Source organism: Plebeiibacterium sediminum (genome assembly GCF_026013605.1).
In the GTDB taxonomy this organism is placed as follows: domain Bacteria; phylum Bacteroidota; class Bacteroidia; order Bacteroidales; family Marinilabiliaceae; genus Saccharicrinis; species Saccharicrinis sediminus.
This window is the reverse complement of the sequence record NZ_JAPDPJ010000003.1, coordinates 1-178,678: the sequence shown is the minus strand read 5'-3', so window position 1 is coordinate 178,678 and position 178,678 is coordinate 1. Positions and strand designations below refer to the sequence as shown.

At 33.2% G+C, this 178,678-nt stretch carries 145 protein-coding genes; 64 read left to right on the top strand and 81 right to left on the bottom strand.

Annotated elements, in window-relative coordinates; genetic code table 11:
- Positions 1-502: 502 nt before the first annotated feature.
- From OM075_RS03335 to OM075_RS03325, 3 genes are all read left to right on the top strand, one after another.
- Complete coding sequence (locus OM075_RS03335; RefSeq protein ID WP_301189053.1) at positions 503-1,552, top strand: hypothetical protein; 1,050 nt, start codon at positions 503-505, stop codon at positions 1,550-1,552.
- A gap of 231 nt (positions 1,553-1,783) precedes the next feature.
- Positions 1,784-2,668: a CsgG/HfaB family protein gene (locus tag OM075_RS03330; RefSeq protein WP_301189052.1), complete on the top strand. Its 885-nt coding sequence runs from the start codon at positions 1,784-1,786 to the stop codon at positions 2,666-2,668.
- 57 nt (positions 2,669-2,725) lie between these two features.
- Positions 2,726-3,526: a polysaccharide deacetylase family protein gene (locus OM075_RS03325; protein ID WP_301189051.1), complete on the top strand. Its 801-nt coding sequence runs from the start codon at positions 2,726-2,728 to the stop codon at positions 3,524-3,526.
- Positions 3,527-5,396: 1,870 nt separating this feature from the next.
- Here OM075_RS03325 and OM075_RS03320 read toward each other — a convergent pair.
- From OM075_RS03320 to OM075_RS03305, 4 genes are all read right to left on the bottom strand, one after another.
- The gene (locus OM075_RS03320) at positions 5,397-6,257 is read right to left on the bottom strand and encodes a CvfB family protein (protein WP_301189050.1); all 861 of its coding nucleotides are present in this window, start codon (positions 6,255-6,257) and stop codon (positions 5,397-5,399) included.
- A gap of 61 nt (positions 6,258-6,318) precedes the next feature.
- Positions 6,319-6,966 (bottom strand): phospholipase D-like domain-containing protein, encoded by a 648-nt coding sequence (locus OM075_RS03315; protein WP_301189049.1) that lies wholly within the window; start codon positions 6,964-6,966, stop codon positions 6,319-6,321.
- A 45-nt stretch (positions 6,967-7,011) separates the two neighbouring features.
- The gene (locus OM075_RS03310; RefSeq protein ID WP_301189048.1) at positions 7,012-7,860 is read right to left on the bottom strand and encodes an HAD-IIA family hydrolase; all 849 of its coding nucleotides are present in this window, start codon (positions 7,858-7,860) and stop codon (positions 7,012-7,014) included.
- Positions 7,861-7,866: 6 nt separating this feature from the next.
- Positions 7,867-8,670: an META domain-containing protein gene (locus tag OM075_RS03305; RefSeq protein ID WP_301189047.1), complete on the bottom strand. Its 804-nt coding sequence runs from the start codon at positions 8,668-8,670 to the stop codon at positions 7,867-7,869.
- A gap of 278 nt (positions 8,671-8,948) precedes the next feature.
- Between OM075_RS03305 and OM075_RS03300 the strand changes: the two genes are divergently transcribed.
- On the top strand, positions 8,949-9,758 hold the full coding sequence (locus OM075_RS03300; RefSeq protein WP_301189046.1) for an SDR family oxidoreductase: 810 nt from the start codon (positions 8,949-8,951) through the stop codon (positions 9,756-9,758).
- 46 nt (positions 9,759-9,804) lie between these two features.
- Here OM075_RS03300 and OM075_RS03295 read toward each other — a convergent pair whose 3' ends face one another.
- Complete coding sequence (locus OM075_RS03295) at positions 9,805-10,443, bottom strand: LysE family translocator (RefSeq protein ID WP_301189045.1); 639 nt, start codon at positions 10,441-10,443, stop codon at positions 9,805-9,807.
- Positions 10,444-10,819: 376 nt separating this feature from the next.
- Between OM075_RS03295 and OM075_RS03290 the strand changes: the two genes are divergently transcribed.
- Positions 10,820-13,081 (top strand): inorganic phosphate transporter, encoded by a 2,262-nt coding sequence (locus OM075_RS03290; RefSeq protein ID WP_301189044.1) that lies wholly within the window; start codon positions 10,820-10,822, stop codon positions 13,079-13,081.
- A 115-nt stretch (positions 13,082-13,196) separates the two neighbouring features.
- Here OM075_RS03290 and OM075_RS03285 read toward each other — a convergent pair whose 3' ends face one another.
- The 3 genes from OM075_RS03285 to OM075_RS03275 form a co-directional block, all read right to left on the bottom strand.
- Positions 13,197-13,910: a LytR/AlgR family response regulator transcription factor gene (locus OM075_RS03285; RefSeq protein ID WP_301189043.1), complete on the bottom strand. Its 714-nt coding sequence runs from the start codon at positions 13,908-13,910 to the stop codon at positions 13,197-13,199.
- A gap of 136 nt (positions 13,911-14,046) precedes the next feature.
- Positions 14,047-14,718, bottom strand: a complete 672-nt coding sequence (locus OM075_RS03280; RefSeq protein WP_301189042.1) for a TrmH family RNA methyltransferase — start codon at positions 14,716-14,718, stop codon at positions 14,047-14,049.
- A 103-nt stretch (positions 14,719-14,821) separates the two neighbouring features.
- The gene (locus OM075_RS03275) at positions 14,822-15,094 is read right to left on the bottom strand and encodes an HU family DNA-binding protein (RefSeq protein WP_027471879.1); all 273 of its coding nucleotides are present in this window, start codon (positions 15,092-15,094) and stop codon (positions 14,822-14,824) included.
- Positions 15,095-15,500: 406 nt separating this feature from the next.
- Between OM075_RS03275 and OM075_RS03270 the strand changes: the two genes are divergently transcribed.
- Positions 15,501-16,715: a metallophosphoesterase family protein gene (locus OM075_RS03270; RefSeq protein WP_301189041.1), complete on the top strand. Its 1,215-nt coding sequence runs from the start codon at positions 15,501-15,503 to the stop codon at positions 16,713-16,715.
- 9 nt (positions 16,716-16,724) lie between these two features.
- Complete coding sequence (locus OM075_RS03265; protein WP_301189040.1) at positions 16,725-19,793, top strand: SbcC/MukB-like Walker B domain-containing protein; 3,069 nt, start codon at positions 16,725-16,727, stop codon at positions 19,791-19,793.
- Between the two features lie 89 nt (positions 19,794-19,882).
- On the opposite strand, the gene OM075_RS03260 is transcribed toward OM075_RS03265, so the two are convergent.
- A complete protein-coding gene (locus OM075_RS03260; RefSeq protein WP_301189039.1) occupies positions 19,883-22,291 on the bottom strand; it encodes a polysaccharide biosynthesis tyrosine autokinase in 2,409 nt (802 codons plus the stop codon).
- 45 nt (positions 22,292-22,336) lie between these two features.
- The gene (locus tag OM075_RS03255; protein ID WP_301189038.1) at positions 22,337-23,113 is read right to left on the bottom strand and encodes a polysaccharide biosynthesis/export family protein; all 777 of its coding nucleotides are present in this window, start codon (positions 23,111-23,113) and stop codon (positions 22,337-22,339) included.
- 253 nt (positions 23,114-23,366) lie between these two features.
- On the opposite strand from OM075_RS03255, the gene OM075_RS03250 reads away from it, so the two are divergent.
- Positions 23,367-24,101 carry a histidine phosphatase family protein gene (locus OM075_RS03250; RefSeq protein ID WP_301189037.1) on the top strand — a complete coding sequence of 245 codons (735 nt, stop codon included), beginning with the start codon at positions 23,367-23,369 and terminating at the stop codon, positions 24,099-24,101.
- Positions 24,102-24,186: 85 nt separating this feature from the next.
- Here the strand turns inward: OM075_RS03250 and ald are convergent, their stop codons facing one another.
- On the bottom strand, positions 24,187-25,302 hold the full coding sequence (gene ald / locus OM075_RS03245) for an alanine dehydrogenase (RefSeq protein WP_301189036.1): 1,116 nt from the start codon (positions 25,300-25,302) through the stop codon (positions 24,187-24,189).
- Between the two features lie 178 nt (positions 25,303-25,480).
- Between ald and OM075_RS03240 the strand changes: the two genes are divergently transcribed.
- From OM075_RS03240 to OM075_RS03215, 6 genes are all read left to right on the top strand, one after another.
- Entirely contained in the window at positions 25,481-26,689 is a 1,209-nt protein-coding gene (locus tag OM075_RS03240; protein WP_301189035.1) for a hypothetical protein, read from the top strand.
- A 57-nt stretch (positions 26,690-26,746) separates the two neighbouring features.
- Positions 26,747-28,078, top strand: coding sequence for a glycoside hydrolase family 1 protein (locus tag OM075_RS03235; RefSeq protein WP_301189034.1), 1,332 nt, complete (start codon positions 26,747-26,749; stop codon positions 28,076-28,078).
- Positions 28,079-28,170: 92 nt separating this feature from the next.
- Complete coding sequence (locus OM075_RS03230; RefSeq protein WP_301189033.1) at positions 28,171-28,917, top strand: glycosyltransferase family 2 protein; 747 nt, start codon at positions 28,171-28,173, stop codon at positions 28,915-28,917.
- A gap of 23 nt (positions 28,918-28,940) precedes the next feature.
- Positions 28,941-30,566: a hypothetical protein gene (locus OM075_RS03225; protein ID WP_301189032.1), complete on the top strand. Its 1,626-nt coding sequence runs from the start codon at positions 28,941-28,943 to the stop codon at positions 30,564-30,566.
- Between the two features lie 385 nt (positions 30,567-30,951).
- Complete coding sequence (locus tag OM075_RS03220) at positions 30,952-31,302, top strand: hypothetical protein (RefSeq protein ID WP_301189031.1); 351 nt, start codon at positions 30,952-30,954, stop codon at positions 31,300-31,302.
- Positions 31,303-31,369: 67 nt separating this feature from the next.
- Positions 31,370-31,813 (top strand): gamma-glutamylcyclotransferase family protein, encoded by a 444-nt coding sequence (locus OM075_RS03215; protein WP_301189030.1) that lies wholly within the window; start codon positions 31,370-31,372, stop codon positions 31,811-31,813.
- Here the strand turns inward: OM075_RS03215 and hemH are convergent.
- The 3 genes from hemH to hemN all read right to left on the bottom strand — a co-directional run bounded on the left by hemH (position 31,810) and on the right by hemN (position 35,669).
- On the bottom strand, positions 31,810-32,814 hold the full coding sequence (gene hemH, locus OM075_RS03210; protein ID WP_301189029.1) for a ferrochelatase: 1,005 nt from the start codon (positions 32,812-32,814) through the stop codon (positions 31,810-31,812). The genes OM075_RS03215 and hemH overlap by 4 nt on opposite strands.
- 22 nt (positions 32,815-32,836) lie before the next feature.
- Positions 32,837-34,204 (bottom strand): protoporphyrinogen oxidase, encoded by a 1,368-nt coding sequence (hemG, locus tag OM075_RS03205; protein WP_301189028.1) that lies wholly within the window; start codon positions 34,202-34,204, stop codon positions 32,837-32,839.
- A gap of 85 nt (positions 34,205-34,289) precedes the next feature.
- Complete coding sequence (hemN, locus tag OM075_RS03200; protein ID WP_301189027.1) at positions 34,290-35,669, bottom strand: oxygen-independent coproporphyrinogen III oxidase; 1,380 nt, start codon at positions 35,667-35,669, stop codon at positions 34,290-34,292.
- Between the two features lie 339 nt (positions 35,670-36,008).
- Here hemN and OM075_RS03195 point away from each other — a divergent pair, with 339 nt between their 5' ends.
- The 4 genes from OM075_RS03195 (at position 36,009) to OM075_RS03180 (ending at position 39,846) form a co-directional block, all read left to right on the top strand.
- A complete protein-coding gene (locus OM075_RS03195; protein WP_301189026.1) occupies positions 36,009-36,653 on the top strand; it encodes a hypothetical protein in 645 nt (214 codons plus the stop codon).
- Positions 36,641-36,937 (top strand): winged helix-turn-helix domain-containing protein, encoded by a 297-nt coding sequence (locus OM075_RS03190; RefSeq protein WP_301189025.1) that lies wholly within the window; start codon positions 36,641-36,643, stop codon positions 36,935-36,937. Before OM075_RS03195 ends, OM075_RS03190 begins: the two co-directional genes overlap by 13 nt.
- Before the next feature lie 51 nt (positions 36,938-36,988).
- The gene (creD, locus tag OM075_RS03185; RefSeq protein ID WP_301189024.1) at positions 36,989-38,296 is read left to right on the top strand and encodes a cell envelope integrity protein CreD; all 1,308 of its coding nucleotides are present in this window, start codon (positions 36,989-36,991) and stop codon (positions 38,294-38,296) included.
- A 137-nt stretch (positions 38,297-38,433) separates the two neighbouring features.
- Positions 38,434-39,846, top strand: coding sequence for a B12-binding domain-containing radical SAM protein (locus tag OM075_RS03180; protein ID WP_301189023.1), 1,413 nt, complete (start codon positions 38,434-38,436; stop codon positions 39,844-39,846).
- Positions 39,847-39,887: 41 nt separating this feature from the next.
- Here the strand turns inward: OM075_RS03180 and OM075_RS03175 are convergent, their stop codons facing one another.
- From OM075_RS03175 to OM075_RS03150, 6 genes are all read right to left on the bottom strand, one after another.
- A complete protein-coding gene (locus tag OM075_RS03175; RefSeq protein WP_301189022.1) occupies positions 39,888-40,958 on the bottom strand; it encodes a uroporphyrinogen decarboxylase family protein in 1,071 nt (356 codons plus the stop codon).
- Between the two features lie 139 nt (positions 40,959-41,097).
- A complete protein-coding gene (gene rlmB, locus OM075_RS03170; RefSeq protein ID WP_301189021.1) occupies positions 41,098-41,838 on the bottom strand; it encodes a 23S rRNA (guanosine(2251)-2'-O)-methyltransferase RlmB in 741 nt (246 codons plus the stop codon).
- Between the two features lie 40 nt (positions 41,839-41,878).
- On the bottom strand, positions 41,879-43,837 hold the full coding sequence (locus OM075_RS03165; protein ID WP_301189020.1) for an ABC-F family ATP-binding cassette domain-containing protein: 1,959 nt from the start codon (positions 43,835-43,837) through the stop codon (positions 41,879-41,881).
- A gap of 47 nt (positions 43,838-43,884) precedes the next feature.
- Positions 43,885-46,218, bottom strand: a complete 2,334-nt coding sequence (locus OM075_RS03160) for a LysM peptidoglycan-binding domain-containing protein (RefSeq protein ID WP_301189019.1) — start codon at positions 46,216-46,218, stop codon at positions 43,885-43,887.
- Between the two features lie 130 nt (positions 46,219-46,348).
- The gene (gene dnaA / locus OM075_RS03155; RefSeq protein WP_301189018.1) at positions 46,349-47,779 is read right to left on the bottom strand and encodes a chromosomal replication initiator protein DnaA; all 1,431 of its coding nucleotides are present in this window, start codon (positions 47,777-47,779) and stop codon (positions 46,349-46,351) included.
- 325 nt (positions 47,780-48,104) lie between these two features.
- Positions 48,105-49,343 (bottom strand): MlaD family protein, encoded by a 1,239-nt coding sequence (locus OM075_RS03150; protein ID WP_301189017.1) that lies wholly within the window; start codon positions 49,341-49,343, stop codon positions 48,105-48,107.
- A 202-nt stretch (positions 49,344-49,545) separates the two neighbouring features.
- On the opposite strand from OM075_RS03150, the gene OM075_RS03145 reads away from it, so the two are divergent.
- A complete protein-coding gene (locus tag OM075_RS03145; protein WP_301189016.1) occupies positions 49,546-51,474 on the top strand; it encodes a YgiQ family radical SAM protein in 1,929 nt (642 codons plus the stop codon).
- Positions 51,471-52,214, top strand: coding sequence for a DUF4197 domain-containing protein (locus tag OM075_RS03140; protein ID WP_301189015.1), 744 nt, complete (start codon positions 51,471-51,473; stop codon positions 52,212-52,214). Before OM075_RS03145 ends, OM075_RS03140 begins: the two co-directional genes overlap by 4 nt.
- A 24-nt stretch (positions 52,215-52,238) precedes the next feature.
- Here the strand turns inward: OM075_RS03140 and mnmL are convergent, their stop codons facing one another.
- Positions 52,239-53,177 (bottom strand): tRNA modification radical SAM protein MnmL/YtqA, encoded by a 939-nt coding sequence (mnmL, locus tag OM075_RS03135; protein WP_301189014.1) that lies wholly within the window; start codon positions 53,175-53,177, stop codon positions 52,239-52,241.
- Between the two features lie 248 nt (positions 53,178-53,425).
- Here mnmL and OM075_RS03130 point away from each other — a divergent pair, with 248 nt between their 5' ends.
- The 4 genes from OM075_RS03130 to OM075_RS03115 all read left to right on the top strand — a co-directional run bounded on the left by OM075_RS03130 (position 53,426) and on the right by OM075_RS03115 (position 58,343).
- Entirely contained in the window at positions 53,426-54,967 is a 1,542-nt protein-coding gene (locus OM075_RS03130; protein WP_301189013.1) for a DUF4301 family protein, read from the top strand.
- Between the two features lie 120 nt (positions 54,968-55,087).
- Positions 55,088-56,491 (top strand): tetratricopeptide repeat protein, encoded by a 1,404-nt coding sequence (locus OM075_RS03125; protein ID WP_301189012.1) that lies wholly within the window; start codon positions 55,088-55,090, stop codon positions 56,489-56,491.
- A 68-nt stretch (positions 56,492-56,559) separates the two neighbouring features.
- Complete coding sequence (locus OM075_RS03120) at positions 56,560-57,480, top strand: DUF368 domain-containing protein (protein ID WP_301189011.1); 921 nt, start codon at positions 56,560-56,562, stop codon at positions 57,478-57,480.
- Between the two features lie 116 nt (positions 57,481-57,596).
- On the top strand, positions 57,597-58,343 hold the full coding sequence (locus OM075_RS03115; RefSeq protein WP_301189010.1) for a shikimate dehydrogenase family protein: 747 nt from the start codon (positions 57,597-57,599) through the stop codon (positions 58,341-58,343).
- Between the two features lie 64 nt (positions 58,344-58,407).
- On the opposite strand, the gene truA is transcribed toward OM075_RS03115, so the two are convergent.
- From truA to OM075_RS03080, 7 genes are all read right to left on the bottom strand, one after another.
- Positions 58,408-59,175: a tRNA pseudouridine(38-40) synthase TruA gene (gene truA / locus OM075_RS03110; protein WP_301189009.1), complete on the bottom strand. Its 768-nt coding sequence runs from the start codon at positions 59,173-59,175 to the stop codon at positions 58,408-58,410.
- A gap of 67 nt (positions 59,176-59,242) precedes the next feature.
- Positions 59,243-60,541 (bottom strand): 30S ribosomal protein S12 methylthiotransferase RimO, encoded by a 1,299-nt coding sequence (gene rimO / locus OM075_RS03105; protein ID WP_301189008.1) that lies wholly within the window; start codon positions 60,539-60,541, stop codon positions 59,243-59,245.
- A gap of 134 nt (positions 60,542-60,675) precedes the next feature.
- Positions 60,676-61,626, bottom strand: a complete 951-nt coding sequence (gene ftsY / locus OM075_RS03100; RefSeq protein ID WP_301189007.1) for a signal recognition particle-docking protein FtsY — start codon at positions 61,624-61,626, stop codon at positions 60,676-60,678.
- A gap of 262 nt (positions 61,627-61,888) precedes the next feature.
- Positions 61,889-62,041 (bottom strand): DUF4295 domain-containing protein, encoded by a 153-nt coding sequence (locus OM075_RS03095; RefSeq protein ID WP_301189006.1) that lies wholly within the window; start codon positions 62,039-62,041, stop codon positions 61,889-61,891.
- Between the two features lie 11 nt (positions 62,042-62,052).
- A complete protein-coding gene (rpmG, locus tag OM075_RS03090; protein WP_301189005.1) occupies positions 62,053-62,241 on the bottom strand; it encodes a 50S ribosomal protein L33 in 189 nt (62 codons plus the stop codon).
- A 13-nt stretch (positions 62,242-62,254) separates the two neighbouring features.
- On the bottom strand, positions 62,255-62,497 hold the full coding sequence (gene rpmB / locus OM075_RS03085) for a 50S ribosomal protein L28 (RefSeq protein WP_301189004.1): 243 nt from the start codon (positions 62,495-62,497) through the stop codon (positions 62,255-62,257).
- Positions 62,498-62,623: 126 nt separating this feature from the next.
- Positions 62,624-63,817 carry a M24 family metallopeptidase gene (locus tag OM075_RS03080; protein WP_301189003.1) on the bottom strand — a complete coding sequence of 398 codons (1,194 nt, stop codon included), beginning with the start codon at positions 63,815-63,817 and terminating at the stop codon, positions 62,624-62,626.
- 261 nt (positions 63,818-64,078) lie between these two features.
- Here OM075_RS03080 and OM075_RS03075 point away from each other — a divergent pair, with 261 nt between their 5' ends.
- The 3 genes from OM075_RS03075 to OM075_RS03065 all read left to right on the top strand — a co-directional run bounded on the left by OM075_RS03075 (position 64,079) and on the right by OM075_RS03065 (position 66,462).
- The gene (locus OM075_RS03075; RefSeq protein ID WP_301189002.1) at positions 64,079-64,288 is read left to right on the top strand and encodes a hypothetical protein; all 210 of its coding nucleotides are present in this window, start codon (positions 64,079-64,081) and stop codon (positions 64,286-64,288) included.
- A gap of 264 nt (positions 64,289-64,552) precedes the next feature.
- The gene (locus OM075_RS03070) at positions 64,553-65,572 is read left to right on the top strand and encodes a fatty acid desaturase family protein (RefSeq protein WP_301189001.1); all 1,020 of its coding nucleotides are present in this window, start codon (positions 64,553-64,555) and stop codon (positions 65,570-65,572) included.
- A gap of 209 nt (positions 65,573-65,781) precedes the next feature.
- Complete coding sequence (locus OM075_RS03065) at positions 65,782-66,462, top strand: pseudouridine synthase (protein ID WP_301189000.1); 681 nt, start codon at positions 65,782-65,784, stop codon at positions 66,460-66,462.
- 251 nt (positions 66,463-66,713) lie between these two features.
- Here OM075_RS03065 and OM075_RS03060 read toward each other — a convergent pair whose 3' ends face one another.
- Positions 66,714-67,757, bottom strand: a complete 1,044-nt coding sequence (locus OM075_RS03060; protein WP_301188999.1) for an acyltransferase family protein — start codon at positions 67,755-67,757, stop codon at positions 66,714-66,716.
- A 93-nt stretch (positions 67,758-67,850) separates the two neighbouring features.
- Positions 67,851-68,450, bottom strand: a complete 600-nt coding sequence (locus OM075_RS03055) for an ankyrin repeat domain-containing protein (RefSeq protein WP_301188998.1) — start codon at positions 68,448-68,450, stop codon at positions 67,851-67,853.
- Between the two features lie 211 nt (positions 68,451-68,661).
- On the opposite strand from OM075_RS03055, the gene OM075_RS03050 reads away from it, so the two are divergent.
- Positions 68,662-70,719, top strand: a complete 2,058-nt coding sequence (locus OM075_RS03050) for a helix-turn-helix domain-containing protein (RefSeq protein ID WP_301188997.1) — start codon at positions 68,662-68,664, stop codon at positions 70,717-70,719.
- 20 nt (positions 70,720-70,739) lie between these two features.
- On the opposite strand, the gene OM075_RS03045 is transcribed toward OM075_RS03050, so the two are convergent.
- Entirely contained in the window at positions 70,740-71,309 is a 570-nt protein-coding gene (locus OM075_RS03045) for a hypothetical protein (protein WP_301188996.1), read from the bottom strand.
- 311 nt (positions 71,310-71,620) lie between these two features.
- The gene (locus OM075_RS03040) at positions 71,621-72,049 is read right to left on the bottom strand and encodes a hypothetical protein (RefSeq protein WP_301188995.1); all 429 of its coding nucleotides are present in this window, start codon (positions 72,047-72,049) and stop codon (positions 71,621-71,623) included.
- A gap of 260 nt (positions 72,050-72,309) precedes the next feature.
- Between OM075_RS03040 and OM075_RS03035 the strand changes: the two genes are divergently transcribed.
- Positions 72,310-73,953 (top strand): ABC-F family ATP-binding cassette domain-containing protein, encoded by a 1,644-nt coding sequence (locus OM075_RS03035; protein ID WP_301188994.1) that lies wholly within the window; start codon positions 72,310-72,312, stop codon positions 73,951-73,953.
- 82 nt (positions 73,954-74,035) lie between these two features.
- On the opposite strand, the gene OM075_RS03030 is transcribed toward OM075_RS03035, so the two are convergent.
- From OM075_RS03030 to OM075_RS02995, 8 genes are all read right to left on the bottom strand, one after another.
- Positions 74,036-77,920, bottom strand: coding sequence for a hybrid sensor histidine kinase/response regulator (locus tag OM075_RS03030; RefSeq protein ID WP_301188993.1), 3,885 nt, complete (start codon positions 77,918-77,920; stop codon positions 74,036-74,038).
- Positions 77,921-78,170: 250 nt separating this feature from the next.
- On the bottom strand, positions 78,171-79,418 hold the full coding sequence (locus tag OM075_RS03025; RefSeq protein ID WP_301188992.1) for a CinA family nicotinamide mononucleotide deamidase-related protein: 1,248 nt from the start codon (positions 79,416-79,418) through the stop codon (positions 78,171-78,173).
- 161 nt (positions 79,419-79,579) lie between these two features.
- Positions 79,580-80,818 carry a M48 family metallopeptidase gene (locus OM075_RS03020; protein WP_301188991.1) on the bottom strand — a complete coding sequence of 413 codons (1,239 nt, stop codon included), beginning with the start codon at positions 80,816-80,818 and terminating at the stop codon, positions 79,580-79,582.
- A 95-nt stretch (positions 80,819-80,913) separates the two neighbouring features.
- Positions 80,914-81,744 (bottom strand): prolipoprotein diacylglyceryl transferase, encoded by an 831-nt coding sequence (gene lgt, locus OM075_RS03015; protein WP_301188990.1) that lies wholly within the window; start codon positions 81,742-81,744, stop codon positions 80,914-80,916.
- 92 nt (positions 81,745-81,836) lie between these two features.
- Entirely contained in the window at positions 81,837-85,139 is a 3,303-nt protein-coding gene (gene secA, locus OM075_RS03010; RefSeq protein ID WP_301188989.1) for a preprotein translocase subunit SecA, read from the bottom strand.
- 128 nt (positions 85,140-85,267) lie between these two features.
- Positions 85,268-85,672 carry a hypothetical protein gene (locus tag OM075_RS03005; RefSeq protein WP_301188988.1) on the bottom strand — a complete coding sequence of 135 codons (405 nt, stop codon included), beginning with the start codon at positions 85,670-85,672 and terminating at the stop codon, positions 85,268-85,270.
- Between the two features lie 277 nt (positions 85,673-85,949).
- Positions 85,950-86,753 carry a M48 family metallopeptidase gene (locus OM075_RS03000; protein ID WP_301188987.1) on the bottom strand — a complete coding sequence of 268 codons (804 nt, stop codon included), beginning with the start codon at positions 86,751-86,753 and terminating at the stop codon, positions 85,950-85,952.
- A 65-nt stretch (positions 86,754-86,818) separates the two neighbouring features.
- Positions 86,819-87,415, bottom strand: a complete 597-nt coding sequence (locus OM075_RS02995) for a rhomboid family intramembrane serine protease (RefSeq protein ID WP_301188986.1) — start codon at positions 87,413-87,415, stop codon at positions 86,819-86,821.
- A gap of 330 nt (positions 87,416-87,745) precedes the next feature.
- On the opposite strand from OM075_RS02995, the gene OM075_RS02990 reads away from it, so the two are divergent.
- Positions 87,746-89,026 (top strand): MFS transporter, encoded by a 1,281-nt coding sequence (locus OM075_RS02990; protein ID WP_301188985.1) that lies wholly within the window; start codon positions 87,746-87,748, stop codon positions 89,024-89,026.
- A 3-nt stretch (positions 89,027-89,029) separates the two neighbouring features.
- Here OM075_RS02990 and OM075_RS02985 read toward each other — a convergent pair whose 3' ends face one another.
- Positions 89,030-89,674, bottom strand: coding sequence for a Pycsar system effector family protein (locus OM075_RS02985; RefSeq protein WP_301188984.1), 645 nt, complete (start codon positions 89,672-89,674; stop codon positions 89,030-89,032).
- A 229-nt stretch (positions 89,675-89,903) separates the two neighbouring features.
- On the opposite strand from OM075_RS02985, the gene yccS reads away from it, so the two are divergent.
- The gene (gene yccS, locus OM075_RS02980) at positions 89,904-92,051 is read left to right on the top strand and encodes a YccS family putative transporter (protein WP_301188983.1); all 2,148 of its coding nucleotides are present in this window, start codon (positions 89,904-89,906) and stop codon (positions 92,049-92,051) included.
- Positions 92,052-92,074: 23 nt separating this feature from the next.
- On the opposite strand, the gene OM075_RS02975 is transcribed toward yccS, so the two are convergent.
- A complete protein-coding gene (locus OM075_RS02975) occupies positions 92,075-92,500 on the bottom strand; it encodes a DUF6483 family protein (RefSeq protein WP_301188982.1) in 426 nt (141 codons plus the stop codon).
- A gap of 126 nt (positions 92,501-92,626) precedes the next feature.
- Here OM075_RS02975 and OM075_RS02970 point away from each other — a divergent pair, with 126 nt between their 5' ends.
- Positions 92,627-93,076 (top strand): NanQ anomerase/TabA/YiaL family protein, encoded by a 450-nt coding sequence (locus OM075_RS02970; RefSeq protein WP_301188981.1) that lies wholly within the window; start codon positions 92,627-92,629, stop codon positions 93,074-93,076.
- A gap of 64 nt (positions 93,077-93,140) precedes the next feature.
- Here the strand turns inward: OM075_RS02970 and OM075_RS02965 are convergent, their stop codons facing one another.
- Both OM075_RS02965 and OM075_RS02960 read right to left on the bottom strand, forming a co-directional pair.
- Entirely contained in the window at positions 93,141-93,611 is a 471-nt protein-coding gene (locus OM075_RS02965) for a hypothetical protein (RefSeq protein WP_301188980.1), read from the bottom strand.
- A gap of 102 nt (positions 93,612-93,713) precedes the next feature.
- Positions 93,714-94,592 carry a MerR family transcriptional regulator gene (locus tag OM075_RS02960; RefSeq protein WP_301188979.1) on the bottom strand — a complete coding sequence of 293 codons (879 nt, stop codon included), beginning with the start codon at positions 94,590-94,592 and terminating at the stop codon, positions 93,714-93,716.
- Between the two features lie 302 nt (positions 94,593-94,894).
- Between OM075_RS02960 and OM075_RS02955 the strand changes: the two genes are divergently transcribed.
- From OM075_RS02955 to nadD, 3 genes are all read left to right on the top strand, one after another.
- A complete protein-coding gene (locus OM075_RS02955; RefSeq protein WP_301188978.1) occupies positions 94,895-95,770 on the top strand; it encodes a YicC/YloC family endoribonuclease in 876 nt (291 codons plus the stop codon).
- A gap of 176 nt (positions 95,771-95,946) precedes the next feature.
- On the top strand, positions 95,947-96,519 hold the full coding sequence (gene gmk / locus OM075_RS02950) for a guanylate kinase (protein WP_301188977.1): 573 nt from the start codon (positions 95,947-95,949) through the stop codon (positions 96,517-96,519).
- Entirely contained in the window at positions 96,512-97,108 is a 597-nt protein-coding gene (gene nadD / locus OM075_RS02945; RefSeq protein WP_301188976.1) for a nicotinate (nicotinamide) nucleotide adenylyltransferase, read from the top strand. Before gmk ends, nadD begins: the two co-directional genes overlap by 8 nt.
- Before the next feature lie 15 nt (positions 97,109-97,123).
- Here the strand turns inward: nadD and OM075_RS02940 are convergent, their stop codons facing one another.
- Both OM075_RS02940 and OM075_RS02935 read right to left on the bottom strand, forming a co-directional pair.
- A complete protein-coding gene (locus tag OM075_RS02940; RefSeq protein WP_301188975.1) occupies positions 97,124-97,492 on the bottom strand; it encodes a NifB/NifX family molybdenum-iron cluster-binding protein in 369 nt (122 codons plus the stop codon).
- Between the two features lie 99 nt (positions 97,493-97,591).
- A complete protein-coding gene (locus tag OM075_RS02935) occupies positions 97,592-99,208 on the bottom strand; it encodes a PAS domain-containing sensor histidine kinase (protein ID WP_301188974.1) in 1,617 nt (538 codons plus the stop codon).
- A gap of 338 nt (positions 99,209-99,546) precedes the next feature.
- On the opposite strand from OM075_RS02935, the gene OM075_RS02930 reads away from it, so the two are divergent.
- The 4 genes from OM075_RS02930 to tpx all read left to right on the top strand — a co-directional run bounded on the left by OM075_RS02930 (position 99,547) and on the right by tpx (position 104,997).
- On the top strand, positions 99,547-101,145 hold the full coding sequence (locus tag OM075_RS02930; RefSeq protein ID WP_301188973.1) for a SulP family inorganic anion transporter: 1,599 nt from the start codon (positions 99,547-99,549) through the stop codon (positions 101,143-101,145).
- 192 nt (positions 101,146-101,337) lie between these two features.
- The gene (locus OM075_RS02925) at positions 101,338-103,233 is read left to right on the top strand and encodes an ATP-binding protein (protein ID WP_301188972.1); all 1,896 of its coding nucleotides are present in this window, start codon (positions 101,338-101,340) and stop codon (positions 103,231-103,233) included.
- 87 nt (positions 103,234-103,320) lie between these two features.
- Complete coding sequence (locus tag OM075_RS02920; protein ID WP_301188971.1) at positions 103,321-104,307, top strand: ankyrin repeat domain-containing protein; 987 nt, start codon at positions 103,321-103,323, stop codon at positions 104,305-104,307.
- A gap of 177 nt (positions 104,308-104,484) precedes the next feature.
- Entirely contained in the window at positions 104,485-104,997 is a 513-nt protein-coding gene (gene tpx / locus OM075_RS02915; protein WP_301188970.1) for a thiol peroxidase, read from the top strand.
- A gap of 67 nt (positions 104,998-105,064) precedes the next feature.
- On the opposite strand, the gene OM075_RS02910 is transcribed toward tpx, so the two are convergent.
- Both OM075_RS02910 and OM075_RS02905 read right to left on the bottom strand, forming a co-directional pair.
- Complete coding sequence (locus OM075_RS02910; RefSeq protein ID WP_301188969.1) at positions 105,065-105,550, bottom strand: Hsp20/alpha crystallin family protein; 486 nt, start codon at positions 105,548-105,550, stop codon at positions 105,065-105,067.
- A 119-nt stretch (positions 105,551-105,669) separates the two neighbouring features.
- Positions 105,670-106,122 (bottom strand): Hsp20/alpha crystallin family protein, encoded by a 453-nt coding sequence (locus tag OM075_RS02905; RefSeq protein WP_301188968.1) that lies wholly within the window; start codon positions 106,120-106,122, stop codon positions 105,670-105,672.
- A gap of 443 nt (positions 106,123-106,565) precedes the next feature.
- Here OM075_RS02905 and OM075_RS02900 point away from each other — a divergent pair, with 443 nt between their 5' ends.
- Positions 106,566-107,690 carry a hypothetical protein gene (locus OM075_RS02900; RefSeq protein ID WP_301188967.1) on the top strand — a complete coding sequence of 375 codons (1,125 nt, stop codon included), beginning with the start codon at positions 106,566-106,568 and terminating at the stop codon, positions 107,688-107,690.
- Between the two features lie 3 nt (positions 107,691-107,693).
- Here the strand turns inward: OM075_RS02900 and OM075_RS02895 are convergent, their stop codons facing one another.
- The 5 genes from OM075_RS02895 to OM075_RS02875 form a co-directional block, all read right to left on the bottom strand.
- On the bottom strand, positions 107,694-109,082 hold the full coding sequence (locus tag OM075_RS02895) for a dicarboxylate/amino acid:cation symporter (protein ID WP_301188966.1): 1,389 nt from the start codon (positions 109,080-109,082) through the stop codon (positions 107,694-107,696).
- A 74-nt stretch (positions 109,083-109,156) separates the two neighbouring features.
- Positions 109,157-110,233 (bottom strand): chorismate synthase, encoded by a 1,077-nt coding sequence (gene aroC / locus OM075_RS02890; protein ID WP_301188965.1) that lies wholly within the window; start codon positions 110,231-110,233, stop codon positions 109,157-109,159.
- 264 nt (positions 110,234-110,497) lie between these two features.
- Positions 110,498-111,085 (bottom strand): FKBP-type peptidyl-prolyl cis-trans isomerase, encoded by a 588-nt coding sequence (locus OM075_RS02885; RefSeq protein ID WP_301188964.1) that lies wholly within the window; start codon positions 111,083-111,085, stop codon positions 110,498-110,500.
- Positions 111,086-111,234: 149 nt separating this feature from the next.
- On the bottom strand, positions 111,235-113,175 hold the full coding sequence (locus OM075_RS02880) for a dipeptidyl-peptidase 3 family protein (protein WP_301188963.1): 1,941 nt from the start codon (positions 113,173-113,175) through the stop codon (positions 111,235-111,237).
- Positions 113,176-113,305: 130 nt separating this feature from the next.
- Positions 113,306-114,550 (bottom strand): hypothetical protein, encoded by a 1,245-nt coding sequence (locus tag OM075_RS02875; protein WP_301188962.1) that lies wholly within the window; start codon positions 114,548-114,550, stop codon positions 113,306-113,308.
- A gap of 47 nt (positions 114,551-114,597) precedes the next feature.
- On the opposite strand from OM075_RS02875, the gene OM075_RS02870 reads away from it, so the two are divergent.
- Entirely contained in the window at positions 114,598-114,789 is a 192-nt protein-coding gene (locus OM075_RS02870; RefSeq protein ID WP_301188961.1) for a DUF6132 family protein, read from the top strand.
- 65 nt (positions 114,790-114,854) lie between these two features.
- On the opposite strand, the gene tdh is transcribed toward OM075_RS02870, so the two are convergent.
- Together tdh and ppk1 are read right to left on the bottom strand one after the other, a co-directional pair.
- Positions 114,855-115,886, bottom strand: coding sequence for an L-threonine 3-dehydrogenase (gene tdh, locus OM075_RS02865; protein ID WP_301188960.1), 1,032 nt, complete (start codon positions 115,884-115,886; stop codon positions 114,855-114,857).
- 143 nt (positions 115,887-116,029) lie between these two features.
- Positions 116,030-118,072: a polyphosphate kinase 1 gene (ppk1, locus tag OM075_RS02860; protein ID WP_301188959.1), complete on the bottom strand. Its 2,043-nt coding sequence runs from the start codon at positions 118,070-118,072 to the stop codon at positions 116,030-116,032.
- Positions 118,073-118,253: 181 nt separating this feature from the next.
- On the opposite strand from ppk1, the gene OM075_RS02855 reads away from it, so the two are divergent.
- A complete protein-coding gene (locus OM075_RS02855) occupies positions 118,254-118,913 on the top strand; it encodes a ferredoxin--NADP reductase (protein WP_301188958.1) in 660 nt (219 codons plus the stop codon).
- Positions 118,914-118,990: 77 nt separating this feature from the next.
- Positions 118,991-120,331 (top strand): tRNA (N6-isopentenyl adenosine(37)-C2)-methylthiotransferase MiaB, encoded by a 1,341-nt coding sequence (gene miaB / locus OM075_RS02850; protein ID WP_301188957.1) that lies wholly within the window; start codon positions 118,991-118,993, stop codon positions 120,329-120,331.
- Between the two features lie 68 nt (positions 120,332-120,399).
- Here the strand turns inward: miaB and OM075_RS02845 are convergent, their stop codons facing one another.
- The 7 genes from OM075_RS02845 to OM075_RS02815 form a co-directional block, all read right to left on the bottom strand.
- Complete coding sequence (locus OM075_RS02845) at positions 120,400-121,821, bottom strand: PocR ligand-binding domain-containing protein (protein ID WP_301188956.1); 1,422 nt, start codon at positions 121,819-121,821, stop codon at positions 120,400-120,402.
- Positions 121,822-122,100: 279 nt separating this feature from the next.
- Complete coding sequence (locus OM075_RS02840; RefSeq protein WP_301188955.1) at positions 122,101-123,297, bottom strand: PAS domain-containing sensor histidine kinase; 1,197 nt, start codon at positions 123,295-123,297, stop codon at positions 122,101-122,103.
- Between the two features lie 3 nt (positions 123,298-123,300).
- Positions 123,301-124,467 (bottom strand): alcohol dehydrogenase-like regulatory protein ErcA, encoded by a 1,167-nt coding sequence (gene ercA / locus OM075_RS02835; RefSeq protein ID WP_301188954.1) that lies wholly within the window; start codon positions 124,465-124,467, stop codon positions 123,301-123,303.
- Positions 124,468-124,554: 87 nt separating this feature from the next.
- Positions 124,555-125,619 (bottom strand): magnesium/cobalt transporter CorA, encoded by a 1,065-nt coding sequence (gene corA, locus OM075_RS02830; protein WP_301188953.1) that lies wholly within the window; start codon positions 125,617-125,619, stop codon positions 124,555-124,557.
- A 135-nt stretch (positions 125,620-125,754) separates the two neighbouring features.
- Positions 125,755-126,867, bottom strand: coding sequence for an efflux RND transporter periplasmic adaptor subunit (locus OM075_RS02825; RefSeq protein ID WP_301188952.1), 1,113 nt, complete (start codon positions 126,865-126,867; stop codon positions 125,755-125,757).
- 6 nt (positions 126,868-126,873) lie between these two features.
- Entirely contained in the window at positions 126,874-131,214 is a 4,341-nt protein-coding gene (locus OM075_RS02820) for a CusA/CzcA family heavy metal efflux RND transporter (RefSeq protein WP_301188951.1), read from the bottom strand.
- 271 nt (positions 131,215-131,485) lie between these two features.
- The gene (locus OM075_RS02815; RefSeq protein WP_301188950.1) at positions 131,486-132,094 is read right to left on the bottom strand and encodes an NAD(P)H-dependent oxidoreductase; all 609 of its coding nucleotides are present in this window, start codon (positions 132,092-132,094) and stop codon (positions 131,486-131,488) included.
- Positions 132,095-132,446: 352 nt separating this feature from the next.
- On the opposite strand from OM075_RS02815, the gene OM075_RS02810 reads away from it, so the two are divergent.
- Positions 132,447-132,839 carry a heme-binding domain-containing protein gene (locus OM075_RS02810; RefSeq protein ID WP_301188949.1) on the top strand — a complete coding sequence of 131 codons (393 nt, stop codon included), beginning with the start codon at positions 132,447-132,449 and terminating at the stop codon, positions 132,837-132,839.
- Between the two features lie 87 nt (positions 132,840-132,926).
- Positions 132,927-133,394: a heme-binding domain-containing protein gene (locus OM075_RS02805; RefSeq protein ID WP_301188948.1), complete on the top strand. Its 468-nt coding sequence runs from the start codon at positions 132,927-132,929 to the stop codon at positions 133,392-133,394.
- A gap of 31 nt (positions 133,395-133,425) precedes the next feature.
- Here the strand turns inward: OM075_RS02805 and OM075_RS02800 are convergent, their stop codons facing one another.
- The 5 genes from OM075_RS02800 to OM075_RS02780 form a co-directional block, all read right to left on the bottom strand.
- Complete coding sequence (locus OM075_RS02800; RefSeq protein WP_301188947.1) at positions 133,426-133,860, bottom strand: hypothetical protein; 435 nt, start codon at positions 133,858-133,860, stop codon at positions 133,426-133,428.
- Positions 133,861-133,951: 91 nt separating this feature from the next.
- Positions 133,952-134,326 (bottom strand): hypothetical protein, encoded by a 375-nt coding sequence (locus tag OM075_RS02795; RefSeq protein ID WP_301188946.1) that lies wholly within the window; start codon positions 134,324-134,326, stop codon positions 133,952-133,954.
- Positions 134,327-134,502: 176 nt separating this feature from the next.
- The gene (locus OM075_RS02790; protein WP_301188945.1) at positions 134,503-135,966 is read right to left on the bottom strand and encodes an aminoacyl-histidine dipeptidase; all 1,464 of its coding nucleotides are present in this window, start codon (positions 135,964-135,966) and stop codon (positions 134,503-134,505) included.
- An 81-nt stretch (positions 135,967-136,047) separates the two neighbouring features.
- Complete coding sequence (locus tag OM075_RS02785) at positions 136,048-136,899, bottom strand: transglutaminase-like domain-containing protein (RefSeq protein ID WP_301188944.1); 852 nt, start codon at positions 136,897-136,899, stop codon at positions 136,048-136,050.
- Positions 136,900-136,939: 40 nt separating this feature from the next.
- Positions 136,940-137,869 carry a nucleoside phosphorylase gene (locus OM075_RS02780; protein WP_301188943.1) on the bottom strand — a complete coding sequence of 310 codons (930 nt, stop codon included), beginning with the start codon at positions 137,867-137,869 and terminating at the stop codon, positions 136,940-136,942.
- Between the two features lie 125 nt (positions 137,870-137,994).
- Here OM075_RS02780 and OM075_RS02775 point away from each other — a divergent pair, with 125 nt between their 5' ends.
- Positions 137,995-138,117 carry a hypothetical protein gene (locus OM075_RS02775; protein WP_301188942.1) on the top strand — a complete coding sequence of 41 codons (123 nt, stop codon included), beginning with the start codon at positions 137,995-137,997 and terminating at the stop codon, positions 138,115-138,117.
- Positions 138,118-138,197: 80 nt separating this feature from the next.
- On the opposite strand, the gene OM075_RS02770 is transcribed toward OM075_RS02775, so the two are convergent.
- Complete coding sequence (locus OM075_RS02770; RefSeq protein ID WP_301188941.1) at positions 138,198-138,350, bottom strand: hypothetical protein; 153 nt, start codon at positions 138,348-138,350, stop codon at positions 138,198-138,200.
- A gap of 94 nt (positions 138,351-138,444) precedes the next feature.
- Between OM075_RS02770 and OM075_RS02765 the strand changes: the two genes are divergently transcribed.
- Positions 138,445-138,906 (top strand): DUF4293 domain-containing protein, encoded by a 462-nt coding sequence (locus tag OM075_RS02765; protein ID WP_301188940.1) that lies wholly within the window; start codon positions 138,445-138,447, stop codon positions 138,904-138,906.
- 104 nt (positions 138,907-139,010) lie between these two features.
- Here the strand turns inward: OM075_RS02765 and odhB are convergent, their stop codons facing one another.
- Entirely contained in the window at positions 139,011-140,273 is a 1,263-nt protein-coding gene (odhB, locus tag OM075_RS02760) for a 2-oxoglutarate dehydrogenase complex dihydrolipoyllysine-residue succinyltransferase (RefSeq protein ID WP_301188939.1), read from the bottom strand.
- A 91-nt stretch (positions 140,274-140,364) separates the two neighbouring features.
- The gene (locus tag OM075_RS02755; RefSeq protein WP_301188938.1) at positions 140,365-143,184 is read right to left on the bottom strand and encodes a 2-oxoglutarate dehydrogenase E1 component; all 2,820 of its coding nucleotides are present in this window, start codon (positions 143,182-143,184) and stop codon (positions 140,365-140,367) included.
- A 295-nt stretch (positions 143,185-143,479) separates the two neighbouring features.
- Between OM075_RS02755 and OM075_RS02750 the strand changes: the two genes are divergently transcribed.
- On the top strand, positions 143,480-146,389 hold the full coding sequence (locus OM075_RS02750) for a PD-(D/E)XK nuclease family protein (RefSeq protein WP_301188937.1): 2,910 nt from the start codon (positions 143,480-143,482) through the stop codon (positions 146,387-146,389).
- Positions 146,390-146,472: 83 nt separating this feature from the next.
- On the opposite strand, the gene trmD is transcribed toward OM075_RS02750, so the two are convergent.
- Positions 146,473-147,147: a tRNA (guanosine(37)-N1)-methyltransferase TrmD gene (gene trmD / locus OM075_RS02745; protein WP_301188936.1), complete on the bottom strand. Its 675-nt coding sequence runs from the start codon at positions 147,145-147,147 to the stop codon at positions 146,473-146,475.
- 226 nt (positions 147,148-147,373) lie between these two features.
- Between trmD and OM075_RS02740 the strand changes: the two genes are divergently transcribed.
- The 9 genes from OM075_RS02740 to OM075_RS02700 all read left to right on the top strand — a co-directional run bounded on the left by OM075_RS02740 (position 147,374) and on the right by OM075_RS02700 (position 156,711).
- Complete coding sequence (locus OM075_RS02740; protein ID WP_301188935.1) at positions 147,374-149,350, top strand: DUF349 domain-containing protein; 1,977 nt, start codon at positions 147,374-147,376, stop codon at positions 149,348-149,350.
- Between the two features lie 141 nt (positions 149,351-149,491).
- A complete protein-coding gene (locus OM075_RS02735) occupies positions 149,492-149,845 on the top strand; it encodes a hypothetical protein (RefSeq protein ID WP_301188934.1) in 354 nt (117 codons plus the stop codon).
- A gap of 78 nt (positions 149,846-149,923) precedes the next feature.
- Positions 149,924-151,192 (top strand): glutamyl-tRNA reductase, encoded by a 1,269-nt coding sequence (gene hemA / locus OM075_RS02730; protein WP_301188933.1) that lies wholly within the window; start codon positions 149,924-149,926, stop codon positions 151,190-151,192.
- Positions 151,193-151,206: 14 nt separating this feature from the next.
- Entirely contained in the window at positions 151,207-152,136 is a 930-nt protein-coding gene (hemC, locus tag OM075_RS02725) for a hydroxymethylbilane synthase (protein WP_301188932.1), read from the top strand.
- A gap of 9 nt (positions 152,137-152,145) precedes the next feature.
- Positions 152,146-152,904, top strand: a complete 759-nt coding sequence (locus tag OM075_RS02720; protein ID WP_301188931.1) for a uroporphyrinogen-III synthase — start codon at positions 152,146-152,148, stop codon at positions 152,902-152,904.
- 21 nt (positions 152,905-152,925) lie between these two features.
- Entirely contained in the window at positions 152,926-153,894 is a 969-nt protein-coding gene (hemB, locus tag OM075_RS02715; protein ID WP_301188930.1) for a porphobilinogen synthase, read from the top strand.
- Positions 153,895-153,991: 97 nt separating this feature from the next.
- Positions 153,992-155,287, top strand: a complete 1,296-nt coding sequence (gene hemL / locus OM075_RS02710) for a glutamate-1-semialdehyde 2,1-aminomutase (protein ID WP_301188929.1) — start codon at positions 153,992-153,994, stop codon at positions 155,285-155,287.
- Positions 155,288-155,293: 6 nt separating this feature from the next.
- Positions 155,294-156,325: a uroporphyrinogen decarboxylase gene (gene hemE, locus OM075_RS02705; protein ID WP_301188928.1), complete on the top strand. Its 1,032-nt coding sequence runs from the start codon at positions 155,294-155,296 to the stop codon at positions 156,323-156,325.
- A gap of 83 nt (positions 156,326-156,408) precedes the next feature.
- On the top strand, positions 156,409-156,711 hold the full coding sequence (locus tag OM075_RS02700; protein ID WP_301188927.1) for a DUF6787 family protein: 303 nt from the start codon (positions 156,409-156,411) through the stop codon (positions 156,709-156,711).
- A 7-nt stretch (positions 156,712-156,718) separates the two neighbouring features.
- Here the strand turns inward: OM075_RS02700 and OM075_RS02695 are convergent, their stop codons facing one another.
- The gene (locus OM075_RS02695) at positions 156,719-157,204 is read right to left on the bottom strand and encodes a hypothetical protein (protein ID WP_301188926.1); all 486 of its coding nucleotides are present in this window, start codon (positions 157,202-157,204) and stop codon (positions 156,719-156,721) included.
- Positions 157,205-157,414: 210 nt separating this feature from the next.
- On the opposite strand from OM075_RS02695, the gene hemF reads away from it, so the two are divergent.
- The 3 genes from hemF (at position 157,415) to yidC (ending at position 161,964) form a co-directional block, all read left to right on the top strand.
- Positions 157,415-158,311: an oxygen-dependent coproporphyrinogen oxidase gene (gene hemF, locus OM075_RS02690; protein ID WP_301188925.1), complete on the top strand. Its 897-nt coding sequence runs from the start codon at positions 157,415-157,417 to the stop codon at positions 158,309-158,311.
- A gap of 146 nt (positions 158,312-158,457) precedes the next feature.
- Positions 158,458-160,071, top strand: coding sequence for a CTP synthase (gene pyrG, locus OM075_RS02685; protein ID WP_301188924.1), 1,614 nt, complete (start codon positions 158,458-158,460; stop codon positions 160,069-160,071).
- 33 nt (positions 160,072-160,104) lie between these two features.
- Positions 160,105-161,964, top strand: a complete 1,860-nt coding sequence (yidC, locus tag OM075_RS02680; RefSeq protein WP_301188923.1) for a membrane protein insertase YidC — start codon at positions 160,105-160,107, stop codon at positions 161,962-161,964.
- A gap of 41 nt (positions 161,965-162,005) precedes the next feature.
- Here the strand turns inward: yidC and OM075_RS02675 are convergent, their stop codons facing one another.
- Positions 162,006-162,986 (bottom strand): diacylglycerol/lipid kinase family protein, encoded by a 981-nt coding sequence (locus OM075_RS02675; protein ID WP_301188922.1) that lies wholly within the window; start codon positions 162,984-162,986, stop codon positions 162,006-162,008.
- 277 nt (positions 162,987-163,263) lie between these two features.
- Between OM075_RS02675 and OM075_RS02670 the strand changes: the two genes are divergently transcribed.
- Complete coding sequence (locus OM075_RS02670) at positions 163,264-163,959, top strand: phosphatase PAP2 family protein (protein WP_301188921.1); 696 nt, start codon at positions 163,264-163,266, stop codon at positions 163,957-163,959.
- 134 nt (positions 163,960-164,093) lie between these two features.
- The gene (locus OM075_RS02665) at positions 164,094-164,369 is read left to right on the top strand and encodes a DNA-binding protein (RefSeq protein ID WP_301188920.1); all 276 of its coding nucleotides are present in this window, start codon (positions 164,094-164,096) and stop codon (positions 164,367-164,369) included.
- Between the two features lie 55 nt (positions 164,370-164,424).
- On the opposite strand, the gene nhaA is transcribed toward OM075_RS02665, so the two are convergent.
- From nhaA to OM075_RS02630, 7 genes are all read right to left on the bottom strand, one after another.
- Complete coding sequence (gene nhaA / locus OM075_RS02660; protein ID WP_301188919.1) at positions 164,425-165,792, bottom strand: Na+/H+ antiporter NhaA; 1,368 nt, start codon at positions 165,790-165,792, stop codon at positions 164,425-164,427.
- A 39-nt stretch (positions 165,793-165,831) separates the two neighbouring features.
- Positions 165,832-166,557 carry a nucleotidyltransferase family protein gene (locus OM075_RS02655; protein ID WP_301188918.1) on the bottom strand — a complete coding sequence of 242 codons (726 nt, stop codon included), beginning with the start codon at positions 166,555-166,557 and terminating at the stop codon, positions 165,832-165,834.
- An 8-nt stretch (positions 166,558-166,565) separates the two neighbouring features.
- Positions 166,566-166,703, bottom strand: a complete 138-nt coding sequence (locus OM075_RS02650; RefSeq protein WP_301188917.1) for a hypothetical protein — start codon at positions 166,701-166,703, stop codon at positions 166,566-166,568.
- Positions 166,704-166,707: 4 nt separating this feature from the next.
- Positions 166,708-168,132, bottom strand: coding sequence for a RapZ C-terminal domain-containing protein (locus OM075_RS02645; protein WP_301188916.1), 1,425 nt, complete (start codon positions 168,130-168,132; stop codon positions 166,708-166,710).
- 9 nt (positions 168,133-168,141) lie between these two features.
- Positions 168,142-168,828, bottom strand: a complete 687-nt coding sequence (locus OM075_RS02640; protein ID WP_301188915.1) for a DUF554 domain-containing protein — start codon at positions 168,826-168,828, stop codon at positions 168,142-168,144.
- A gap of 151 nt (positions 168,829-168,979) precedes the next feature.
- Complete coding sequence (locus tag OM075_RS02635; RefSeq protein WP_301188914.1) at positions 168,980-170,953, bottom strand: fructose-1,6-bisphosphatase; 1,974 nt, start codon at positions 170,951-170,953, stop codon at positions 168,980-168,982.
- Positions 170,954-171,273: 320 nt separating this feature from the next.
- A complete protein-coding gene (locus tag OM075_RS02630) occupies positions 171,274-172,053 on the bottom strand; it encodes an XRE family transcriptional regulator (RefSeq protein ID WP_301188913.1) in 780 nt (259 codons plus the stop codon).
- 201 nt (positions 172,054-172,254) lie between these two features.
- On the opposite strand from OM075_RS02630, the gene dinB reads away from it, so the two are divergent.
- Complete coding sequence (gene dinB / locus OM075_RS02625) at positions 172,255-173,406, top strand: DNA polymerase IV (protein ID WP_301188912.1); 1,152 nt, start codon at positions 172,255-172,257, stop codon at positions 173,404-173,406.
- A gap of 132 nt (positions 173,407-173,538) precedes the next feature.
- Complete coding sequence (locus OM075_RS02620) at positions 173,539-176,478, top strand: DNA polymerase III subunit alpha (protein WP_301188911.1); 2,940 nt, start codon at positions 173,539-173,541, stop codon at positions 176,476-176,478.
- Positions 176,479-176,483: 5 nt separating this feature from the next.
- Here the strand turns inward: OM075_RS02620 and OM075_RS02615 are convergent, their stop codons facing one another.
- Positions 176,484-178,190 (bottom strand): c-type heme family protein, encoded by a 1,707-nt coding sequence (locus OM075_RS02615; RefSeq protein ID WP_301188910.1) that lies wholly within the window; start codon positions 178,188-178,190, stop codon positions 176,484-176,486.
- Between the last annotated feature and the right edge of the window lie 488 nt (positions 178,191-178,678).

The following is a 178,678-nucleotide window of genomic DNA, read 5'->3' as shown; positions in this document are numbered from 1 at the left end:
CGTTTTTGGCCAAAAGTGGAATCCAAAACCCCCATTTTTAGCAAAAAATGGAATTCTGAGGCATTATGGGGGGTAAAACAAATCAAAATTCCAGACACCCAAAATTATATATCGCTATCAAACAATTACTTACAACCACAAAAAGTAACAGTAAAATTACTGTTATTTTTTCGATGAATATTTCAATATACTTTAGTACTACAAGCTGAGATCAAAGCGCAATTTACACTAAATACTTTGCACTAAGCCCTTAGCTCTTGGCTCTAAGCGATAAGCAAAAGGTACGAGGCACAACTAATATATTAATTAAAACAGGAAAGGCACATTATACAATATTGCAACAAACTCAGGGTAAAATCATTATTTAAAACTCAACAGAGCTAACCTCACAAATATGATGTATAAAACAAACTATAAAAAATCATTTTAAACCCATTATACTTACGTAGTATTTGTCACCAGCTGAATTTAATTTATCTTTAGCCTATTAAATATATAACCTATGATCAGATACATTATTCTATTATCTCTTATTTCAATACACTTTTGCGTATTGGCTCAAAAAGAACCTAATTGGATAAATTCTACATGGAGAGAAACACAATATCCTAATCATACTTTCTTATCAGGATTTGCTCAGGATGTAAAAGATAAAGATGAATCATTGGCCGAATCGTTACAACGAATAAAAAATATGGCTGTGGGCGATTTGGCCAGGAGTGTTATCTCATCGGTTAAAACAGTATCACAAAACTATGCCCAAAGTACAAGCTTTGGCGATAACGAGGAAATTAAAAATACATTTGAAACGCATACACAATCAGAGTCTGATGCCGAAATAAATAACATTAAGGTTGAAACCTATCATAATACCAACAACGATTTTATTTATGCGTTTGCCTACGTTAACAGATATGAGGTAATTGGTTATTACAAAGCCAATATCAACATGAATATTCAGCAAATTGAGGGAATTATTAAAACAGCAAACGAATTAATAGCATCGGCTGAAAAAACAAAAGCTCAGGAGGAGTTACAAAAAACAGTTCCTCTTTTTGCGAAAAATGAATACGCTCAGGGCTTGCTTAACGCTGTAGATAAAGATATAGACGACGCAGGTTTGCAAATGAACAAATCTATTGAATTAAGAAATACCGTAATTCAAAAACTAAGCGAACTGGAACAAGGTATTTATGTATTTTTTGATTGTAATGCCTTGTTATTTGGCGATAGAGACAACACCCTTGAAAACAAAACCAAAGCAATATTATCTGATAATGGTTGTAGTTTCACTAGCGATAAAACACTTGCTGATTGGGTAGTTACCATAAAAGCTTCGGCTCGAAAAAACAAGTTATACCTTGATGTATATTCGAGCTATGTTGATGCTGAAATAAAGCTTACCAAAGTATTTAATCAAAAAACAGAATACGAAAATAAAATAAGTAAAAAAGGTAATAGCATGGTAAATTATCATGGGGCAGCTGTTGATGCTTATGAAGAAATTGCATCTACATTAGTCAAAGATTTACTTACTCGGATTAAAAATTAATTTATTTTTGTAACTCGTATAATAAAAAATACATTTTAAAGGGCATACTCTGAATTATAATTCCAGCAATAACGTCTTCTTTATATTGAAGAATGACTTATATGGTATTTCAGCATGACCAATAAAAGAAAATTTAAACTCATGTAACGAGCTGTTAAAACGAGTTCTCTCACACGAGAGTGATTGTTTTTAGGGCAAGTTCCATGCAACCTTAAACAAAAAATTATAAACATGAAACATCTTTTCCTAATTATCTTTTGCTTTTACACCTTATCACTAGTTGCTCAGGACGACAAAAAAGTGGCTGTTTTTGATCCTGATGGAGAAGTAGCAAATGGTATTAAAAGTATTGTTCGCGAAGAAATTAGTAATGCAATTGTTAATACTCCTTCATATACTGTTGTTGAACGTACAATGATTGAAAAGGTATTGGCTGAAGCTCAATTTCAAAGCAAAGGCTTGGTGGATGATTCACAGATTAGTAAGTTGGGAAAAATGATGGGAGCCGATTTAGTATGTTATGGTTCTGTAGTTCCTTTGGGCAACAATTTCTACATATCACTTAAAATGGTTGATGTAATTACCGCTAAAGTTATTTTACAGGCAACCGGATCTACACAACAAGGAACCAACGATTTAATTCAGGTTAGTCAGCAAATTGCCAATAAACTTGTAAAAAATGCAAATTATGTTCCTCAACAGCAAGTACAGGCTGCTCCGGTTAAGAAAAACCCTTTAATCAAAACACCTCCGGGAGAAAACTCTTTACTTATTGCAATTCGTCCGGATAATAAATCTGAATTGGCTAAGGCCATCATTGATAAAATAACCTTACGATTTGGTGAAAGCTACACTATTCAGGTTGCAAATCAGGTATCTAATGGTTCTGTAAGTTATATATGCGGCAAGTACAGAGCGCAGTACAATTGTAAGCACATCGCCCTAATAACTCTTAAAGAATCAAGCAAAGAGGTTTACTACATTGCAGAAACGCTGAATACCAGTACTAAAAGAAGAGAGGGAGACCCTGTTAAAAAGGTTTTAAAAACAAAACATCTTTCTACAGATGAAATTATTAACGACCTGGTTGACAATTTCAATCACCTTTTAAAATAAACACAGTAGTTTTTATAACCGAAGAGGCATCATTAATACCATAAACCTGTTTACAACATGAAGCTTATTTATTCTTTTTGTGCTATTACATTTTTCTTATTTACAACAGTAATAAATGCTCAGAAGCATGATAAATGGAATGGAAAACAATGTGCTGTGGTACTTACCTATGATGATGCCTTAAATGTTCATTTAGATCATGTGATTCCTTGTTTGGATTCGGGTAATTTAAAGGGTACGTTCTATTTACAAGGCGAATCTCCGGTTATAAAAAACAGAATGAATGAATGGAGACTTGCTTCCGAAAATGGTCATGAGTTAGGAAATCATTCCCTCACTCACCCTTGCACAGGGCAACTTAAAGGGCGTGAGTGGGTTTCTGATGAGAAAGACCTGAGCAAGTATTCTGTTTATAGAGCGGTTAATGAAATCCTAATTACAAATACATTACTACAAGCCATTGATGGTAAACAAGAACGAACCTTTGCTTATCCTTGCGGAGATGCGTTTATCGATACCGTAAACTATTACGAATCTTTACAAAATGAATTTGTTGGTGCCAGAGGTGTTAAATCAGGTATGCAACACATCAATGAAGTTGATTTAAAGGATATTCAGTGTTATATGATGAATGGTCAAACTGGTGCTGAAATGATTGACCTGGTAAAACAAGCTACTAAAACACATACTTTACTGGTTTTCTTATTCCATGGAGTAGGTGGCGAACATAGTCTAAACGTCTCTCTTGAAGCTCACCAAGAGTTGATACAATATCTTGCCAAACAACAAAAGAAAATTTGGGTGGCTCCATTAGCTGAAGTCGCTGCTTTCATTAAAAAAGAACAGGATAATATTTAATCGCCAATAATAAAGGATGTTTATTTATTAATTCATTTCGTCTAAGACATCACCACTACGTGGCTCTTATGTTACATTTGGTTTTATACCATGGGCTATCACCCATGGCTAATAAAATAACAGGCCTTTGGCCCTTGATTTACAGCTTTGTAATCATAGGGCCGTTAGACCTGATTTCTTTGTAAAATATACCATTCGTATTATAATTAGGGGAATTCTGCAAAGACATCACCACTACGTGGCTCTTGTGTTACATTTGGTTTTTATACCATGGACTATCACCCATGGCTAATAAAATAACAGGCCTTTGGCCCTTGATTTACAGCTTTGTAATTATTTAAAAGTATAAAGGATTGCATTTAGAATTTTTAATGCAATAGTAAATAATATTGGTACACGCACCATAGGGCCGTTAGGCCTGATTTCTTAGTAGAAAAAAGTTCTGGTATTGTAATTAAGGAGCGGAGCCCTGTTGTCTTAAACCTGGCAATACCATTCAATAAGATATCGGAAACCAACGTTGTTGTTAATTTGTGGATTTTAATTATTTAAAAAATGGAAACTGCAAATAACATTCTACCCAATCTTAATTCCATTCAACAAACATATGATTACGGGGCTAACGCCTTGATGTTTATTTACTAATTCTCTTCTTCTAAGATATCACCACTACGTGGATCTTGTGTTACATTTGTTTTTTATACCATGGGCCAACACCCATGGCTAATAAGATAACAGGCCTTTGGCCCTTGATTTACAGCTTGGTAATTATTTAAAAGGATAAAGGATTGCATTTAGAATATTTAAGGCAAAAGTAAATGATATGGGTACACGCACCATAGGGCCGTTAAACCTATTTTCTTAGTAGAAGATAGCACCTGTATTGTAATTATGTAGAATTCGGCAAAGACATCACCACTACGTGGCTCTTGTGTTACATGTGGTTTTTATACCATGGGCTAGCACCCATAGCTAATGAGATAACAAGCCTTTGGTCCTTTATTTTTAGCTTTGTAATCATAAGGCCGTTAGACATGATTTCTTAGTAGAATATAGCAACGGTATTGTAATTATGGGGAATTATGCAAAGACATCACCACTACGTGGTTCTTGTGTTACATTTCGTTTTTATACCATGGGCTATCACCCATGGCTAATAAAATAACAGGCCTTTGGCCCTTGATTTACAGCTTTGTAATTATAGGGCCGTTAGACTTATTTTCTTAGTAGAACATAGCGTCCGTATTGTAATTATGTAGAATTCGGCAAAGACATCACCACTACGTGGCTCTTGTGTTACATTTCGTTTTATACCATGGGCTAACACCCATGGCTAATGAAATAACAGGCCTTTGGCCCTTGATTTACAGCTTTGTAATTATTTAAAAGTATAAAGGATTGCATTTAGAATTTTTAATGCAGAGGTAAATAATATTGGTACACGCACCATAAGGCCGTTAAACCTATTTTCTTAGTAGAACATAGCACCGGTATTGTAATTATGGGGAATTATGCAAAGACATCACCACTACGTGGTTCTTGTGTTACATTTCGTTTTTATACCATGGGCTATCACCCATAGCAAATAAGATAACAGGCCTTTGACCCTTGATTTTTAGCTTTGTAATCAAAGGGCCGTTAGGACTGATTTCTTAGTAGAACATAGCGCCAGTATTGTAATTAAGGGGCGTAGCCCTGTTGTCTTAAACCGGGCAATACTATTCAAAAAGATATATTTGATATTAAATCAATTACGCAAACCAAAACCTGAAACATTAAATCAAAAAAAATCACTTTGGAATCTATAAAAGATTCACAAAGTGATTTACTAAGTATTTTATAATTAAAGCAGTAGTCTAAATCTCCTCAACTACTTTTTGATATATCTGATTCCATCCGGATCAATAGAAATGATTCTTTGCTTATAAAGTGTACCAATTGCTTTTTTAAAGTTCTTCTTGCTAATTCCAAACATACTTGAAATTTCTTCGGCAGGACTCTTATCAGTTATTCTCAAAAAGTTTTGATGATCCTTTAGTTTGTCAAGAATTGTTTGTGCTATGGAATCCACCTTTTCATAACCAGGTTTTTCCAGCATTAAATCAATTTTTTCATCAGAACGTACTTTCTTGATATACCCTTTCAGTCTATCGCCCTTTCTGATTTTTTTAAACACCTCATTGGCGTAAATCATTCCAGAATGCGTGTTATTAATAATAGCTTTATAACCCAAATCACTCTGATGATAAATCAATAAATCAACTTCCTGTCCTTCTTCATATTCTGGTGGAATGTTATCTAAAAACTTCTCTACTTTAGAAGATGCTGCTATTCGTTTACTTTCATCATCAAGATAAACATAAACCACATATCCTCTACCCTTTTCTATGTTAGTTTTTTGCTCACGAAAAGGCACCAATAAATCCTTAGGCAAACCCCAATCCATAAAAGCACCAACCTTACCTACTTCAACGGCTTGTAGGTATGCAAACTCACCTACTACAGCCTCAGGCATTTCTGTTGTTGCAATTAATCGGTCTTCAGAATCTAAATAGATAAATACTTCAAGTTCATCATCTACAGTACAATTTATGGGTACATATCTGCGGGGAAGCAGTATTTCACCTAATTCACCTCCATCAAGATATAATCCAAAATCTAAATCTTTTACAACTTTTAAAACGTTGTATTTACCTATTTCTGCCATTGCTTTATTTACTTTATGCTGCAAAGATAATTAATTAGCTTAATGTTTTATCGTATATAACACCAGACCCCGATAAGTAACCATATTAAAGCTTAAACATCTCCTGCCAAAGACGATCAAACTCATCTTTAAATTGCTCTACAATAGATTGATTTGTGGTAACCAAAAGATTTTCCTGATTATGCTTTTGTGCCGTATAAGTCCAGTTAAAACTGCCTGTAAAAGCAATCCTGTCGTCAATAATTCCAAATTTGTTATGCATATGATATTCGGAGTGATCAATCTTTATATCAATCCCTTTATTCCTTAGATTCTGAATCTCCGATCCCCTGTCAAAAATCTTACGGTCATCAGTAATTACTTTTACCTGAACACCCCTTTTATGACATTCCCAGATATCTTTAGCCAAACGATGATCTGTGATTGAAAACACACAAAGCAACACACTTTTTTTTGCCTTATTGAGCAAATCATTTAAAGTATTTCCAATATCAGTACCCGGACTAAACAATACTTTATGAATACGAAAAGTGTGTTTATCAATTAATTCAAAACAACTCTGCAGCCACTCAACCGCTTCCTTATTGCTTTTAAAACGTAAGGAATCTTGCAATAGACTTTCCCTTAACAGCTTTCTATCGTAGTGATTTAATTCCGAAATCTGATTGAGTACATCTGTATCTTCAATTGCTTTAAGGGCATCAGGTTCCAGGGATCTAAAATATTTGAGCACATTCTCCATTATTCAAAAAAGGTCGTATTTGTTAAGATTAATCAATTAATCTACAACTGATTTACATATATGTGTTGGAACAATTCCTAGTTCTTTGATCAATGATTCAGCTTGTTTTTCAATGGTACTTCCTGATAAAACCAAAGCAGTATCTATTCCAAACTGATTTCCTCCAATAATATCAGTATCAAGGGTATCTCCAACCATTAACACTTCTCTTTTGGAAACTTTACGTTTTGTATTCGCTATTTCATAAGCATATTCAAAAATACTTACATCAGGCTTTCCAAAATAAAAGAATTTCCTGTTACTGACTGCTTCCATCATATTTGCAATACTTCCAATTGCAAAAGCAAACTCTCCATCGTTTACCGGATAAATTTTATCAGGATTAGCCACAATAACAGGCACATCTGTTCCTCTTACTACATTTAGTGTTTTATTAATTCCGGGATGAAACTCATAACCACCATCATCAAAAAGCATAATACCTGCGAGTGCAGCATAATCCTTTTCTACCACATCTTCCATGCGTATAGGTATCAAATCAGCACTTCTGATAAAATGCTCTGATGTTTCGCGACCTAAATAAGCAATTAATGAGCCCGGATACACATTTTCTTTTAAAAACTCCACACTCATCATAGCCGAAGAAATCATATTTTCTTCTTTCACTGTATCTATGCCGTAATCCTGATACACTTTTGCCAATAGTCTTGGTGATCGTGAAGCATCATTTGTAATGATATAAAAATCGATACCCTCTTCTACTAAAAAAGAGAGCATTTCTTCTACTCCCTTGATCATTCCCTGATGCTTTCTTAAAACCCCATAAGCATCAAAAAAAACTACTTTATACTGTTTTACCAGTTCCTTAAATCTTTTAATATCCATTATATATTAGTCCATTTTTTTAAAAATCAATTTTTCACTGTCATTCCAAAGTGTTAATACCCCATTTTCAACCTTATATTTATAGGTATGATTACTCAAGGCTCCTGCAAAATCATCCTCAATGTTTGAATTTAAACAGGCCATCTTGGTACTCATTAAATGATGAATTGAAATCGTATTTAGTCCAAAGTATACTTTAGATCCAAAGGTATTACATCCTAAAAAACCATTAATTCTATTGTTATCCAAATGAATTTCCACATAAGGCCTCTTTTCACATTGATACGCTGACACGCTTTTATCGTTAATAGAATCGAGTCCCCAAATATCATGCAATACCAAACTACCATAATATTCGCCCTGACCGGTATACGATACAAATTCGGAGTCTGATGCTGCTTTAACTTCCACATTAACAGCATAAGGCTTACGATCTTCACTGGATAAAAAAGGATTTTCATTCTTCGTTATACGAACTCTGATTACCTTTCCACCCTTTGTAAATTCGCAATAAGTCCCTTCTCCATCTATCTGATTAATGGATGTATTTACCGAGATAACAATATCTTTACTTAGTTCTGCTGATGTAAACTTTACCTTTTGATCAAAATCGATCTCTAAACTCCAATCTGAGTCTATTCCTCCAGCACTAAAATCAATTCCTTTAATTTGCATTTCGTACCCTTTAGTATTCGAAAGTTTTTCTGTATTTAAAGAACTACCTTTTATGGCAGACTGCTTTGTATCTTGCATTTTACATGATAAAACTGATATTATAAGTACAAAAATGAAAATATAGTGTTGTTTCATAACTTTATAATTTGTTTGTGTAGGATTTGATTATTGTAATAATCAAAAAATAGTGTTCAAACTAATACCATCCCTTAGTTCATAAAAGAATGGAACAAAGATAAGTTGTTTTTGATTCCACGTTTAATGGTTTAGTCTATTTATTAGCAAAAACGCTTTAGTTTTTCATATTCGGTAAAAAAATATGTGGTATTGATTAAAAAAATCAAACACAAACTTTAAAATTACGATGCAATAATAACTTATTTAATATTTTTGAAGCCTTATTTAATCGTATTATGCAAAATAAAGTTGTTGTTATTACAGGTTCATCTTCTGGAATTGGCTTAGCTCTGGCAAAAGAGTTTGCTCAAAGAGGATCAAAATTGGTTCTTGCAGCCCGATCAGTAGATAAATTGAAAGAAATAGAAACTGAATTCAATAATAAAGGTGTTGAAGCCATCAGTGTAGCTACTGATGTAAGTAAAGAGGAAGATTGCAAAAATTTAATTAATCAAGCAATCAATAAATTTAAGCGAATTGATATTTTAATTAATAATGCAGGAATTTCGATGCGTGCACTATTTAAAGATGTTGATTTAAGTGTGCTAAAACAACTAATGGATGTAAACTTCTGGGGAACGGTTTATTGTACTAAATATGCATTACCATATTTACTAGAGACTAAAGGATCAGTTACTGGAATTTCTTCCATTGCAGGTTTTATTGGCCTCCCTGCGCGTACAGGATATTCTGCAAGTAAATATGCTATGCATGGCTTTTTAGAGACCTTACGTGTTGAAAACCTGAAAACCGGATTACATGTATTAATTGCTGCACCAGGCTTTACGGCTTCAAATATTAGAAAAACAGCCTTATCAACTGACGGAAGTGCTCAGGGTGAAACACCTCGTAACGAGGAAAAAATGATGAGTGCAGAGGAGGTTGCTAAACATGTAGCCAATGCAATACAAAAACGCAAATCAACACTTATCTTAACTTTTGTTGAAGGTAAACTAACCGTATGGCTAAAAAAGTGGATGCCCCGTTTATTAGAAAAACTAACCTATAATCATATGGCAAAAGAGCCGGACTCTCCACTAAAATAATTTGAAAATACATAATGGCTGAAGTAGAATTTGCTTCAGCCCATATTTAGTTCATTGGTCTATCAATAAGGAAATATACAAAGGCAATCACAACCAAAACAACAATAGTTGCTCCTGCTATTTTATTTAACCACCACAGTCGTCGTAAATTAATTTTTGAACGGAATAAGTTTACAACTGAAGTAAGTATAAACCACCAAAGCGAGGCGCCTGTCATTACTCCAATAATAAGTAACATATGGTTAAAATAATCTCCTCCCTTTTTAACTACACCAAAACTTGCAAAAAACGCAAGAAACAAGAAAATAGCCAATGGATTTGATATGGTAATTAAAAATGTAGAAACAAAATCCTGAAATAAATTACCCTTACCTCTCTTCTGTTTTCGAAGCTGTTTGGCAGGATTACTATAGAATATTTTAGCCCCCAAAAATATAAGTATGGCAGCACCAAAAATTTGAATATATAACAATTGCTGCTCTATAAAACTAACAATAAACGACAAACTAAATCCGGCTATAATAGCATACAAGGTATCACTAAATGCAGCACCTAACCCTGAAAAAAATCCAGCAAGCCTACCTTTATTTAAGGTCCGTTGTATGCACAACACACCTATAGGCCCCAAAGGAACTGATGCTGAAAATCCAATTATTATGCCGTCTAAAATATATTTTAATGTCATTTTATTCTATCATCAAAGCAATTATGCAAAACAGTCTTTCAGTACTTATTTAACAAGTTACGAATATTCCTGTGTATTAGCATCGCAAAAATAATTGAATCTTAAAAACCTGAAAATAATAAGAACATTATTATTAACTTTTAACAACTTACTTTCAATAATTCTACACATTATTATGAGAATTCGAACTAAAGGAGGAATCAAAAAGCTATAAATAAGACGTTTTGTATCAACCTATATTTAATTATTTATTACTTTAACAAACATTTTCACACCAGTTAACATTGTATTAACATTATATTAATATTATAACAACACCAATAGTTTTTGGTCTATTTATGTTTGCATCGAATTTTATTTTCAAATAGATTTATAAATGGATAATATTTATTTAATTCTGGTAGTAGTGTTATTTGCACTAGCTATTTCAGACTTAGTAGTAGGGGTTAGTAATGATGCCGTAAACTTTTTAAATTCCGCTTTAGGTTCTAAAGCTGCGTCATTTAAAGTAATTATGATCATTGCAGCTGCCGGTATTTTTGTGGGAGCCACCTTTTCGAGTGGTATGATGGAAGTAGCCCGAAAAGGGATATTTAATCCCCAATACTTCTATTTTTCAGAGATAATGATCATTTTTCTCGCAGTGATGATAACCGATGTATTGCTTCTTGATCTGTTTAACACATTCGGAATGCCTACATCAACCACTGTATCAATTGTTTTTGAACTTTTAGGATCAGCTATTGCCGTTTCTTTAATAAAAGTATCAAACGATCCATCTCTTCCTTTAAGCGAATACATTAACACAGCAAAAGCTTTAGCTATTATTTCAGGAATATTACTTTCCGTTATTGTAGCATTCTCATCCGGAGCTATTATTCAATACATCACTCGATTAGTATTTTCATTTAACTATGATAACAGATTAAAATACCTGAGTGCATTATGGGGTGGCATTGCAATTACAGCCATTACTTATTTTATTCTTGTTAAAGGAGCCAAAGGCGCATCCTTTATGAATGATGCTACTAAAACATGGATTAAAGGAAATGCAATACAGATTATATTCTATAGTTTTGTTGGCTGGACTGTTTTATTATATTTATGTAAGTGGATATTCAAATTCGATATCCTAAAGTTTACAGTACTTGTTGGAACATTTGCTTTAGCAATGGCCTTTGCAGGAAACGACCTGGTTAACTTTATTGGTGTACCATTAGCTGGTTTCGAGTCATTCAAAGTATTTACTAACTCAGGAGTTGCTCCTGATGCCTTATTAATGGAATCAATGGCAGGTAAAGTAAAAACAGATACCTATTTACTTGTTATTGCCGGTTTTATAATGATTATTACACTTTGGACTTCTAAAAAGGCCAAAAATGTAGTAAAAACATCTTTAGATCTTTCCAGACAACAAGAGGGAGAAGAAAGATTTGGATCATCCTTTTTTGCCCGTTCGTTAGTAAGAGCTTCAATCAATGCTTCTACAGCAATCAACAACGTTTTACCTTCAGGCATTAAACGAGTGATCAGTAAGCAATTTGATGATTCATCCTATGAAGAAAAAAGAATTGCTTTGGGTAACGATGCTCCTGCTTTTGATATGTTAAGAGCTTCTGTAAACCTTGTGGTTGCTTCTATATTAATATCTATGGCTACATCTTACAAACTTCCATTATCAACAACATACGTTACTTTTATGGTTGCAATGGGTAGTTCATTAACAGATGGTGCATGGGGACGCGAAAGTGCCGTATACAGAGTAACCGGTGTACTATCTGTAATCGGTGGTTGGTTCTTAACTGCATTCTCTGCATTTACAGTAGCCTTTATTGTTGCTTTAATTATTAATGTTGGTGGAATTTATTCTGTATTTATACTTATTGCTTTGGCAGTATATTTCATGTACAGAACGCATACCTTAAGCCACAAACGTTCTGCTGAAGAAATTGATGTAAAAGAGTTTGAAATTGAGGAAATGGAAGGTGAAGTAATAAACACCAAAAAAGTACTTGATAAATGCACTAAAAATGTAACCAACTCACTTACTGAAATATCAGACCTTTACACCAGTTCTTTAACTGATTTTCAGGCGGAAAACAGGAAAGACCTTAAAGAAAGATTAAAGGCTGTAAACCAGGTTAATAAAAAAATTAAGAAGTATAAAAATAATATCTATAAAACTGTTAAAAAATTACAGGACAGCGATATTGATTCAAGCTTATACTATGTTCAGGTTATTGATTATTTAAGAGAAACAGCTCATGCGCTAACATTTGTTGTAAAACCTTGTTTTGAACACCTGGATAATAACCACACACCATTTAATAAAGACCAGTTTAAAGACCTAAGTATTTTAATTGGACACATTCAGGTATTAATCAGTAAAGCTAATAATATCATCAGAAGCTCTTCATTTGTAAACCTTGATGAACTACTTGATGAAATTGTTAAAGAAACAGAAAACCTGAAAGCATTAAGAAAAGCTCAGCTTAAAAGAATTAAGAAAGAGAAAACAAGTACTCAGAACAGTATGCTCTACTTAAACTTGTTACACGAAACTCAAAACTTACTTCTTCATATTGGAAACTTATTAAAGGCTCAAAGAGACTTTGTTTCATACAATAATGGTAAATAACAAAAGAACCTGGAGTATTTAAACGATACTCCAGGATATAAACCTTTTACAAAATAAAAATCCCCGTTTGAATATTTCAAACGGGGATTTTTATTTAAATACGTTGTATATAAATCTATTTCGTAATTAAATTGATATCGTTCATTAATTTGTCCTTGTACGATTTCCCGATAGGAATAATTTTTGATCCGTCAGATGTTTTTACAATAACAGAATTATCTTCTATAACTTTAATCTTAGCCAAGTTAACAATAAAGGAACGATGTACTCTTATAAAGGTATTAGAAGGCATTTTATCGGCTATAGACTTCATTGTAAAATGAATGGTATACTTATCCGTAAATGTATTTAATACCACATAGTTTTCAAGAGCCTCAATCCATAAAATGTCATCATACTTAATACGAACTAAGGAAGAGTTATTTTTAATGAAAATCTCATTTGTAGATTTAGTTAACTCATCGCGTTTTTCGCTTTGCTCCTTAGCTTTATTAATAGCTTTTAAAAATCGAGTATAATTAACCGGCTTAAGTAAATAATCGGTTACGTTATATTCATAAGACTCAAGTGCATATTTTTCCTGCGAAGAATAAATGATTACTTGCGGTAGAACATTTAATGATTTCAGAAGATCCAAACCAGTCATTTCTGGCATTTCTATATCTAAAAAGATCAAATCAATACCTTTTGATCCACTTTTGTTTAAATCATTTATTGCTGAAATTGCACTTTCATAAGTTCCAACCAATGTTAGCTCATCTGTTTTTTCAACAAATTCTGCTATAATTTTTGTGGAGAACTTATCATCATCAATAATTATACAATTCATACTTCCCTCTTTTTTTCAAAAATAAAAATTTTCACTCAAAGAAAAAGTCTTTTTCTTCATTTTTAATTGATTAATATAGCAAAAGATACATTTATCAACAATTCAAAATGATTAATCAATAGTTTTAGTTTATTAATCACATTCTTCTTTTGTAAAATTCTCGTTCAATTAACGGTGCACCTTTTACTGTAGACCTTAACCATTCCAACTTTAAATCCTGTTTTTCTTCTAAGGTTAAATTCCAGTCTACACCACTTGTACGTATCTGATGTGCTAAATGTTGTAAAACAAGTGCTGCAGATACAGAAATATTAAAACTTTCTGTAAAACCATACATTGGTATCCTTACAAATTCATCAGCTTCTTCTTTAACGATATCTGATATACCTGTTAATTCAGTTCCGAAAACAATGGCTGCTTTTCCTTTAGTCACATCAAAATCATACAGCTCTACATCATTTGTATGCGGACTTGTTGCCACAATTCTATAACCCTGATCTTTTAAAGCTCTTAATGCTTCTCTGGTATTATTTTCCTGTTCGTTAAACCTGTGCATACTCAGCCACTTTGATGATCCCAGCGCAACATCAGGATTTACATTATATTTATTTCTATTTTCGATTATATGAACATCCTGTATTCCAAAACAATCACATGATCTTAATACCGCACTAGCATTATGTGGCTGAAAGATATCTTCCAGAACAACCGTAATATACTTGGTTCTGTCTTCTATTACCTTATCAAATAATGCGTTTCTGTTTTCTGTGATATTTTCTACAAGATATTTAATTAATTCTTCTTTCATAAATGGCTATTGGTCATTGATGAATAATTTAATATTTTCTGGATTAGCAAAAAAAAAGAGAGTACTCTAAGCACTCTCTTTGTATTTTTTCCCGAACAGAGAATTAGTTTACTGCATCACCTAATTCGCTTCCAGCTTTGAATTTAACAACTTTTTTAGCTGCGATTTGAATTTCTTTACCTGTTTGAGGGTTTCTACCTGTTCTGGCACTTCTTTCTGAAACTGAAAAAGAACCAAAACCGATTAAAGAAATACGATCACCACCTTTAAGTGCTTCGCTGGTTACATTAATAAATGAATCTAACGCTTTTTTAGCGTCTGCTTTAGTTAAACCAGAATCTCCGGCGATAGCATCAATTAATTGAGCTTTGTTCATAATAACTGATAATTTTTAGGGTTAACAACTAAGTTCACCAAAATTTGCTCTACAAATATAGATTATTCCTAGTATTTACCAAATCTACAGGCCACTAAAATCGCTTTTTTTTGTAGTATTCAGACATTTCCGATTGTTTTAAGCTCCATTTATCATAAAAAACTATACTAAAACCAAGCTATTAATCCTTTTAATCAAAACATTACCGCTCTCATTTTTTTTCCTCCTTGTACACAAAGGATTACATCTGTTTTATATATTTTTTAAACAAATCATATCCATAATTAATGGTATCCTTATCTATTTTTACTTTGTCTGTTGAAAACTTTATTATATACACAGCTCAAAATATTCTAATTTTGAGCTACTATAATAGTCTACTCACAATTTAAATTCTAATTATATAATGAAGATACTTCATACTGCAGATTGGCACATTGGAAAAAAATTAGAGAACTTTTCACGTATTGAGGAACAAAAAGCTGTTTTAAATGAGATAGCCCAAATTGCTGACGATGAAAAAGTTGATGCTATTATTATTGCAGGAGACTTATTTGACACCTTTTCTCCGTCAACTGAAGCTATTGAAATATTTTATAAAGCGCTGAAAACATTAACAAACAAAGGAAACAGACCTGTTATAGCCATTTCCGGTAATCATGATTCTCCGGACAGAATTGAAACAGCAGATCCCCTTGCCAGAGAATGTGGAATATTTTTCATTGGCTATCCTAATACGCATTTTAAAACGTTAGAACTTGAAACAGGTTTGGCTGTAACCAAATCCATCCCTGGATTTATGGAAATAGCTATTCCTACCTCAAATACACCATTAAGGATAGTAACCACTCCTTATGCCAATGAGCATAGACTAAAAACCATGTTAAATACTGAGGATAAAGAAGAAGATTTACGAATGGTTTTACAAGATTTGTGGGAGACTATTGCCAAAGAGCACTGCGACAAAAATGGAGTAAACATTTTAACCACCCATCTTTTTGTAATTAAGAAAGGAACTACCATTTCAGAGGAACCGGATGATGAAAAACCAATATTACATGTAGGTGGAGCGCAAGCTATTTATACCGAAAATTTTCCTGATGAAATTCAATATGTAGCATTGGGTCATTTACACAGAAAACAAGAAATCTCATCTGAGAAACAACCTGTAGTGTATTCCGGAAGTCCCATATCCTACTCTTTTGCAGAATCCAATCAAAAGAAATATGTCGCTATTGTTGATGTAAATCCTAATGAAAAGGCTCATATTAATTATATAGAACTGAGTTCAGGTAAAAAGTTATTACGATTAAAGGCTAATGGCATTACTGAAGCAGAAGAGTTATTAAAAGTGCATGAAAATGATTTATTAGAACTTACTATCGAAACAGAAACTTATTTGACTGCTAAAGAAAGAAGACACTTAAATCAAATTCATCAGGGAATTGTAACACTAATTCCACAAGTAAAAAACAATAATTCATCAGCAGAAAGTACAAAACAAACAATCGACATCAATAAAAACATGAAAGAATTATTCATTGACTATTTTAAACATACAAAGGGCATTGAGCCCAACGATGAATTAATGAAGTTATTTAATGAAGTAATCTCTGAATAAGAATTTATTATGATACCTGTAAAACTAACTATTGAAGGATTATACTCCTACCAGTCAAAACAATCAATAGACTTTAAAAAATTAAGCGACAACCACCTTTTCGGAATTTTTGGAAGTGTAGGTAGTGGAAAAAGCTCCATTTTAGAAGCTATTATATTTTCGTTATATGGTAAAACCGATCGTTTATTAAAATCAGGAGACAATCGTAATTACAACATGATGAACCTGAAATCAGATAAACTATTTATCGAGTTTGATTTTATTACAGGTAAGGATCAAAAAGAATTTAAAGTTGTTGTTGAAGGCAGAAGAAACAGTAAAAAGTTTGATGATGTTAAAACATTTTCCAGAACGGCATACATTAAAAATGGAGGTGACTACGCTCCTATCACAACAGAAGAACTTGAAGATTTCATTGGTTTAAGCTACGAAAACTTTAAACGAACTGTAATTATTCCTCAGGGTAAATTCCAGGAGTTTCTTCAGTTAAGCAATGCTGAAAGAACAAAAATGATGAAAGAATTATTTAACCTGGAGAAATACGAATTATACAACAAAACAAAACGTCTGGAAGAGAAAAACAACGAATCTATAAACAAATTAAAAGGAAGTTTGGAGCAATTAGGTGATGTTTCTGATGAACAATTAACCGAATTGGAAACCAAACAAAAGGAGACGACAGCAAAACTATCCTCCCTTAATGAAAAACAGGAGAAACAAACTATTCTCTTAAAAGAACTGGATCAATTAAAAGAAAACACCCTTCTGCTTGATGAATTCAGTAAAAAAAAGAAGGTTCTTGATGAGAAAAGTTCAACCATAAAGAAACTGGAAAAGGATATTGCTGATTACGAATATTGCGCCATTCAATTTAAGAGTATTTGCGATGCCATCGATAGACATCAAGCCAAAATAAATCAACTCAACCAGAATATTAAATCAGAAACTGAAACCCATAAGGCTTTAAAGGAAACTTACGGACAAAAAAGCAAGGATTATACTAAAATCCAATCGGAATACGAGCAGTTAGATGAACGTAGAAAAGAATTGGAATTCATTAAAAAATTAATGGATATTTCACTAGCTAAAGCTAAGGTTGAAAAGAATTTATCTCGCAAAGAAAACGGTGAAAAAGCAGTTAAGGATGTTATTGAAGCGATTAGTACACTTGAAACACTTGAAAAAGAAAAGTCTGCTTACTTAACGGAATTACGAAAATCACTACCTAATATAGAAGAATTAAGTCAGGCTCAAAAATGGCATTTGGAGAATAATAACTTCATTAAGCAACTCAATGATATAACGCTTGAGCATGACAAATTAAAAAATACCATTCATAATAATACTTCAGAAATTAATGAATTAATACAAAATTCGGCATTTAAAAATGGAGACACAAAAGATTTCAATAAATATCTGGAATTAATAAATGAAGAAAGTGTAAAAACGGAACAAGAACTGAAGAAGATCAATATTCTGATTGAAGAAAATTTAATTTATTCAGGTCTGGAAAGATATGCTCAAAACTTAAAGGATGGTTCACAGTGTCCGCTGTGCGGGTCCGAAAGTCATCCGGAACCTTTTAGCAACCACGATTTAACAACTAAAGTAAACAACCTAAAAAAATCAAAGTCCGATATTGAAAACAAAGTAAAACAACTCAATACATTCTTTCAACAGATCAACAACAAGATAATTGTTTTAAAACCACAAACAGAACAACTGGTTACCTTAGAAAATAAAAAACAGGATGTGAAACTTCAATATGAAAAGCATCAAAATTCTGTTATAACAAAGTTTAAAGACATTAACATTGTTAACGAAGCTGTTGCTAAAATAAAAGAAACACAAACCATCATAGATAAGACTGAAAAAGAACTTTCCATTAATAAATCCAACTACCAGGAATCACTAAAAAACAAAGAGAAGTACCAGATTGGACTACAAAAAATACAATCAGAAATTGATGCAGAGCAAAATACTATAAAAGTCCTAAGTCAGCAGATTCCTTCTGCATTTTTTGAAAAGTATGATAACTTTAATAACACTAAACTTCAGGAATCATATGATGATGTTAGTAACTCGATAAATAAAATTACAAAGGAGTACAAACAGCTTCATGAAGAAATAGAGTCTGTTAAAAAGAAAATAGACCAACTGGAAGGTAGCTTAAGTGCAAACCAAAATTTCCTAAAAGCCGAAGAATCTGAAATAACAAAACAAAAACAAATTCTGAACGATAAGATACTAGCCTCAGAATTCACAGATCTTACGAGTATAAAAACAATACTTGCAAAAGATATTGATATTAATAAAGAGAAAGAAATTATAACAAATTACCATAAGGAACACCAAACGGTAGATCATAAAATTAAGGAACTACAAGCGCTTCTTTTGGATAAAAAATATGATTCAAATGAACATGCACAATGCATTGCTGAACTAAAATCAATTACAGCTGATATTAATACTACCAATCAAATTCAAGGTGAAATAAGTACCAAAATTAAGGACTTAAGAAAGAAACTCTTTACAAAAGTTGAATTAGAAAAGGACTTAAATATACGCAACGAGAGAGGCGAAAACATCAAAATCATGAAGCGTATGTTTCATGGAAGTGGTTTTGTTAATTACATATCCTCAGTTTACTTACAAAATTTATGCTTGGCGGCAAACGAAAGGTTTTTTAAGATGACCAAACAAAAACTAAGTTTGGAACTAAGTAACGATAATAATTTTGAAGTTCGGGATTATTTAAATGGAGGTAAATTAAGAAGCGTAAAAACACTTTCGGGAGGACAAACCTTTCAGGCTGCTCTTTCATTAGCTTTGGCCTTGGCTGATAACGTACAGGCACTCACACAAACGGACCAGAACTTCTTCTTTTTAGATGAAGGTTTTGGTTCTCTTGATAAAGAATCTATGGAAATTGTTTTCAACACATTAAAAGGTTTAAAGAAAGAAAACAGAATTGTTGGAATCATTTCTCATGTAGAGGAATTACAACAAGAAATCCCTCTGTTTTTAAAAATAGTGCAGGATGAAGAAAGTGGAAGCTGCATTAACGAAAGCTATTAATTTTTCTTCTGTTTTAATTTTAAAAACTGCATTAATAGTTACTTAATGTACCTATTTGTCAGTCCTAAATTATGAATTAGCGTAATAAATTACGCTTCTTCGTAATAGCCATGGCCATAACCATATCCGTAGCCATAACCGTAACCATAGCCATAGTTAGATCCATATCCGCCTTGTTTCACATTCACATCATTTAAAAGAATCCCGACATGCTCTATCCCCTCTTCTTTTAAATTTTGGACTGTATGAGCAAAAACCTCTCTTACAGAATGGTTATGTCTTACTAAAAACACCAAACTATCTGACATTCTGCCTAAAATATAAGGATCAGCAACAACTCCCATTGGAGGTGAATCCAGAACAATAAAGTCATATTGTTCTCTTAATTCCTCAAAAAGCTTTTCTGTTTTTGCTGAACTAATTAATTCTGATGGGTTTGGAGGAATAGGTCCGGATGGTAAAACAAAAAGGTTATCTAGACCAGATGGAGCTGGAATAACTACATCACATAACTTTACCTTTCCAATCAAATAGTTTGAAAGACCATCATGATCATTTAAATCTAAAACCTTATTTAAACCCGGTTTTCTCATATCAAAACCAACCACAATAGTCTTTTTTCCTGCCAATGCAAAAACAGAAGCCAAATTGAGTGCACAAAAGGTTTTTCCTTCTCCTGGCATAGATGATGTGATAGTAACTACCGGTGATTCATTCTCTCCAACCATAAAATCCAAACGAGTCCGGATTCTTCTGAAGGTTTCAGTAACAACTGATTTCGGATGATATTTTACAACATTAGTTTCAGGCTTTGTACTATGAATAATTTGTCCAATTATCGGTAAAGACGTGATTTTTTCAACATCTTCAACAGAGGTAATTCTATTATTCAAAATTTGTTTAATGACTAAAAGTAATAACGGTAGCAGAATGCCTACCATAAGCGCTTTTTGATAGTTTCCTCTTGTATTTGGATATACCATTCCACCACTACGGGCTTTTTCCAATACCTGATGATCTGGTGTATTAGATGCCTTTTGTATTTGTGCTTCAGATCGTTTTCTTAACAAAAAGGTATAAACCTCATTATTTAATTGAAATTTACGCTCAATTCCCAATAATTTACGCTCTGTTTCCGGTAAACTATATAAAGCCTGCTCATAATTCAACTTCTCTCCATTGACTCTTTTTACTTCTTCTTTTAAAACCTCTTTTTGGTTTGCTATGGTAGTTAACAGTACATTTTTTGCCAACTCTAATTCCATCTCAAGTTGTTCAACTACCGGATTAACACTTTCGCCTAATGGTGTTGAAATAGCCAACATTTCAGTGTTCAGCTCCATAATTTTCTGAATCTGACCTGCAAAAAGTTGATTGTCGGTTTGATATATAGCGGGTGCTAAAATATCATTATCTAGTGTATCACACTTAAAATAATTGGTAAGATAATCCAGATAGTTTTGAGAAATAATAAGACTTGCTGTCTTTTGTTCGGCATCCTGAAGTTTATCTAAGAGATAATCTGCTTTTGAAGAAATACTTTGTATTCTATTTGATGTTCTGAAATTACTTAATTCAGAGCCGGTATTACTCAAGGAGTCACTGATGTTAACTAATTGAGATTCGATAAAATTAATAGTATTAGTAGCTATTTGATTCTTCTTTTCAAGATTGGATGCAATAAAAACATCGGCAAGAGTATTCAGAAATCTTACATTCTTTGTTCTGTTATCACCGGTAATCGATATTCTAATAATCGATGAACTTTCACTCATTTTGGATGCCCGCAATTGGCCTACATATTTTCCAACCAATGAATTTGGATGATTGAACTCAAAATAATGCTCCATGTCATCATTCATATTACAACCATCACATATAACCTTAAAACGAAACCATCTTGTAGTGATCCATTCTCCAAAATTATGTGTTTCAATATGCTCGTTTTTATCTAATCCCTGAGATGTTTGATTGGTTAAATAATTATAAGTGTAACTTCCATCTCCCCCATACTTTAATTCAAAAGTTGTTTTAGAAAGGGGTTTTACATAAAAAGAAACACCTACAAGCTGCCGATGCAATGTATCATACTCAACCCTAAAATTTGATGCCGGATATATTTCTGTCTTCTTCACATTTCCCTGCGCATAATAAGACACATTAAAATCCAAATTATTGATGGCTTTATGAACCATATCCCAGGATGTTAACAGAGCCAATTGATTATCAACACTTCTTAAGCCTGGTGTTAATCCAAACCCTTCCATCATATCGGTCTGAGGCATGTCATTCCCTCTCTCCTCCATCAAAATGCGCATAGAAGCACTATAGATAGGCGTAACCCATCGATGCATGGCAAATACACTCCCTAAAGCCACAGGAACAATAATAACAAATAACCACCAGTACTGTAAAACGTCCCTAATTAGTTTTTTATAATCGAGGCTAAAATTAAAACCGGAATCTGTACTTAACTTAGTGTTTGGACTTTTATTCATGGACTTAAATAGAATATATAGCTAGTGAATTAGGGATTGATTATACTATTTTGTTAAAGCAATAATGGTAATAGTAAAACTTAAAACTGTGGACAATACACCCAGGCTAAATGATTCGCCTATTCCCCATTGTTTTGCTCTCATTGGCTTAACATAAATTAAATCATTTGGATAAACATAATAATATTCCGAACCAACAATTTTATGATCTGTTAAATCCACTATCAAAGTTTCAGTTTTACCAGTTTTTGTAGGTCTGACAATTTTGACTTCCTTTCGTTTTGCTGTTGGTTTTAAGTCCCCGGCTTGACCAATAGCTTCAAAAATTGTAATTTGATCCTTTGACATCGACTGAACTCCAGGACTTCCAACTTCACCGAGAATTGTATAAGAGTTTGACCCTAATCGCACTAAGATATGTGCATCTTTTAAAAATGGTTTTAAAGCCTCTTTTATTTTATCTTTAGCCTGAAATATATTACACCCAGCAAGATTTATTTTACCAGCATACGGATAATCAATATTCATATCATCATCAATCATATACATGAACATTGTATTTCCCTGCATGTTTGAACCACTCATATTACTTCCTTGAGTAGCATTGAAAAATTCAGAAATTTTTGGATCAAATGTAGAAACCCTGATAAACAGATAATCATTAGTTTGTAAAATATATTTACCTGTAATTTCCGTTAATTCATTAAACTCCATTCGTGATTCTTTATCCTGAAGATAAAGGGTTTCTTTTTGGGGAATGCATGATGCAAAAAATAATATCAATAGGAATGGAAACCAAATATGGTTCTTTTGTTTGTTCATGTGTTAAATCTGAATAAGATTAATGACTTTTAAGCTTAAGAATCAACAAAAATAAACTTTTTAGGGAGATTTATACAGGAGCCTTCATAAAAATTAATTTTGTTTATGATCTTTAATAAGAATAATACAACATCATAAAAGTTTATTTGATTGTTTTTTGTAATTCAAATAGACTTATTTTGCAATAAAATCAATAGCATTGTCACATAACATGAACTTTAAAACAACACTCTTTTTCAAATCAATATTATTTTTGGTAGTACTACAAGCCTGTTCACCAAACAATTATAAGGCGACACATAGCTCGGTATATAAACACGATTCATTAGTAAAACAATGTGAGTATTTTACATGTATTCAGGATATTGACTCAACACTTCAAGAAGAATTAAAAAAACAAAACAAAAGACTGATTCAGATTTATTTAATTCGTCATGCAAAACCTGATATTCAAAAGAAAAAGTTTTATTCTCGCAAACAAGCTGAAAAATACCTTTATGATTACAACCATGTTCCTATTCAAAAATTCGACACTGGCTTAATCAAGGTAAATTTAGATAAAGATCATACTGTTTACTGTTCTGCATTAAGACGATCAATTGAAACAGCGCATACCATCTTTAAAGATAATTACCCAATTATTAGCGATAGTATTTTTAATGAGTTCGAAAATAAAATTATTAAGTCTCCTGGATTTATCCGACAACCTTTGCTTTGCTGGCAAATTTTAAGCAGAGGAACCTGGGCACTGGGAAGAAAACCTTCCGGAATTGAATCACACAAAAAAGCAAAAGAAAGAGCCTCTTATGCGGCATCAAAATTAATTGATATTGCAAATAAAGAAGAAACGGCAATATTGGTAGCTCATGGAATGCTAAACAGAGCTATTACAAAGAACCTAAAACTAATAGGCTGGAAAACCATTCAATCAAACGGACAAAAAAATCTGGGTGCAACAATCCTGATAAAAATAGTGGACATAAACTAGATATATTTTGGCACAAAAAAAGCCGGTCTCAAAGAAACCGGCTTCAAATATATTTACAAGTAAAATTTTAAACGAATCTGCTTTGTTATTTTAAAACATCTTCAACAGGAACATATGGTAAATCAAATGCTTCTGATACGCCTTTATAAACCACATCTCCTTTGATAATATTTAATCCAAGTCTTAGAGCTAAATTATCTTTACAAGCTTGCTCCCACCCTTTATTTGCTAATTGCATTGCATAAGGTAAAGTTGCATTTGTTAACGCTAAAGTTGATGTAAATGGAACAGCGCCAGGCATATTGGCAACTGTGTAATGAATTACATCATCAATAATATAAGTTGGATCATCGTGAGTTGTTGGTTTTGAAGTTTCAAAACAACCACCCTGGTCAATAGCAACGTCAACCATAACAGTTCCTTGTTTCATTGTTGGCAACATATCTCTGGTGATTAACTTAGGTGCTTTTGCTCCCGGTATTAATACTGCACCAATGATAACATCAACATCTTTAACAAATTCACGAACTCTCATTTCATTAGGAACCATCGTTTTTACGTTAGCAGGCATTACATCATCCAAATAACGTAAACGATCGATATTTAAATCCATAATGGTAACATCAGCACCTAAACCTGCCGCCATTTTAGCAGCTTGTGTACCAACAACACCTCCTCCAATTACTAATACTTTAGCTGGAGGTACTCCTGGAACACCACCTAACAACACACCTCTTCCTCTGTAGGTTCTCTCTAAGTATTTTGCACCTTCCTGAATTGCCATACGACCTGCAACTTCAGACATAGGGATTAACAATGGTAATTTTCTATCTGGTGTTTCAACTGTCTCGTAACTTAAACATATTGCTTTTTGCTCAATCATTGCCTTAGTTAATGGCTCACATGATGCAAAGTGGAAATATGTAAATAACAATTGATTTTCTTTAATTAATTTATATTCAGGTTCAATGGGTTCTTTTACCTTAACAATCATCTCTGCTATAGCATAAACATCTTCAATTGTTGGTAAAATTTTCGCACCAGCTTTTTCATAATCCTCATCATAAAAATCAGTACTCAAACCTGCTCCTGATTGAACGTATACAGTGTGACCTGCTTTGGTCATTTCTAAAACACCTGAAGGTGTCATACCTACTCTATTTTCAGCAGGTTTAATTTCTTTTGGAACTCCTATTATCATGGTTAAATATTTAAAGGTAATTATATCTTACTTTTCATTGTTCATTAAGGCAAAATAGCAGAATTATTCTTATTTGTACTATGAATATTATCATTCAAAAAAGCTGCATTTCGTCAGGAAATATATGCCTTCAAACATATTTCAGTTTTCATTACATTTGCTACTTCAAAATGAAATAATGAACAACATATATATATATAATCCAACCAGCGAAATGGCGTTGGCAAATGGCACCGTAAGCTACATGCCTCCCAAAAATTTACAAACTTTTGAAAAAGATCTGGCATTTGTACCATCTTTTTTTGCTGAAGATGATGATATAATTATCATGGATGCAAAGCCTGATCCGGATTTTATCAAAATGTGGCAGGATATGGGTTTGCCCAAGCTAAAATACCTTAACTTTTCTGAAATCAAAGACGTTATAACTTTCAATCACCTACGCCCATGGAGTTGGAATCAGACTGTTCATCATAAATTCAAAACCATATTACCAAACTGTAGTGATGATTTTAAACTATCGCCCAACTACACCTGGAATAATGAACACAAGTTTTTTTTCAGCAGAAACTCTGCAAATCGTGTTCAAAAATACATTTCAGAAAAAGTTGTTAATCATCATGCCGTTAACATCCCTTGTCCCGCAATAAACATTAATTCTGTTGAAGAGATGCAAGAATGGCTCAAAAACTACAGTAAAGCCATTATTAAAATGCCCTGGAGTAGTTCAGGCAGAGGAATTCATATTATTGATGATGAATCGGGTAAAAATATTAATTACGATTGGATAAAGGGAGCTATTAAACAACAAGGCTTTGTTACTGCTGAACCTTTACTGAATAAGATTTTTGACTTTTCGTTTCAGTTAAACATTAAGCGAAACGGAGCTATTGAGTGCTTGGGCTATTCGTACTTTTTAAATGATTCGAAGGGGCATTTTATTGGAGGTAACATCAACTGGCCTCATAAAGAAGATGATATTAGTGAGTTTTTAAACAGTTCAACCTTGCAAGAAGCTACTCAATTGCTCATTACAGGGCTTAAAACTATTGAACCTCATAAATTTCATGAAGGCCCAATAGGTGTTGATGCTATCGTTTTTATGGATAATAACAATACATATAAAATTCACCCATGCCTTGATATTAACTGGCGTTACAATATGGGATTGATCAATATAAGACTCCCAAGGTTTGTTCATAAAGAAGCAAAAGGAAAATGGCTTGTTGGTTCTTTTAAACCAGGCGAATGGAATCAGTTTATTCAAAAAAGCAAAGAGGCAAATCCTTTGGCTCTTGTAAACAACAAAATAAAAAGTGGTTTTATTAATATGACTCCACCAAATGAAAATGCCAGATTTGGTGTATGGATGGAGATTTTTAAATAATATTGTTTTAACAATCAATTTACTTTGATTCTGTATTCTTGTGCATATTTAATATATATGCTTAAGAAAAAACAATTTGGTTCAAACTTTATTTGGGGAACTGCCATGAGTGCATTTCAAAATGAAGGTTGGGCAACTGCAGACGGTAAAGGAGAATCAATATGGGACAAATTTACATCTGGTAGTAAACTCATCAAAAACCAGGATCAAATAGGTAATGCCTCCAACTTTTATAAGGACTATAATCAGGATATCAGTCTGGCAGCCTCTTTAAATTTTAATGTTTTTCGTTTCTCTATTTCATGGTCAAGAATATTCCCTGAAGGAATTGGTCAAATCAATAAAAAAGGCGTTGATTTTTACCATCAGGTCATTGATTCTTGTTTAAACAATGGATTAACTCCATGGATTACTTTATATCACTGGGATTTACCCCAAAAACTGGAAGATCGTGGGGGATGGACAAACAGAGCAATTATAGATTGGTTTAGCAATTACGTAGACTTTTGCACAAAAGAATTTGGTAGCAAGGTAAAACACTGGATTGTTATTAATGAACCCATGTCGTTTACAGGACTGGGGTATTATAATGCATATCATGCCCCTGCAAAAAGCGGACTTAATAATTTTTTAAAAGCAGCTCACCATGTAACACTATGTAATGCTATTGGAGGAAGAATTACAAGAGAGAATGTTTCAGACGCTCAGATTGGAATGGCACTAAGTTGCTCGAATGTTAAAGCAGTAGATAAACGATCTATAAATAAAAGAGCTGCAAGTCGTGTTGAGGCTCTTTTAAATCGATTTTTTATAGAACCTGCATTAGGGTTAGGATATCCTTCAGATCACATTCCCGGACTATCATTAATTCTTAAATATTTCGAAGAAGGAGATGAAGAGTTAATAAAATTTGATTTCGATTTTATAGGATTACAATATTACTTTAGAGTTGTTACTAAATTCAGTCTTTTCCCACCGGTATTGTTTGCCACAGAAATTCCACCCAAAGATCGAACAAAAAATTTAAATGCCATGAATTTAGAAGTCCATCCCAAAGGATTATCTAAAGTCCTGAACTTTTATAATCAATACCATGGTATAAAAAAAATTATCCTTACCGAAAGTGGAGTTTGTTATCCCGACCAGATCATTAATGGAGAAGTGAATGATACAAAAAGATTAAGGTATCATCAAAAAATATTGAAAGAAATACTAAAAGCAAAAAAGAAAGGGATACCTGTTGACGGATATTTAATATGGACATTAGTTGATAACTTTGAATGGAGAGAAGGTTTTAGTCCACGTTTTGGATTAGTACACAATAACTTCAACACTCAGGAACGTATAATAAAACAATCAGGATACTGGTTTCAAGAATTTTTAAAATAAGATATTCACATACATCATTTCTGGTATAAAATTTACTAAATAGGTTTTTACAATAAAAAGCATCATTTTTGCAGTAATGAAGCCTGAAAAAAATGACTATTTCGATAATAACAGCTACTTATAACGCAGAAAAAACTATAGAATCTGCTATTCGCTCTATATCTGATCAGAATTATTCTGACATTGAATACATTATTGTTGATGGAGGATCAACAGACAATACATTACAAATTATAGAGAAATATAATGATCAGGTTCAACATTTTATTTCTGAACCAGATAAAGGCATTTACGATGCTATTAACAAAGGTATATCACTGGCAACAGGCGATATAATTGGAGTACTTCATGCCGATGACATTTTTTATGATAACGACATTCTAAAACGAATTGCTCTGGAGTTTAAACAAGGTCATTACAATGCCGTTTACGGAGATCTTCAATATGTAAATGCTCAAAATACCGACAAGGTAATTCGATATTGGAAGAGTTGTGACTTTAAATCATCACTTTTAAAAACAGGATGGATGCCTCCTCACCCTACTCTATTTGTACAAGGAGAGGTATTTAACAACATTGGTAATTACAGTTTAAAATACAAAATAGCGGCCGATTACGACTTTATCCTTCGTTTATTCTCTACTCCTGGATATTCTTTTAAATATATACCACAAGTCATTACTAAAATGAGAGTTGGAGGAGCAAGTAACAAAAGCATTAAAAACATTATTCAAAAGTCAAAGGAAGATATTTCGGCCTTGAAACAAAATAATATAGGCGGCGTATCAACACTCATTTGGAAAAATGTATCCAAAATACCTCAGTTTTTTAAAAAGTAGTTTATCACATTTAACCTAATAAAATGAAATTTAAAACCACATACTTCAGTATTCTTAAAATAACTATTCTACTTTTTGTAGTATCAGGCACATCTGTTGCTCAACAAATCAGTTATTATCAAAATCAGGAATACAATCCTTTTTACAAAACAGTTTATCAGCCCGGTAATAATTTTCATACCTCTGTTCAACCTTTTAGAATTGACAAAATAAATGCAATTGCAAATGTTGATTCACTTATTTATGATGGAATAAGAAAACCTAGTGGCGATTTAAATTTCTGGCGTAGAATATTTAAGGATCACTTGTTAAAATGGGAAGATAAAGATATTTCTATTAGAGTAAATCCACTTTTTGACTTTGAAGTAGGTAATGAAATGGATGAAAGTCTGCAAACATGGACCAATACCAGGGGGCTTTTTATTGAAGGAAACATTGGTAAGTATTTTTACTTTTATACTGATTTTCTTGAAAACCAGGCAGTATTTCCTAATTATTACAACGATTTTGTATTTGAACGAAAAGTAGTTCCTGGACAAGGAAAAACACGAAGTAAAGGTGAACGCACTCACGATTATGGTCAATCAACCGGATTCATTTCATTTAATCCTATAAAGTGGTTTAATGTTCAATTGGGTCAAGGAAAAAACTTTATTGGAGATGGTTATCGATCACTACTTTTATCTGACAACTCATACAGTTATCCTTACTTAAAATTTAGTGCAGAGTTTAAAAAAGTACATTATATGGTGATGTGGGGACAACACAGAGATTTATTTAACATTGATCCTGCTGATGAAAGCAGGGATATGAGATATCCTACTAAATATTCTGCATCACATTATTTAACTGTAAATATTGGTAAAAGATGGTCTGTTGGTCTTTTTGAAAGTGTTGTTTGGGCTGCTCAGGATGCTGCTGGAGATAGAAATTTTGATTGGGCTTACATGAATCCGTTTATTTTTTACCGACCTGTTGAATACTCTATTGGTTCGCCGGATAATATTACCATGGGTGCTAATATTAAATATTTAGTTGGACAACACAACGTATTATATGGCCAATTTGTTATGGGTGAATTTAAATCTGATGAAGTTTTCTCAGGAAATAAATGGTGGGCCAATAAACAAGGGTTTCAATTGGGTATGAAGTGTTTTAACCTGTTTGGCATCAATAATTTATATTTCCAGGCAGAGTATAATCAGGTTCGACCTTACACCTACTCTCACAGAGAAACCATTTCCAATTATGCACATTATAATCAGGAGTTGGCTCATCCACTGGGAGCTAATTTCAGAGAAGGGGTTTCATTTTTAAGGTATAAATACAAGCGCTGGCATTTTAACCTTGAATTTATGGCTGCTATGAAAGGAAAAGATTTTAGTGACGAGGTAAGTTATGGAGGTAATATTTTCCTGGATAATGATACACGCCCTAATGAATATGGTAATACAATTGGGCAAGGCTTAAAAACAAACTTACAATACCTCGATGGAAACATCAGCTATATGATTAATCCAAGAAACAACTTTAATATTGCTTTGGGTGCCCGATACAGAAAAGAAAGTAACGATGTTGAAACTCAAAACACACAAATGGTTTGGTTTGCTGTTAGAACATCATTAAAAAACCTGTATAGAGATTTCTAAAATTAATAAAGAAGATACAAAACGAAGAGCTGCAACTTACAAAAATTGCAGCTTTTTTTTGATTAAGCAACCAGACACCTTTGCTATAATTTAGGTTTTTTTTGTAAAAAAGATATCTAACTATCCCACTTATGATTTTACAAATATTCTAAAATCATTTAGTTAAGATTTTTTCATATTCAGACTCATAAATAATCAGTTCACCAAATTTAAACAGATCCAAAACTATAATTATCATATTTTTGATATGGAATTAAACTTATAATCTGATGAATGAAACTGTAATTCTTTGGTCTAGAATTGCTTTATCCATAATTGTTGTTGGTTTTATATGCTATTATGGAGCTAAAGAGCGATGTAAAGAAAAATCAAAAAACATATAGACATGCAAGAAGAACTAAAAGCAATTGGAATTGTACAAAAGAAAGAGATAGGTTTAAAAACAAATTTTGAAGTTTTAACTGTAGTACATAAAAAAGACTATCATCAAATTAAACAAATCAACAGCATACACATTAGTATTTTTAATACTCGCATTAACAACATTAAGGCAGAAATACATAAAATATCAAAAGTAAATTTACATTATGCTATCTCTTTTGTTATTGATGAAAAATACCACCAGGAATTAAAATCAGGGATGGAATGCATGGTTACCTTCAATTATTACAATCAGTATTATTCTGAGGTAAGTGAAGAAATCTTACATGAAAGAGCTTGCCGTGTAATAGAGTAATAATGATAGCCTGTTTCGTTCAGCAATTAAAATCAAATCTCAAATGCTCGAAATGATTTTTACTTAAATGACCAATATATTTACATACGGCACATTGATGTTTACTGAATTGGTTTTTGCCTTAACTGGGAATCGTTTTCAAAGTATGGATGCATTTATTGATAATTACATCCGATACAAGGTTACAACTGAAAACAGTAATGAAGAATATCCTGCAATAATAGAAAAATCAGGCTCAAATGTTAAAGGGAAAGTCTTGTTTGATATTGATGACGATAGTCTTAAAATTATTGATTTTTATGAAGGTGATGAATATAAACGAATTATAAAGCCTATTTCACTTTCTGATAAAACTCAAATGGAGGTATTTGTTTATGTATGGAATCATGAATACAGCTTGGCAAAACAATTAAATTGGGATGTGGATATGTTTAAAACTAACCACTTAAAGTATTACCTCAATCATGTTATACCATCTGTTAAAAATGACTATTATAGCATCAACTGCTAATTCAATTCGGCTATTTCAATAATGGTATCTGCCCAAAGATCATCATCATTCAGACTTTCGACTAATTTAAGTTGCTCACCTCCGTTTTGAATAAAATCCCGCTTATACTCAAAACCAATTTCAACAATCGTCTCTAAACAATCTGTAACAAAAGCCGGAGCTACAACCAAAATCCTCTTATTTCCCTTTTTTAAAAGCTCCTCAATATTATGATCCGTAAATGGTGTTAACCAATTTTTCGATAGCCTGCTTTGAAAAGAAACAGAATAAAATGAATTATCTATACCCAATTCTTTAGCCATTAAACGAGTTGTTTCGTAGCAAGTAGCTTTATAGCACATTTTACCATGTTCGGGCATTTGTATATGACAGCTACAAGTTGGACTTTCAATACCCGGGTGAATTTTATTTACCTGACGTTCTGGTAATCCATGATAGGAAAAAATAATATGGTCGTAACTATCAAAATCACAATCTTTGATCTTAGCAGTAAAAGTTTTTATAAAAGATGGATGATTATAAAATTGCTCTATAAATCGAATATTTACATCCAGATTTAGTTCCTGAACAACTTCTTTAACCTTTAATTCAGTAGATAAAGTTGTAGAAGTAGCGTATTGAGGATACATAGGTAAAACCACAACTTCATCATAATTGCCTTTTTTTACTTGATTAAAAACAGATTTTATAGAAGGATTTCCATATCGCATAGCAGAAAACACATCCACTTCAGCCCCTAACTTTTCATCTAATTTATTGGCTAAATTAGTTTGATACGATAACAATGGAGAACCCTCTTTAGTCCACAATCGCTTATATAAACTTGTAGACTTACTTACTCTAAAAGGAATGATAATAAGGTTAACCAATATTTTTCTCAATAACCAAGGAATATCAATCACCAATCCATCGTTCAAAAATTCTGTTAAATACCTCTTAACCGCTTTTTTTTCAGGTTGATCCGGAGTTCCTATATTAATTATAACCAGTGCTTTTTTCATTCCTTTAAATACATTTATTGCATCAATTAATTAATTGATCTGCAATATATTTACCTTGTTTAACTCTATCTGTCATTCCAATTCCATCTCTGATATTTCCACCCAAAATCAAACCCGGATAATTAGCTTCTACCCTATTGATGGCTTCCAATCTTTCTTCAGTACTTATATCATACTGGGCAATGGCATGCTGATACCTGAATATATGAAGTAAATCCGGTGTTTTTTGTTCACCCAAAGTTGAAGATATCTCTCTTAAAACTATACTTTTTAGTTCTTCATCACTTTTTTCAATGATATCAGGACGTTTAATTCCTCCCATAAAAACAGAAAGTAAAGCTCCCCCCTCGGGACAACGGTTTTGAAATAAAGACCCGGGAAATAAAATTCCAAGAAAATCCTTTTTCTCTTTGCCAGGAACAAGACCTCCAAAAGCATTAATTGGCAGACCATCCCATTTGTTATAACCCACAGCAGCCTGAACTACTTTAGCATATTTAACGTTGAAAACAGCATCCAAATCAATACCATCTACAAACGCTAACATCTCTTTTAATGCATACCCTCCAACAGTTGTAACAACCTTACTCGCATCAACTTTACACTGTTCACCAGAAGTATTTATATAAGAAACCTCATATCCATTACCTTCAGGATTTATTTTTATATCGGATATACCACACTGAATACTTTCTGTTGGAATATTTTTCTCCAAAGCATTTATTAGATTGGACAAACCACCTTTAACAGAGAACACTTCACGCGTTACTCTTTTTTGTAATTCAGTTTTTGGTTCCTTACGTTTTTTTATTGCTCCGCGAATAAAACTTCCGTAGTCTTGTTCTATTCTGTATAATTTAGGTAAAGCATAACGAGGAATTAACAAATTAGGATCACCGGCATATACTCCTGATATAAACGGGTCAATAGCATAATCCAGATATGTTTGCCCCAATCTCCGTTTCACCATTTCCGCCAAAGTCTCATTGGGATTGGTTCCTTTTTTACGAAACGGTTCTCCCCAGATTCTAAACTTATCTTTCCATGAAAAAAGTGGTGTCTTAATACCTGAAATCAAACCATCAGGTATAGGTTTCCATTTGTTATTCTTTAAAATCCAACGTTCATTTGCAATATTACTGGTGCCTTCAAATTCGCAATCGCCTTTAAGTTCATCGAACAATTCCACCATCTCTTCAGAACCAAGTGCACCTGTAGTTGGACCACCTTCAAAAGTAAAACCATCCTTATGATGTGTATGGATAACTCCTCCAACAATTGGATTCTTTTCCAGCAACAATACCTTTTTACCGTATTTATTCAAATAATAAGCTAAGGTTAATCCTGTTAAACCTGAACCTATCACTACAACATCTATATTATTATTCATTTATTTAATTTTTATCAGTTGGGATGGCTGGTATCATTTATTTCAAACTTTTTCAAAGGATTTAGTTGACTCTATAAGAACTTATCTATAACGACTTTGAATACCTTTTTTCATTATTTTTTAAGGCAGGATCAAAAGCTGCAACAATATTACGAATAAACAAACTACCTAATTCATTAATGCGTATTTGATTATCCTCAAATTCAATTAATTCATCAGCTTTAAAATCATTCATGGCCTTTTCTGAGTACTTAACTATAGCTTTAACTTCATTTACAGTTAGTTTAAATATATCAGCTATCTCATTCCAAACCAACACTTTATTACACATTAACTCATTAATTACCATACGAATTACCTTTTGTTCCTGTGTTACTACAATACCTTTTTCTACAGGAAAGGCACCATCAGCAATTGATTTTGTATAGGAAGAAAGTTCCTTTGTATTTTGAATATATCCACCTGCTAACTGACTTATACCTGAAATTCCAACTGCATAAACCTGACCTGTTGTTTTCTTTGTACAATACCCCTGAAAGTTTCGGTGTAATTGATGTTGCTCAAGTGCAACACATAGTTCATCTTGTGGTAATGCATAATGATCTAATCCTATACTGATATAACCTGCAGTAGTTAGTAAATCATAGGCCGCCATAAACATATCCATCTTTTCGTCGGCTGTTGGCAAACCTTTCTCTTCCAGTATCTTCTGATTTTCTTTTAACCAGGGAACATGAGCGTATGAAAAAGTGACCAATCGATCCGGTTTGATTTCAATGGCTTTATTAATTGTATCTTTAAAACTATCTAATGATTGACCAGGTAACCCATAAATAAAATCCAGATTCACTGCAACTTTACTATTCTTCTCTTTTACATATTCAACCAATTCTTTAACTGGTAAAGCGGAAGGTTTTCTATTTACATTAGTTAGTACATCATTATTAAAATCCTGAATACCAAAACTAAACCTATTAAATTTAGCTTCTATAAGCGCATCTAAATAGGTATAACTTAATAAAGCCGGATTACATTCAATAGCTATTTCTACCTCGTCAATTAAATCAAATTCATTAAATATCGTTTGATTGATTTCTTTCAGATATTCTGATTTAATAGCGTTAGGAGTTCCTCCTCCATAATGAATTTGAGATACTTTACGGGATTTATCAATACGTTTTGAAAGCATTAAGATCTCTTTCTTTACTGCTTCCACATATTGAAATACCACATCACTTTTTTCCATTTTTAAAGCATTACATCCACAGTAATAACATATTTGAGCACAAAATGGAATATGAATATAAAATGCTACAAGCTTAGGATCATCTGTATTCGACAATTCAATTAACTCATGATAGTTATCTAAAGTAAAATCATTTGTGAAATAATTTGCCGGTGGATAACTTGTATAACGAGGTACTGGAATATTATATTTATCAAGTAGTTCTTTTGTAACTTTCATTTACATTTGTAGTTAGTATTGAGACAAAGGAATCAAGATGCCAGACATTAACCATTACACAAATAAGAGTCAATTATCTTTCTATTATTCAAACCTTTATTTTCTCAAATTCTTGAATATTCATTTAGCTTTTCAATCGGAAAATATTCCTCTGAAATAGAGCACGAAAATACTAAATAATAACAGGCTATAAAATAGAAAATATCATACAAAGCAAAATATATCCTACCAGAATTAGCAGCTTTTACAAAATTCCCAAATGTTTTTTTTCATAAATCACTATAGACTATTGTATAATTTATAAAATTGATTTTACTTTGTCTTTCAAAGTTCTTTGTTATGACCAACAACAATAAAAGTTTAGAAGATCTAAAAGCCATCAGACAAATGATGGAGGATTCAAGTAAATTCCTTTCATTAAGCGGATTATCTGGTGTATTAGCAGGTATATACGCACTCCTTGGTGCCGGATACACCTATTTTTTCATCTTCGATAGCGGAAAACACTTTTATAACGAATTTATGATTTCTCTTACAGGAAAACCAACTCATGAATTCCGAATTTCACTTTTAGTTGTTGCTGCAATTGTATTTCTATCTGCAACAATCAGTACTTTTATCTTATCAAAACAAAAGGCACAAAAAGCAGGTACTCAATTTTGGTCCAACACAGCAAAGAAAATTTTAACTGAAATGGGAACTGTACTCTTCTTGGGAGGAGTATTCTGCATTATCTTGATTTTTCAGGGTGATTTAAGATTAGTTGCTTCTGCTACCCTCCTGTTTTATGGAATTTCATTAATTACAATTGCAAAATACACACATCATGATATTAAATATCTTGGATATGCGGAAGCAATTCTAGGCCTTTTTGCTGGCATATATTTATCGTATGGTATAATTTTCTGGAGCATTGGGTTTGGACTTTTTCATATTATTTATGGTGTAGTAATGTATTTAAAATACGAGAGATGCGGGGCTTAATTGAAGGATTAAATAAAAATTTTGAAAGCCGTATACGACTTGGTATCATGTCTGCCCTAATGGTTAATGATTCTTTAGATTTTAATAATTTGAAAGAATTATTAAAGGTAACTGACGGAAACCTGGCCAGTCATATTAAAGCTTTAGAAAAAAACGAATATATATCTGTAAATAAACAATTTATAGGCAAAAAACCTAATACTACTTACTCAGCAACTGCATTTGGTAAAATAGAATTTTCAAATCACTTAGATGCGTTAGAAAAACTAATTAAAGGAAGTTAATTTTTTTTATGCATACACTTTGCATTTCAAAGTACTTTTAAAACATATAATATGAAAACAATAGACGAAATCACTTCAAAGGATTTTTGGGCACACAACCTAACTCTTAAACTTGCCATTATTGGTGTTATGATACTTCTGTTACTAATTCCATTAAACATGGTAGAAGACATTATTATTGAAAGAGAAGAATCAAATGCCCAAGTAGACAAAGAAATGCTGGAATCATGGGGTAACCAACAAAATATTTCTGGTCCTATTTTACAGATTCCTGTAAAATACACATACGAAGACAATGATGGTAAAATACAGCATTTAAAAAAATGGATTCATATTATGCCAGAAGAACTTAGTGTTATTTCTAATATCATTCCGGAAACACGCAAAAGAGGCATATTTAAATCAACTGTTTATACTGCGAAAATAAACATGAGTGGATTTTTTAAGCCACAACTAGACAATTATGAGCAGGAAAGTGAAGTTTTATATAATGAAGCTATTTTGTCACTCGGCATTACAGATAACAGAGGCATTAAAGGCAAAATTAATTTTTCGGTAAATAAAACTCCATTACAAATTGAACCAGGATTAATATGTCAGGATTTAATGAAAAATGGCATCAACGCTAAACTCAATCAAATTGATACAATCAATAATAAAAAAATAGGCTATGACTTAAATTTTTCAATTTCAGGAACAACTTCTTTACAATTTCTTCCCGTTGGAAAACAAACAACAACAGATATTACATCAACATGGAATGATCCTAAATTTTCAGGTTCGTTTTTACCCATAACCAGAACTATTAATGATAAAGGCTTTTCTGCCCATTATGAAATAACAAACCTAAACAGAACCTTTCCTCAGCAATGGACTGGCAGTAAATACAATATTTTCAACAGCTCTTTTGGAGTAGACTTATATGTCCCTAATAATCATTATCAAAAATCACTAAGATCTGCAAAATATGGAATCCTTTTTATCATTCTTACTACACTTATATTCTTATTTATTGAACTATACAAGAAAAAGCAAATCCATTACTTACAATATCTTCTGGTATCTTTGGCTTTGGTTTTATTTTTCTCGATTCTCACCGCTTTAAGTGAACACATTGGCTTTAATTGGGCCTACATTGTTGCATCGGTAGCCATAATTACATTAATCACCAGTTACTCAAAACTTCTACTTAATGATAAGCAGGTTGTTTATTGGATTGGAGGATTAATCACTTCTTTGTACACCTTTTTATTTGTCCTTCTTCAATTAAACGATTATGCATTCCTGGCAGGAAATATTGGTCTGTTTATCATTTTGGCCATAATTATGAAAGTAAGCAGTAAAATTAAGCTTAAATAACAAAACAAATCACTATAACATGGAGAATGAATCAATATAAGAAAGACGAATACAGTTCGCCTCTTCTGTATATTCAATTATATAAAAGCTTCATACTCCATTTTACTTTATATACATATCTCTTCAACCTATAAAGCATGAAAGTAAAATTTATTCTTCCTTCTCTTACTGAAGCTAAAAGTCCACTTTGGCGCCCTATTAAATATTCGTTATTTCCTCCTCTTGGATTGGCTACATTAGCTTCATATTTAGATAAGGATGACGAAGCCGAAATCAGGGATCAACATGTAGAGGATATAAACCTTAACGATTCACCAGATTTGGTGGTTATTCAGGTTTATATAACTAATGCCTACCGAGCCTACAAAATAGCACAACACTACAGATCAAGAGGTATATATGTAGCTATGGGTGGATTACATGTGACATCACTTCCTGATGAAGCCTCGAAACATGCAGATACAATATTTATCGGTCCTGGAGAACAGACATTCCCTTTATTTTTAGCTGACTTAAAGAAAAAACAAGTTCAAAAAAGATACATCTCCACCGATGGAAGAACAATTCAAAATCAACCTTACATAAGAAGAGATTTAATCAAAAGAAATAAATATCTTGTTCCTAACTCATTAGTTATTTCAAGAGGTTGTCCACACCATTGCAATTTTTGCTATAAGGATTCCTTCTTCAAAAGTGGTAAATCATTTTACACTCAACAGGTTGACGAAATTCTAGATGAAATTGATCGACTTCCTGGTAAACATTTATACTTTTTAGACGATCACCTTTTGGGAAATCCCAAACTAGCCTACGAGCTTTTTGATGGCATGGAAGGAATGAATCGGGTTTTTCAGGGCGCGGCCACAGTTCAGTCAATTTTAGAAGGTGATCTAATTGAAAAAGCAGCTAAAGCCGGACTTAGAAGTCTATTTGTGGGTTTTGAAACATTTTCAAATAAAAACCTGCAGATGAGTAATAAATTACAAAACCAAAAATACAAATACGAAGCTGCTGTTCAACGCTTACATGATTTGGGAATAATGATTAATGGTAGTTTTGTTTTTGGCCTAGATAATGATGATAAAGATGTTTTTAAACGAACTGTTGATTGGGGTGTTTCAAATGGAATAACCACATCAACCTATCATGTTTTAACACCCTACCCAGGAACTCAATTATACCAATTGATGGAAAAAGAAAATAGAATTACAACAAAAGATTGGACCTTATATGATACAAGACATACTGTGTTTAAACCTCAAAACCTTACTCCTCATGAATTAGAACAAGGATACCAATGGGCATACAAAGAATTCTATAAATGGTCTAGTATTGCTAATGCATCATTACAACACAATAACATCAAACATATTATTAAGCACTTTGCATATACCGGAGGATGGAAAAAATTTGAAAAATTATGGAATCTGATCATTCAAACCGGTGCATTAAAACACATGCTGCCTTTATTGGAGCTTATTCTTTCTGAAGTAAATAGAAAATCAGAGAACAAGGTCGAGCACAGGTACTTACAAAAAAGCCTCTCCTAAAAAAAGAAGAGGCTTATATACTAAATTAAAAACTTTCGTTTCTAAACACTCACCGGTTGCCATTGCCTTGCCGCTTCATACATAGCAAGAACATTTTCAACCGGAGTTTCAACTTTGATTTTATGACTTGGCCCAAGAATAAATCTTCCACCAGGTGCCATAACATCTAATAATTCATTAACTCCATCCTTTACTTGCTTTGGGGTTCCTTGCCTTAGAAGTAACTCTTCGTCCATGGCTCCGCAGAAAGTAATTAATTGTCCGAAGTCCTTTTTAAGTCCTTCAGGCGACATACCTGTAGCTCGTGTTTGAATTGGGTCCAAAACTTCCGCTCCTGCGCTAATAAAATTAGGCAACAGCTTACGAACGCCTCCACAACTATGCATGTAAAAGTGAGCTCCCATTTCTTTTGGCTTCTTTACAAATGCATCAATTGATGGACGAATGTAATTTTCCCAATGATCATGACCAATCGTTAAGCCGGTTTGACTTCCAAAGTCATCAGCTACCCTGATAAAATCAATTCTACCATTCGCTACGTCAAAGAATTCATCAATAAAACTCTTATAGAATTCGGTAACTTTACTACACAACGCTGCGAAAAACTTAGGATGCGACATCATCACGTCCATAAAAGTGTCTCTTCCAATTAACCTTTGCACAATACGAAACAATCCCGGAGAAGAATATCCAGGTGCAGTCATGATTGCGTAATCTTTGTAACGTGTTAATTGGTCTTCAAGTGTTGTGAAGTCAAATAAATCATTTGTTGGCCAGGCGAAATCGTCTAGTGCAGCAGGATCCGTTAAACCCTGTAATGGAAAATGATCAGCTTGCCAGTATTCATAATCCCCTGTTTGAATTCGCGAATATCCTACTCCCCAAATATCCTTCTTTTTTTTCATCGCGTCATCAACAAGCTGAGGTCCTATGTACTCAGGCTCTACCCACCTAAAATCTACATCTAAATGTTCCAGAAGTTGATCTCTGTTGGTAAAACCTAAATAGGACATCATTTTCTCACCAAATTCCGGCGTATCCCAGTAGAAAAATGGAACCCGGTCCGGAACATCCTTGTTAAGAGCTTTTAACACTCTTTCTTTGTGGTTCATAAATGATGTTTTTAGGCTATTGTTATCACAAGTTTTCCAAGTAAAACCTTCCGAAATTATAAAGTTTTTGACAAAAAACAAAAAAATTAGGATAAATGATTGCCTTTTTTAACAAAGTAAAACACTTGAAACAAGGATTTTACAGTGAACGCTGACGAACCACCTCGTAAATTAAAACACCTGCAGCCACTGATACATTTAGCGAACCGATAGCTCCAACAATTGGAATACGAGCTCCAGCATCACAAATTTTCAATATCTGACCAGACACTCCGGTATCTTCAGCCCCCATTACAATCGCCGTTGGTCCGCTAAAGTCCACTTTAGTATAATCTTCACTACCTTTTTCAGTAGCAGCAACAATTTGCAATCCGGATTTTTTTAAATAATCAACAGATCTAAATAGATTACTAGTTCTGCATACAGGAATATGTTGCAATGCACCAGCTGAAGTTTTTACTGCATCTGCATTTATAGGCGCTCCTCCCTTTTCCGGTATCACAATCATATCAACACCAGCACATTCGGCAGAACGGGCAATAGCACCCATATTTCTGATATCAGTAATACCATCGAGTACCAATACTAAAGGATTTTTTCCTTGTTCAAAAACGTCAATCAGGGTATTTTCCATATCCTGATAAGTAATTGCAGAAACAAAAGCGATAACTCCCTGATGATTCTTTCGGGTTGCTCTATTGATTCTCTCAACAGGCACTGTTTGCCAGGAAATTCTGGCTTCTTTCATTGTCTCAATAAGCTCCTCGTACAATTCTCCTTGTAACCCCTTCTTTACTAATACCTTTTCAATTTCCTTACCTGAATGAATTGCTTCAATTACAGATCTTATTCCAAATAAAAAATCACTTTTGCCTGCCATAATTTTTATCGTTTAATATGCTAAAATGCATTTAATACTCTCAATCTAATTGTTGTTTTAATTCTTCCATATTACCCAGCTCTTCATGCAAATCTTCCCATTCCTGCATTTTCGCTTCCAAAGAGGCGTTCACTTCCTGGTATTTTTTTACAAAATCAGGATCACTGGCATTTGCAACATCCTGCATTTGCTCATCCAATTCCTCAATTAAAAGCTCTATTGCGGCAACTTCTTCCTCACATTTTTCAACTAATTGCTGCGCTTTTTTATGTTTTCTACTAATCTCTTTACGTTCCTCATAAGACAATTTGCTTGCCGTCTTCTTTGCATCGTCTACTTTTTCTACCTTCGCATTTTTATTTGAAGATTGAGCTTCCAACTCTCGCAAAGATTCTAATTTTTTACGCTCTAAAAATTCATAAATACCGCCCAAATGCTCTTTCATTTGTTTATTACGGAATTCATAAACTTTATCTACCAAACCATCTAGAAATTCACGGTCGTGAGACACCACAACTACAGTACCTTCAAAATCCTTAACTGCTTGTTTAAGCAACTCTTTAGATCTGATATCCAAATGGTTTGTAGGCTCATCCAGAACCAATAAATTAACTGGTTCCAGCAATAATTTCACCATGGCCAACCGCGTTCTTTCACCTCCTGAAAGTACAGATACTTTCTTTTCTACAGCCTCTCCACTGAACATAAATGCACCAAGTAGATCTCTAATTTTTAACCTGATATCACCTACTGCTACATGATCAATTGTTTCAAGTATTGTAAGATTTTCATCTAACAGGTCAGCCTGATTTTGTGCAAAATATCCAATTTTAACCTGATGTCCTAATTTTAAACTACCCGTAAAATCAATTTCACTCATAATCATACGAGCCATGGTAGTTTTTCCTTCTCCGTTTCTACCTATAAAAGCTACTTTTTCACCACGTTCAATGGTGTAATCTACATCTTTTAAAACATCCAGTGAACCATAACTTTTTGAAACTCCTTTTCCGTCGATTGTTATAGATCCTGAATGCGGAGCCGGAGGAAATTTTATTCGCAAACTCGAATTATCAAATTCATCCACCTCAATGCGCTCAATCTTTTCCAATTGCTTAATTCTGGATTGAACCTGAACAGCCTTGGTTGCCTGATATCTGAATCGTTCTATAAACTTTTCCGTATCCTCAATCAATTTTTGCTGATTACGATACGCTGCCAGTTGTTGCTCCCTTCGTTCTTCTCTTAACTTTAAATATTCAGTATATGATGCCTTATAATCATATATTTTCCCCATCTGAATTTCGATGGTTCTTTTAGTAATATTATCAAGAAAAGCCCTATCGTGAGAAACCAAAACTACAGCCCCTCCATAACCCTTTAAAAAGTCCTCAAACCATTGAATAGATTCGATATCAAGGTGGTTGGTTGGCTCATCCAAAAGAAATACATCCGGCTTTTGAAGCAGAATTTTTGCCAACTGAATTCGCATTCTCCATCCACCAGAAAATTCGGAAGTTAATCGCTCAAAATCAGTTCTTTCAAAACCTAATCCTTTAAGCGTTATTTCAATATCCGAGGCATAATTACCACCTCCCAATAAACTCAATCGGTCATTCTTTTCTGTGAGTTTATGAATAAGATCCAAATAAGATTCAGATTCATAATCTGTTCTTTCTGCTAACTGAAGGTTTAAATCTTCAATTTCAGTTTCCAACACTTTTAACTCTCCAAAGGCCTTTTCTACCTCTTCCCAAACAGTACCGGTATCATCATGCTTCATATGCTGAGGCAGATACCCTATTTTAATATCTTTAGGTATAGAAACAACTCCTCTGGTAGGCGACTGAATTCCAGCCAATATTTTTAATAAAGTTGATTTTCCTGCTCCGTTTTTCCCTGCCAATCCTAATTTATCCTTAGGATTTACTAAAAATGAAACATCATTAAACAGAGAAAAACCTCCAAACTCTACGGCTAACTGATTTACCGAAACCATTAAATATACAACTTAAATTATCTACTAAATATAACGATTAAAAAATCTTATAATTTTTTTCTAAGTACTTTCAAATCAGAATTGAAAGTTAAAACACATAATCCCCTGTTATAAATTCCACCCCAATTTTCTATTCTTTCAAAATCAAAATTAAATTGAACTTGCTTTGACTTAAAATCAGGTAAACAATACTCAAACTCTTTTCCATACTTTACTCTTGCACTCATAAAGTAATAAGTCACATCAAAACCCCAAATACCATATTTAGAGAACTTAGAATTTTTTCCGGGACGAATAAAATATGGAGCTACTGCAAAAGGTTCTGTATTAAACCAACTTCTGTATTTGGTCAAGAACTCATTTGTTACGGTATCATCATAATCTAAAGCATAAGAAGTTAATATATCCGTATTTAAATCATGAATTTCTTCTGCATTAATGGTTTGATATTTTAACCAATCACCAAAGCCAATTAATTTAACCTGCTTGTCAGAAGATAGTTCCACTACACCATGTAATGTGGTAAGTATTTTAGAAATATCCGCTTCTTTAGGAGATGGAATCACTACAAGATTTGGTATTTCAGAATCCAATAAAGCATCAATAGCCTGCACATCTTGTTGCGAAAATGACACTTCCATATAATTAGGAGACAAACCTTTAGGAATATAATCCATATAAAGCTTATCTTTTAAAGCACTACAAAATTGATTTTCAAGTGATTCCGGCTCTTTAGACTTTAACACTAAAATCCTTGAACCCTGACTCTTATTTACGATATATGATACATATTTATCATACATTAAAGAATCCGGTGTATTAACCTGAATTAAGTATGGATTTCGTTTGATTTCAGGATTTTTATTTGACAATGGATAAATAAGTTTAATTCCATGCTCATAAGAAAAATCTGAAACTAATTTTAAATTACTGGTAAAAGCTGGTCCTATAATAAAATCAACACTTTTCAATTCCGGCTGAGCTAATATTTGTTTAACCTTATTGGTATCCGGAGCTGTATCATAAGTAAACACCTGAACATTTACGCCTTGTTTTTTAATTGAATCCAATGCCAATAACATACCTTCATAGAACTCAACAAAAGTACGGGATCGGCTTGACAATATAGGCTCGTCTCTATCTACTTCTACCTCTTCATCATCAACAATCTTAGTTATAATATTTGCTTTTTTTGTTGCTTCCACATCAAAAGGCAACATTACAGCTACAGAAATTGTTTCTTTTAAAGTATTGTAATCATAAGAACCACAATCTACAAATATGGAATCCATATTACGCACTACCCTTTCCTGAGTTAAATCTTGCTTTTCAGTAACTTCCTCCTGCTTTATTCTTGCAATATATTCAGGAGAAGGAATAATTAGCTTTGTTCCTTTTTTAATGTTTGTTAATATCAATGTTGGATTTGCCATTTCAATATCTTCAACATTAATATTGTATTTATTTGCTATAGAATAAACGGTTTCCTTTCTTTTTACGATATGAACTTTAAAATCGTCATTCTGACTTATTCTTTGCTCTTCTCTTGATATTTCTGCTTTTGGTATTCTGACTAAGTACCCAAGGGCAAGATCATCCGGATTTAAGTCCGGATTAGCATTATATACTGCCTCTTTGGTGATATTATATTTATTACTTATAGAATAAAATGTATCCCCTGCCTGTACACGATGGTAAATATATTGCTCATCTTCTAATTTCTGAGTTTTTTCAACTGTTTCTGTTTCATTTTTTGCAAAGGCTGATTTAGGAATACGAATAGTAGAACCAATTTCCAATATTCCATTCTGAAGAGCCGGATTACTTTTAATAATTTCCTGAATAGCTACATCGTATTTGCGGGAAATACCATACAATGTTTCCTTTGGTTCTACTTTGTGAAACACATAGGTGTTCTTTATCCTGTTATCTACATTTTTATTAACCGGAATTTTAAAAATACTTCCAATAATTAAATTCTGGTCAGCTCCAACATTATATTTCTTAATATCCTCAATAGTTACGTTATATTTTCGCGATAAGAAATATAAGGTTTGCCCTTTTTCAATTGTATGGTAAACAAACTCATTACTATCCTCAATTTGAGAGCTATCATTATTTCGTCCCTTTATTACAGGGATATGCAATACATCACCAGGTTTTAAACCAAAAATTGATTTTGGGTTTGCATCATGAATCTCTTTTTGCGAAACGCCATACTTTTTGGCTATACCATAAAAGCCCTCACCCTTTTGTACTATGTGTAAATAATAAGTTTTGCCATCAATAATAACCTTATCAGCATCCTGTGAAAACACAGTATATGAACCAATTAAAAGAAATATTATCAATACAATATGCTTATAAACTAATTTATTCATTATCATTTATTTTTATCGCCTTCAAAAGTATAAAAACAGAGCCATCAAAACAAAGCTATATTATAGAATAAAAAAAAAGTTGTTGAAATATGATTCCAACAACTTTTCCTAAAAAATTAATATCTAATAATTACATTTTAATCTGAGCTTCAATTTCTTTCATCTGACTCTTAAAATCTTTATCAGTTTCTAACAGATTATTTACCTGCTTACAGGCATGTAATACTGTTGCATGGTCTTTTTTTCCAATCTTTGAACCAATAGTAGACAAAGAAGAGTTTGTTAAACTTTTTGAGAAATACATGGCAACCTGTCTGGCTTGAACCAACTCTCTTTTTCTTGAACGAGATTGTAATGAATCAACAGCCAAACCGAAATAATCACAAACAATTTGCTGAATATAATCCACACTCAGTTCTTTTTGAGTTTTTCTCACTAGTTTATCAACTATGGAAATTGCCACTTCCATGGTAATTTCTTTTTGAGTTAAAGTTGCCTGTGCCAATAATGATATTAATGCTCCTTCAAGTTCACGAATATTATTATCTACATTACTTGCAAGGTACTCCAACACTTCTTCTGATATAGTAATACCATCTTTATACACTTTATGCTTAAGTATAGCATATCTTGTATCGTAATCAGGAATTTGAACATCAGCAGACAATCCCCACTTAAATCTTGAAAGCAAGCGATCTTCCATACCTTTCATATCAACCGGAGCTTTATCTGCAGTTAATATCAACTGCTTACTCGTTTGGTGAAGATGATTGAATATGTGGAAAAATGTATTTTGTGTTTTTTCTTTTCCTGCAAACTCCTGCACATCATCAATAATTAATACATCAATCATCTGATAGAAATTCAGAAAATCATTTTGAGTATTATTTCTTACAGACTCTGTAAACTGAGTTTGAAACTTATTTGCATTTACATACAAAACAGTCTTTTCAGGATAATATTTTTTGATATCAATACCAATAGCCTGTGCTAAATGAGTTTTACCTAATCCAGGTTTACCATATAAAAGTAGCGGGTTAAATGCCGTTTTCCCGGGATTTTTAGCTACTGCCATACCTGCAGATCTAGCCAATCGGTTACAATTACCTTCTATATGATTATCGAATGAATAATCAGAATTTAACTGTGGATCTACATTTAACTTTTTTATTCCAGGAATAACAAACGGATTTCTTACAACTGGTCTCTCCGAATTCATTTGCATTGAAACCGGACGGTTACGTAAATCTGTTTTATTATTAGATGGTAATCGATGTGTTAATGGTTGTTGATTTTTTTGATGTGGAGTATCTACAACAACGCTGTATTCCAATTTGGCAGACGCCCCTAATTCTCTGCGAATCGTTTTTCTTAAAAGATCAATAAAATGCTCTTCAAGATATTCGTAAAAGAACGCACTAGGTACCTGAATAGTTAAAATATCATTTTCAACTTTTAGTGGAACAATAGGCTCAAACCAAGTCTTAAAACTTATCTGAGGAATATTGTCCTTAATTACATTTAAACAGTTATTCCAAACTTTTTCGTAATTGGGCTTCATTTTCTTGTTTTCTCTGCTAGGTGCTTATGTTATATACTATGTTTTTTCCGATGACAAAAATTGTGAAAAAATAATTGAAAAAAAAACATTCAAATGCTTGCATTTTTAAAACCCCAATTATTTCAATAGTTTAGAATATTTCACTTAACCAAACAACTAATACACACATTATAAGTGCATTAAATAAATTATTACTAATATCGACTAGATTATATAAGTCTTATAAACTAAGCATTTATGAAATCCTGAATTTTTTTTGAATTTTTTTGCACAAAATTTTAACCCCTGTTAATTTAACATTATAACCACAAATTACAGTAGAAAACTACTTAATCGCATCCTTTAATTTTATCGGCACACCATTGCGCAATGCAATAACCTGAGCATCAGGATAAAATTCGACTATTGAGTCTTTTAGTACCAAAATTCTATCGTAATCTTTTTCCTCTCCCACTGTATACAAATAATATTTTCCGTCTCTACCTTCATAAACATATTCACCATCAATAATTTCTTTACCTCTTAAATCCAATGGCGATTTTGACTTTTCAATTAATACCTTAAAAACGGTTTCCTGATCACAATTATCCACCACAGTAGTGCTTCCTCCAAAATTAAAAGCACTAAAGCGCACATAACGATTAGGCTGGTATCGAACATCATTTAATAAACGATCTAAGCTAATAGCTGCTTCATTTAAATTATTATAAAGCTCTTTATCCTTCAATAACATGCCTAAAGAACCTTCTTTATCATTCATAGATGATAATACGCCATTAAAGGAGGTCATAACATGATTAACTTCATAAACCAAACTATCAACTTGCGCCTTTGCCAATTGTCCGGAGAGTGAGTCCAGATTTTTCATCATGGAGGTTATCGACTTACTATTTCCATTTAAAGCTACAGCAAACGAATCGAGATTAGCCAACATTGCACCAACAGAACCAGTTGGTTGCATTTTTTCATTTAAAGAAGCACTTAACTCATTTAAATTCTTCATCATCTCACCAAAATCATTAACACCACTTGTAAGATTCTCCTTATTCTTTTTATCAAATAACGAATTTAAATTAGTCATTACAGAATCCAGTTTTACAACCAGATTTTCTGCTTTATCCTTTAATGGTAAAACCTCCTGACTTACCTGATCAGCCAATCCGCCCATTATGGATGTTTGCATGGTATCGTTTGACATCAGCAATTTTCCCTGTCCTTCTCCGGCAACAAAACGAATAGCTTTGGTTCCCATTAAATCCAAACTATAAATTTGAGCAACTGTATTATTGGGAAATTTCACATCTTCATCAACAGACATAACTACAATAATCTTATCAAGCCCCGCATCCTCAAAATCAATAGTGCGAACCGTTCCAATTTTAAAACCTTTATAGTAGATGGGACCTCCTTCTGTCAATCCGTCAATCCGGGAATAAACTCCATATAACTTATATCCCGGAAGAAAAATATCTCTTCCTTTTAAAAAACTAACACCCCATATGATTATAAAAAGTGCTGAAATAGCAATAATTCCTACTTTTACTTCTCTTGCAATTTTAGCCATATATAATTATTTAAATTCAAGTCAAAATTAGAAGAAATTTATTGAAACCAAAGCCAAGTCCTTTTTCTTCCGAACTTAAACACCTCATCACACAATAAATAAAGCCTCATATTTAAACATTTATGCATTATAATCCTTAAACATACAGCTCATAATATTAATGTATATCTTTATTAATTAACTTTGCCAAAATTTTAAAATATTGGAAACACCATATAAAGTTAGCGATTGGCTTCCTACCACATTAAAGGAAGTAAAACAAAGAGGTTGGGAAGAACTGGATGTGATTATATTTAGTGGGGATGCCTACATTGATCATCCTTCATTTGGTGCAGCCGTAATTGGTAGAATTATTGAAAGCGAAGGATTAAAAGTTGCCATCGTTCCACAACCTAATTGGAGAGATGACCTCCGGGATTTTAAAAAGCTGGGTAAGCCAAGATTATTCTTTGGAGTTTCGGCTGGGAGCATGGACTCCATGGTAAACCACTACACCGCAAACAAACGCCTACGTTCAGACGATGCCTATACACCAGGAGGTAAAGCAGGCTTTCGTCCGGATTATGCAACCATAACATATACAAATATATTAAAAGAGCTTTTTCCTGACATCCCTGTTGTTATCGGAGGTATCGAAGCTTCTTTGCGACGTGTTACCCATTATGATTACTGGCAGGACACTTTAAAACCCGGAATTTTAGCTTCTTCTAAAGCTGACCTATTAGTTTATGGAATGGGAGAAAAACCTTTAAAAGAAATTTTGAGGTTATTAAATAAAGGTGTACCATTTAGTTCACTAACCACCATTCCACAGACTGCATATATCTGTAATAAAAACGAAACAAAACCAAGCAAAATCTGGAGCGATATTACTTTATTTTCGCACGATGAATGCTTAAAAGATAAAATTAAATACGCTCGTAATTTTCGACACGTTGAAGAAGAATCGAACAGATGGCAAGCAGCTCGGTTAATACAAGGCTGTGACAAAGACAACAATATCATTATCAACCCTCCTTATCCACCATTATCAACTAAAGATCTGGATGCTTCATTTGACTTACCATACACACGTTTACCACATCCCAAATACCATAAAAAAGGAAATATTCCGGCATTTGAGATGATTAAGTTTTCGGTAAATATGCACAGAGGATGCTTTGGTGGATGTAGTTTCTGTACCATTTCTGCCCATCAAGGTAAGTTTATAGCCAGCCGATCTGAAAAATCAATACTAAAGGAAGTCAGACAAATAACCCAAATGCCTGATTTTAAAGGATACATTTCTGATTTAGGCGGACCTAGTGCAAACATGTATCAAATGAAAGGGAAAGATTTAAAGATTTGTGAAAGATGTACGCGTCCTTCATGTATTTTCCCTAACATCTGTAGCAACTTAAATACAGATCATACTGCTATGACTGAGATTTACAAAAAAGTAAATCGAATGCATGATATTAAAAAAGCCTTTATTGGAAGTGGTGTGAGATACGATATGCTTTATAATAAGATGGCTTCTACCAAAGAGCAGGAAAGCCATAAATTATATATGGAAGAACTCATCTCGAACCACGTTTCAGGCCGACTCAAAGTAGCCCCTGAACACACATCCGATGACGTATTAAAACAAATGCGTAAGCCGTCATTTAAACTATTCCATAAATTTAAGATGGATTTTGAGGCAATTAATAAACGCAATAATTTAAACCAGCAAATCATTCCGTATTTTATTTCCAGTCACCCGGGAAGCAAAATAGAAGATATGGCAAACCTTGCTGTTGAAACAAAACAGTTAGATTTTAAACTGGAACAGGTTCAGGATTTTACACCAACACCTATGACCGTTGCAACAGTCATTTTCTATTCTGGAGTTCATCCATATACACTAAAAGAAACCTATACCGCAAAATCAAAAGAAGAAAAGCTGGACCAAAGAGTTTTCCTTTTCTGGTATAAACCTGAATATAAAAAACAAATAACACGATTGCTAGAACAAAAAAATCAGGTTGAATTGGTTAGTAAACTTTTTTACAAAGAAAAAAAAGAGTCTACAAAACCTCAGAGCGACAGCAAACCAAAACCAGATTATCGAAAGAAAAATAAACACAACACAACCAAAAGAAGAAAATGAATCGATTTCTAAAATTATTTACCTTCATTTCATTACTTGGAATGTATTCGTGCGCTGAATTAATTCAGATTGCCAACAGCATTGAACTTGAAACTCCTTTAACCGAAAACGAAATAGCTCAGGGCTTAAAGGAAGCTTTAAGAGTTGGAACAGACTCTGCAGCTCACAAACTATCTGTTACAAACGGTTATTTTAGTGACGAAGCTGTAAAAATATTACTTCCTGAGGAAGCCAATATTATTGTGGACAATGCAAAAAAAATTCCGGGAGGCGAAAAATTAATCAACGATGTTATTTTAAGCATTAACAGGGCTGCAGAAGATGCTGCCAAAGAGGCTGGACCAATATTCTTTAAAGCCATCACCGAAATGACTATAACTGATGCAGTAAAAATATTAGGTGGTGAAGATAATGCTGCCACAGAATATTTTAAATCAAAAACATATCAGGAACTTTTTGCTTTATACAGTCCAAAAATAAAGCAATCCACCGATAAAAAGATTATTGCAGGTTACTCTGCTGGTCAAACATGGGAATCATTAACCAGCAAATACAATCAGCTTGCAGGATCCTTTGTTGGACAAATGGCAGACTTACACAAAGTAGAAGTTGAATTAAACGACTACTTAACCCAAAGGGCTCTTGATGGCTTATTTCTGAAAATTTCAAACGAAGAAAGCAAAATCAGAAAAGATCCGGCCGCCCGTGTTACAGAGATATTAAGACGTGTTTTTAAATAAAAACCAAAGGCTGTTAGATCACAACTAACAGCCATATTTTTTTCCTTGCCACGAATCTCTTTCTTTTAATCTTTTCTCAACCTTAGCTACAAATTCAAAGTTTTTCAATCCCCACTTAGGCGCAATCAACAACTCCTTAGGTGACTGACTAATAAATCGCTCCATTACAATTTCAGGATTGAGCAATTCAAGAAAATTCACCACCAAATCAATATACTCATCAACATCATATAATTTCATTTGAGATGGGTTTCTTAAATATTCCTCCCCCATTACAGACCCTCTGACCAATTGTAGCTGATGCAGTTTTAAATAATCCAAAGGCAACTCCGACATTTTTCTGGAATGATTCAAAATATCCTCCTCAGTCTCTCCCGGCAAACCTAATATTAAATGAGCTCCAACTTTCAACCCTGCTCGTGCTGATTTTTTGATGGCGTCTACACCCTCCTCAAAATGATGACCTCTATTGATCCTATCCAAAGTTGAATCTAAGGTTGATTCGATACCATACTCAATTGTAATATGATGATTTTGATTCAATTCACTTAAGTAAGCCAACAATTCATCACTAATACAATCAGGTCTGGTGCCCAGCACCAAACCAATTACTTTAGGATGATCTAAAGCTTCTGCATATCTTTTTTGAAGTATTTCAATACTTTCATAAGTATTACTATAAGCCTGAAAATAGGCTAAATAATGTTGCGTTTTATATTTTGGAGAAAAGAAATTAATTCCTGTATCAATTTGTTGAGTTATTGAATTTCCATCACCACAATACGATGGATTAAAGGTGGAATTATTACAAAACGTACAGCCTCCACGCCCCTTGCTTCCATCTCTGTTGGGACACGAAAATCCAGCATCTACAGAAACCTTTTGCACTCTTTCTTCAAAAGTCCTTTTTATATAAGAACTATAATCATTAAACCTTCTGGAATGCCCCCAAGAATATATCATAAATGTACTTTTTACATCATGGATGTTTTTAAACTGCCACTATCCGGCGAAATCTTAAAAACCACCCTATCATTTTTTTTCGGGACTGAAAGATCCCGGTTCTTTTCATTATTAAATATTTAGCACGCAAATGTAGTAAAATAGACTTATGCTGATAAAAAACTTACAGACTAAAAATCTGTACCTGACATGATATATACACAAATTCTTTTCTATATTTATAGTACTCTAAAACAAAAAACATACATATGATTAACGAAACAGACCACGAATTCCTTAACAAAAAAGGCATTAGCCCGGAACAAGTAAACATACAACTCAATCATTTTAAAGATGGATTTCCTTTTATGGACATCCAAAAACCCGCTTCAATCGGTGATGGAATTATTACCCTTGACGAAGAACAAAAACTGATGTTTACCGATCAGTATAGAAATGGTATTGATGAAGGTTTATCTATATTAAAATTTGTACCTGCTTCTGGAGCTGCCACACGGATGTTTAAAGACTTATTTAGCTTTATCAATGCAGATCAATCAAAACAGGAGGAACTCAAAAAATCAGGCCCAATAAATGATTTTTTAACTCACATTCAATACTTTGCTTTTTCCAAGAATTTGGAAGCAATATGTAATATTGATTTTTCAGATGAGAATGCAGTTTTTGAAAATGGAGCCTTAATTATTGAAAAACTACTTTTACCTGAAGGATTAAACTATGGCAATTATCCTAAAGGAGTTTTACAATTTCATAACGACGGAGATAAATCCACCACTCCAATCGAAGAGCACATGATTGAAGGAGCTCTTTATGGACAAGACAATGAAGGCATTGTAAATTTACACTTTACTGTTTCTGAAGATCATATTAAATTATTTAAAGGAATCGTAGATAAAAACATTGCTTTATTTGAGGCCAAATATGATGTAAAATACAATATCTCATACTCAACTCAAAAGTCATATACGGATACAATTGCTGTTAATCCAGACAACACTCCATTCAGACTGGAAGATGATCAATTATTATTTCGTCCGGCCGGACATGGTGCTTTAATTGAAAACTTAAATGATCTGAATGCAGACATTATCTTTATTAAAAACATTGATAACGTAGTACCTTCCTACAGATTAAAAGACACAATTCAATACAAAGAAGCTCTTGCCGGAGTATTGTATTTTTATCAACAAAGAATTTATGATTTTCTTGAAGCAATTGAAAATGAAACAGCAGATGATGATCTAATCGATGAGATTTTAGATTTTATGCAAGCTGAACTATTCATCATCAATCCTGAGAGCTTTACATCAAAAGGGGAAAAACTTAAATACATCACAACTAAATTAAATCGTCCGGTCAGAGTATGTGGAATGGTAAAAAATGAAGGTGAAGCCGGTGGTGGTCCATTCTGGGGAATTGGGAAAAACAACGAAATATCACTACAAGTTGTTGAAAGCTCTCAAATCGACTTAAATAACGAAACCAAGAAGAAGCTTTTACAACAAAGCACTCATTTCAATCCTGTAGATTTAATTTGCAGCACAAAAAATTATGCAGGCCAGAAATTTAATTTACTTGATTATGTAGATCCAAAAACTGGATTTATTTCTAGCAAATCACTTAATGGAAAAGAATTAAAGGCTCTGGAACTTCCCGGACTATGGAATGGTGCCATGTCTGATTGGACTACTTTATTTGTTGAAGTACCTATCAGCACCTTCAACCCGGTAAAAACAGTAAACGATTTGCTACGTGTTCAACACCAGCCGGAAGGCGTTGAAAAACATTAAGAAAAATACCAAAGGGCATTGTTTATTAAATAGTTATTAACAATGCCCTTTAATTATAAACATCCTATTGTAAAAACCTAAATTAATGGTATTTTTGTCACTTAAAATCAAAGTGAATATATGCAAGAATACTCTCACGCAGATCAAGAAGGGACAAGAGAGACTGTTGACAGATTTGAGGAACTGGTTCAACTAAACCAGGAATCCTATTTTGACGTGTTCCAAATTGAATCTATATTTGATTACTATCACCAAAAGAGCATGCTCGACAAAGCTGAATTAGCCATTGAAATGGGGCTAAAGCAGCATCCCGACTCCACTTGTTTAAAACTAAAACTTAGTACACTTTATCTTGAATTGGATAAAGATGATGAAGCTATTGAAATTTTAGAGTATTTAAAACAAGTAGAATCAAATAATCCCGAGGTTTTCTTAAATCTGGGAATAATACAAACACGATTTGGCGAAAAACCTAAGGCTTTAAAGAATTTTCAAATAGCCTTAAAACACTGTACAAAAGAAGATTTGGCAGATTACGTATTCGAAATCAGCTTTAATCTTAATCAGGAAGGCTACTATGTTGAAGCTAAAAACCTGATTAAATATTACAAACAGAAGTTTTCAAAAAACGAAAATATCCTGTTTGAACTCGCCTATGCATACGACAAATTAAATGACATTGACCATGGCATTGATATCTATAATAAACTTTTAGACCTCAATCCATATTTAGAAAATGCCTGGTATAACCTGGGTATTTTATACAACAAACAAGAAAATTATACGGATGCAATCGAGGCATACAACATCACCATTGCCATTGCTCCAAATTTATCCGAAGCTTATTTTAATAAAGCAAACAGCCTTGCTCAAACGGGCGATTACATTGAGGCTATAAATGCTTACGCAGAGTATTTATCCCATTCACATCCTAACTCCATTTCATATTTTTACATGGGTGATTGTTGGGAAAACTTAGGCAACTATAATTTAGCTACTCAATTTTACAAAGCTGCTGTTGATCTGGATCCGGAACACATTGAATCATTACGTTCACTTGGCAGAACTTCATATCGCGTTCAGGATTATGAAACAAGTATTTATGCCTTTGACAAAGCAGTAAGCATAGATCCCAAATCTGCCGAATTATGGAGAGCATTGGGGAAAAGCTATAAAAAAGTGAAGAAACCGGCAGAAGCCAAACGCTGTTTAAAGAGAGCTTTAATTAACCAGCACCAGGACACAAAAAACTGGATTGAAATGTATCAGTTTTTAGAGGAGAATGAATCTGATTTTAATGCCATACCATTTCTTGAATTACTATTAAGCAAAGATCAATCGAATGGAGCATTACATTATCTGGCAGCCATTATTTACAACAAATTCAACAAGCAAAAAGAATCATTAAATCACTTAATAATTGCCCGTCAATTATTACCTGAAGATTTAGAACTTGTTTTAAATAAATATCCAGCTTTAGTTTCAATGCCTGAGATTGCAGAATATATTAATTCTCAATTATAACAGTATTATTTCTAAACACCAATTAGGGAATAATAAACAAGCCATTCAAAAAAATAATTCTAAAACAGATGAAAGAGAACAACTCCAAAATATTTATTTCAAATATTTTTAAAGGCATGGCCATGGGTGCTGCAAATGTAATTCCAGGTGTTTCCGGAGGAACAATTGCCTTGATTACTGGTATCTTTGAAAGACTAATTGACGCCATTAAATCATTTGATCTTAAAGCCATCAACCTACTATTCAAGGGCAAATTCAAGGAACTTATCCAACACATTGATTTATGGTTTCTTGTTTCAGTATTCCTTGGTGTTGGAGTTGCCATTGTATCATTAGCCAGATTATTTAAATTTTTATTTGAAAATTACCCGGTTTATATCTGGGCATTCTTTTTTGGACTGGTTTTAGCCAGCGTTTATTTCGTAGGAAAGTCTGTACAAAAATGGAATCTCAGCAGTATCATTTCATTTATAATAGGTAGTGCCATTGCTATTTCCATTAGCGTTTTAACTCCGGCATCAGAAAATAGCTCTATGATTTATCTGTTTATCTGTGGAATAGTTGCCATTTGTAGTATGATCATTCCCGGATTATCAGGAAGCTTTGTTTTGATTTTAATGGGAAATTACCAATTGGTAATGATAAATGCAGTGAGTGAATTCAACATGAAAGTACTATTACCAGTTGCTGCAGGCGCAGGAATTGGTTTAATTGGGTTCTCTCATTTCCTTTCATGGTTATTAAAGAAATACCATAATCAGACCATAGCTATGCTAACAGGCTTTGTTTTAGGTTCACTAGGTATTTTATGGCCATGGAAAGAAACGCTTACTCAAACCTTTGGAGAAAAGGTAAAAACAATTGGATACGATTGGTTTATGCCAAAAGCTGACAGCGAGTTTCTTTTTGCTGTAGTTTTTATTATATTAGGAATAGCAAGCATTTGGCTTACAGAAACACTTGGTTCTAAAAAATCAAAAGCCGCTTAATTACTAATTAAAGTTATAAGGTTACAAAACATCCTCAAGCATCATAACCCAAACTTATTGGGATAATGATACCTTGTTATATGTTTTAATAACTGAATGATGATAAATTTCAACAAATGAAAACATTTGGATTAATTGGATACCCTCTTTCAAAATCATTTTCGCAGAAGTATTTCACCGAAAAATTTGAAAAAGAAACAATTAAGGCAAGATATCTTAATTTTCCAATTGCCTCAATTGACGAATTTCCTGAGTTAATAAATCACCATCCATACATAGGTGGGTTAAACGTTACCATTCCTTACAAAGAAAAAGTAATTCAATACCTTGATGATTTGGATCCAATTTCGAAAGAAGCCGGAGCTGTAAATGTGATCAAAGTAGATTGGACAAATCCTACAAAACCAAAATTAATTGGATATAATTCAGATATCATAGGTTTTTCAAAATCTATAGAACCTCTGCTAAAATCCAACCATAAAAAGGCACTGATTTTAGGAACCGGAGGAGCTGCTAAAGCTGTAGGTTATGCACTTAAAAGTTTGAATATTGATTACAAATTAGTCTCCAGAACTCCGGAGGGTGACAATCAAATAAGTTATCATTCACTAAATGAAGCTATAATGAATGAATATACTGTAATTGTGAACACTACACCTCTGGGTATGTATGGGAATATGGAAGCAAAGCCAGAAATTCCATATCACTATTGCGGTGAAAATCATTTATTCTACGATTTAGTCTATAACCCCGAAGTCACAGCATTTTTAAAAGCCGGACAAGATCAGGGAGCAGCTATAAAAAACGGACTAGAAATGCTTCACCTTCAAGCTGAAGCTGCCTGGGAAATCTGGAATAAATAACAAGAAAATTACTATACTACATATCATAAAAAAAGCGACTGTAATAAGTCGCTTTTTTTATATCTTATATCTTTTTAATCTGAGAAACAAATAAATCATCAGGATATCCCACATCCACCAAGTACAATGCTTGAGCGGGAGCTGAAGTTCCTGCCACACCCCGATCCTTTGTTGCAATAACATCTCTAAACTGTTCAATAGTCATTTTCCCCCTACCCACTTCAAGCAAAGTTCCCACAATGGCACGAACCATATTTCGTAAAAACCGATCTGCTTTTATAGTAAATATCCACTTTCCATTCAACAACTCCCATTTAGCATATACAACCTTACAATTATTAGTCTTCACATCCGTATGCAGTTTACTAAAACTAGTAAAATCAATATAATCAAGTAATACCTGAGCTGCCTGATTCATCAAATTAAAATCCAGAGCAACAGGTGCCTGATAAGCTAATTCCTGCAAAAATGGATTCTTCTTTTCTACTAAATGATATTCATAAGTACGGCTAACAGCTGAAAAACGACTGTGCGTTTCACCTTCAACCTTTGTCAATGAATAAATAGCAATGTCTTTAGGGATAAACCGATTCAACTTATAACAGAACTGAGATGAATCAATGGAATCATTTTCACAATCAAAATGAGCAACAAAATAAGATGCATGAACACCAGTATCTGTTCTTCCACAACCAACCACATTTACCTTTTCACGCACCACCTTACTAATACAATCATTCAACACTTCTTGTACAGAAATAGCATTAGGCTGAATTTGCCACCCATGATAATTTTTACCATTATAAGCCAGCTCAATAAAATATCTCATCATTTATTAATCAACAGTCCAAAATTTCCAGTCTTCAGTTCTCAGTCTACTGCCGACTGTCTACTGACTACTACTTCACTACTTCTCCAAACAGATCGTAGGCCTCAGCGTCGGTAATATTTACCTGATAAAACGTCCCTGTTTTTAACTCAGCTGAATCTACTGGAATCAGAACTTCAGGATCTACTTCCGGTGAATCAAACTCCGTTCTCCCGATATAGTAATCCTCTTCCTTCCTGTCTATAACTACTTTAAACTCTTTACCTATCTTTTCCTGATTGATTTCCCAGCTAATCTGCTCTTGCGCCTGCATAATAATATCAGCACGCTCTTGCTTTACTTCTTCAGGAACATCATCTTTATAGGTTCTGTATGCATGTGTATCCTCTTCGTGCGAATAAGGGAAAACACCCAAACGCTCAAATCGCATCTCCTTAACAAATTCAAACATTTCATTAAAGTCCTGCTCTGTTTCTCCCGGATGACCAGTTATCAGTGTTGTACGCAGATGAATACCCGGAACATCCTTACGCATTCTTTCCAACAACTTATAAGTATCTGCCTTAGTCACATTTCTTCGCATGATCTTTAACATCGGATCACTAATATGCTGCAATGCAATATCCAGATAATTACAAACATTAGGATGCTCATTCATCACTTTTAATACATCATAAGGAAAACCTGCAGGATAAGCATAATGCAAACGCACCCAATCAATACCATCCACATCAGCAATTTTACGCACCAATTCCCCCAAACGCATTTGTTTGTAATTATCTAATCCGTAAAACGATAGATCCTGGGCAATCATTTGTAACTCCCTAACACCTGACGAAGCCAATTTTTGAGCCTCATCAATCAACTCTTCCATAGGACGAGATTTATGCTTACCTGTGATTAAAGGTATTGCACAATAAGAGCAAGTTCTGTTACAACCCTCTGAAATTTTAAAATAAGCATAATGATCAGGAGTTGTTAAGGTTCGATCATTTCGAAGATCAGCTCTGTAGGACTGCCCTAAATCTGTAACAATTTTTTTCCAGTCAAATTTACCATAAATAGCATCTACCTCCGGAAGTTCCATTTTAAGTTGTTGAAAATACCTTTCGGATAGACACCCCATCACGAACAACTTTTCAATCTCTCCCCTCTTTTTTGCCTCAGCAAAATTCAAAATAGTTTCAATAGACTCCTCTTTTGCATCGCCAATAAAACCACACGTGTTAATAATAGCAATATCCCCTTCCGGATTTGAAGCATCATGAGCTACTGAAAAACCATTAGCTTCAAACTGCTTAATTAAGGATTCTGAATCCACCAAATTTTTTGAACACCCTAAGGTTACAACATCAATCTTTTTCTTCATTATTTACAGTTTATGACAATGGAGTTCAATCAATAAGACCTCATAATAACAACCTAACCAAAATTCCATTATCTAAAAAAACAAAAGGCCACCTTCTAAACAGGCAGCCCAATATAATGTTCTATAAATTTGTACTAATTAAAAAGAGAATCTACAAATTCATTACGGTTAAATACTTGTAAATCGTCCATTCCTTCCCCAATTCCAATATATTTTACCGGAATTTGGAACTGATCAGATACACCAATCACAACGCCACCTTTTGCAGTACCATCCAACTTGGTAATTACTAATGCATTAACTTCAGTTGCTTTTGTAAATTCTTTTGCTTGTTCAAAAGCATTTTGCCCTGTAGAACCATCCAACACCAAAATAATTTCATTTGGAGTATTAGGAACAACTTTTTGCATCACTTTTTTTACTTTGGTTAGCTCATTCATTAAGTTAACCTTATTGTGCAAACGACCAGCTGTATCAATAATAACCACATCGGCTCCCTGAGATTTTGCTGATGACAAAGTATCATAAGCAACAGATGCCGGGTCTGAACCCATACTTTGCTTTATCAAAGGAACATCTACCCTGTCGGCCCAAACCTGAAGCTGCTCAATTGCAGCCGCTCTAAAAGTATCGGCAGCACCTAAAACCACTTTTTTACCAGCAGCTTTAAACTTATGTGCCAACTTACCAATTGTTGTTGTTTTTCCAACACCGTTTACTCCAACAACCATGATAACATAAGGCTCATCACTCTTTGGCAACTCAAAATCACCTTCACCTTCAATTTGATTTTCAGATAACAGGTCAACTATTTCTTCTTTTAAGATTCTATTTAATTCAGAAGTACTTAAAAATTTATCACGAGCCACACGTTCTTCAATTCTTTCGATAATCTTTAAAGTAGTATCCACACCCACATCTGAGGTAATCAATACTTCTTCCAGTTCATCAAGAACAACATCATCTACTTTTGAACGACCTGCAACAGCTCTGGTCAGCTTTTTAAAAACACTCTCTTTTGTTTTAGCTAACCCCTTGTCAAGGCTTTCTTTTTTTTCTTTTGTAAAACTTCCAAATAATCCCATATCTTAATTAAAATAGAATATTAGATTTTGAGACAATAGAGAATAGAAATCATTAAATATTGAAGTGAGACTCCAAACTTAACTATTAACCTGAGGATAAATAAATCTAAAATCAGGTTCTTATTAACTAATCAAACTACTGCTGAATGAATGAGTTAAATATATAAAAAATAACAACCTATACTATAGTTGTTAACACAAAAAAGCCTCCTTTAAAAATTAAAGGAAGCTTTTTTGATAAAAAGTCTTTTGCAATGCAAAATTATTTCTTGAAAAAATCTTTCACTTCTTCATTGGTTACAATCTCTTCTTTAAAAGAGTATGCACCAGTTTTAGGCGATTTAACCATTTTAATCACTTTAGCGTGACCTTTACCGCCTCCCTTTTGTAGTGTTGCTACCGCTTTCTTAGCCATGATTCAAAGATTTATTTAATTTCTCTATGAATAGTATAACGCTTCAAAATTGGGTTATACTTTTTTAGTTCCATTCTATCAGGAGTGTTTTTTCTGTTTTTCACAGTGATATATCTGCTTGTTCCAGCCATTCCACTCTCCTTGTGCTCAGTACATTCAAGAATTACTTGAACTCTGTTTCCTTTTGCTTTCTTAGCCATCTTTTAATCCCCCTTAAAATTTAGTTATATAACCTTTTTCCTGAGCGGATTTCAAAGCTGCTAACAAACCAACTTTGTTGATCATTCTAAGCCCGGAAGCTGAAACCCTAAGATCAATCCAACGCTCCTCCTCAACAAGGAAGAAACGCTTTTTAAATAGATTCACATCGAATCTTCTTTTGGTTCTTCTTTTTGAGTGAGAAACATTGTTCCCAACCATGAACCTTTTTCCAGTTATTTGACAAACTCTTGACATTTTTCAATCGTTTTTTCGGATACATTTTTCAAACAGAGCGCAAAATACGTTATTTTTATCGTAAATAACAAATAAACAAGTAAGAAATATTTTATTTTTTTCAATATTTAATACTTCAAGCACAAACTACTTCACAAATATTAACCCGGGATTGGTCCCTGTTAAAGAACGACCACCTTCCGGAGTTACTAAAAAAGTATTTTCAATACCTACCATTCCAATACCTTCAATGCCTTTTTTCGGCTCTACTGCAAACACCATATTTTCAACCAATGGATCTTTAAATCCCTTGGCCAAAACAGGCATTTCATCCACGGTTAAACCAATTCCATGACCAATGAATTTTACCTGGCGATTTCCAAAGCCCATAAAATTCTTTTGGAACTCCGGACTTAAGTCTTCCATAATGGACTCATAAATTACTTCAGGAATGTTTCCCGGCTTTAACATCTCAGCCACCTTGTCCTGAATATTAACACATTGCTTATGTATTTCAATCACTTCCTGCGGCAACGATTCACCAAACATATAAGTCATGGTTTTATCTGAGTGATACCCATTTACTCCCAGACCCATATCCACAAAAACCAAATCCCCCTTTTTCAATTTACGCTTGCGATTTCCCAAACTTGGTACTGCTGCATTTAAACCTCTGTTACCTCCCGGTCCATCAAAATTTGTAGGATATAATGAACTATCTCCAAAGCCTAGTTGTGCTACTACAATTTCGGTGTCATGCATTCCAAAACGAGCCGTACCATGATGCCCTTCTTTAACCATTACCTGATACAATTCAGCAGCCAAATCTGTTTCAGTCATACCCTCTCTAAGCATGGTTGGTACAATATCTTCCAAAACCCTGCGGTGTATAGCTCCTGCCTCTTCAATATGCTTCACCTCCCAGTTGCTCTTTACCGAACGAGTTTGTGCAATTTGAAAATCTAGTGATTTATAAGATTCAAACGGAAAATGCTTCTGAAATCGATGATAGGCCGCCAACGGAACAAATTCAGTCTCTAAATAAACATTTTTAGGTAGTGTAGCATAATTTTCAGCAGCATCCCTAAAACTTCCTATTTGTCTGATATCTTCAAATTCAGATTCTTTAGAGGTTCTTTCATAACTTTTTCGAGCCCAAAGAATCGCATCTTTACCTCTTTCAATAATCAACACACCATCTGCCATAGAACCAGCGAAATACAGCATATTAATTTTGCTAAAAACAACAGCCATTTCCCATTCCGGATGTTGCTGATCCATAATTTGACAAAAACGATTCATTCTCACCTTCAACTCTGAAGCTGGTATTATATCAGTCATATTTTAAAATTTTAGCCTCAAAATTATAGTTTTGAGATAAAACGTATTCGTTTTTTGTATTAAACTTTATTAAAAGCAGGGATTTAGCAGATTTAACCTGCAACAAATAACTCTTTTGTTATTTGTAAGGATGAAAAACTACATTTAAGTAGAACTTTACTGCAATACTATTACTTTAATTAACTATCTACAAACGACTTGAATCTACTCATTAAAAAATGGTTCAATTTATGTAAACAGGCTTGTAAACACAATATAAGGATGAAGACAGAATTAGAGGAACTTACATTTTTAAAAGAAAGTTGGCTTGAAGAAAAGAAATTTATGGTATTCCAAAACCATAAAGGAGAACTAAGAGCTGTAGAAGCTCATATTGTTCAGGTTCCAAATTTAACTATGGGCGACAAATTAAAAGCCAGAGTTCGAAAAAAAGGTTGTTCCGGACGAGAGATTGAAACGGTATATCTATAAAATTTTCACACATCCGGATGCTTATTTTCGCTCTATACAAAACTCACATCAACCTAATTTACTTCACATTACACAAATACCCTTCCTAAAACGCCGCCTATTTTTTCTGATAACGGTTTAAAAATTAACATCAAGGTTAAACAAGTAGCATCAAATAATGTTTATACAGGTACATTACTTTAAGAAGCATTAACAAATCGTCTTTCTATTCAGACATAAAGACCTTTATTTATTGCACTGTAAAAACTGAGACAAAATTTTAAGATGGAACAAGAACAGAAAAAAAACAATTCTAAACTACCTAACTGGATCGAAATTATTTCGAAGTACAACAAACCATCCATATCAAAGAGCGTTTGGCAAATCATAAACTCTTTTATTCCTTATGTAGTTTTATGGTTTCTGATGGTAAAAAGCATTGAAGTATCTTATTGGCTAACTTTATTGCTTTCTGTATTTGCTGCTGGTTTTTTAATCAGAATTTTTATCATTTTTCATGACTGTGTACATGGAGCCTATTTTAAAAAGAGGAAGTACAATAAATATGTGGGTGTATTTTTAGGACTATTTGCCTTTACTCCTTTTCACAGGTGGCAAAACGATCATTTAATACACCATAATACTGTTGGAAATTTAGATGAACGTGGCATTGGCGACGTAAAAACCTTAACGGTTACTGAATATCTAAATCTATCGAAATGGAAAAGAATTAGATATCGTATTTACCGACACCCAATATTTTTATTTGGCCTTGCTCCTCTTTTACATTTTGGATTACAAAGCCGATTTACCGTTAAACGTTTACCCAAAAAGATTAAGAAATATGTTCATCTTACCAATCTGGCATTGGCAGTTCTTGTTGGTAGTTTAATTTGGTTGCTGGGATGGAAAACCTATTTATTGATTCAGTTACCTGTTTTATATATTGCTACCAGTCATGGTGTCTGGTTGTTTTATGTACAGCACCAGTTTGAAGGTGTAGTATGGACTAAAGCAACAAACTGGGATTACAAAACTATGGCACTGGAGGGTTCTTCATATTTTAAATTACCCATTTTATTACAATGGTTTACCGGAAACATAGGGTTCCATCATATACATCATCTATCGCCAATTATTCCATTTTATAATTTACCAAAATGCCATAAAGAGAATGAGCTTTTTCAAAAGATAAAACCCATTACATTTTTTTCTGCATTAAAGTCATTGAAATTACATTTATGGGATGAAAAAAGACAGCGCCTAGTTCATTTTAAAGAGATTGCTTACACCATAGATCGTTAGATTGGAGACAAAAGACAGATTTACACGATACTTAAATTCAACAGGTTAGTAATTTAGATTATCTATTAGCAACTTGCTAATTATCGATATTTTAAAAAATCTAAACAATCTATTGTTACAACAATTAGCATAAAGAGTAATTACAAATTCATCTTGATTGTAAAGTTTCTATCTTTGCGGCCTGATTACAAAATATAGTCATAAGCCCAATGCTACAAATAATATATCAAGATGAATTTATGGTTGTAATTAATAAGCCTCATGGTTTATTGGTTCATAGAAGTCCTATAGCTGCTGATGCAGAAGAATTTGCCATGCAAATGCTCCGGGACCAACTTCAGCAAAAGGTATTTCCGGTTCATCGTATCGACCGTAAAACATCGGGTTTATTATTATTTGGTTTAAGTAGTGAGGCTGCTCAAAAGATTCAATCTCATCTTGAAAACATCGAAACTCAAAAAACATATTTAGCTATTGTAAGAGGATATTTCCCTGATGAAATTGAAGTGGATCATCCTTTGACTAACGACAAAGGTAAAACACAAGATGCTTTTACTTCTTTTAAAACACTAAAAAGAACCGAGCTTGATATTCCTTTTGGAAAGTTTCCAACATCTCGTTATTCACTGATTGAGGCTTACCCCAAAACCGGTAGAATGCACCAAATACGTAAACACTTAAACCATCTACGCTACCCGATTATTGGTGATCGTCCGCATGGATGTAACAAACAAAACAGGTTATTTAAGGAGCAATGGAATATGACAACCATGCTTTTACATGCTCAAAAAATTAAGATTAAGCATCCTTATACCAACGAAACAATGCAACTGGAGGCTCCTTTGTTTGAAACCTTTTCTGAAATGATTTCTACATTGAAGCTGAATTAACTATCAAAATAAGAAACCTCTATTGCAGTCAGGTAGGTATTAAGCTGCATTCAACCTTGAGGCATTGTTGATTTGCTTGCAAAACATGTTTGCCATGTGTTCGGGTGCTATAATCCTACGCCTATCCGAACACAACCCGAACAGAACCCTATGCCACCCGAACGTGACCCGAACGCGACCCCAAGCCATATCCTAGCAGACTCCCAAAACATATATTTAGGTTTAATATTTACTTACTTCTTCTCCTGTTTCTATTTAAGTCCGAAAAGAGGGCGAAGTATTTTAGTTCTTCTGATTAATTCATAGCTGGCAAAACAACCTGTAAAACTAAATACAATAATAGTTAGCAACTTAACAAACACATTCAATGCCAAAGGAAGTATAATTAAAGATCCCAGGTATAAAAATATCATATGTAAAATATAAACCGGATAGGCTCCTTTGCTCAAATAAGTTAATATTTTACCTGGCTTGTTCAAGTATTTATAAGCAAAAGCTAAAATCGCATATATCCAGATAATAGATTCCAGCGCCATCAGATAACCCGGAGCTTTGAGATTAAAAACATATAATCGCATCCCATAAAGAAATAGGGCTATCAATAAATTGACAAACCTATACTTATAAATCGTTTTCCAAAATATATCACCCACCATAACAAAGCAATACCCAAAAAAGAAAGAAAGGAAACCTAGCGCAAAACCATGCCAGGTCATTGCATACAATTCATAGGGATTTGGCTTTATCAATATTGTTTCGAGCATAAATGGCCCTGCTATTAAAAGTAATCCAAACGGATTACCTAATACTTTGGATAGCATCTTTTTCAAGCTATTTTTCGCATTCTTTTGCAAAACAGAAAACAAGGGTGATAATACCAGTACATAAATAAAAATATTCATTAAAAACCATAAATGACCTCTGCCTGGCATATATCTAAAATCCTGCAAATAAAACTTTTGCCAGATAAATATATGTATGGGCACTATTGCCACAGCACCAAAAATAAGAGGAACCAAAATACGCCTTGTTCTTTCCCACAACAATTCTTTTATATTTCGTTTTCGCATGGCAAAAAATACGCCCATTCCGGAAACAAAAAACAGCAATGGAATTCTCCAAATATTAAGCATAGTCATAGGCTTCCATAATCCCTCAATAGGTTCAGGACTTTGGATAAAACCAATAAACATTCCCCAGGGTTGAAAAACAATGGCTATATGATAAATAAGCAGTAAACCAATAGCAATTACTCTTAACCAATCTATATCGTATCTTCTGTATTGAGTTTCCATTATTGTAAATTTAAAAGTGAACAAGATGAATGGTTGATATGTAAATTGATCATACTTTGTAAAATATATACAACCGCACATCAACCATAAAAACTACTCTACACTACTATTTTGCAACATTTGCGCAATAACAGGTCTGGTTGCTTCAATCTGTTCGTAGTCCAGTTTTAAACCTAACGAACCCAGTTGCTGAAGCAGAAAGTCGTAAACAGGTTTTACTTCGCTAAAAGGACCGGCTACAGACTGCAGTGCAGTTGCTCCCTGACCATTTAGCGCATTAATATTGGCACCATTTGCTATTAATGATTGTACAATTTCTGTGTGACAAAAAAATGCAGCCACATGCAAAGGTGTTGAGCCATCATTATTAACCATGTCAAGATCTGCTCCGGCATTAATGAGTGCTTTTGCTATTTCTGTTTTTCCAAAAACACAAGCAGTTAATAGTGGTGTAGACCCTCCTAAAGGTTCTTTAGTATTCAAATTAGTACCTGCCTTAATATGTTGTTGTACCGCAGCAAGGTTACCCATATATGCAGCTGTATTTAAATCGATGCCCGGAGCTTTCACTACCTTTGTAACATTTTCAGCATCCAGATTATTTGTAGAATTAAATGTACATGACATTAATAAAGAGCTTGCGATTAACATCATTAATAAAACTTTTCCGGTAATTAAAATTGTTGTTTTCATAATTATAATTTTTAATTGATTTTGAACGTTTAATCTGATACTGTAAAGTTCTATAATGCTGTGACGCACTGTTAATCAATCATGCAGACAATAGCATAAAGTTTTAACACTCAATAAAAACTATGACGCATACATATAAATTATGATGCAAACCATCATGCATGCGGTATTTTTACCAAAATATTTTATCTTTCGATCAATACTTTTTAATATGGATAACGACTCTCTTTTTAAAGATGATTTTCTGATAAAACTCAAAGAAATTATTGAGGATAAAATAGCCGATTCACAATTTGGAGTTGCGGAATTAGCTGATCATATTGGAATGAGTCGATCTAATCTACTCCGAAAAGTCAAAAAAATAAGTAATCTATCTGCAAGTCAATTTATAAACCGGGTCAGGCTACAAAAAGCTGTTGACCTATTAGATGAAGGTAGTTTAACTGTTTCGGAAATTGGTTTTGAAGTTGGTTTTGGAAGTACATCCTACTTCATTAAATGTTTTCGCGAACAATATGGCTATTCGCCTGGTGAATTTACAAAGCAAAAAGAACAGGATATTAGCAATACACCTATCGAAAAACCAAAGCCTAAATTAAATTACACTACTATAGCCATTACTTTTGCAGGATTAATAATACTGACACTTTTATTTCTTATTAATCCATTTCAGAAAAAGGAACCTGTAAAAGAAAAGTCCATCGCTGTTTTGCCATTTATTAATGACAGTAACGATTCGAGCAATGTATATATTGTCAACGGACTTATGGAGGCCATTTTAAATAACTTTCAAAAAATTGAAAACATGAGGGTTATTAGCCGAACTTCAGTGGAGAAATACAGGAATTCAAAAAAAACAATACCTGAAATAGCACGCGAATTAAACGTTAGCTATTTTGTTGAAGGAAGTGGCCAAAAAGTAGGGAACAAAATATTATTAAATATTCAGCTTATTGACGCCGAAAATGATAAACACTTATGGGCTGCACAATATAAACGAGAAGTAAAAGATATATTTGAACTCCAAAATAACATTGCCCAAACCATTGCCAACGAAGTTCAGGTTATAATTACTCCCGAAGAAAAGCAACGTATAGAACGCATACCAACCGATAACATGGAAGCTTATGATAATTACCTAAAGGGATTAGAATATATAAGAAACGAAACCGGTGCTGGTTTAAAAGAATCCATCATATGGTTTAAAAAAGCTATAGATCATGATTCTGAGTTTGCTGAAGCATATGCCTATATTGCCATTGCTTATTATTACATGGATGTTTTCCAGACTGACAAACAACACCTGAAGGAGTTAAATGAATATGCCGACAAAGCCATGTTGTACAACTCTGGTATTCCGGAAAGTTTAATAGCCAAAGGTCTTTTTTATATGAATTCGGGCGAGTATGCTAAAGCTTTGCCTCATTTTGAAAAAGCCCATAAATACAGTCCTAATTCGGCATGGATCATTAACTTTTTATCTGATTTTTATACTACCTATCAACCTGACACACAAAAATACCTTGAGTATGCTTTAAAAGGCGAACGACTTCATGTTGCGGCAAATGATTCTGCAACAACATCCATACTTTATTTACACCTTAGCAATTCTCTCATTCAAAATGCATTTGTAGATCAGGCTTTAAAATACATCAACAAAGCACTGGATTACAACCCCGATAATATTTCGGCCTATTACGTAAAGGCTTATATTCTTTTCGGCATTCATAAAGATTTGAATGAAACCAAAGACTTGTTACTGGAAACTTATAAAATGGATACGACCAGACTTGATGTGTTGCAGGAAGTGGGTAAATTATACTATATGCTCGGCGATTACAAATCCTCGTATAAGTATTACAAAAAATTTGAACATAAGCGCATTCAATACCAAATGGATATTTTTTGGTATGAGAATATCAAGATAAGTTATGTTTTTGATAAAAACGGTGACACAGCAAGAGCCAGGGAATTATTTGAAACATATAAAACCAGAGCTTCTCAGGACGAATCCATCTACAAAGACGTCATGTTATCTGCAAGCTATATTATTGAAGGTGATTTAAATAAAGCTATTGAGTATTTGAAAAAGTTCTCTGAATATGAGCACTATCACTATTGGACTATTCTGTTTTATAAACTCGATCCTATATCAAAAGAAATTCAAAAACATCCTGATTTTGATAAAGTCTGGAAGAAAATAGAAAAGAACTTTTGGAAAGATCACAATCAGATTGAAGAAGTGCTAAAAGAAAAAAATCTGCTTTAAAGAAACCCTCATTCTTTTTATTATTCATTCCATGTTACAAACAAGCTCTTTAAAAAGGATACTTTTTCAATTTCATTCCATTTATCAGTGTTAGAAATTGAGAAATTACTTGTAAATCCTTTATGTTCACCAACAAGAAAATAAGTATCCAATTTACTACCTTCTATTGGTCCAAAAATCCGATAAATCATAAAGTTTTTGGTACTATCCTGCTCCAACACTTGTCTTTTTAATCCGTAGGTATCCATAAAGTATTTGGAATCCCATTCGTAAAATGCTTTCACAAACTCAGCCCCCACCTTCTTTCCATCCATATTAAATTCATATTTATCAATTTTTCCTAATGCAATGGCTATTAATACAGAATCCTGATTTTGAAAATACTGTTGACGACTGTTGGAGTTATATTTGGTCTTTTCCCACTTACCCGGAATTTTAACTGACCCATATGGGAATACAAAATAATCTGTTTCGTTTTTTGCTTCATTGTATTCGCCACCAACAATTGTACTTGTTCTTTGAGTGGCACAGCCAATAAAAACAGTTATTACAATAAATAGTGTTATTAGGTTATTAAGGTTTGTTTTCATAGTTTTTTGGTCTTGAGTTAATATTTTCTGCAAATTAATCAAAATATTAGTTTTCTAATATTTTGACTTATAATCTTTTATCATATTTTCAACCATTACCTGTTGGTAATTTGTTTCCTAATCCTTTATATGAAAACCTATCCTTACTTATTCATTCTTAATTAGAAAATCAAATACAAACTTTGCTCTTTCTTCTGACAGATTATATGTACCTGTTTGTTTTTACTTGGTGCATAAGCGCTACTAATTGAAATCAAAAAGTCAAACGAATTCCTTGTATTTATTATTGAAAGGTCTCTTTGTAGATAGAATTAATTTTCTCTTATACACTTAACAATCTCTTTTAGCTTTATCTCTTCGTATTTTAATTGAGTTGTGTATGTTTGGCTTTTAAAATTGTCATCAAATAATGTTATTGAATATTTTCTATAATCAAATTCAACTTTCTCATAATGGGATAAGTTTATTTCTTTGAGTAGTCCCTCAATTCTATTCCATGTCATTTTTTTCAGTTTTACTTTATACTTTGGTTTTCCACCTTTAATGTCTAAGTAATTGATAATTGGATTTATGGTAAAAACCCTTTTCTTTTGAGCATCTATCTCAAATGTCTTACAATAAAAAGTCGAGTCCCCATCATTTATTCTAACCAATTTAGCATAACAGAGTTCTTCTTTCTGACTATATGAAATTGTGCAATATAAACTGAGAGTAATTAGTAGTAATAAATATCTTTTCATAGTTTACTAGTACATTAGAATTGTCCATCTTTATTCTCGCAAACTCAAAAACCTTAACATTATCCTATTGTGGCTTTTTCCTTAACGGCTAATGTAGTTATATTTAAATTATTTTTTAAACATTCTGACTTTATATTCAAACACTCAGTTAATTATCATATTCGCTAGCCCATAGAAAATAAAATCAGTTTAATTACTCCTCCATTTTTTTTACCTGAGTGAATCCTATTATATTTGCGGCCAAATTTTTATTTAAGCTGATGATTTCGATAGATGCATTAACGGTGGAGTTTGGAGCAACCACTCTTTTTAAAAATATTTCGTTTGTTATTAACGAAAAAGACAGAATTGCTCTTATGGGTAAAAACGGAGCGGGAAAATCAACCTTGCTAAAGATTATTGCAGGAGCACAGTCTCCTCAGGGTGGTCGCGTTTCGGTACCTAAAGAAAGGGTTGTAGCCTATCTTCCACAGCACTTGATGAATAAAAGTAACCGTTCGGTATTTGATGAAGCCTCGCAAGCTTTTAGCCATATTTTTGATATGCAAAAAGAAATTGAGGTACTGAATCAGGAACTTACTACACGTACCGATTATGAATCGGACAGTTACTATGCCTTAATTGAAAAAGTTTCTACCCTTAGCGAAAAATTTTATGCTATTGAAGAAACGAACTTTGATGCTGATGTTGAAAAAGTATTGTTTGGTTTGGGATTTACACGCGAAGATTTTAGTAAATCAACAGAAACATTTAGTGGTGGCTGGAGAATGCGTATAGAGCTTGCTAAAATTCTGTTACAAAAACCGGATTTAATTTTATTGGATGAGCCTACCAATCACCTGGATATTGAGTCTATTCAATGGTTAGAGGAGTTTTTAATTTCATGTGGCAAGGCAGTTGTGGTTATTAGTCACGACAGGGCTTTTGTTGACAATATTACTACCAGAACCATTGAAGTAACTATGGGCCGTATTTACGATTACAAAGTAAATTACAGTCGCTATTTAGAGTTACGCGAAGAAAGAAGAGAGCAACAATTAAAGCAATATAACGATCAGCAAAAGATGATTGCTGAAAACAAGGAGTTTATTGAACGTTTTAAAGGCACCTATTCAAAAACCCTTCAAGTACAGTCAAGAGTAAAAATGCTTGAAAAACTTGAAATTATCGAGGTTGATGAAGTAGATAACAGTGCCCTTAAACTAAAATTTCCTCCTTCGCCACGATCTGGTAATTATCCAGTAATTGCAACAGGTGTTGCCAAGACCTACGACGATCATTTGGTATTTAAAGAGGCCAACCTTACTATTGAAAGAGGAGAAAAGATTGCTTTTGTAGGAAAAAACGGAGAAGGAAAATCCACCCTGGTTAAATCTATTATGGGTGAAATTGATTTTGATGGTGAGATTCAATTGGGACACAATACCATGATTGGTTATTTTGCACAAAATCAGGCGTCATTACTTGATGAAGAAATATCTGTATTTGATACTATTGATGAAGTAGCCAAAGGTGATGTTCGTACTAAAATAAAAGATATTCTGGGCGCCTTTATGTTCAGTGGAGATGATACCACTAAAAAGGTAAAAGTATTATCAGGAGGTGAACGCACCCGTTTAGCCATGATCAAACTATTGCTTGAGCCAGTTAACTTGCTAATCCTTGATGAGCCTACCAACCATCTTGATTTAAAAACCAAAGATATTCTGAAAAGTGCTTTAAAAGCTTATGATGGTACACTTATTTTGGTTTCTCACGATAGAGATTTTCTGGATGGCTTAGCTGAAAAAGTTTATGAATTTGGCAATAAAAAAGTGAAAGAACATCTTGGTGATATCAACCATTTCTTAGAAACTAAGAAGATGAGTAATTTAAAAGAAATTGAGCGACAAGTAAAGGCTTAAAAATAATCATTTCATGTACAGCTCCCCTTGAGTTGTACATGAAATGATCAATTACATCAGAATAACAATATTATTTATTCCTCTACAACTTAGAGTAATGCATTTGAAGCATTTCAAATAGTTCTTCAGTATTAATTGGCTTAGAGAGATAACCATCAAAACTCTTTTCCAATAGTTTATTTTTATCCCCAACCTGAGCAAAGGCTGTTACCGCAATAATTGGAATTGATTCATTGATTTCTTTTATCTTTTTGGCGGCCTTTTTACCATTCATTACCGGCATTTTAATATCCATCAAAACCAGGCACTTTTTCTTCATATACAGGTTTGAAACGTAATCAACAGCCTCCTGGCCATTGTGTGCCCAATATAATTCTGCCTTTGTTTTCTTTAATAAGCGTTCTAATAAATAATAATTATTAGATTCATCCTCTGCTACAACAATAATAAGATCTTCAAGCAACACCATTTCATTTTTATGAGAATCCTGCTTTTTTACTTTACTATCTGCATTTGCAGCTTTGGGTAAACTAAAATAAAACAGAGATCCTTTTTTTGGCTCAGACTTTAGTTTTAGTCTACCTCCCATTAAATACACCAGGTGTTGACTGATTGAAAGACCAATACCTGTACCTTCATATAAGCGGACTTTATCTTCTAACTTATAAAAGTGATTAAAAATCTTTTCCTGATCCTTAGCATTAATACCAATACCTGTATCCTCAACATAGAAATCCAATGATTTGTCAGATTCATTAAAACCAAACCTGACATAACCTTTATCTGTAAACTTTATGGCATTACCGATCAGGTTTATCATTATCTGACGAAAACGAACAAGATCACTGTGTAAATACACTCCCTCACCTGATGTTACCAGCTCAATATCGATATCCTTACTATTTTTAATTTTAAAATAGGCGATAATCTCTTTTAGAACATCATTCACACAAAAGTTTTCTTTATATAATACCAGCTGATTGGCCTCAATACGTGAAATATCTATAATATCATTGATTAAAGTCAGTAAACTATCACTGCTATTCTTTATCATCTTAGCCAGATATTCACGCTCCTCTTTATCATCGGCAACATCAACCAAAATGCTCGAAAAACCAATAATGGCATTCATTGGAGTTCGTATTTCGTGACTCATATTAGCCAGAAATGCCGATTTTAATTTATCAGATTCTTCTGCCTTACGTTTAGCCTTAACCAGTTCCGAAGTTCTTTCCTGAACCATTAACTCCAAATCATTTCTATGTCGCACCAGCTCTTCATTCTGAATGGTAATTTCCTCTTGTTTTTCTTCGAGAAGCACATTTACATTACTTAATTCTTCAGTTCGTTGTGCCACCATTTCTTCAAGGTGCAACTGACGCTTTTTCATAAAACTGATTCGAAACAGATAGGCACTGTAAACAAGATAAATCAACAACAAAACAATACTTATCTTAAAAAAAATCGTATTCCACCACGAAGGCTTAATATAAACTTTTAATACTGCAGGTTCCTGTTCCCATTCTCCTCCTTTTGATGCTGTTTTAACTTTGAATGTATAATTTCCCGGAGGCAGATTTCGGTACGTTGCCACCCGTTGATCCTGAACATAATTCCAATCCTTTTCATACCCATCCAGAATATAAGCAAAAAGATTCCCTTCTCTTGACACACTATTTAACGCCGTGTACTCAAATGAAATAATACGATCATCATTCTCATTAAATTCAATTTCTTCCTGATAACAAATGTCTTTGTGCAATATTACTTTACCATTTATTTCCTGGCCAATTTTAACCGACTGATGAAACAACTTAAGATCAACTATTTTTGAATTAGGCAATACCTCATCCTCACTAATACTTTCCGGATTAAAAATACTAAGCCCATTTATCCCTCCTGCAAGAATTTCATTAGATCGGCCATCATATATTATTGCACTTGTAAATTGATTATCCTGTAGTCCATCTGCCTTATAATACCTTGAAAATCTATTGTTTTTAGTATCAAAATGATTCAGCCCATATGAAGTTGAAATCCATAAGGCTTTATTTTTAGCTTCAACAATTCCCATAATCGTTTCTGACGATAAGCCCTCTTCTGTGTTATAACGAATAAAACGAACCTGACCCCGATCATCATAAACCATTTTATTTAAGCCATTCCTGGTACCAACCCATACGTTACCATCACTATCGCGATATAAAGAATAAACAAGATTATTACTTAAACTGGTTGAATCATTTGCATCAAACATAAATGATGTAAGCTTATCTTTGTACTTCTCATATCGACACAAACCACCTTCAGAAGCGATCCACAGGTTATTGAACCGATCTTCAATAAAAGCCTCAATAGTATTTCCCTGTAGGCCGGACAGTGTATCTGCTAATGTTTTTTGATACCTCGTATACTTTTTAGTTTCAGGATTAAATCGAATAACTCCATTTCCATTTGTTCCAATCCATAATTCTCGCTCTCCGGATTCATACATCGTTCTGATCATTTTCTTTTCTAACCCGTCAAAAATGTAATCCACATGAATAAAACGATCCAATTTTTTATCGTATTTATTTAAGCCATCTTCAGTGCCTATCCATATATTATTTTTGTGGTCTCTTAATACTGATCGAACTATACTTTCGGACAACGAAGTTTTATCCCCCTCCTTATGTTGATATAACTTAAAAATATTATTCTCCCTGTCATATACATTTAAACCATTATCAGTACCAATCCAAACCTTATTATTTTCATCTATAGCCAGAGAATGTATAATATTACTAACGATGTTATTAACGTCTCTTTTTTCCGCATAAATATGTTTAAACTGCCTTCCTCCAGGTTTAAATCTATTTAATCCTCTCCAATCTGTACCAACCCACATATAGCCAGTTTGGTCCTCAAAAATGGAATAGATGGAATTACCACTAATACTTCGCGGATCGGAACTGTTATTTTTATATTGAATAAATTTTAAATGTTCAAGTTGTAATGTGTCATCTTCCAGATCTGAATAAACAACCTGATTCAATCCTCCTCCCCAGGTTCCTATCCAAATATTTCCTTGTTTGTCTTTAAAAATTTTAGTGATAACATCGTAACTAATGCCATTTTCATTATCATCGCCATGATGATATCTATAAAAAAGATTATGAGCCGGATCAAATATATTTAGGCCTCCCCCCCATGTTCCTATCCAAACAATTCCATTCTCATCCTCCATCACAGCACTAACATCGTTAGCTGATAAGGAGTTTGCATTATTGGGATCATGTTTAAATACCTCAAATTCACCAGTGGCCTTGTGCAATTTATTTAAGCCACCTTGCGTACCAATCCATAATATACCATTTTTACCCTCACACATATTGGATACAAACAAAGAGCTAATACTATTTTTATTTTCTGATGGCTGATGATGAATAAAACGATACTGAACATCCTGCTCTGATGCATATTCTTTATCTATCCTTTCTAAGCGATCCAAACCTCCACCCATGGTACATAGCCAAACATCTCCATCCGAATCTTTAAAAACCTTAAAAACCTTATCATTTGCTAGACTTTCAGGATCGTTAGGATTGTGATTATAGTTCACATTTTCTTTTGTATCAAGAAAAAATCGATTTAACCCTAGCATAGTACCAACAAAGAAGATTCCGGATGTATCTTCACAAATACTCCTTACATGCATGTCGGCAATGTTAGGATTGTTTATATAATTATGTGTGTATCCTGAAATGTTAAAGCCATCAAAACGATTGATACCTTCATAAGACCCAAACCACAAAAAACCGTCTTTATCCTGATAAATATCTAATACTGAGTTTTGATTTAGGCCATCTTCGGTAGTGATATGTTCAAAATTAATTCTTCTTTCTTGTGACTTTAATCCATTTATAGCGCAAAAAACAAATAGTAACACAGATGTAAGCAACTTTATCCTAATATAAAATTCAGACATATAATTTCGTTTTAAGAACTATACTTAATGTGGAGTCAAAAATGGCTTCCTTGATTGATAAATTTATATATGTTAAAATAGTGAAATTTATGTAAACAATTACAACTCCTTTTTCTATTTCATTTAAATTTACATAAAAACAATATATTATTCCATAGCAATCTGAATTTCAATGATTAATACATAAAACAAAAAAGCTGCAATCTAAATGATCACAGCTTTTTTTATTTTATTAGATTATGAGAATTATTTACCTCAAATCCTTATCCACCATATTTTTAAGCATTACCATAGCCATTTCTGACGAACGTATGATATTTCTTTCGCGAATATTTCCAAACTGGAATTTTTGACTTACCGTTTTATTTGGGCCTGACACAGCAATCCAGACTGTTCCTACAGGTTTTTCATCAGTTCCTCCATCAGGACCTGCAATACCGGATGTTGAAACTGCATAGTCCGTTCCCATTATCTTTTTAGCCCCCTCAGCCATCTGTTCAACTACAGGTTGACTTACAGCTCCATTCTCTAATAAATCTTCTTCTTTTACGCCTAAAACCTGTTGTTTTACTTCATTGTGATAGGCTACCACACTTCCTCTGAAGTAAACAGAACTACCGGATAAAGAGGTGATCATATGGGCTATATTTCCACCAGTACAGCTTTCTGCAGAAGCCAAAGTCAATTTATTATCTGTAAATAATTTTGCAATAACTTCTGTTGTTGAAACATCATCATATGCTAAAATATTATCACCAATGATGGGTTGTAATCCCAGAACCAATTCTTCAATTTTTGATTCCAGCATAGCTTTATCACTTCCTCTACCTGTAAATCTTAATCTGATTCTGCCGGGTGCAGGCAAATAAGCCAACTTGATATATTCAGGAATTGTTTCTTCAAAATCCTCCAGCATTTCAGCTAAAACAGCTTCGGGAATATTATGGACTAGCACGGTTTTATGCACAATACTTCCAATTTTAAAACGCTCCAGTAAACGTGGAATAATATTGTACTCCATTGTATGCTTCATTTCCGAAGGCACACCTGGCATTGAAACAAAAATAGTTCCTTCATGATCAAACCACATAACCGGTGCTGTTCCCACAGGATTTCGAATGACCGTACAGTTTGCCGGAACCAAAGCCTGAGCCCGATTTAGCTCATTTATATTAGGCACATATCTTTTAAGCAATGATTTAACATCTTCAAAAACTTCCTCACTAAAAACTAGTTCGGTGTTGAAGAATTTACACATAGTAACCTTGGTTATATCGTCTTTTGTTGGGCCTAATCCACCTGTTATTAAAACAACATCGGCTCTACTTGATGTTTCAGTTAAAATATTCAGAATCTCATCTTCCGTATCACTTACTGAATTAATTCTGGATACTTCAAAACCTGCCTCGTTTAACTTCTGTCCCATCCAGGCTGAATTGGTATCTACCACCTGACCAATTAAAAGCTCATCTCCTATGGTTACTATTTCTATTTTCATTTTTTATAAAGTATTAAAATTTGAGTTCAAAGTTGAAGGTTCAATGTCAAAAGTGGATAACATCTAAATTCAAAATCTTCTCAAATTATTTCTCAACTTAAAACAATGGTAATCAAGCTACTTTTCCCTAGTCTTAATTATAGTCTTTTATAAATCAAATTTTACTTGCCAAACTTTTTTAAGGCTCTTACTCTCTCTAATAAAGGCGGATGTGAGTAATGAAAAAACACATACAAAGGATGTGGCGTTAAATTGCTCAATGCATTTACTGATATTGTTTTTAAAGCATTAATTAAAGATGTTGAATTATGATTTTTAGCTGCAAATTCATCTGCTTCGTATTCATTTTTACGGGACAACAAGGTACTTACTAACCCTGTAATACCAGATATTGGACTATATAAAATACCAAAGGCTATTAATCCAATATGAAAAACAGGTTCATCCACTCCTAAAGCTCGGGATAAGGCAGGAGAATCAACAAATACAGAAAAAATAAACAACATTATACCTGTTTGTAAAATACCGGTAATCATTCCCCATAAGGTGTGTTTCTTTTTATAGTGACCAATTTCGTGCGCTAACACACCAACTATTTCATCTGTTTTTAAATCATTGATTAATGTATCATACAACACAATTCGCTTTTTAGATCCTAATCCACTAAAAAAAGCGTTGGCTTTAGTGCTTCGTTTTGAACCATCCATAACAAACACATTATCCAATTTAAAGTTTACCTTTTTACAAAACTCCTCAATCGCAGATTTTAGTTCTCCACTCTCTAAAGGTGTTTGTTTGTTAAATAAGGGCAATAAAATTGATGTATAAAACATTGTGATGAATAACATAAAAACTGTTACCAATCCCCATGCATACAACCAGAAATACGCCCCAGCTATGGAATAAAACCAAATAATTAAGGACATAATCCCGCCTCCTAAAATGGCTCCAATTACCAGTGATTTAATCATATCACCAACAAATGTTTTTACGGTTGTTTTATTAAATCCAAAACGCTCTTCAATTACAAAAGTACTATAGATTGAAAACGGAAGATTTAAAATAGTTGAAGCCAAACCGATCATACCAAAGAACACCAAAGCTCTTAAAATAATATGATCAGAAACACCCAACGCCCAATGATCAACAATGGCAAAACCACCTGCAAAAAGCATCACTAACACCAATACCAGATTAAAAATACCGGTTAGCCAACCAAATTGATGATTTACTTTAGAATAACGTTGTTGCTTGGCATACTTTTCCTGATCGTAAATTCCTTCTAATTCTGCAGGAATATCCTCAGACCATCGTGTTGTATTCAGATACAATAAAATGCGATCCCAAATAAACTCGATAACAATAATTGCAACTATTATATAAAATATTGTTGTGTACATTATTTACTTATTTGTAAAGTTATATATGCAAAAAACCGTTCTTTAACCACCATAAGTATATAAAGAACGGTTTCTAATTTCTTGTATAAATATATTTACGACTTTGATTTATCTAACTTTGGTGCCTTAACTATAAAATAAATTCCTGCTAATACAAAAGGAATACTTAATAGCTGCCCCATGTTAAGAAGCATATCTTTTTCAAAGGCTTCCTGATTTTCTTTTACAAACTCAATAAGGAATCGTGAAAGGAAAGTTCCAATTAAGAACACACCAAAGATTAAACCTGTGCGATCTTTTGCATTTGTTTTCCAATACATCCACATGATGATTCCGAATAAAGCTAAATAAGATAGAGCTTCATAGATTTGAGTTGGATGCGATGGCAAAGAATATATTGGCTGTCCACCTGCCATCCATTCATGCACATTTTCCACAAATTTAAAAGCCCATGGCAAATCTGTTTGATGTCCATAAATTTCATGATTCATCAGGTTTCCCATTCTGATAAAAAAAGCAGCTAAAGCCGTTGGAATAACCAATCGGTCCAGTGTCCACAATGGAGATTTTTTAGAAACTTTTTTAGAATAGATCAGAATCGCAATTACAATTCCTAAAGCACCACCATGGCTGGCTAATCCACCATGCCACACTTTTATGATTTCACCTAAGTTTTGAGAATAGTAATCCCAACCATAAAAGAAAACATGGCCCAAACGGGCACCAATTACAGTAGCAATAATTACATACATAAAAAGCTTTTCCAACCAGGGTAATGGAATCTTCTCCCACTTAAACATTTTTTCCATAAGCTGATAGCCCAACAAAAATGCAATGGCGAAAAACAAACCATAATATCTAACTGAAAAAGGGCCTAAATGAAAAATTTCAGGTTTTACCCCCCATGTAATGAAATCAAGTACCATAAGCTATTAATCTAAGAGACAAAATAAATCATCCTTTGTCTCTTTTTCTTCATTTTATATTTAATTCTTTAATAATCGAACGCAGGTTAATATCAAACCTGACCTTTTCCGTGGCATTGTTTAAATTTTTTACCACTACCACAAGGGCAAGGTTCGTTACGTCCTACTTTTTTCTCCACTCTTACCGGTTCGGCTTTTGGCTTTTCTTTAGCCTCAGCACCACCAGCTCCCGGATAAGCATCTTTACTGGTTTTCAATTTACTTAAATCCTGACGTTTACGCTCCTCCTGTTGTTTAATTTCATTTGGATCCTGAACAGGGATACTAGCTTTAACCAAAGTAGAAACAACATCTTTGTTACTTTGTTCCAACATTGATTTAAATAACTCAAATGACTCGAACTTATAAATTAACAAAGGATCTTTTTGCTCATAAGATGCATTTTGAACTGCTGTTCTTAAGTCATCCAACTCACGCAAATGCTCTTTCCATGCATTATCAATGGTCATTAAAATAATGGCTTTCTCAAATGATTTAACCAACTCAGCACCTTCTGTTTCGTATGCTTTTTTAAGGTTTGTATTGATTTGGAAAATCTTTTGTCCATCAGTAAATGGAACTACGATATTTTGATACTGCTGACCTCTATTTTCATAAACGTCTTTAATTACAGGCATTGCTTGCGCCTTAATTGTATCAATTTTTCTTGTATAAGCATTCCAAACATCGTTATACAATTTATCAGCCAACTCACTAGGATTTCCTTTTAAGAAATCATCCTGTTCAAAAGGAGATGAAACAGAAAATACTCTGATCAAGTCCATTTCAAAGCCTTCAAAATCTGCATTTTGATGATGATCATTCACAATACTCTCACAAGTATCATATATCATATTTGATAAATCAACCTGAATTCTTTCCCCATAAAGAGCATGCTTACGTTTGGTATAAATCACCTCACGTTGAGAGTTCATCACATCATCATACTCCAATAATCGCTTACGAATACCAAAGTTATTTTCCTCAACTTTCTTTTGAGCTCTTTCAATAGATTTAGTAATCATTGAATGCTGAATAACCTCACCATCCTCAACGCCTAATCTATCCATATATTTAACGATTCTGTCAGAACCGAATAAACGCATTAAGTTATCTTCAAGAGAAACAAAGAATTGTGAACTACCCACATCTCCCTGACGACCAGCACGACCTCTTAACTGACGGTCAACACGACGAGACTCATGACGTTCTGTACCAACAATAGCTAAACCACCTGCTTTTTTCACTTCTTCAGAAAGTTTAATATCGGTACCACGACCTGCCATGTTTGTTGCAATAGTTACAACTCCTTTTCCTCCGGCCTCAGCCACAATATCAGCCTCGCGTTGGTGTAGTTTCGCATTCAGTACATTGTGCTTGATGCCTCTGATCTTCAACATTCGGCTTAACAACTCTGAAATTTCAACAGATGTTGTTCCAACCAATACCGGACGTCCCTCTTTTACCAATCCAACAATCTCTTCAATAACAGCATTGTATTTTTCGCGATTGGTTTTATAAACTTTGTCCTCACGGTCATCACGAGCAATTGGTTTATTTGTTGGAATAACAACTACATCCAATTCATAGATATCCCATAACTCACCAGCTTCAGTCTGAGCTGTACCTGTCATACCCGAAAGCTTATGGTACATTCTAAAGTAGTTTTGTAAAGTAATGGTTGCATAAGTTTGTGTTGCAGCCTCTACTTTTACACGTTCTTTAGCTTCAATAGCCTGGTGAAGTCCGTCTGAATAACGACGGCCATCCATGATACGCCCTGTTTGCTCATCTACGATTTTAACTTTGTTATCCATTACCACATATTCGGTATCTTTTTCAAACAAAGTATATGCTTTTAACAACTGGTTTATGGTATGAACTCTTTCCGACTTAATTCCATAACTCTGAAGTAATTCATCCTTTTTAGCCAGTTTTTCTTTTTCATCCATTGATGATTTCTCAAGCTCTGCCACTTCAGAACCAATATCAGGAAGAACAAAGAAATGCGGATCATCAGAATCTCCTGTAATTAAATCAATACCTTTTTCAGTAAGTTCTATTGAATTATGTTTTTCATCAATTACAAAATATAAAGGATCAGTAACAATATGCATGTTTTTGTTATTTTCCTGCATATAGTAATTTTCAGTTTTAATCATATGAGCTTTTATTCCTGGCTCACTTAAAAACTTGATCAATGGTTTATTACGAGGAAGACCTTTATAAACACGTAAAAGCTCAAGAGCACCCTCTTCTGCCTCTTTCTTATTGTCTGATTTCATTTTCTTTTTGGCATCTACCAAAATTCCTGAAACCAATTGACGTTGTGCTTCAACTAAACGTTCAACCTTTGGTTTTAATTCCTCAAATAACTGATCATCGCCTTTAGGTACAGGACCTGAAATAATCAATGGTGTACGGGCATCATCAATCAACACCGAGTCAACCTCATCGACAATAGCATAATTATGTTTACGTTGAACCAAATCTTCAGGAGAAGTGGCCATATTATCTCTTAGGTAATCAAAACCAAATTCGTTGTTTGTACCAAAAGTGATATCACAATTATAAGCTTTACGACGCTCATTTGAATTTGGGCGGTGTTTATCGATACAATCAACACTTAAACCGTGAAACTGATAAAGAGGCCCCATCCACTCGGAGTCACGTTTTGCAAGGTAATCATTCACTGTTACCACATGAACACCTCTTCCTGCCAATGCATTTAAAAACACAGGTAAAGTAGCCACAAGAGTTTTACCTTCACCAGTTGCCATCTCAGCAATTTTACCCTGATGTAAAGCAACACCACCAAACAACTGAACATCATAATGAATCATTTCCCAGGTAACTGTATTACCTCCGGCTTCCCATGAATTATACCATATTGCCTTATCATTATCAATTTCTACAAAGTCATGCTTTGCTGCTAAATCTCTGTCAAAATCAGAAGCAGTCACTTCTACTGTTTCATTTTGAGTAAATCTACGTGCCGTATCCTTAAGAATAGCAAAAGCTTCAGGAAGAATTTCTGTTAAAACAGCTTCTATTTTCTCCTCAATCTCTTTCTCAATCTTATCAATTTCGTTGTAAATTTTTTCTCTTTCAGCAATACCAATTGAGTTTGCTTCAATCTTAGCTTTCAATGAAGCAATTTTATCCTGATCATCCTTAACAGAAGCCTGAATTTTAGCTTTTAAACCTTCTGATCGCTGACGTAATTCGTCATTTGAAAGCTTTTCAATTTCAGGAGAAACTGCCTTCACCAAATCCACAATAGGATTTAATTCTTTTAAATCTCTATCATATTTGCTACCAAATAGTTTAGTAACAATATTATTAATTAATGCCATTATTATTTTTATTTATTTCTATATACAAAACGGATCAATAACCGAATTACTATGGTTATTGTAAAAAAATGATTAAATAAATCTTAATCAATAAATCAGAATCCAACCTATAAAATTATAGCTGAATATTAAAGAAGTGTAGATGGACCTGCTCTGTTAAAGAAACTGGCTCCAGTATATAATGTTTTATATATATTTTTTGAATACAGAACCCGCTGATTCAGCAATGGTTCAGCAAAATAAGCAGAACTTAAATGTACCGTAACAGGGACATAATCAATAGTTAATCCCCTGTAAACAATATGCTTTCGTCCCGATTCAACTAAGCGATTAAAACGAAACTTATTATTATTTTGTGATTTGGATTTTTTGTAGCGTTGAACTGTTTGAACTTTATCCACAGAAGATATATCAAACTCAAAACCATAGGAACGCAATGTTTCAGCATTGAGATCAATTGTCCCTGTTACACATGATGACATGGTAACTAAAAGCGTAATGCTTAATACTTTAAATTTGGACAATTCTTTCACTGATATAATTAATTTATCTTCTTTTTATATATTGAACGCACATTTGTTTATTCTTTGTAGAAAAAACACTTGTGCATTTCATCTATTCTGTTGCAAAAATCTATGAGCACAAATGTAGTAAAAGATTTGAGACCAATATAACATTAGATCACTAGATTTTAGATTATGACATTAGATAGATTTATCAAGTGAGTGGAATAACCATTTCCATTCAAAAAAAAGAGGTTCTTATATAAAATAAAAACCTCTACTATAAATTTTAAATATATACTATATACTATTGGGCTGGCATATAGCTTTTAGCTTTTGGTAAAAAAGCCTTGATATTTTGAATACGTGTATCATCAGAAGGGTGGGTACTTAAAAATTCAGGAACACTACTTCCTCCCTGTGCCATTCTTGTCCAGAAATCAACAGCAACTTCAGGATTATAACCCGCCATAGCCATAAATACCAATCCCATTTTATCAGCTTCAGATTCGTGTGTACGTGAATAAGGTAACAACATGCCATATTGAGCTCCCAGGCCAAAAGCACCCATATAAAGCGCTTGTGTTTGTTCCGGTTTTTCACTCAATGCAACTTGTAATCCGGCAGCCACAGCCTGCACGCCCATTTGCTGACTCATACGCTCATTACCATGACGCGCAATAGCGTGAGCAATTTCATGTCCCATAACAACAGCTATACCAGCCTCATCTTTGGTAAAAGGCAAAATACCTGTGTAAAAAACAACTTTACCACCAGGCATACACCATGCGTTTGGTGTATTATCTTCAACAAGATTAAACTCCCAGCTAAAATACTGTAACTCACTTTCCAATCCGTTATCTTTCATATACTTTTCAACTGCTGCAGCAATCTTTCCTCCTACTTTCTTTACTAATGCTGTATTGGCTTTATCTATTGAAATTTTTGCACTATCCAAAAACGATTTATAATTGGTTAATGCCATCTCAGTCATTTGAGAGGATGGTAATAAGTTAATTTGTTTTCTACCTGTAATAGGCACAGTTGAACATGCTACAACTGCAGTAACAACAATAACTGATGCCACTATTTGTTTCCAATAATTTTTCATTTTATCTATTTAATCATATTTAGGTTTCAAGAACAAAATTAATATTAATAACTATATTTTATTTACTATGGTTCAATATCTGTATTCATCCAATATGGATTATCATCCTCATCTTCTTCCAAATCATCCTCATCTTCAATTGGAGAACGAGGTTTTTGCGGTCCTTCATTTTTATATACAAAAGCTAAAATTGACCCCACAATTCCGCCCCATAAATGACCTTCCCAGGAGTATGGCAAATCAACTTTTAAGGGCAAAGCACCCCAAATTAAGCTACCGTAAAAGAAAATAACAATAAACGATATTGCTATTAACCGATAATACTTCCGAATAATTCCACTTAAAGCCAAAAATGCTGTCAAACCGTAAATTACACCACTTGCCCCTATATGCCATGAATCTCTTGCTGCCAGCCAGGTTCCAAAGCCACTTAATATATATATCAGAAAAAAAACTTTGTATGCTATCTTATTATAAAAATAAAACAAGGTAACACCTAACACTAAAAAGGAAACTGAGTTGGAATACAAATGCGACCAGTCGCCATGTATCAATGGTGATGTTAAAATACCGATTAAACCTTCTTTGCTAAGTGGACGAACTCCAAATTCCGTCAGTCTGATTCCTTCAAGCTGTTCAATGAGCTTAATAAAAAATATCATTAACACAAAGAGTATTGGAAAAACCAAACTATGTATAAAACGCCTTTTTTCAATAGGCATATGTGAACCTAATCCTCTCAAAATAGTCTAATTGCTTTATCTGCTTATATTTTATTAATAACATCAAGTGATCTAAATATTAAACACAAACAGTTTTTTTATGTTGTAAAGAATTATTTAATACAATTAAGTGTATCGAATTAAATAATTCGAATTTCAATGCTTTATAAAAACAGTATTAATTCAAAAGTAACATTTTAACGATAATTAAAGAGGTTGATCACAAAGCATATTATTGTTTATCGTAATTTTGCAGCCTCATTTTTAAATATGAACATACTTCAACAACTTGATAGCAGTGAAAAAAAAGCTTTTAAACTGCACCTATTTTATAGTAGTATTGATGGAATTGCCAGAGGAGCATTAATCCTTAACGAATTCATTTTCATAAAGTCTTTAAAAGGATCAAATGTACAATTGTCGTTTTTATTTCAGTTTAGCATGGTTGTATTTCTGTTTGCCATGCTTGCAAATGAAATCATGCGCAGATACCCAAACAGAAAAAATTTACTTCGAACAGTTGGAATATTAACACGTTTGCCATTGGTTATCTTTTCTATTTTTCCAGCTGTTAATGAAACGACTGGCCTGTCACCTAAATTCCATTTTTTATTTTTGGGTGTATTTTTACTCTTTTACACCTCACAAATAGCGGTTGTACCTTCAATAAATCAATATTTAAAAGGGAATTATCAACATGATAATTTTGGAAAGCTATTTAGCTATGCAACTACTATAAATAAAATACTTACAATGGTAAGTACCTTTACTGTTGGTATTTTGCTTGATATTGACCCAAATTCATATCGGATATTCTACCCGATGGTAGGTATATTAGGTGTTGTTTCCATTTTTCAACTTACAAAAATTGAGTTTAAACAGAAACTTGATCCTGTTGTAAAACCAATTGGTAAAGCTTTGGGAGATTCATTTATACGAATTTTCAACATTTTAAAAAACAACAAACCATTTAAACATCTTGAATTAGGTTTTATGCTTTACGGTTTTGCATGGATGAGTACCCACGCTGTTATTACCATTTTTTATAAAGATGCACTGGATTTAAACTACTCTTCTGTTTCTTTTTACAACAATGCTTTTAACCTGGTTGCTATTGGTGTTTTGCCCATTTTTGGAAAACTGATTGGCAAAAGAGATCCCAGAAGATTTGGTATCATAACGTTTGGCTCTTTAATGCTTTTTATTGTATTTACAGCACTCTCAGAACACATTCCTACCTACTCAGAAATATGGGGCCTTAAATTATACCACATGTTATTAATTGCGGTAATTTTCAACGGCTTTTTTATGGGAAGCATGCCACTTTTATGGGGCATTGGAAGCAGTTATTTTTGTGAACCTCATGAAGCTGCCGACTATCAATCTGTACACTTGTTTTTAACAGGAGCTAGAGCTTTATTTGCCCCAATCATAGGTATTAAACTATACGAATTGTTTGGGTTTAGTATAACTTATGGCGTAGGAGTTCTTTTCTTAATCTCTGCTATTACATTGATGTTATACTCTCAAAAGAAATACCCCAAAAGCTAAACTTTACATTATAAGGTTAGTATGAACAAAACCAGCAATAAAAATTAAAACAACTGCTATAATAGTAATAATAAAAGCATTATAGGATAAATCCAACATTCTGTATTGACGCATTAATATGCGATTAAATAAGTAACTGGATCGTGTTTGATTTCCAATCTGCAACTCCTGGCTCCTTACAATTTCATCCATTGCCTCCTCATAATCCTGCAAAGTTGGATTTGAAAAAGTAATCAGCATATTATCTTTTAAATCCGGATACTTTGGTAGAATTTGATTACTCAATGTTCTTTTAATTAAAAAACCGGGTGTTTTTGAGGATAACATACTCAATATTAAAGACAAACCAACTCCTACCAATGCTGTAACAATAATATATGCACCCATAGGAACATGATCCACCACATATTGATTAAAAACTATTAAAACAGAAAGTAAAGTTGTATTTATCCGAACTAAAATCATTGATTTTCTATCGGTTAATGCCATTGAATTAAATAATGCCCGATATTGATTTCTCTGAAAATTAGTTAAAGACTTTTTGGGTTCCTTTTTGGTATAAAACAACCCTTTTTCCTTTTCCTCATCTTTTTTATTTATTTTAAATGCATTTTTTATTTGATCTTCAACGAATATATTTTGCTCCATATATAGTTCTTGTTTTCCTTAAGTTCAAATTACATTTTAAACTCAATATAATTCATATATGCAAATATGTATATATTTTACTAAACCTCAAACTCTCTACATATTTTTAACATAGATTCACAAAATTCAAACAATCAATACACTTATCCATTGAAAATTTTCATAACATTACAGTCTGAAACATCCCCCTTGTAGATTAACCCACAAATTAATCAAAGCATTTAAGGCAATGACAAAGCACTCAATTACATATAACCTTGCACAAAAAAGTTGGTATCAGTCTTTAAGAAAAGAATTTTGGAGAAAACCCAGTAGATTAACTGCACTTAAAGTCGTAATTGCCTGTATTGTGCAAGTTATCCCTTTCTCTATATTTATCAATCCTTTTTGGGGAACAACGTTATCTCTTGGAACTGTTGCCGCTGCGTTAGCTGAAACTGATGACCACCCCAAAGGAAGATTAAAAGCTTTAATTATTACAATAATAAGTTTTGCTATTACAACAACATCGGTAGCAATATTAAAACCCTATCCTATCATTTTCGGAGTTGGTTTTATCTCTTCTACAATCCTGTTTGTTTTAATTGGGGGAGTTAGTGAACGATACAGAGGTATTTCTTACGGTGCAATACTGATTGGCATCTACGCCATGCTGGGTTTAGACAAAAATATGGACTGGTATTTACAGCCTCTTCTTTTATGTTCCGGAGCTTTGTTCTATGGTGCCATTTCACTTTTTTTATTATATAAAAAGCCTGGCAGACTTGTTGAAGAGCAACTTTCCAGAGGCTTTAATGCGCTTTCTGCTTATCTTGAAGAGAAAGCAAAGTTTTTTCCAATCAGTGAAAATAAAGAATCAAACATTAGCAGTAAATTAGCCATACTTAATGTAAATGTGGTTACCTCTCTTGAAAAATGTAAAGAAGTAATCAACAACTATGGAGAAGAAGTGAAAGACCAAAAGGAACTGGCTCCTTTTCTTCAGCGATTTATGCTTTTACAAAGTTTACATGAAAGAGCTGCCTCCAGTCATGAACGTTATGAAAAACTAAAAGATAAAACAGAATACAAAGAGATTCTGGAAGGCTTTGCGGAATTGCTACATCAACTATCACATGCTTCTAAAACTTTGGCTGAAAGCATGCTGACCGGTCAAAAATATAACCATCCGGTGTCTATAGCCTGGATTATTTCTGCACTTGAATTTGAAATTGATAAGCTGCCGGATTACGACAGGGAGTTACTTGAATTATTGCTTCATAACTTAACACGTTCACATACATCTTTAAAAAACCTGTATAATCCAGAAATCAGTACTTCAATTCCTCGCTTAGGTCAGGATGAAAGAAGTTTTTGGAAACGAATTAAAGATCAGCTTACTATTAAACACCCAAGATTTAGATATGCCATCAGATTAAGCATGTGTTTTTTAGTGGGCTATATTATTGTAATAACCAACAATATGGAAAAAGGAGAATGGATTATTCTTACTTCTCTATTTGTTTGTCAACCGACCTATAGCGAAACAAAAAAGCGACTTTTTGAAAGAATATTAGGAACACTAAGTGGTGTAGTACTTGGAATATCACTGGTAAGTTTTATGCCTACCTTTGCAGGACAAATATTATTAATCCTCTTAAGTATCTATTTCTTCTTTTACTTTAAAAATTCAAACTATTCTTATGCAGTTGTTTTTATAACCATATATGTTTTAGCCGGCAATAACATGACTGCCAATATGGGTGTTGAAGTGATGTTACCAAGATTAATTGATACTATTATTGGTGCTGCACTTGCCTTTTTATCCATACGCTTTTTATGGCCAAACTGGCAACATAAACAATTACCCACTCTACTATCTTCGGCACTAAAAAACAACGCTTTTTATTTATCGGAGATATGGGATGAATACAAGTACCCTAAAGAAGATGATTATAACTACCGATTAGCCAGACGTCTGGCACATAAATCAGATAATGCTTTAACGCTATCGTGGCAAAGTATGCGTGTTGAACCTAAGAAAAGAAAACGAGCATTAGATAATGCTTTTACAATAACTTATCTGAACCACGTTTTATTATCTTACATATCTGCATTTGGGGCTCAAAGAGATGAACTAAAAGCCTTACCTTTAGATACAGAAAGTATTATCAATACTATAAACCTGACTCTAAAAGAAGCAGCAAGCAGAATAAGCAATATTCAACCTAAAGATGCAGAAGTTAAGGTGCCGTTACTTAAACCATTACTAATTAAATTAAGGGATCAGATTGACAATTTGAAAGATTCGAAACAAAAACAACAGCTTAGATTATTATATAATATTGCAGGAGTAAGTAACAAACTACTTCGCGAATCGGCTGATGTGGTAAAATAAGACTAATAAATTTAACCAGCCTCCTAAACTCGATTTTTTAAAGCATCAATTAACTGGGTAACTTTTTTCATTTCTGCCTGACGGTTTAATGAATAAGTTCCCGACTCCATTTCAACTAAATTATAAAGGGATAAAGCTTTCATGTAGCACAACTCAGCCTTGTCTTCATCATTTGCTTCCAGATGAATATCGCCGCCTTTAACCAATAAACCGGCAATTATTTCAAGACCTTCATAACTCTCACCAAACTGATTTTCGAAAATGGCACGTAGTTGTTCCACATCCATTTCAAGTATTTTATTTTCATCTAAATTAAAAGCTCTGTTTAATGCTCCTGTATATAATTTCTGAGCCTGCTCTATGTCACCTTTCTTCAACAATCCTAAAATAGCTGCAATAACTTTAGCTATTTCTTCAATCATTCTTAATATGTAATCCTTTCGTATCATAGCTTTCCAATATCATTTAAATAATATTCGAAGATAATACATTCTCAAATTTAAATCATAAGTGCTTCAATAAATTTAAAAAGTAAAAGATGTATATTTACCTCATCAATTTTTAAGCATTAAGATATGATTATAGATAGCCTTGATAATGTAAAGCATTATCGCAACCTAAGTGAAAGAATCAACAAAGGACTTGAATTTCTTGAAGAAGTTGACTTTAGCGAAATTGAGCCTGGTAGATATAATATTGATGGTGACAATATTTTTGCAATGGTTCAGGAGTATGATACTAAAGAACCTGAAAATGCAAGACCAGAAACACATGAAAGATATATTGACATACAATATGTAGACAAAGGTGCTGAATATATGGGTTATGCACCACTTGAAGATCAGGAGATTTCTCAGGCTTATAACCCCGAAAAAGATGTGGCTTTTTACAATGCAGAAGTGAGCAATGTAAAAGTTGAAGAAGGCATGTTTGCCATCTTTTTTCCAAATGACATACATGCTCCGGGAATTAAAATTGGTGAATCAAAACCAGTTAAAAAAGTGGTTGTAAAGATTTTATTATAAATAAATAACCCCAATCAACATTAGAATTGATTGGGGTTTTATTTTTATTTAATAATGACCTGTTTTATTCTGGCCAAATATATTCTTCATTTTCTTCATCCCAAAATGGGCCAAACTGAATTTCTGTTACTTCACCATTCTCAAACCAGAAATTAATACTAGATTCAAAAAAAGTAATCACCTCATTATCCGGACTTTCAGGAGATGAAACATCTTCTTTTTCATACTCACCTAAATCAAGTTTTTCAACTTTTTCCAATAGTTTTTCTTCAGAAACACCAATTAGTTTCATTCCTTCAATAGTTGCTTCCGTATCACTAACTGCAATAGAGCTTAATTTCCATTCATCAACCTCATCAAAAGATACTGACAACTCAATTTCATCATAGTGAAAAGCTTCTGTATTATCATCAGATTCTTCGCTAGAAGCATATTGGTCAACTTCAGTTGGTTCACCTAAAACTTTTTTTACTTCAGAGCGGGTCATACCAAATCGAATATCACCATACCCTTTACCAATCAAAATGTCCTTCATATTTATTTTAGTTAGTAATAAATTCAATAGAAATAATTGAGTGCAATATAAGGTAATAATTCATGAAATTCATTAATACGTCACTAAATTTACAACTCAATTTTATATTTCTTTCAGTGCTTTTTTAAACTGCTCAACAGAAGAAACATCAGTAAAATTTTGAGGCAACTCTTTGTTATAATTTCTAACCTGTAACCCATTTACAAAAAAAGGAGTTGATGGAAATTTTTCTTTATGAGTTAATAGTATTGCTTCTAAATCATTATTCTCCGGAGGCGAAATAAACGAACTAAAAAAAGCATCGGCTTTACGAATATCATTTACTTTAATTAAATCATCTAAAGGAACGGAACCTCCAAGATATAATACATGAAATCCTTCTTTTCGTGCTATTAAACTATAAAACAACAATCCCAGCTCATGAACCTCCCCTTCAACAAGAAAAAATATAATCAATTTATCCACTTTAGCATTTTCCATTTCATTATCAATAGCCACAATAAGCTTTTGTCGTATCAAATTACTTATAAAATGCTCCTGTGCCGGAGTAATTGATCCTGCCTGCCATAAAATTCCAATGCGGTCTAAAAAAGGAAATAAAATCTCTTCTACGGTACATTCAAATCCTCGTTTAATAATAGAATGAGTCAACACATTATTAAACTTACTCTCATTCAATTCCAGCATCGAAATCATTAAACTTTCTATCTGAATATCAGACTTTCTAACATCCAAACATAAATCCAGTACCCTTTCCTTTATAATATCATCGCCCAAATTGGCAATGTGCGATATTTTAAAACCATTTTTGTTTAGAATGGCGATATTTAACAGTCGTTTTAAATCAGTATCTGAATACAACCTAATATTTGTTTCTGTCCGGTTAGGAACCACGATATTATATCGCCTCTCCCAAATTCTTATAGTATGGGCTTTAATACCAGAAATCTTTTCTAAATCTTTTATTGAGTAAACTCCCATCTTGCTATATTTTCTTTAATCAAATACTGTATTTTATATAAATACTTTTTCATCTTCTTTTCATAATTGTTAACCGAGTACTTTAAGTTTTGTTCATAAAGACGGCCAAAATGTTCAGCAAAAACATCATTATATTTTACTAAAAACCAAACATTTAATCATAAACAAGGATATACATAACGTTTAACAACTTGCTTTTAACCACTTACAACCAATACGTATAATTAAAAACTAAAAAGGATATAAGATTTCGATATCAGATAAAAGTTTAACTTTGTGCGTTGAATAAGAAAAAACAAATTATGATAAAGTCAATGACAGGCTTTGGGAAAGCCACATGTGAACTACCCGGAAAAAAGATCAGTATCGAAATCAAATCTTTAAATAGCAAACAGTTAGATGTAAGCATGCGTTTGCCGAATATCTACAGAGAGAAGGATTTAATTTTGAGAAATGAGATTGCTACAAAATTAGGAAGAGGTAAGGTTGACGTTGGTTTTTATATTGATTTTTTAGGAAATGAAAAAAACACTTCCATAAATGCCCATGTTATTGAAAATTATTTTAATCAATTGTCACCTATTGCAGACAAGCTTGGACTAATTGATAAAACAGATATATTAAGGGCTATAATGCCATTACCTGACACCATTAAAACAGAGCAAGCTGAACTGGATGATGAAGAATGGAAAAAAATTGCTAAGACTTTTAGTGAAGCTTTAAATTGTTTAAATGAATTCAGAACTCAGGAAGGCCAGACCTTAAAAAACGATATTACTTCACGAATTGAAAATATCAGAAGCCTTTCGTTACAAGTTGAGCCATACGAAAAAGAACGTATTGAAAAAATAAGAGAAAGAATACTTGATCAGCTTAATGAATTAAAAGAAAAAATTAAGGTAGATCAAAACAGGTTTGAACAAGAAATGATTTTTTACCTGGAGAAACTCGATATCACTGAAGAAAAAGTACGTTTGGCAAATCACCTGGATTATTTTTTAGAAACCATTGCTAATGAGGAAATGGTAGGTAAAAAGTTAGGTTTTATTACCCAGGAAATAGGAAGAGAAATTAATACATTAGGTTCAAAAGCAAACCATTCAGAAGTTCAAAAACTGGTTATCCAGATGAAAGATGAACTGGAAAAGATTAAAGAACAAAACTTAAATATACTGTAACAGTAGATTATTAGATGTTAGATAAAAGACGATAGACTGATTTGCAAAGCATTTATTATAAGTACTTTACTCACTCACCTATCAGATCTAGACATATCTAACAATTAAAACATTACAAATACTTAGCGGATTATAACAATAATCCAAAAATTATAATTATAAAATACATCAGGTAAATGACAAAAAAAGGAAAGTTAATCATATTTTCTGCTCCATCGGGTACAGGTAAAACAACAATTGTTAAGCATCTTTTACAAAAAGATTTTAATATGGAGTTTTCGATTTCAGCTACCACCAGAGATCCCCGGGGACAAGAAAAGCATGGTATTGATTATTACTTTTTAACTCCCGATGAGTTCCGAACAAGAATTGATGCCGGAGACCTACTTGAATGGGAGGAGGTTTATACAGATAAATATTATGGTACACTAAAAAGTGAAGTAGAAAGAATAACTTCACAAGGAAATAATATTGTTTTTGATGTTGATGTGGTTGGCGGACTGAATATTAAAAAGATGTATGGCGAACAAGCTATTGCTATTTTTATTAAGCCACCATCGGTTCAGGAACTAAAAAACCGACTACTAATCAGAGGAACGGACTCTTTAGATGTAATACAGCAAAGGTTGGATAAAGCTGAAAAAGAGATTAGTTATGCTGATGGATTTGATCATATTATTGTAAATGATAAACTTGAGCAAGCTATAAGTGAAGTTGAAACGGTTTTATCTGATTTTTTAAATGTTTGATCACAATAAGCATATTGGATTATTTTTTGGTTCGTTCAACCCTGTTCATGTGGGGCATTTAGCTTTAGCTAATTACATTGCTGAAAACAGCGATATTGATGAAGTTTGGTTTGTAGTGAGCCCTCAAAACCCATTTAAAAACACTAGTGAGCTTGTTGATGCTAAACACCGGGTAAATATGCTTGAGGATAGTATTGGTAGTTATCCTAAGTTTAAAGTATGTGATATTGAACTGAAACTTTCTACGCCATCATATACTTATAAGACTTTAAATGAATTGACTTTTTTACACCCAAATTTTCATTTTTCAATTATAATGGGCTCTGATAATCTGATCAATTTAAACCGTTGGAAAAATATTGATGAGATTATGAGATTATGCACCATTAAAATATATCCAAGACCAGAATATCCCATTGCAGAAGAATTGTTAACGGATACTATTTCAATAATAGATGCTCCTGTATTCAATATTTCATCAACATTGATACGAAAAGGACTTTCTGAGGATAAAGATTACAGTTACTTAATACCGAAAAAAGCCCATGACTATATTAAAAATCACGGGCTATATAAATTTCATCACTAGAATAACTAAAAACATTTAGTGCGAACATTCATGATCGCCATCTCCATGAGCGGTACAAACAGAATAATTTCCTTTGCTTCCGGCAAGCCACTGATTTAATACATCTGTAATTTCTCCAGTAAAACCAATATATGCTTCAATACCAGCTCTCTTTAGGGTATTAATTGCACCTTGTCCCATTCCTCCTGCCAACAAAACATTAACGCCTATTTCGCTTAAATCATTGGCCAGATTACTTTTACAACCACACGATTCAGGACCTTTAAACTCTTCTGTTTTAACAATACTATTATCTTCGGATAATGTATAAATGGTAAATTTTTCACAATGACCAAAATGACTATCAATCAAAGTTCCTTTAGTAGGTATTGCTACTCTCTTCATAAGTTATATTATTATATTATTTACTTTCTGGAAATATTAAGTGTACAAATATAAGAATATTCTCATTAATACATTACTATCAAAACTGACTATTTTTACTTATAAATGCTTGGGAATTTCAAAATAAAAGCTTGATCCCTTACCAACTTCCGATTCCACCTTTATATTACCTCCCATTAAGCCCAATAATCTTTTAACAATTGCTAATCCTAATCCAGAACCCTGACTGGAAACTGGTAATCCTTTGCCATCCCCCTGAATTTTATAAAAACGATGAAAAATTCGACCTATTTGCTCATTGTGAATCCCAATACCTGTATCAGAAACTACAAAGCAAAGCAAATCATCAGTTTCTGAAATTTTTAATGACACATGACCTTCAGCAGTAAATTTTAAGGCATTATGCATCAAATTGGTAATAATCTGTTTCAATCTTCCTGAATCAGTATAAACTACACAATCACTGGAAACCTCACGTAAATCCACCTTCAGTTCTACATTATTCTTATCTAATCGATTCTTTTCAGATTCAATTACAGGAAGAACTTCATTTCGAATAAATGGAATAATAATAATATCTTCTGGATACAAAGTTGTTTGTCCCGTTTCAATTTTACTCAAATCCAACACATTATTCACCAATCCAAGCAAATATTCAGAATTTGTATAAATCACCTTTTTATAGCTATCCGCATCCTCTTCTGTATCATATAACTTTTGAACCAGAATATTACTAAAACCTATAATGGCATTTAATGGAGTACGTATTTCATGGCTAATATTCTGAAGAAATGCGGTTTTTAATTTATTGCTTTCTTCTGCTTTTTTTACTGCTCTTTTCAGGTCAGAAATATCATATGCAAAACAGATATAATGATCTATTTCAACATTCAACAAATCCAGTTTAAGATGTTTTAGCGCCTCATTATTCTTTGATATTAAAGCACATTCGTGCGACTCTGAATTTACATCAACCAAACTACAAGCATCTTTAAAATGTGCTAAATCTTCATTATCTACAAATAAAGAAAAGAAATTTTTAGATATAAGATACGGCCTGTCATAACCGGTTATGTTAAATGCAGCAGGATTAACATCAACAATATCAAACTTATAATCCAAAATAAAAATACCATCATTGGTATTTAAAAAGTAATTTTTTAATCTGGCTTCACTATGCATTAATGCCTGAATAGAAGATTTCCTTTCAGTAACATCCTCTATAATTCCCAAAAATCCCGTTACTTCATTATTATCATCTAAAATTGGAGACTTATGAGTTTCAATATAAACTACCTTGCCGCTACTTTTTAAATAATAGCTGATTTCTCGCTTAACAGGCAGCTTCTCTTCTTGCATCTTTTGATACATTTTATTAAAACGCTTGCAAATATTCTTATCAAACTCTAAATCATAATCTGTTTTACCTATAATTTCATTAACAGACTGAAAACCAAAAGTTGCAAGGAACTTTTTATTCGCAAAAATATATTTAAAGTCCTGATCTTTAATATATACTTGTAGATTAACGTGCTCTAATATTGATATCAGTATTTTAGGAACATGCAAACGATTGTTTTTAGGTTTGGCTGCTTCTTTCAATTGATCAACTATAGAAAAAACAGTAGTTAAATCTACTTCAGGTATTTTTTCCTGAACCTTACTTAACTCATCCTTCAATTTTCCAATTAAAAAGTCATCACCATCTGAAACCATAACCCTCTTATTTGGGAGAAAAATATAACCATAAAAACACTGAAAACCAATTAAGCACAATATTTAAACTAATCCAATAGCCATATGATTAATAAACATATTTTAACATACTTTATTTTTTTACTAGTCTATTAATCTCAATATCACTGATTAATATCATACGAATTTGCTAATTTTGCCGGCTGTTTTTATAAGGTTTAAAAGCACCTTTATCATTAATCGTTGTAAAAAAACACAATATAAGAATCGTATTTCCATAAAAATCAACAATCTAATCTGCCATTCGTGCAGATCATACTTTCGATTCTTTTGACTTTTGAAAATAAATAATAAATCATATGAAATTTACATTTTCTTTTATCGACAAGCGACAAGGTTCTGTTAAGGATGATATTTTATCAGGGCTTACGGTTGCACTTGCACTTGTTCCGGAAGCTGTTGCCTTTGCTTTTGTGGCAGGTATTTCACCTATCATTGGTTTGTACGGAGCATTTATGATGGGATTAGTTACTGCAATTATTGGAGGACGACCTGGAATGATATCCGGAGCTACCGGAGCTCTTGCAGTAGTAATGGTTAACCTTGTTAGTGAAGGTAATGCAATGGGAGCACCAGGTGACATGATGGGTATTCAATACCTTTTTGCTACTATTATTTTAGCCGGGTTATTTCAAATGACTGCAGGATTCTTAAAACTGGGAAAGTTTATTCGTATGGTTCCTCAATCCGTAATGATGGGTTTTGTTAATGGGTTGGCCATCGTAATTTTCACTTCTCAATTAGGAATGTTTAAAATTGGTGGCGATTTTTTAAGTGGATCTCCTTTATTTATCATGTTAGGATTAGTGGCACTCACAATGGGAATCATGTATTTCTTGCCTATGTTTAGCAAAAAAATCCCTGCAGCTTTAGTTGGTATTGTAGTTGTTTCATTAATTGTGATATTAGGTGGAATTGAAACTGAAACGGTAAGATCATTTGTTGTTTCAAAAGGTGGTACCGGAATTAAAGCAAGTCTGCCAACTTTTAACGTACCAATGATTCCTTTTAATTTAGAGACCATTAAATTTATTTTACCATATTCATTAATTCTTGCTACAATTGGTTTAACCGAATCATTAATGACTCTTACATTAGTTGATGAATTAACGGAAACCAGAGGAAGCGGTAACAGAGAGTGTGTTGCTCAGGGTATTGCTAATATCACAAACGGATTTTTTGGTGGAATGGGTGGTTGTGCCATGATTGGACAGAGTATCATTAACATTAAGTCTGGTGGTAGAGGTCGACTTTCTGGTATTGTTGCTGCAGTTGCACTATTAATGTTTATTTTATTTGCTTCAAGTTATATTGAAATGATTCCTATTGCAGCCTTGGTTGGAGTTATGTTTATGGTTGTTATCGGTACTTTTGCCTGGAGTACATTTAAAATTATCAATAAAATTCCTTTAGCTGACGTTATCGTCATTGTTTTGGTAACTGCACTTACTGTAATTTTTGATTTAGCTGTGGCTGTGTCTGCTGGTGTTGTAGTATCTGCATTGGTATTTGCATGGGAAAACGCAGTTAAAATTCGTGTTTCAAGTGTAATGGATGATCAGGGCGTTAAACACTATATTGTTCACGGGCCTTTATTCTTTGCCGCAACTACATCCTTTATCAATAGCTTTGATGTTAAAAACGATCCTAAAGAAGTCGTGATATCATTTGAAGAATCTCGTATTATGGATCAATCTGCTATTGAGGCAATCAATAAATTAGCAGAAAAGTATCAATTGATCGGAACAAACGTTCACCTTAGATATTTATCCTCTGACTGCGTTAAATTAATTAAGAAAGCTGAAAAAATCTGTGACGTGAATGTACTTAAAGATCCGGATTATCATGTTGCCATTAATAATTACCGCAAAAAGGTAGAAGAACTAAAAACGGTATAAATATAAAAATCATATATCATATTAGAGCTTGCTGTTTACAGCAGGCTTTTTTTATGCCAATCTATATCATAAAATACAAGTCATAAATAAGCATTTTTTGTATATTTCACCATTATTTCATGGCGTTTGGTAAAATTCATCTTGATAACTGGATTAATTCTTATATTTTCATCATGATTTCATCAAAAAGCAATGACAAAAATTCAAACTAAAACAACCGGACTATTTATTTCAATTGCAGTAATTGCTGCTGTTTTAGTTGCATCATTGGCTTTATTGAAGAGCAGTCATATTTTAAAGGATGATGCTGTTGAAAAAATGCTTTACCAGGCCCAATATCAAGCCAGCACCTTTGAACAAGAATTGGCCCAGTTACGATCTATCACTCAATCCATTGAAGCATCCCTGCTTACTATCTATCCGGAAGAAGGTATAAATGAGAATAACATTAACATGGTTAAGAAAGACTTAACAAAACACATGTTAATGATTGGGAAAAAGATGGAAGCACTTAGCATGTGGGTTGTTTTTAATCCAGAGTTAGTTCCGCAAGACCAAAACATCGATTTTTACGATAAAAACCGAGATGGTAATTTTGTAAAAGCAGATCCTTATAACATTAATAATTTTGATTTGGAATCTCACACCATGAAATGGTGGACAGATGCTATTACAAATGGAGAAGTATGGACTGAACCATACTATTGGGAAGATTGGGATATGGAATTGATTTCATATTCTAAAGCTATTTACGTTGATTCTGTTTTCATAGGATGTGTGGGATCTGATATTGATTTCACAAAAAAAAGAGCAGAATGGTCAGGTATGAGTCTTTACAATAGTGGATATCTTGTTCTTATTAATCAAAACTTCCATTTCATACTTCATCCTCAATACAATAACGACGATGCCATTGAAACAATCCCAGGCAATGTATATAACTACCTAAATGATAATGTATTTAAAAACAAAAGTGGCCATATAAACTACGATTTATTCGGTGTAAAAAAAGTAATGACCTTTCAGAATTTAACAAACGGATGGGCTTTACTGGCTGTTGTTCCACTTAAAGAAATATATGAACCAATTTATGATACCGGGAACACCTTACTTATCATTCTGGTTTTAGTTATATTAATTTCTATAGGCATTGCCATGTTTTTTAGTAAAACCATTACTTCTCCAATAGAACGACTTGGAAAATTATTTAACGAAGCCAAACATGGTAATCTTGAGGTAAGATGTAATCTTAAAACCAACGATGAAATACAAAAGCTGGGTAATCAATTCAATTATTTTCTGCAGCAAATGCAAACTATGATTGATCAGTTAAAAGAAAAAGAAATTAACCTTACCAAAGCCAAGGAAAAAGCTATTGAATCTGATAAATTAAAAACAGCCTTTCTTGAGAATTTAAGTCACGAAATCAGAACTCCGCTGACAGGAATAGTTGGATATGCAGAGTTATTAAATACGGATGGTTTTTCAAAAATTGAAAAAGCTGAGTTTCTATCTACCATCCAGCAAAACAATGATAACTTGCTGCAATTTGTTGAGGATGTCATCACATTCTCAAAACTAGAAAGAGGTATATTACATCCTAAAAATAATGAATACAATCTGGATCAATTATTCATCAAGATACATCAAAACTTAACTCCTCCTTTCGACAGTAAAAACGAGAACATCACATTTAAAACCATATTACCTCCTAGTCAAACAAACATATGTATTAACACCGATTACGATCTGGTTATTAAATCTCTTAAAATATTACTCGACAATGCCTATAAATTCACTATAAAAGGTGAAATTATTATGGAATGTTTTATAAAGAGTAATAAATGGGGATTTGAGATTAAAGACACAGGCATCGGTATACCTAAGGAGTTTCATAAATTAATTTTCAAAAAATTCTACAAATACTCCAGTGATAAAACTAAAATATACAGGGGTGTAGGTATGGGATTAGCTATTGTTGCGGAAATCGTGAAGATTTTTAATGGTAGTATAACAGTTCATTCAGAAAAGGATAAAGGATCTAATTTTATTATTGAATTTAACATACCCGCAGACTCAGACTGTTGATAAATTCTATCAATAATTCTTATCAACCTAACTCTATATTCAATATATTCGTGCCCCCTCCATTTATTAATCATTAATTGCATTTAAATGAATTCTTTAAAAAGAAGACCTTACACAATCACTTTTGTTTTCATCATCACCCTACTCCTGGTTAACAATAAAACTTATTGTCAGGATAATAAAGATTATGATACATATACAGAAATTGAAAACATTATATTAAGTAAAGACACAACCCGTTTAAAACAAATATTAAAAGAAAATAACCTTGATTATAATTCTGTTATTTACAATGTAACTCCAATCTTCTTAGCATGCCATAAACCTGACAGTACTTTTATCAACTGGTTATTAGAACAAGGCGCTTCACCAAACATTATTTCACGATACGGTACTGTGGGAAACTGGTTAATTGAAAAAGAAAATCATGAGAATATCTTTAATATGCTGCTTGACTATGGTTTTGATCCAAACATTGAAAGCATGCAATATTGGAAAGAAAAAGAGTTAACAAACCCGGAAGATGTTCCGGAATGGTTAAAAAAATCATTTAAGAAAATTGATGCGCATAATTTAAAGACAGAACACCTACCCTATTTTGCTTACATTGATCCTGCAGATGGCTTAATACTGGCTGCTTCAATATATGCTGATTCCACCTTAACATTAACCAAACGCCTACTGGAATATGACCTGGATGTGAATATGGTAGATAAAAAAGGTATTACTCCATTACTAACTGCCATACACTTTTGTAATACAGAAGCCATACAACTACTTATTAAACATGGAGCTAATGTTAATCAAGCGCTTGAACCACCTATTATGGATATGTACAAAAACAACCCTAATTTTACAGATCAATTAACTCCGTTGATTTTATTTATGAAGAATCTGGAAGAAAAACCAGATTTGATCAATAATAAGGAAACCATTAACACTTTAAAAACTCTATTAAAAGCTGGAGCAGATATTTCTTTTCAAACAGTAAATAGTAAAATTACTGCCTTAGATATTGCTCAATCAATTCACAACAAAGAAATATTGCATCTGTTTAAGAAGTACTCTAAGTAAAAATTATAAAAAAATTGCAAAACAATATTGAAGCATATAAATCAATATATCAATAACTTAAATTACACGATAAAAGTTTAATCATACAAAAAGTGATGTTAAAAAGCATAAATTCACAAAACTTCTTAAACTTTTTCATTACGTCCATGTTTAACTTTCAAACAAATAAAATATACAATGAACAAGACAAATTTAAACGTAACATTTGCTGGTAACCCAGTAACTATATTAGGAAACGAAATTAAAGTTGGTGACAAAGCTCCTGACTTTACTGTTATAAATGAAAAACTAGAGTCTGTTAAATTATCAGATTTCGATGGTAAGGTAAAAGTACTTGTAGTATATCCTTCAATTGATACTGGTGTTTGTGCAGCTCAAAACAGAAAATTTAATGTAGAGGCTAACAGCTTAGAAGATGTTGCTGTACTTTCAATTTCTGTTGATTTACCATTTGCTCAATCTCGCTTTTGCGGAGCTGAAGGATTAGAAAACATCATTACTCTTTCAGATCATAAAGATTTAGACTTTGGTGAAAAATATGGTTTTGTAATTGAAGAATTCAGATTATTAACTAGAGGTACTGTTATTATTGATAAAGATAACACCGTAAAATATGTTGAGTATCTTCCTGAAATTACAAATGAACCAGATTACGATGCAGCCTTAAAAGCTGTAAAAGAGTTAATCTAAAGTATCCACCCCATAATTTGAAAAAGCTGCTTTGATTTAATTATGCAAAGCAGCTTTTTTATTTATTCTATTTTTTGAAAAATCGCTTTATTTTATCTCTTAAAGAATATCTGTCTTTTATACTTTTTACTGGTTCTACAATTTCTTCGCCGTAAACAGGAATTTGCCTGTGTTTATTATCATATCCTTTTTTAGGAATGCTAATTTGTAAAATACCATTTTTATATTTTGCTGAAATACGATCAGCATCCATATCATTACTTAGATATGTTTCTCTAATAAAGTGTTCTTCATTATAGCGCTTATTCTTACTGAACAAACCATTGTTCTTACTATTATTTATCCCTTCTATTCTAAGTATATTTCCTTCAACCTTAATATTTAATTGACGCTTTTTAAAACCAGGAACTTCGTATTCTATTTGATAGGAGTCTGGTAGTTCTTTAATACTTTCAAATACTGAACTTCCATATATTACTGGTTCAAAAATATCAAGGTCAAAAAAAGGACTAATACCATAAAAAGGATTATAGCATGATATTAGTGTTTTCATTTTGATATAATTTTATGGTTGATTTTACACAAACATTATTAAATATGATTCATTTTAAGAAAGGGCAGATATAATCCGCCCTTAATCATTATCATTACTCCAGATAGAAGCTATCATAATTATTTAATTTCAATTTGTTTTGTTGGTTTTGGTTTTACTTCATCACGTTTTGGCAAACTAATATGAAGAATACCATTGTCATAATGAGCTTCTATTTTCTCAGCATCTACAATATTTTGAGCCACAGTAAATGATCTTTGGAACGATTGATAACTAAATTCTCGTCTTGTTACTTTTTCTCCGTCCTTTTCTTCTTTCTCATTCTTTTTCTCAGAAGAGATAGTTAATCTACCATTGTCGTAATTAACTGAAAAATCTTCTTTTTTTAGTCCGGGAGCTGCAACATCGATTAAGAACTCATTCTCATTTTCCTTAACATTTACAGCTGGTAATGTAGAATTTGTGCTTGAATAATTTGAACTATTCCAATCCATCAATTCTCCATCAAAAAATCTATCTACTAATGAAGGAAATGATGGAAACCAATTGTTTGATAATTTTGCAAGTGTCATAACTAAATCCTCCAAATATTTAATTCAACATTTAATTGTTATTCGCATCTATGTTAGATCAAATTAAATGCCGTAAATAAGGATAAAACACCTGTATTTTAGTAAAAATCTGTTTTTCAATCCGTTACAAGAAATCTGCATTTTTAATCATAAAATACAAAATTCATTAACGACAAAAAGACAGCTACAATACTCACAACTAAGCCTTTATGACACAATTAAATGTCATTTTTTCAGTTTTTAGCACTAAAATATCAGTCTGTAATTTCGGTGGTATACTTATCAATAACACAAGCCACAGAAGCATCTGCTATTGTACATTTAGTAATGTTATTAATTAAGATTGCTAATGTATTCTAAAATTTGACAATTACAAAACTATACATAACTTAGTAAAGATTTTAACGAGGCAACTAGGTAGTTGTCTTTTTTTTATTTTTCCCATGATTCAAAAAGATAGTAGAGTAGAAATAACAACAATAGATGAGTTCAATAATAAATTTGAAAAATGGGGAAATGGCACAAGAGGTTATCAAATTGAAGATGCAATAATTAAAATTCCTTTAACACATATTGGTAAAGTAAACTTCCTATCATGTAGAAATGTAAAATTTGAGAAAGTTGTACAAGTGTATTTTGATGACACATCTGATATATATTTCCTTGACTCAACTTTCACAAGTAATATACACTTTCATGGCAATATAAATGGCACTTTCACATTTAGTAAAATTCATGTTAATTCGCTTAACCTTTCCAACCTTAACTTTAATGGCAACGCAAACTTTAGCGATATAACAATTGATCATAAAATATACATTGGTGAAAATGTTACTTTCTACAAACCTACCTTTTTTTATCTACTCCATAATGTAAATGAAAAGGTGAAGGGTTTGCTTTTTCAAGATGTATCTTTTGAAAGTGACGTAAGATTTACATGTTTTTATATAGATGAATTATACTTTGATAGATGTCGGTTTAATTCATACTGTTATTTCCACAGTTGCGAATTAGGTTATTTAAATATATCATCTTCTGAAATTAACTCCACAATAAATCTAAATGAAGTTAATATTCAAAAAGGAGCACGAGAATTGTATCGTATGCTTAAACATGAGATGATTAAAATTCATAACAAGATTGAAGCATTAAGATATCATTCTAAAGAGATGGAAGAATATAGGAATGAGGTAAAAAGAAAAAAAACAAACAAAGGAGATAAACTTATCCTATGGTTAAATAAATGGTCCAATCAATATGGTTTAAATCCTTGGAGAGGTGTTTCTTTTGTACTTGTCCTCTCCGTAATCGGATTCTTCCCACAATTATTTCTATTAAAAGAAAGTTATTTCTCTATGAGATGGACTAGTTGGTCAGACTTCCTAGAAGTAACAGATACTACAATTAAATATTGGATAACTTACCTAAATCCCGCTCATAAAATAACATATATGGATGATTTCAAACCATATGCTTTAGCTTATTTTTGGGGTAACCTTTGGCGTATTGGTGTTGCTTTTGGATATTATCAAACTATTCAAGCGTTTAGAAAATATGGCAAATGGTAAAATCTAATCCCGATTAGCATATTCATCGATAATTACACTGACAGAAGCATCTCCAGTTACATTTACAGTTGTTCTGACCATATCTAAAATACGATCAACAGGTAAGATAATAGCAATCCAGGCAGGATTTAAACCTACGGAATTTAAAACAATCATTAGCATCACGATTCCTGCACTAGGCACAGCTGCTGAACCAATACTTGCTAAAGTCGCAGTTAAAACCACTGTAATTTGTTGTCCTAAAGAAAGATCGATCATATGCATTTGCGCTAGAAAAACAACGGCTACTGCCTGATACAAACTGGTTCCATCCATATTTACAGTTGCTCCGATAGGAAGTACAAAACCTGCTGTTTTTTTATCAACTCCAAGATTCTCCTCAACACACTCAAAAGTAACAGGCAGTGTTGCAGCACTTGAACTTGTAGAAAAAGCCAAGGCTTGCGCCGGACTTATTCCTTTTAGAAAATCAAAAAACTTACGTTTAGGAACCAACAACTTAAGAATAGTTGGATAAATGACGAATGCCATTAACAAAAGACCAATTAATACAGTAAGTGCATACCATCCCAAGCCTTTAAAAATCTCAACGATTTTAGCAGGATTATCACCTGCAATATTATTGACAACTCCTGCCATTAAAGCAAAAACAAAAAATGGTGCACCTTTCATAATAATATCCACCATTTTAATAAATACTTCAGAAGCTCCATCAACAAACTGAATAACCACCTGAGCCTTATCAGACGGAATATACAGAAGGGCTATACCAAAAAAGATAGCAAAAAATATTATCTGCAACATGGATCCATTTCCAGCTAATGAATTAAAAATATTAACCGGAACCAGGTCTACCAAAGCAGCTAATGGACCTTCTTTTTTATTTGATTTATATTTTGAAGTAAGGTCATCTTTTAGCTCCTGATTTAGCTGTTCTGTTTTCTTTTCTACTAATTCCTTATAAACTGGATTTTCCGATAATCTAATATCATCTCTGATATCCACATCTTCATGTAATGCCCATAATTCATAAGCAATTCTACTTTCTGTTCGTACCTCATCTGACAGTGCTTTTCCTGGTGCAAAAGTATTAACCAATACCAGGCCTAAAGAAACAGCCAGCACTGTAGTAAATAAATACAGTATCAAGGTTCTAATTCCCAACTTCCCCAAATCTTTAGGATTACCCAGGCTAACTATTCCACTTATAATCGAAAAAAGAATTAACGGGATTGCAATAAGTTTTAGCAAATTGATAAAAATGGTACCAAAAGGATTAATCCAGTCTTGCGTAAAGTTCTGCCATCCTAAATATCCTGATAATATTGCCCAAAGAGCTCCTAATACAATTCCAAAAATTATTTTTATATAAAGGGGTATGTTCTTCATCATTATTTGCAGAGTTTTTGAGAAAAAAGAAAAGAGATAATAGAATATCTATTATCTCCTGTATTTAAGTCTTTATTTTAAGAATACATTTTATTCAAATAAATCATATCAACCATAACCATAGCAGCCATTGCTTCAACAATAGGTACTGCTCTTGGCAATACACATGGATCATGACGTCCTTTTACGGTAGATACAATTTCTTCACCTTGTTTATTGACTGTATTTTGCTCTTTTAAGATGGTTGCAATAGGTTTAAATGCCACATTCATATAAACATCTTCTCCATTGGTAATACCACCTTGTACCCCCCCTGAACGATTGGTTTTTGTACGAATTTGATCACCATCCATATAAAATTCATCATTGTGCTGAGATCCTTTTAGTTCTGTAGCTTTAAAACCTAAACCATATTCAAAACCCTTTACAGCATTAATTCCCAGCATTGCCTTACCCATTTGGGCGTGAAATTTATCGAAAACAGGTTCACCTAATCCAATTGGAGCATTTTTAACCACACAGGTAATAACACCTCCAACAGAATCTTTATCTCTACGTACCTGATCAATATATTCGATCATCTTATCAGCAACCTCTTCATCCGGACAGCGAACAATGTTACTTTCAATTTTTGTAAGATCTAATTCCTGGTAAGATTTTTCAAGTTTGATACCTCCCACTTGTGAAGTATAAGCAGCTATTTCAACACCGTACTTCTTTAAAATAAGTTTTGCAATAGCTCCGGCCACTACTCTTGCAATAGTTTCGCGAGCAGATGAACGACCGCCTCCCCTGTGATCACGAATTCCGTATTTACTTTGATAAGTATAATCTGCATGAGATGGACGATACACATCCTGAATATTGCCATAATCTTTTGAACGTTGATCGGCATTCCAAATAACAAAACCAATTGGTGTTCCTGTTGCTTTTCCATCTAAAACACCCGAAAGAAGCTCAACTTTATCTTTTTCATCTCTTGGTGTTGTTATTGCACTCTGTCCTGGTCTTCGACGATTTAATTCGCCCTGAATAAAATCCATATCCAATTCCAAACCAGGCATTACACCTTCAATTACACCACCAACAGCCTTACCATGAGATTCACCAAAAGACGTTAGTTTAAAAAACTGCCCAAAAGAATTACCTGCCATATTTTTATAAATTATAGATTAATGAAAAACTACAGAATTCAATATGAATTCAAACTCAGTAATCATCCTTAACCTTTATTGAACGCTTAAATAAGCTATTTTTATGATTTAAATCACAAAAATAAAAAAGTTATTGTATAATAACCTGTCCGAATGGTTATAAAAATGAAAAAGCCCATTTTCAATTGAAAACAGGCTTTTTTAATATTTTACATGATCGACATCCTAAAAAAGAATGTTTAAACCATATATTCTTTCTGCTAATTAAGAACATCCGCAACCACCTGATCCTGAACCATCAGAACCACAAGCGCCGCTTTCACATCCTGTTTGCTCGCCGCTACCACAACCGCAACCAGAACCACATCCACCGCCTACAACAGCCATGATTTCTTCGTCAGTTGCTTCACGAACTTCGTTAATAGAACCTGAGAAGAAAAGATCATCACCTGCTAATGGGTGATTAAAATCCATTTTAACAGTTTCATCAGTAATTTCTAATACGATTCCGTTCAAACGGTTTCCTTGAGCATCTTGCATTGGTACCATGTTTCCAACTTTAATTAAGTCTTCATCCATTTTACCATCTACTTCAAATATATTTCTTGGAATACTTACTTTCGCTTCCTCATTAATTTGACCATAAGCCTCATCAGCTTTAAGTTCAAATTTAAATTCCTCACCAACTTTTAAACCTTCCAATTTATCTTCGAACATTTGAAGCATTCTTCCTGTTCCAAAAATAAATTCAAGAGGCTTATCTTCAGTAGTCTCTTCTACAACCTCACCCTCAAATCCATTCAATCGTAACACATAAGAAAGAGTTACCATTTTGTTTCTTGAAATTTCCATATGTATTTCTTTTAATAATTTCTGTATCAAACATCTTTATGCAAAGAAAGCGAGTTTTTTAAAATAAACAAAAATTACGCTTACAAAAAAAGACTTAAAAATCCGAAATTAAATCGCTGCATCCCTTTGCATACCTTATATATCTATATTTAAAAAGCTTTGAGCGTATTAAAACATTTTGAATACTTTAACATTTGCTCAGTATAATTTGTATTATAATCTACTTCTACATCAACAAGTTCACTGCCGTTTTTCACTAAATTCATGTTCGGATTAAGGAATCCGGTAAATGGTGGAACTTTTAGTTTTTCGAATCTTTCTAAAACTTCTTTATGCAAGTCATAGTCTATTTCAACACCATATCCCTCCACAATATTTTTTGCTGCCTCGTAATCGCCTTCTGATTTGATTCGCTGAATTTCTTTTAATAATTCTCCAAATAACTCATGTAACTTATCATAGTCCTGTATAACAAAATAGGTTTTTCCATCTTTAGTTTCCTTTTTAACCACTTCATTATTACCCTTTTCAAAAACCCACTTGCTGATAAGTTGGCGATTTCGCATATGTGCCTGCTCGACCTTATCTCCCAATTTAATTCTTGTTATTTGAGTTAGTAAACCATTACGCAAATAACTGTTATAATGTGCTTTCGCAGCATCTAAATCCGGTATTAAATCCAACTCCATAGCCTTTGGATGGTACATGTAGTATAAACCATATAAATCAGCACGTGTTTCTTCAATTACAGAACCAAACGACTTTAGCGAATCAGAGGTAACTCCGGGCAACATTTTTCCTGAGCCATGACCTACACATTCATGCAAATGCGTATGTAAATTATCAGACACAGATCCATATTTTTTTTCTAATTCCACCTCCTTCTCCGAAAAGCTAAATTCTTCTGAAAAACCAGTACTTAGAGATGCTTTATGATGTGCATTAGAAATATTGGTTAATGTAACAGATTTTGATCCATGTGCTTCTCTGATCCACTCTGCATTTGGCAAGTTAATACCCAGCGGACTAGCTGGATAACAATCACCCCCCAATGTTACTGCATTAATCGCTTTTAATGAAATACCAATTATTTCATCTTTTTTAAATTGAGGATCAACCGGAGCATGCTTTTCAAACCAATTGGCATTTTTGGCAATAATCTCGGCTCGTTTTGTTTCTTCTTCATCTTTAATTTGAACCAAGCCTTCCCATGTTGCTTTCCTTCCCATTGGGTCACCATAGGTTTCAATAAAACCATTGATAAAATCAATATCACCAGAAAGAGCTTTTACCCAGAGTATATTAAACTCATCAAAAGACTCAAGATCACCTGATGTATAAAAATTAACAAGTGCATTTATAATTTGAACCTGCTCCTCATTTTCTGTATAATCTTTAGCCTTTTCCAGGTTTTCAATAATCACCTCAATTGCAGAACCATACAAACCACCTTTTTTATATACTTCTTCTTCAACTTCAATTCTTTTAACAAGTTTTGAATTTAAACCAAAAGATATCTTTTTATTTACAGCATTTTCCTTTTGCATTTTGTAAAAATCCTCTACTTCAGCCTGGTTTACTCCCTCATAAAAATTATTGGCAGAGGTTGTGATCAAATCTGACTGGGGATTTGTATTTACTCTCTTAGCACAAAACTCAGGATCAAATATTAACTGAAGCAATATTTGAATATTATCAGCATCTAAATGCTCTTGTGAGATATTATTATTACCAACTTTTAGTTGATCAATCCAACCTTTAAAAGTTTGCTGACTAAAAGAAGGTGTAAACTTATCTGTACTGTAATGATGGTGCGGTCCCGAAGCAAACCAAACTTTTTTCAGATAAACTAAGAAATCCTGCCATTCGGGATTTTCCTGATCTTTAACATTTAAAAGAATTGCCTCAAGAACATCGCGAAGGTATAGATTATACTTTCCATGCTGATCCCATAAAATATCTCTACCGGCTAATGTTGCCTGACTTAAATAATAAATATATAATTTCTTTTTTAGCTCTAGTTTTTCAAATCCAGGTATCTCATACCTTAGAATTTTTATATCGTCAAATTTTTCTGCAAAAACTTCCATATTTTCTTTTCACTTAAAAAATCATTTTCAATTTTGGATCTGAGCACAATACCGCAAGTCATAAAAAACTTGTAAGCATTAATTACAGCTCAATTCCTCAATTCTTTAATAATATAAACACTATAATGTCCTAATGGTTTCCTGATGACCGAACATCTACATCTTTATACAGAACCCACCTCCCTTTTTCAAGCACATAGCTATCATATGAAAAATCAGGTCCATACAAGCGATAGTTACCTTTATATAAACTACTTGGAGGAGATAAATGATCTAAGATAAATCGTTCATTATGTTTTTCATATTTCAACATCATATTTGTGCTTGCCGAATACTCAAAAACCAGTCTTTTATCAATTACTCTATCATTTTGAAATACAGAATAACCAAATTTTGGAGTTATATTATTAACCACAACCAAAGGATCTACAACCTTCTTCTTGGTCATTTCATCATTGGGTTTAAATCCTATTAAAGCATAATACACACCATAGTTTTTATCTTTTACTGAAACCATATCATAATATACCGCTCCATACCATTTTCGTGGAGAAAGAACAGCTTTTTCCGGAGACCTCATTTTTTCAGATGCATCCTGCAATTCATAGTACTTAATTTCACCATCCTTTTCTTTAGTTACTACAGCACCGTAAAACTTATGAGTTGAATTTGGTAAAGGAATATTCCAGGTACAAACCTTAACTTTTTTATCATCAGATATTAAAGTAGATATCCTTGTCAGTCCTATAAATTTATCATTAAAATACTCCTTATTAGCCCATAAAATATTCATCCGTTTAAGGATCGAATCGTTAAGTGCCAACTTCTCTTCTTCAGTATCTCTTTGTTGTATCTGTTCAAACATGCATATAGAAGCAATGTCGCGGTATTCGCGATAGATTTTACCGTCAGCTTTAAATGAAAAGGTTAATGGATATAAATCAATATCTCCTTCAGTTAACCTTGCTAAATGTAACCTGAACTCACCTACTCCTCTCTTATCTTTATGCGAAAAACTTTTGTCGTGAAAATGTAAGACCTGTCTGTTATAAACTCCCCCAAATACTATATACCAATCTAGCCGATATACAATCCCATCCTTGTAGGTATTATAATAAAATACCCTGTATTTTGAATCGCTTGACTTTGTAACCTGAATATATGCGGAATCTGGTATGGATGTATCTTCATTATAAGTTTTAAGAAAAGTACTAAACACTTTTTCAAATTCTGCTAATTGATATTCTTTTTCATGTGGATCATCCAGATGGGAAATATCTCTTACTCTTTTCTCCAGATTTTCCATCTTTAGCTGAGCATGAGAAGAACTTCCTACTAATAAAAACAACAAAACAATCAGCCTACATATATACATTGTTATATATTTTAATATATTTGTAAAAATATTTATACTTCGAAATTATGAAGATTTGGGAAAAAATAAAAAAGCAAAATTTTAAAAAGCTGGCACTTGGACTTGTTATTGGTGGATTGGCTGGGTATGCCTATTACTATTTTGTTGGATGTAACTCAGGTACATGTCCCATTACATCAAACCCTATGAATAGTATTCTATACGGCTCATTTGCCGGACTTGTAATAACTGTTAAATAATAAAAAAACAACCTGAATTCAATATTAGATTGAATTCAGGTTGATATTTAGCTTTTCTAAAAAATTTAATCCCAGTTTAGTATTACTTTTCCGCTATTGCCCGATTCCATCACATCAAAACCTTTCTGGAAATCATCAATCTGAAAACGATGTGTAATCATTGGTGTTAAATCAATTCCTGTAAGTAACATCTGCTCCATATGATACCAGGTTTCAAACATCTCTCTGCCATATATTCCTTTCAGGGTTAATCCTTTAAAGATGACTTTAGTCCAGTCTATTTGCGTGGTCGATGGTTGAATTCCCAAAAGTGAAATTTTACCTGAGTTATACATATTGTCTAACATAGAGTTCAAAGCAGCGGAATTACCTGAACACTCCAATCCTATATCAAAACCTCTCATATTCAACTCTTTTACCACATCATTCAAACTCTCTTTTAATGGATTCACAACTTTAGTAGCACCCATTTTTCGAGCTAATTCAGCACGATATTCATTGGTTTCTGTTGCTACAACATATCTGGCACCTGCAAATTTTGCAATCGCAATACACATGCTTCCTATTAATCCGGAACCTGTTATCACCACATCTTCTCCAATAATAGGAAAACTTAAAGTTGTATGAGTTGCATTACCGAATGGATCCATAATAGAAGCGATTTCATCTGAAATATTTGGGTGAACTTTCATTACGTTATAGGCCGGAACTTTTACATATTCAGCAAATGCTCCATTTGTATTTACGCCTATACCTATTGAATTTTCACAAATATGTTGTCTTCCTCTTCTACAGTTTCTGCAGTGTCCACAAGATATGTGCCCCTCACCAGTAACACGGTCACCTTCCTTAAACTCAGTTACTTCAGACCCTACTTTTGCTACATATCCAACGTATTCATGACCAATAGTCATTGGCGTTTGAATCGTTTTTTGAGCCCATTCATCCCATAGGTAAATATGCAGATCAGTACCACATATAGCAGATTTTGCAACCTTAATTAAAACATCATTTACACCTATTTCCGGTAAATCTATTTCTTCCATCCAGATTCCTCTTTCTGGTTTTGCCTTTACCAAAGCCTTCATCTTTGCCATATCCTAGCACAATTAAATGTAAAATTTTAATAATTCAGTATTTTATACAAAGCAAACAACTTTATAAAATACAACAATGTAAAGGTGAGTATAAGTTAATCATACTTCAATGATAAATCTCAATGATTAACTATTCATATCCCCTATTTATCTCTTAACCATTTATAAAATTCTAATTGTGCCCTAAACTCCGGTTCATCGGACTTTTTACCTCTTAAAGTATTATCCATAGCATTATTCAATATTCTTGAAGAACAATTATCTTTCCTTTGCATATCAAGCATGGTTAATATTTCTTTCTTCAACTCCTTATTATAAATTGGACAAGCCACTTCAATTCTTCTATCTAGATTTCGGGTCATAAAATCAGCGGAAGAAATATATACTTTTTCATCACCTCCATTACAAAAAACAAGAATTCTTGAATGCTCCAGGAATTGATCTATTAAACCAAACGATTCGATTGCATTTTCTGGTTTATCAAATTCAGAAACTAATGAAAACATTCCCCTGACATTTAAAATCACCTCAACACCAGCTTTTTTTGCTTCATATAACAACTGAATCAAATCATAATCTACCAGGTTGTTCACCTTTATATATATATATGCCTTTTTACCTTTTGAAGCATATTCCATTTCTTTACGAATATAATTTTCTATTGTACCTCGCAAAATAAAAGGAGAAACCAAAAGATGTTCAAATGTGGGTATATTATAATTTTTGCTGAAGAATTCAAAAACTGAAGAAACCTCTTTTGCAATTCCTACATGTCGAGTTAGCAGAAAATGATCGGCAAAAATATTTGCAGAATCCTCATTGAAATTTCCGGTTCCAACACCCGCATAACAGACTAAATTACTTTTTTCTTTACGTGTAACTAAACAAAGTTTTGAATGTACTTTTAATCCTGGCACACCAAAAATCACTTTAACTCCTGCTTCCTTTAATTTATTAGCATAAGATATATTTGCCTTTTCATCGAACCTGGCCTGCAATTCCATTACTGCAACAACTTGTTTTCCGTTTCTGGCAGCATTTCTTAAAGCTTTCATTACTGCAGAGTTTTTTGCTACCCGATAAATTGTTATTTTAATATCGCGTACATACGGATCTATAGAGGCCTCACGCAAAAAATCAATAAAATGAGAAAATGAATGATAAGGATAATGCAATAATACATCCCGTTTAGTTATGATTTTAAATAAGGATGTTTGAGGTTGAATTTGCTTATGATAAATCGTAGGCAGTGAGTCATAAGTCAGGTTCTTAGCTCCAAATTTAGGAAAATCAATAAAGTCTTTAAAGTTATGATAGCGCCCTCCTCTAATCACTGCATCTTCAGTTGTATAATCTAACTTTTTGAGCAACAACGAAAGCATTTCGTCAGGCATATTTTTATCATGCACAAATCTTACCGGACTTGCTTCTTTTCTTCTTTCAAGACCTTTGGATATTTTCTTTACGTAGCTTTCTGATATATCATCATTAATATCTAATTCGGCATCTCTGGTTAATTTAAAAGTAAATGCTGAAATACGGTCAAACTTAAACATGTAAAAAATATCCTTCAACTCATATCGGATTACATCATCCAAAAGCATTACATATTTTTTACCGTCGTTTGAAGGTAGCAAAACAAAACGATCCAACGAAGATGGTATTTCAATCAGTGCATAATGATCTTTCCCATTGAGTAACTCCTGCAAATAAACACCTAAATAAATTCCGTTATCAGATAAATCAGGTAATTCACGTTTTTTAGAAATAATGATAGGCATTAAATTACCCCGCACTTTCTTTTGAAAATATTTTTTGACAAAATTTCCCTGATCCTCTGTCAGATCAGTTTCATTGATAAGATATATACCTTCTTCCTGTAATCCTTCAATAATATCGTCATAAGTTTTAGCGAACTTACGCGATTGTCTGATTACCTCATTATGTATATCCTTTAGTATATCCTTTGGAGCGCCTCCCTCAAAAACTGTATTTTTATCCAGCTGCACAATTCTTTTTAATACGGCTACACGAACTCTAAAAAATTCATCCATATTATTAGAATAAATGCCCAAAAACTTTATGCGTTCTATTAGCGGTACATTTTTGCGCGAAGCTTCCTGTAATACTCTATCATTAAAAGATAACCAGCTAATTTCCTTACTTCTAAAGTTTTCTATTGTCATACCTATCTCAAATTTATTGTTTTAAGGAATAAATCTATATTCTCTTATTCGATAGATTAAAAATAGAAATTATCTGCCAATTGAAAACAGTAAAAACTCATAATTTACGATGAACATTTTATTAATATTCGGGTTTAGACAGACAAGTTATCTGAGTTTTAAATAAATAATAATAAAATATATGTCACGTAAAAGATTAAATCTGCACGAAATATTAGAAGTTCGTCATTTAACAGACTCTACTTTTGTAATACGTTTTGAAAAAAACGGGATGGATTTTAAAGCTGGTCAGCATGTTTGTGTTGGACCTCCAAACGGAATCCATACCAGAGAATACTCTATTTATAGTGCCGAAAATGACCCGTTTGTTGAGATTTTAGTAAAAGAGGTGCAAAACGGTTTGGTTACTCCGGTTTTAAAAGGATTAAAAGCTGGCCAAAACGTTGTGGTAGAAGAACCTGTAGGTTATTTTACTTTACAGGAAGAAAAAATTAAATCAAAGAAGTTTTTATTTATCGCAACGGGTACAGGTATTTCTCCTTTTCATTCAATGACCAAAAGTATTCCTGAACTGGATTATAAAATTTTACATGGGGTAAGAACTTCTCAGGAAGGATACGAACGTGATGAATATAAGAAAGATCGCTATATTCTTTGTTCTTCAAGAGATCAAAGTGGAGATTATACCGGCAGAATTACAAATTATTTAAAAGAAGTAATGATTGATAAAGATTCTGAAGTATATTTGTGCGGAAATTGTAATATGATTCATGATGCTTATGATATTTTGGAGGAAAAAGGAATATCTAATGAGCAGATTCATGCAGAAGTATATTTTTAATGCTAAAGACTAATTAATCTGAAGATTAACCTCTTTCAGATTATTTTTCTTTATATAAATTATCAAAACAAAGAATTGTGAAGTACTTTTTACTGACATTGGGATGTCAAATGAATTTGAGTGACTCGGAGCGTGTGGCGTCAGTACTGGATGCAGCAGGATGCACTAAAGTAGATAATGAAGAAGATGCCAATATTATTGGTATTTTAGCATGTTCGGTGCGTCAAAAAGCGATTGACAAGGTTTACAATAAAATTTCAAAATGGAATAAATGGAAGAATAATAAAAATCTGATTACTTTCATTTCCGGTTGTATTCTTCCTGCTGACAAGGAAAAGTTTTTAAAATTATTTGATATTGTTTTTGCAATGCCTGAATTACCCCAGTTCCCTAAAATGTTAGGAGAATACGGTGTTACAAATCCTTTATCATTAATAGCAGAACCCAATAATACTATTGATGAAATTCAATTATTTTGGAATGTAAAACCTAAATACGACTCAAATTTTGAAGCTTTTATTCCAATTCAAAATGGTTGTAATAAGTTTTGTACCTATTGTGCAGTTCCATATACACGAGGCCGAGAAGTTTCAAGACCATCTCAGGAAATTCTTGATGAAGTAAGAAGTCTTGCCGAAAAGGGTTATAAATCCATAACGCTTTTAGGACAGAACGTAAATTCTTACGGACTGGATAAAAAAGGTGACGAATTAACGTTCCCTGAACTACTTGAAAAAGTGGGACAAATTGGAGAAGAAGTTAATAAAGAATTCTGGGTTTATTTTACTTCACCACATCCTCGCGATATGACAGATGATATTTTCCATATCATTGCAAAATACGATTGCTTAGGAAAACAAATTCATTTCCCAATTCAAAGTGGAGATGAGAAAGTACTGATTAAAATGAATAGAAATCATTCATTGGAAAAGTATCGCAAAACCATGCAATCATTCAGAAGCATTCTTCCTCAGGCCACTGTATTTACTGACATTATTGTTGGTTTTACTGATGAAACAGAAGAACAATTTGAAAATACGCGAAAAGCGATGGAAGAGTTTAAATACAATATGGCTTATATTGCCATGTATTCTCCTCGCCCAGGTGCAGCTTCTTACAGATGGGAAGATAATATCCCATTAGAAGAAAAGAAACGCAGATTTGCTGTATTAAGCGATGAACTTCAAAAGCATACTTACGAATACAACAAGTCTCTTGTAGGTAAAACAATTAAAGTTTTGATCCGTGAAAAAGATCGCAAACCTGGTTATTTATCAGGACATACAGCAGGTAAAATTGTAATTAGATTAGAGTCGGATGACTTAAGCTTAATTGGACAAATCGTTGAACTTAAAGTTACAGGTGCAGCAAGATTTTCAATTGAAGGAGAATTAGTTGAAAAGACAGTAAACTGCTAATCTGCAATAAAAGATATTTCATAGCTGGTGGTTAAGTAACTTCCAGCTATTTTTTTGTCTGTACCTTTTTACGATTCTTGCTCAGGCAACATTATCATCACTTTAGTTCCTTTATCAATAACCGATTCAAATTCTATAATTCCGTGATGTTCTTTGATTATTGAATAACTGATAGACAAGCCCAATCCCGTTCCATCACCAGGAGGTTTGGTGGTAAAAAAGGGTTCAGTAACATGAGAAATATTCTGAGGAGAAATTCCCATTCCATTATCGATGATTTCAATAATTATATTTCCCTTTTCCTTTTTTGTTATGATATGTATTTCTCCTTCATCCTTAATGGAGTAAACTGCATTTGATAAAATATTAACAAAAACCTGATGCAATTTTCCAACATTACCTTTTACAAACAGATTTTCGTTACAATAATCTTTAAGGACAACAATGTTATACCTTAATTGATTATACAGCATAATTAAACAATTATCCAATATCAGGTGGACATTGCATTCCTCATCCAAGGTACTGCTTTCGCGACTAAACTGATTTAATCCTTTTACAATTTTAGAAGCTCGTTCTACTCCTGTTTTTATACTTTCCAGAAGTAGTTGAGTGGTGTTTTGATCCTGACTTCCATATTCTTCAAAGTAATTCTCCAAACCAATATAAGCCCCTTGTAAAAAATTGAGTGGATTATTAATTTCATGAGCTATTCCTGAAGTTAATACACCTAAAGAAGCCATTTTTTCTGACTGTATTAATTGCTTCTGCGTTTCTTTTAACCTTTTAAGTGCTTTTTTTAATTTGCTATTTTGCTCGTGAATAATATTGTTTTTGAATGATAAATCTTCGTTCGTAGCTCTTAATTGCTCTATGGCAGCTTCCAAGTCCACTGTTTTTTCTTGTACCAACAACTCCAGTTTATTCTTATTCATCTGGAGCTGAAGATTATCATAGGCCTTTTCCGAGAGTTGATTTGCAAAAATAAAAAGAGAGTCGGCTATATTTTCAAACTGATGAGCAGACATTGTATTTACCTCTTTCAGAGCTGTTTTAAACTCATCTTTATCTGCGCCAATCTCATCTGCATACAACATAATTTCATCATCATCTGTATCTTCACTTTTAACCTGACCTATAAGCCAATTTGCAATTTGCTTATTTCCAACAGAAATACTGGCTCCACCATCGAGCAAACCTCCGCTTAAACAGTTTTGAAAAATAGGACCGGAAGTATTTTGCCTTCCTATAATAGAGTCAGAATAATAACAATTTTTTAAACCTATCTCAGTCTTTCTTATTATATCCTTACACAAACGACAAAAATTGCTGGGTTTTGTAATTGGTGTTCCATCCGGTTTGGTGATAATTGAAGCTACCCCAGTTGCAGAAGAAAATGAATCTTGTAATTTTTGTATCATTTCTAAATCGAATAAATCCAGAAATTCTACATGCTCTAATTCTTTATCGATTGAGGCAACTTTTTTCATAAACTCTTATTATTTTTTAATACCAGACAGAACTCCTAAAATGAATCATTCTCTAATGTGAGAACCTTTTCACTTCATCGATCTCACAACTCTCATGGTCGTTTCATCTGGTTAAACATTTTTATGTTGATGGGGGGGGAATTCGCCTAAGATCATCATTTCCTTGTATAGGAATGATTTATAATGGTTTGTTTCATAAGATTACAATTTACATCCATTGGTTATACAAAATGATCAGGTATTGATACTAAATCACTTTAAAATATCGAAACATATGGGTTAATTCTTTTTATAAGGCACTTTAAAATAAAAAGTAGATCCTTTACCAACCTCTGAATCAATAGTTATGGCACCTTCTAAAAGCTTTGCATATTCGTGAGATATAGCTAATCCCAAGCCTAAACCACCAGATCTGGATGGTTCTTTATTTACTTTAGAAAACCTTTCAAAAATAATTTCTCTGTTTTTCGCATAAATTCCAATGCCGGTATCTTTTACATATAAAACCAATTCGTCACCAGAAATGGTATAACCGAGTTCAATAAAGCCCATATCGGTAAACTTAATGGCATTTTCAAGTAGTTTCTGCATCACTTTAGTCAGCTTTATTTTATCAGAGTAAATTCTAAAATTACAGTGTTTAATTTCATCTTTAATGCGAATTGGTACTTGATCATTTTTCGACATTAAAGTATATTCTGCATGCATGCGAATTAATAACTCATTCAAACAAAAAACTTCTTTATTTACCGATATTTGTTTTGCCACCAATTTTGAAATCTCCAGAATATCATCAATAATTCGCAACAAATCACTACTATTCTCCTGTACTATTTTAGCATAATATTCACGCAAATCTTCAGGCAAATCTTTTTCTGTCAGCATTTCAGAAAATCCCATTATTCCATTCATGGGCGTACGAATTTCATGTGACATATTTTTGAGGAACTCTGTTTTTAGCTGATCAGCTTTTTCAGCTTTTTCTTTAGCTAAGATAAGTTCATGTTCAAACTTTTTTCGTTCTGTAAAATCACGAAGAACTGCAACTATAGCACTTTGATTATTCCATAAGGTGGGACTTACCGATACCTGAATTTCTATTTCTGAATGAGAATTTACAGGTTTAGCAATCCATTCAAAAATATGAGGTTTATTACCAATCACATCATCCCAGATAGCTCTTAAATTACTGGTGTCTTGCTCCGGAGAAGTGATATCAAAAACTGTATATTTATTACATTCCTGTTTATTTATATTATAAATGGCCTGGGTTTGATCGTTTATTGATAAAATACGACCGTTGGGATCATGAATTATAATAGCATCACTAATACTATTCAGAATAGTTTGAAGATTGTTTTGAGAAGCCTCCAAACTATCTATCTTCTTCTGTAATTCAGGATAATAACTCTTGTGTAAAGAATGTTCTCCTAAACCAATAATCTTATCTCGATATTTATCCCAGTCGTTCTCCATTTATTACAATGCTTCTTTACATATTGCTTCTAAATCCATTTTTACCGGAGGTCTTGGATTTGTTGCATTACAAGGATCATTGATTGCCTTTGCCGCAATCGGTGTAATATAATCTGTTCTTACTCCTTTATCTTTTAATGAAGTTTGAATTCCCAATTGACGTTTAAACTGAAGCAAGTAATCTATTAACTGTTTTTTTACTTCATTAGTTGTTTTTCCTGACTTGGAAATATTAAATATTTCTGCAATTTTTAAATACCTATCATTTGCTGCATCAAAATTAAAATCAACTACATGTGGCAATAATATAGCATTACATTCTCCATGAGGTAAATCCAGATAACCACCTAAACTATGAGCCAATGAGTGAACACAGCCTAAACTTGCATTAGAAAATGCCAATCCAGCATACAAACTAGCGAGCATAATTTTACCTCGGGATTGTATATCATTGGGATTAATGATACAATTCTGTAGATTTTCATTAATCAATCGAATCGACTCTAAAGCATATAAGTCAGTAAATGGCGAATTAGCATTAGATACAAAAGCTTCAAATGAATGAGATAAAGCATCCATACCTGTACATGCTGTTAAAAAAGGATCCATGCTGGTTAAAATAAAAGGATCAATTAATGCAACATCAGGCACTACAGCTTTACTAATAATGGCAAATTTATATTTTTCAACCGTATTATTTATAATGGCAAATTGCGATACATCAGCTGCTGTTCCTCCTGTTGTTGGAATACAAATTAACGGAGGAATAGGAATATTGATCATATCTACTCCTTTATAATCCAAAATATGGCCCGAATTTGAAGACACAATTCCAATTCCTTTTGCACAATCCATCACACTTCCTCCGCCAAGAGCAAGAATCATATTACATTTATTCTCATCATAAACGGTTTTTCCATTCATTACTTCATAATCACGTGGATTTGGAGAAATTGATGAAAATACGATATAGTCAATAGAATGCTTTTCTAACTCTCCTACAACTTCCGTAAACCATAAGGATTGCTCAAGAATTTGATCTGTAACCAATAAAATCTTTCTTCCGCCAAGTTTTTTACAAAAAACACCTGCCATAAGACGAGAATCTACACCGTAGATATATTCCGGAGCTACAAATTTTCTTGGATTTAGCTGTATGTTCTCACGCATCTGCATCATAATTACAAAACTAATATGCTATAATTTACAAAGAAAGTAACAATATTGCCTAGTATTTTATTCCTTTATTAACTAAAACTAGAACCATTTTTTTCTTTTGAAATACGTGATCATTACTATTACTGTTGATAAAATGGCTCCCCACATAATAAAGTAACTGTATTTATAATGTAACTCCGGTATATAATCGAAATTAGTTCCATAAATACCTGCAATAAATGTAATTGGAATAAAAATAACAGAAAATATAGTCAGAAACTTAAGAATATCATTCAATTTATAAGCTACAGTAGTATGAAAAATATTTAACTGATCAGATAGGATATCTCTATAGTTATCAATGGATTCATTAGCCAATTCAATATTATTCTGAAGTTCATGCAGGTGACTTTGAATTTGATCACTGATTAATTCTGAATCTAATTTACATAAGCCTAAAATCATCTCTCTGCATGGTTTTATTGTCTTTCTTAAATAACTAACTTCAACTTTATATTTATTTATTTTTTCAAGATTATCTGTAGATGGCTGTCTAATTAACTCATCATCCAATTCCTCAATTTTTTCACCTAACAAACTAACTGTATGAATATAGTTATCTACAACAATATCGAGCAAGGCAAAAGCAAGGTAATCAGGCCCTGAATTTCTAATCCGTCTTCGATTTTTTCGAATACGTTCTCTTACCGGATCAAAAAAATCTCCTACTCGTTCCTGAAATGATATTAAAGTATTGTTATTAAAAATGATAGACAGGTTTTCACTGAATATTTTTTCAGTTTCTGCATTATACTGCAGCATCTTAGTTGACAACATTATATAGTCATCATAATCATGAATTTTAGGTCTCTTATGGGTTTCTAAAACTTCTGCAATGATGTAGTTTTCTATATTAAAATGAGATGAAATTTCCTTCATTAAGGAAGTATCATGAAGTCCATCAATATTAATCCAGGAAGTGTTATTTTCGTTTAGAGACTCGATAGTTTCGTTAATACTATTTAATTCCATTTCATGGAATTCATCTAAATTGTAATCTATTAACCTTAGGCGGGTTTTATCTACTTTCTGTTCTCCTTTAAATAATATATCATCCGGAGATATCCCAATTAATTCTTTTTTGGATTTCAGAAACCTAGCCATATTTTAAATCTTAATCAGTGTATATTTATGTATTATAACATCTGAAATATAGCATGAAATATGCAATTCTGTATTTAAAATAAGATATTTTTTTGCTCAATAAGTTACTCTCAAAACGGAAAAACATATCAACCTTTAAAATGATAACAAGTTATAACCTCCGGATATAAGTATTTCTGTATTCTCAGAAAAACCTAATAACTCAACATATTCTTGATTAGCTCTACCTGTTCTTATTTCTACTTTATGTAGATGGAATGTATTTTCATTCTCATCTTCCTTCACCAATACAAAATTCAGATCACCGGCACTAACCACTGCCTGATTTGGTACTGCAATTATTGAATCCGCCTCAACTATTACATTTCCATTTACCATTTGATTAATCGCAAAACTTTTACCCTTATCATAAATTTCTGCATAACATGATGAGGATTTAGTATCGGCATCTATTATATGATTCATAAAATTGATTTGGCCTTGATATTCTATAGAATCACCCAACAAACTAAAAACAACCTTCTGTCCAATTCCCATTTGTTGTAAATCTTTTTCAAATACAGCAATTTGCAACTGTATTTCATGATTGTTTACAATCTCTGCTGCATACTGATCTGAAGAAACAAATTGTCCCAAACTAAAATCAAAATTTACCACCTGCCCTTTTATTGGAGCAGTAACCCAATAGCTATTTTGATACAATCCTTTTTGAATCTCTTCCAGATTTATTCCCATACTTTGTAGCTTTAATTTTAAAGCTGAGTAGATCCCTAATTCAGCTTTATAATTACTTTCAATGATCAGGAATTCACTTTCTGTTTTAATATTATCGTTATATAAAATTTGAGCTCTATCGTAATCCGCTTTTAAATGTTTTATTTTGGCAGCTGAGGATGCAAATTGTTGTTGTAAATCAATAATTGCACTTCCGCCAATAGCCATGATTTTTTCACCTTTTTTCACCAACTCTCCAGGTTGAATATTTATATTCTTCACTATTCCTCCAACTGGTACACTAATTTTGGCCATTCCATTCGTTTTGGGTACAATTTTTCCTGTGAAATGAACTTTCTCTTCAAAAAGGTACTGCTCGGGTTTGCCAAACAACATTTTCTCAGATTGAAACTGATCTTTAGTTATCTCTATTAGATCTGTATCTGAGTTTTCATCAACAGAAGTTTTGGTAGAACAAGAGGACATTACTAAAAATATAATTCCTGCCCATATATATATTACATCCTTTTTCATAGTCTGCTATTTTGTAAAATAAATTATCTCTAGTAGTGCTTTGTTATAGTTATTGATGCTTTCGTAATAATCTGATTCAATTTTAAATGCAGATTCCAAACTATTAGCTAATCGCATAAAATCTATTTCTTTTAATTGATATGCTTTTATTGCTGTTCGTTTTATTTCTTCAGCTAAAGGCAAATCTGTTTCCTGATATTGCTTTATTTTCATATCATACTTGAGTTTATCAGAATTAAGCTCTTGCATTTTTTGCTTTACCTCATCCATTTCTGTTTCTGAAAAATATTTTTGTGCATCGTAAGCTAATTTTGCCGATTTAATGGTATTTCTATAACTCTTGTAGAATACAGGAATGGATACTCCTACTTCAAATCCCTGATAATTCTTAGCATTTTCATATGAGTTAGACCCAATAAAATAATTAACAGAAAACTCAGGTAATACTTTATTTTGCTCCACCTTAACAAGCGACTCAGCATAGGTATTTTTTTGTTGCAGCAAATTATAAATCAAAACAGAATCGGACCCCATCTCACCTTGAGTTAAAACCTCCATTATTATAGGCAATGTAAAATCCGAATCATTATTTATCAACATTTTTAATTGGCGATATGATTTTAAATAATCAGCATCCAATTCCATTTGAAGATAAGAAACTTCATTTTTCTTAGATTTAATATTCAAGTATTCTAATCTGCTGGCATCTTTTAATTCATACCTTCTCTCAAACTGCTTCAATAAATCCGTATATACACTATCTAATTGTCTATATATATTTATTTTACGATTTATAAACACACATTGATAATAGGAGATGGATACTTCTTTATATATTCTGTTTTTCTCCAACTCATATTTAGTTTGTGCCATTGATGAAAAAAACTCATTGGCATTACGTTGTGCGGTGTATAAAGTAGGAAAAGCAAACTCTTGACCCACCGCCCACACTTTTAACGGATGATTATTTTCAGCGATATTGTTTTCATCCGTTCCATAGCTAAGCGCTGTTTTAGGTATAGAAAAGGATGTTTTTAATATGGCTTGAGCCTCTTTTGATTTTAACTCATAGGCTTTTAATTGCTTGTTATTTTCAAGAGCGATTTGCCTTAATTGCTGAAGATTTAATTCATTATTCTGACTAAATAACGCTGATACGGGCAATAATAAAAGCAACACTAACATGCCCTTTGATCTTATCAGTTTAAATGGAAATAATTTAATTCCGATTATATTATAAAAAATTTCAAAAAACAGAGGTAAAGCGATCATTGTAAGCATGGTTGAAGTAACTAAACCTCCAATAACTACTGTTGCCAAAGGTCTTTGAACTTCAGCTCCGGCTCCTGTTGATATTGCCATTGGTAAAAATCCCATAGCTGCAGCCCCTGCAGTTAACAATACCGGACGCAAACGATCTTTTGTACCCTGAATAATAATTTCTCTCATGGTAGCTCCACCTTTTTCCTGTAACTCTTTTAAATGCTCAATCAGCACGATTCCATTTAAAACTGCGATACCAAACAATGCAATAAAACCAACGCCTGCTGAAACACTAAAAGGCATTCCCCTTAGCCATAATAAAACAACTCCACCAACCGTTGCCAAAGGAATAGCAGTAAAAATCATTAATGCATCTTTAAAAGATTGAAATGCAAAGTGCAGAAATATAAATATAAGTAGTAAAGCTACAGGAACTGCAATTAATAATCTTTTGGTTGCATTCTGAAGATTTTCAAACTGACCACCATATTCTATAAAATTTCCTGGTTGTAATTTTATATTTTCATCTATCCTTAATCTTATATCGTCTACTACTGATTGCAAATCTCTGTTTCGCACATTTACACTTACAACCACCCGGCGTCTGGTATTATCTCTTGATATTTTTGCAGGTCCTTTAGTATATTGAATATCTGCAAATTCTGACATAGGAACCTCGGTTCCGGAAGGAATTGTAACCAACAAATTACGAATATCTTCAATATCAGTTCTATTTGTATTTTGAAGTCGCATCACCATATCAAAACGTCTTTCACCCTCAAAAACAACACCGGCAATTTCTCCTCCAAAAGCAGTTGATAAATAGGTATTCAGCATATCCACATCAACATTATAATAAGCTATTTGACTTCTGTTATAAGTTACTTTAATTTGAGGCAAACCTGTTGTTTTTTCTAATATAACATCCCCCGCACCCGGAATATCAGAAACCAGTTTCTTTATTTCATTGGCTTTTTCATTTATATAATCCAGATCCTCCCCATAAATTTTAATTGCAATATCAGATCTCACTCCTGTAATCAATTCATTAAAGCGCATTTCTATTGGTTGAGTAAACTCATAGTCAATACCCGGAATAATACTTAGCGCTTCTTTAAATGCGACAGCTAAGTCTTCTTTTTTACCAGCCTTTACCCATTGTTTCTTTGGTTTTAATTTAATAATCATATCAATTTCCTCCATTGACATGGGATCTGTAGGAACTTCTGCAGCACCAATACGACAAACTATTTGATCAACCTCATCAGGAAACTCTTTTATTAATATATTTTCCATTTTTGTAGTCATATGAATGGTCTCCGACAAAGAAGTTCCGGTTTTTAAAGCTGGTTGTATCACAAAATCTCCTTCATCAAGTGTAGGCACAAACTCCCCTCCTATTTTAAAAAAGAGAAAACCCGTTACAATTAATGAAATTAATGCAGCACTAAGCACTATCTTTTTATGTTCACACGACCATTTTATTACCGGATAGTATGACTTATAAATCTGATCCAATATCCATTTGGACAGGTTTCTTTTAGTTAGATCACCTGGTCTTAAAAATAGAGAAGAGGCAACGGGAAGCCAGGTTAATCCCATGATCATGGCTCCAATAATTGCAAATGAAAATGCTAAAGCCATAGGATGAAACATTTTGCCTTCAACACCCTGAAGCGATAAAATAGGGATAAATACAATTAAGATGATAATTTGACCAAAAATGGCTGACTTCATCATTTTGGAAGCTCCCTCTTCAGAAATCTGATCCGAAAATTCACGGCGCTGCTCACCATTAATACCAGCAGCCTCCTTTGTCATCTGACTCATCCGCAGCACAATATATTCAACAATAATTACAGCTCCATCGATGATAATACCAAAGTCAAGAGCTCCAAGACTCATCAGATTGGCATCAATACCAAAAATATACATCATAGAAATTGTAAACAGCAAAGCCAAAGGAATCATTGAGGCAATAACCAGAGCCGAGCGCATGTTGCCCAACAATATTAAAACCGTAATAAAAACTATTAATGCACCTAGAATTAGATTTTCAGCAACAGTAAAAGAGGTTTTTGCAATAAGCTCTCCTCGTTCTAAAACCGGATTAATGAATACGCCTTCAGGTAAGTTTTTTTGAATTTCATCAACACGCTCCTTAACAGCATTAATAACCTCTTTTGAATTGGCATTTTTAAGCATCATAACCTGTCCAAGGATCGTTTCACCTTTTCCGTTTGCTGTAATAGCTCCAAAACGATTAGCATGACCAAAATGCACTTTTGCCACATCTCTAACATAAACCGGAACTCCGGCATGAGATGTTACAACAATATTCTTTATATCTTCAATACTTTTAATTTGCCCATCGCCTCGTATAAAATAACTTTGATTATTTTTTTCGATATAAGAACCTCCGCTGATGTTATTATTTTTTTCTAAAGCATCATAAACCTCCATCAAACTAACATCCAGACTTTTTAATAATAAAGGATCTATGGCAACTTCGTATTGTTTTAAATAACCACCCCAACTATTTACTTCCACTACTCCGGTAACACCAGTCAAACGGCGTTTCACAATCCAATCCTGAATGGTACGTAAATCCATTGGTGAGTAATTTTTTTCATAACCCGGTTTCACGTCCAATATATACTGATAGATCTCACCCAATCCGGTTGATATAGGCCCCATCTCAGGAGTTCCGTAGCTTTCCGGGATTAATTCTGATGCATTTTTAATTTTTTCTGCAATCAATTGTCTGGGTAAAAAAGTTCCTAGATTTTCCTCAAAAACTACTGTTACCAATGAGATTCCAAATTTAGATATTGAACGAATCTCTAAAACCCCTGGCAAATTTGCCATCTCCATCTCAACCGGGGTAGTGATAAACTGTTCTATTTCCTGAGTTGATAAATTTCCTGAAGTGGTTATAACCTGCACCTGATTATTGGTAATATCAGGAACGGTACCTACGGGTATTTTATAAATTGAGAATAATCCAAATCCTACAATAGTAAGTGTAAAAAGGATTACGATGAGTTTATTTCGTATACTAAAACTTATTATTTTTTCGAGCATATCTTCAAATTAGGTTGAACTAAATTTAAAAATATTATTAGATATTGTCGAGTGATATTCAGAATATTATTGAATTTTTCACTTTATAATTTGAATGGTAATTATAATCATTAAAGGTATTTAGGTAAAATTTAAAATAATTTGAGAGAAGTGATCAATCCTTGATTATAAAGTATAAAAAAAGCCGAATGTTCGTTAAGAACATTCAGCTTCTTCTTTTTTAGTTGATGTGAGTAAAAGTAAAATGCTGTGTTGTATTATACAACTTGTTTTAATTCAACCATAATTCACAAATTGAAGTAATTTTATTTTTAGCCTTATCAATATGAAAATCATAAGTGGTTTTATTACCTGTAGCTGCATGAATAAATTCATATTCTTTAAAACCCATAAAATCAAGCTCAATTTTTGTAATTGTTCTCAAATTATCCATAAAACCATATCCACCTTTATAGGATCCCATACTTGTATAAATGGTCAAAAACTTCGATTTATCCATCAATCCTATTTGGTTTTCTCCTTCATATTTAAAGGCACGCCCACTTTGCATCACTGCATCAAAATACGTTTTAACAATTCCTGGCAACGAAAAATTATGCATTGGTGTTACTAAAACAATCAGGTCTGCTTCAACAAATTGTTGTGTCATATCATCCATAGGTTGAATCGCATGTTGTTGCGCTGAGTTCAGGCTCTCACCACCAAAGTTTCTGGTTTTATAGGCATCCATACTTAACTCACTATGGAACATTGGTGGATTTTGAATTAAATCCAATTCTGTATATGCATGATTACCTAATTGTTCTTTTAAATGATTTAAAAGTTTAAGCGTATTTGATTTTTCTGATGACGGTAAATATTTAACGATTAAAATTTTCATAATTATATTTTTGCTTTATTCTTTTTTCTATATCACAAAGATGTAAGAATTGATGAAGTTATAGATTACTATTTTTCGGTAGAATATTATAAAAATCCGTTCTTATCTTAAATCTACATCCCATTACAACACCATATACAATGGGTAATTTATAATTGTATACGAATAAATCTGGTAGACACAATTCCTAAAATCTATCATAAAATCATATTTGCACATATGGTAATTGATTTCAATAGATTCTTTACATATCTACTTAATATTATTATATTTAGATGAACCAAACTTATTCTTTAAGTTTAATAATCATGTATTAAATATAATTCTGTTTACAAACCAAAAACTACCAGATATGCATAACATAAAATTATTTTGTGGTTCAATAGCAATATTGATGTTATTTAGTTTTTCAAAAGTTGAAAATAAAAAAGCTGATTCTCATTTAAAACCATCAGAAGTATATGAAATCCCCACTGATGCTAAATCTATATTAAAAAGATCATGTTTTGAATGTCATCATAGTGATTCTAAAAAAATTCTTGCCAAAGGAAAACTTAGCTTTGATAAATTAGATGAACTTAAAGACGTTAAGAAAATTGCCTCTCTAAAAAAAATTGAAAAAGAGATTAAAGAAGATAAAATGCCTCCAAAAAAATACACAAAAAACTTCCCGGAAAAACAGTTATCTGAAGATGAAAAAAAAATAGTTTTCGAATGGATTAATTCCGAATTAACAAGCGAATAATCAAATGGATATTTAACATTACCTCTATATATTTATCTTAGAAAAAATAATGTGTAGAGGGTAAATTAATTTTTCAAATAGATAAAGATGAACTTGAAAAAATATAAATTATTTGCCATACCCGTTATACTTATATTGATTCAGTTTTTTCAACCTGCAAAAAACTCAATGGGTATTGGTGAAAATCATATTATAAATGAAACCTCAATTGCAGATACAGTTAAAAATATGCTTTCGGTATCTTGTTTTGATTGCCACTCAAATCAAACTAATTATCATTGGTATCATAAAATTTCACCAGTATCATGGATTATTAACGGTCATATAAATGAAGGTAAAGAGGAACTTAATTTCTCAAACTGGAAATCAATGGATGTATATGATAAGATTGCCATTCTTGATGAAATCTGCGAAGAAGTCAAAGATAAAAAGATGCCATTGAAAGCTTATTCATTAATTCATAATGAGGCAAAATTAAGTGAAGAGCAAATAAAAACACTCTGCGACTGGACTAGTCAATATTCTGAATTATTATTAAAAGAAAATAAGCAATGAGTTGAATTTAACTCAACATACAGCAGTTTTTTTACTTATTACTTTTAAGTGTTCTATAATTAAATATAAACCCAATAATTAACAATGCACCAATAGCAATAGCCAGATATGTAGGAGGTTTTCCTGGTGTATGCAGCCTAATTATAAGTGTTGCATAAGTACTTGTTAAAGTAACAATAAGGCCTTGTATTAATATTAAAGAGCTAATCCATAATTTTCTATCTGAAGTAAACTTTTTTTGAAGTACAGCAATAACAATTGCAGTAGCTATAAATCCCCCTGCCACAACTCTCATTAATGCTAAAATTAAACATTGAAAACTGCTTTCTACTTCACTCCATGGATGTGAAACAGCTTCGCTATGATAAGACATAAAACTATTTGCTGTCAGGTAAAGAGTACCCATATATAATGCAACTGCTGCAGCTAAATAATTTGCAACGTTAGCTATTCTTTCATTCTTCATATTATCGTTAGATTTTACACAAAGGTAAGATTTTAAGAACTAGTATTACTTAAATATATACATCTTACAATAAAATGAAAGTGTAAAACCATCAACTTAACACCCATTCAATAGCAGATTCCAATGTACTAAAGGGTTTAGAACTATATCCTTCATCTTCGCTTTGAACTAACATTGGTATTACAACATCTCGTGGTACTTCTGTTAATACGCCAATTTTACAATCTCCAAATACCTCCAGATGCTTTTTATAGAAATTAGAGATAGCAGTATATTCATCTATTCTGATATGCAGACTTGCGTTTCGGTAATCAACAATAAATCCAATGGTTTCTTTAGGTATTAATGCATTTTGAAATGCATATTCCCACGAAGACTCTATATCATTAATAGTAATTGGCCCAAAATAATGTTTAGTTAAAACTCTGGATTTACTATCAAATATATATTTGAATTTATGATTCATTTACTTTGCTAATAAACATTCTTTTTCAAAATCTAAATTATCTAAAATTTCAATCATATTGTAAATTCATTCATAAATCCCCATTAAAAATGAATAAAAAAACCCTCAGGCAGAATATAAAATCTACACTGAGGATTTATTATTTAAAGATTAAACTCAAAATATGTAAAGAATTCTTATACCGCTTCCTGTACTATCTTAGATAAAACATCCAGTAAATGATCCCAGAATTTTTGTACGGTTTCAATTTCAAGTCTTTCATCAGGTGAATGAGCTCCTTTAATGGTTGGCCCAAAAGAAATCATATCCAGTCCTGGATATTTTTCCAGAAACAATCCACATTCTAATCCTGCATGAATAGCTCTTACAATCGGTTTTGTTTGAAATAATTCTTCGTAAGAGTCTCTGGTTATTCTAAGAATTTGAGAATCTGTATTTGGCTCCCATCCCGGATAACCTTCTCCATGTTTTACTTCTGCTCCGGCCAACTCAAATGAGCTTCGAACCATTGCAGCAACGTTTTCTTTTGCTGTTTCAACTGAACTTCGCTGACTGGTCGATACAACAACCTGTTCGTCAACTTGTTTTATTGATGCCAGGTTCGTAGAGGTTTCAACTAATCCTTCTATTTTTCTACTCATCTCAATCACTCCATGAGGACAAGTATAAATGGCATTTAAAAAGTTAGTTTGAAATGGCTTTGTCCATATATACTCTGGAATATCACACGATTCCAAATGCATTTTTATTCCTGGTTCTGTTAGTTCCAGTTCAGAACAAACCTCATCATAAAAAATATTAAATGCAACTCTTATCGGTTCCTTTTGAGAAGCAGGTACTACTGCAATTGCTGAAGCTTCCCTGGCAATAGCATTTCTCAAATTACCTCCGGTAAAACTATATACACGCAAATTATACTCTCTACCTGCCTGCCATAAAAAGCGATTTAATAATTTTACAGCGTTCCCCAAACCTTTATCTATATCATCACCAGAATGACCACCTTTCAATCCTGAGATTTGAAGGTTTATCGCAAAATATTTTTCAGGAACCTCTTCCTTTTCAATATCAAAAGTTGCCACGGTATCCAAACCTCCTGCACACCCTATAAAAAGTTCTCCTTCATCCTCAGAGTCAAGATTTAAAAGAATTTTACTTTCAAAAAATCCATCCTTTAAATTAAAAGCTCCTGTTAATCCGGTTTCTTCATCAACTGTAAACAAACATTCTATGGGACCATGCTTAATTTCGTTGGAAGCCAAAACTGCCAACTGTGCAGCAATACCAATACCATCATCAGCTCCTAATGTTGTGCCGGAAGCTTTCACCCATCCATCTTCAATTACAGGAATAATAGCATCTTTTTCAAAATCATGTTTTACATGTGAATGCTTTTCACATACCATATCCATATGGCTCTGCAAAACTACAGAAGGAGCCTCTTCGCAATTTAGTGAAGCTGGCTTTTTTATTAGAATATTACCAATCTCATCTTTCTTATATTCTAACTGATGTTCTTCTGCAAAATTGATTAAATACTGGATAATATGCTCTTCCTTTTTCGACGGTCGGGGTACTTTACATATTTCTTGAAAATATCCCCATATATCTGTTGGTACTAATTTATTTAATGAATTCATATGCTTTTATTTATTACCATTCAATAGTAACAAAAAACAGGCCCAATAAAAGCCTGTTTCCCATTTATATATCGACTTATCTTAATCAAATATCTTCATTAATTCCTGAAGTTCATGTTTCTTATGTTCATTTCCCTGGTTATCATACGAATAAATTAAATTAACTAAAACACGTTTGATAACATCTTGATTTGAACATGGTGTAAAATACTCAACATTAGGAGGTAGTTTTTGCTGCTTTAAAAAATACTCGATTTCTCTTCTGCCTAAAATAGCTCCTTTATTAACAGGATTAATATAAAACAAAATATCATCATCTTCTTTAATGGCATTTTCATCTACATAGCATAAAATAAAGTTTTTGGGTAGATTAACACCAAAAATAGGCAATCCTAAACGTTGTGAAATTACTGAATAAATGATAGATAGAGATATAGGATTTCCTTTTTTAGAACTCATTACATCATTGATATACGAATTCTGAGGTGAAAAGAAATTAGAACTATTTCGTATAAATTGATGAATATCAAAAAGTACATGATTAATAATTCTAACCTTTTCAATAGAGGTTAAATGATCATTTAATTCTAACCAAATATCCCTACGCAAACGATCAATCTGTTGATTAAGTTCATCATAATTTAGGTCTGGATATTGGTATTTTGCCAACAAAAATGCTCCGTATAATAAATTCTCAGCACCGTTAGTTACCCATTTGCGCAACTCACTCTTTACATCCTTTAATTGAAGTGTATGAATTATATTTTCAACACGCCTTTGAAATATGTCATTTTCAGAACCTTCCCAGGCTTTTTCCAACTCAACAATAACATCAAGTTCTTCTTGTAACAACGCCTCTTCAACCGAACTAAAAACTATCTCATTGGGATCATCTAACAATGTAATTAGTGCATGTACCTTGTCTTTGTCCATAACTCAATATCAATTTTTCCTCTCTGCAACACTAAACAGTCTATTCTGCCAGACTATCTAATACCTTTTTAATCAATGTTTTTATCACCGGCTTATAATCCTTGCTATACTCGCCTGCTTTTCTATTTGCTATTATGGCACAAACTGTAGCTGCTCTATGTCCTAATAATTTTGATAAACCATATATAGCAGAACACTCCATTTCATAATTTGTAATACGGAAATTTTCATATATAAAATTACTGATTTTTTCATTGATATCAGAATCTACCAGTCCTAATCTTATTATTCTTCCTTGCGGACCATAAAATCCCGGTGCCGAAATAGTTACTCCTGTATTAAAATTATTATTTGACAGCTTATCTAATAATTCTGAAGATGCATCAACTACATAGGGTGATGTCAACTTTTCGTTCCAATTAACTGCAGTTTTAAAATCATTTTCAAAAGCTATATCTGACACAGTATCACGATTTGCATAAAAATTTAACAAACCGTCAAAACCAATCGCTTTTTCACTTAATAAGCATGAATCTACAGGTAAATCTTTTTGCAACGAACCTGACGTTCCAATTCTAACAAGATTCAATGTAGTTAACTGATCTTTAACCTGTCTGGTTTCAAAATCAACATTAACCAAAGCATCCAGCTCGTTCATTACAATATCAATATTGTCGGTTCCAATACCGGTTGCTACAACTGAAAAACGTTTACCTTTATACTTACCTGTAGTACTTACAAACTCTCTGTTACGCTTTTCTAATTCTATCTCATCAAAATAGGAAGCTACAACCTTAACTCTGTCTGGGTCACCAACCAATATTATATTTTCTGCTAATTCACCTGGTTTTAAATGTAAATGGAAAACACTTCCATCATTATTTATTATTAATTCTGATTCTTCAATTCGTTTTGTCATTTCTTTAAATGCGTGTTTTATTTTACCATCGAAAGGTATTATTTTTTTCATAAATTACGATCTATCGTACTTTTTCTTTCTTAAAATATATTTGACTTTACCTCTGCTTCTATTGTAACTTTATGCTTCAACTTCTTCCCTATCACTCTATTCTATAAACTTAAAACTACAACATTATGAAATCTGAATTATCAATTTACAGAGGTGAGCAAACACTATATCTGAAAACAAACCTTGTTCAAAAGAACAAAGTTTGGAAATTAATTCTGTTTGTTGAAGCTTCACATAAAATAAAATAGCATGTATTATCAATCTGATAAAAAAATTAGGAGCTGTACTTATATTGTTGCTTTATTAATGGTATTTATAGTTTGAATATTTATGGTTTAATGATCCCCATCCCCCATACATTTGTATGACTTTTCACCTTTACATTATATGAAGGTGGAAGCTTTAAGCCTTTGAATGGATAAACATAAGTATATGGTTTATAATCTATAATTGAGTCAGCTCCTTCTTTAAAGTAACACATAAAACCATTGAAATTTGACAATTAACACATAGGATTAATCAGAAAAAACAAATGCCATAAGAATTTTCTTTCTATTTTTGCCAAAAAATTAGATATGATACAAAGAATTCAAAGTATTTATTTATTGATAGCATTAGCTTTTGGGCTATCTATGTTTTTCACAAATCAAATAGAATTTATTGCTGATACAATTTATGTATTAAATTTTAAAGGAATAAACGCCATTGAAGCAACAGAAACTACTAAAAGCATTTCTGCTATAGCGTTAAGTATTTTATTATTTCTTACTCCTGCCGTTTCGTTGGTTACTATATTTTTATTTAAAAAGAGGATGATCCAAATCAGATTATGTGCAGCCAATATTGGTTTACTAATCGGTACAACAGCATTAACTTATTATTTTGGAACTGTAGGGATGAAAGCATTAAATGCTCAGAGTCTTACATATAGTGTTACGATGGTATTTCCTATTGCCGGAGCTATATTAAACTTTTTAGCACTTAGAGCTATTGGTAAAGATGAGGCTTTAGTAAGATCTATGGATAGAATACGATAAACATCATACAGTACTCAGATTTCAGTACACAGTATTATTAAATATAAACTATGTACTGAAGTCTGGTAACTGATAATTATTTTGATACAATTTTTACACTTCGGTTATAAATCTAAAACCAAACGTTCCAATTCATCACCTCCTGTAAGCATTAACTCTGGCTTTTCCAACATCTTCTTCAGAGTAACTAAAAATCCTACAGAATCTTTTCCATCAATAATACGATGATCGTAAGATAATGCAGTATACATAATTGGTCTGATCTCAACTTTCCCATTAACAGCCATAGGTCTGTCAACAATATTATGCATCCCTAAAATAGCAGACTGTGGCGGATTAATCAGTGGTGTTGACAACATAGAACCAAATACGCCTCCATTGGTAACAGTAAAAGTACCTCCTGTCATTTCATCCAGACTAATTTTTCCTGAACGAGCCTTTACAGCCAACTGTTTTAGCGTTTCTTCTATCTGAGCCAAACTCAACGATTCTGCATTTCTGATAACAGGAACCATCAATCCTTTAGGTGTTTGAACTGCAACAGAAACATCAACATAATTAGGTGTTACTATTTCATCACCATCAATCATTGAATTAACCATTGGATGTTTTTTCATGGCTAAAGCAGAAGCTTTGATAAAGAATGACATGAAACCTAATTTAACACCATGCTTTTCAACAAAAACATTTTGATATTTCTTTCTCATTGCCATAATTTCACTCATGTCAACCTCATTAAAAGTAGTTAACATGGCAGTTTCCTGTTTTACAGCAACCAAACGTGCACTAAGTTTTTTACGAAGAGAACTCATTTTTTGACGGTCCAGTTCACGCTCCTTTGGGGCAGATGAAATCCCTTTAACATTGGCTGAATCATTACTCGTCCCTTGTTCCTTAATGGCTTGAATTTCCTTTTTAGAAATGCGGTGCAGACCATTGATAACATCTTCAACAGTCCACCCTTCTTCCTCCATTATATTTTGAGCTACAGGCGAAACTTTAACCTTTGATAATTCTTCAGATACAGGTTTCTTCTCACTTGAAGCTTTTGCAGCAGGCTTTGATTCAACAGCAGGCGATTCTTTTGTTTGTTCTTCTTTCACCTCAGAAACTGTCCCTTCTTCGGGAGCCACCGATGTATCAATGGTGCAGGCAACTTCGCCTACAGCAACGGTTTCTCCAGCTTCTAATACAATTTTTATTTTTCCTGCTTTATCAGCATTTATGGTTAAGGTGGCCTTATCAGATTCAATTTCAGCCAATTCCTGATCTTGTGTTACTATATCACCATCATTTACCAACCAGCTGGCTATCTCAACTTCGGTAATAGATTCTCCTGGTGATGGAACTTTTATTTCAATTATCATGACTTGTTTATTTAACCTTTCTTTACTATCAATTATTACCTGTTCTCAAATTGATTCCTTGTCTTTAAAGCAATTTAAAGAGTGGGTATCATTAAATAGAGAAACGGGATTTTTTCGAAAAATATTTATGTTGTTTAAGGATTTCCTTGCGGTCTTTTCCATCTACACATTGTAAGCCACAATATTTATTATGCAGTTCGCAATGACACTTTTTAAATATTTTATCTACTATTTCCTTCTGCCCTACCATATGAAGACCGTTTAATCCTGTTGCCGGACTTCCACTTGCTAAACGGGCTACAGGAATCAGGCTTACACCTTTAAACATTCCTCTAATGTATTTCCATGCTCCCATATTTTCAGGCTCTTCCTGTACCCAAAGGTGCAATATGGCATTTTTATATTTTGCCACTACAGCATCCAACTTATCTTTGGGGAATGGGTGCAATTGCTCTATTCTGATCAAAGCAATATCCCTGGCATCCAACTCCTCTTTACGAGCCAATAAGTCGTAATAAATCTTACCGGAGCAGAATACTACTCTTTTTACTTTGTCAACTTTTACATTATCATCATCAATTACTTCCTCAAAGCCTCCTTCAACTATATCACTGACTTTAGAAGTACATTTAGGATGACGCAGTAAACTCTTTGGTGTAAATGCCACCAAAGGAATTCTGATATCACGTTTCACCTGACGTCGTAATAAATGGAAGAAGTTGGCCGGAGTAGTACAGTTGACCACCTGCATATTATTATTGGCTGCCAATGATAAAAATCGTTCAATACGTGCACTTGAATGTTCCGGTCCCTGCCCTTCAAATCCATGAGGTAAAAACAGAACCAAACCGTTCATCAATCCCCATTTTTCCTCAGCAGAACTAATATATTGATCAATAATAACCTGTGCTACATTATAGAAATCACCAAACTGAGCTTCCCAGATTGTTAATCCCTTAGGTGTAGCTAATGCATATCCGTATTCATAACCCATAACACCATATTCAGATAATAATGAGTTATAAACATGAAATGGAGCCTGACCTTCAGACAAGTTTTTAAGCGGAAAATAAAGTTCCTCAGAATCCTGAATAACCAATCCTGCATGACGATGCGCAAAAGTACCTCTTACACTATCCTGTCCGCTTAAACGAACCGGACTACCTTCTGTAACCAAAGTAGCATAAGCCAGTAATTCTCCCATTGCCCAATCCAAACGATCTTCGGCAACCATTTTTTTACGATCCTCTAATATTTTTACCGCTTTCTTAAAAAATGGCTTATCATCAGGCAAACTGGTTAGCTTTTCACTTAATGATAAAATTGTTTTCTCATCAACTCCGGTTTTTATTGGTGTAACAAAATCACCCGGATCAGGGTATCTGTAATCTACCCAGTCATCTTCTAAAAATCGTTGTATAACAACCTTATCAATTTTTTTAGAATCTTCTAACTGTTGTTCTAAATATTGATTGAAATTGTTTTGTAGATCGTTAATTTCTGTTTTTGAGAAAATATTTTGCTCCAACAGTTTATCTGCATAAATATCTCTTGGATTCGGATGTTTTGATATAGCCTTATATAAAGTTGGTTGAGTAAACCTTGGTTCATCACCCTCATTATGACCATATTTTCGATACGAAAGAACATCTACAAATACATCAGTATTAAACTTTTGTCTGAATTCCACAGCCAGTTCTAAAGCATACACTATTGCTTCAGCATCATCTCCATTAACATGAAAAACCGGGCTACGGGTTACTTTACCCACATCTGTACAATAAGTACTTGATCGGGCATCCAGATAGTTAGTTGTAAATCCAACCTGGTTATTGATTACAATATGAATAGTACCGCCAGTTTTATAACCTTTTAACTGGCTCATCTGAATCACCTCATAAACTACTCCCTGAGCTGCAATTGCAGCATCTCCATGAATTACGACAGGAATAGCCTTATTGTAATCATCATTATATTTATTATTGATTTTTGATCTTGTTATTCCTTCAATGATAGGACCAACAGTTTCAAGGTGTGATGGGTTTGGCGCCAGGTTTACTCTTACTTTTTGACCACTGCGGGTTTCAACATCATTCTGATAACCTAAATGGTATTTAACATCACCTAATGAAATTCCTTCAGCGTATTCATCTCCAACAAACTCCTTAAAGATATTTTTATATGGTTTCTTTAAAATATTGGCCAAAACATTTAATCGTCCACGGTGAGCCATACCAATCATGACTTCCTCAACACCTAGTTCTGCTCCTCTATTAATTAAAGCCTGTAACCCAGGAATAATAACCTCAGACCCTTCAATGGAGAATCTCTTCTGACCTACAAACTTTTTATGTATAAAACTCTCAAATCCAGCTGCAGCCTTCAACTGATCATAAATACGCTTTTTCTTTGCAACATCGAAATCTGGTGTGTTTTTAACCGTTTCCATTTTATGCTTTAACCACTCCACAACCTCCGGATGACGAATATACAGATACTCAACACCTACTGATTCACAATAGGTTTGCTGAAGATGCGCAATAATATCTTTTAGCTTGGCCTTTCCAAGTCCTAATTTAGATCCGGCTTCAAACTCCATCTCCAAATCAGCTTTTTCTAAGCCAAAGTTTTCAACATCTAAAGAAGGAAAATACTGACGACGCTGACGTACAGGATTTGTTTTTGTAAATAAATGTCCTCTTTGACGGTAGCCATGAATAAGGTTGGCTACATTAAATTCTTTTACTACACCGGTATTTACCGGAGCATCATAATTTTTACGAGCAAAATCAAATCCCTTAAAAAACAACTGATAGCTTTTATCAACAGACTCTGGGTCTTCAAGATAACTTTGGTACAATTGTTCTATAGTCCCAATTTCACTATTCCCAACAAAAGAAAAGTCTTCCATAGATTTAAATTCTTATAATAGGTGTATCTCTTAACTCTTTAAAGAGAATATTATTAACACAAGATATAAAATATGTAAATGAATGATCAAATTAAAGTAATTAGATTTTAAAAACATTGCAAATTGTAGACTTTCATAACATCAAATAAAATTTTTTTATTTACTCGATTTTTTGCATAACGTCTCAAATCTCCTTAAGATGATTTACTGATTTTAAATTCTCATGTTGTATTCACACCTCAATTTGTTTGTTTATTTTACTTTTGTAGATGCATAGAATATTAGACAAAAATCAATGAGTAATTTCCTTCAGCATCTGGCACAATACTATTTTAATAAATATCAAACCAATATCTCGGAATTTTGTTTTGTTTTTCCAGGAAGAAGATCTGGATTATTTTTTCAGCAACACCTTAGTAAGCTGACAGATAAACCACTTTGGTCACCAACAACACTTACGATTAACGAATTTATTCAGGAGTTTGCCAAAGATCAAATTGCAGATAAAATTACCTTAGTTTTTGAGCTATATCAGGTATACGAATCCATCTATAAATCCGGTACTTCGTTTGATGAATTTATGCCTTGGGGAGAAATTATTTTAAATGATTTTGATGATATTGATAAATATCTGGCAGATCCCAAACAAGTTTTTTCAAATTTACTTGCCATAAAAGAAATAGAAGATGACTACAGTTTCTTAACAGAAGAACAGATTGAAACAATTCAAAGTTTTTGGCACAGCTTTAATCCCAATAAACTTTCTGAGCATCAGGAGGAATTTATTAGGATATGGGAAAAACTATATGAGGTATATACTACCTTTAACAAACAATTAAAAGACAAGAACATTACTTACGAAGGTGCAGTTTATCGTTCTATTGCTGATAAGATTACTCAAAAAACACCTTTGAACATCAAATACCCTAAAATTGTATTTGTTGCATTTAACGCACTGAACCAATGCGAAAAAAAGCTATTTAATCATTTACAAATTACCAATAAAGCTGATTTTATTTGGGATGTACCGGAATGGCTATTAAGTTCTAACAACAGAAATCCAAATCCGTTTGAAAGAACCAAAGCACATGAAGCCATTCGCTTTATTGAGGAAAACATCATTAATTTCCCTTCTCCTTCGGATTGGAATTTGCCAGGAAATAAAAATTTACCGGATATTAAAATTACTTCGGTAGCATCAGACACTGCGCAAACTCAAATTGTAAATGATTTTTTAACTCAGCAAAAGGAAAAATCATTACAATATGACAAAAATGAAGAATTGGATTCAGCTTTACGGAATGCAGTAATTCTTACTGATGAAACCATCTTATTGCCAGTACTTCATGCCATTCCTCAAAATGATCAAAAGATCAATATTACGATGGGATATCCCATTAAAAACACACCGGCCTATGGATTATTGGAACTTATTTTTGACTTGCAAAAAAACTGCAGGCAGACCAAAGCCGGGAAAACATGGTTTTATTTTAGAAATGTGTTACCCATTTTAACGCATCAATATGTTGAACCTCTTAACAATGAACTTCATGCCGAATTGGCTAAAAATATTACCCGTCAAAATAAAACCTATATCGAAGCTAATGAACTTCAAAAAAGTAAGCTTTTAATTTCAATTTTTCATCCCATAAAAGACAGTAATGAGTTTTCGGAATACCTGACCAATCTGTTATACTTAATTCATACAGAATTGCAGGACTCTGAAAACAGTCAGATTATTGAAAAAGAATTTATATATCAGTTATTTTTAACCGTTACACAACTTTCCGATTTAATCAGTAAACTAAATGTTAGCATTCAGATCAATACCTGGATTAAGTTATTTAAACGAGCCGCTGACCTAAAAAGCATTCCTTTTAGTGGAGAACCTCTTAAAGGATTACAACTTATGGGAATATTGGAAACCAGAGCGTTGGATTTTGAAAATTTAATCATTCTGAATATGAATGAAGGCACATTCCCCCAATCAGGAGCCACCAATTCCTTGGTGCCATTTAGTTTAAGAAAAGCATTTAATCTGCCAACTATTGAGCATCAGGATTCTATTTTTGCATATTATTTTTACAGGTTAATACACCGGGCTAAAAACGTTCATTTATTATATAATTCATCTGCTCAGGGGATGCAAACAGGTGAAATGAGTCGTTTTTTATTTCAATTAAAATACGAATACCCAAAGGATAAATTAAGTTTTTCAACAGCTGTTGACCACATCAACATTCAAACACATCAAGCCTATTATATTGAAAAGGATGAAAAAACAATGAACATCCTGAATCAGTATTTAAACAAAGGAAGTAGAAAACTATCGCCAAGTGCTTTAAGTTCCTACTTCGAATGTCCAATGAGGTTTTATTACAAATACATATTAAAAGCCTCTGAACCTGATGAAATAACCGAAGAAATTGATCCAAGAATATTTGGTACGCTTTTTCATGAAACAGTTGAAGAACTTTACAAACCATATTTAGGAAAAGAAGTTTCTCCGGAAGATATTAAGGCTATTGCAAAAGATCAAAAACGAATTAAAAATGCATTACTGGAAAGCTTTAATAAATATTTTAGTACCCAGCTAAACCAAAGTGACTTTATTGATATTCAAGGAAAAAACGTTTTAATATACGATATTATCATCAAATATATTCAGCAGTTTTTAGTTGTAGAACAACGACATGCTCCATTTATACTTAAAGGACTAGAAAAACAGGTCGAATCAACAATTCAGATTAGCGAAGGTAAAACTTTAAATGTTGGTGGAACCATTGACAGACTAGACGAGAAAGATGGAATTGTAAGAGTGATTGATTACAAAACCGGATCTGGTGAAGATTTTTTCAATGAAATCGAGGAACTATTTTTAGAGTCAAAACATAAAAACAAAAAAGCCATATTTCAGACTTTGCTCTACAGTTATATCATAAAGAAAGATTTTCCTGAAAACATCAGTTTTCATCCTGGTGTGGTATGGATAAAAAAAATATTCACTTCGCCAGATTATTCTTTAAAAAAGGGAGCCCGAAGTAGTAAAGAAAAATTATCCTTAAAATTAATTGAAGATGAATATATTACAGAATTTAAAAGTCAGATGAATATTTTATTTGATCCTCAAATTCCTTTTAAACAAACAGAATATTCTGACAACTGTAAAATTTGCAGTTACAAGGGCATCTGTGGAAAACAATAGTAATATACAGTAACTAGTAACCTGTCTTCAGCCTACAACACTACTGAAATGTGGACTGTAGACTGGTTACTGTAGACTGGGAATTATTTTAACAAATCAGGTCTTCTTTCTTTTGTTCTTTTATAGGCTTGTTCTTCTTTCCAGGCCTCTATCTTTTTATTGTCGCCCGACAATAAAATATCCGGCACTTTCCATCCATTATAATCTGCTGGTCGTGTATACACTGGTGGCGCCAGTAAATTATCCTGGAAAGAATCTGTTAATGCAGAAGTTTCATCAGAAATAACTCCGGGAATTAATCGTATTACAGAGTCAGCAATTACAGCAGCGGCCAATTCTCCTCCAGTTAAAACATAATCACCAATGGATAATTCCATGGTTATATAATGATCTCTGACACGCTGATCAACACCTTTATAATGACCACATAAAATCATAATATTACCTTTTAGCGACAGCTTATTGGATATACCTTGATTTAAAGTCTGTCCATCCGGTGTTACATAAATAATTTCATCGTATTCCCTCTCCTCTTTTAACTTTTCTATTAAACGAGCAATAGGTTCAATCTGCATCACCATACCTGCTCCTCCACTAAAAGCATAATCATCTACTTTTTTATGCTTGTTGGTAGAATAATCTCTAATGTTATGACATACCAATTCAACCGTGCCTTTTTCCTGGGCTCTTTTGATAATAGATTCACTAAAAGGTCCCTGAAACATCTCTGGAAATAACGTTAAAATATCAATCCGCATTCTCTTTAATTTTGCTGCAAATATAATATTTTACAATTGGTACTTTCAGAATAACTATCATTAAAAACCAAACAGCTTTTATAAACTTTAAAAATTATATATGATGTTAGGGCCAAAAAAATTTGAGGTTTTAACTATATATAATATATTCGTACTACCGAAAGACAGGAATTTAAGATCCTGATTCTTGAATAAGTAGCTTATTGTACCACGAACTTTTATGCTGATGGAAGCAAATGATCTAAACAAATCCGGAGAAGAAAAAGAATTAAATTCATTAAACACTCCTGAAAATACGGAAAGTGAAAACAATAATTCTGTTGAAAATCAACTAGAAACAACAAGTGATTTAACTACAGAACAAAAAGAAACAATAGCTGACACTCCTGAATCATCTTCAGAAGAAAGCACTGCTACTGCTGAAGAAACATCAACAGATGGAGAATCAACAGATACAGAAGACGAAAAACCTGTTTTGGATAAAGTTGATTTAACAGCTTTATCTCGAGAAGAATTGGTTAAACGTTTAAAATATATTACTAAAAACTTTGAGCTTCATGAAATAAAAGATGAAGTAGATGAAATAAAATCTATCTTTTATAAATTATACAATGAAGAAGTAGAAGTATTAAAAAAGAATTTTGTTGAATCCGGAGAACTTGAAGAAAATTTTGCTGCTCCTATCGATGCTTTAGAATTAGAGATTAAGGATCTTATTCATGAATTTAAACAACGTAAATTTGAGCTTATTAAAAAGATTGAAGAAGAAAAAGAAAAAAACTTAAGTGCTAAAAACGAAGTTATTGAGGCTATCAAAAATTTAGTAAATCGTCAGGAATCTCTTAACGAAACCTTTAACGAATTCAGAAGCCTTCAACAACGATTTCACGAAATAGGTCCTATCCCTCAAAACAAAGTAAGAGATACCTGGGATACATATAACCTTCACATTGAAAACTTTTACAACTATGTAAAAATCAATAAGGAATTAAGGGATCTTGACTTAAAAAAGAATCTTGAATTAAAAACTGACCTTTGTGAAAAAGCTGAAAAACTAATTGACGATCCATTGGTAGTAAACAGCTTTAAAACACTTCAAAAATATCATGATCGCTGGCGCGAGATTGGTCCGGTACCTAAAGAAGTTAAAGATGAATTATGGGAAAGATTTAAAGCAGCTACCACTGTTATTAATCAAAAACATCAGGCTTACTTTGAAGGTTTAAAAGATCAGCTTAAAGAAAACTTAAAGCTAAAAACTGACCTTTGTGAAAAAGCTGAGGCAATTTTAAAAGAAGAAGCTCATTCACCTAAAGAATGGGAAGAAAAAAGTAAAAAGCTAATTAACTTACAGCAAACCTGGAAAACAATTGGTTTTGCGCCTAAAAAGGATAACAACACCATTTACGAGCGTTTCAGATCTGCTTGTGATAAGTTTTTTGAAGAGAAAAGAACGTTCTTTAAAGATTATAAAAACGAGCAGCAGCATCATTTAGTTGAAAAAACTAAACTTTGTGAAAAAGCTGAAGCTATGAAAGATAGTACAGACTGGAAGAAAACTACTGACGAATTTATCAAAATTCAGAAACAGTGGAAAGAAATCGGTCCTGTACCAAGACGTCAGTCTGATGCCATCTGGCATAGATTTAGAAAAGCCTGTGATGCTTTCTTTGATAACAAATCCAAGTTTTTTAATAAAGTTGACGAGTCGCAAGATGACAACTTAAAAGCAAAAGAAGCTATTATTGATGAATTGAAAAACTTCAAAAATAGTAGCGACAACGAAGAAACATTCAAACTTCTTCAGGATTACCAAAGAAAGTTTTCTGAAATTGGCCATGTTCCATTTAAGGATAAAGACAGAATTAATCAGGACTTCAGAAATGAAATAAACAAACATTTCGATAATCTGAATATGGATGAGTATCATAAAAATGTACAAAAGTTCAGAAACAGATTAGAAAACATGAAAAATTCTGATCATCAGGACGACAAACTTAATCAGGAACGTCATAAGCTTTTAAATAGATTAAAGCAATTGGAAAACGACATTACTGTTTGGGAAAATAACATTGGTTTCTTTGCCAAGAGTAAAAGCTCTGCTTCTTTAATTAAGGATTTTGAGCACAAAATTGAAAACGGTAAAAGGAACATCAAACTGCTACAAGAAAAAATAGATATGTTAGACCACATGGAAGAATAAAAACATATCAACATATTTAAATAATTAAAAGATGATTTGTATATTTACGAATCATCTTTTTTTTTTAGAGGTATGACAAATATCGTTATGATATTTATTGGAGAATAACTAATTTTACCAACTGAAATTAAAACAAGAATCGTGTTTTTTATAGGGGTATTTTCAACACATATTACATACATCATTTTAGCTTTAATATATGTTTTTGGCTATGGTACTTATGCCCTTAATTTAAAAAAACAAAAAGGTGAGGATCATACTGAATACAAAAGTATTACCTATCAAAAACCTGCGTATTCAAAACCTGTCAAAACCTTTTACGTAAGTAAAATCACCCACAATTCCTGCTCTGAAATAAAAGTAAAAGAACACGCCATAAAAACGTACAATTATAGGTTTATCAAACATAAATTAAAAACCTTTGATTGTAAATCATGGACTAGCTATAACTATCAGTTGCCCAATATTACACGTCCATCTCCAACTCAAGCTTAATTTTGTTATTTATTGTGTAACATTCGATACATAAATCGTAAAACGTTATTAATATTTTTATTGGATTAAAATAAAATTATGCTTGGAGTACTTGGAATTAATCACAAAACAGCTTCACTAGGTATAAGGGATAAATTTGCAATCCCTGCCGACGATATTATTCCATTATCAGAAAGATTTCTACAAATTAAAGAAATTGCCGGAGTTGTTGTATTGGCAACCTGTAACAGAACGGAAGTATATTACTCAAAAGACAACTGCTCAGCTAAAGAATGTAAAGACAATATTTTAAATGAATTACATTCTTATTTGAATGTTGAAACCGATTATAGTTCTAATTTTTACCACCATACTAATGCTGATGCCATCAGACATTTATTTAGGGTAACATCCGGAATTGACTCCATGGTTATTGGAGAAAACCAGATTGTAAATCAAATGAAAAAAGCTTATGTATTTTGTACAGAAGCTAATTTAACCGACGCAATCTTAATGCGTTTATTTCAAAAATCATTTGAATGCAGTAAAAAAGTCAGAACAGAAACATCTATTCAGCAAGGAGCCACATCTGTTGGTTATGTTGCCATTGATATGTGCGAAAAAATATTTGAAAACCTCAAGCTTCAGCATATATTAATTGTTGGTACTGGTGAAACAGGTCAACTTGCACTTAGAGATTTCAAAAAACGAGGTGTTGCTGATATATCAATTACCAACCGAACTGACGAAAAAACCTTAGAGGTAGCTAAAAACAGAAATGTAAATCCTATTTTATTCAGGAATTTTAAAGACCACTTAGCTCAGTCGGATATTATTTTAACTGCAACCAGCGCTGGTGAATATTTAATTACAAAACAAGATATTGAACAGATTCAGGAAATTCGTAAAAACAAAAAACAATTGTTTATTGATCTATCTGTTCCTCGTAATATCGATATTGAAATTGGAAACCTTGATCACACTCAATTAATTTGTGTGGATGATTTACAGAAAATATTGGACGATCATAAGGAAATGAGAGAAAACAGTGTTGACAATGCCAATATTATCATCGATGAGCTTGTTGAAGAATCGATCACTTGGTTAAACAGCCGTTCTCTAAGACCTGTAATTAAGTCTATCACCACAAATATGCAACAGTTAAGCGATAACGAATTGATTGAATATCGCAAAAACATGGACGAGAAAACCATTGAACAAATTGAAAAATACACAGGTTTACTGACTCAAAAATACATCCGAATGCTTATCAAAAATTTAAAAGAGGTTACAAACAACGGAAATGCAACAGCATCTCTTGATGTAATCAATCAACTTTTTAATTTTGAGGATAAGATCAACGAATAACACTTTTGATAAACATGCATCCAAATAAAATAACTATCGGAACGCGAGGTAGCAAACTAGCGTTATATCAGGCATACAAAGTAAAATCTGAGATAGAAAATATTGACCGCAATATTCAAATAGAGGTTAAAATTATAAAAACCAAAGGAGATAAAATTCTTGATGTGGCCTTATCTAAAATTGGAGATAAAGGTTTATTTACCAAGGAACTTGAAGTTGCTTTGATCAATAAAGAAATTGATTTCGCGGTGCATAGCTTAAAGGATCTCCCAACAGAATTACCTTCTGAGTTTTGTGTGGGTGCAGTGTTGGAAAGAGCTGATTTCAGGGATGCTTTAGTAAGTAAAAATGGTTTAAAGCTGAACGAATTAACTCCAGATCATACCATTGCAACTTCAAGTTTGAGAAGAATTGCAGGTTTAAAAAGAATCAATCCGGATTTTAAAATTGTAGATATCAGAGGCAACATAAATACGCGCCTTCAAAAAATGGAAGATGGATATTGCGATGCGATGATTATGGCTGCTGCCGGATTAAAACGATTAGAACTTGATCATTATATTACAGAAATTCTGGAACCTGCTGAATTTATTCCAGCTGTGGCACAAGGAGCTATTGCTATTGAATCTTTATCAGATAACGAATCTGTAAATAATTTCCTAAAGAAAATCAATCATCAAAATACACTAAACCAAGTAACTGCAGAAAGATCATTTATGAAAACCCTGATGGGTGGATGTCAGGTTCCTGTTGGAAGCTATAGTAAACTTGAAGGTGAAACTCTTACGCTTACTGGATTTGTTTCATCACTGGATGGAAAACAATATCTCAAACAAACGATATCAAATAGTGTAAACATGGCAGATCAAATGGGACAAGAACTAGCTCAAAAGCTAATTGATCAGGGAGCCAACGATATTTTAAACAGCATCAGAAACGCATAGATGTTAAAAATGGATAGCATATTAAAAGGTAAAGTTTTTATTTCTACGCGTCCTCTTGGTAAATCAAAAGATATACAAGTACTTTTTGAAAAGGAAGGTGCAGATTTAATTGAATTTCCTATGATTGAGTTGACAGAATCTGATGAGGATCTTTTATTACAAGGTTCCCTTAATCAGATAATGAACTTTACTCATGTTATTTTTACCAGTGCTAATGCTTTTCGTTTTTTTTACAGTCTTATTTCTAAGCAAGAAAATTCTGATGAAATTCTGAATCACCTAAAAGTTGCAAGTATTGGCTATAAAACTTCCGAAGAAATAAAATCTAAGGGATTAAATATTGTGTTTGATGGTCACGCTAAAACCGGCAAAGAGTTTATCACCAAATTAAAACCGTTTTTAAAAGATAAACAAGCCAATATTTTATGGCCTACCGGAGATTTATCTCCAAACAATTTAGTTGACACGCTAAATACGGTTGCTAACATTACAAGAATCAATATTTATAAAAACACAGCACCTGCCAATTTTAATCCGGAGGTACTGCAAAAAATAAACAAAGGTAATTACGATATGATTGTTCTGGCTAGTCCTTCTGCCATTAACAACCTGGTACCAATTACCTCTAATCATTTAAAAGTGGCTTGTATAGGACAAGTAACAGCAGAAGCTACTTTAAAACACAATATTACACCATTAGCCATTGCAGAAGAACCCAATGCTATTGGTATAGTTAATTCAATTAAAAATTATTACAAAAAACTATAATATCACATAAAACTAAAAGATATGGCATTTCCAATTACACGATTAAGAAGAATGAGACAATCTGAAGTCACCCGAAATATGATTAGGGAAACCCGTCTTACACGTGATGACTTAATAATGCCTTTATTTGTTCGTCCCGGAAAAGGAATTCAAAACCCCATTAACTCTATGCCGGGAAACTATCAGCTCTCTGTTGATTTATTAGTTGAAAAATGTAAGGAACTATACAATAAAGGAGTTCAATCCATTCTTTTATTTGGTATTCCTGAACACAAAGATGAGCATGGATTAGTTGCCTGCGAACATAATGGAATTGTACAACAAGCTACAAGAGCCATAAAAAAAGAACTACCTGATTTATATATTATCGCAGATGTTTGTAACTGTGAATATACCACACACGGTCATTGCGGAACAATAATTAATGGCGATGTGGATAATGATTCTACTTTAATCACTTTAGGAAAACAATCTGTTTCTTTAGCCGAAGCCGGAATTGATATGATTGCTCCAAGTGATATGATGGATGGACGTATTGGTTTTATCAGAAATGAATTAGACAAAGCCAACTTTACAAACATGCCTATCATGGCGTATTCTGCCAAATATGCATCTGCATTTTATGGTCCATTTAGAGATGCAGCCGAAAGTGCTCCTCAGTTTGGAAACCGTGCAACTTACCAAATGGATCCTGCCAATAGCAATGAAGCCCTCAGAGAAGTTGAACAAGATATTTTTGAAGGTGCCGATATTGTTATGGTTAAACCTGCATTAAGCTACCTTGACGTAATCAGAAGAGTAAAAGATAACTTTAATATGCCAATAGCAGCTTACAACGTAAGTGGAGAATTTTCAATGGTAAAAGCTGCTGCAGAAAAAGGATGGATCGATGAAAACCGAATTACACTTGAAATTTTAACATCAATAAAAAGAGCTGGTTCTGATTTAATAATTTCGTACCACACTCAGGATGTAATTGATCAATTGTAATAAAACAAACACTATAAAAGTTAAAAGGGTAAAGATTAAAGGGTGATTTCATCCTGACTTAAATACTTTTAACTTTCAACTTTTTGACTTAATAAAAATGAATACAGAAAAGAGTATAAAAGCTTTTCAGGAAGCAGTAAAACATATACCAGGTGGTGTAAATTCACCTGTTAGAGCATTTAAATCAGTTGGTGGAGATCCATTATTTATTCAAAGTGCCAAAGGATCAAAAATTACAGATATCGATAACAACGAATATATTGATTATGTTGCATCATGGGGTCCAATGATTTTGGGTCACTCCCACCCTGATGTTATTGAGGCTTTGCACCAAACAGCAATTAATGGAACCAGTTTTGGAGCGCCAACACTTATGGAAACTGAAATGGCAAATCTTATTTGCGAGATGATTCCATCTATTGAAAGTGTTAGAATGGTTAATTCCGGAACTGAAGCTACCATGAGTGCATTACGTCTGGCTCGTGGTTATACCCAAAGAGATCTTGTTATAAAATTTGAAGGATGTTATCATGGACATGGTGATTCATTTTTAATTAAAGCCGGTTCAGGAGCATTAACTTTAGGTACACCAAATTCGCCGGGAGTTACCAAAGGCACAGCAAGTGATACACTTACTGCCGAATATAATAACCTTGATTCTGTTTTAAGTTTATTTAATGAGTATAAAGAGCAGATTGCCGCTGTAATTCTGGAGCCTGTAACAGGAAACATGGGTGTTGTTCGTCCTACTGATGAATTTATTCAGGGCGTAAGAAAAGCATGTACTGAAAATGGTACTTTACTAATATTTGATGAAGTAATGACCGGATTTAGAGTTGCTAAAGGTGGTGCTCAGGAGGTATTAGGTATTAGGCCGGATTTAACTACACTTGGAAAAATCATTGGTGGCGGATTACCTGTTGGTGCTTACGGTGGTAAAAAGGAGATCATGGATCATTTAGCGCCTAATGGTCCTGTTTACCAGGCAGGAACACTTTCTGGAAACCCTATGGCTATGGCTGCAGGACTTACTACCCTCAAATTATTAAATAGTACTCCTGATTTTTATACTCAATTGGAAGAAAAAGCTCAGTTTTTAAGTGCAGGACTTCAAAACAATCTTGAACAACTTAAGTTTCCTGGTGTTATCAATCGTGTAGGTTCAATGTTTACACTATTTTTTACAAAAGAAAATGAAGTACAAAACTTTTCGGATGTAATGAAGTGTGATACAGAACTTTTCGCAAAGTATTTCAGATTATCCTTAGAAAGCGGTATTTATACAGCTCCTTCTCAATTTGAAGCCGGATTTGTATCAATTGCTCACACAAAAGAGGATTTACAAAAAACGATTGATGCAAGTTTTAACGCATTGAAGCAGCTTAAGAATTAAACTTTTATGAACGATTCATTACTATTAAAAATTCTTGCAGGAGAAAAGACGGAACGACCGCCATTCTGGTTTATGAGGCAGGCGGGCAGAGTACTTCCTTCGTATATGAAATTAAAAGAGAAGTATTCCTTTTGGGAGATGATGCAAGATCCAAAATTAGGCGCAAAAGTTACGCTTTTACCTATTGATGATCTTGGTGTAGATGCAGCAATTCTTTTCTCTGATATACTGGTCATTCCTTACGCTATGGGAATGGGATTAGATTTTACAGATCGAGGTCCTGAGTTTGATATTCCTTTATCGCAAAGAGAAAATCCTTTGGCAGATTTAAAACCAGATCCTACAAGGTTAAATTATATATACGATGTAATCAAACAAATTATAGCAACAAAACCAGCTCACATTCCCCTGATTGGTTTTTGTGGAGCTCCTTTAACTGTTTTGTGCTATATGTTGGAAGGAATTGGCAGAAGTAAAGACTTTCCTATAACACTGAAGTACTTATATCAAAATAAAGAAACGGTAAAAAAGCTTATTGAAGTTATTACTGACTTATCCATAATTTATGCGAAAGGGCAAATTAATAATGGCGTAAAAGTTTTTCAGTTATTTGAAACACATGCCGGATTAATTCCTTTTGACTTATATAAAGAATTGTTCTTTCCTGCAGTTAAAAAAATAGCTCAAGCTGTACGCGAAGAAGGTATTCCTTTTATTTACTTCCCTAAGGATTTAGGCTGTGGTATTAAAGAGGTTACTCCTGAAATGTGCGATTTTTTAAGCATTGATTGGCAAACTCCTATTGATGTGGCCAGAAAAATGGTGGATAGAAACATTGGATTACAAGGAAATATAGATCCTCGCTTATTATATGCTGACCAGAAAACTATTGAATCAAGTTTAAACAAATACATTGATTTTGGAAGTAAGAATCATGATTGGATTATAAATCTTGGACATGGATTTTTACCTGACATTCCGTATGAAAATGCAAAATTTCTGGCTGACTGGATTAAAAATACCAATTGGCAACGATAGATAATGATCATCTTATATATAAAATGCCGGAAACAATCTATTTTCGGCATTTTTTATCTGAAAACCATTAAATACTTGGATTTATGTTAGAGAAGCTTAAAAACAGATGGGGAATAAATTCCAATTTTCAGGTTGTGATTATTCTGGTTGTATTTTCAGTTACTGGTAGTGCAGCTGTTTTTGTTAAGAAGATCGTTTTTGATTTACTTGGTATTGATGCTGATACATCCTTATGGATTAAAATTCCGATGTATGTTTTAACAATACTACCATCATACCAAATACTTCTTTTAGTTATTGGAACCTTATTTGGTCAATATCGATTTTTCTACAACTTCCAGAAAAAAAGCATTGGTCGTTTTTTCAGGAAATCAAAACACAAATAACATCTTGCTAATTCAATCCAAAACTATATCCTAAAGAAATTAGTGGCAAAATAAAGTTATCAGGAGAATGAATAACCGATGCCTTTAATAAAAATCCTTTGGGAGCCTGATATCTATAACCCAATCTAAATGTCACAAAGTCAAATCCCCCTTCTTCATCAGTATTGGTATCTGCAATTAATGCACCAACTCCCAATTCTAAAAAATTCTTCTTCCCTCCCGTCATAAAGGCACTTTCAACAACTGGAATTACAGGATCCCAAATTATAAATCCACCTTTTAAAATTAGCGCATTCTTATTGCTCAATGGTATTAACCGTTCATAAGCAAATCCAAGTAAATCTTCATTGTAAACTGCGTTCTTTTGTATGGTAAACATAGTCTCTTCAAAAACCTCTTTATTCACATTCGTATTATTTCTAGCCTCAACCTGCCCTGCTATATCAGTTAGTGCAAGTATCCATATACCCATCAACAAAACCAACATTTTCATAACTAACAAATTTAAGTGCTATATATAAGTTACAACCAAAACAGAGGGTATACAATAATTTTTCTAAGGTATACTTACCTTATAAGTCTATAAATCAAAGCGTATAATTTTTTATTCTGAATTCGATTATCGAGCTATAAACAAATGAATAATTCAGATGTTAAATAAGCATTAAGAGCGATCTTATATAAGCACACATACATTGTAAGAATGAATAAAACAGAAGAAATAGCAAACATATACATGGAGTTGCAACAGCAAATGTGCCTCCAACTTGAATTATGCGATGGAACGGGAAAGTTTGCAAAGGTACCATGGTCAAAGGAAGTTGGCTATGGTGTTACCGGAGTGCTGAAAAAGGGAAGCATTATTGAAAAAGCTGGGCTTAATTTTTCGCATGTTAAAGGAAAGTTTTCCGACAGAATGGAATCTATCCTTACAACAAATGCTGAAAGATACGAAGCTACAGGTATTTCATCCATCATCCATCCGAAAAATCCACATATCCCAATTATTCATATGAATGTGCGATTTTTTGAATTGGACAATGGTACCTATTGGTTTGGTGGAGGAATTGACCTGACACCTCACTATATTGATATTGAAGAATCTAAATGGTTTCACCAACAATTAGCTGAGGTATGTAACAAATACGATGTTAACTTTTATCCTGAATATAAAGATTGGGCTGACGACTATTTTTATATTGAACACCGTAATGAAACCAGAGGTATTGGTGGAATTTTCTTTGATATGATTCAACCTCAAACAGAAAGCGAACTGAAAAAACTAAAGAATTTCACCATTGACCTGGCTAAATTATATCCTGATATTTATTGTACCATTATGGATAACAAACGAGGTCTGGCCTACACTGAGAATGAAAAAACATGGCAAAATATCAGACGAGGAAGATATGCTGAATTTAATTTAGTTTACGACAGAGGTACAAAATTTGGCCTGGAATCAGGCGGAAACACAGAATCCATTTTAATCAGTCTGCCTCCAATGGCAGAATGGGAACATAATTTCGCTGTACTTCCCGGTTCAAAAGAAGAAAAAACACAAGATCTATTGAAAAAAGGAATAGATTGGATAAACATGTAAAACGTACGATCTTACATTAACCTAATTAAAAATAAATCAAAACAATACTTAAATCATTAATCCAAAGCACACATCTTCTTTTTATTTATCTTTTAATTTTTACCTTTGTACCTTTAAAATTGAAGAGTTTTTAAGGTTTAATTTAAATGTTTGATACAGTGCCGGATACAAGATATATCTTTGTGACAGGAGGGGTTGCCTCATCATTAGGCAAAGGAATTATTTCAGCCTCTTTAGCAAAATTATTACAATCGAGAGGTTATAAAGTAACAATTCAAAAGCTAGATCCATATTTGAACGTGGATCCGGGTACTTTGAATCCATATGAACACGGAGAATGTTATGTTACTGAGGATGGTGCAGAAACAGACCTTGATTTAGGACATTATGAACGTTTTTTAAATGTTCCTACATCTCAGGCTAATAACGTTACCACCGGAAGAATATACCAAAATGTAATCAATAAAGAGCGCAAAGGTGATTTTCTTGGTAAAACGGTACAGATCATTCCTCATATTACAGATGAGATTAAAAGAAACATTAAACTATTAGGTAGTAAACACAAGTTTGATGTTGTAATTACAGAAATTGGTGGAACTGTTGGTGATATTGAATCGTTACCATACGTTGAAGCTGTTCGTCAGTTAAAATGGGAATTAGGAAACAGAGCATTGGTTATTCACTTAACATTGGTTCCTTTCCTAAACGCATCAGGGGAATTAAAAACAAAACCAACTCAGCACTCTGTTAAAACTTTACTTGAAGCCGGAGTTCAACCGGATGTTCTTGTATTACGTACGGAAAAAGACTTAGGTGCAGATATCAGAAAGAAAGTAGCACTATTCTGTAACGTTAACCCACGCGCTGTAATTCAATCTATTGATGTATCTACAATCTACGAAGTGCCTGTAAAAATGCAGGAAGAAGGTTTAGATGAAATCTGTTTAGAAAAGTTAGAATTACCAGTAAACAAAACACCTGATCTAAAAAAATGGAAGAGCTTCCTTAGCAAACTTAAAAATGCTGAAGAAGATGTGACCATTGGTTTGGTAGGTAAATATGTTGAATTGGCAGATGCTTATAAGTCAATTATTGAAGCACTAATTCACGCAGCAACATATCACGACAGAAAAGCTAAAATTAAATTAATACATTCAGAAGAACTAACTTCAGAAACTGTTGCTGAAAAACTTAGTGATCTTGATGCAATTCTTGTTGCGCCAGGTTTTGGTAACAGAGGTATTGAAGGTAAGCTTGAAGCAGTAAAATATGCCAGAGAAAACAACAAAGTATTTCTTGGTATTTGCCTTGGAATGCAGTGTGCAGTAATTGAATTTGCGCGCAATGTGGTTGATTTAGAAAGAGCCAATTCTGCTGAAATGGATCATTCTTCACCTTACAAGGTAATTGATTTAATGGAAGATCAGAAGAATGTTTCTGATATGGGTGGTACAATGCGTTTAGGAGCATATGACTGTTCTTTAAAAGAAGGAACAAAAGCCTTTGAAGCATACGGTAGAAAAGCAACTCATGAAAGACACCGTCACAGATATGAATTTAATAATGACTATCTGTCTCAATTTGAAGAAAAAGGTATGATAGCTTCAGGAACTAACCCAGATACTGGTTTGGTTGAAATAGTAGAAATTCCGGAATTGAAATGGTTTGTTGGGGTGCAATTCCACCCTGAGTATAGCAGTACTGTACTTAAACCTCATCCAATTTTTATGGCATTTATTAATGCTGCTATCCAAAAATAACTTTAATAAATAAACTGAAAATTTAAATCTAAAATGGATAAAAATTCCGTTACAGGGTTGGTTCTGATCAGCATCATTATTGGTGTTTTTATGTGGTGGACCCAACCTACTGAAGAACAGAAAGCTGCTCAGAAAAGATATCAGGATTCTATTCAACAGGTAGAACTTGCAAAAGAGAAAGCTGCCTTAGAATTTGAAAAAAAGAAAGAAGCTGAAAATACAATTGCTTTTGATGAAAATACTGCTGACAGTACCATTCAAAAGGAATTAACCAACAAATATGGTTTATTTGCTCATGTTGTTACTGGTGAAAATCAGTTATATACACTTGAAAACAGTAAAATCAAAGTAAAATTTTCAAGCAAAGGTGCTAAAGTTTATTCTGTTGAATTAAAAGATTTTAAAGCTCACAATGGACAGCCGTTAATTTTATTTGATGGTGATAAAAACGTATTTGGATTTAACTTTTTTCATAACAACAGAATCTTAAATACAAACGATCTTTATTACACAATAGATCAATCAGCTACAACTGATTCTACTTTATCTTTTAAATTATCTTTAGGAGATGATCAGTATATGGCGATTAACTACCAACTGCCTGCAGATGCATACATGCTTGACTTCAATTTTGAGCAAAATAGCATGGATGATATTATTCAATCAAACAGAGGTGGTTTTGATTTAAATTGGAATCTAGACCTGTTGGCTCAGGAAAAAGGGAGAAAGAATGAGATCCAATATTCTGGTGTATATTTTAAATATGATCAGGATGAAATTGATGATATAGCTGGAAAATCAGGAGAAGAAACTTTTAGAACACCAGTAAAATGGGTTGCCTACAAAGATCAGTTCTTTTCTTCGGTACTTATTGCTAAAGATGCATTTTCCTCTGGTTCAACATCAATTGCTGTTCATAGCGAAGAAGAAAATACACCTTATATAAGTACTAACAAAACGGAATTGGTAATTCCTTACGAAGGTGGAGCTCACAACGTAAAATCATTCCAGTTTTTCTTTGGTCCTAACAAATTTAAAATCCTTAAAAAATATAAGGATTTAGGTCTTAAAGATTTAATTCCACTAGGCTGGGGAATTTTTGGATGGGTTAACAGATACATTGTTATTCCTATTTTTAACTGGCTCGAAGGTTCAATAGCTAGTTATGGTTTAATTATTTTCATTCTTACTTTAATTATTAAGTTAGGATTGTTCCCATTGACATATAAATCATATATGTCAACAGCAAAAATGAAAGTTCTTAAACCTCAGATTGATGAGATTAACGAAAAGATTCCTGCAGAAAAGTCAATGGAGCGCCAAAAAGCAACAATGGCTTTATACCAAAAAGCAGGTGTTAGTCCGTTAGGAGGATGTTTGCCTATGGTATTGCAAATGCCAATTTTATTTGCGATGTTCCGCTTCTTCCCTAACTCAATTGAATTAAGACAACAAAGCTTTTTATGGGCAACTGACCTTTCTACTTACGACTCAATTTTGCAATTACCATGGAATATTCCATTCTACGGTGATCACGTAAGTTTATTCTGTTTGTTGATGTCTATTACTAACATCGTTTATACTAAGATGAATCAGGAAATGACTCAATCAACAAGTCAAATGCCTGGTATGAAAGGTATGATGTATATGATGCCTGTAATGTTCCTTGTTTTCTTTAATAACTATGCTTCAGGTTTAAGTTACTACTACTTTATTTCTACATTAATTACTATTTTACAAACTGTATTAATCAGAAGATTTGTAGATGAAGAAGCTATTTTAGCTAAACTAAAAGCCAACCAAAAGAAACCAAAGAAAAAATCAGGTTTCCAGGCTAGAATTGAAGAAATGGCTAAGCAACAACAACAAATGCAAAAGAAAAAGAGAAAATAATCTTTTTTAGACAGATGATATAAAAAAAAGGAGAACTAAAATTAGTTCTCCTTTTTTATGTTCCATATTTGCTCTAAGGACATTCCCTCTTTCAGCTTCGGAATTAATTCTTTTATCGGTTCCCAAATGGAGTTATCATCTGAACTATCCGGTGGAACAATAACATTTAATGATAAAGGTTTTATTTCAATCTCTGCCTTTTTTCCTAAAATAACGGGCTCCCCGTCAATATGCGCAAGAATATCTGTCTTCTTCTCTACGGTAATCTTTTTAGCGCGAATCACTTCGTTGTTATTATTTTTATCCAGAGATTTATCTAACAAGCTAAGCAGCATAGCAGGCGTAATGATTTTTGGAAAATCATGTATAATGCTAACATCTATTAATCCATCATCAATTAATGCATTAGGAGCAATATGTATATTATTACCATACTGCGACGAGTTTGCCAAACTGATTAAAAAAGCTTTACGTTTATAAACTTTACCATCAATATTAATTACATAATCATGAGCTTTATAAGTTGCATATTCAGTGGTAATCAACTGAAGGTAACCCAATGGACCTCTCATCTTTTTACCCTCAAACTGATGGCTAATATGGGCATCAAAACCAATACCAGCTACATTTACACAACAATATTGATTTACCTTTAATGAATCAATTTTTTTAATGTTCAGTTCATTAATAGCCCGAATAGCTCTTTTAACATTTAATGGAATATGCAAATACCTGGCTAATCCATTTCCTGAACCTGTTGGAATAATAGCTAAAGCAGTTGATGTATCCACTAATTTTGATGCAACCTCATTAACAGTTCCATCTCCACCTACTGCAACAACAACATCATAAATACCGGCAGCTTCACCTGCCAACTCACGGGCATGGGCTTTATATTGTGTATAGCTGATATCTACATCTAATCTTTTTTTATCAACTTCAGATTCTATATATTTCTCTACTGTTTTTTGTTTTCCAATTCCGGAAACCGGATTGATAAGAAACAAAATTTTTTTCTTCATAAAAGGTTTTCAAATTTTTGATTCAATGGTTAATAGATTCAAACGTTTTTTTCTTAAAGCTACAAAAGTAAAGAGAATTAACTGGAGGATATCAAAAAGTTTTAAAAAAGATCTATTTTTATACTGTTTTAATATAACATATTTGTGTTTTTAACGTATCTCGACAGATAATATCATCCGGAAATGTTAATTGAGTGCATCTTAACAAAGATGAAACAGCAAAGAAACTTATAACGCTTTATTGTTTCAAAAATCATTGAAAGAAATTACATCGCATATGAATAAACTTATTGAATTCGACAGTCAACTTCTACAATTAATCAATTATTTTCATACAGACTTTTGGGACAATGCTTTTTGGATGATATCGAGCATTATAATCTGGATTCCTCTATATGCTGTTATTTTATACGCTATTATTAAAAGTCAAAAAGCACAAAGTTGGATTACCATACTTGCTCTTATTATTTTGGTTGTTTTATGTGATCAGATTTCACACCAGGTTTTTAAACATGGATTTGAACGCCTCCGTCCTACTCATGATCCCTTACTCAAGGATTTTGTAAAGATAATTCATGGATACAGAGGTGGAAAATATGGTTTTGTATCATCGCATGCCACTAATACCATGGGACTTGCTGTTTTATCTTCTTTACTATTCAGAAATAAAGTTTATTCTATATTTATCTTTATTTGGGCCCTGGTAATATCATACTCAAGAATTTATCTTGGAGTTCATTATCCGGGTGATGTTGTTGGAGGATTAATTTTGGGAGCATTAATAGGGTTTGGTGTTTATAAGCTATACAAATTAGTTATTCCCCGCTTCGTGAGATTGACATTTTTTAACAAAAAAGGATTAAACAGAGGTATCGCAGAACAATTTGATGTATCCTCAATAATGCTGATCGTTTTTGCAGGAATATTTAGTTTTGTGGTTATTTTATTGGCTGCAAAGGTAATGATGCCTTAATATAACAGGCCACAATAAGCATTTTAGTATCAAAAACAATGCCCGAAGAGGTTACTTAAAGGTTAAATATATTTTAAAATTAAAATATATTTTTTAACTTTAAGACACTTCAAATTTTTAAAAACTAAATGCTTATGAGCACTACAACGATCACTTTCAATCAACTTAGGAAACTAAAAGACAGCCTTCCTAATGGTAGTATGAGAACTATCGCTGAAGATTTAGATTTAAATGTAGAAACTGTGCGAAACTATTTTGGTGGTAAAAATTACGACCGGGGTAAGTGTGTAGGAATACACATAGAACCAGGTCCGGACGGTGGAATTGTAGAACTTGACGATACTACCATATTAGAATACGCAAAGGATTTATTAGAAGGAAAAAAACAAGTTCATGAATATAAAAATTAAACAATACGAAAAAAGGAGCTTTTAGCTCCTTTTTTTTATTTTATTGAGGTATTATTTATTTCAACTTATCTCCTCGTTTTAATATCTCTTCATCTCTTTTAAGAGAATATTTTAAAGTAAAGTAACCTAACAGTCCTGCAACAATAGAACCTAATAAAATTCCAATTTTTGATTGATTCAGAATTTCCGGAGCATTAGGATAAGCTAAACTTGCTATAAAAATAGACATTGTAAAACCAATACCTCCTAATAGGCCTAAACCTCCAAATGAAAGCCATGATGCCCCTTTAGGCTTCACAGAAATACCTATTTTAACCGCTAACCACGAAAACAGTGTAATACCTATTACCTTACCAAAAACAAGGCTAAATGCTATTGAAAATGATACCATTCCAAAGGCATCTGCTTCATGACCTCCTCCTAAAACAACACCAGCATTTGCCAGTGCAAAAACAGGTAATACAAAAACACTTATAAATCCATGAAACTGATGTTCGATATACTGCAAAGGACTACGAACTCTGCCAACAGCATTCTCTATTTCATCGGCAGCATGCAGTTGCTCTGAAGTTAATACCATGGCATTGCTGTTTTTAGGTACATTTACAAAATGCTTCACTTCCTTATTGATCCGCGTCAAAAACTGATCAACACGAACTTTGGGTCGCGCTGGAATTGTAAACGCAATTAATACACCTGCAATGGTAGCATGCAATCCAGAGCCTGGTCCATCAACACCTGATTCAAGAAATAAGAACCAGATAATAAAACCTAAAAATGTGTACAATCTTAAATCCTGTATATTTAAATAATTTGCAATAATCAGAATACCTAAAAGTGCAAAAGCAATAAATAAGTAGGTCCATTGTAACTCACCTCCATAAAACAAGGCAATAACCAATACAGCCCCCAGATCATCAACTATTGCCAACGCTGTAAGAAATATTTTTAAACTTAATGGCACTCTTTTTCCTAACATGGCCAGTATACCTAACGAAAAGGCAATATCAGTAGCCATAGGAATACCCCAACCATTACCAGCCTCACCTTCCAATCCAAAAGAAAAGAATAAAATAATTGGAACAACCATCCCTCCTACTGCGGCAAATATAGGTAACGATGCCTGTTTTACTGAACTTAATTCGCCTGCTAAAAACTCCCTTTTAATTTCCAGTCCCACCACAAAAAAGAAAATGGCCATCAATCCATCATTAATCCAATGATGCCAACTCATTTTTAAACTCAACGTGTGCACTTCTAACGAAAATAAATCATGCCATACCTCTTCGTATGAATGATGATGAACATTAGCCCAAATTACGGCAACCAAAGTCGCAAACATCAATAAAAAGCTTCCACTTGTAATACCTTTAAAAAAACGTTGATAAAAGCTTTGTTGACTTAAACTTTTAGTACTTGTCATAATTTCTGTTTCCCTTTACTAAATTTCTAAATTATATAATTAACTACTCTCTTTAAAAAATTGATTTACTGCACTGAGTTTCTCAGGAGTTCCAATATCAAACCAATATTCACTCCAATCTTTCCAGCCATAAATATGATACTGCTCCGACAAATCCAGATATCCCTTTGTAATAGAAAATTTTCGCTTCTCGCCCAACATTTGAATGATTTCCGGTTCCACAATATGTATTCCAGAAAATGCTAAAGAGTCTAAATCTTTCTTATTTCTTGTAATTATTTGCTCTCCGGAGGTTATATTTTGCCATCCTGACAAATGCATCTCTTCATCAAAAAGAAAATAACGTGAGGTATCTCTGTTTTTTACCATTAACGTTGCAATACCTCCTTTTTGATTATGATATTCGACCATTTTATTTAAATCGGCCCCGGTAAGTACATCTGAATTATATAAAACAATAGGTTTTGTTAAATCAAAAAGAGGTCCGGCTTTAATTAAACCACCACCTGTTTCCAATAACTCACCACGTTCGTCTGACAACAAAATCTCAACACCTTCAAAATTTAAAGTACGAATATAAGCTTCAATCTTTTCAGCATGATGATGCATATTGATTACGATACGATCAACGCCTATTGAAATCATTTTTTCAATGGCATGCAAAAGCATTGGTTTTCCATTTACCTCAACCAATGCTTTTGGTATTTCTTTTGTTAAATGAGCTAATCTTGTTCCTAAACCAGCTGCAAAAATTAATGCATTCATTTAATAAACTAATCGTTTTTTACTGGTTTACACAGTTTCTTTTCTTTGTTTGATGTTTGATTACACTTTTTACATCTAAACTTTTTCTCTTCTTGCTTTTGAGGATCTTTGTCTTTCTTTTTATCCTTCTTACACATCTTACTCATAACTTTAAGCTTTTTTTATCTCTTGCTCAATATGACGAATTTTAACCGTAACCGGATATTTAGCACTCAGGTATTGAGCCAATTGTTCAGCACTGTAAACAGAACGATGCTGCCCACCTGTACAACCAAAATTAACCATCAAATGTTTAAAATTTCGCTCAATATACTTCTCTACAGACTGAGAAACCAAAGAAAATACAGAATCCAGAAATTGTTTCATTTCAGGTTCTTTTGATAAAAACTCAATTACCGGCTCATCTTTACCTGTAATATGCTTGTATTCAGGATATCTTCCCGGATTATGAATAGCTCTGCAGTCGAATACAAAACCACCACCATTACCACTCATATCAAAAGGAATTCCACGTTTATATGAAAAACTATTAATAGTAACAGTTAATGCATTGATCTGTTTTAATCGTTCATTATTAACCAATGAGCCAAGAACCCTGTTTAATTCAGGAACATCAATTGATAAAGGTTTATTTTTAAGCAGATAAGAGATATTTTGCAATGCAAAAGGAATACTCTTCAGGAAATGCTCCTTCTTTTCGTAAAATCCCCGGAAACCATAAGCTCCCATAGCCTGCATAATACGAATATAAACATACCCTGAGAAATGTTGCTTAAACAACTCCTCATCAACCTCCTTATTCTTTTTAAGTTCATCTATATAAAAGGCCAATAACTCATCTCTCATTAAAGGAGAAATATCCGCTTTCCCATCATAAAGTAAGGAAGCCAAATCGTACTGCAAAGCACCTTTTCTTCCGCCCTGATAATCAATAAACCAAGGTTCTCCCTGTTTTACCATTACATTTCTGGATTGAAAATCGCGATATAAAAAATAATCGTGCTCAGCATCCAGTAAAAACTCAATTAACTTGTTAAAATCATCCTCAAGCGCCTGTTCATCAAAAGCAACCTGAGCTAATTTTAAGAAGTAATATTTAAAGTAATGCAAATCCCAAAGCATGGATTGACGATCGAAAGCTTTACGTGGGTAGCACAAATCAAAATCAAGTCCTTCAGTTCCCTTCAGTTGAAATTGGATTAATTCCTTAAGGGTCTTTTTATATAATTCAATTAATTCAGGAGACATCTCTTCTCCTGTTCTGTTTTCTTGCAAAAAGTCAAAAAGAGTAGTACGTCCAAGATCTTCAATTAAATAAATCCCTTCATTCAGATTCTGAGAAAACACTTGAGGTACTTTTAATCCCCGGGCATAAAAATGCTCCGTAAAGCCTATAAAAGCTCTATTTTCTTTCTCATCTTCATTAAAAACTCCCAGTGCACATTTATCTCCACCACAAATTCGAACATATTCTCTATATGATCCCGATGGCGGAAGCAAGGATAAAGACTCTACCTTTTCGCCCGACCATTGGGTAAACATTTCCATCAACAACTGTTGTTTCTCTAACTTCATATTTTATGCTTAAAACTGCATATACAACCACGACAGTCCAATAGCTGCAAGTATAGCAGGAAGTAAATTCAAAACTTTTATTTTCTTTATTTCTAAAATATTAATACCTAAACCAACCAGTAGTACTCCTCCAACAGCAGTCATATCGTTGGTGATTACTTCCGAAAAATAATCACCTAAAAAGGCCGTTAATACAGTTAATCCCCCCTGATAAACCAATAATGGAACTACAGAAAAAGCGACTCCTGTACCAAAGGCCGAAGCCAAAGCTATGCTGGCAAAACCATCCATGATTGATTTGGTTAACAACAGATCAAAACCATTACCCAGTCCCTCTTCTATTGCTCCCAGAATAGTCATGGAGCCCATGCAATACAATAAAAAGGCCGTAATCATTCCTTCAGAAAAGCGTTCACTACCTATTTTAAACTTATTTTTTAGCTGATTGGCAATATTCTCAACCCGGTTTTCAAGACGAAGCAATTCGCCCAGTATTCCACCTATGATTAAGCTAAAAACCATTACGAGCAGATGGTTGCTTTTAAGGGCCATGGCAACACCCAGCACCAATGTAAATAATCCGATCCCCTGGAAAACAATTTTAATAAACCGTTCCGGCAATTTTGAGCGAAATAGAATACCTATTAAACTTCCCAAAAGCACGGTTGAAATATTTATAATTGTTCCGGTTATCATTCGTTATTATCCAATATCTTAAATTCTTTCCAAAGATAGAGAAATAGTTAATATTGGGGAAAAAATATAGCGCCCAAAGACGCTATATAAGACATTCTATCTAATAAAAGGATAGAATTTTAAATTTTATAAGAACAAAAATATTTTAAGACTAAACCTCTTTTACTTTTACCACTCCATTTCGATAAGCATCCAGCAGTCTGTTCAAATTATTAATTTGCTCCTTCAGAGTTACACCTATATCTGTATCGCCAACCCTGATTCTTACATTAGCATGTTCAATCATATTACGAATTGAAACAATATCATCCTCATCCTCAATAGCTTTTCGCCTTGATTCAAAAGGAGCATGCTCGGCCAGTATCAGGTTATAAGAATCATAAATCAACGTATATCCTGCAATACCGGTAACTTTTTGATACGGACGAGACATTCCTCCATCTATTACAAACAACCTGCCCTCTGCTTTTACAGGACTCTCGCCTTTGGTTACTTTTACAGGCACATGACCATTTACAATATGGGACACTTCAGGATCTAAACCAAATTCTTTTAGAATACGACAACAGGTATCTTTATCATCGCGTAATTTATAATAACTATTTCCCTCCTCTTTATGCGTTTCTTTATCTTCAATGAAGTAACGCTCAAAGGTGGCCATCTTCTTTTTTCCAAAAAGCGGAGAGTCGGCACCACTCCACAGCGACCACATATAATCCTGATCTTTAATATCCCGATCCCTATCTTCACGATTCAAATAAGCCCGTCGGCAAATCAAATCATATTGATCACACAACGCCTTGCCACTATACTTTTCACCATGAAGCGTAACCTGCTTAAACTGCCCTTTATCATCAAGAGGAATACAACCGTGATACAGCAAATTTGAGTTATAAGTCAAATACGTACTTCCCTTTGTAAATAAGGTTTTAACATGGCGCTGAAGCTTATCGCAATTCAGGAATGAGAAACGTAATTTTTCAATCAGAACCTCTTCCTCTTTTGTTAATTTATAAGGATGCTTAGGATTGATTGTTGGAAATAGTTTATCCTTTAGTTCATAGGATTTACCATTGATAAGAACAGTGCCTTCTTCGTAATTTATTTGATCCAGCAATAAGCGATCATCCATTCCCAATTCAGGATTTCGTCGGATAATTTCGCCCTTAAGCTTCATCTCTAAAATAGAAATGGCTTTATGCATTTTACTGATCAGCCTAATTTGTGTGGAGCCTAAGTTTTCGGGCGGTGTATTTACCGGAACAAACTCATGACACGGGTCATTGGCATAAGCCTTTAATGCAAAAGTAGCCAGCGGAAGCAAGTTAATACCATAGGCATCTTCCAGCGTAGATAAATTATTATAGCGAGCACTTATTCTGATTACAGCAGCAATACTTGCTTTTATTCCGGTAGCTGCAGCCATCCATACAATATCATGGTTTCCCCACTGAATATCTACAGAATGATGATCCTGAATCAGATCCATCACCTTATCAGCATAAGGTCCACGATCAAAAATATCGCCGATAATATGCAGGCGATCAATCAATAGTCGCTTAATAAACTTACTAATGGCAATAATAAAATAATTCGCTCTTTCTACTTTTATAATGGATTTAATGATACTATCAAAATACAATTCCTTTTTGGCCTTATGCTCATCCAGAAGTTCATCCATCACATAGGCAAAATCCGGCGGCATTGCTTTACGAATTTTAGAACGGGTAAATTTATCTGCAGCAACTCTGGCCACTTCTATTAACCTACGAATTGTAATAGAATACCAATTATCAAGATCTTCTTCTTCATTAACAATCAATTCCAGTTTTTCTTCAGGATAATAAATCAATGTTGCCAATTGATTTCTATCCTTTTCACTTAAAGTATACTGATAAACGGAATCAATCTTTTTTCGCACCATACCTGATGCATTGCGCAAAACATGACTAAATGTTTCGTATTCGCCGTGTATATCGGTTAAAAAATGCTCACTCCCTTTTGGCAGGTTCAGTATGGATTCGAGGTTGATAATTTCTGTACAAGCAGCCTGAACGGTTGGAAATTTTTGAGAAAGTAAATTCAGGTATTTTAATTCATCTTCGCTATATGTGTTTTTTCCCATATGATATATTTGTTATGTGCAAAGGCTCTGAAGCTCAAAGTCTCTTTTGAATTTCAGATTATACACGATCTATTACTATTTAAGAAACCCACGAATCTAACCTACAAATTGCATATTCCTCATTCTAAACAAGTAAACACTAAATAAAGTTGTCCAAAAGTCGATTAAAAAAGAAAGTATACTCGTTTAACGTGCAACAAACAACCGGAATTTGGCACTTCACAATCAGGTTAAACATCTGTACAAATTCGTCGGTACATCTTAAAATAACTGTATAGAGTAAAAATATAACAAAAAAGCAATTTGTTGGCATTTATCTTTTACTCTTTCCAGCCCATGCGCTCTTTTATACGAATAATTTCTTGTTGTAAACCCGCTACAGTTTGTTCTAAATCGGGTGTTTCATCTTGTATCTCGGGCATTATATTACTGATATAATGCACAAACTGCCACACCTCACAAATACCTTCTGCTGGTATTTTATAAGGTTTATAAAGGGGATTTAAAGAATGTAAAAGCAACACTTTTTCCTCATCCAGCTTATTCTCAACAATTTTAAATACAACCCCATCATCCTGAGTTACGATAACACAAGGCGTTCCTGTTTTTATATTTCTCCAGTCCAGTAAAAATTCACCGGTTACCCACGAACCACTTGGAACCGGAAGCATTGAATCGCCGGATATTTGAAAGGTTCTGTATTTTTTTTCGCTCGATAAAAAGGGCAATTGAAAAACAGGTAATTCCTTAACATATTCAGGATCAGAAAACCCGGTAGTGTATCCGGCTTTAGCTTTCTCAGGCACCAGCTCTATATTTTCTCTGTTTTCGGAATCTACGGTTGACACCAATACTCTTAATCCACTCCCCTTTAAAAATACATCGAATCCATTTTCCAGTTGCGAAAGCTGACTTTCTCGAAGCGACGTTAAATCCACTTTTATTAAAGTATCTATTGCTACATTAAAATAGCCGGAAAAAGCGACCAAAACAGTAACACTTGGCAGTGCCACACCATTTTCGTACCCACTCAATGTAGATCGCTTCATATTTAAGGCTACAGCCACATCATCCTGGGTCCTTTTTCGGCGCTTACGCAAAAATTTAATATTTGAACTAAAAAACATACTTCCTGATAAAAAAGATATGAACAACTAAATCTCCTGAGAATGTTCTACTTCACTTCGATTATTTACTAGTCAAAACAGAAAATAAAACATGCTTTAATTTTCAAATATAATCATTTTTGATTAAATTATAAACGCAACTTTGATTATTTTCTAATCATTTATATAAAAAAGATGTCTGGTAGTCAACGACAAATAGTACATATGGATTTAGACACATTTTTTGTGTCTGTGGAGCGGTTACATAACAGCGTTTTAAATGGCAAGCCTGTAATTATTGGAGGCATGTCGGACAGAGGTGTTGTTGCGGGATGTAGTTATGAGGCTCGTAGATTTGGCGTACACTCAGCTATGCCAATGAAAATGGCTCGACAGCTGTGTAGCGATGCTTATTTTATCAGAGGTGATATGGATGAATACTCTAAACAGTCGCGTATTGTAACAGAGATTATTGCAGAGAGAGCACCTGTTTACGAAAAAGCTTCAATTGATGAGCATTATATGGATTTAACCGGAATGGATCGTTTTTTTGGTTGCTTAAAATGGAGTAAAGAACTTCGCCAAACCATTATTAAAGAAACCGGCTTACCCATTTCTTTTGGATTATCAACCAATAAAACGGTATCGAAAATTGCTACCGGAGAGGCAAAACCCAATGGTGAAATGGAAGTAATTCCTACTCATGTACAGCCATTTTTAAATCCGCTATCCATAAAAAAAATACCGATGCTTGGTCCTAAAACGTATCAACTATTACGCTCTATGGGAATAGTTAATATTGAAACCCTAAGTCAGGTGCCTGTTGATATGATGCAACGGGTTTTGGGCAAAAACGGCATTACCCTTTGGAAAAAAGCCAACGGAATAGATCCCACTCCGGTAATTAAGTACATGGAACAAAAGTCAATGAGTACAGAGCGAACCTTTGAACAGGATACAACAGACATTCGCTATTTAAACGAATTAATTATTCGCATGGCTGAGAAACTGGCTTTTGAACTCCGGACTAAACAAAAGTTAACAGGCTGCATATCGGTAAAAATAAAGTATTCAAACTTTGATACACATTCGCTGCAAAAGAAGATTCCTTATACATCATTCGACCATGATATTATTTCCGTAGCTCAGGATCTTTTTAAGCGGGTATATACCAGGCGAATGCTCATACGTTTACTAGGAATCAAACTAAGTAGTTTAATTACAGGAACGCAACAGCTTAATTTATTTGAGGATACGCCGGAAACGGTAAACCTGTATCAAACTATGGACAAAATAAGAAAACGCTATGGTAAAAATGCTATTGGAAGAGCTGCAGCCATGCGGTAGAAGTTGGAAGTTGTAAGTCAAAAGTTGAAAGTTAAGTAGTAGGCAGTCTACAGTTCTCAGTTGGCAGCCAGTAGACTGAAGACTGAGAACTGAAGACTGTAGACTGCCAACCTGGAACTAAGTATTAAAAAAATGCACTTAAATACACATACATATTACAGCTTACGATACGGTATTTTATCTCCTGAAGATTTAGCCCAGCAGTCCTCATCTTTAGGTATTAAAGTTATGGTGCTTACCGACATCAATAACAGTACCGGATTGTTTGATTTTATTAAAGCTTGTCGCGAAGTTGGTATTACAGCTTTAGCCGGCATTGAGTTCAGAAGAAACCATAAGTTACTGTATATTGGGATAGCCAAAAACAATCAAGGCTACATGGAGCTCAATAATTTTCTGACACGCCATAATCTTTCCAATACAGAACTCCCCTATAAACCCAATTCCTTTGACCACGTTTATTTTATTTATCCTTACGGAAGTATACAACCCAAAGACTTACAAGAAAATGAATTTGTAGGCATTCAACCACTACAGCTTCGTAAGCTTATTTCTTCATCATTTCGATACCAGCAACATAAGCTGGTAGTTTGGCAACCTGCTACCTTCTCTAACGAAAAAGGTTATGCTTTACATCGCCACCTGCGAGCCATTGACAAGAACATCTTATTAAGTCAGCTAACACCCGAAGATACCGGACAAGTCTCTGACATATTGCATTCGCCGGATCAAATACGGCAAACTTATGCGCAGTTTCCTGAGATTATAAAAACTACAGAAGAGCTGTTAAAAGAATGTAGTTTCGATTTTGATTTTACTGCAATTCGTAATAAAAAAACATTTACCGGAAGCTTTTACGATGACAAAAAACTTTTGGAGAAATTAGCGCTGGATGGCATGTTATACCGGTATGGTGCCAATAATATTCATGCACGAGAAAGAATAGAGAAAGAATTACATATTATTAATAAACTAGGGTTTGCTGCCTACTTTTTAATTACCTGGGATATTATTCGCTACTCAATGTCGAGGGGATTTTACCACGTAGGACGAGGTAGCGGCGCCAACAGCATTGTGGCCTTCTGTTTAAAAATTACCGATGTTGACCCCATCAAACTTAACTTGTATTTTGAACGCTTTTTAAATCCCAAACGTACCTCTCCGCCCGATTTTGATATTGACTATTCATGGAAAGAACGGGAAGAAGTGCAGGACTATATTTTTAAAAGATACGGTGCCAAACATACCGCCCTGCTTGGTGCTATGAGTACATTTAAAGGAAAATCAATCATTCGTGAACTGGGTAAAGTATATGGTTTACCCAAGGAAGAAATTGATTTGATGATTGACTATCCGGAAACTGCCAAAGACGACCAGATTAAACAAAACATCAATCATATTGGATCGTTAATGACCGATTTTCCAAACCTCAGAACCATTCATGCCGGGGGAGTATTAATATCTGAGGAACCCATTACCTGCTACACTGCTCTCGACATGCCTCCCAAGGGTTTCCCAACCACACAGTGGGATATGTATATTGCCGAAGATATTGGTTTTGAAAAACTGGATATTCTTTCGCAACGGGGAATTGGACATATTAAAGATTGCACCCAAATAGTACTGCAAAATCAAGGTATTGATATAGATGTTCATCAGGTAGAAAAATTTATGGCGGATGAAAAGGTTAAAGATCAACTTCAAAATGCTGAAACAAACGGATGTTTTTATATCGAGAGTCCTGCCATGCGTGGACTTTTAAAAAAGCTGCAATGCAACAACTACCTTACCCTGGTTGCTGCCAGCTCAATTATTCGTCCGGGAGTGGCTCGTTCTGGTATGATGCGCGAATACATTCAACGCTTTCATCAACCCAATAACATTAGTTACCTGCACCCCGTAATGAAAGAACAACTGGAAGAAACCTATGGAGTTATGGTTTACCAGGAAGATGTTTTAAAAGTTTGTCATCATTTTGCAGGACTTGACTTAGCTGATGCCGATGTGCTTAGAAGAGCCATGAGTGGCAAATACAGATCAAAAAAGGAGTTTCAGCGTATTGTAGATAAGTTTTTTAGCAACTGCCGACAAAAAGGTTATCCGGATAAAATTATCCATGAGGTATGGCGACAAATTGAGTCTTTTGCCGGCTATTCTTTTTCAAAAGCACACTCCGCCTCATATGCCGTTGAAAGCTTTCAGAGTTTATATTTAAAGGCCCATTTCCCATTAGAATTTATGGTTGCCGTAATTAATAACTTTGGTGGATTTTACCAAACATGGGTATATGTAAACGAAGCAAGACGGCAAGGCGCCATCATTCACCAGCCTTGTGTTAACAATAGTTTTTACACCACATCCATCACCGGAAAAGATATTTATCTTGGGTTTATCCATGTACAAAATCTGGAATCAAAAATAGCCCAACTCATAGACTTTGAGCGCCAGCAAAACGGAAGCTATAAAAATCTGGAAGATTTTATAAAACGTACCGGAGCAGGCCGAGAAAGCATGGTGATACTCATTAGAACAGGAGCACTACGATTTACCGGAAAAAGCAAGAGTGAGCTATTGTGGGAAATGCATTTACTATTAACTCCGGGTAAAAAAAAGCCCAGCTCGCAATCCCTATTTTCTTTACCTCAAAAAAAATATCAGCTACCTAAATTAGCACGAAGCAAAGTAGAAGATGCCTACGATGAAATTGAATTAATAGGCTTTCCGGTTACGCTATCGTATTTTGATTTACTGGAAACCAACTTCAGAGGTGGGTTAAAAGCTACCGAACTCATTTTTCACGTTGGCAAAAGAGTTCGTATGATTGGTCAGCTTGTATGCATTAAATACGTAAGAACCGTAAGAAAACAATTGATGCATTTTGCCACTTTTATTGATGTGGATGGAAACTTTTACGATACCACACACTTCCCTCCTTCTTTACAGGCTTATCCGTTTAAAGGCTATGGAATGTATCTGATATTAGGCAGAATTACCGAAGAGTTTGGTTTTGCCAGCATCGAGGTTGAAAAGATGGCTAAAATGCCGATTATTCCGGATCCAAGAGCAGCTTAAAGTAATTACTGAAGCGATTTATCCATTAAATCCATTCGCTCTAACAGAACCCATGCTGCATCGAGCAACAATAATACTTGTTGGGCATCAAAGTCTGAATATGTTTTTGTTTTACTTGCTACCCAAACTACAGCCTGTGTAGTTCCATCTTTTATAATTGGTATGGTTAATGATTTCAAGCCTTTTTCTGCCCCGTTTTTATAAAAAGAATAATGCTCATTGGAATCGTTTCTTATAATAGGCTTCTTAAATTTTACGGCACTGGTTAAACAATTTAAATTATTCAATTTTGCAGAGTGTTTTACTGCATCCGGTAACGATAAGCTAAATGAATCGGACCAATTATTTAATATAAAAACGCCTTTTACTTCATCGTAATAATAAACGGCACCTGTATCGCTCCCTGTATAATTAATAATTTCTTCTAAAGCACTATTTAATAAATCATGTGTGGATTTTGCTTTGTAATAAATAATACTCTCAACCCCTTTTAATCGTGCATTTATTAGTTTCAACTCCCTCTCATTTTTTGCCATTTCAGTAACATCATCCACCATGAGCAACACACTATCCTGCTCATTTTGCGTTAAGTGAACGGTTGAAACTTCATAGTTACGTACATCAATTCTATCCTGAACTTTAATATCAAAATTCAGCTTATTTTTAAACTGATTTTGATTCGATACAAACGAATACTTTATTAATTCAGCCAATTCACAAGAATCACCACTCTGATATTTTGCACAATATTTAAAACAATCATTTACATCAATAGAGTCTATAAAATAAGCACAACCAATAGCCTGACCTATTTGCATTTGATTCCTTTTCAGATCTTCTACTCCAATCATTTCTTTGCCCAGCGTATTGGCATTAACCAAATTAAGATCCTTATTCACCACAAAAATACTCATGGGTGTATGTTCAAATATTTGCTCTATTTCATCGTTCTTCTGATCCTTTTCCCGCTTCAACTTCAACTCTTTTTTGAGCATACGATGAACAGACCAATAAAATACCAGAACTACGCCCAGTACCAGAAGAAACACAATTGCATTTGATCGTCCTTTGGCAAAAAGAACCCTTTGTCCCCGTTCTTTATATTGATCCATAGGAATGGCTACAGAAATCCCTCCTCTAACATCTCCTAATTGATATCCCTGATACTGATGACATTTAAAACATGACTCTTCAACAACCAGGGCACGCATATATCTGTAGTACTCTTTGCCATTGATCGTATCAAACTCAGCATAATACATTATGCTATCCTTAAATATTTTTAAAGCTTTTTGTTCCCATGCATCCGGAGTATTGATGGGATTAATGGGATCTAAACTGGTAATTTTCTCTATTTCACCACTTCCCAAACTTTTATTCAAATTAAAAGCCTGACGTGTCATATACGCAGGATTTACCAAAGTAAGGTGCACACTATCTGTAGTATAAATATCTTTGTTTTCAACTTTAAGATAAGGATTTGAAGGAGTTTCTTCTGATACCGGAACATAAACACCACCATGCATAGCAATCCAACGCCTGTACAACAAATTCTTAAAGAATGTTTGATATGCAGTATTCTCTAAAATTTCGTTCTTATGTCTTTTTATAGTCTTTATTTCCTGAAAAAAATCAAACAATAAAAAGAAAAAGATTCCAACGATCAAGTATATTGCAACCCGCTTAAGATGCTTCTCTTTAAATGCTACCATCTCAAAATTATCTACAACTCTTATACCTACTTCATTCAGCAGCTAAAAGTTACAAAAACACTAAGATAATTACACGAATATTATTGTTATTTATATATTATTTATTGCTCATCCCATATATTAGCATAGCTTATTCAGCAATTCAGCTGATTATAATCCGGACTCTCCTATTAGTTAATTGCACCATACTCTCTGCTCTGTTGCCTCTGATGCAAGGTTGTTGCTGGTATCTTTTTAATTGCAATATTCTACCTCAATTTCCCTCAGCCTTTTAGAATCCTCACTACGCTCTCTGCTCTAAGCTCTCTGCTCAAATACCTTTAACCCTTTTCCTTTCTCCTTGTTCCCTTGTTCTCTTCTTCGCTCAAGCCGCTGGGCTTTTCCTTTTTTCTACAGTCAAAAAAGGAAACAAAAAGTCCGCCGGCTACACCTGCTTCGCTCAAAAAACTACGGTGCCTTCGTCGAAAGCGCTGAACTTGACTTTCGTA

Coding starts and splice junctions, on each gene's coding strand:
- OM075_RS03335 (WP_301189053.1), top strand. CDS start 503: ATGATCAGATACATTATTCTATTATCTCTTATTTCAATACACTTTTGC.
- OM075_RS03330 (WP_301189052.1), top strand. CDS start 1,784: ATGAAACATCTTTTCCTAATTATCTTTTGCTTTTACACCTTATCACTA.
- OM075_RS03325 (WP_301189051.1), top strand. CDS start 2,726: ATGAAGCTTATTTATTCTTTTTGTGCTATTACATTTTTCTTATTTACA.
- OM075_RS03310 (WP_301189048.1), bottom strand. CDS start 7,860: ATGGATATTAAAAGATTTAAGGAACTGGTAAAACAGTATAAAGTAGTT.
- OM075_RS03305 (WP_301189047.1), bottom strand. CDS start 8,670: ATGAAACAACACTATATTTTCATTTTTGTACTTATAATATCAGTTTTA.
- OM075_RS03300 (WP_301189046.1), top strand. CDS start 8,949: ATGCAAAATAAAGTTGTTGTTATTACAGGTTCATCTTCTGGAATTGGC.
- OM075_RS03295 (WP_301189045.1), bottom strand. CDS start 10,443: ATGACATTAAAATATATTTTAGACGGCATAATAATTGGATTTTCAGCA.
- OM075_RS03290 (WP_301189044.1), top strand. CDS start 10,820: ATGGATAATATTTATTTAATTCTGGTAGTAGTGTTATTTGCACTAGCT.
- OM075_RS03285 (WP_301189043.1), bottom strand. CDS start 13,910: ATGAATTGTATAATTATTGATGATGATAAGTTCTCCACAAAAATTATA.
- OM075_RS03280 (WP_301189042.1), bottom strand. CDS start 14,718: ATGAAAGAAGAATTAATTAAATATCTTGTAGAAAATATCACAGAAAAC.
- OM075_RS03275 (WP_027471879.1), bottom strand. CDS start 15,094: ATGAACAAAGCTCAATTAATTGATGCTATCGCCGGAGATTCTGGTTTA.
- OM075_RS03270 (WP_301189041.1), top strand. CDS start 15,501: ATGAAGATACTTCATACTGCAGATTGGCACATTGGAAAAAAATTAGAG.
- OM075_RS03265 (WP_301189040.1), top strand. CDS start 16,725: ATGATACCTGTAAAACTAACTATTGAAGGATTATACTCCTACCAGTCA.
- OM075_RS03260 (WP_301189039.1), bottom strand. CDS start 22,291: ATGAATAAAAGTCCAAACACTAAGTTAAGTACAGATTCCGGTTTTAAT.
- OM075_RS03255 (WP_301189038.1), bottom strand. CDS start 23,113: ATGAACAAACAAAAGAACCATATTTGGTTTCCATTCCTATTGATATTA.
- ald (WP_301189036.1), bottom strand. CDS start 25,302: ATGATAATAGGAGTTCCAAAAGAAATTAAACCTGCTGAAAATAGAGTA.
- OM075_RS03240 (WP_301189035.1), top strand. CDS start 25,481: ATGAACAACATATATATATATAATCCAACCAGCGAAATGGCGTTGGCA.
- OM075_RS03235 (WP_301189034.1), top strand. CDS start 26,747: ATGCTTAAGAAAAAACAATTTGGTTCAAACTTTATTTGGGGAACTGCC.
- OM075_RS03230 (WP_301189033.1), top strand. CDS start 28,171: ATGACTATTTCGATAATAACAGCTACTTATAACGCAGAAAAAACTATA.
- OM075_RS03225 (WP_301189032.1), top strand. CDS start 28,941: ATGAAATTTAAAACCACATACTTCAGTATTCTTAAAATAACTATTCTA.
- OM075_RS03220 (WP_301189031.1), top strand. CDS start 30,952: ATGCAAGAAGAACTAAAAGCAATTGGAATTGTACAAAAGAAAGAGATA.
- OM075_RS03215 (WP_301189030.1), top strand. CDS start 31,370: ATGACCAATATATTTACATACGGCACATTGATGTTTACTGAATTGGTT.
- hemH (WP_301189029.1), bottom strand. CDS start 32,814: ATGAAAAAAGCACTGGTTATAATTAATATAGGAACTCCGGATCAACCT.
- hemG (WP_301189028.1), bottom strand. CDS start 34,204: ATGAATAATAATATAGATGTTGTAGTGATAGGTTCAGGTTTAACAGGA.
- hemN (WP_301189027.1), bottom strand. CDS start 35,669: ATGAAAGTTACAAAAGAACTACTTGATAAATATAATATTCCAGTACCT.
- OM075_RS03195 (WP_301189026.1), top strand. CDS start 36,009: ATGACCAACAACAATAAAAGTTTAGAAGATCTAAAAGCCATCAGACAA.
- OM075_RS03190 (WP_301189025.1), top strand. CDS start 36,641: ATGCGGGGCTTAATTGAAGGATTAAATAAAAATTTTGAAAGCCGTATA.
- creD (WP_301189024.1), top strand. CDS start 36,989: ATGAAAACAATAGACGAAATCACTTCAAAGGATTTTTGGGCACACAAC.
- OM075_RS03180 (WP_301189023.1), top strand. CDS start 38,434: ATGAAAGTAAAATTTATTCTTCCTTCTCTTACTGAAGCTAAAAGTCCA.
- OM075_RS03175 (WP_301189022.1), bottom strand. CDS start 40,958: ATGAACCACAAAGAAAGAGTGTTAAAAGCTCTTAACAAGGATGTTCCG.
- rlmB (WP_301189021.1), bottom strand. CDS start 41,838: ATGGCAGGCAAAAGTGATTTTTTATTTGGAATAAGATCTGTAATTGAA.
- OM075_RS03165 (WP_301189020.1), bottom strand. CDS start 43,837: ATGGTTTCGGTAAATCAGTTAGCCGTAGAGTTTGGAGGTTTTTCTCTG.
- OM075_RS03160 (WP_301189019.1), bottom strand. CDS start 46,218: ATGAATAAATTAGTTTATAAGCATATTGTATTGATAATATTTCTTTTA.
- dnaA (WP_301189018.1), bottom strand. CDS start 47,779: ATGAAGCCCAATTACGAAAAAGTTTGGAATAACTGTTTAAATGTAATT.
- OM075_RS03150 (WP_301189017.1), bottom strand. CDS start 49,343: ATGGCTAAAATTGCAAGAGAAGTAAAAGTAGGAATTATTGCTATTTCA.
- OM075_RS03140 (WP_301189015.1), top strand. CDS start 51,471: ATGAATCGATTTCTAAAATTATTTACCTTCATTTCATTACTTGGAATG.
- mnmL (WP_301189014.1), bottom strand. CDS start 53,177: ATGATATATTCTTGGGGGCATTCCAGAAGGTTTAATGATTATAGTTCT.
- OM075_RS03130 (WP_301189013.1), top strand. CDS start 53,426: ATGATTAACGAAACAGACCACGAATTCCTTAACAAAAAAGGCATTAGC.
- OM075_RS03125 (WP_301189012.1), top strand. CDS start 55,088: ATGCAAGAATACTCTCACGCAGATCAAGAAGGGACAAGAGAGACTGTT.
- OM075_RS03120 (WP_301189011.1), top strand. CDS start 56,560: ATGAAAGAGAACAACTCCAAAATATTTATTTCAAATATTTTTAAAGGC.
- OM075_RS03115 (WP_301189010.1), top strand. CDS start 57,597: ATGAAAACATTTGGATTAATTGGATACCCTCTTTCAAAATCATTTTCG.
- truA (WP_301189009.1), bottom strand. CDS start 59,175: ATGATGAGATATTTTATTGAGCTGGCTTATAATGGTAAAAATTATCAT.
- rimO (WP_301189008.1), bottom strand. CDS start 60,541: ATGAAGAAAAAGATTGATGTTGTAACCTTAGGGTGTTCAAAAAATTTG.
- ftsY (WP_301189007.1), bottom strand. CDS start 61,626: ATGGGATTATTTGGAAGTTTTACAAAAGAAAAAAAAGAAAGCCTTGAC.
- OM075_RS03095 (WP_301189006.1), bottom strand. CDS start 62,041: ATGGCTAAGAAAGCGGTAGCAACACTACAAAAGGGAGGCGGTAAAGGT.
- rpmG (WP_301189005.1), bottom strand. CDS start 62,241: ATGGCTAAGAAAGCAAAAGGAAACAGAGTTCAAGTAATTCTTGAATGT.
- rpmB (WP_301189004.1), bottom strand. CDS start 62,497: ATGTCAAGAGTTTGTCAAATAACTGGAAAAAGGTTCATGGTTGGGAAC.
- OM075_RS03080 (WP_301189003.1), bottom strand. CDS start 63,817: ATGACTGATATAATACCAGCTTCAGAGTTGAAGGTGAGAATGAATCGT.
- OM075_RS03075 (WP_301189002.1), top strand. CDS start 64,079: ATGAAGACAGAATTAGAGGAACTTACATTTTTAAAAGAAAGTTGGCTT.
- OM075_RS03070 (WP_301189001.1), top strand. CDS start 64,553: ATGGAACAAGAACAGAAAAAAAACAATTCTAAACTACCTAACTGGATC.
- OM075_RS03065 (WP_301189000.1), top strand. CDS start 65,782: ATGCTACAAATAATATATCAAGATGAATTTATGGTTGTAATTAATAAG.
- OM075_RS03060 (WP_301188999.1), bottom strand. CDS start 67,757: ATGGAAACTCAATACAGAAGATACGATATAGATTGGTTAAGAGTAATT.
- OM075_RS03055 (WP_301188998.1), bottom strand. CDS start 68,450: ATGAAAACAACAATTTTAATTACCGGAAAAGTTTTATTAATGATGTTA.
- OM075_RS03050 (WP_301188997.1), top strand. CDS start 68,662: ATGGATAACGACTCTCTTTTTAAAGATGATTTTCTGATAAAACTCAAA.
- OM075_RS03045 (WP_301188996.1), bottom strand. CDS start 71,309: ATGAAAACAAACCTTAATAACCTAATAACACTATTTATTGTAATAACT.
- OM075_RS03040 (WP_301188995.1), bottom strand. CDS start 72,049: ATGAAAAGATATTTATTACTACTAATTACTCTCAGTTTATATTGCACA.
- OM075_RS03035 (WP_301188994.1), top strand. CDS start 72,310: ATGATTTCGATAGATGCATTAACGGTGGAGTTTGGAGCAACCACTCTT.
- OM075_RS03030 (WP_301188993.1), bottom strand. CDS start 77,920: ATGTCTGAATTTTATATTAGGATAAAGTTGCTTACATCTGTGTTACTA.
- OM075_RS03025 (WP_301188992.1), bottom strand. CDS start 79,418: ATGAAAATAGAAATAGTAACCATAGGAGATGAGCTTTTAATTGGTCAG.
- OM075_RS03020 (WP_301188991.1), bottom strand. CDS start 80,818: ATGTACACAACAATATTTTATATAATAGTTGCAATTATTGTTATCGAG.
- lgt (WP_301188990.1), bottom strand. CDS start 81,744: ATGGTACTTGATTTCATTACATGGGGGGTAAAACCTGAAATTTTTCAT.
- secA (WP_301188989.1), bottom strand. CDS start 85,139: ATGGCATTAATTAATAATATTGTTACTAAACTATTTGGTAGCAAATAT.
- OM075_RS03000 (WP_301188987.1), bottom strand. CDS start 86,753: ATGAAAAATTATTGGAAACAAATAGTGGCATCAGTTATTGTTGTTACT.
- OM075_RS02995 (WP_301188986.1), bottom strand. CDS start 87,415: ATGATATTTTTTATTAAGCTCATTGAACAGCTTGAAGGAATCAGACTG.
- OM075_RS02990 (WP_301188985.1), top strand. CDS start 87,746: ATGAACATACTTCAACAACTTGATAGCAGTGAAAAAAAAGCTTTTAAA.
- OM075_RS02985 (WP_301188984.1), bottom strand. CDS start 89,674: ATGGAGCAAAATATATTCGTTGAAGATCAAATAAAAAATGCATTTAAA.
- yccS (WP_301188983.1), top strand. CDS start 89,904: ATGACAAAGCACTCAATTACATATAACCTTGCACAAAAAAGTTGGTAT.
- OM075_RS02975 (WP_301188982.1), bottom strand. CDS start 92,500: ATGATACGAAAGGATTACATATTAAGAATGATTGAAGAAATAGCTAAA.
- OM075_RS02970 (WP_301188981.1), top strand. CDS start 92,627: ATGATTATAGATAGCCTTGATAATGTAAAGCATTATCGCAACCTAAGT.
- OM075_RS02965 (WP_301188980.1), bottom strand. CDS start 93,611: ATGAAGGACATTTTGATTGGTAAAGGGTATGGTGATATTCGATTTGGT.
- OM075_RS02960 (WP_301188979.1), bottom strand. CDS start 94,592: ATGGGAGTTTACTCAATAAAAGATTTAGAAAAGATTTCTGGTATTAAA.
- OM075_RS02955 (WP_301188978.1), top strand. CDS start 94,895: ATGATAAAGTCAATGACAGGCTTTGGGAAAGCCACATGTGAACTACCC.
- gmk (WP_301188977.1), top strand. CDS start 95,947: ATGACAAAAAAAGGAAAGTTAATCATATTTTCTGCTCCATCGGGTACA.
- nadD (WP_301188976.1), top strand. CDS start 96,512: ATGTTTGATCACAATAAGCATATTGGATTATTTTTTGGTTCGTTCAAC.
- OM075_RS02940 (WP_301188975.1), bottom strand. CDS start 97,492: ATGAAGAGAGTAGCAATACCTACTAAAGGAACTTTGATTGATAGTCAT.
- OM075_RS02935 (WP_301188974.1), bottom strand. CDS start 99,208: ATGGTTTCAGATGGTGATGACTTTTTAATTGGAAAATTGAAGGATGAG.
- OM075_RS02930 (WP_301188973.1), top strand. CDS start 99,547: ATGAAATTTACATTTTCTTTTATCGACAAGCGACAAGGTTCTGTTAAG.
- OM075_RS02925 (WP_301188972.1), top strand. CDS start 101,338: ATGACAAAAATTCAAACTAAAACAACCGGACTATTTATTTCAATTGCA.
- OM075_RS02920 (WP_301188971.1), top strand. CDS start 103,321: ATGAATTCTTTAAAAAGAAGACCTTACACAATCACTTTTGTTTTCATC.
- tpx (WP_301188970.1), top strand. CDS start 104,485: ATGAACAAGACAAATTTAAACGTAACATTTGCTGGTAACCCAGTAACT.
- OM075_RS02910 (WP_301188969.1), bottom strand. CDS start 105,550: ATGAAAACACTAATATCATGCTATAATCCTTTTTATGGTATTAGTCCT.
- OM075_RS02905 (WP_301188968.1), bottom strand. CDS start 106,122: ATGACACTTGCAAAATTATCAAACAATTGGTTTCCATCATTTCCTTCA.
- OM075_RS02900 (WP_301188967.1), top strand. CDS start 106,566: ATGATTCAAAAAGATAGTAGAGTAGAAATAACAACAATAGATGAGTTC.
- OM075_RS02895 (WP_301188966.1), bottom strand. CDS start 109,082: ATGATGAAGAACATACCCCTTTATATAAAAATAATTTTTGGAATTGTA.
- aroC (WP_301188965.1), bottom strand. CDS start 110,233: ATGGCAGGTAATTCTTTTGGGCAGTTTTTTAAACTAACGTCTTTTGGT.
- OM075_RS02885 (WP_301188964.1), bottom strand. CDS start 111,085: ATGGAAATTTCAAGAAACAAAATGGTAACTCTTTCTTATGTGTTACGA.
- OM075_RS02880 (WP_301188963.1), bottom strand. CDS start 113,175: ATGGAAGTTTTTGCAGAAAAATTTGACGATATAAAAATTCTAAGGTAT.
- OM075_RS02875 (WP_301188962.1), bottom strand. CDS start 114,550: ATGTATATATGTAGGCTGATTGTTTTGTTGTTTTTATTAGTAGGAAGT.
- OM075_RS02870 (WP_301188961.1), top strand. CDS start 114,598: ATGAAGATTTGGGAAAAAATAAAAAAGCAAAATTTTAAAAAGCTGGCA.
- tdh (WP_301188960.1), bottom strand. CDS start 115,886: ATGGCAAAGATGAAGGCTTTGGTAAAGGCAAAACCAGAAAGAGGAATC.
- ppk1 (WP_301188959.1), bottom strand. CDS start 118,072: ATGACAATAGAAAACTTTAGAAGTAAGGAAATTAGCTGGTTATCTTTT.
- OM075_RS02855 (WP_301188958.1), top strand. CDS start 118,254: ATGTCACGTAAAAGATTAAATCTGCACGAAATATTAGAAGTTCGTCAT.
- OM075_RS02845 (WP_301188956.1), bottom strand. CDS start 121,821: ATGAAAAAAGTTGCCTCAATCGATAAAGAATTAGAGCATGTAGAATTT.
- OM075_RS02840 (WP_301188955.1), bottom strand. CDS start 123,297: ATGGAGAACGACTGGGATAAATATCGAGATAAGATTATTGGTTTAGGA.
- ercA (WP_301188954.1), bottom strand. CDS start 124,467: ATGCGTGAGAACATACAGCTAAATCCAAGAAAATTTGTAGCTCCGGAA.
- corA (WP_301188953.1), bottom strand. CDS start 125,619: ATGGCTAGGTTTCTGAAATCCAAAAAAGAATTAATTGGGATATCTCCG.
- OM075_RS02825 (WP_301188952.1), bottom strand. CDS start 126,867: ATGAAAAAGGATGTAATATATATATGGGCAGGAATTATATTTTTAGTA.
- OM075_RS02820 (WP_301188951.1), bottom strand. CDS start 131,214: ATGCTCGAAAAAATAATAAGTTTTAGTATACGAAATAAACTCATCGTA.
- OM075_RS02815 (WP_301188950.1), bottom strand. CDS start 132,094: ATGAAAATTTTAATCGTTAAATATTTACCGTCATCAGAAAAATCAAAT.
- OM075_RS02810 (WP_301188949.1), top strand. CDS start 132,447: ATGCATAACATAAAATTATTTTGTGGTTCAATAGCAATATTGATGTTA.
- OM075_RS02805 (WP_301188948.1), top strand. CDS start 132,927: ATGAACTTGAAAAAATATAAATTATTTGCCATACCCGTTATACTTATA.
- OM075_RS02800 (WP_301188947.1), bottom strand. CDS start 133,860: ATGAAGAATGAAAGAATAGCTAACGTTGCAAATTATTTAGCTGCAGCA.
- OM075_RS02795 (WP_301188946.1), bottom strand. CDS start 134,326: ATGAATCATAAATTCAAATATATATTTGATAGTAAATCCAGAGTTTTA.
- OM075_RS02790 (WP_301188945.1), bottom strand. CDS start 135,966: ATGAATTCATTAAATAAATTAGTACCAACAGATATATGGGGATATTTT.
- OM075_RS02785 (WP_301188944.1), bottom strand. CDS start 136,899: ATGGACAAAGACAAGGTACATGCACTAATTACATTGTTAGATGATCCC.
- OM075_RS02780 (WP_301188943.1), bottom strand. CDS start 137,869: ATGAAAAAAATAATACCTTTCGATGGTAAAATAAAACACGCATTTAAA.
- OM075_RS02775 (WP_301188942.1), top strand. CDS start 137,995: ATGAAATCTGAATTATCAATTTACAGAGGTGAGCAAACACTATATCTG.
- OM075_RS02770 (WP_301188941.1), bottom strand. CDS start 138,350: ATGTGTTACTTTAAAGAAGGAGCTGACTCAATTATAGATTATAAACCA.
- OM075_RS02765 (WP_301188940.1), top strand. CDS start 138,445: ATGATACAAAGAATTCAAAGTATTTATTTATTGATAGCATTAGCTTTT.
- odhB (WP_301188939.1), bottom strand. CDS start 140,273: ATGATAATTGAAATAAAAGTTCCATCACCAGGAGAATCTATTACCGAA.
- OM075_RS02755 (WP_301188938.1), bottom strand. CDS start 143,184: ATGGAAGACTTTTCTTTTGTTGGGAATAGTGAAATTGGGACTATAGAA.
- OM075_RS02750 (WP_301188937.1), top strand. CDS start 143,480: ATGAGTAATTTCCTTCAGCATCTGGCACAATACTATTTTAATAAATAT.
- trmD (WP_301188936.1), bottom strand. CDS start 147,147: ATGCGGATTGATATTTTAACGTTATTTCCAGAGATGTTTCAGGGACCT.
- OM075_RS02740 (WP_301188935.1), top strand. CDS start 147,374: ATGGAAGCAAATGATCTAAACAAATCCGGAGAAGAAAAAGAATTAAAT.
- hemA (WP_301188933.1), top strand. CDS start 149,924: ATGCTTGGAGTACTTGGAATTAATCACAAAACAGCTTCACTAGGTATA.
- hemC (WP_301188932.1), top strand. CDS start 151,207: ATGCATCCAAATAAAATAACTATCGGAACGCGAGGTAGCAAACTAGCG.
- OM075_RS02720 (WP_301188931.1), top strand. CDS start 152,146: ATGGATAGCATATTAAAAGGTAAAGTTTTTATTTCTACGCGTCCTCTT.
- hemB (WP_301188930.1), top strand. CDS start 152,926: ATGGCATTTCCAATTACACGATTAAGAAGAATGAGACAATCTGAAGTC.
- hemL (WP_301188929.1), top strand. CDS start 153,992: ATGAATACAGAAAAGAGTATAAAAGCTTTTCAGGAAGCAGTAAAACAT.
- hemE (WP_301188928.1), top strand. CDS start 155,294: ATGAACGATTCATTACTATTAAAAATTCTTGCAGGAGAAAAGACGGAA.
- OM075_RS02700 (WP_301188927.1), top strand. CDS start 156,409: ATGTTAGAGAAGCTTAAAAACAGATGGGGAATAAATTCCAATTTTCAG.
- OM075_RS02695 (WP_301188926.1), bottom strand. CDS start 157,204: ATGAAAATGTTGGTTTTGTTGATGGGTATATGGATACTTGCACTAACT.
- hemF (WP_301188925.1), top strand. CDS start 157,415: ATGAATAAAACAGAAGAAATAGCAAACATATACATGGAGTTGCAACAG.
- pyrG (WP_301188924.1), top strand. CDS start 158,458: ATGTTTGATACAGTGCCGGATACAAGATATATCTTTGTGACAGGAGGG.
- yidC (WP_301188923.1), top strand. CDS start 160,105: ATGGATAAAAATTCCGTTACAGGGTTGGTTCTGATCAGCATCATTATT.
- OM075_RS02675 (WP_301188922.1), bottom strand. CDS start 162,986: ATGAAGAAAAAAATTTTGTTTCTTATCAATCCGGTTTCCGGAATTGGA.
- OM075_RS02670 (WP_301188921.1), top strand. CDS start 163,264: ATGAATAAACTTATTGAATTCGACAGTCAACTTCTACAATTAATCAAT.
- OM075_RS02665 (WP_301188920.1), top strand. CDS start 164,094: ATGAGCACTACAACGATCACTTTCAATCAACTTAGGAAACTAAAAGAC.
- nhaA (WP_301188919.1), bottom strand. CDS start 165,792: ATGACAAGTACTAAAAGTTTAAGTCAACAAAGCTTTTATCAACGTTTT.
- OM075_RS02655 (WP_301188918.1), bottom strand. CDS start 166,557: ATGAATGCATTAATTTTTGCAGCTGGTTTAGGAACAAGATTAGCTCAT.
- OM075_RS02650 (WP_301188917.1), bottom strand. CDS start 166,703: ATGAGTAAGATGTGTAAGAAGGATAAAAAGAAAGACAAAGATCCTCAA.
- OM075_RS02645 (WP_301188916.1), bottom strand. CDS start 168,132: ATGAAGTTAGAGAAACAACAGTTGTTGATGGAAATGTTTACCCAATGG.
- OM075_RS02640 (WP_301188915.1), bottom strand. CDS start 168,828: ATGATAACCGGAACAATTATAAATATTTCAACCGTGCTTTTGGGAAGT.
- OM075_RS02635 (WP_301188914.1), bottom strand. CDS start 170,953: ATGGGAAAAAACACATATAGCGAAGATGAATTAAAATACCTGAATTTA.
- dinB (WP_301188912.1), top strand. CDS start 172,255: ATGTCTGGTAGTCAACGACAAATAGTACATATGGATTTAGACACATTT.
- OM075_RS02620 (WP_301188911.1), top strand. CDS start 173,539: ATGCACTTAAATACACATACATATTACAGCTTACGATACGGTATTTTA.
- OM075_RS02615 (WP_301188910.1), bottom strand. CDS start 178,190: ATGGTAGCATTTAAAGAGAAGCATCTTAAGCGGGTTGCAATATACTTG.